General features: G+C 33.1%; 168 protein-coding genes and 19 pseudogenes. 112 read left to right on the top strand and 75 right to left on the bottom strand.

Features of this window, described 5'->3' with window-relative positions; translation table 11 throughout:
• Positions 1-582: 582 nt before the first annotated feature.
• Positions 583-1,752, top strand: a complete 1,170-nt coding sequence (locus ACQVV1_RS16565; protein WP_431169172.1) for a serine hydrolase domain-containing protein — start codon at positions 583-585, stop codon at positions 1,750-1,752.
• Between the two features lie 558 nt (positions 1,753-2,310).
• Positions 2,311-2,421, top strand: a complete 111-nt coding sequence (locus ACQVV1_RS16560; RefSeq protein ID WP_088092097.1) for a YjcZ family sporulation protein — start codon at positions 2,311-2,313, stop codon at positions 2,419-2,421.
• A gap of 1,275 nt (positions 2,422-3,696) precedes the next feature.
• Here the strand turns inward: ACQVV1_RS16560 and ACQVV1_RS16555 are convergent.
• A complete protein-coding gene (locus tag ACQVV1_RS16555) occupies positions 3,697-4,314 on the bottom strand; it encodes a TetR/AcrR family transcriptional regulator (protein ID WP_242253916.1) in 618 nt (205 codons plus the stop codon).
• 181 nt (positions 4,315-4,495) lie between these two features.
• Here ACQVV1_RS16555 and cyoE point away from each other — a divergent pair, with 181 nt between their 5' ends.
• Both cyoE and ACQVV1_RS16545 read left to right on the top strand, forming a co-directional pair.
• Complete coding sequence (gene cyoE / locus ACQVV1_RS16550; protein ID WP_242253917.1) at positions 4,496-5,413, top strand: heme o synthase; 918 nt, start codon at positions 4,496-4,498, stop codon at positions 5,411-5,413.
• A gap of 944 nt (positions 5,414-6,357) precedes the next feature.
• Positions 6,358-7,530 carry a serine hydrolase domain-containing protein gene (locus tag ACQVV1_RS16545; protein ID WP_242253919.1) on the top strand — a complete coding sequence of 391 codons (1,173 nt, stop codon included), beginning with the start codon at positions 6,358-6,360 and terminating at the stop codon, positions 7,528-7,530.
• Between the two features lie 251 nt (positions 7,531-7,781).
• Here ACQVV1_RS16545 and ACQVV1_RS16540 read toward each other — a convergent pair whose 3' ends face one another.
• Positions 7,782-8,027: a hypothetical protein gene (locus ACQVV1_RS16540; RefSeq protein ID WP_242253921.1), complete on the bottom strand. Its 246-nt coding sequence runs from the start codon at positions 8,025-8,027 to the stop codon at positions 7,782-7,784.
• A gap of 820 nt (positions 8,028-8,847) precedes the next feature.
• Here ACQVV1_RS16540 and ACQVV1_RS16535 point away from each other — a divergent pair.
• Positions 8,848-9,176: pseudogene (locus ACQVV1_RS16535) on the top strand (LCI fold-containing protein).
• A gap of 117 nt (positions 9,177-9,293) precedes the next feature.
• Here ACQVV1_RS16535 and ACQVV1_RS16530 read toward each other — a convergent pair.
• The 3 genes from ACQVV1_RS16530 to ACQVV1_RS16520 all read right to left on the bottom strand — a co-directional run bounded on the left by ACQVV1_RS16530 (position 9,294) and on the right by ACQVV1_RS16520 (position 12,148).
• Positions 9,294-10,187, bottom strand: coding sequence for a helix-turn-helix domain-containing protein (locus ACQVV1_RS16530; RefSeq protein ID WP_242253923.1), 894 nt, complete (start codon positions 10,185-10,187; stop codon positions 9,294-9,296).
• 420 nt (positions 10,188-10,607) lie between these two features.
• Positions 10,608-10,796 (bottom strand): DUF4177 domain-containing protein, encoded by a 189-nt coding sequence (locus ACQVV1_RS16525; RefSeq protein WP_242253925.1) that lies wholly within the window; start codon positions 10,794-10,796, stop codon positions 10,608-10,610.
• Positions 10,797-11,242: 446 nt separating this feature from the next.
• Positions 11,243-12,148, bottom strand: coding sequence for a DMT family transporter (locus tag ACQVV1_RS16520; RefSeq protein ID WP_336376717.1), 906 nt, complete (start codon positions 12,146-12,148; stop codon positions 11,243-11,245).
• 110 nt (positions 12,149-12,258) lie between these two features.
• On the opposite strand from ACQVV1_RS16520, the gene pdxR reads away from it, so the two are divergent.
• Positions 12,259-13,650, top strand: coding sequence for a MocR-like pyridoxine biosynthesis transcription factor PdxR (gene pdxR, locus ACQVV1_RS16515; protein ID WP_431169176.1), 1,392 nt, complete (start codon positions 12,259-12,261; stop codon positions 13,648-13,650).
• A 318-nt stretch (positions 13,651-13,968) separates the two neighbouring features.
• Here the strand turns inward: pdxR and ACQVV1_RS16510 are convergent, their stop codons facing one another.
• From ACQVV1_RS16510 to ACQVV1_RS16495, 4 genes are all read right to left on the bottom strand, one after another.
• Entirely contained in the window at positions 13,969-14,532 is a 564-nt protein-coding gene (locus ACQVV1_RS16510) for a hypothetical protein (RefSeq protein WP_431169171.1), read from the bottom strand.
• A 131-nt stretch (positions 14,533-14,663) separates the two neighbouring features.
• On the bottom strand, positions 14,664-14,774 hold the full coding sequence (locus tag ACQVV1_RS16505; protein ID WP_000540384.1) for a YjcZ family sporulation protein: 111 nt from the start codon (positions 14,772-14,774) through the stop codon (positions 14,664-14,666).
• 142 nt (positions 14,775-14,916) lie between these two features.
• Positions 14,917-15,126 carry a hypothetical protein gene (locus ACQVV1_RS16500; protein WP_309260344.1) on the bottom strand — a complete coding sequence of 70 codons (210 nt, stop codon included), beginning with the start codon at positions 15,124-15,126 and terminating at the stop codon, positions 14,917-14,919.
• Positions 15,127-15,318: 192 nt separating this feature from the next.
• Positions 15,319-15,819, bottom strand: coding sequence for a hypothetical protein (locus ACQVV1_RS16495; protein ID WP_431169170.1), 501 nt, complete (start codon positions 15,817-15,819; stop codon positions 15,319-15,321).
• Positions 15,820-16,044: 225 nt separating this feature from the next.
• On the opposite strand from ACQVV1_RS16495, the pseudogene ACQVV1_RS16490 reads away from it, so the two are divergent.
• From ACQVV1_RS16490 to ACQVV1_RS16420, 15 genes and pseudogenes are all read left to right on the top strand, one after another.
• A pseudogene (locus ACQVV1_RS16490) lies at positions 16,045-16,380 on the top strand (phage antirepressor KilAC domain-containing protein); the annotation flags it as partial.
• Positions 16,381-17,240: 860 nt separating this feature from the next.
• Positions 17,241-17,441, top strand: a complete 201-nt coding sequence (locus ACQVV1_RS16485; protein WP_431169169.1) for a hypothetical protein — start codon at positions 17,241-17,243, stop codon at positions 17,439-17,441.
• Between the two features lies 1 nt (position 17,442).
• Complete coding sequence (locus ACQVV1_RS16480) at positions 17,443-17,619, top strand: hypothetical protein (RefSeq protein WP_242253929.1); 177 nt, start codon at positions 17,443-17,445, stop codon at positions 17,617-17,619.
• A gap of 17 nt (positions 17,620-17,636) precedes the next feature.
• A pseudogene (locus tag ACQVV1_RS16475) lies at positions 17,637-18,269 on the top strand (Sak single strand annealing protein).
• A 189-nt stretch (positions 18,270-18,458) separates the two neighbouring features.
• On the top strand, positions 18,459-18,680 hold the full coding sequence (locus ACQVV1_RS16470) for a hypothetical protein (RefSeq protein WP_270697878.1): 222 nt from the start codon (positions 18,459-18,461) through the stop codon (positions 18,678-18,680).
• A pseudogene (locus ACQVV1_RS16465) lies at positions 18,681-19,514 on the top strand (conserved phage C-terminal domain-containing protein).
• Positions 19,438-20,256, top strand: coding sequence for an ATP-binding protein (locus ACQVV1_RS16460; RefSeq protein WP_431169168.1), 819 nt, complete (start codon positions 19,438-19,440; stop codon positions 20,254-20,256). Before ACQVV1_RS16465 ends, ACQVV1_RS16460 begins: the two are co-directional and overlap by 77 nt.
• A gap of 3 nt (positions 20,257-20,259) precedes the next feature.
• Complete coding sequence (locus ACQVV1_RS16455) at positions 20,260-20,523, top strand: hypothetical protein (protein ID WP_309260340.1); 264 nt, start codon at positions 20,260-20,262, stop codon at positions 20,521-20,523.
• Positions 20,438-20,725, top strand: a complete 288-nt coding sequence (locus ACQVV1_RS16450; RefSeq protein WP_309260339.1) for a helix-turn-helix domain-containing protein — start codon at positions 20,438-20,440, stop codon at positions 20,723-20,725. Before ACQVV1_RS16455 ends, ACQVV1_RS16450 begins: the two co-directional genes overlap by 86 nt.
• Positions 20,722-20,985: a hypothetical protein gene (locus tag ACQVV1_RS16445; RefSeq protein WP_431169167.1), complete on the top strand. Its 264-nt coding sequence runs from the start codon at positions 20,722-20,724 to the stop codon at positions 20,983-20,985. The genes ACQVV1_RS16450 and ACQVV1_RS16445 overlap by 4 nt, the downstream gene beginning before the upstream one ends.
• A gap of 13 nt (positions 20,986-20,998) precedes the next feature.
• Positions 20,999-21,412 (top strand): hypothetical protein, encoded by a 414-nt coding sequence (locus ACQVV1_RS16440; RefSeq protein WP_431169166.1) that lies wholly within the window; start codon positions 20,999-21,001, stop codon positions 21,410-21,412.
• Between the two features lie 8 nt (positions 21,413-21,420).
• Positions 21,421-21,555, top strand: a complete 135-nt coding sequence (locus tag ACQVV1_RS16435) for a Fur-regulated basic protein FbpA (protein ID WP_000375383.1) — start codon at positions 21,421-21,423, stop codon at positions 21,553-21,555.
• Entirely contained in the window at positions 21,552-21,983 is a 432-nt protein-coding gene (gene dut / locus ACQVV1_RS16430; protein WP_431169165.1) for a dUTP diphosphatase, read from the top strand. The genes ACQVV1_RS16435 and dut overlap by 4 nt, the downstream gene beginning before the upstream one ends.
• Entirely contained in the window at positions 21,970-22,734 is a 765-nt protein-coding gene (locus ACQVV1_RS16425) for a hypothetical protein (protein WP_431169164.1), read from the top strand. Before dut ends, ACQVV1_RS16425 begins: the two co-directional genes overlap by 14 nt.
• Before the next feature lie 242 nt (positions 22,735-22,976).
• A complete protein-coding gene (locus ACQVV1_RS16420) occupies positions 22,977-23,162 on the top strand; it encodes a hypothetical protein (RefSeq protein ID WP_309260465.1) in 186 nt (61 codons plus the stop codon).
• 96 nt (positions 23,163-23,258) lie between these two features.
• Here ACQVV1_RS16420 and ACQVV1_RS16415 read toward each other — a convergent pair whose 3' ends face one another.
• Positions 23,259-23,618, bottom strand: a complete 360-nt coding sequence (locus ACQVV1_RS16415) for an FtsB family cell division protein (protein WP_255181621.1) — start codon at positions 23,616-23,618, stop codon at positions 23,259-23,261.
• 838 nt (positions 23,619-24,456) lie between these two features.
• Here ACQVV1_RS16415 and ACQVV1_RS16410 point away from each other — a divergent pair.
• Genes ACQVV1_RS16410 through ACQVV1_RS16400 form a run of 3 tightly spaced genes read left to right on the top strand, consistent with a single transcriptional unit; the run spans position 24,457 to position 25,150 of the window.
• The gene (locus ACQVV1_RS16410; RefSeq protein ID WP_309260333.1) at positions 24,457-24,678 is read left to right on the top strand and encodes a DNA-entry nuclease; all 222 of its coding nucleotides are present in this window, start codon (positions 24,457-24,459) and stop codon (positions 24,676-24,678) included.
• A gap of 3 nt (positions 24,679-24,681) precedes the next feature.
• Positions 24,682-24,855, top strand: coding sequence for a hypothetical protein (locus tag ACQVV1_RS16405; RefSeq protein ID WP_309260332.1), 174 nt, complete (start codon positions 24,682-24,684; stop codon positions 24,853-24,855).
• Between the two features lie 34 nt (positions 24,856-24,889).
• Positions 24,890-25,150, top strand: coding sequence for a hypothetical protein (locus ACQVV1_RS16400; RefSeq protein ID WP_309260331.1), 261 nt, complete (start codon positions 24,890-24,892; stop codon positions 25,148-25,150).
• A gap of 954 nt (positions 25,151-26,104) precedes the next feature.
• On the opposite strand, the gene ACQVV1_RS16395 is transcribed toward ACQVV1_RS16400, so the two are convergent.
• Positions 26,105-26,404 carry a hypothetical protein gene (locus ACQVV1_RS16395; RefSeq protein WP_431169163.1) on the bottom strand — a complete coding sequence of 100 codons (300 nt, stop codon included), beginning with the start codon at positions 26,402-26,404 and terminating at the stop codon, positions 26,105-26,107.
• 404 nt (positions 26,405-26,808) lie between these two features.
• On the opposite strand from ACQVV1_RS16395, the gene ACQVV1_RS16390 reads away from it, so the two are divergent.
• From ACQVV1_RS16390 to tnpB, 4 genes are all read left to right on the top strand, one after another.
• Positions 26,809-27,438, top strand: a complete 630-nt coding sequence (locus ACQVV1_RS16390; RefSeq protein ID WP_431169162.1) for a Holliday junction resolvase RecU — start codon at positions 26,809-26,811, stop codon at positions 27,436-27,438.
• Positions 27,439-27,575: 137 nt separating this feature from the next.
• Complete coding sequence (locus ACQVV1_RS16385) at positions 27,576-27,959, top strand: ArpU family phage packaging/lysis transcriptional regulator (RefSeq protein WP_431114044.1); 384 nt, start codon at positions 27,576-27,578, stop codon at positions 27,957-27,959.
• A 109-nt stretch (positions 27,960-28,068) separates the two neighbouring features.
• Positions 28,069-28,425 carry a PH domain-containing protein gene (locus tag ACQVV1_RS16380; protein WP_336376727.1) on the top strand — a complete coding sequence of 119 codons (357 nt, stop codon included), beginning with the start codon at positions 28,069-28,071 and terminating at the stop codon, positions 28,423-28,425.
• A gap of 1,216 nt (positions 28,426-29,641) precedes the next feature.
• Entirely contained in the window at positions 29,642-30,763 is a 1,122-nt protein-coding gene (gene tnpB / locus ACQVV1_RS16375) for an IS200/IS605 family element RNA-guided endonuclease TnpB (RefSeq protein WP_252209323.1), read from the top strand.
• A gap of 510 nt (positions 30,764-31,273) precedes the next feature.
• Here tnpB and ACQVV1_RS16370 read toward each other — a convergent pair.
• Positions 31,274-31,411 carry a DUF3956 domain-containing protein gene (locus ACQVV1_RS16370; RefSeq protein ID WP_000376554.1) on the bottom strand — a complete coding sequence of 46 codons (138 nt, stop codon included), beginning with the start codon at positions 31,409-31,411 and terminating at the stop codon, positions 31,274-31,276.
• Between the two features lie 268 nt (positions 31,412-31,679).
• On the opposite strand from ACQVV1_RS16370, the gene ACQVV1_RS16365 reads away from it, so the two are divergent.
• The 4 genes from ACQVV1_RS16365 (at position 31,680) to ACQVV1_RS16350 (ending at position 34,094) form a co-directional block, all read left to right on the top strand.
• The gene (locus ACQVV1_RS16365) at positions 31,680-31,886 is read left to right on the top strand and encodes a hypothetical protein (RefSeq protein WP_336376728.1); all 207 of its coding nucleotides are present in this window, start codon (positions 31,680-31,682) and stop codon (positions 31,884-31,886) included.
• A 636-nt stretch (positions 31,887-32,522) separates the two neighbouring features.
• Positions 32,523-33,107: a recombinase family protein gene (locus tag ACQVV1_RS16360; RefSeq protein WP_431169161.1), complete on the top strand. Its 585-nt coding sequence runs from the start codon at positions 32,523-32,525 to the stop codon at positions 33,105-33,107.
• Positions 33,104-33,703, top strand: coding sequence for an HNH endonuclease signature motif containing protein (locus ACQVV1_RS16355; protein WP_431169160.1), 600 nt, complete (start codon positions 33,104-33,106; stop codon positions 33,701-33,703). Before ACQVV1_RS16360 ends, ACQVV1_RS16355 begins: the two co-directional genes overlap by 4 nt.
• A 133-nt stretch (positions 33,704-33,836) precedes the next feature.
• Positions 33,837-34,094, top strand: coding sequence for a hypothetical protein (locus ACQVV1_RS16350; RefSeq protein ID WP_206772742.1), 258 nt, complete (start codon positions 33,837-33,839; stop codon positions 34,092-34,094).
• 67 nt (positions 34,095-34,161) lie between these two features.
• On the opposite strand, the gene ACQVV1_RS16345 is transcribed toward ACQVV1_RS16350, so the two are convergent.
• Both ACQVV1_RS16345 and ACQVV1_RS16340 read right to left on the bottom strand, forming a co-directional pair.
• Complete coding sequence (locus ACQVV1_RS16345; RefSeq protein WP_431169159.1) at positions 34,162-34,341, bottom strand: DUF8096 family protein; 180 nt, start codon at positions 34,339-34,341, stop codon at positions 34,162-34,164.
• 164 nt (positions 34,342-34,505) lie between these two features.
• Positions 34,506-35,021: a hypothetical protein gene (locus tag ACQVV1_RS16340; RefSeq protein ID WP_431169158.1), complete on the bottom strand. Its 516-nt coding sequence runs from the start codon at positions 35,019-35,021 to the stop codon at positions 34,506-34,508.
• A 197-nt stretch (positions 35,022-35,218) separates the two neighbouring features.
• On the opposite strand from ACQVV1_RS16340, the gene ACQVV1_RS16335 reads away from it, so the two are divergent.
• From ACQVV1_RS16335 to ACQVV1_RS16325, 3 genes are all read left to right on the top strand, one after another.
• Positions 35,219-35,389, top strand: coding sequence for a DUF4083 family protein (locus ACQVV1_RS16335; RefSeq protein ID WP_336376737.1), 171 nt, complete (start codon positions 35,219-35,221; stop codon positions 35,387-35,389).
• A 52-nt stretch (positions 35,390-35,441) separates the two neighbouring features.
• Positions 35,442-35,879: a GNAT family N-acetyltransferase gene (locus ACQVV1_RS16330; protein WP_431169157.1), complete on the top strand. Its 438-nt coding sequence runs from the start codon at positions 35,442-35,444 to the stop codon at positions 35,877-35,879.
• 133 nt (positions 35,880-36,012) lie between these two features.
• Positions 36,013-36,249, top strand: coding sequence for a hypothetical protein (locus ACQVV1_RS16325; protein WP_431169156.1), 237 nt, complete (start codon positions 36,013-36,015; stop codon positions 36,247-36,249).
• A gap of 153 nt (positions 36,250-36,402) precedes the next feature.
• Here the strand turns inward: ACQVV1_RS16325 and ACQVV1_RS16320 are convergent, their stop codons facing one another.
• Positions 36,403-36,717, bottom strand: a complete 315-nt coding sequence (locus ACQVV1_RS16320; RefSeq protein ID WP_336376739.1) for a hypothetical protein — start codon at positions 36,715-36,717, stop codon at positions 36,403-36,405.
• 473 nt (positions 36,718-37,190) lie between these two features.
• On the opposite strand from ACQVV1_RS16320, the gene ACQVV1_RS16315 reads away from it, so the two are divergent.
• The 5 genes from ACQVV1_RS16315 (at position 37,191) to ACQVV1_RS16295 (ending at position 41,936) form a co-directional block, all read left to right on the top strand.
• Positions 37,191-40,115, top strand: a complete 2,925-nt coding sequence (locus ACQVV1_RS16315) for a pre-toxin TG domain-containing protein (protein WP_431169155.1) — start codon at positions 37,191-37,193, stop codon at positions 40,113-40,115.
• Between the two features lie 20 nt (positions 40,116-40,135).
• On the top strand, positions 40,136-40,459 hold the full coding sequence (locus tag ACQVV1_RS16310) for a hypothetical protein (protein ID WP_431169154.1): 324 nt from the start codon (positions 40,136-40,138) through the stop codon (positions 40,457-40,459).
• A gap of 140 nt (positions 40,460-40,599) precedes the next feature.
• Positions 40,600-40,923: a hypothetical protein gene (locus ACQVV1_RS16305; protein ID WP_431169153.1), complete on the top strand. Its 324-nt coding sequence runs from the start codon at positions 40,600-40,602 to the stop codon at positions 40,921-40,923.
• 357 nt (positions 40,924-41,280) lie between these two features.
• The gene (locus tag ACQVV1_RS16300) at positions 41,281-41,478 is read left to right on the top strand and encodes a hypothetical protein (protein ID WP_002170404.1); all 198 of its coding nucleotides are present in this window, start codon (positions 41,281-41,283) and stop codon (positions 41,476-41,478) included.
• Between the two features lie 155 nt (positions 41,479-41,633).
• Positions 41,634-41,936 carry a hypothetical protein gene (locus ACQVV1_RS16295; protein WP_416809794.1) on the top strand — a complete coding sequence of 101 codons (303 nt, stop codon included), beginning with the start codon at positions 41,634-41,636 and terminating at the stop codon, positions 41,934-41,936.
• A gap of 315 nt (positions 41,937-42,251) precedes the next feature.
• Here the strand turns inward: ACQVV1_RS16295 and ACQVV1_RS16290 are convergent.
• Positions 42,252-42,581: pseudogene (locus ACQVV1_RS16290) on the bottom strand (Tn3 family transposase); the annotation flags it as partial.
• A gap of 320 nt (positions 42,582-42,901) precedes the next feature.
• Here ACQVV1_RS16290 and ACQVV1_RS16285 point away from each other — a divergent pair.
• The 12 genes from ACQVV1_RS16285 to ACQVV1_RS16230 all read left to right on the top strand — a co-directional run bounded on the left by ACQVV1_RS16285 (position 42,902) and on the right by ACQVV1_RS16230 (position 56,289).
• Entirely contained in the window at positions 42,902-43,279 is a 378-nt protein-coding gene (locus ACQVV1_RS16285) for a YxeA family protein (protein WP_431169152.1), read from the top strand.
• 145 nt (positions 43,280-43,424) lie between these two features.
• The gene (locus ACQVV1_RS16280) at positions 43,425-44,852 is read left to right on the top strand and encodes an IS4 family transposase (RefSeq protein ID WP_431169151.1); all 1,428 of its coding nucleotides are present in this window, start codon (positions 43,425-43,427) and stop codon (positions 44,850-44,852) included.
• Positions 44,853-45,151: 299 nt separating this feature from the next.
• The gene (locus ACQVV1_RS16275) at positions 45,152-46,237 is read left to right on the top strand and encodes an S-layer homology domain-containing protein (RefSeq protein ID WP_431169150.1); all 1,086 of its coding nucleotides are present in this window, start codon (positions 45,152-45,154) and stop codon (positions 46,235-46,237) included.
• 545 nt (positions 46,238-46,782) lie between these two features.
• Positions 46,783-48,171 carry an MFS transporter gene (locus tag ACQVV1_RS16270; RefSeq protein WP_242255966.1) on the top strand — a complete coding sequence of 463 codons (1,389 nt, stop codon included), beginning with the start codon at positions 46,783-46,785 and terminating at the stop codon, positions 48,169-48,171.
• Between the two features lie 24 nt (positions 48,172-48,195).
• Positions 48,196-48,324, top strand: coding sequence for a hypothetical protein (locus tag ACQVV1_RS16265; protein ID WP_002157812.1), 129 nt, complete (start codon positions 48,196-48,198; stop codon positions 48,322-48,324).
• 85 nt (positions 48,325-48,409) lie between these two features.
• Positions 48,410-50,362 carry a B12-binding domain-containing radical SAM protein gene (locus ACQVV1_RS16260; RefSeq protein WP_242255967.1) on the top strand — a complete coding sequence of 651 codons (1,953 nt, stop codon included), beginning with the start codon at positions 48,410-48,412 and terminating at the stop codon, positions 50,360-50,362.
• Positions 50,343-51,308: a multinuclear nonheme iron-dependent oxidase gene (locus tag ACQVV1_RS16255; RefSeq protein ID WP_242255968.1), complete on the top strand. Its 966-nt coding sequence runs from the start codon at positions 50,343-50,345 to the stop codon at positions 51,306-51,308. The genes ACQVV1_RS16260 and ACQVV1_RS16255 overlap by 20 nt, the downstream gene beginning before the upstream one ends.
• Entirely contained in the window at positions 51,293-52,084 is a 792-nt protein-coding gene (locus ACQVV1_RS16250) for a hypothetical protein (RefSeq protein ID WP_242255969.1), read from the top strand. Before ACQVV1_RS16255 ends, ACQVV1_RS16250 begins: the two co-directional genes overlap by 16 nt.
• Positions 52,081-53,325: a hypothetical protein gene (locus ACQVV1_RS16245; protein WP_309260320.1), complete on the top strand. Its 1,245-nt coding sequence runs from the start codon at positions 52,081-52,083 to the stop codon at positions 53,323-53,325. Before ACQVV1_RS16250 ends, ACQVV1_RS16245 begins: the two co-directional genes overlap by 4 nt.
• A 107-nt stretch (positions 53,326-53,432) precedes the next feature.
• A complete protein-coding gene (locus tag ACQVV1_RS16240; RefSeq protein ID WP_431169149.1) occupies positions 53,433-54,443 on the top strand; it encodes a metallopeptidase TldD-related protein in 1,011 nt (336 codons plus the stop codon).
• Between the two features lie 19 nt (positions 54,444-54,462).
• Complete coding sequence (locus tag ACQVV1_RS16235) at positions 54,463-55,176, top strand: cupin-like domain-containing protein (protein WP_431169148.1); 714 nt, start codon at positions 54,463-54,465, stop codon at positions 55,174-55,176.
• Between the two features lie 36 nt (positions 55,177-55,212).
• Positions 55,213-56,289 carry a M42 family metallopeptidase gene (locus tag ACQVV1_RS16230; protein WP_242255977.1) on the top strand — a complete coding sequence of 359 codons (1,077 nt, stop codon included), beginning with the start codon at positions 55,213-55,215 and terminating at the stop codon, positions 56,287-56,289.
• 307 nt (positions 56,290-56,596) lie between these two features.
• Here the strand turns inward: ACQVV1_RS16230 and ACQVV1_RS16225 are convergent, their stop codons facing one another.
• Positions 56,597-57,589, bottom strand: coding sequence for a helix-turn-helix domain-containing protein (locus ACQVV1_RS16225; RefSeq protein WP_431169147.1), 993 nt, complete (start codon positions 57,587-57,589; stop codon positions 56,597-56,599).
• Between the two features lie 400 nt (positions 57,590-57,989).
• Here ACQVV1_RS16225 and ACQVV1_RS16220 point away from each other — a divergent pair, with 400 nt between their 5' ends.
• The 3 genes from ACQVV1_RS16220 to ACQVV1_RS16210 all read left to right on the top strand — a co-directional run bounded on the left by ACQVV1_RS16220 (position 57,990) and on the right by ACQVV1_RS16210 (position 59,720).
• Entirely contained in the window at positions 57,990-59,162 is a 1,173-nt protein-coding gene (locus ACQVV1_RS16220; RefSeq protein WP_431169146.1) for a tyrosine-type recombinase/integrase, read from the top strand.
• 80 nt (positions 59,163-59,242) lie between these two features.
• Positions 59,243-59,437 carry a hypothetical protein gene (locus tag ACQVV1_RS16215; RefSeq protein ID WP_431169175.1) on the top strand — a complete coding sequence of 65 codons (195 nt, stop codon included), beginning with the start codon at positions 59,243-59,245 and terminating at the stop codon, positions 59,435-59,437.
• A gap of 64 nt (positions 59,438-59,501) precedes the next feature.
• A complete protein-coding gene (locus ACQVV1_RS16210; RefSeq protein ID WP_001025757.1) occupies positions 59,502-59,720 on the top strand; it encodes an alpha/beta-type small acid-soluble spore protein in 219 nt (72 codons plus the stop codon).
• Positions 59,721-59,922: 202 nt separating this feature from the next.
• Here the strand turns inward: ACQVV1_RS16210 and ACQVV1_RS16205 are convergent, their stop codons facing one another.
• Positions 59,923-60,228 (bottom strand): 2-acyl-glycerophospho-ethanolamine acyltransferase, encoded by a 306-nt coding sequence (locus tag ACQVV1_RS16205; RefSeq protein WP_431169145.1) that lies wholly within the window; start codon positions 60,226-60,228, stop codon positions 59,923-59,925.
• 692 nt (positions 60,229-60,920) lie between these two features.
• Between ACQVV1_RS16205 and ACQVV1_RS16200 the strand changes: the two genes are divergently transcribed.
• The 4 genes from ACQVV1_RS16200 (at position 60,921) to ACQVV1_RS16185 (ending at position 65,971) form a co-directional block, all read left to right on the top strand.
• Positions 60,921-62,432, top strand: coding sequence for a spore germination protein (locus ACQVV1_RS16200; RefSeq protein ID WP_431169144.1), 1,512 nt, complete (start codon positions 60,921-60,923; stop codon positions 62,430-62,432).
• A 27-nt stretch (positions 62,433-62,459) separates the two neighbouring features.
• Entirely contained in the window at positions 62,460-63,536 is a 1,077-nt protein-coding gene (locus ACQVV1_RS16195; RefSeq protein ID WP_081101926.1) for a Ger(x)C family spore germination protein, read from the top strand.
• 18 nt (positions 63,537-63,554) lie between these two features.
• Positions 63,555-64,646, top strand: coding sequence for a GerAB/ArcD/ProY family transporter (locus ACQVV1_RS16190; protein WP_431169143.1), 1,092 nt, complete (start codon positions 63,555-63,557; stop codon positions 64,644-64,646).
• Between the two features lie 563 nt (positions 64,647-65,209).
• Entirely contained in the window at positions 65,210-65,971 is a 762-nt protein-coding gene (locus ACQVV1_RS16185; protein WP_431169142.1) for a hypothetical protein, read from the top strand.
• Between the two features lie 182 nt (positions 65,972-66,153).
• Here ACQVV1_RS16185 and ACQVV1_RS16180 read toward each other — a convergent pair.
• Together ACQVV1_RS16180 and ACQVV1_RS16175 are read right to left on the bottom strand one after the other, a co-directional pair.
• Positions 66,154-66,342, bottom strand: a pseudogene (locus ACQVV1_RS16180) (DUF5065 family protein); the annotation flags it as partial.
• Between the two features lie 246 nt (positions 66,343-66,588).
• Positions 66,589-67,131 carry a recombinase family protein gene (locus ACQVV1_RS16175; RefSeq protein WP_431169141.1) on the bottom strand — a complete coding sequence of 181 codons (543 nt, stop codon included), beginning with the start codon at positions 67,129-67,131 and terminating at the stop codon, positions 66,589-66,591.
• Positions 67,132-67,312: 181 nt separating this feature from the next.
• On the opposite strand from ACQVV1_RS16175, the gene ACQVV1_RS16170 reads away from it, so the two are divergent.
• Positions 67,313-68,776 carry a SulP family inorganic anion transporter gene (locus ACQVV1_RS16170; protein WP_431169140.1) on the top strand — a complete coding sequence of 488 codons (1,464 nt, stop codon included), beginning with the start codon at positions 67,313-67,315 and terminating at the stop codon, positions 68,774-68,776.
• A 22-nt stretch (positions 68,777-68,798) separates the two neighbouring features.
• Positions 68,799-69,218: a universal stress protein gene (locus ACQVV1_RS16165; protein WP_431169139.1), complete on the top strand. Its 420-nt coding sequence runs from the start codon at positions 68,799-68,801 to the stop codon at positions 69,216-69,218.
• Between the two features lie 346 nt (positions 69,219-69,564).
• Here the strand turns inward: ACQVV1_RS16165 and ACQVV1_RS16160 are convergent, their stop codons facing one another.
• Positions 69,565-69,882 (bottom strand): hypothetical protein, encoded by a 318-nt coding sequence (locus tag ACQVV1_RS16160; RefSeq protein ID WP_431169138.1) that lies wholly within the window; start codon positions 69,880-69,882, stop codon positions 69,565-69,567.
• Between the two features lie 1,203 nt (positions 69,883-71,085).
• Here ACQVV1_RS16160 and ACQVV1_RS16155 point away from each other — a divergent pair.
• The 3 genes and pseudogenes from ACQVV1_RS16155 to ACQVV1_RS16145 all read left to right on the top strand — a co-directional run bounded on the left by ACQVV1_RS16155 (position 71,086) and on the right by ACQVV1_RS16145 (position 73,940).
• Positions 71,086-71,682: a DUF421 domain-containing protein gene (locus ACQVV1_RS16155; RefSeq protein WP_431169137.1), complete on the top strand. Its 597-nt coding sequence runs from the start codon at positions 71,086-71,088 to the stop codon at positions 71,680-71,682.
• Between the two features lie 269 nt (positions 71,683-71,951).
• Positions 71,952-72,362: a DUF1878 family protein gene (locus tag ACQVV1_RS16150; protein WP_086423311.1), complete on the top strand. Its 411-nt coding sequence runs from the start codon at positions 71,952-71,954 to the stop codon at positions 72,360-72,362.
• 148 nt (positions 72,363-72,510) lie between these two features.
• Positions 72,511-73,940, top strand: a pseudogene (locus tag ACQVV1_RS16145) (IS4 family transposase).
• A 331-nt stretch (positions 73,941-74,271) separates the two neighbouring features.
• On the opposite strand, the gene ACQVV1_RS16140 reads toward ACQVV1_RS16145, so the two are convergent.
• On the bottom strand, positions 74,272-74,682 hold the full coding sequence (locus ACQVV1_RS16140; RefSeq protein ID WP_016098104.1) for an Lrp/AsnC family transcriptional regulator: 411 nt from the start codon (positions 74,680-74,682) through the stop codon (positions 74,272-74,274).
• 129 nt (positions 74,683-74,811) lie between these two features.
• On the opposite strand from ACQVV1_RS16140, the gene ACQVV1_RS16135 reads away from it, so the two are divergent.
• Positions 74,812-75,573 carry an MBL fold metallo-hydrolase gene (locus ACQVV1_RS16135; RefSeq protein WP_431169136.1) on the top strand — a complete coding sequence of 254 codons (762 nt, stop codon included), beginning with the start codon at positions 74,812-74,814 and terminating at the stop codon, positions 75,571-75,573.
• 159 nt (positions 75,574-75,732) lie between these two features.
• Here the strand turns inward: ACQVV1_RS16135 and ACQVV1_RS16130 are convergent, their stop codons facing one another.
• Both ACQVV1_RS16130 and lgt read right to left on the bottom strand, forming a co-directional pair.
• Positions 75,733-76,119 (bottom strand): YidH family protein, encoded by a 387-nt coding sequence (locus ACQVV1_RS16130; RefSeq protein WP_033669475.1) that lies wholly within the window; start codon positions 76,117-76,119, stop codon positions 75,733-75,735.
• A gap of 17 nt (positions 76,120-76,136) precedes the next feature.
• On the bottom strand, positions 76,137-76,949 hold the full coding sequence (lgt, locus tag ACQVV1_RS16125; RefSeq protein ID WP_131370751.1) for a prolipoprotein diacylglyceryl transferase: 813 nt from the start codon (positions 76,947-76,949) through the stop codon (positions 76,137-76,139).
• Between the two features lie 581 nt (positions 76,950-77,530).
• On the opposite strand from lgt, the gene ACQVV1_RS16120 reads away from it, so the two are divergent.
• The 6 genes and pseudogenes from ACQVV1_RS16120 (at position 77,531) to ACQVV1_RS16095 (ending at position 85,227) form a co-directional block, all read left to right on the top strand.
• Complete coding sequence (locus ACQVV1_RS16120) at positions 77,531-78,109, top strand: dihydrofolate reductase family protein (protein ID WP_431169135.1); 579 nt, start codon at positions 77,531-77,533, stop codon at positions 78,107-78,109.
• 492 nt (positions 78,110-78,601) lie between these two features.
• Positions 78,602-79,147: a recombinase family protein gene (locus ACQVV1_RS16115; RefSeq protein ID WP_431169134.1), complete on the top strand. Its 546-nt coding sequence runs from the start codon at positions 78,602-78,604 to the stop codon at positions 79,145-79,147.
• A 42-nt stretch (positions 79,148-79,189) separates the two neighbouring features.
• A pseudogene (locus tag ACQVV1_RS16110) lies at positions 79,190-82,126 on the top strand (Tn3 family transposase).
• A gap of 377 nt (positions 82,127-82,503) precedes the next feature.
• The gene (locus ACQVV1_RS16105) at positions 82,504-83,613 is read left to right on the top strand and encodes a M12 family metallopeptidase (protein WP_431169133.1); all 1,110 of its coding nucleotides are present in this window, start codon (positions 82,504-82,506) and stop codon (positions 83,611-83,613) included.
• A gap of 332 nt (positions 83,614-83,945) precedes the next feature.
• Positions 83,946-84,131 carry a hypothetical protein gene (locus tag ACQVV1_RS16100; protein WP_431169132.1) on the top strand — a complete coding sequence of 62 codons (186 nt, stop codon included), beginning with the start codon at positions 83,946-83,948 and terminating at the stop codon, positions 84,129-84,131.
• 382 nt (positions 84,132-84,513) lie between these two features.
• Complete coding sequence (locus tag ACQVV1_RS16095; RefSeq protein ID WP_431169131.1) at positions 84,514-85,227, top strand: metal-binding protein ZinT; 714 nt, start codon at positions 84,514-84,516, stop codon at positions 85,225-85,227.
• Positions 85,228-85,733: 506 nt separating this feature from the next.
• Here the strand turns inward: ACQVV1_RS16095 and ACQVV1_RS16090 are convergent.
• From ACQVV1_RS16090 to ACQVV1_RS16080, 3 genes are all read right to left on the bottom strand, one after another.
• Positions 85,734-85,898, bottom strand: coding sequence for a helix-turn-helix domain-containing protein (locus tag ACQVV1_RS16090; RefSeq protein WP_431169174.1), 165 nt, complete (start codon positions 85,896-85,898; stop codon positions 85,734-85,736).
• 11 nt (positions 85,899-85,909) lie between these two features.
• On the bottom strand, positions 85,910-86,740 hold the full coding sequence (locus ACQVV1_RS16085; protein WP_431169130.1) for a helix-turn-helix domain-containing protein: 831 nt from the start codon (positions 86,738-86,740) through the stop codon (positions 85,910-85,912).
• A 77-nt stretch (positions 86,741-86,817) separates the two neighbouring features.
• Positions 86,818-87,225 carry a magnetosome magnetite crystal formation protein family gene (locus ACQVV1_RS16080; protein WP_431169129.1) on the bottom strand — a complete coding sequence of 136 codons (408 nt, stop codon included), beginning with the start codon at positions 87,223-87,225 and terminating at the stop codon, positions 86,818-86,820.
• A 743-nt stretch (positions 87,226-87,968) separates the two neighbouring features.
• Between ACQVV1_RS16080 and ACQVV1_RS16075 the strand changes: the two genes are divergently transcribed.
• From ACQVV1_RS16075 to ACQVV1_RS16055, 5 genes are all read left to right on the top strand, one after another.
• Complete coding sequence (locus ACQVV1_RS16075; RefSeq protein ID WP_431169128.1) at positions 87,969-88,484, top strand: hypothetical protein; 516 nt, start codon at positions 87,969-87,971, stop codon at positions 88,482-88,484.
• 14 nt (positions 88,485-88,498) lie between these two features.
• The gene (locus ACQVV1_RS16070) at positions 88,499-88,828 is read left to right on the top strand and encodes a hypothetical protein (protein ID WP_431169127.1); all 330 of its coding nucleotides are present in this window, start codon (positions 88,499-88,501) and stop codon (positions 88,826-88,828) included.
• A complete protein-coding gene (locus ACQVV1_RS16065; RefSeq protein WP_431169126.1) occupies positions 88,807-89,034 on the top strand; it encodes a hypothetical protein in 228 nt (75 codons plus the stop codon). Before ACQVV1_RS16070 ends, ACQVV1_RS16065 begins: the two co-directional genes overlap by 22 nt.
• Positions 89,035-90,308: 1,274 nt before the next feature.
• Positions 90,309-90,518, top strand: a complete 210-nt coding sequence (locus ACQVV1_RS16060; RefSeq protein WP_325097921.1) for a hypothetical protein — start codon at positions 90,309-90,311, stop codon at positions 90,516-90,518.
• A 117-nt stretch (positions 90,519-90,635) separates the two neighbouring features.
• Positions 90,636-90,842, top strand: coding sequence for a hypothetical protein (locus tag ACQVV1_RS16055; RefSeq protein ID WP_431169125.1), 207 nt, complete (start codon positions 90,636-90,638; stop codon positions 90,840-90,842).
• 344 nt (positions 90,843-91,186) lie between these two features.
• Here ACQVV1_RS16055 and ACQVV1_RS16050 read toward each other — a convergent pair whose 3' ends face one another.
• Entirely contained in the window at positions 91,187-91,756 is a 570-nt protein-coding gene (locus ACQVV1_RS16050; protein WP_431169124.1) for a DUF4393 domain-containing protein, read from the bottom strand.
• Between the two features lie 44 nt (positions 91,757-91,800).
• Between ACQVV1_RS16050 and ACQVV1_RS16045 the strand changes: the two genes are divergently transcribed.
• The 5 genes from ACQVV1_RS16045 (at position 91,801) to ACQVV1_RS16025 (ending at position 95,097) form a co-directional block, all read left to right on the top strand.
• On the top strand, positions 91,801-91,926 hold the full coding sequence (locus tag ACQVV1_RS16045; protein WP_431169123.1) for a hypothetical protein: 126 nt from the start codon (positions 91,801-91,803) through the stop codon (positions 91,924-91,926).
• A gap of 12 nt (positions 91,927-91,938) precedes the next feature.
• Positions 91,939-92,145 (top strand): hypothetical protein, encoded by a 207-nt coding sequence (locus ACQVV1_RS16040; protein WP_431169122.1) that lies wholly within the window; start codon positions 91,939-91,941, stop codon positions 92,143-92,145.
• A 391-nt stretch (positions 92,146-92,536) separates the two neighbouring features.
• The gene (locus ACQVV1_RS16035) at positions 92,537-93,370 is read left to right on the top strand and encodes a MerR family transcriptional regulator (protein ID WP_431169121.1); all 834 of its coding nucleotides are present in this window, start codon (positions 92,537-92,539) and stop codon (positions 93,368-93,370) included.
• 254 nt (positions 93,371-93,624) lie between these two features.
• Positions 93,625-94,464: a peptidylprolyl isomerase gene (locus ACQVV1_RS16030; RefSeq protein ID WP_431169120.1), complete on the top strand. Its 840-nt coding sequence runs from the start codon at positions 93,625-93,627 to the stop codon at positions 94,462-94,464.
• A 249-nt stretch (positions 94,465-94,713) separates the two neighbouring features.
• Positions 94,714-95,097: an RpiB/LacA/LacB family sugar-phosphate isomerase gene (locus ACQVV1_RS16025; RefSeq protein WP_431169119.1), complete on the top strand. Its 384-nt coding sequence runs from the start codon at positions 94,714-94,716 to the stop codon at positions 95,095-95,097.
• Positions 95,098-95,327: 230 nt separating this feature from the next.
• Here the strand turns inward: ACQVV1_RS16025 and ACQVV1_RS16020 are convergent.
• Both ACQVV1_RS16020 and blaIII read right to left on the bottom strand, forming a co-directional pair.
• Positions 95,328-95,521: pseudogene (locus tag ACQVV1_RS16020) on the bottom strand (IS256 family transposase); the annotation flags it as partial.
• 142 nt (positions 95,522-95,663) lie between these two features.
• Positions 95,664-96,617: a class A beta-lactamase BlaIII gene (gene blaIII / locus ACQVV1_RS16015; RefSeq protein WP_431169118.1), complete on the bottom strand. Its 954-nt coding sequence runs from the start codon at positions 96,615-96,617 to the stop codon at positions 95,664-95,666.
• 786 nt (positions 96,618-97,403) lie between these two features.
• Here blaIII and ACQVV1_RS16010 point away from each other — a divergent pair.
• A complete protein-coding gene (locus tag ACQVV1_RS16010; RefSeq protein ID WP_431169117.1) occupies positions 97,404-98,177 on the top strand; it encodes an ABC transporter ATP-binding protein in 774 nt (257 codons plus the stop codon).
• Entirely contained in the window at positions 98,149-100,092 is a 1,944-nt protein-coding gene (locus tag ACQVV1_RS16005) for an FtsX-like permease family protein (protein ID WP_431169116.1), read from the top strand. Before ACQVV1_RS16010 ends, ACQVV1_RS16005 begins: the two co-directional genes overlap by 29 nt.
• Before the next feature lie 60 nt (positions 100,093-100,152).
• Here ACQVV1_RS16005 and ACQVV1_RS16000 read toward each other — a convergent pair.
• Positions 100,153-101,010 (bottom strand): annotated as a pseudogene (locus ACQVV1_RS16000) (erythromycin esterase family protein); the annotation flags it as partial.
• A 250-nt stretch (positions 101,011-101,260) separates the two neighbouring features.
• Here ACQVV1_RS16000 and pagR point away from each other — a divergent pair.
• The 7 genes and pseudogenes from pagR (at position 101,261) to ACQVV1_RS15965 (ending at position 109,464) form a co-directional block, all read left to right on the top strand.
• Positions 101,261-101,560, top strand: coding sequence for a transcriptional repressor PagR (gene pagR / locus ACQVV1_RS15995; protein WP_431169115.1), 300 nt, complete (start codon positions 101,261-101,263; stop codon positions 101,558-101,560).
• 633 nt (positions 101,561-102,193) lie between these two features.
• Positions 102,194-102,880 carry a response regulator transcription factor gene (locus tag ACQVV1_RS15990; RefSeq protein ID WP_431169114.1) on the top strand — a complete coding sequence of 229 codons (687 nt, stop codon included), beginning with the start codon at positions 102,194-102,196 and terminating at the stop codon, positions 102,878-102,880.
• A complete protein-coding gene (locus tag ACQVV1_RS15985; RefSeq protein ID WP_431169113.1) occupies positions 102,877-103,953 on the top strand; it encodes a HAMP domain-containing sensor histidine kinase in 1,077 nt (358 codons plus the stop codon). Before ACQVV1_RS15990 ends, ACQVV1_RS15985 begins: the two co-directional genes overlap by 4 nt.
• 254 nt (positions 103,954-104,207) lie before the next feature.
• The gene (locus tag ACQVV1_RS15980) at positions 104,208-104,969 is read left to right on the top strand and encodes an ABC transporter ATP-binding protein (protein WP_431169112.1); all 762 of its coding nucleotides are present in this window, start codon (positions 104,208-104,210) and stop codon (positions 104,967-104,969) included.
• Positions 104,970-104,985: 16 nt separating this feature from the next.
• Positions 104,986-106,815, top strand: a complete 1,830-nt coding sequence (locus tag ACQVV1_RS15975; RefSeq protein ID WP_431169111.1) for an FtsX-like permease family protein — start codon at positions 104,986-104,988, stop codon at positions 106,813-106,815.
• A 338-nt stretch (positions 106,816-107,153) separates the two neighbouring features.
• Positions 107,154-107,555 (top strand): BlaI/MecI/CopY family transcriptional regulator, encoded by a 402-nt coding sequence (locus ACQVV1_RS15970; RefSeq protein WP_431169110.1) that lies wholly within the window; start codon positions 107,154-107,156, stop codon positions 107,553-107,555.
• Positions 107,555-109,464, top strand: a pseudogene (locus tag ACQVV1_RS15965) (M56 family metallopeptidase). The gene ACQVV1_RS15970 and the pseudogene ACQVV1_RS15965 overlap by 1 nt, the downstream one beginning before the upstream one ends.
• Positions 109,465-109,585: 121 nt before the next feature.
• Here ACQVV1_RS15965 and ACQVV1_RS15960 read toward each other — a convergent pair.
• Both ACQVV1_RS15960 and ACQVV1_RS15955 read right to left on the bottom strand, forming a co-directional pair.
• A pseudogene (locus ACQVV1_RS15960) lies at positions 109,586-110,424 on the bottom strand (aminotransferase-like domain-containing protein); the annotation flags it as partial.
• Positions 110,424-111,322: pseudogene (locus tag ACQVV1_RS15955) on the bottom strand (HTH domain-containing protein); the annotation flags it as partial. The pseudogenes ACQVV1_RS15955 and ACQVV1_RS15960, both read right to left, overlap by 1 nt.
• Positions 111,323-111,890: 568 nt before the next feature.
• On the opposite strand from ACQVV1_RS15955, the gene ACQVV1_RS15950 reads away from it, so the two are divergent.
• The 3 genes from ACQVV1_RS15950 to ACQVV1_RS15940 all read left to right on the top strand — a co-directional run bounded on the left by ACQVV1_RS15950 (position 111,891) and on the right by ACQVV1_RS15940 (position 114,003).
• On the top strand, positions 111,891-112,406 hold the full coding sequence (locus ACQVV1_RS15950; protein ID WP_431169109.1) for a hypothetical protein: 516 nt from the start codon (positions 111,891-111,893) through the stop codon (positions 112,404-112,406).
• 627 nt (positions 112,407-113,033) lie between these two features.
• Positions 113,034-113,360, top strand: a complete 327-nt coding sequence (locus ACQVV1_RS15945; RefSeq protein ID WP_431169108.1) for a hypothetical protein — start codon at positions 113,034-113,036, stop codon at positions 113,358-113,360.
• Positions 113,293-114,003, top strand: coding sequence for a DNA adenine methylase (locus ACQVV1_RS15940; RefSeq protein ID WP_431169173.1), 711 nt, complete (start codon positions 113,293-113,295; stop codon positions 114,001-114,003). Before ACQVV1_RS15945 ends, ACQVV1_RS15940 begins: the two co-directional genes overlap by 68 nt.
• Before the next feature lie 587 nt (positions 114,004-114,590).
• On the opposite strand, the gene ACQVV1_RS15935 is transcribed toward ACQVV1_RS15940, so the two are convergent.
• Positions 114,591-116,339 carry an S-layer homology domain-containing protein gene (locus ACQVV1_RS15935; protein ID WP_431169107.1) on the bottom strand — a complete coding sequence of 583 codons (1,749 nt, stop codon included), beginning with the start codon at positions 116,337-116,339 and terminating at the stop codon, positions 114,591-114,593.
• Positions 116,340-116,972: 633 nt separating this feature from the next.
• Between ACQVV1_RS15935 and ACQVV1_RS15930 the strand changes: the two genes are divergently transcribed.
• Positions 116,973-118,400: an S-layer homology domain-containing protein gene (locus ACQVV1_RS15930; RefSeq protein WP_431169106.1), complete on the top strand. Its 1,428-nt coding sequence runs from the start codon at positions 116,973-116,975 to the stop codon at positions 118,398-118,400.
• A 147-nt stretch (positions 118,401-118,547) separates the two neighbouring features.
• Here the strand turns inward: ACQVV1_RS15930 and ACQVV1_RS15925 are convergent, their stop codons facing one another.
• A complete protein-coding gene (locus ACQVV1_RS15925) occupies positions 118,548-119,102 on the bottom strand; it encodes a helix-turn-helix domain-containing protein (RefSeq protein WP_431169105.1) in 555 nt (184 codons plus the stop codon).
• A gap of 634 nt (positions 119,103-119,736) precedes the next feature.
• Here ACQVV1_RS15925 and ACQVV1_RS15920 point away from each other — a divergent pair.
• The 4 genes from ACQVV1_RS15920 (at position 119,737) to ACQVV1_RS15905 (ending at position 124,378) form a co-directional block, all read left to right on the top strand.
• Positions 119,737-120,240, top strand: coding sequence for a DUF3902 family protein (locus ACQVV1_RS15920; RefSeq protein ID WP_431169104.1), 504 nt, complete (start codon positions 119,737-119,739; stop codon positions 120,238-120,240).
• A 46-nt stretch (positions 120,241-120,286) separates the two neighbouring features.
• Entirely contained in the window at positions 120,287-121,108 is an 822-nt protein-coding gene (locus tag ACQVV1_RS15915) for a peptidoglycan-N-acetylglucosamine deacetylase (RefSeq protein WP_431169103.1), read from the top strand.
• A 258-nt stretch (positions 121,109-121,366) separates the two neighbouring features.
• Positions 121,367-123,097 (top strand): methyl-accepting chemotaxis protein, encoded by a 1,731-nt coding sequence (locus ACQVV1_RS15910; protein ID WP_431169102.1) that lies wholly within the window; start codon positions 121,367-121,369, stop codon positions 123,095-123,097.
• Positions 123,098-123,382: 285 nt separating this feature from the next.
• The gene (locus ACQVV1_RS15905) at positions 123,383-124,378 is read left to right on the top strand and encodes a DUF4046 domain-containing protein (protein ID WP_431169101.1); all 996 of its coding nucleotides are present in this window, start codon (positions 123,383-123,385) and stop codon (positions 124,376-124,378) included.
• Between the two features lie 557 nt (positions 124,379-124,935).
• Here the strand turns inward: ACQVV1_RS15905 and ACQVV1_RS15900 are convergent.
• Positions 124,936-125,643, bottom strand: a complete 708-nt coding sequence (locus ACQVV1_RS15900; protein ID WP_431169100.1) for an IS6 family transposase — start codon at positions 125,641-125,643, stop codon at positions 124,936-124,938.
• Positions 125,644-125,738: 95 nt separating this feature from the next.
• On the opposite strand from ACQVV1_RS15900, the pseudogene ACQVV1_RS15895 reads away from it, so the two are divergent.
• The 10 genes and pseudogenes from ACQVV1_RS15895 to ACQVV1_RS15850 all read left to right on the top strand — a co-directional run.
• Positions 125,739-126,212: pseudogene (locus ACQVV1_RS15895) on the top strand (LA2681 family HEPN domain-containing protein); the annotation flags it as partial.
• A gap of 652 nt (positions 126,213-126,864) precedes the next feature.
• Positions 126,865-127,560, top strand: a complete 696-nt coding sequence (locus ACQVV1_RS15890) for a response regulator transcription factor (RefSeq protein WP_431169099.1) — start codon at positions 126,865-126,867, stop codon at positions 127,558-127,560.
• Positions 127,557-129,341 (top strand): sensor histidine kinase, encoded by a 1,785-nt coding sequence (locus ACQVV1_RS15885; RefSeq protein WP_431169098.1) that lies wholly within the window; start codon positions 127,557-127,559, stop codon positions 129,339-129,341. Before ACQVV1_RS15890 ends, ACQVV1_RS15885 begins: the two co-directional genes overlap by 4 nt.
• 126 nt (positions 129,342-129,467) lie before the next feature.
• Positions 129,468-130,151, top strand: a complete 684-nt coding sequence (locus ACQVV1_RS15880) for an N-acetylmuramoyl-L-alanine amidase family protein (protein WP_431169097.1) — start codon at positions 129,468-129,470, stop codon at positions 130,149-130,151.
• A gap of 332 nt (positions 130,152-130,483) precedes the next feature.
• Positions 130,484-131,326 carry a polysaccharide deacetylase family protein gene (locus ACQVV1_RS15875; RefSeq protein ID WP_431169096.1) on the top strand — a complete coding sequence of 281 codons (843 nt, stop codon included), beginning with the start codon at positions 130,484-130,486 and terminating at the stop codon, positions 131,324-131,326.
• Between the two features lie 90 nt (positions 131,327-131,416).
• Complete coding sequence (locus ACQVV1_RS15870) at positions 131,417-132,097, top strand: GDSL-type esterase/lipase family protein (RefSeq protein ID WP_431169095.1); 681 nt, start codon at positions 131,417-131,419, stop codon at positions 132,095-132,097.
• A 434-nt stretch (positions 132,098-132,531) separates the two neighbouring features.
• Positions 132,532-133,221 (top strand): GDSL-type esterase/lipase family protein, encoded by a 690-nt coding sequence (locus ACQVV1_RS15865; protein WP_431169094.1) that lies wholly within the window; start codon positions 132,532-132,534, stop codon positions 133,219-133,221.
• Positions 133,222-133,312: 91 nt separating this feature from the next.
• The gene (locus ACQVV1_RS15860; RefSeq protein ID WP_431169093.1) at positions 133,313-134,719 is read left to right on the top strand and encodes an MBOAT family O-acyltransferase; all 1,407 of its coding nucleotides are present in this window, start codon (positions 133,313-133,315) and stop codon (positions 134,717-134,719) included.
• A gap of 52 nt (positions 134,720-134,771) precedes the next feature.
• Complete coding sequence (locus ACQVV1_RS15855; RefSeq protein WP_431169092.1) at positions 134,772-135,911, top strand: DHHW family protein; 1,140 nt, start codon at positions 134,772-134,774, stop codon at positions 135,909-135,911.
• A gap of 162 nt (positions 135,912-136,073) precedes the next feature.
• A complete protein-coding gene (locus tag ACQVV1_RS15850) occupies positions 136,074-136,571 on the top strand; it encodes a DUF4358 domain-containing protein (RefSeq protein WP_431169091.1) in 498 nt (165 codons plus the stop codon).
• Between the two features lie 475 nt (positions 136,572-137,046).
• On the opposite strand, the gene xerS is transcribed toward ACQVV1_RS15850, so the two are convergent.
• From xerS to ACQVV1_RS15805, 9 genes and pseudogenes are all read right to left on the bottom strand, one after another.
• Positions 137,047-138,120: a tyrosine recombinase XerS gene (xerS, locus tag ACQVV1_RS15845; protein WP_061401921.1), complete on the bottom strand. Its 1,074-nt coding sequence runs from the start codon at positions 138,118-138,120 to the stop codon at positions 137,047-137,049.
• 944 nt (positions 138,121-139,064) lie between these two features.
• On the bottom strand, positions 139,065-139,871 hold the full coding sequence (locus tag ACQVV1_RS15840; protein WP_431169090.1) for a DUF6973 domain-containing protein: 807 nt from the start codon (positions 139,869-139,871) through the stop codon (positions 139,065-139,067).
• 390 nt (positions 139,872-140,261) lie between these two features.
• Entirely contained in the window at positions 140,262-140,537 is a 276-nt protein-coding gene (locus tag ACQVV1_RS15835) for a hypothetical protein (RefSeq protein ID WP_252209353.1), read from the bottom strand.
• 33 nt (positions 140,538-140,570) lie between these two features.
• Complete coding sequence (locus ACQVV1_RS15830) at positions 140,571-140,975, bottom strand: ferredoxin reductase domain-containing protein (protein ID WP_431169089.1); 405 nt, start codon at positions 140,973-140,975, stop codon at positions 140,571-140,573.
• Between the two features lie 304 nt (positions 140,976-141,279).
• Positions 141,280-141,546, bottom strand: a pseudogene (locus ACQVV1_RS15825) (GNAT family N-acetyltransferase); the annotation flags it as partial.
• A 69-nt stretch (positions 141,547-141,615) separates the two neighbouring features.
• A complete protein-coding gene (galT, locus tag ACQVV1_RS15820) occupies positions 141,616-143,142 on the bottom strand; it encodes a UDP-glucose--hexose-1-phosphate uridylyltransferase (RefSeq protein WP_431169088.1) in 1,527 nt (508 codons plus the stop codon).
• Positions 143,139-144,308: a galactokinase gene (locus tag ACQVV1_RS15815; protein WP_431169087.1), complete on the bottom strand. Its 1,170-nt coding sequence runs from the start codon at positions 144,306-144,308 to the stop codon at positions 143,139-143,141. The genes galT and ACQVV1_RS15815 overlap by 4 nt, the downstream gene beginning before the upstream one ends.
• 168 nt (positions 144,309-144,476) lie before the next feature.
• Positions 144,477-145,508, bottom strand: a complete 1,032-nt coding sequence (locus ACQVV1_RS15810) for a galactose-1-epimerase (protein WP_431169086.1) — start codon at positions 145,506-145,508, stop codon at positions 144,477-144,479.
• Between the two features lie 20 nt (positions 145,509-145,528).
• Positions 145,529-146,995, bottom strand: a complete 1,467-nt coding sequence (locus ACQVV1_RS15805) for a glycoside-pentoside-hexuronide (GPH):cation symporter (RefSeq protein ID WP_431169085.1) — start codon at positions 146,993-146,995, stop codon at positions 145,529-145,531.
• A gap of 245 nt (positions 146,996-147,240) precedes the next feature.
• Here ACQVV1_RS15805 and ACQVV1_RS15800 point away from each other — a divergent pair, with 245 nt between their 5' ends.
• Positions 147,241-148,146 (top strand): AraC family transcriptional regulator, encoded by a 906-nt coding sequence (locus ACQVV1_RS15800; protein ID WP_431169084.1) that lies wholly within the window; start codon positions 147,241-147,243, stop codon positions 148,144-148,146.
• A gap of 240 nt (positions 148,147-148,386) precedes the next feature.
• Here the strand turns inward: ACQVV1_RS15800 and ACQVV1_RS15795 are convergent, their stop codons facing one another.
• From ACQVV1_RS15795 to ACQVV1_RS15725, 15 genes and pseudogenes are all read right to left on the bottom strand, one after another.
• Positions 148,387-150,738 (bottom strand): polysaccharide lyase 8 family protein, encoded by a 2,352-nt coding sequence (locus ACQVV1_RS15795; protein ID WP_431169083.1) that lies wholly within the window; start codon positions 150,736-150,738, stop codon positions 148,387-148,389.
• A gap of 467 nt (positions 150,739-151,205) precedes the next feature.
• On the bottom strand, positions 151,206-153,002 hold the full coding sequence (locus ACQVV1_RS15790; protein WP_431169082.1) for a glycoside hydrolase family 35 protein: 1,797 nt from the start codon (positions 153,000-153,002) through the stop codon (positions 151,206-151,208).
• Between the two features lie 58 nt (positions 153,003-153,060).
• Positions 153,061-154,227 carry a glycoside hydrolase family 88 protein gene (locus ACQVV1_RS15785; RefSeq protein ID WP_431169081.1) on the bottom strand — a complete coding sequence of 389 codons (1,167 nt, stop codon included), beginning with the start codon at positions 154,225-154,227 and terminating at the stop codon, positions 153,061-153,063.
• Positions 154,228-154,360: 133 nt separating this feature from the next.
• The gene (locus ACQVV1_RS15780) at positions 154,361-154,840 is read right to left on the bottom strand and encodes a PTS sugar transporter subunit IIB (RefSeq protein ID WP_431169080.1); all 480 of its coding nucleotides are present in this window, start codon (positions 154,838-154,840) and stop codon (positions 154,361-154,363) included.
• Positions 154,841-154,855: 15 nt separating this feature from the next.
• Entirely contained in the window at positions 154,856-155,650 is a 795-nt protein-coding gene (locus tag ACQVV1_RS15775; RefSeq protein ID WP_000041901.1) for a PTS system mannose/fructose/sorbose family transporter subunit IID, read from the bottom strand.
• Positions 155,643-156,419 carry a PTS mannose/fructose/sorbose/N-acetylgalactosamine transporter subunit IIC gene (locus ACQVV1_RS15770; RefSeq protein ID WP_000255370.1) on the bottom strand — a complete coding sequence of 259 codons (777 nt, stop codon included), beginning with the start codon at positions 156,417-156,419 and terminating at the stop codon, positions 155,643-155,645. Before ACQVV1_RS15770 ends, ACQVV1_RS15775 begins: the two co-directional genes overlap by 8 nt.
• A 15-nt stretch (positions 156,420-156,434) precedes the next feature.
• On the bottom strand, positions 156,435-156,866 hold the full coding sequence (locus ACQVV1_RS15765) for a PTS sugar transporter subunit IIA (RefSeq protein WP_431169079.1): 432 nt from the start codon (positions 156,864-156,866) through the stop codon (positions 156,435-156,437).
• A 218-nt stretch (positions 156,867-157,084) separates the two neighbouring features.
• On the bottom strand, positions 157,085-157,861 hold the full coding sequence (kduD, locus tag ACQVV1_RS15760) for a 2-dehydro-3-deoxy-D-gluconate 5-dehydrogenase KduD (protein ID WP_001052291.1): 777 nt from the start codon (positions 157,859-157,861) through the stop codon (positions 157,085-157,087).
• Positions 157,862-157,893: 32 nt separating this feature from the next.
• Complete coding sequence (gene kduI, locus ACQVV1_RS15755) at positions 157,894-158,724, bottom strand: 5-dehydro-4-deoxy-D-glucuronate isomerase (RefSeq protein ID WP_086419499.1); 831 nt, start codon at positions 158,722-158,724, stop codon at positions 157,894-157,896.
• A gap of 31 nt (positions 158,725-158,755) precedes the next feature.
• Positions 158,756-159,760, bottom strand: coding sequence for a sugar kinase (locus ACQVV1_RS15750; RefSeq protein WP_431169078.1), 1,005 nt, complete (start codon positions 159,758-159,760; stop codon positions 158,756-158,758).
• 2 nt (positions 159,761-159,762) lie between these two features.
• Positions 159,763-160,413, bottom strand: coding sequence for a bifunctional 4-hydroxy-2-oxoglutarate aldolase/2-dehydro-3-deoxy-phosphogluconate aldolase (locus tag ACQVV1_RS15745; protein WP_431169077.1), 651 nt, complete (start codon positions 160,411-160,413; stop codon positions 159,763-159,765).
• 295 nt (positions 160,414-160,708) lie between these two features.
• Positions 160,709-161,491 (bottom strand): IclR family transcriptional regulator, encoded by a 783-nt coding sequence (locus tag ACQVV1_RS15740; RefSeq protein ID WP_000159567.1) that lies wholly within the window; start codon positions 161,489-161,491, stop codon positions 160,709-160,711.
• Between the two features lie 309 nt (positions 161,492-161,800).
• Positions 161,801-162,226 (bottom strand): annotated as a pseudogene (locus tag ACQVV1_RS15735) (DUF4879 domain-containing protein).
• 166 nt (positions 162,227-162,392) lie between these two features.
• A pseudogene (locus ACQVV1_RS15730) lies at positions 162,393-162,668 on the bottom strand (hypothetical protein); the annotation flags it as partial.
• 12 nt (positions 162,669-162,680) lie between these two features.
• Positions 162,681-162,942, bottom strand: a pseudogene (locus tag ACQVV1_RS15725) (hypothetical protein).
• Positions 162,943-163,519: 577 nt separating this feature from the next.
• Between ACQVV1_RS15725 and ACQVV1_RS15720 the strand changes: the two are divergent.
• Positions 163,520-163,795 (top strand): 3'-5' exonuclease, encoded by a 276-nt coding sequence (locus ACQVV1_RS15720; protein ID WP_431169076.1) that lies wholly within the window; start codon positions 163,520-163,522, stop codon positions 163,793-163,795.
• A 129-nt stretch (positions 163,796-163,924) separates the two neighbouring features.
• Positions 163,925-164,065: a hypothetical protein gene (locus ACQVV1_RS15715; RefSeq protein ID WP_431169075.1), complete on the top strand. Its 141-nt coding sequence runs from the start codon at positions 163,925-163,927 to the stop codon at positions 164,063-164,065.
• Between the two features lie 77 nt (positions 164,066-164,142).
• Here the strand turns inward: ACQVV1_RS15715 and ACQVV1_RS15710 are convergent, their stop codons facing one another.
• The 14 genes from ACQVV1_RS15710 to ACQVV1_RS15645 form a co-directional block, all read right to left on the bottom strand.
• The gene (locus ACQVV1_RS15710) at positions 164,143-167,424 is read right to left on the bottom strand and encodes a VaFE repeat-containing surface-anchored protein (RefSeq protein ID WP_431169074.1); all 3,282 of its coding nucleotides are present in this window, start codon (positions 167,422-167,424) and stop codon (positions 164,143-164,145) included.
• A gap of 499 nt (positions 167,425-167,923) precedes the next feature.
• On the bottom strand, positions 167,924-169,561 hold the full coding sequence (locus ACQVV1_RS15705) for a peptide ABC transporter substrate-binding protein (RefSeq protein ID WP_242256048.1): 1,638 nt from the start codon (positions 169,559-169,561) through the stop codon (positions 167,924-167,926).
• A gap of 263 nt (positions 169,562-169,824) precedes the next feature.
• On the bottom strand, positions 169,825-170,019 hold the full coding sequence (locus tag ACQVV1_RS15700) for a DUF4177 domain-containing protein (protein ID WP_001198561.1): 195 nt from the start codon (positions 170,017-170,019) through the stop codon (positions 169,825-169,827).
• A 687-nt stretch (positions 170,020-170,706) separates the two neighbouring features.
• Positions 170,707-172,356, bottom strand: a complete 1,650-nt coding sequence (locus ACQVV1_RS15695) for a M4 family metallopeptidase (protein WP_431169073.1) — start codon at positions 172,354-172,356, stop codon at positions 170,707-170,709.
• Positions 172,357-173,231: 875 nt separating this feature from the next.
• Positions 173,232-173,420, bottom strand: a complete 189-nt coding sequence (locus ACQVV1_RS15690; RefSeq protein WP_309260480.1) for a hypothetical protein — start codon at positions 173,418-173,420, stop codon at positions 173,232-173,234.
• A gap of 1,425 nt (positions 173,421-174,845) precedes the next feature.
• On the bottom strand, positions 174,846-175,544 hold the full coding sequence (locus ACQVV1_RS15685; RefSeq protein ID WP_431169072.1) for a YrrS family protein: 699 nt from the start codon (positions 175,542-175,544) through the stop codon (positions 174,846-174,848).
• 237 nt (positions 175,545-175,781) lie between these two features.
• Positions 175,782-176,177 carry a sodium:proton symporter gene (locus ACQVV1_RS15680; protein WP_431169071.1) on the bottom strand — a complete coding sequence of 132 codons (396 nt, stop codon included), beginning with the start codon at positions 176,175-176,177 and terminating at the stop codon, positions 175,782-175,784.
• A 202-nt stretch (positions 176,178-176,379) separates the two neighbouring features.
• Positions 176,380-176,508 (bottom strand): hypothetical protein, encoded by a 129-nt coding sequence (locus tag ACQVV1_RS15675; protein WP_431169177.1) that lies wholly within the window; start codon positions 176,506-176,508, stop codon positions 176,380-176,382.
• A gap of 662 nt (positions 176,509-177,170) precedes the next feature.
• Positions 177,171-177,893, bottom strand: a complete 723-nt coding sequence (locus ACQVV1_RS15670; protein ID WP_001172938.1) for a thioesterase II family protein — start codon at positions 177,891-177,893, stop codon at positions 177,171-177,173.
• Entirely contained in the window at positions 177,880-178,584 is a 705-nt protein-coding gene (locus ACQVV1_RS15665; protein WP_063224400.1) for a 4'-phosphopantetheinyl transferase family protein, read from the bottom strand. Before ACQVV1_RS15665 ends, ACQVV1_RS15670 begins: the two co-directional genes overlap by 14 nt.
• 363 nt (positions 178,585-178,947) lie before the next feature.
• The gene (locus tag ACQVV1_RS15660) at positions 178,948-193,830 is read right to left on the bottom strand and encodes a non-ribosomal peptide synthetase (RefSeq protein ID WP_431169070.1); all 14,883 of its coding nucleotides are present in this window, start codon (positions 193,828-193,830) and stop codon (positions 178,948-178,950) included.
• Entirely contained in the window at positions 193,827-200,297 is a 6,471-nt protein-coding gene (locus tag ACQVV1_RS15655; RefSeq protein ID WP_431169069.1) for an amino acid adenylation domain-containing protein, read from the bottom strand. The genes ACQVV1_RS15660 and ACQVV1_RS15655 overlap by 4 nt, the downstream gene beginning before the upstream one ends.
• A 2-nt stretch (positions 200,298-200,299) precedes the next feature.
• On the bottom strand, positions 200,300-204,856 hold the full coding sequence (locus tag ACQVV1_RS15650) for an amino acid adenylation domain-containing protein (protein WP_431169068.1): 4,557 nt from the start codon (positions 204,854-204,856) through the stop codon (positions 200,300-200,302).
• 14 nt (positions 204,857-204,870) lie between these two features.
• Complete coding sequence (locus ACQVV1_RS15645; RefSeq protein ID WP_000858625.1) at positions 204,871-206,124, bottom strand: MFS transporter; 1,254 nt, start codon at positions 206,122-206,124, stop codon at positions 204,871-204,873.
• A 974-nt stretch (positions 206,125-207,098) separates the two neighbouring features.
• On the opposite strand from ACQVV1_RS15645, the pseudogene ACQVV1_RS15640 reads away from it, so the two are divergent.
• A pseudogene (locus ACQVV1_RS15640) lies at positions 207,099-207,594 on the top strand (ABC transporter permease); the annotation flags it as partial.
• A gap of 378 nt (positions 207,595-207,972) precedes the next feature.
• On the opposite strand, the gene ACQVV1_RS15635 reads toward ACQVV1_RS15640, so the two are convergent.
• On the bottom strand, positions 207,973-209,130 hold the full coding sequence (locus ACQVV1_RS15635) for a serine hydrolase domain-containing protein (protein ID WP_431169067.1): 1,158 nt from the start codon (positions 209,128-209,130) through the stop codon (positions 207,973-207,975).
• Between the last annotated feature and the right edge of the window lie 489 nt (positions 209,131-209,619).

Below are 209,619 nucleotides of genomic sequence, written 5' to 3'. Positions count from 1 at the left end.
GATAATAAAAAACTATATGGAAAGACCGCATTTTGTATAAAAATATACCTTAAGTTGATGGATGTGTGGCTGTACCCCTATTAAGCGGCGAGTCATAGTCGATAGTGAACTTCTGTCATATTTATAAAGAACAACAAAAATTGAGTGGGATACGGCTGGATTAATAGCTATGTCATAAAAACCATGACATTTTGACACTACCGTATGTGACAGAAAAACACTTAGTATCAAAGAGCAGTTTTTAACGCATTAACAATAAATGAGGAGGGGAGATTTTCATTGTGTATGATAAAAATATAAAGAGGCATGAAAGGGGAAACAGGTATGACCTATTTATGAAAAACAAACCAGTAACAAGAGTGTTTTAAGGAAAAGAAGTAATTTCTAGGATTAACATACATGTGGAAAAAGAGGAATTTACCGTTTGTTACGACACAATAGCGTTTGTGAAAATAATACTGAGTATGATAATTGCAAATCCATTTTTGTCCATTTGTCTTTGGTTAAGATGAAAGCTGTGTGACTAGTATAAAACAACAAATAACTACCGATAAAATATGAATAGAGGAGAGGAATATCTTTATGAAAAAACATTGTCAGATTACATCTACAGGTTTAGTCCTTTTAATGACTGGAAGTTCTTTGTTATACACAACACCAAGCTCAATTGTAAAAGCAGAGTCTGATCAAAATGTATCTAGTTCGTTACAAACAAATACTCAAAGAGATCGTACTTCCGTCAAGAAAGCAATGCGGGATACACTACAACTTGGATACCCAGGGATACTCGCCAAAGTTTCAAAGGATAGAAAAACATGGAGTTATGCTGCTGGGGTAGCGGATCTGATCACCAAGAAACCAATGAAAACAGATTTTCACTTTCGTATTGCCAGCGTAACGAAGACGTTCACCGCAACGGTTGTACTTCAATTAGCTGGAGAAAACCGCCTGAATCTAGACGACTCCATCGAAAAATGGTTGCCTGGTGTCATTCAAGGAAACGGATATGATGCTAAACAGATTACTGTCCGTCAGATATTGAACCATACAAGTGGTATCGCTGACTACGTAAGGTCAAAAGAAGCTGATCTTTTGACGAATACAAAAAAATCGTTTACTGCTGAAGAACTAGTGAAGATTGGACTTTCACTGCCCCCAGACTTTGCCCCAGGAAAGGGCTGGTTATATTCAAACACAGGATACGTATTACTTGGTATCCTTATTGAAAAAGTAACCGGAAACAGTTATTCGGAAGAGATTGAAAATCGGATTATTGAACCACTTGAATTGTCGAATACATTTCTACCTGGCAATTCAAGCGTTATTCCAGGCACCAAGCATGCCCGTGGATATTTACAACCAGACGGAGCAAGTGAGCTAAAAGACGTTACTTATTATAACCCAAGTATAGGTAGCTCGGCTGGAGATATGATTTCTACTGCTGACGACTTAAACAAATTCTTCTCTTCCTTGCTCGGTGGCAAATTACTGAAGGAACAGCAACTAAAACAAATGCTTACTACAGTTCCTACAGGATTTGCTGAAATCGGCAGATATGGTCTTGGAATCTATGAAACTAAGCTTCCAAACGGTGTCTCAATATGGGGACACTCAGGTGGCATTCCAGGGTTTAGTACTTTTGCTGGAGGCACACTTGGAGGCAAGCATACATTGGCCGTCAATTTGAACAGCCTTAAAGCTGATAGTACCGATCCTTTTAAAAATATTTTACTTGCTGAATTTAGCAAGTAGGCAAAAAGGAAAACCGGATAAATTTTGTCATAGTTTTTATAGTTAAAAATAAACCTTTCTGGTTCAAAAAAACTTATTCTAAAAAAATTTGGGGATTTTGGAATTACGGAGGCAAGCCAATGTTATTAAGCTAATAAAACAAAATACTCTCTAAAATAAAAAAATACGCTATTCTTTCTGTAGAATCATAGAAAAGGATGGCGTATTTTTAAACTTGGGGTTAAAGAAAGTTCTTAAGTTGATGGACATGTATGGTGACCCCTACAAGCTGAAATAAAGAATTAACTTTAAAAGTAGTTACCTAACAAAATATAGATTTGAATCATCTTTCTCAATGTCTAAAATAACTTAACGTGGTAAAATAATATTGGATGTGATTCCAATACATATTATTAAAATTAAAGTGGTTCAAGTCGGAGGAAGGCACCTAAGGGTGTCTTTTCTTTATTTTTAAAAGGACCTGCTCAATTAATGCCTAAAAACATAAGGTATATTAAATCCGTTAAATACATGCGTACACCCTTGTTTTCTCCTCTTATTAAAGGAGGTTCTATTGTTATGGGCTATGGTGGTAGTTGCGGCGAAGGCTGCGGTTTTGCTGGAGGATTTGCTTTAATCGTTGTACTCTTTATACTGTTAATCATTGTTGGAGCTTCTTGCTTCTGCTAAAAAACTATCGGAAAAGGCACTCTCCTATGGGTGTCTTTTCTTTTTCTCAATATAAGAGTTATAAATGCATGCTATAATTTTAATAGAAATTCCCTTTTGTGCAATGAGATAGAAATACCCAACCAACAACCCACTGTTACGGAAATTCAGTGGGCTTTTCTTTTGTTTTTACATTTGTTATAATTTCCTTAAAGGTATTTCAATGTTTCTGTACGTATATAATAAAAGAAGAGATGCGTCAACATCTCTTCAAGTAACTGCTACCGCAAGGTGAGTGGTTGCGACTAAATACTACTTTTTAGATTTAGAAGACTTCCCACGCTTGCGAGGCTGACGGGTGGTCTTCTTCTTTTTGTATTTAGAAGTAATCTTCTTAACTACGAAAACCACAAGTTCTCGTACAATCGTCTTAATTACCTCTAATACTATTTGAAGAAATAGATCCATTGGCTACACCTCCTTTCCCCATCAAATGAGAAAAGGACAGTCGTAACCACCCACCGTACAATATACAGTTGTTCTTATTCTATCATACTAGTACAATCTCACCAATATAAAATAACCCACCTATTTCCGTAGGTGAGTTCCATGTGATTTTGCACTTGTGCTCAATTGATTATAACAGAAACCCCTGATTATCGTTATATCTCTACACCAAAAATTTCACGTACTATATCCGATGTGTAAAACCAAATTCTGCAATAGGGCCTATTCTACCAGTCCCCACCATAATAAAAACCCCCTAAATAGGAGGTTCGCTAAATTAATATACAAGTAGGGGTACCGCCACATCGCTATCAAGCTAAGAAAGGTAAATGCCCCCAAAACGAAAAAAATGAGCTGAAAGCCCTTAAATAGCTATTTAGAGATAAAGTGATGTTTTAGGAATCTTTAAAATATTAACTTGGATAGCATATGTACTACCGACAAAACGTTGATATTGTGTATTATCAAGATCTAAAGTATAAATATCCTTACGAAGTATAGAAAAGTACATATTAAACATGAACTATATGTACTCTCCTTTTATCAAATTAAAGAATTTGATAGATTAAGGATATGAGGCATAATCAATCTACTTTCTAATAATAATTGTATAGTTTATATATTAAGGTGGTTTTTTACTTTTATTAGATAACTTATACTTAATGGTTTTAAAAAGGTTACACATCACTTGTATACTAAAGTCATTTATCTTATTCGGTATTTAATGTCCACAATTGTACTCTATTTTTAGTTTCGTATATTTAAACTCTGTTTGGACAAGAGAATCTTCTAATCTTCTTGACGAGGAGACAAGAGCAAATTTTGTAATGCTTTTCCAAATAAATTTAAGGGCATATGTTCTTCGCTAATATAATAACATAGGGAAATACCATTTTCTAATGAAAGAATAGTCCATGCCATTTCGTTAGCAGATAGAGCAGATTCATTCTCATTCTCTTTTGACATCAATTTCTCAATAGCTTTGGAAATTTGTTCTACCGATTTGGTTATCATATTTGACCATTTATGGCGTACCGATTCTTCACGCATCGCATAAAGGAGAAATTCCATGTTAAGCATGCTCCATGTTCGATTTTTTTGTCTACTTGAAAGAGAATATTCATCCAAAATTCCGATGAATTGTGATAATGAATGCTGTTCTTCTATTATTTGATGGATATTATGCACGTGTAAACGCATTTGTTTTTCCAATATGGCTAGAAAGAGCTCTTCTTTGGAATTAAAATGAGCATAAACGGCTCCCTTACTAAACCCGGCATACTCTGCAATTTTATCAACCGAAGCTCCGTGAAAGCCTAATTGAGCAAAGACCTCAACAGCTGATTCTAAAAGTAATTGCCGTGTTTCCTTTTTTCTTTCTTCCTGAGTTAATCTTCGTTTGATCATTTCTTCTCCTCCGTATCTTGACAATTATATCATATAGAACTAATATACCATATAGTATATAAATTCCGTTTGGTATTTAAATTACGGAAGGAATCTATGTATTAAATAATCAGCAATAATGTCATTTTAGATTAGATTATGAAAATTATAGACAATCTAGTAAAAGGAGAGACGAGAAATAATGCAAAAGATAGATCCCCTTAAAATACCAAAACAGACTCCAGCAAAAATTTTAGCACAAACAGTTAAAACCGGGATTATTAAATCAAACCTGATTCCAATGTTTGCTGGATTGACATTGGCATTATATACATATCAGATTAGCTTGTTTGAGAAACTCCCAGAAATAATATTTGCTTTGATTGGCTCTATTTTAGTAATGGGTGCAGCAGGAGCTTTTAATAACTTGTATGATCGTGATATTGATTCTATTATGGAGAGAACAAAAAATAGACCCACTGTGACAGGAGAAATAAAACCAAAAGCTGTATTATGGCTAGGCATTTTAATGACCATCTTGGGGTTGTTTTCCCTTGCATTAACAACTCTGCTAGCAGCATTCTTAGGATTTTTAGGCTTATTTTTTTATATTGTCCCATATACAATGTGGAGTAAAAGAAGAACAATTTATAATACGGAGGTTGGAAGTATTTCAGGAGCAATGCCCCCTCTTATTGGATGGGCTGCTATTTATCCAGACATTACACATCCTGCTATTCTTGGTCTTTTTGTGATTACAGTCATTTGGCAAATGCCTCATTTCTATGCCATAGCTATTCGCAAGCACGATGAGTATAAGGCAGCTAAAGTTCCTATGCTTCCAGTAGTCAAAGGTGTTAAAAGAACATATTTGCAAACTAATATTTATTTAATCATTTTAATTGCAATGAGTTTCCTATTCAGTTCTTTAAGCCTCGGCCTTACGTTAGTAGCACTTCTTTTAAGCATTTTATGGCTCATCTTAAGTATCTTCGGCTATAAAAAAATGGATTCAGAGAAATGGGCAAAATCAATGTTTGTTTATTCCCTTCTGCATATGACTATCTTGTTTTCGACTGTAATTATATATTCCCTTATGGGTATTTTTTTTGATTTATAAAAATTATAATTTTGTAGTCATAACACGAAAAAACACTATTCTTTCGATAGAGTATAGGAAAGGATAGTTTTTTTGAAAAGAAGACATCGATTAAGATGTCTTCTTTTACTTGTATACTTGGTGTTAAGAAAGTATTAAATTGCTTAAAAACCAAAAAAAATTTAACAATCATCGAGTAAACTTATTATAGGGGGTACCGTCACATTACCATCAAGCTAAAGTTTCGTGATGCCCCAAAAACAAGAATTTTGTACATTTTTACTGTTTTGGGGTGTTTGATTTTTGTTAGGTTGATAGCTATGGAGTAGCACCACATCGCTATCAACCTAAGGTTTTAATATATCCCTCTCAATGAACATTTACTTTTTCTACAGGTAGTTCCTTTGAAAAGTCAGCTTGATTTTTCGTTTTGAGGGCGTTTATTTTTCTTAAGTTGATGGATGTGAAGTACCTCCTTAGGTTAAATAGATTTCGGCTTAGAAACAAGTAATTTTAACAATGTTCGGAGTAAATTGAATCTTTAACAATTAAAAGACGAAAAAAAGAAACATGGAAGTGGAAAACTTCTGTGTTTTTTCAGTTAATACATTTATTGGAAAATAATTTGCGTTTTCGGAAACAGATGCTCCTTCTATCTTATTATAGAAGCTATTTTGAACGTAAGAAATTTGTAAGTAATGGATAAGAAAAAAGAAATTTTTATTGTGTAGGATAAAAATATAAAGAAGAGTGAAAGGGGGATTAGGTTTGGTAAGATATATTTAGTAAAAAAAGAGGGGTTCACCGTTTGTTAGGACAGACTGACGTTTGTAAAAATAATCATTATGAAGATCATTACGAATACCATGTTGCCCTTTAGTCATTGGTAGAGATGATAGCTGTGTGGTTAGCATGAAATAGCAAGCAGCCACCTATACAATATGAATAGAGGAGAGGAATTTTTTATGAAGACACGTAGTCAAATTACATTTGCAAGTCTTGCCCTTGTAATAGCTGGAAGTTCCCTGTTATACACAACACCAGCCTCAATTGTAAAAGCAGAGTCCACTGAAAATGTATCTAGTTCGTCACACACAAGCACTCAACGAGATCGTAATTCCGTCAAGCAAGCAATGCGAGATACATTGCATCTTGGATTCCCGGGGATACTTGTTAAAACCTATGAGGGTGGAAAAACGTGGGGTTATGCCGCTGGGGTAGCGAATCTGAGCACCAAGAAACCAATGAAAACAGATTTTCGCTTTCGTATTGCCAGCGTAACGAAGACGTTCACCGCAACGGTTGTACTGCAATTAGCTGGAGAGAATCGCCTGAATCTAGACGATTCCATCGAAAAATGGTTGCCTGGTGTTATTCAAGGAAACGGATATGATGCTAAACAGATTACTATCCGGCAGATATTGAACCATACAAGTGGTATCGCTGAATACTCAAGGACAAAAGAAGCTGATTTTTTTAAGAATAGAAATAAATCGTTTACTGCTGAAGATCTAGTGAAATTGGGACTTTCGCTGCCCCCAGACTTTGCCCCAGGAAAGGGCTGGTCTTATTCAAACACAGGATACGTATTACTGGGTATTCTTATCGAAAAAGTAACTGGAAACAGCTATGCGGAAGAGATTGAAAATCGAATTATTGAACCACTTGAATTGTCAAATACATTTCTACCTGGCAATTCAAGCGTTATTCCAGGCACCAACCATGCCCGTGGATATTTCCAACCAGACGGAGCAAGTGAGCTAAAAGACATTACGTATTATAATCCAAGTATAGGTAACTCGGCTGGAGATATGATTTCTACTGCTGACGACTTAAACAAATTCTTCTCTTACTTGCTCAGTGGTAAATTACTGAAGGAACAGCAACTAAAACAAATGCTTACTACAGTTCCTACAGGAAGTGCTGAAATCGTCGGATATGGTCTTGGAATCTATGAAACTAGGCTTCCAAACGGTGTCTCAATATGGGGGCACTCAGGTGGCATTCCAGGGTTTAGTACTTTTGCTGGGGGTACACTTGGAGGTAAGCATACGTTAGCCGTCAATTTGAACAGTTTGGGAAAAGCTGAAAATCCTGATCCTTTTAAAAATATTTTACTTGCTGAATTTAGCAAGTAGGAAAAAAGGAAAAATTTAACGTAGTTTTCATAGTTAAAAATATACTTTTCTGGTTCAAAAACCCCAACTTATTTTCAAGAAAAATTTGGGGCTTTTTTTGTTTTGGTGGCGTTTATTCTTCTTAAGTTGATGGTCACGTGGAGTTACCCAATGCCCATCAACCTAACAGAGCAGGTTAACCCCAAAACGAAAAAATGAGCTTTGTTGCTATAAAATGTACAAAATTTTCGTTTTGGGGGTACTTCAAAATCTTAGCTTGATGGTGATGTGGTGCTATCCCTATATTCAGGTTTTTTGATTGCTATAACAATAAATGCAAATAGCAGTACCATGAAACCAAGTTGAATATACTGTCTAGTTTGATTAGAGATTACACTTCGAATCCAGTCTGAGAATATCGCAAGTCCTGCACATAATACAATAAAAATCAATAAACCAATCCCTACAATCGCAGGTACTCCTTGGAATGGATGAGGTAAACTTATTTGGAAATCCATATCATTTTCCTTTCTTTAAAATCACTTTATATTAATAATACATTATATTTTCTGTAAAGAAAAGACACCCAAAGGTGCCTTTCTCCGACTTGAACCACATTCATTTTGTATAAATTTATCCGTATTATCCCTTTGTTATACGTGTAAACACATCCTATAAAACAGAATCGTCTATATACACCAGATTGTTAGTTCACAAAGCACAAGAGATTTGAGATCAGTAATAGAGTGAAGGCATATCTTTTATAATGGTTGATATGTTACGTCTTTTAAAAGAATCTGCTTTATAGAACGTGTCCACAATTTATATTTTACTACATGTAATATTCATTTAGTGTGAATTTTTCATATATGTATAATTACATAAAGTTTATGAGAAATAGAGGGTATAATTTGGTATTGTGTAATAAAGATAAGGCCCACCTACGGAAATAGGTGGGCTTTTTTATTGGGTACTACTATCTCATTGCACAAAAGGGACTTTGCATTAAAATAATATCATATTCTTAAAGTTGTTATATTGAGAAATAAAGAGAAGACACCCAAAGGTGCCTTCTCTTGTTGTGGTAAATAAGAAGTAAGGTTTCCATTTTAACTGAAAAAAATAGAACAGGTGCTTAGATTTTATCACGATTTTTTTCTAAATGAACATGCATTATTACATATCACAATAAATCCCTCTATTTTCCATTCGACAAAATAGATTATAAATATTGACAAAAATTAAACAAATATTTCTACAAATTCAAAATATTTACAAAAATCACCAAAGTGATACATTTAAGGTGCAAGTTATAAAAAATATTAAGGGGGAATTTTTATGTTCAAGAAATTAGTAGTAGGAGCATTAGCAACTGGTATTGCATTGACAGGGGGATCGGGGCAGCGTCAGCGAGTACAGAAGGTGTAGATAGTACTAAACAAGTTGCACCAACAAAAGCATTAATTGCGGACTATTATAATAGTGAATATGATTTTTGGTTCCACGATGTTTCTGGGCAAAATATCTATAGAACTTATGACTTCTATAGTTCTGATGGCTACTTCGCTAATTCTTTTTATAGCGAAGGGAAAACGTGGTATTTTAAAGGTATTACAAGGTACGATGGATATGGCGGTGCATATGGTCACTATGAGGCAAGAAAATAAAGTTTTGATAAAAAAGGCACTCAAATGAGTGCCTTTTTCCGACTTGAACCACTTTAATTTTAACAATATAGTGCTAAGTTTAAAAACTATAGGGATTTGTAAGTAGTTTTTACGAAATTATGAGTGTTTTTTATTCTGTATTTCAATAAGTTTTTCTTTAATCATTTGTATATAATGTTTTTTTTCGGTTAGTTCAAATATAAATAATGCTTTTTTCCAGTTATAAACAACATCTTCTACATTGTGTTGTTTAATCTTTAATAAATACTGACCTTTTAAATAGAATAATTCACCTAATAGGTATAAAGTATTTAGATTAATTGCTAATTTGATGCCCTTATCAATGTATTTTATTGCCTCTTCATGTTGATATGTGGAGGCCAAAGTTTTTGCTAAATTGAAAATGATTTTTAATTTAATTTCTTTATCTCTAGGAAAATCTAACTTATTAAAATTAGTTAAACATTTTCTTAATATATTAATGCTTTTTTCATATTCTTTGTTTTCAGCATAAAATATAGCCATTGTCTGCATAATATCGATTTCTCTTTCTGATAAACAATCAACATTCGTTACAGTTAGTTTTAATCCATTATTTAAAAGAGTTAAAGCAGTTTTTGTTGATCTATTCACCTCAAATATAGCAATTGCTTCATGCCATATTAGAAATTGTTTCTCTTCTTTTGTTTGAAAATTATTTAAGTATTTCTCTTTTTTTACTATTTCATAAAGTTCTTTATATTGTTTTTGTTTTAGGCAATCTTTTATTACATGTTTTACATTTTCTATATATTTAATTTTTTTGTTTTGAGTTAGTGCAAATATATTATTTGGATCAACACCAAGTCTTTCTGATAATTGATATAACAATATGCTAGATGGATAAATCACACCTTTTTCGATCTTGCTAATTTGGCTTTGTGAACATATTCCATGACATAATTCGGATTGAGATATATTTTTTTTCATTCGAAGTTCTTTAATGGTAATACCCAAATCGTTAAATTCCATTTTCTACACCTACTATTTAGCGCTTTATTAGCGTAATATTATTTAATCTTAATGTAATGTAAAATTAATGTAATTGCAATTATTGTTTGTTGTAAAGGTCTTATCCTTTCTATAGGAAGATGAGGCTTTTTATGCATAAAAAAAGACCCCCTAAGGAGCCTTCCTCCGACTTGAACCACTTTAATTTTAATAATATGTATTGGACTCCCATCCAAATATTATTTTACCATGTTAAGTAATATCTGGGTACCGCCAGCATTTTTGAAGAAAAACACGCTAAGCAAAAAAATACAATAAGTTGTCCATATGGAAGTTGATTAATATTAGCTTATTTGTCTTATAAGTTAAATCGAGAACAATTAGATCCCAAAATATTTCAGTTCTTTTTGTATGTTATTTCAGGCAAACCTCTTTCGTTTTTTAAAGAAGTTCTTTGGTTCGTTTGAAGATAATCTCCAAAGAACTCGTATATCCTGCGAGTGTTAGAGTAAGGACTTGAACAAATTCCCAACCATCCTCAGCATGTTCTATAATAATACGCTTATAATCTTCTTTGGGTTGCCCTTTCCATCCATCAATTTCGACTTTCACAAATTTATAATCATACATATTCTTCCACCCCTTTTTCCCTAATTGTACCATTTAGAAGAAGCGATGTATTGTACTTTTTTGACTGTATACTCTATACACGTTTGGTTAACATAACGTCTCAAATTATCGGTAGCAAGGAAAAGGGGGGAATCCTATTCTCACAAGAGAACCTTCTTTTTTGTTCTATGGATCTATGCATTTTTTTATACATTCTTATCCTGGTGCGGTTGTAGGGTTCTTGTCTGTTATTGGATTAACCGAAAAACTGTATAAAATCTTGTATACTCTTAGCGTGGTTTTTCCCGAAATACTGGCGGTACCCCATGCTCATCAAGCTAAGATTATATAAGTTTAATTTCACTTGAGATTTTTTTCTTTTTTCTAAAAATCCAGTATAAGCTCTTTAAAGTTTTGCATACCAAATAAATGAGCTCTATTTTCAAGTTCACAACACTTATTCCTTATTAAGTAACTCTTTTTAGAGGTAATTTTGCAACTTGCTTCCGAGTTCTAAACCCTAATGCAATAGCAGCGCCAATACAGCTAGAAAAACAACCAGCAAACAAATACAATGATGGATCTGACTCACCGATTAAAACGGAAGCTATTCCTCCAATTACCGGGAAAAGTGCAACCATATAGCCACTTTGAGCTCCTCCAATTTTTTCTACAAGCTTCAAATAGAATAACCATGCTACAAATGAAGCAACCAGAGTTAAATATAACAACCCAAATAAATATGAAAACGATGTTGGAAATATAAATTCTTGTCCTTGAAATAATACAATTACTCCCATCAATATACTGCCCACTGTAAATCCAATGGCATTTGCATAGATAGGATTCACTTTGTGACTTGCATTTCGTGCCGAGCTAGCATCACCTACTGCTGTAAGAAACGTACCTAAGATCGCAACTATAATTCCTTTTATGTCATTGTACCCTTGAAAGTTGTTCAAGTTCGGATAGATGAGAATACATACGCCTAATACACCAAAAATCCCCCCAAACAAAACGCGTGAATGTAACTTTTCTTTTAAAAAAATCCGAAGGGTAATCGGGGTCAAAATCACCTTTAATGAAAAAATCAATGTTACGATTGCTGCAGAACTCAAAATTGTGGCGTAATAAAGGCATAAATAGCTTAATGCAAAGTTACATACACCAAAAACTATTACAAATGGGATATCTTTTCTTGTTGGCATCCCTCTTGGTCGAAGGAACCAAACAAGTATCAAAAATAAAAAAGCTGTCATAACTAGACGATACGTTAAGGATAATTCTAAGCTGACAGGAGTTCCTTGAATTTTTACCGCAATAAAGTTGAGTCCCCATACAATCAAACAAAATATGTACATAAATATTGTCATAAGTTTTCTCCCAAATTCAATTTTTTTCTAAATTTATTATTCATTTATACCGTCATTTATAAAAGGTACAGTTTATAATAAATACAAATGACAGATGAGGTATTACAATGATGAATGAACTAATATTTAATATCAATCGAGAAAGCAACACTCCTATGTACCAACAAGTTTATCAATACATACGTACTCAGATTCTATCTGGTAAATTAGAAAAGGATAGCAAGTTGCCATCGATTAGACAACTTGCTATCCAATTAGAGGTCAGCAGAAACACAACTCAAGTAGCCTATGAACAACTGCAATCGGAAGGATATATTCGAAGTGAGAACAAAAAGGGATTTTTTGTAGAGGCTACTATATCGGATGAGATACTTAATTATGAACCCATTAGAGAACAGCATCATGAAACAAATCATGCTGCCATGAATACCATTGACTTTAAAATTGGGACAGTGGATCAAGAGAACTTCCCTTTGAAAAAATGGAGAATGCTTACAAATAAAATCATTAAAGACTCTAGCATGTTTTCATACGGAGAAAAACAAGGCGACATTAAATTAAGAAAGGTACTAGCAGATTACTTGTTTCAATCAAGAGGAGTTAATACTTCTGCAGAACAAATTATTATTGGCAGTAGCACACAGCACTTGTTATTACTTTTGTCGTTGTTGCTAAAGCAAGACTATCATTATCTGGCAGTAGAAGACCCTGGATATAATGTGGCAAGGGAACTTTTTGTTCTTCAATCATTTATCATTGATCCAATCCCGGTAAAAGAACAAGGCATTCAAGTCGATCTCCTTTTAAAATCGCCTTCTAGACTTTTATATGTCACTCCTACTCACCACTTTCCATATGGAGTGACTATACCCGTCAATGAGAGATTAAAGTTAATTCAATGGGCAAAAAGGGTGGAAGGATATATTATTGAGGATGATTATGATAGTGAATTTCGATACATCCATCAACCTATACCGTCTCTTCAAAGCTTAGATTCTAATGATAGGGTGGTTTATTTAGGAACTTTTTCAAAAGCACTACTACCCTCTATCCGTGTCAGTTATATGGTTTTGCCTAGAAGGCTAATAAGTGAATATAAAAAGATACTCCCTTTGCTTGAGCAAACATCCTCATCTATCCATCAGCGAACACTGGCGACCTTTATGAATGAAGGATATTGGTACTCACACTTAAGGAAGATGAAAGCTTTGTATAAACGTAAAATGAAACTATTGAATAGGGAATTATTAAAACATTTTAAGAATTATGTTGAAATAAAAGGTGGTAGCTCTGGAATTTTCGTTATTATTGAAGTGAAAACGGAAATGAGTGAAAAAATGCTAATTGAAAGGGCATATGAACACGGAATTGTAGTTTATCCTTGTTCAAAATATTTCTCGAAATATACACCACGATATCCGCATATTCAACTTGGATTGGGTGATTTATGTGAAAAAAAGATAATAGAGGGAGTTTCTCAATTAGCAAAAATTTGGCTGTAATCTTGATTTTTGCATTCTTCCTATTAGGGGTCATTGTACATGGCCGTCAAGTTAAGAAATTAATTGTTCCCCAAAAGGAAAAAGTGAGCCTAATACCCTTAAATAGCTGTAACAAGGTGGGGAATTCGTTTTTGGGTACTTAAAAAACTTAAGTTGATGTGCATGGGGTTGCAATAAATCTTTAGCTTGATAGCGATGGGGTGGGGTCCCTATTAAAAAAAGGCACCCTAAGGTGCCTTCCGACTTGAACCACTTTAATTTTAATAATATGTATTGGACTCCCATCTAAATGGTGTTTTACCATGTTAAGTTATTTTATTAATTGCTGCACATATTTACTTTTTCTTGGTACTTTACAATACTATCTTTTATAGCCGGATTCTGTTCGGCATTTTTTAATTGTTCGAGAACATTTTTCGCGTCGTCACAACTCATTTTTTCTCGTTCTTTATCTTCAAATGATTGTGCTCTCCTTTTTGCGTACTCTAAACTTTCTTGTTCTTCACGTGCTTCTTTCTCTGTCTTTTTTTGTTTTTGCACTTGTGCTTCTTGTTGTTTATGGGATTGTTCCTGCTTTTGACGTTGTTGTTCTTCTTGCTTCGCTTTTTCTTCAGCCTGTCGTTGTGCTTCGGCCTCTTGACGTTGCTGTTCTTCTTGTTTAGCTTTCTCTTCTTCAGCCTGTCGTTGCGCCTCAGCTTCTTGACGCTGTTGTTCTTCTTGTTTAGTCTTTTCTTCAGCCTTCTGGTCCTTATCGGCTTCTTTTTGTGTTTTCTCTTCAGCTTTAGAGTCATTAACTGTACTTGCGTTTTCGTTAGATGAGCATGCTGCCAATCCTATAATTAAAACGCAGCTTGTTAGTGCGAGTAATAGTTTATTGTTCATAATATGTATCCCCCAGTGTCTAAAATGTAAGATTACCTGAACTATGATAACAAACTATTAATCGCTATATTGTCATATTATGTCGAAGGTGTACAAAAAAAGACACCCAAAGGTGCCTTTTCCAATAGTTTTTAGCAGAAGCAAGTGCAGCCAATAATGATTAATAGAATAAATAATACAACTAATAAAGCAAATCCTCCAGCAAAGCCGCAGCCTTCACCGCAAGTACCACCATATCCCATAACGATAGTTCCTCCTTTAGATCAGAGGGTAAAACTAGGGTTCATTCCATGTAATTTAATGGGTTCACTTCACCTTATGTTTTGAAGAATGAATTGAGCAGGTCCTTTTGAAAATAAAGAAAAGATGTCTTCAAGCGCCTTTTTACTCTGTAATAAATTTAAATACATAGTACATAAAAAATAACAAAGATAGGCTAGCTAATCTGCCAGCAATTGATTCTTTCATAAATTTCATAAGTACCACTTTGACAATTAACGCTAAGAATAATGGTATAAATATTACGATAGCAAGTTTGATTGCTAAGTCATTTATAGTTGGGTTAAATGGTTCAAAATTAATTATGATATTCACTTACCTTCCTTTTATCCTTTTATATTTATAATACAACTTATATTGTTTTGTCTAATAAGAAAAGACACCCAAAGGTGCCTTCCTCTACTTGTTCTACATAAGACTTTTCTTACAGTACAAATATATCTGGGCTCCCACCCAACTTTATTTTGCTACATCTATTTATAAAGTTTAATTAATTTACAAGTGAGACTACACCCATTTATACATTTCAAATACCAAATCGTCTAACTTACTTGTCCATCTTAATCCAGAAATTTCAGGGAGAAGAGATCTATAATTACCCCAGTTTAAGATATGAATATCCTGAAATTTTAAATCCTTTAGCGAGGATATACTTTTAGAATTATATGCAGGTTTATGAACATAAATTAACAATCTCTCAGCCAAGTCAATTTCTACTGACCATTCAGTTTCAGTTGGGTTTTTAGAACCGTAAAACCTTCCAACATATATTTTAGTATTGTTAGAATCGCTAGTGTCCGGCCAATTTTCTTGGGAAATTCTTTGCCCTATAGTCTGAAAATCTGCTTTTCCAATATACAACAGAACGTCATTACCATACACAGGGTGATTCCCATAAATCTGATAAATTCCATAATCGATTTCTTCATTTTTTAGTTTTACTAGGTCTGCAATATTGTATGGTCCATCCCAAAGGATTTGAATTAAACTCGTTTTTGTAGTTTCCATAATAAAAACATCCTTAATTTTTTATATAAATTTTACCATAAAAATAATCGTGTTTTTTTTCGAAATGCTGGCGGTACCCCATTTAAAAATGCTCTTTTGGCACGTGAACCACGTCGATTAAAAAATTAGACAAAGGAAAGCGGTGGCGTGCTTGGAAAACGACAGTTGGCGAGACAAAGAAGTTAACTAGCGTTGGAATAGCAAGGAGGAATAATACATTTACACCTTCAGCAACAACCGCTTGTGACATTTGCAGAAGCTTGTATGCAATCCAACGAATCGCTAAAGGTGAGTGAAGTTGCTAAGTTAGCAACCAAACACAATGTCAAAATTGGGCAACGTCAGTTGTTCGCAAAACTTAGAGAGTGGAACTTAATCTTCAAACGATCTACTGAACCAACTCAGGCATCAGTTGAAAAGGGATACTTCGAAATCGCACAAGGTGTTAAACAGAAGCCTTGTGGAGAGCCATTCACATGGACAACAACATACGTAACGCCAAAAGGACAAGCATACATCATAGACCGACTGAAGAAAAAACAAGAACAGGAGGCGGTTTAGATGCCAGAAGAAAGTATGTTTTCTTTATGTATGGTTGCTGTATTTTTCGCAGCGTTAGGCGGATTCGCTTATGTGATGGAACGTATAGATAAAAGGTTTATGAAGGATGAAAAGTGATGGATAAACAGCAGCGAGATGAATACGAACAAAAGAAACTCTTGTGGATCATAAAAGATTTAAGAGTTAGAGGGATACATAACAGCGTAGATAAGGTTGAGGAAATGCATAAGGAGTTTATACTCTAGCTAAATGATAAAAGCCCTGCAAGGGGATGCAGGGCAAGACTAAGGGTATTGAAGAATTGTCGATTCTAAAAGTAAAGGACTTCTTGGAATGTTATAAGTTTAACACATAATTCATTTAAACATTATATATAAATGTTACATAAATGTGAATGTGAAAAACTATGATGAAAATTATGAAAAAAGTTGATAATCCAAAGAATCCATAAGGGCTTATGTTTGTAATAGCGTCTTTATAGAGTTAATAGGACAAGCTCTTGCTTGTCGTAATATTCAGGAATCTAATGGTATCCCCCACCTAGTAAATGGGTTCCTAGATATTCCGATGTGTGAAAGCATCAGAAAGGGTGAGAACAATGCATCTGCTAGTTTAAAACTGGCATTAAAAATACCTGTACGGGGAGGCACAGGTATCCAAGAAGGGTGTTTCAACAGGTTGATTCTATTTTATCAATAACTCAATGAAAATGACAGGTTAAAGATTGAAAATTCAGTCTATTTTGTTGAGAAATAAAAAACCGCCCCCACCAATAGGACGATTTTAGAGAAACAAATAAATATCCGTACCTACATTATAACATATTTTGTTTCTCTTATTAAATAAGGAGGAATATGGAAATGGTTGAAAATCCAATTACTTATGGAAATCATCACGATTCATCAGCTAGAGATTTCATGGATTACTGTCAAGGATGTGGCGGAGAAATCTTCTACGGAGAAGGATACCTTGATTTTAGTGGGGATCCAATCCATAACGAATCCGAATGCATCAAACAATACGTTGAAGAACATTCGATGAAGAAAGTAGCAGGTGAATAAGATGAGTCTACAAAACAAAATTGAAGCTGAAATTCAAATTATGAAGAGTTTAGTTGAACGATACAAACAAAGTAACGAACCAAATGCTGCATTGATGGTTGTGGCTTACGAATACGGATTACAGTCACTTATGGAAGTGTATGAAGCTAGTAAACAAACGGAATTAGCACCATTTTAAAAGAGAGGGAGATTCGTATGACAACTGAAAATTACTTTTCTAAATTAGCTCAAATAGATTGCACGGAACATGTTGAAAAGAAAGGGCGCTTTAATTACTTATCATGGGCATGGGCGGTTAAAAAGCTTCGTGAAGTAGATCCAACAGCGACATGGGAGGTAAAACGATTCAATGGAGTACCTTACCTTAAAACAGATTGCGGTTACTTTGTAGAAGTTGAAGTAACTGTACAAGGAAATACCACTAAGTCAGGTTCACCCAATACTTAACAATCAAAATAAGCCCATTGCAGAGCCTAACAGCTTCGATATTAACACTAGTATTCAACGTTGCTTAGTTAAGGCAATAGCGCTTCACGGATTGGGATTATACATCTATGCGGGTGAAGACCTACCAGAAGTACAAGAAGAAATGATTAATGCTCAACAAGTTGGAGCAATCAAATTAAACATTAAAAAGTTGGCTACTCTTCGGAAAGTGGATGAAGACACGATTAAAGGATACTTAAGCATTAAAGAAGTTGGTGAATTGACATTAAAACAAGCCGAGGAAGTACTTAAGAAATCAACAAAGTGGGTTAAACAGGCTGAAAAAGAAACTTCTGAAATTGAAGAACAAGACAGGTTGAAAAAATAGAACAAACAAACTAAGGAGATGCTAAGCCTGTTAGACAAAAATAAATCTAAAGTCGTCCTTCTAGCGTGGGTGTGGAGGGGCGCACGGAATAAAGAGGAAGCAAGGGAAAAGGCGATAGAGTACATTACTCCCGATCGCTATCCAGGATACAAAGTGATTAAGGTTCAAGGCGCCATAGCGGTATGCGAAAGGGAGAATGCATGATGTTTAAGATACCTGTCAGACGTGGATCGATGAGAGAAATGCTAATAGCAGTGCGTGATTTAGAAAAACGAGGTTATGACTATGTAACGCCAATTAAGCGGGTATATAGAGCAGAAAGAACTTTTCATCACGAGGGTAAATTCAAGGGGAGAGACAAAGTTCGGTTTACTGGCATGGAAGACTCAGTAAGTTATGAATGTTGGATGAAGAAGGTGAACTAAGTGAGTAACTACAACACGATACGTACAATCATTTCTCAAATAAGTGGACAAGAAAACATAGTTGTTGTACCAAAATTGTTTGTTAAGTTAACAGGCGATCTCACAACAGCGATACTTCTTAATCAAATCGTATTTTATAGTGATAAATCGAAGAGAACAGATGGATTCTTTTATAAAACATACAAAGAATGGGAAGAGGAAATTTGCTTAACAGAATGACAAGTTAGGTATTCAACAAAAAAATTAGTTAATGATGGCTTAGTAGAGACAGCCTTAAAAAAAGCGAATGGAGCTCCTACGGTCCACTACAAATTGGATTATAACAAATTGGTAGAATCCATTCTTACACTTTGTCAGAATCAAACCTTACAAGGTGTCGGAATCCATTCTGACAAAACGTCGCAATCTTTAACAGAGAATACAACAAAGAACACAACAGAGATTACTACATTAAAAGATAATATGCCTTCTGACCAAAAAGAACGGTCAAAAGACTGTATCCCTTATGAAGATATCGTTTCTTATCTTAATGAACAAGCGGGTAAATCTTTTAAACATAAAACAGCGAAAACTAGATCGTTAATCAAAGCTAGATTTAAAGACGGTTTTATTATAGATGTTTTTAAACGAGTTATTGATATCAAAACAGCACAATGGTTAAAAGACTTCCATATGAACCCGTATTTACGACCAGAAACGTTATTCGGGACTAAATTTGAAGGTTACTTAAATGAAAAAATAAAAGGAGTGGATTCTAATGCAAGCAGCGGCAGTGTCAATGGCAAAGATAATAGCTTCATCAACAAATATGACTTTACCAAAGGTCGCAAATGAAAGATGTGATTTATGTGGACGTAAAAAGTTCCTTGATGAAAATAACAAAGCCTACTGCTGGCATTGTAAAGAGATTGCACCTCAGGACGTTCAGTTAGCCCAGGAAACGCTTGTAATACAAAAGAGGAACCAAGTTATTAGTTTATACGATTCGTTTGCAGACAACAGTCTAATTAACGACAAATTAAAGAAGGCTAATTTTGATAATTATGTACCTCCTACAAAGGATTTATCAGATGCAAAAGAGACAATCATGAACTTTGTTTCTACATACAGCAAAGAAGATCCAACAAGCATGATTATTACAGGCGATTACGGAGTTGGTAAAAGTCATTTGTGTGTAGCAGCTACTAAAGAACTAATGAAATGTGGATACAGCGCGATGTTCATTCAAATGAACAAGTTGTTCACAAAAATAAAGTCTACGTGGAATAAAAATAGCGAATTAACAGAGGACAAGCTTATGTCACTTCTTGCTAAAGTGGATGTTCTTATTATTGATGACTTTGGAGCAGAATTCACGGAAAAAAATAAAGAAGGCGTTACTTGGAAGCAAACGAAGACAAATGAAATTGTAGATAGTCGAATTGGGAAGAGCACTTTATTTACAACGAATTTTAGTGTTGATCAGTTAGCGGAAATGTACGGAGAACGTGATTTTAGCAGAATGATGGAAAACGCAAAAATGCTAGAAATGTTTGGTGATAATTATAGATTACGAAATTTCAAGAAGGGGGAATAAACAATGTGTGCATGTAACGGAACGGGAGTAATTCAGAACGACATTGGAACGGGTATGTATCAGTTTGGGCCATGTGTTTGCGAAGCGGCAAATCAAACACCTGAGGAAGTGGATAGAAAGCGTCATGCTGTTATGGCGGAGCTAAGAGAAATTCATAAATTACAACTGGAGGGGAAATGGGATGCCAAGACTTGGAACGGATTTGGAAAAGGAAAATTACACAATGGCGTTGCAGCAGGGAAGGTACATGAAGAAATCGCGTCGTAATTTATATATCGCTTTAGAAGAGTTGGACTTAGTGTTTGATGAAAGCGAAGTAATTCGATTACGAAAAATGTGGAACGAAGACAAAAATATTATTGAAATTGCTACAGAATTGGAGAGGCATCAACTAGAAATTGCCGCATTAATCATGGATCAGGCAGATAAGAACAAAATTAAATCTCGTCCAATGGGGTTAGGGGCATGAAACAACTAACACTGGAGGATGTAGTCGAAAGTTTTGATTATACCGCAACAAGTACAGCGGACAAATTTTTGAAGCGTAATAGCGTTATGACGTATTCAGTAGAATTTTACGACAAAGACGAAAAGTGGAAGCTTCGTTGGTTTGAGGCGAAGTCTGAGGGTGCAGCTATAGAAATGGCTAAAAAGAAATACGGAAAAATACAAATCATTACCACTTATATTTCGGATAGAACCTTAGAGGAGATCATGAATTTGGATTAGGAGGCATAGCGTTATGACGATAAATAGATGGCTAGAAAAGGAAGATTATAAAGCAGCCGAGAAGAACGGAATTGGCTATTACATGTTATATCGTAGGGTGTATCAAATGGGGTGGGATATTGATAAGGCAATTAATACACCACCTCGGAAATATCAATTTAGGGAACAAAAGTGGTTGAGACTAGCTTTAGAAAATGGAATTAAAAAAAAGACATTTTTAACTCGTGTTTATAAAGGGATGCCACCAGAGGAAGCGGCGAAAAGGCCCGTAAAGAAATTGAGAGTAACAATGGAAGATATGGTCAATTTGGCTGAAGAGAATGGTATTTCATATGGCACATTTAGTACAAGGGTAATAAAAGGAGGATGGAGTCCACAAAGGGCAGCGACCACACCTATAAGGAGAGCTAAGAAGAAAAGAAGCTAGGAGGCAACATGGACAGGAAACAAATTTACATCGATGTTTTACTACAAAAAGGAATTTATAAAGAGGAAAAGACAGGGCGACAACTTTATGAGATGACTGAACAAGAGTTGTGGAATCTAATAAAAGGAGTGTATCAGGAATGAAGTTAAGAGTGAAAATTAAGCGAGTGAAAGATGTAGAAATGCCGAAATATGCGAATCCGGGTGATAGTGGCTTTGATCTTGTAGCAGCGGAGGACACGATTGTTTGGCCTGGAGAAACAAAGGTTGTACCAACGGGATTGGCTTTCGAAATTCCATCAGGATACGAAGTGCAGGTGCGCCCGCGTAGCGGTATGACGCGTGATACAAAGCTACGCGTAGTTCTTGGAACTGTGGATAGTGGTTTTAGGGGAGAAGTTGGTGTGCTAGTTGATAATATTGAAGCCCCTAAAGAGGCAAGTATGCAAGCTCATGTAATTGAAAGAGGGACTCGTATTGCTCAAGGTGTCATAGCGCCAGTAGAAACGGCTCATTTTGTAGAAGTTAACAAACTATCGGATTCTGAAAGAGGAAGCCGTGGGATTAGATGAAAAATCGAAAGAATGTTGTATCTGTGGGTCGATATTTGAAATAGATCAAAGTATTTGGGATAGAAGGAAAACTTGTAGTAAGAAATGTGATAATGAACGAAGAAAAGCGATGTATTCGAAGGACTATACAGGTAAGAGATATGGAAAATTATCTGTAGTCAGCAGAGAAGTGAAAAACAATAGAAGCTATTATAAGTGTCTGTGCGATTGTGGAGAATATGTAATCACTAGAAGTGATTCGTTAACTAGTGGGAAAACAAAGAGTTGTGGATGTCTTTCCGTAGAAACAAATAGAAAGGTTCACTCTAAACATAAGGATTCTAATACAAGGTTGTATAGAATTTATCAAAAAATGCGAAATAGATGCAACGATCCAAAAAACTATAGATTCACTAGATATGGTGGGAGAGGTATTACGGTTTGTGATGAATGGAAAAATGACTATGAGTCTTTTAAAAAATGGGCATTAGAACATGGATATAACGATAAATTGACAATTGATCGAATTAATAATGATGGGAATTACGAACCAAATAATTGCAGATGGACAGATGTTAAAACACAATCTAATAACACTTCTAGAAATAAATATATCGAATATAAAGGTGAAACGAAAACACTTGTGCAATGGTGCGAAGAATTGAATTATTCATATAGCAGCACGAGAAATATGATTGCAAAAGGAGACAAGACAATAGAGGAGATATTTACAAGAAAACATATTGGTAAAGGCTTTACTGGTTGTAAATAATCGTGGATTCGGATCTACAGGTACTAAATAAAAAAAGGCTAGGATTTCACCTAGCACTCAAGCATAAGTCATATGGAAAGTAAGTATTTTGCAAACTGGATATTTGCAAATTCATTATATAACGTTTATTGGTTATGTAGGTTGAATCAAAGTAATCTTTGCGCAGGTTTTACATGATATTGAAGTTTTTGATAAAGACCAAATTTGAATTTTGTTAAGAAAAATGAGGAAGCGTAGTGAAGATGGTACGTAGACGTGCGGTTATTCGTTTAGAAAAGCAACGGAAAAGCGAAGATAGATTCAGTGTGATTAGATGGGGAATACACATAAATTTAGGTAAACGTAACTATAAGACTAAAGATATATTAGGTGCGTATCAAGATATGCAAGCCACCATGAACAAAGTGGAAAGCATAATGATGGATTAGTTTTATAACAAAAGCGTTATTTAATAGAATTTTGATAAAAAGCGATGATCATTAAATCGCTCTATGATTTATGACCATCGCTTATGTATTGAAAAGTTATTCAGTTATTTGAAATATAGTTTCATCAGGTCTGGAGAATCCATACAATTTCCTTGCGAACTTTAAAATACCTTCTTCACTCTCTGTTAAAGTTTTAATATCGTTTTCAAAATAACGTCCTATAAGTTCTACTTCAGATAATCTTTTCTTTTCTTTATTAAGTGTAATTTGTTTTTCTTGAATCATTTGTTCTTGCTTATAAATGCAAATTTGAATGGAAATAACCATAGGTAGCATAAAAGCAAGCGCTAATAAAAGACGACGTCTTAGCTTTTTATTCGTTTGTTGATTCTTATTAGGATTAATTTGTTTTTTTGAGATTGATTGTTGAGGTGGTAAATTTGGGACACTCCCCATTTTAATGCCTCCATTACTTATGTATAGAATTTAAATTGCTAAAAGTATTATATATGTAAAATAGATAATTTTGAACCTATTTAGGCAAAGAGAGGTTTTATGAAACTTAACAAAATAGTTATTTAAAAAAAGACCTCTTACGGAAAGATAAGAGGCCATCAAAAAATGTTGTATTTGAAACACGTGATGTTTCATAACGACATTATAACATAAATTTATATATTACGTATAATAAATATAATGGTTTTTGAAAAGAATAAAAGTGTATAAAATCCGTATTTAAATGAAGAATCCCTAAACTTAGGGGGTTAGGGATTCTCGGTTTGGTATACTTCACACGGTATTATAAAAAGAATAGAACGTACTGAAGATAACATATGAATGTTTCATAAATGTATCAAAAAAGTGAACAAAAAGTAATTTTGTAAATCAAGGTAGTCAGCACAGTTAACTAACGGCTTGTTGAAAAAAAGAAGTCCCGCAGAAAATGTTACAGGGCTTCCTAAGATTGAGTTATGTCGTACTCACAAGAGATTTTAACATGGATTTAATGGTGAATAAATCGGTAAATGTGTCCAATTGATCTAGAGCTATTATCTTATACAAAAACGCTATTTTAGTTGTAGTTTAACAAAAAGGACCCGCTATAAATAGCAGGCCCTTTCCTAAAATGGCAAAGAGTAACTCTTATCTTACTCTTCTACTATAGAATACACCACATTTGACTATTTGCGTAGAAAAATGTCGAAATATGTAATATTTCATGTCGATTATAAGAACACGAAGAAGTGATACCGATAATTGAATTAAAACGCTATTTGGGAAGGAAGTGATCAGGGTGGAAGTTCAATATGGTGCGCAGGGCAGAATGAAGTACCATCCGAATCATAAGAAGCCGTATACAACGAGGGAATTAGCCTACATATGTAAGTATTATGGATTCGGAAAGGTAAAGGCAATCGCTTTAGCGTTAGGAAGAACGGAAAGTACGATTAGGCAATTAGTGAATACTCTCCAGAAGAATGGGGTGTTTGAAAAATATAAAGACATGGAGGTATGAATAATGGCTGTAGAAGCAAAAGTGAAATTTGAATTAAATGAAGAACAAAAATTACAGTTTCAAAATGTAAGAGAAAACGAAGGAGAACAAGAAGCGTTTTATTTTCTAGAGGAAATGATAATGAAAGAAATTGATTTAGCTGAATTTGTGGAGATGGAGTACAAGGATGAAAAATAAAATGTTATTTAATACGTAAGGAGTTGTTAAGGAGATGGGACATTTATCTATGTTTGATATGGATGAAACGAAAATTAAGCTGTATGAAGTATTGGAAGCTAATAACTACCATCACGAGATTAAGAGTTATTATCTACACAACGATTACATGGGTGAAGTTAAGTATTTTTACATTAGAATGACAGACGACACGATTATTGATATGTGTTTAAGTCAGTTCTCTGAAGTATTTGCGGTGTACGAGGGATTCACTGAAGTGCAGATCAAGAAGATATATAAAGGGAGATTGCAGTAACAATGCTATTTTATAAAAAAGAGAAGCCCTTAATTAGGTCGCTCCTCTTAATGCCAATATACAATAACTCTTCCATTATAATGTATAAGCGAAAAATATTTAATAATTATCTTCATGGTAAAAATTTCATTTTGTTTTAGTTTAAAATCAAAAAAGAGCACTTTATTAAGTGCTCTTGTGACGAGATCCATTTTGTAACGACTATTTTACAAAGAAAGGAACGCAGAATATTATATGCGCGTTCAGTTAATTGAGTGCTTTTTACAAACAAAGAGCAGCTAGCAAAAGCTAACTGCTCAATACAAGGAGATACAGAGAAAACTAAATGAATTTTGGCATACAGCCTATCAACATTATGGACATAATATTGGGTTTTATTCGAAGGAATTCATTTTTTATAAATTAGATTATGATAGTCGATATTCTCCATATTGACCAGAAAAGAACCAAGAATTCTAGTGAAATTCCAAGTGTCCTTTTCCTAGTTTTTTGAAATTCTTTTACTAAATAGCCGACAGCACTAATTGCTATAAGAATGAAAAGAATAAGTTCAAGTGTAACTGGCATTTAATCTACTCCTAATTCTTTATTTTAAGTTAGTATATAACGATTATAAAATATTTTTGTGGCTAATGGTGAAAAATTAAACAAAACAATCTCTATATGAAAAAAGGTCCTGTTGTCTCCAACAGAACCCCTTCTAAAATGGCAAAGAGTAACTCTTACCTTACTCTTTGTCTATATACTACAGGAGTGTTAATAAAAATCCAAGGCTCCTCATATTGAGAAATAAAGAAGAATCATTTTAAATAATTTTATCATTGTTATAAATAAAGGAGCAGTTAGCTAAAACTAACTGCTCATCTCCAAGGGGGAACAAGGAGAAAATCTGATGTCATATACATTATTGACGGAATATTGAGTTTTATTCAGGGGTACCTAAAGGTTTTCTTTTTAACTTAATCCATATCCCACAAACAAAATAATGGCTAAAAACACGGATAATGAAAATGTCAGAAAGACTGTTATTATGCTCCTAAGCATCGCTTTCCAGTTGTTTATTTTAGAGAACCCTATCATACCAACAAAAAAAGTTCCTAGTGTTAAAACTAGCAAAACGAATAAAGGATGAAAATATATTGTATTCATAATAGATCCATTCATTTTAGGTGACCATACTTCAAGATATAAAAAGAATAAAGCGACACAAACAAATGAAAAAATAAAAGACCAGAAGTTTATACTATGTTTCATGATTGCCCCTTTATTAATATGATATTTTTTACTGAATTTTAGCAAATTCTAAATAGAATTAAAACAAAATAATTCTTTTACGAAAAAAGGCCCCGTTGTTTCCAACAGGACCTTTCCTAAAATGGCAAAGAGTAACTCTTACCTTACTCTTCCGCTATATAATACACAAAATACGTAAAGATTTGTAGAACAAGAAATTCCAATTTAATTATTTTAATATATAAAATTAATGTATTTTAGCGGAATTGAACATCAAGAATTAAATTACAAATGTTGATTTATCAATGAATATCAATGGTGAGATAGAAAGTGATGATTAATAAAGAAATATTATAATAATAAAATATGAAATATTGCATATTCAATTGAAGTAGAAATTTACAAGTAGGAAGCGAGGAATAACAATGGGAATAGGAAATCGTGGAATGGCTTTTGAGAAGCTTATCAATTTATCGAATGAAATGTATCAAAGAGGGAGAGTGGCGCTAATAAACAAGCGTCCGACTCCTGTAAAGGTGCTAAAAAGTAAAGGTGGTCGTGTACTAAATGGATTCTATGAAGCTAAAAGTACAGTAGACTATGACGGCGTATATAAAGGACGAGCTATAGTATTTGAAGCAAAGTCTACAGAGAATGCTACACGATTTGATTTAAAGAACATTGCGGAGCACCAGTTAGATTACCTGGAGAAGGCCGAGAAGGTGGGAGCAATTTGTTTCTTCCTTATTGAGTTCAGTAAGGATAAGTCAATATTTGTAGTACCACTATCAGTCATTCAATCTTACGTAAGGATGTCTCATCAACCGAAGAGAAAGAAGTCTATACCAAGAGCAGACTTTGATATTTATGGATACTTAGTAGAACAGACAGAACGAGCACCGATTGATTACTTACAGTACGTTGATGAAGCAGTAGCGCCAGTTATGTTTGATGGCATGATTCAATTTGATCAGGACCCTAAGAAAGTAGCAAATAACATTGAAGCAGCAAAAGAGAAGATGGCCAACAAGAAACACAAGTTATTAAAAGCTTAATGGATAACGGAGCCATGCAGAGTGGATGGTGGGGGCTACTCGCTATGCATGTTTCCTTTATTCAACAAAGAGATAGTAAAATTTCACGTACCTGATGTGAATATAAAAACCAAAATATGAAATAGGGGGATTCCTTCATGGAACAATTATCTTTACTACCAACAATCGATAGAGAGACAGAAAAGAAGGTTCAGAAAGAAGTAGTGAAGATTCTAAAGGAATACCGCGCCTTAAAAGCACGTTTTGAGAATGAAGTGGAGCTACAGCAAGAGGGAATCAGTCTGTTTCCAGAGATAAGGGATACAAGACATGTGAGTAATATTAAGTTTAAGCAAATTGAGAAAGCACTAAAATACGTATTGGATTATGACGAGGCTGAGATTATTAAAATGAAGTATTTGAATGGAGAGAAGTTAAAGGACAGTTTTATCTATAATGAGTTATCAATGAAGAAGGATCACTTCTATAATAGGAAGAAAAATGCAATTCGAATGATTGCTACTTCATTGGGGATGATTTGAATATAAGGGGTTTTGTTGGAATGCTTTCGTGTTAGTGTTAAAGTGTAATATATAATAAAATAGATGTACAGTGTTGATAATTTAATACTAAAAATATGGAGGATTACTAGTGAAGGCGAACTTGGAAATGGTAACAAGATACTTACAGAGTAATGAAGAAGTAATTTCTACACTTTATTGTGCGATAAATCTTGGTTATATTAGTAGATCTGGAATTTTAGCTGCTACAAATAAAAGGTTATTGTTTTGTGCTGACTATATGTTTGGAAAAGGCCTTAAATGGGAATATGCATACACTGAGGTGAATAACTTCAGTCATACAAATGATATAGTTTTAGAGATGTCTAGTATCCCTTTTATCAAAAAAATAACAATGGATTCCGGTGATGATTTTATTGTATTTGATAATTTTTCTACCCCATCAAAAGTGAATTCATTTTATGAGCTAGTTCAATCAAAGATATAATCGTTAAGGAAATGTTATCTTTTTGTTTTACTTAATAGCAAGATTCTTTATAAGAAAGATGCATCTCATGAAAATTGGGGTGCTTTTTTTATGGAATAAAAAACATCGACAAAAAACCGATAAAATAAGGGGAATTATGCAGATGAAATCGACGGTAAAGTATAGGTACAAGCCCTTTGACAACAACATATCGAAGAGGATTAGTACACCTAGTAGTGAAACGTTCTGATGGGAGAATGTCACGGTAACGTATACCGCATAGTAGGGCGGGCAAGGCGGTACGAACCCGCGTTAAGACGAAAAGACCAATGAATTACTTATAATGACATATTCCAGTGTGGCGCGGTGTGAGATAACTCGCATCCGTCATGCTGTTTCTATTGTATTTACCATTCAGCTTAGAGACTGTCCTGCTCTCTGGGTTGGTAGTGAATATAAGTCTATTATTCTGTTATACCGGTTCTTGAAAATGGAAATGGGGTGGTTGTTCTTGAGTGAATGAACATCGCGTTTCTGGTACAAGGTTGTATACGTGATCTCGTACATTAGTAATTACTCACGATTCTTATTAATGACTAAAACGGGGACAAAGAGTTCCACTCTTTGTTTGAGCCAATACAACGGAAACATTCCCCTTCCGTCCCTCTAGTGTATTGGTTCAAACAAGGCGTCGGAAGAAACACATACGTCTTGGATATAAATCCTTTATAATTCGATATTAGTCAGCAAAGGCGAAAATGACATTAAGTAGCCGAAGTATTGAGCTAGCTCTACGGAGTATAAACGAGAAGGTTGAGAGTGATCTTGACCTTGGAAGAGGAACTTCATCCTTTTGTTTTTATTTCTCTCTATTAGATTGGTTAACTAGGGGCAAATTGATAAAATATTTTTTTGTATTATTTAATAAAAGTATATATAATTATATTGATTTTTAAATATTGATTGGTTAAAAATGGGGAAAGAAAAATGAAGATTAAATTTGCTGTGGTTAAAGATGAAAATTTTGATTTTACTTTATCATTTTAGCCAAGAATACTCCTTCCTCAAGGAGCGTGAAGGGTCACAGCCCAGTGAGTAGGTGGGAGATGAATTGGCTTCGAACAAGGGATGGCAGGAAGCCATCTTAATTGTTCGACTTACAGAAAGTTTTACTCCACTACCTATCGAATGTACGTTTGGTATATAATAGTCATATCCCGAAATGGAGGTGAATCAAATGATAATTAATAAAGCCTATAAGTTTCGTATCTATCCAAATCAAGCACAAGCAATTCTAATTAACAAAACGATAGGTTGTTCTCGCTTTGTATTCAATCATTTCCTATCCCTATGGGATCACGCATACAAAGAGACTGGAAAAGGTTTAACATATGGTACATGCTCTGCCAAACTTCCTGCCATGAAGAAAGAGTTTGTTTGGCTCAAAGAAGTGGATAGTATTGCGATTCAGTCGTCTGTTCGCAACCTTGCGGATGCGTATACACGATTTTTCAAAAAACAAAATAGTGCCCCGCGTTTCAAATCCAAGAAGAATAGCGTACAATCTTATACCACAAAACAAACAAATGAAAATATTGCCGTTGTAGGGAACAAAATAAAGTTGCCGAAACTAGGTCTTGTTCGATTTGCCAAAAGTCGTGAAGTAGAGGGACGTATTGTAAATGCGACTGTTAGACGAAACCCTTCTGGTAGATATTTTGTGTCACTATTAGTTGAAACAGAAGTACAAGAACTTCCGAAAACACATTCTTACATTGGGATAGATGTAGGACTAAAAGATTTCGCCATTTTGTCAGATGGAACACCCTATGAAAATCCGAAGTTTTTCCGATCATTAGAAGATAAGTTGGCGAAAGCACAGCGTGTTCTTTCTAGAAGAATGAAAGGATCTTCTCGCTGGAATAAACAACGAGTAAAAGTAGCTAGAATTCATGAATACATATCAAATGCTAGAAAAGATTACTTAGACAAAATCTCGACTGAAATCATCAAAAGCCACGATGTTATCGGTATAGAGGATTTGCAAGTATCGAATATGTTAAAGAATCATAAGTTAGCAAAAGCAATTAGTGAAGTATCTTGGTCACAGTTTCGAACCATGTTGGAATATAAAGCAAAATGGTATGGCAAACAAGTCATTGTCATATCGAAAACATTTGCTTCCAGCCAATTATGTTCTTGTTGTGGATATCAAAATAAAGACGTTAAAAATCTAAACCTACGTAAATGGGACTGTCCTTCTTGTCGTATGCACCATGATAGGGATATTAACGCAAGTATCAATATAAAGAATGAAGCAATAAGACTTCTAACCGCAAGGACTGCGGGGTTAGCCTAATCAATTAGAGTTCGATAGAACTCTTTACTTAGGAATCCCTCACTTCTAAACGAAGTGAAAGTGGGGGTAGTTCAATGTTCTAGAAAGTCTATCAATGAAGCTATTCAATATTAATATTAGTATACATTAAGCATCCATTATGGATGCTTTTTTCTTTGTTATATAAAAATTACATATTAAACATATATTTATACGTTTTGTTCCTACACATTAAGGAATAGTAATAAAAAGATGATACCGATGAAACCGTATAAAAACAAAAAGAATCCTAAGATGGGTAGTTTTTTATGAAAGCCGAGCATGATAAACCTCCTTGGGTATATAAAGGATTATAATATATCGTTGGTCTATTTAGAATAGTAACCATGAATTGGATGGAATTATGGATGATTAAACCAATAGCAATTATCGTAGGCGCTGCCGTAATCTGGTGGTGTCTTCTTCGTTGTTAAGAAAAGATAAGGGGAAAATAAAAAAGAGAGCTAATGCCCTCTTTTTTTGATGTGGTAATTAATCGCAGATTGGTATTCCAAGCACTCTTAGAGCCAATGCTACCTGAAGAGAAATCTCCAATCTAGCAATTTCAATACCAGCTACTGAGAGAACTAAAAAAGGTTGTCCATTTACAAACACAACGCAACTATCCATGGTTACGCCTCCTTTCTAGTAATCTACTATAGTATATGTATGAATCATTAATATGTAATAGTTTGATTAATGGATTTAATATAATTGATAGATTAGCCTATTTAAAAAAACAAATGAACATAACGGTTGGAAATTGAGAGATGAGATAGACCTGCAAATTGAAATATTATTAATCTAAAACACAAAACATAGACTAGTAAACAAGCTGTTTTCACCTTTTATTCATAGAATATGATGAATTCTATTTTTAGAGGAGGGAATCATATCTATGGGATGGAATAAGAATTTTGGACATTCTCGTGATTGTAATAACTTTTGGGATGATTTAGTATTTTGCGGATGCGGCCGTAGACGCAGAAGAAACGATTTTAATGACTGTCATTGTAGACGCGATTGCGATTGTGATGAGTGTCGTCGTAGACGTGATCATGACCGCGATCGTGATCATGATCATGGTGAACATCGAGATTGGTAAAATCTTTTGAAAGAGTGCATATCTTAATCGCACTCTTTTTTATTATGTTTTTATTAGTACTTATTAACTCGAAGGATACCGTTTCAATTTGATTGAACATCTAACAAAACAAACGAACACAATTAATGAAGATACAAGCTTCAATTAATTAACTAATGCTTGTACCAATTTAATAAGGACATATAGAATTTGAAGTGAAAAGTAGATGTTTTCTATTGAATTAGGATATTGTACATTTTTATTTATTGCGATTTTTAACGCGGTTCCTTTTTGAGACTTAAATTTCAATTTGAATTTCATATAGAACACTCCTTTAGATAATTTCATTATTTAATTAAAACATGTGAAAATACCTTTAAGAAAGATTTGTCCAACAACCAGACTATTGTTTATATATCATCATTATTGGATCAATGCTTTTAAGGTATGAGCAGGAAAGATATTTCTCTTTTTATATGTTCCAGATAACGCGAGATTTGAGCCAATATTTAAAAACATAATTTTTGATTAGTGTTATATGAAAGAATACCTTCTGAAATAATTTAATGTGTCTCAAAAACATTTGATTGTGAGACGTAATCATTAATAGCCAAATATCAATGATTGCAGTGTATCAAAAGTAGAGGATGATAGGGAATGATATTCGGTTATGCGAGGGTATCGACTAAAAAGCAAAGTTTGGTTATGCAATCAGATGAGTTGGAAATATATGGTTGTGAAGAAGTCATAACTGAAAAAGAAAGTGGTGCGAAGAAGGATAGGAAGGAGCTTCAAATGCTTCTTAATAAACTTCGTAAAGATGATACCTTAGTGGTTTATAAGTTAGATCGCTTAGGTAGAACTATGCACCAACTTGTTAATTTACTTCAGGAATTTAATGAAAAGGGAATTCACTTTGTTTCTATTAAAGATGACATTGATACATCTACAACAATGGGAAGGTTCTTATTCCATATATTCGGTGCAATGGCTGAGATGGAACGTGAAGTAATTAATGAACGTGTTATTAGTGGTGTAGCTGCTGCTAAAGAAAGAGGAAGAGAAGGTGGAAGGAAGAAGGCTCACACCCCACAGCAAATTCAAGGTATGATGGAGATGTTAGCTGCTGGTAAGACAAAGATGGAAGTTTGTGAGATGTTTAATGTTGCTAGAGCTACTTTGTATAGATACATACGAGAACGGGATATGTCATCAAAAAATCTAAAGGAGAATGACGTATGAGTCGGAAACGGAAAAATATAAGCGGTTATGACATTATGCGATATTGGTTAGATAAAGAAGATGACGAGGGCATTCCATATGTTGAAATTGATGGATTGCAGTGCTTTCGCTGTAGAAAAAACAGTGAAATGATTTGTAATGATATAAACAACGACGTTGAACTAAAGGGTTATTGGAATAAGAAGACCAACGGATTCGTTAAAGCACATATCATACCTAATGCAGTAGGAGGTACTTGTCATCCTAGTAATATGATATTTTTATGCGAACATTGCAACAGGGACGACTTAGATGTTAAATCAAAAAATTTATATATGAATTGGTTGAATAGAGAACGAAAGAAACATATATTTGGTACTAACATGGGGCTAATTGAAAGAATGGCACAATGCTTGATTAAATACGAGATCAATGAAAAGAAGCTATCATTTATGTTTGGTGAAGAAAATGATGAATTTAAAAATTTTGTCAGTGAAAATTGTGCTTGTAACACCTCTATTAGTAAGAAAACGTACTATGATACAGCATTGGCGCTTGTATTGATGTACAAAGATGAATTAGATATGAAAGAACAAATGATGAAAGATTATTCTTAAAGTAGCGAATCCGCTGCTTTTTTATTTTATAAAGAAGCATTTTAAACATTTCTTATAGCGTTGAATACTTATGTAAATATGGAAACAGATTTGGTTCTTGGAATGAGGGATCGATGTGGATATAACACATATTATGGCGAGGATAGTGGTTAATGGGAAAGATCTTCCGTTTACTTCAGTTAGGACAACTGCATGGATTAATGGACCTGCGAATGATTTAATCGTTACGACTAAGCAAAGGGTGGATGAGCTTTATCGGTTTATGTGGTCACGGGTGCCAATTATGCTAACAATGTATTTCCTTCAGGGGGCTGACTTGATGAGATTTGCTAGAGTTGCAGGAGTTGATGAAAGTATAACGGGAGAATATATATATCATTTTATTTGGTGATAAGACAAACCTTAAGTAGCCTAATAGCTGCTTTTTATTTTATAAAGGAAAACTCCCTACCTAGGGGCTAGATGATTTTCTTCATACCACAATGACGGCATTCTCTTAAGAAGATGAAATTTTTAATGGAACTTTTGAATGCGGAATTGCCGCAATTATCACAGCGACCGCTGATTTTATCAGGATGCTCTTTGTATGTGTATATCTTGCTAAGGTCGTACTTTTGTTCAAGTTGTTTATTTTCCATTAGTTTCACCTGTATATCAATCTAAATTAATATTTACCTATAATAACATGAAGTGTTCATATAGTGGACACCTTTTATTTTGTAAGAGAAAAAGCATTGCAACTTTTTTACAAACAGTTAATTTTTATTTTAAATCCCACAATAAGAAAAATTATCTATGATTATTAAAGTGGCCCACCTTCAAAACCGATCGGCCATCCATTGTCTTTAAATTTTACTTTATACTGAAACTCATAAGTGCCTTCATAAATAAACGCTAAACTAAAACCTGGCAATATATAATCGTCAATATTAGCCATCTTTCCAAAAGATATTGTGGATAGGTAGTAGTTCTTCAATTCTTGATTAGGGAAGAATTTCTGTAGATATTTTAATGCACAGCTTATATGGAGATAGAGTTCATCGAATATTTTTTCTGCCATATCGATAATCTCAACATTGGGATTTTCATTATTTCCTTGAATGATAACTTCTACATCTTCCCACTCTCCGATATTCATACTACAAAACCACCGTGCCTGTATGAGATACTTCTCATTTTCGCATACAGTAGGATTAACTAGGTTTAATTTTTTCACCTCATCTTTAGTTATCGGTTTATCAAGAGTGAGCTTTTTATACAGAATATCTTTGATGTTAGAGATAATATATTTAAATTTATTTATTTTTAAAGAGTCCATTTTCCACCTCATAAATTATAAAATAAAGTAAATTCCCACTTAATTATATCATCATCCTAATTGAAGATTCCGCCTCATTCCTTACTACCGATAATGAGACGTTAAGTGAACATTGCATGCATAGAATATACAACCTAAAATACAGAACATATCACTTCTCTCAAAGGGTATAATAAGGAAAAAGGGGGTTCTGAATAATGTCTTTAGGAACCACTATTTCTTACACTATTATTGCGATAATCATTGGCGCACTGTTTGGCGGGATTATACGTATAATTCGGCATACCAGCAATCGTAAAAATCAAGATCCAGTTGAGCAAAAGTTAGATAAGATTATTCAAATGTTAGAAAAACATAACAAAGATTGACCATCTCTCCTAACAGGAGGGGGGTTGCTTTAATATTAGGAGGCGAAAAAATATGATTAAACAGGCTAGTAAAAATGATCTTAATGAAATTCTAGTAAGATCAGATAATGCTTTATACGAAGGAACTGCTAAGACCTTTAAACCTACACATGAACGGGTAAAAGAAATTGTACAAACAACATTAGAGCAAGGGGCATACTACCTAGTATCCAAAGATGGTGACGACTTAAAAGGATGGATTCTAATTGGCAGTGGTAAAGATTACTTTTCACAAGAAAGTGTAGGATTCATTTACGAATTATACATTTTACCAGAGTATCGTGGCCAAAAGCTTTCAAAGAAATTGATGCAAGCAGGTATAGACGAATTGTTTTTAAAAGGATATAAAGAAATACGATTAAATGTTCATGTAAAGAACTTTGCAAGAGAATTATATAAAGAACTCGGTTTTATAGATCGACAGATTTCAATGAGTTTAACCTGCAAATAATGAACTTTCGATAACGAAAATTATATAAATAAGTAGTCTAAATAGATAGCTTATTTTATTTTTTGCTTAGCGTGGTTTTTTTCTAAACTGCTGACTGTACCTTGGCTTTTAAAAAATGACAGGAGTGAAACACATGTATTATAAAAAAGATAGAGATCTTCCACCAATGAAGTTCCAATTAGGTGAAAAAGTTTCATTTAAATTCGGAAATAAGATGCTCATTGGAACAATTGACATTAGAGATTTTGGCGGCTCGATTGAACACGACTATCATTCTTATGATATTCTTGTCAAAGAAGAAAACATGCTATACAAACACATTCCAGAGCGTGATATTTTCAAACTTAAACATTCAGAAAATTCCCACTAGGAAAATGGATACTATAGATGCAGAATACGAAATTAAAGTAATTGATGAGTTTTTAATTAAGTATAGCGGTCCCATTAAGGGGTACCAACGTCAAAACGCGGTTATTATACGCTAAGATATTTTTGGAAGTAAAAACTCTAACATAAAAAACGATTATTTACGACGCCTTCTCTTTGTTTTTTTTCGCCCATTTGTTTGACTATATTTTTTTATAGGAGTGCTTTTATTTTTCTTATAATCGGGTAACTTGAGTATAAGAACAGAAATCGCAGTAAAAATGCAAAATATAAGCATTGCAATCATCCAAAGGTTAATGTCATATTCATATAACTTACTAAAATACTTTTTGTCATGAGTAATATAGCTTACATTACTGTCAATTGCTTCAAGGGTGTAGGGAATAACCCAAAAGGAACCAATTATCATAACAAATGTTCCAAGTATGAAACTGAGTATATGTTTTATCATGTTCTGTTCTCCTTTAAGTATGTTTTCTATATACACTCATATAGTATATAGGGTTTTTCTGCAAAGATTGGCTTAATTTAAAATAATTAACATTCCTATTAAGTTGATAGTGCATATGGTGATTTCACGGAAATGAGTATGTAAATTGAATACTTTAAAAAGCGTAGAAAGATTCAATTTCTACGCTTTTTCTTCTTAATAAATATTTGTCGTTGTTCTAAATCGCTTATATAAGATTTTACAGCTTGTAATAAGAATTCTTCCTGTCCCATAATTTCAATTGTATTTTTTATAAGTGTTATTGAGAGTCTCTGAGACTAATAATATCAAGGAAAGGGATTACTTCTCAATAGGGTACACTCTATTGAGAAGGAGAATATGCAATTATATATATTTATATTCATCATTGCAATAACAATAAAATTTAATATATAATTAAAAGGTTTTTAATGAATTGATAAGGAGATGCGAGTATGAAGAAATTCATAGGACTTATAGTATCATTATTTTTATTATTTTCTACCTATGCACCAACGTTTACAGAAGCAGCCGAAGTTTTAAATAAAGTAGGCTGGGTGAAGGAAAAAGAGAATTGGTATTATTACGAAAAAGATGGCAGTAAAAGAACAGAAAAAATCACATTAGATGGCATAGAATATGATTTCTTTAAAGATGGTAGACTGTTTGAAGGCAAAAAATTAGTCGGAAATGAATGGATGCATTACAAAGAACCAGGAAAATTGCAAACAGGATGGAGTTTTTCTGGAACAGCTTGGAGTTATATACGTGATGGTAAATATGCAACGGGTGTTATTACCTATCAAGGGAAACAATTTGAAATTAATAAGTATGGAGAAATGGAAAAAGGATGGATTACATTACGTTCTAAAATTAAAAGAATGTATCCCAAACCAGAAACAAAATTTTTATTTGAGTCGAAACCAGTAAAAGACGGGGATTTACTAGAGGTTATTGGTAAACAAGGTATTTGGTATCAAGTAAAATACCAAGGGGAAATAGGGTATGTAAGAATTTTTGAATCTGTAGTCCTAGGAGAAAATTCAACACGTTCCTGGGATGTTGTTAAAGAAGGAATGAATCTTTCACTATTTATGACAACAGAATATAAAAAGGATCCCGAAAAATACTTCCCTCCTAACGTTATAAAAAATATTGATAAGCGAATAGATGAAGACATAAAAGTTTTATATGAAAATCTAGATTTTCTAGACAAAATAAAGTCGACTATCTTGTTAGATAATACGCAAGGATGGGTTCAAAAAGATAATAACAAGTGGATTTATTTTCGAAAAGATGGACAACCAGCCAAGGGATTTCAAGTTATAGATGAGAAAAAATATTATTTTGATGATAACGGAATCATGCAAACAGGTTGGATAAAATTACCTACAGGGACGTATTATTTTAGTCCATCAGGTGTGATGCAAACAGGTGCACAATCCATTGATGGAAAAATGTATTATTTCAATGAAGGTGGTTTTTTAAGTTCTGGACTTCGCTTTGTAAATGAAAAACCGTATTATTTTGATGAATCTCATGAACAGAAAAGCGGTTGGATGAAAATGGAATACGATTGGTATTTGTTACATCCGAATGGTTCCTTACAAACCGGAGATTTTACTTATAAAGATAAGGTTTTCTCTTTTAATAAAGATGGAGAAATGGTAAAAGGATGGATCACATTAGAATCCCCTGTAAAAAAAGTGTATCCAGAACCAGATTTAAAGAAAGTTTTACGAGCAAAGCGTGTAAGTACTGGTGAATTAATAGAAGTAACAGGAAAAGTTGCTTCTTGGTATGAAGTAATGTATAAAGGTGAAAAAGGATATGTACGGATTCATGATGCCATTATTTTTGACCAAGAAGCGAAAAAACCTCTAACTTTGCTAGGGGGCAAACTCAAAATTTTTGAAGGTGTTTTTGATTATATAAAAAGCGATCAAACACTTTTAAATAATACGGTAGATGTATTGCAGAAAATGGAAAATGGCATTATTGATGATGCAAATACTTATAATAATATTGCTGCAGATATTGATAATCGAATTTCTTCTTTAGAAGAGCAAAAGGCTATAGTTATTGATTTTCAAAAGAAAATGAAAGACTTACAACAAAAAGTAAAAAATGATTGGGACCGTTTAACAAAAGAAGAAATGCATCAACTCATTACTATGTTTATTGCTGACGCAGAAAGAGCTGGCATATATGGGGAAGAACGAGCAAATCATTTTTCAGAACAAATATTAAGAAAATCTCATGAAATGGTTCGATTCCAGGAAGAAGTGTTAAAATCTCTTACTCAAATGGTGGAGTTTAACAATCAAATTTATGACGTAATTAGAGAAGATATACAAAACGTAGGAAAATTTCAAGACCAATGTAATATTTATTTAAAACAAATTGCAGATTCGATTCATGAATTAGCAGAGAGTCATAAGCGTATTCAGCAAGTATTACACGATAATGGTACATTTGAGGATTTAGGAAACATTGCAACAAGTGCGATTCGATTGAAACACTCCATAGATCAGGCGAAACCTGGGATGGAGGAACTTGTACAAGTAACAAGAAAAAATGTTCCAGTCATAGCAAAAGATTTACAAGCATTTCAAGAAAGAGTACCGGGTATTTATAATGACGTAAATACTGGATTAGATTTTGGAAATGCGTTTATGGACACAGCTTCTAAAGTTGTCCGACATAAGTATAATATCCCTACTGCAGCAGTTAACATTGGAAATATTAATTTAAATAATGCATTGCGTGATTTAGGTGGAGATCCATCTCGTATTTATAATCGTGCAAATGATGGAGATTTATCGTTTATTTTAGATATTACACCAGGTATAGGAACAGGAAAAGAAATTGGTCAGCTAATCAACGGTAAAGACCTGGTAACAGATAGAAAATATGGACCAGAAGATTACGGATGGGGTACACTAGCCGTTGTATCAGGTGGTACTTCACGTGTAATTGGTAAAGTTGTAGGAAAGATTGGTGACCTTGAGAAGAAAGGAAAAGCTATTGAAAATGCAACAAAAGGAACTTCAGGTATTGGATGGAGTATGCCAAGAGGTGGAGGGGTCATCAATGGTCGTAAATATTCTGAGCATGCTTTAGAAAGAATGGCTCCCGATACAATACAAGTACGCGCTGAATTAGAGGCGCGCGCGAAAAGTAGAGGGCTTGTACCTGGTACACAGAAATTTAAAGAATTTGTGGATCCAAGAGGTATTACACCTTCTGTAGTAGAGGATATAATCAAAAATGGGACAAAAAAACCTGGAAATAAACCTGATTCATGGGAACATACTGGACGCGACGCTAGGGTCATTACTAATGGTAAAGGTGATGTAGTAACCGTTGTCCCTTATTAAGGATAAAAGGAGCCATCGCGATGGGAATTATTTATGATGAATTGGAATTATTAGAGATTTTCTGTAATGAACCTACGTTGATAGATGCTGATGCAAGTATATATAGTTACAACTCAACAGATACGTCAGGATATACCTTGGAATTATTTATATCTGTTTATGAAAACTATGTAAGCCTTGAATTGACGCATGAGAATTTAAAATCACTTATTTACGATATTGTAGTGGTTAATGTAAATAAAATAAAAACTTCGGAAAATACTTTGAAAGTTTACGATGAAAACGAAAAACAACTATTACAAATTTCTTTTAAACCAAATTTTTCATTACAAACTAAATTTTAAAATAATAAAAAGGATCATTTTCTTGATCCTTTTTATTTTATGTTTAAAACTTAGAACACCATACATATTCACATGCTATAAAAAATGGGACATGACAATATAGAAATTAGTGCCATTAATTGAAGAAAGTAGGTTAAAAATTGAACATAAAATATGATAAGTATGAGTTATTAGAGCTATTTGAGAGTGAGCCAGAAGACTTTTTAATTGAAGGTGCAGGTATATATCTGTATCGTAAAATGGATCACTTAGGATTTAAATTAATAATGATTATGTCAGTTTATGAAAATACAATTAAATTAAGTCTTTCTTATAATGAAGGATGTGTATTTGACGTTAATATGGAATTTGTAGAAAGAGTCTATACTCACAATGAAACACTCCATATTCAGTGCTATGAAGAGAAACAAGCAATTGAAGTGAGATTCAAACCACATTTTGCAATTAATATTAGAGAATTCTAATCAAAAAATCGTAGGAAATGATAATTCCTACGATTTTTATTTTTGAATACTTTTCCAAAGTGGCCCCTCATACCTCGAATCGTTTCCGTACCCCTACAAGAGTTTATACAGTTTTTCGGCTAATCCAGTAACAAACGAGAACCCTAAAACCGCACCAGGATAGGGATGTATAAAAAAATGCATAGACCCATGGAACCAAAAAAGGAAGTTCCCTTGTGAGGGTAAGGAGCCCCATTTTTCCTTGCTACCGATAATGAGACGTTATGTTAACCGAGCATGGATAGAATATACAAGAAAAACACGACACATCACTTTTTATAAATGGTATAATAAGGAAAAAATCGAGGTGGAAAACTAATGGAAGACTCTATGTTTGCGTTTCGAGTTGTTTTCAATGCACTAACATCATTCTTTTCCAACGGGGTCTGGGTCGTTTTGTTCTTCTTCTTGTTAAATAAAACGTATGAAAACAAAACTTTCAGAACAGCATCGAGTATTATTACTGTTGTTGTCTTAGTATTTTATTTGTTTTATTGCATTCGGAATAGCATGTAATGCCTTTCTTTGAATAAGGTAGGGAAATCCCCCAGTATCCAAGACTAAATTTTACCCATACATCATTTTTTTGATGTAGCTCTTGAAGATAAAAACTATTTAATTTTCAAGGAACAGTTATTAACTTAAAACTTATTATACGAGGAGGGTGTATCATGAAAAAAATATGCTTTGTATTAATTGTCGACGCTGGTATAAATTATGGTTCAATATTTTCTCTACCATTTTTAAGGAATCAGGATGATTTGAAGGAATATTTTTCTAAGTATTATGATGTTTCAATTAATTATATTAGGGATAAAAGCTCAGTTGACTATTTGGTAGTTCCCAAACCGTGTCCACCTTTTGATAATGAAAATAATCTTCCAATAATTGAAGTACCAGCAATCTTATTTATGGAAAAGGATTTTGAAAAAATAAAGACTTATATAGACAATTATTTTTCTAATAACTCATAAAGAAAATAAAAGTACAGTAAAAAGAAGTCCGATAAAAAACGAGTGGCGTAGAATATTTCTATTAATCATTCGTTTTTTATTATATTTACATATATTTTTTAAAAGAGGATTATAGACGTTCTGAAAAAAATTAATTATAACAAGAACAGTGTTCGTGCTACTATCTACGGTTATTTTTTGTACTAAGTACCCCTTTAACTAACAAGACAACAAAAAATAATTAACATATTAAAGTGAATAAGGGGTTCAGCCGAGATACGTGTAAAAACGGGTCATATACTGGTTTTTATTTCCATGTTATGACCCGTTTATCTTTTATACAGGTATATTCTCTTCTATTGGTTGTGGAATGTTTTGTAAATCAATCACATAATCGCCAAAACGTTTTATATGTTTCGTCATATATGGACTTAACATCACCAGATCTTCTCGTGAGAATCGATAACCTTCTCTTTTGAGTTGCCATAAAATCATGGTAATATCAACGACATTTTGAAAAATGACTGCATTGGCAACGAGATCATTATATTTAATACGTTTTTCTTGTTCTACTGGATCATTTTCAGTAATAATCCCATCCCCACCAAAGAATAACCACTTTGAAAAACCATTATATGCTTCCACTTTATTTGTACTAGCTGTAATTTACTCTTAACGGGGTAAATTCCGGCTCTTTTTTCAGATAACTTCTCTTAGCGTGGTTTTTTTCCGAAATGCTGGCGGTACCCCATCACTATCAAGCTTAGAAAAGCAAATACCCCCTAAACGAAAAAATAAGCCGTTTTCTATTAAAAATACACGAAATTTTCATCCTGGGGGTGTTATAAAATTTTTAAGTTGATGGGTATGTATGGTGCCCCCCTAATAACCCTTACAATTTTGTAATATTAATGTCACTAAAATCAATTTCTTCACTATAAATCCTTTACTATAATTTCCATATACAAAGATAAGGAGAGAGTTATATGAAAAAATCATTAGTTATATTTATATTATTCGTACTGTTTTCTAGTTTTGCTATAGGGTGCGAAAGATCACCTACTATAAATAGAATGGGAACAGAACAATACTATGTACAAATAACAAACAAAGGTGAGGTACAAGGTAACCAACGTTTCTATACTTTATCTACTTATAATAAGGATGGAGTAGAAAAAACAGTTACATTTGGGAGTGTAAAACCAGAAGATACCCCCCTTAAGGAAAATGCCTTCATACGCCTTTATATCGATCAACAGGATAACAACAATGCAGAGATAAATCATAAAGAAGTAAAATCCTATGAGGAAGTTCAAAAAGACGATTTACCTTCAAAAGTAAAAGAAAAATTACATATTAAATAATTACCCAATCAAAATAAAGGATACTCTCTTATACACGGATGAGGTAGCACCATATCGCTATTAAACTAGCAGAATAAAATATCCCCTAAAATGAAAAAATACGCTATTCTTTCTGTAGAATCATAGGAAAGGATGGCGTTTTTGTATGTCTATTTCTGTATCTGATGAATTACAACTATTTGCTCAAGAGATTCAAAGTTTTTTATCTCCAAATACCTTACGGGATCTTGCTAGAGATGTTGGTTTTGTTCAGCGAACTAGTAAGTATCAAGCAAAAGATTTAATAGCTTTATGCGTATGGCTAAGCCAAAGTGTAGCAAAAACTTCCTTAACCCAGTTATGTAGTTGTTTAGAAGCATCAACAGAAGTATTCATAAGTCCTGAAGGACTAAATCAAAGATTTAACTCCGCAGCCGTGCAGTTTCTACAACAAGTATTAGCTAAACTTCTGAACCAAAAATTATTTTCACCTAGGCTGTTTTCTTCTTCATATAATTCTATTTTTAAGCGTATTCGCATCTTAGATTCCACTGCGTTTCAACTTCCAGATGTATTTTCATCGACTTATCCTGGTGCAGGAGGTTGTAGCCATAAGGCTGGTGTGAAAATTCAACTTGAATATGATCTTTTAAGCGGACAGTTTCTTCACATTCATACAGGCCCAGGTAAACAACATGATCGAACCTACGGTTCTTTGTGCGTTCCGACTGTGAAAGCAAATGATTTGTGTATTCGAGATTTAGGCTATTTTCACCTCAAAGATCTTCAACATATACATGATAAGAAAGCTTACTATATCTCTCGTATTAAATCCAATACACGTATTTATCAGAAAAATCCTAACCCAGATTACTTTCAAGATGGACGAATAAAAAAGAATACACAATACATTCAGTTAGATATAGAGAATTTGATGAATTCTCTACACTCAGGGCAAACCTATGAAATAACAGATGCTTATGTAGGGATGAATGACAAAGTACCAACTCGTGTCATCGTCCATCGACTTACCAAAGAACAACAACAAAAACGCCTACGAGATCAGGCTATTCGAGAGAAAAAGAAAGGAATGACATATTCTCCTCGTAGTAAACGGCTCAGTGGTATAAATGTATATATGACAAACACCCCTACAGATATTGTCCCGATGGGACACGTACATGATTGGTATTCTTTGCGTTGGCAAATAGAGATTATCTTTAAAACGTGGAAATCATTTTTTCAAATTCATCATTGTAAAAAAATAAAACTAGAACGATTGGAATGCCATTTGTATGGTCAATTGATTGCCATTCTACTTTGTTCTTCTATCATGTTTCAAATGCGTCAATTACTCCTCATGAAGAAAAAACGAGAGCTTAGTGAATATAAAGCGATATATATGATTAAAGATTACTTTCTTCTATTTCAAACAATACAAAAAAACACCCAAAAGTTATCAAAGATACTACTTCGCCTGTTTAATCTTCTACAGCAAAACGGGCGAAAATCTCATAGGTACGAGAAGAAAACAGTCTTTGATATTTTAGGCGTCGTATACAATTATTCCATGTCTCATAATCATGCAGCTTAATTTAAAAAATCAAAACCCATTAGGGTTTATTTCGTATGCAATTCATTAAATAATATACAATTAGTTTTTAAAAAATAGATATCTTCTCACCCGAAATTGATTTTACATAAACTTAGCTTGATAGCAATGTGGTGTTACCCCAATAATAGATTGATTTAAGTGTGAAATAAAATTTTAATTGTATAATTAAGATATAAAAATAAATGAAAAAATGGTAATATGAATAAGTTGGAAAATATGGTATATAAGGTAATTGGAATTATTTATAGCAATAATTTATAGAGACAGGGAGATACAGTATGAAATTAACAAAAACGCTTTTAGTAGGAGCTACACTTGCTACTACGATATTTACATCATTATCGAATGTACAAGCAGACACAACATTTAAAGATGTTCCTACAGATCACTGGTCTTATGATGCAATCATGCATCTAAAAGAGAAAAACATTGTAGCTGGTTACGGAAATGGAATGTTCGGATTAGGAGATAATATCACACGTGGGCAAGCGGCGCGACTGCTATATGTGTATCTACAGCCATTAAATCTAGCTATACCCTACGAGGATCAATTTAGAGATGTAAAAGGTACTATGTTTGAAAAAGAAATACATGCAGTTGTAAGTTCGGGTCTTATGAATGGATATGGAGATAATATGTTTGGACCAGATGATGTTCTAACTCGTGAACAATTGGCAGCAATTTTACAGAATACATTTAATTTAAAAGCAAAATCTATTACTACATTTAATGATGTTGAAAAAAATTATTGGGCTACTGAGGGGATTAGTGCTCTACAAGAGAATAAAATTGCAGTAGGTACAGGGGACAATTTATTTGAGCCGAAAAAAGTTGTAACTCGTGAACAGTATGCACAGTTTTTATATAATGCAATTCGTAAGTTAGAGAAGCCAGGAAAGCCGGAAGTAATGCCGCTTGGGATACCGAAATCCATGGTGACTGATGACTTTACTTTTATTAAGCCTTGGGTTGACTTCGTTCCAGTATATGTTAAATCTATATCTGAAGAAGCACAATCTCTTATTAATGAGATGAATGCAAAATATAATTTAGATATCAAGTATTCGGAGGCAGGTCCTTCGATTGATTTAGATTCAGCTAAAATGGGGTCTAGAGCATTGAGTTTAGAAGAAAAAAATGATAAGGGTCCTAACTTCACTATTTTCTTCGAACATCATAAAGTGTCCATTGAATTGACGAAGAGATGGGTTACTATGATATACCCTGATTTAAATTTAGATGCAGAAATTGATAGATTGGTTAAAAATCCAAGTAACAAATTTCAATTTGTTAAAAACCAACGTGAAATACTAATGGGAGAAACAAATAATAAAAAGGGTATATACATTAATATTATGGAATAATCACCTTTTTTAAAGATGTAAGTGAAATAAAGTTACGACCTATTATCCCCATGCCTAGCAACTTAAAAATTTTATAGTACCCCAAAACGAGAAAATCTTTAACTAATGATGTCAATATTCTCATTTTGGGGTATTTATTTTGCTTAACTTGATAGATAGCTACTGATTCCTTACTGAAAAACCAGAAATTTAATCAAGGATAAATTTATCAATAGATTGAGAGTTCTAACATGGTTACCCTATCACTTAAAAAATGAACCTATTGCCCAAAATCAGTACAATAATTCAACCAGAGTTTAACTCTTTATTGATATTTTTAAGTATTATTTCTAGCGATAGCGCCACTTTTTCGAAAGAGTAGCTTAGTTTATAAAACTTTGCAACAGATCTCATTTGTCCATAGAAAAAGTTTCTCAACTTGGGTTAGCAAAAATATACTAAATTCTAGTTGTACATAAGTTATTTATCTATTATTATTTATTTCACCGGGGTTAATTTTTAGAAAAATCTAAAAACAAACACATCTGAAGGAGAGAACATCCTTAATGAATACGTATAAAATTAAAATTTTCACTATTTCATTATGTGCTTTTGCAAGTGTAATGAGCACGTCCATGTTAACCATTGCTTTTCCAGATATCATTAAAACTTTTGATATAAATTTTTCAACACTTCAAATTAGAAATATATTATTCTTTGCTTTTTTTGCAACAGGGATTCCTCTTTTCGGGAAAATATCTGATATATTTGGAGCAAAAAGGATTCTTATTATAGGTCTATTACTCTTTACGTTCTCGACTGTTTTAAGTGGAATGACTACTAATTGGTACTTGTTTTTAGGATTTCAATCATTACAAGCTATTGCAGATGCGATGATCGTACCTGCGCAGGTTTTATTAATAAGAACAAATTTTGAAGAAGATAAGATAGGTTGGGCATTTGGGTGGTTTTCTGGAGTGCTTGCAGTTGCAACATTTGTAGGGCCAGCTTTAGGAGGGCTCATAGTACGATACTTTCAGTGGCAGGCAATCTTTGGAGTATTAAGTTGTTTTAGTACGATTGCTTTATTACTCGTATTATGGGTTATTAAAAAGGATAATTATGAAAAGAGTATAAAAAAAGTTCTAATACCTTTCAAAAGTTCAATAAGTTTACTTTTACTTGTATTAGCAATACAAATTTTATTTATTGATAATGTTGGTATTTATTTAAAACTTTTAGCGGCTGTTTTTGTTCTCATAACAATCTTGCTATTTGTATTTTTTGAAAAGGAGAGTACAAATGACACCTCTCTAATACCTAAAAAAGCTATTCATAATCCAATTTTTATTTCTGCATTAATTAGGGTATTTTTATTATTCCTAATTGCAAATGCAATCACATTATATATACCAACATATATGAGAGAAAATCATGGAATACCTCCTGAGCAAGTAGGATGGATATTAGTAATTGATTCTGTAATTTCGATAATGCTCTCAGGGTATATGGGACGTTTAGCTGATTTAAAGGATAATCGTCTATTAATATTAATAGGTGTATTTTTCTCAATATTCGGAATGTCATTGTTAGCTATTTCAACATTTTCAAGCTCAATCTTGTTGTTTCTTTTTATGTTTTTATTCTTTGGATTGGCAGGAGTTATTACAATGCCATCCCAAAATAAAATCGCAATGTTATCAGTACCCAAAGAAGAAACAGGAGTATATATGGGGCTATTTCAAATGGTTCAATTTGGAACAGGAGCATTTGCTGCAGGTATCTTTAGTCATGTAGTTAATTTTTCCGGTACTAATGGTGGTATGTCTAATGACGGATTCTTATATTTAGTTATAGTCTGTATAGTTTTATATTTCATCGTGCTATTTACCTTGTATTTTGATAAGAAATTTTTAAAAAAAGTCACTAATGTGACAGAAAACATAGAAAGTTAATGAATTTGAAAGGAGGTGATTTACATGGAAAATAAAAATGAAAAATTACTTGAAGATTTAGAAGTAATTGAAGCGAAAGAATTAGAAGTAGGTAACGCATTCCATGCTTTCCGTTTTTCAGCAGCTCCAGAAGCAAAAGAAGATGAGAAATAAAATATAATATTATAATCCATAAAAGCAGAAGTGTGCAGCTGTTTATAACAGCTGTACACTTCTACTATTTTAGGGAGATGATTTATTGGAACTTCAGGATTTGAAAATTATTTTCCCACCAGTAACTGAAGCAAGGCTTTTCCCGTATTTGAGCTTACCAATGATAACTGGTTATTTAAGAAATAAAAAATTAAAGGTAGAGCAAAAAGATTTTAATATAGAACTTTGTCATAATATTTTTTCTAAAACAAACTTATTAAAATTTATTGAAAGCTATAAAGGTAAAGAGCTGCAAAATATTAAAAACATTTACAGGTTAGAATTTGCAAAATACTTGTATGAAAATCAAGAAGAACTATTTCACAACGTGTTTATCAATAAAAAATCAGATAATGAATTGAAAAATGACGTTAGATTAGTAAGACAAGGCATAGAGCTTTTATTGGAAACTTCTTTTTTAAAAAAAGAAGTTACATCATTACCCCAAATGATTTCTGAGATAAATAAGTTTATTGAAAACCCAGAAGATATTGGTAGTGTTATTCAAAAAAAAATGTTAGTTGAATTTTTAAATCAGAATCCCACCAAAATTTTTGGAATTTCAATTGCATATTACAGTCAGTTATTACCTTCACTACTATTATGTAAATGGATTAAAGAATTAATGCCAGAAGTTTTTGTGACTCTTGGTGGACAACAAATAATGTTAAGAAAAGAACAACTTTTAAAATTAGATGACCTTAGTCAGTATGTAGATGGTTTAGGAACTGGAGCTGGTGAAGAAACACTTTACCTCCTTTCTAAACATTTGGACGGGGAAATAGAAAAGCATGATGTACCAGATTTTATTTTTTTAAAAGATAATGTACAAAAAGAGATTTTTAAAAAGTCGGATTATCATATAAAAGACGCTTTACCTCCTGATTTTTCAGATCTTCCATATAAAAATTATTTAGATGAAGAAGTACATATGTCCATTATTACTTGTGTAGGTTGTTATTGGGGAAGATGTGCGTTTTGTTCATATGGAAATAGATCTCGACAAGAAAAAAATTATCAACAGAAAACCCCTAAACAAATTGCATATGAATGTGAATATTTAATTAAAAATTATGGTGCAACAAGAATAAACTTTATTGATGAAAATACTAATCTACGTTTAGTGCTAAACGCAATGAGAATCTTAAATGATAATGGATATCGTATATCTTTTAGTACTAGAAATCGATTGGAAGATATTCTTTTAAAGAAGGAATTTTGCAAAGAACTAAAGGATCGAGGCTGCATACTGATGTCCGTAGGGTATGAAACAAATTCGCAAAGAATTTTGGACCTATTGGATAAGGGGGTTACAGCAAATAATTATCAACAAATTATAGATAATCTTCATGAATTAGGAATTCCTCTGCGTTTTTCAATAATTGGTGGATTACCCAATGAAACTGAAGAAGAAGTTATGAATTCAGAAGAATTTTTGAAAAAAAATGCAGATAAAATAGGTATTGATGTCATGCAAATGCTTGTTGCTGAACCAACAACATATTTAGCAAAAAATCCAGAGAAATATAATATAACTATAACATCGGACGAAAATTTAAGGGGAAATAAGTTACTGAATTATGGTATGGGTAGAATGGGGGCTACATTTAACCATAGTGACGGTGATACCTTTAATGAAAGATTAAACCGATTTCTTGAAATTTATAAAAATGTTAATCCACAAAAGAATGATGAACTACCACCAGATAAAAGGAGCTCTACAGAGTCTAGGGATAATTTGAATCCAAATTCATATACATATATTTTGCAATTATATCCATGGGTGAGAGTAGTAAAAAGCGAGAGAATACTTTTAATGGATTTCTTATGGCAAAGAGTCTTCCCTCTTCCAAATGCAATATATTGTGATCAGGATTATTTATATGTAGTGGAAGAAGAACATCAAGTTTATCTTCAGCATTTTAGTGATAAAGGAGCGGGAATACTAGTTGCTGTTAATGAAAAGGAGGTAATGTTGAATGAAGCTTACAGAAAATAGTGTACGCTTTCCTAAAGTTGAGAATAAGTTAGGCCTGGGTATTGGAATGGACTTACCTTGGGGAGAAGATATTGGATTTTGTACAGCAGAAAATGGAGATGATATTACTCCAAAAATGAAAATCTTTTTTGAAAACTATAAAGATGAGTTTAATTATATGTTTTTTGCATTCCAGCCTAAAAATCGAAGTGTTCTTAAAGCAGAAGATTATTTTGAGGCGTATGATCGGCTATTTAATGCTGTTCCTAATTATAAAGCAAGGGCATTTCATCAAACCATATTAAATATGGGAGCTACTGAAAAATATGAAAAAAGCTCCATAATAGAATTTACAAATAAGATAATTGAAAGGTATGAAATCAAATGGATTGTTGAGGATTTAGGCTTATGGTCCATTAAGGGAAAAACTGTGCCATTTCCATTACCACCATATATGACGCCAAGAGGGCTAGAAGCTTGTATTGAAAATATAAATGAATATCAGAGAAATCTACTGGTACCAGTTTGTATTGAATTTCCTGGTTTTACAGAAGGAACTAATTTCTTTATCGGTGACATGGATGGTTTTGAGTATTTTAATACTCTAGTTCAAGAGACAAATTCCCCAGTAACTATTGATATAGGTCATATTTTGAGTTATCAATGGCTTATTGGTAATACAAATGAAAAAATGTATACCAATCTTTCTAAGCTACCGCTTGATAATTGCTTTGAATTACATTTATCAGGGTGTCAGATTATTCGTGGAAAGTTTAGGGATCTGCATCATGGCATACTATTAGACGAACAAATAGATTTACTTAAATATTTACTTCCTTTATGTCCAAATTTAAAAGCCGTGACTTATGAAGATCCTAAGTATACGAATGATGGTATTCTCATTCCGAAATCTCAACGAAATTATCAGAGGATGAAAGAGGTGGTAAAACAATGGCAATATCAGTAGATAAATACTATTCTCTCGACGAAATATTATATAATTTACTACATGATTATGAGTATAGAAATTTATTCCTAAAAGATAAATTCAGTGAACTAAATATTTCTGAAGAAAATCTAAAACAGATTCAAACCATTGACAAGGAAGAACTAATTGCTACTTCAAAAACTATTGTAAGAAATTTATTGAATGGGAATATAGAACATAGTGGCGGATTAAAAACAGCTTTTCCTGGAACTTTTAAAGAACTGGAACTAAATAATATTGACTTGCAACAATTGATGTATGAATTTGTAGCATCAAAAGAATTTGAAAATTATAAGGAAATTCCTTATGCCGGAGATGGTCAGTGTATTGAGGAGTCATTCTTTTGTTTTTTAAGTAATATTGAAATAATTAAAAGTAATAAAAATATAGAACTGCTTTTAAAACATGAATTCTTAAATGCGATGATATCTATCTTGGTAGTAAATGCAGAGCCAGCATTTAAAATTTTAAGTAAGGATATTAAACATAATGGTCATATTTATTATGCCTCAATTAGACTCGATAGAAATATTGCCGAAGCTTTATTGGGTAAAAAAATTCAGGTGCAACAGGACAAGATTATATGGTTATTTGCAGCAGCTAAAAATAGACTAATAAAAGGCCCTATAGAAGAAAATGTATTACAGTTAATTGAAATTGGAAGTCTACAAAAGATTAATGAAATGAAATTGACTAGTAATGAAGAAACTAACCTAGCAATGAGCATATATAAATTGGGTTTAATCAAATCATGAATACAATTACAACATTCGAAGAGCATGGTGAAGTACTTCCTTTTTGGCAAGGAACTATTAAGGAGCCAGCAACTTTGTTGTATTTTGATCGTCATTTAGATCTTAAATTAATAAGTGAAACTAAAATTCAAAAAATACATCAAAGAGTAGAAAAAAATCAATCATTAAACATTCTAAATAGGGACATACCCTGTAGAGAAGATGAACAATATGCTTATGGATTAGATGACTTTTTATATGCAGCTATTGATTTAAATATGTTTAAAAAAATTATATGGGTCTCTCCAGTAGTTGAACATAAAGGTAATGTAAATGATTTGGGCCAGGTATTTTGGAATTTACTATCTTTAATTCCCCAGCATGGTACTGAAATTATTGATTCCTTTAAAAAATATTCGTTTGGTATTGAAACAAAAATAAAAAATACAACCCTCATGATTACAACTTTAAATAATCTTAAGTATATGCAACTTTATAAAGAGAGTAATTTAATTACGGATATTGATTTAGATTTTTTCTATAATCCTGAGAACAAGAATCTATATTATAAGCTTGATCAGGTTTTACAGATTTTAAAAGAAAATAAAATTACAGATACCATAAAAACAATGACCTATTCAATAAAGAGTGGTTTTATGCCGGAGCCATATAGAAGATTAAGTAGTATATTTTCTCATAAATTAGATATGAAACTTATTAGTAATCCAGCTCGAAATCATTTGGTACCTATAGAAACAATGGCTGCTCTTTCTAATAGAAAACCAATAGATCAAAAATACTTAAATTATTTACAAGAAAAAGAGCTTGATATTTTAAGTGGAATCGGATGGAAATTACGCTCTTTATTATTAGTACAAATGGGACAGTTAGGCGAGGCTGAAAAATGTTATTATCAAGCTAAAGAGCACGGTGATGAAGCTTTTTGGGCAGCCTATAATATTGGTATGAGTTATATGAAGCAAAAAGATTATGAGCATGCATTGAAGTGGTTTCAACAAAAAAAAGGTGTTGTTGACACGATCCAGGCACATAGTTTAATTCTTCAAATTTTATGCCATTTGCATCTAGAAAATTTCGAATATGGCTTATCTTTAGCACATAGAACTCTAGAATTATTACCCATGAGAACGGAAATATATGAACTAATAGAAATTTTTTGTAAGAAAATGAAAATGAAAGAAAAAGATTATATCCACTATAAGGAAAACTATCAAAAAATTAATCAATTATTAAAAACATAGGAGGGATTAAGTTTAATAATTTTTTAATTAAACTTCAGTATCAATCTCAAAAAGATTGCATTGAGGTCATTAATGATCAAATTAAAGACACTAGTATCAATAACTTTTTGAAGGGGCAACTTAAAGATTGTATTAAATTACTAGAATTAAATATCTTAAAATTCAGTAAAAATATTATTTCGTATAGAATAAACCTTAATTTAAACAATGAGAGAATTTCCTTATATGAAGAGCCTATAAATAGATATAATTTATTAATCCTATTTCATGTTGAAGGGGAAGAATCTATAATACCCGTTTTATGGCAAGTAAGTACGGAATCTTCACCAGTTCATATTCTTTCCAATCAAATAGAAGAGTTAAGAATAGAACTAGAGCAAACCGTTCAGGGAAAATCATTAAAAGATAAATTAAAATTACCAGTTATATTAGATCAGTGGCCCGCCTCTCATTTTGTTCATGAATGTTTTGGACATACCTCAGAAGCTGATAATTATATGGAGTATGCTTGTGAAAATGGTTATAGCCTAGGTTATAGATGGTCTGATTATAAGTTTAATGTATATGATGATCCAACTTTAATAGGGCACAAAGCTTATTACGAAATGGATGATGAAGGAGAGAAATCTTTTCGTACCCAAATAATTAAAGAGGGTATTTGGAGTAATTTACTTCATAGTTCAGAAACGAAAAAGAAGCTACAAGCAAAAGGTTCGTGTAATGGTCGAAAAGTTTCATATGACGATATTATTCTTCCACGTATGTCCATAACGTATATGGATAAAGGTAACGAGAATATCAATGATTTAATATCAAAAATAGAATATGGTCTCTTTTGTAAAGGTTCATGGGGAGGAGGATCAATAGGTACAAAATTTGTAATCAGACCATCCTATGGGATTATTATTAAAAACGGAAGTTTAAGTAATTTAATTATTAGAAGGTTTGATATTAAAGGTTGTAAGTTTGAGGCTGCGAAGAATATCGTTGGTAGTAGTAATGAATTGCGAATTTTCAATCCGGTATTTGGCTGTGATAAAAACAATCAAAATAATTTAAGTGTAACTCAAGGAGCTCCACATATTTATTTTAGAGAGTTAAATATTTACCCAATATAACATTGAAAGAGTGAGGCCAATGATTGAAAGAATAGATTGTAAGAATCTAACCTATGAAAGATTTATGAAGGAGTTTGCAGATAAGAAGCCTGTTATCTTAACAAATATTGTGAATAATTGGGAGTGCTTTAATTGGGATTTAAAATATTTAAATGAAAGATTTGGAGAGCAAGAAGTTGTAATTAGAAAGTCTGATTATGAAGGAAAAAAGAAAGTTTATACAGTGAAGCTTTCTAAATTTATTCAATTGTTAGAAGGTGGAAATGAAGAAAATTGGTATTGTGATTGGCCTTTCTCCATTATGGGAAACAGAGAAATCGCTTTATCATATAGTATACCTTCCTTTTTAACAGAGCAAACAGTTAGGAAAAAAGGAGACAAAGAATTGAAATGGGTATTTCTAGGTTCAACGAACACTGGAACTCCATTACATAAAGATTTTCAAGCAACACACAATTGGAATGCCGTTATATTTGGAAAGAAAAAATGGGTATTTTTTAATCCGAAATTTGATCAACAAATGGAATATTTAGCAAGTGTAGATTGTAATATTTTTAATCCAACTCCAGAAGAAGAAGAAATTATTTTAAAAGCAAACCCTTACTATATAGAACTTAATCAAGGTGAGATTATATATACTCCTAAAAATTGGTGGCATCAAGTTATAAATGAAGAATTAACCTTTGCTATTAGTGAAAACTTTTGGTTTAAGCATGAGCTTCAAGTTAATTAACTTTAAATAAATCATTTAAAATAGGGGGATTTAATAATGCTAAAAGTAGAAGAACATGTAATTAAGAAAAGTATTTATAAAACATTAGAAGATTTAGTAAGCTTACCTGGTCCTGTTGGTCATGAATATTTAGTTAGTAATTGGTTAAAGAAACGTTGGATTAATAAATCAGAGGAATGTTTTGAAGATAAAGTTGGAAATTTAATTTGTAAAATTGGTGGGAAGGGACCTAAATTATTAATCCAAGCACATATGGATGAAATTGGATTTATAGTGAGGTATATTACCCCTGATGGCTTTTTACTAATTGATCCTGTGCAAGAAGCACATAGGTCTGGTCCTAATCATTTACATATGATAGGTCAATTAGCTCAAGTAATAAGTAGAACAGGGGATGTAGCAACAGGAGTTTTTGCAACATCTACTGGTCATGTCCTTACCGAGCAGCAAATGGCTGGAAATTTAAATTTTAATAGTCTATTTATAGATATGGGAGTTAATAGTAAAGAAGAGGTAGAAAAATTAGGAGTTCATATTGGCTCTAGTGTGGTATGGAAAAGGGAATTAACTCAGATTGGAAATAAGCTTATTGGAAAAGCGTTTGACGATCGAATTGGACTTTTGGTCATGGATCTCCTTTTAGAGAAAATGGACGTTTCCAATTTGAATTATGAAGTATGGTATGGCGCTACAGTGCAAGAAGAGAATAAAGCTCATGGCGCTTATGCTCTAGGTTCAAGAATGGACTTCGATATGGCAATTTCTTTAGATATTGGTTTAGTAGGAGACATACCAACTGTAAATGAACAAGATTATCCTACTAGATTAGGTGGTGGGCCGACACTAGTTTATAAGGATGGTGCTATTCATTATAATCCTAAAATAACATGGGGTTTAGAGGATATATCTAAAAAGTATAATATCCCTTATCAAATTGGTATTTATAGTAATTATGGCTCTGATGGTATAGCCTTTTTTGATAGTGGTATTCCTGCAGCACTTATTGGTATTCCAACTCGTTATACACATACACCTTTTGAAATGGTTGATATCAAAGATATTTATTCTACTGTAAATTTACTAAATCATTTTATTGAGAATAAAGCAAATTAGATTTGGTTCTGTTGCAAAGTTGATTAAAGTATAGATGATTTTAACTAAAAGCACTTCATTGCATGTGGTTTTTACAAAATTTTATAATTTATCGTACGTTGAAAAACCGAAATCTGTTCCCAGATTTCGGTTTTGTTTATTTAAAGTATGGACTATCTCAATTATTTTTTTCCTTTAGCTTAATGGCATGCGGCTGTATTCCATAAATGTATAGAATTGCAATGACTTTTAAGTATGGAATAGGCTATAAATTATTGAGGGTAAAAATATCAATGTACTCGTTTAAGGATGTTAGTGCAAGAAGTATTTAAATTTTTTCAATATAATATTTTACTGCCTGTAATAAAAACTCTTCCTGTCCCATTCCAGCATCAGTGGCCATTTGTACTATTTTTTGTTTGAATTCATAATCCGCATGAAAAGTTAATGGCTCTACATTACTTTTAAAGTAAATGCCTTCTACATGTGGAAGTATTGAACCAGATTTCATATGAGAATGTAAATATTTTATCTCTTCTTGAAATTGCAATGGATTTACGTGTAAAACAAAGGGTTTAATTTCTAATTTGATGGTATCTTGTGTAATAGTCAATCGCATATTTGTGACACCAAGTTTTTTATAGAATAAGTTTATTAGATTGTAAGTGATAGAATTAAATAATTGAGGTTTTTTAAATGAAAAAGATAAATATCCTCGTTTTGTAATCACTGGCTGTTTTTTGAACGGTTCAAAAGAATAATCATGTTCTTTATAAGTAGATAGTGGGAAAATCTCTTCATCCTCTGTAAGAATCTTTCCATCTGCTCCATTAAGCTCTATTACCCTAGCTGTTTTTCCGGTGTGTTGATGTGTTAATAATTGATATAAACATATCTCTTCATCGTAGATCTTGGTAATGAATGTTTTTCGCTCTTTTGTTTTAGTTTTTTCATAATCAAGCATAAAAATTTCTAATTCTTCTTCATCGATAAGATATACTTGTTTTCCTCGTTTTTCTACCATTGTAGCGGGTAATTTTCCGGATTTGATGTATGTAAAAATAGTAGATGGAGCTACATTTAGAATTTCAGCTGCTTCTTTTGTGCTTAGTCCATTGACCTCTTCTTTTTCCATTAATTTTTCAATATCTTCTAAATAGAAAATTTTGCTACCGAATTGTTTCCAGTTATCTTTGTATACGCATTCTATTAATCCTTCTTTTTCTTTCTTTAATATGGTCTGTACGGTTACCCCCATTAAATCAGCCGCTTCTTTTGTAGTAACAGTAGGCTTTGTAATAAATAGTAAATCCTGTGTCATAAAATTATACCTCCGAATTCCGACTAATTTATAAACTCTACATAGTATCATATCAGATTTTTATATACATATAAAATTTGATTTAAATTCTAATAAAAATCGAAGTTAATAGTAAATTCAATAATAGTAAAAAATGATATTTATATATATATTGATTGTTATTATAATGTAAAAGTTTTATTTGAATTAAATAAGTGAATATATATATATAACTACACGTATAATGAATAAATATTTATAAAAAAATATATGTATGTTTAGATAGAGAAGAATATGAGATTCTTACAGAATGAAAATGATTTATCATTTGTATAATGGATAAAAGTAAAATAAAATAATAAGTATAGGTAATAAAGATAATTATATTCATAATCTTCAATAGGAGAGGTGAATTCGAATTATGGGTATTAACAATATAAAGGGAAATGTACCTATTATAAACAATCAAAGTAAGTATATGGATACATATGTAGAGAATATAAGTGGTATCATTCGATTTCTGCATAACAATCGTTATGTAGATAAAGTGGAAGAGAAGATGGAGGTTGCAGAAAAGGAGGGAAAGAGTAAATATACGTATTTAAATGATATAGAAGTCATTTATCATTTTGTACACTTACAAAAAGATATGGATGAAAAGAAGAATAGAAAAGAGGATACGAAAAAGAGTTATGTGTCCGAAATCTTGTCATTTTGTCAGTGCATGGTGCAGCACGCAGAGGAATTCGAATTGAATGGGGAAGAGGTACAGCAAAATGACTCTTTATTAAAAACATTACAGCCTTGGCATATTCGTAAATATAATGCTTGGTTGAAGCAGGTAGAAAACGGTAGGAATGGGGATACGTACGCGGTCGCAACTCTTGCGAAGAAAACAGTGCTCATTCGTTCTTTTCTAAAACATCTTCATGTTTTTTCATATATTGAGAAGCCTCTTCATGAGGAACTGCAGCGCGCTAATGTAAATGAACAGGATCGGCCAAATCGGGATTTATCCTATGATGAAGTGATGAAAATTTTAGGGTTTTATAAAGAACAAGGGCATGTAATAAACTATACAATTTTACTAGCTCTAGCAAGTACCGGCGCAAGAATTCAAGAATTGTGCAACGCGAGAGTGAAAGACTTACATTATGACGGAAAGTATTGGTTAAAAGTCACAGGAAAAGGGGATAAAGTACGTGAACTTTTCATTCCTGAGCATTTATTCCAATGTATTAGCGAAATGAGACGGAGAAGAGGATTCCAAACTGTATTGAATCGTGGAGATGAAAGTCCTGTATTTATCAATCAAAGAGGAAACTTTTATAATCCCAAAACGTTATCAAACCAAGTAACAGATATGATAAAAAAGACAAATTTAGAGTTTCTACAGTATCGTGAAAATCCTGTAACGGCACATACATTCCGTCATGCTTTTGCAATCATGGCAGTTGAACAAGGAAATGCGGATCTATATCATTTAATGCAAACACTTGGGCATGAAAATATTCAAACAACAAAGATCTATTTAGAGAAGCATATGAAACGAAAGAATAATGTGGGGACTACATTTGCGGATATGTTGGTGTGAAATTTTAATATGAAAAATTGTTTAATTATGTCTTTTTTACATAATTAAATACACATTATTTAACGTGTAAGGAGGGTTTAATTATAGAATACTCAAGAATCTACACATTAAGAAATGGCCAAGAAAAATCAATAAAGGTAGAGTCCTGGCTTTCATTTAGAGAAGAAATGAATATGTTAGGAATTCAGAATTCAGATGTGTTTCAAATTCAGTTAGTGGAATATGGTAAAGAGAGAACGAAAAAGAGTTCTCCTAAAAATAATAGAAGAAAATAGTTTACTTACGTATAAATATCATAATTAAGCACATGTTATATACAAATATAGTGGAGGTGCAATTATGAATATTCAAAGACACGAAAGTAATACAAATGAAATTCTAATTTCTGCTGCTGCAAGTGCTATTGAACAAATGAAGTATGAAATTGCCCGTGAATTAGGAGTCACACTAGGACCTGATACATCATCACGTGCAAATGGGTCTGTCGGTGGAGAAATTACAAAGCGCTTAGTTCGAATGGCTGAGGAACAATTATCAGGACAACACAGATTACATTAAGTTAAAATAATAAAAGGAAAAAGGGCCCATAAAACGGATTTTTTCCTTTTATTTACATAAAAATTAAAAATCATTTTTAAGGGTTTTTATTTGATGTGACAATACATTAAGTATAGAAACTCATTAAACCCTTTAAAAGTAATCTTAAGTCTGTTAAACGCTATTAAACCTAAATTCGCTATTTTTTGTTTTAAGGTGTAGTCTACAAGAATTCATCTACAAATTCTAACATTATAGCATAAGTTAAAAGACCGATTGGTAATAAATTTCCCAATAAAACAAAAATTCTTTTGGTTAAATTCTCTTTACTGAACATTGAAATGACGCTTAAAGGAACAGCAAATAAGGAAGCAAAAAATGTAACTGATATAGAAACCTTTAAAATAGATACTATATTTTCATTTGAAGTCATTGCTAGCATATATAAGGATATTGGTAGAATTGTAATTGAAGTTAGTGCTGTTAAGAATGAAATTTTAGTAAACACCCTCAAATTTCCTCTTTTCAAAAAATCCCCTCCATTTACTAAAAAGGGTCACTATTCCACAAATATATATTTACAATTTTAAGGTAAGTATAGATGTTTTATTCAAATCCTAACGAAAAATTCCCTTTATAAATTTTTTTAAACAATAATAGATTTTATATCTTTTTAATATTTACTTTTTTCTTCAGCTATTTCTATAAGTGCTAAACCTAGCGCTGGGCCAACTAACTTTAAAAGTATTCCCACAATCTTTGTTTTACTCATCATTATTCCCTCACATTCTATTATTTTTATAATTCTAAATCACTAATACCTTCGTAAATTTCTGAGGCATATTCTTTAATTAACGAATACACTTTGGCATGATAAATTTTATAAAATCTATCTTTTAAATACTTTTGTATTGTTAAATAACATTCTTTCCCCAGTTAAACCTAATTACTATTGCTTTTACTAACCTCCTCCGTTCGTGGAATAAGAATTTTTAAACAACTATATTATTTGTTTAATGACTTTATTATTTCTGCACAACTGTATTTATTTTCAAAATCGGAATAGTATTTTAAGTAGATTATTCTTAATTTTAATGGCTGTAAATTCATAAATTAGTTGTAGTTGGTCATTCTTTGAAATGCATATATTTTATAGAGAAGAGAAACAATAATTTCTAGGGATAGGAACGTAATAGTGAGTATTTGGGAGGTATAGTGGTCATGAAAGAATGGATTGCTTCAATTTTTGAAAAGAAAGAACTAAAAGAAAAAAAGAAAAAATTACATGAAATTTTCGAAATGGCCAAGAAGTCAATTGATTTTAAACAGTTCTCCCCTTCTGATCGTTTAGATTTTTTGTACATTAGTTACTATAGAACACTAGTAGAGGGAGAAAAATTGCAAAGAGTTTTATTGTCGTCTATTCAACGTAATTTACATAGCATAAATACCTTGGAGCAATTAAGAAGTTATATACCTTTGGAGGATATTGTAATAACCAAGGATACTGAAGAAATTGAATCAAAGTTAAATCAGGGATTTGTTATTATTCAGCTAAAAAAAACAGATGAACTTTGTGCATTAATTAATGTTGAAAATGCAAGCTTAGGTATAAGGGAAAATAATGAAACTGAGAATGAATTTAGTGTAGTGGGTCCTAAAATAGGATTTGTTGAAAATATGGATGTAAATATTCACTTATTGAGAAAACAAATAGTAACATCAAATTTAATTTTTGAAGAAATAACAATTGGTACTATGTCGAAAACAAAAGTTGTGTTTTTTTATTTAAATGATGTGACAAATCCAAGGCATGTCAAGACCGTTAGAGAAAGGCTAGAAAAAATTGATTTTGATGTAATTTTTGATAGCTCTCAAATCGATCAAATCATTACGGATAATTCAAATACTCCTTTTCCTTTATTTTTATCAACAGAAAGAATCGATCGTGTTATATATGCCCTCATTAATGGTCAAGTTGCGATTATGAGTAATGGTTCCCCGTATGCTATTACAGGACCAGCTACCATTATGGATTTTTTTATGTCTCCAGAAGATTATTATTTACCATGGATTATAGGTTCTTTTTTTCGGATTATACGAATATTCGGTGTCGTTTTCTCTATATTTTCAACCCCTATTTATGTTGCTATTCTAACGTATCATTATGAAATAATTCCAATGGATTTACTAGGGCCTATTGTAAGCTCTAGGGCAAATGTTCCTTTTCCACCTGTATTAGAAGTCATTTTCTTAGAAATAACAATTGAATTATTGCGTGAAGCGGGAGCTCGATTACCAACAAAAATTGGTCAAACTTTAGGAATAGTGGGAGGTATTGTTATTGGACAGGCTTCAGTTGAAGCCGCATTAACAAGTACGATTCTTCTTATTATAGTCTCCCTTTCTGCTTTAGCATCTTTTACAACGCCAATCTTTAAAATGTCTAATACAATTCGTTTATTAAGATTTCCATTTATTTTGGCGGCTTCCCTCTGGGGGGGATTTGGAATTATTCTTAGCATCGCTCTCTTATTAACACATTTAATGCGATTAAAATCGCTTGGAACTCCTTATATGGTTCCTTTGTATCCTTTTAGGTGGTCTGATTATACTGATAGTTTTATTCGTTCGTCATATAAGAATACAACGAACCGGCTAAGGTATTTAAAGCCCAAGATTTTAGAAAGATATAATCCAGCAAATAACCATGATGATATTAATAACGAATAATAATTATTCAAATACGGAGAGGTTGTTGTGAGAAAATTAATTTTTATAACTACTGTTTTTATCGTATTGTGCGGATGCGTACGTATGAAAGAAGTCGATAAGTTAGATATTATTCAAGTATTAAGCTTTGATAAAAACAGGGATAAGTTAACTGGAACAGCCCTTTACCCTGAATATACACAGGATAGTCAAGAAAATAAAGCAGGCCTTCTAAAAGCAGAGGCTTCTACTGTGAACCTTATTTTAAGTAGAATGAATCGAAAGACAGCATCTCCTGTTGAAATTGGAAAATTAAAAGTTTTGATGTTTGGAGAAAGTATCGCGAGAGAGGGAGTTTCTGACCTTGTACGTGCTATATGCCGTGATCCGTTGATTGGAAGTCATTTGCAAATTGTTGTTGCTGAAAAATCAGCTGAAAGAATATTAAAAGAAGCAAAAAAAGAAGGTGCATCATTTCTATTTGAATTATTACAACAAAATATGAAAAAAGAAAGTTTGCCACTTACTAATGTGCAAATGTTTTTATTTAATTTCTATGGAGAAGGTAGAGATGCCTATTTACCTTATTTAAAAGTGAATAAGGACCACTCTATAGCAATAGATGGGATAGGTATTATGAAGGGAGAAAAGTTAAAGTTACATTTGAATGAGGCAGAGATGTTCACATTTAAGTTACTCTCTGGCCATGGTATGAATGGGAATATTGAAATGCCAATCAAAAAAGAAAATAAAAGAGGGTACATTGTTTTTAATAATTTATATGGTACCGCGAAAATGAAAGTGAGTAGTGTAGATGATAAGCCGAAAGTTACAGTTAACATTACAATGAGTGGATTAATTAAAGATTCTCCAGCTTGGTTAGATTTAAAAGATATCCATAATATAAAATTCTTAACAAAAAAGATAGAAGCAAAACAGACGAGCGAAGTATATAGACTTATAGAAAAACTACAAAAGTATGAAGTAGATCCAATTGGAGTTGGTGACTTTGTTAGAGGTAGACAACGTAATTGGAATGAGAAAGAATTTTATAGAATCTATCCCTCAATTACATTTAAAGTGGAAACAAAGTTGAAGCTATTACAATCAGGTGTTGGAGAATAAGTTGAAATGGTGGGATATATGAATAAAGTAAGTGTAAAAGAGAGTTCTATGGTAACACCATTTTTTGTATTCTTTCTAGTCCATTCCTCACAAACTGGAGTAGGAGTTTTAGGATACCAAAGGGAACTCATACAAGGTGCAGGACATGATGCATGGCAGTCAATCTTGATTACGGGTATAAGTATACATATTGTAATAATGATGATGTATTCAGTTTTAACATATTCAGAAGACGGAGATTTGATTTCAATTAATAATAAACTTTTTGGTGGGAAGGTAGGGTACATTCTATCGAGTTTATTTATAGGATATATGATTGTTTCAGCGATTATTGTTATTAGAGCATATATAGAAATATTACAGGTTTGGATTTTTCCTATGGTTCGTACATGGGAGTTTGCATTGCTTATGTTGATAGTAATTTATTATATTGTATCAGGTGGATTCAGGGCAGTAACTGGGATGAGTTTTTGGAGTGTAATCATTCCATCTTTTTTAATAATCACAGTGTTCTTCCTAGTTAGGTATTTGGCATGGAATAATTTTTTACCTGTTTTTAACCATAGCATATTCGAAGTTTTGCAATCAGCGAAAGCATCCACTTTTATGTATTTAGGGTTTGAGCCATTGTTTTTATATTACCCATTTATTAAACATAAGGAAAAATCAATAAAATGGGCACATTTAGCTACGTTAACTACAACTGTTATTTATTTGGTGTTAACTATTATTTCTTTTGGATATTTTACTCAAGGACAAATTAAGCATACAATTTGGGCCACATTAATACTTACAAAGGTATTTGAACTTCCGTTTGTTGAGAGAATTGAGTACATCATTATTTTTATTTGGTTTTTTATTATTTTGCCTCCAATTTGTTGTGCAATCTGGGGAAGCACGCGAGGAATTAAAAGATTATTTAATGTTAAACCAAAAGTATCATTAATTTGTCTTTGTATAGTAATATTTGTATTTGCAATATTTGTTGATACGCGAATTAAGATAGAAGAATTAAGTAAATTTATATCTAATATTGGATTTTATATTTTATATGGATATATTCCTTTCCTTTATGTGACGATGAGAATTAAAAGGATTTTTCAAAAATAGTATATCTATGCTTTAAAAGATATCTTTAATTAGATTTTGGTACAAATAATACAGAGGTTAAAGTACTAGTGCAAGCTCTATTAGGAATCCGCAATATGAAAAAAAGGTTGTAGAGTAGGAAGTATTTGTTTTACTTCTATCATAATTATTAAAAATATTGTTTATATTCGTAGTAGAAGTTCAATCGAGATACGTGTAAAAATGAGGCATAGGCTGGTTATTATTTCAGTACTATGACCCATTTATCTATTATGTACAGATATTCACTTCAATTGGTTGCAAGAAATGTAACTAAATACTAATTTTATTAGTTATATTGAAGAGAGAATGAAGAAGTAATGTGTAATTGATATATATATAATAAATGAAGCGTCCAGATGGATGCTTTTCCTTTTGGTATAGAAATCCTCTTGTTGATTATATTTTAAATATAATTAATAAATAAGGTACGTGAAATTTTATGATGTGTGTAGAGATAAGCTTACATTTAATACACTTAGGGAAGAATAGCATATAAGATGATGGATTAAATACATATACTTTTATAAAAATGGAGGAGTGTTATGAACGCAGTTTCTAAAGAGTTTAAGCAGACCATAAACGCATTAAGGGCTGCCAACACATATTTAGATTGCTTAGTACAAACTAAAACGTATCTGCACTTTCTAATACTTATCATATTTTGTATTATTACTGTTTACATACCTTTTCCATCATTCATGCTTAATTATATAAATGAATTAGATATACTGATGCAATATATAATTAAATCTGTTTATTTTTCTTTTCCTATTTCATTAGTTTTTCTATTTATAATGAGGGATCAACGGTTTTTGTTTTCTAAAAAAATTACTTTCCAGCAACTAAAAATTTCTTTTTTCTGTGCTTTCATTATTTATGCTATTATGTTGTTATTTTTAGCCGTACTAATATCTTTTACAACATTCAGAGGAGCATCTAATCCCATTGGGAATGAAGGGATTACTAATATGCTTCACAAAACACCTGGGATTGCAATTCAATTAATCGGAGAGAACATTATGTTTGTATCTATATTGTTCTTTTGGCATAAGATCATACGCTCCTTCATAATAAGCCCCATATCTTCAATTACAGCCTCTTTAATATTGTCTGGAAGCTCATTTGGGTTACTCCATCTCTCTACGTATAACTATAATTGGGTACAATGTTTAACTATCATTGGGATACCAGCTATCGCTCAAATGATTTTCTTTCTAATATTTAAAAATATTCATATGGGATACATTCTTCACTTCAATTATAATTTAATCATTATACTTTTTAGCTATATAGCTTCTATTTAAAATAATTTACCACTGAAAATAAAAGAAAAGGTACCCCTGCTGCAAGGTACCTTTTCTAAGGGGTATAACTCATTAGCTAAGCGGCCGTTGGTCAAGTATACCGCCTAGACTATTACATGAGTTATGTTTTTATTATACATTGATCATATCAAAAATATTATCATTAGTGAAATTAACTTTCATTATTTTTTAATTTTAAAGCTACCACCATAATAATAATTTTCACCAAGTTTCATAACAGCTACATATGATCCTGGCTCATAAACTGATGTAATAGGTGTTACAAATCTACCATAATTATGCTCAGTACCAGTATCATATATTGTTTTATATCTTTGCATATTTACTACTTCATTCTCACCTTCACTTAATCAATATAGGGGTTCAGCCGAGATACGTGTAAAAACGGGCTCTAAACTGGTATTAATTTCCATTACATGACCTTTTGCTGTCTTTATAGGTATATAATGAAATTTTCAACAAGATCTATATAAAAAACAAACGATTCTTTCAACAAGCTGTCGAGGAAGAATCGTTTGTTTTTTTATAGTGAGTATCTACATTCCTACACAATTTTTGTAGGTTTAATTAAGTTCAATGGCAAATATAATTAATGTTTAATTTTCTAGATATCTGTATAGTGTGGATTTGCTAATTCCTGTTTCATCTTTTATTTGAGCAAGACTATATTCTCCACTTTGATACATAACAATCGCCCGTTTTACATTTTCATCAGGTTTTCTTGGTCGTCCTGGAGTGATTCCTTTCTGTTTTGCCTCATATAAGCCTTTTTTTGTTTTTTCACTTATCACGTCACTTTGAAAATTAACAAGATGATTTAAAATCAAGCTGAATTGATATCCAGCTTGATTGCTTGTGTCGATTCCCTCAGTAAGAGATTGAAAGTAAGCACCTTTCATATCAATTTTTTCTATTAACTCCACCAGATGGCGTGTTGAATCAGCCAATGTAAAAAGTTTTGTAACGACTATTTTATCACCTGGGTTCAGGTTACTTATTATACTTTTAAGATGTGTTCTTTTTTTTGCTGAAGAATGTTCCTCTGAAATGATTTTTGTGCACTTTACTTTTTCTAAGTTTTTTAGTTGTCCCTCGCATTTCAGATCATCTTGATATGGTCTCATATATCCGATTAACATACATGCTCTCCTAACAGTTAAGATGTTTCTTTTATCATACCATAACTTGGCGTCGAAAAATCAGTCCCAAAAAGGTTCCTTTTTGGGACGATAAATGTTAGACTGTTTTTATTAAATCGTGAACGCGGCTTTTATGAGACTTAAAAGCCACAAAATAAATGATATGAGGTGTAATAAAACAGTGGTAGAAAAATTAAAAACAGAATGGTTTTCTAATGTTAGAGCAGATATCCTCGCGGGGATTGTAGTTGCACTAGCATTAATTCCAGAGGCAATTGCATTTTCCATTATTGCGGGTGTAGATCCAATGGTAGGATTATATGCATCTTTTTGTATTGCAGTTATTATTGCCTTTGTAGGTGGTCGTCCTGGAATGATTTCAGCGGCAACAGGTGCGATGGCATTGCTTATGGTTCCTTTAGTTAAAGAACATGGGCTGAATTATTTATTAGCAGCCACAATTTTGACTGGTGTTATACAAATTATTTTTGGGATATTTAAAGTAGCACGATTAATGAAATTTATTCCACGTGCTGTCATGATTGGTTTTGTTAATGCGTTAGCAATTTTAATTTTTATGGCTCAAGTACCACACTTTATTGGCATTTCCAATCTAACATATGTATTTGTTGCAATTACATTAGCTATTGTCTATATTGTACCGCGATTTATTAAATCAATTCCAGCACCGTTAATAGCGATTGTATTATTAACAGCTGTTACAATTTTTATGCATCTAGACTTACGAACAGTCGGTGACTTAGGAGCGATTACAAGAGCATTACCATCGTTCTTTATTCCAGACGTACCATTTACGTTTGACACTCTACAAATTATTTTTCCATATTCAATCGCTTTAGCAATTGTAGGGTTACTAGAGTCTTTACTAACAGCATCTATCGTAGATGATATGACAGGAACCGATAGCAATAAGAACCAAGAATCAAGAGGACAAGGAATCGCCAATATTATCAATGGTTTCTTTGGTGGTATGGCAGGTTGTGCAATGATTGGGCAATCTGTAATCAACGTAAAATCAGGCGGACGTGGTAGACTGTCTACGCTGATCGCAGGACTATTTTTAATGTTTCTCATCATTGTATTAGGAGATTTAGTTGTACAAATTCCAATGCCTGTTCTAGTAGGAATTATGATTATGGTATCAATTGGTACATTTGATTGGTCTTCATTTTCTTATTTAGTAAAAGCACCAAAAAGTGATGCAGTAGTTATGTTAGTGACCGTTATTATCGTAGTTGCAACGCACGACTTATCTAAAGGTGTAATTGCTGGTGTTTTATTAAGTGCAATATTCTTTGTTGCTAAAATTTCAAAGATACAAGTAGTTAAACGACAAATTGACTCCTATATAACATTTGATGTAGAAGGTCAATTATTCTTTGCATCAGTAGAAAGTTTTGTAGATGCATTTGATTTCAGTGTTAAAAACAGGAGTATTATTATTGACTTCTCAAATACCCATGTTTGGGATGATTCAGCAGTTGGGGCTATTGATAAGGTAGTTATTAAATATAGTGAAAACAGTAACATCGTTACTATACAGAATTTAAATTCTTCTAGTAAAAAACTCGTAGAAAAATTAGCTGTATATAATAATCCGAATAGAAAAGTTTCATCTCATTAATCCAGTATTAGGAGTGAAAACCATGTATAAAAAAATACTATTAGCTGTCGATGGCTCTGAGCATTCCTTACGTGCAACACAAGAAGCAGTCAAAATTGCTTCTTTAATAAAGGATTGTAAAGTTGAAATTGTATTTGTGGTTGATTTTTCAAAAGCAAAGAACGAAGTTCTTCATGCACAAGGAAAAGAAGAATTAGAGTTGTCACGCCGTAAGAGACTCTTGCCCATTGAAGAAAAGTTGCTATCGAAAGGTGTGTCTTACGAAATTAAAATCTTACACGGAGAACCTGGACCAACAATTGTAGATTATGCGAATAAAGAGAGTTTTGATTTAGTCGTGTTAGGGAGTCGCGGACTTAATGCCTTACAAGAGATGGTATTAGGGAGTGTAAGCCACAAAGTAGCAAAAAGGGTAAAATATCCTGTGTTGATTGTGAAATAACATATAACGTTCATACTGTTCCTGATTTTGAAGACTGTTCTTTCAAAATCAGGAATTTTTATAATTAGATATAAAGGAGTTGAAATATGGAGAAATTACAAGTTGGGAAAACAAAAATTTTTGCTACAAAATAATGCAAACTTTTTATCTTTTTTATAACTTAGAAAAACCTTAGCTTACGAAAATCAAGAATTAAAATTCCCAAAATGTCTTAGCATGGTTTTTATGTCATTGGATTGGCGAGACTCCTAAATAAAAATAAATCATATTTTGAATTAAATTTATTTTTATAATTGGCTCTCAAAAGAAGGAATCGCTACCGTGCTCCTAATAAAAAATGAATTGTTTATCCTATCTCAAAAATACTTATACTAGCAGACACTGCGGTTAAAGCTCCTCCTCCATTATTTAAAAGGGTTACAGTTCTTGTTGTAGAGGTATTGTTAACCAAAGTTAGTGTAGATGGGACAGTTGTAACTGTGAAAGCAACATTACCTGTGGTTTGGATACGGTTTATAGATGTACCATATCGTCCCCCTGGAATTGGTGTACCATTTAGTGCAAAAGAAAATTGATTTGCCTGTACCACTGTTAAATTAAATTCAGCTACATATGTTCCGGCCATATTAATTACAATATTTTCAGTACCTGCTACATGTGTCAATGCTGATCCAGTTTTAGGTCCAGTTGTATTGAAGATAACGGCACTTCCTACTGAAATTAATTGATTAGTTGTATCATAAACATATAGATAGTTTGCTGTCCTTGAACTAGTGTCTCCCGTTGGGCCAGTAGCTCCTGTTACTCCTGTTGGTCCCGTTACTCCTGTTGGTCCTGTTGCTCCTGTTATTCCCGTTACTCCGATCGGTAGAGCTGTGACGTACTGTAAAATTACTTTGGTTTATAGTCCGCTTTAAAAATTACCTAAAGTAATCTCATATCAAAATGTTTTGAATGTATACTTACATTTCCGATTTTAAGGATGTTAGGAGAATTGGAATGGAGTTACTATTTTCGTTATTGTGAAAGTAAACTAATATTTTTAAATTTACATTAGTGAACAAAAAAGTACGAAGTCAACTAAAAGACTTCGTACCAACAACAGACTAAAGTACAGTTCATAGGAAACTGAAAGGGTATTTCATCTATTCATTATAACTCGCCCATTCATATTTCTAGGAATTAATTATTAAATATGCATAGTTCCATATTTAATTGTCTTTATAAGTAAAAAACCAATTTTAATTTTGAATTTTCTATTTATTTATTTATTTTAAACTAACTTATGTAAGATCAAATTCCTTAAGCGCCTAGATATATTTCTATTCATTATACGCAAAAAAACCAATTCTTCTGTAATAGAATTGGTTTTTTTGTATGTAATTTAGTTATTACAGCAACCTGAACTCGTATTTTTAAATGTAGTCTTATCAATCTTATTATAAAATAATAAGTAAACATAAAAAGACTCCTTATATATAAGGAGTCTTTTAAAAGGATACAATCCCTTTAGGTAGATAGTGATGGGTATCTATTATAACATATTTTTTTATAAAAGATGAGCAATACAAAGTTGTAATTAAAATTAGTTGGTTATGGTACAGCAGTTATATTAGGATGTAATTAGCATGTATCATTGTTCTTTACATATTAATATGTAAGTTAAATTAATAGATTATATAAATTATTAATTTTCATCATTGATGGAAATAATAAACCTAGTTCATTGAAAAACAACAATATTACTTTTATACCTAAATAAATAACGCTAGCATATTATAATCCATTTTCTCTAATTCATTTGGTATATATTACAAATTAAAGTGCAGCCTAAAAATAAAAATGTAGCATATAGAAGGGTGATCGTGTGAATTTTATTTGGCAATCTTTGATTTTAATTCTTGCTGGAATTCTTTTATTAAGAATTGCTGGAAGAAAATCTATATCTCAAATGACTTTAGCACAAACTGTTGTCATGATTTCCATTGGTACGATTATTGTGCAACCCATCGTAGAAAAAAGTACTATAAAGGCTGTTACTAGTGCTTTTATATTTGTAGTTACGGTTATACTTTTAGAGTATTTTCAATTAAAGTCTAATACCTTCGAAAAATTTATTACTGGTAAATCTAAAGTGGTCATTGAAGATGGTAGACTTAATATTGAAAATTTAACTAAATTACGTTTGACAGTTGATCAGTTAGAAATGCGTTTACGTAATCAAGGGATTTCTAAAATTGCAGATGTAAAAACAGCGACACTTGAGCCTAATGGTCAATTAGGTTATGAATTAAAGGATGAGGCAAAACCTTTAACGGTAAGAGATTTTCACAAAATAATGCAATCATATAATTACTCTCTAGACGATGTACATAATGAACAGAGAGAAAGTAATAATATATTTCAAGAAGTAAAAAACACAAGCAAACATAAAAATAACCATAGTCATAAAGAACTTAAATAAAAATGGTTCTAACATACCTTACTTAAAGGATGAAAAATACAATCTTAATGGGGTATTCCTAGCTTGATGGTGATGGGGTAGCGTCACATCCCCATCAAGCTAATAGTTTTAATTACCCCCATAACGAAAATTTTATGCATCGTTAACTATTGATAATGATAGGTTATGTTAATAAAAATTGTATGGGTGATATATCATAAGTATTTGTATTTCGAGTTATAAATTGTTATGATAAACTGGTTAATTTAGGGAAATAAAGGAGGGGAAATATGGATTTAATCAAAGAAGTGACTTTATTAAGATATCAATTTAGACTTATGCAAAGTATGATTCAGTCAGATGAATTCCCATTTTATAGATTTGTTATAGATCATGAATTTGAAGAAGAACAAGTAAATGCCTTAAGAAAAATTTTAATTGCATTTCATGATCGATTAACTAGAGAAGAAGTTTCGATTTTTGCCCAAAACGATCATTTATTTTCTAAATTTAAACTTCCTTTAGATATGCTATACAGCCCAGAAAAGCCTAATTTAGATGAGTTTAAACTATATATCACTAAGATTTTTTATCAAGAATTTGAATTGAAATACTTATTATTAAGTTTAAAAAAACAATGTATTTTTGTGAATGTCTGTGATTATCTTTTAGAGCAATTAAAAATAATTAATAACGTTTGATTATATAGATATATAAAGGTGATATAAATAATTATTAAACGGCTATTTGGTACCGTTACATCGATATAAAACTAAGGTTTTGCACTATCCATAAAGCAAAAAAGGCGTTATCCTTTCTGTAGAATTATAGGAAAGGATGGCGTTTTTTATGTCTGTTTCTGTGTCTGATGAATTACAACTATTTGCTCAAGAGATTCAAAGTTTTTTATCTCCAAATACCTTACGGGATCTTGCTAGAGATGTTGGTTTTGTACAACGAACTAGTAAATACCAAGCAAAAGATTTAGTCGCTTTATGTATATGGATGAGTCAAAATATCGCTACAACCTCTTTAGCTCAGTTATCTAGCTGTTTAGAAGCATCCACAGAAGTACTTATCAGTCCAGAAGGACTGAATCAACGGTTTAATACATCAGCCGTTCAGTTTTTACAACATATATTGACTAACCTTCTAAATAAAAAATTAACTTCATCTATGCCACTTTCTTCTCCATACACCTCTGTTTTCAAGCGTATTCGCATTTTAGATTCCACTGCATTTCAGCTTCCAGATATATTTTCAACCATTTATCCTGGGGCTGGAGGATGTAGCCATACTGCTGGGATGAAAATTCAACTTGAATATGACCTATTAAGCGGACAATTCCTGCATATCCATACAGGTCCAGGGAAACAACATGATCGAACCTACGGTTCTCTGTGTGTTCCAACTGTAGCACCAAATGATTTATGTATCCGTGATTTAGGGTATTTTCATTTAAAAGATCTTCAACATATACAAGATAAAAAGGCTTACTATATCTCTCGTATTAAATCCAATACACGTATTTATCAAAAAAATCTCACACCTGATTATTTTCAGGATGGAAGCATCAAGAAAGGTACAGAGTATATACAGATAGATATGGAGGTATTAATGAACTCTCTCCAATCAGGAAAAACCTATGAAATATCCGATGCTTATGTAGGAATGACTGATAAAATCCCAACTCGTGTGATCGTTCATCGGCTAACAAAAGAACAACAACAAAAACGATTACAAGATCAAACTGTAAGAGAAAAAAAGAAAGGAATGAAGTACTCTGCTCGTAGTAAAAGACTTAGCGGTATCAATGTATACATGACCAATACCTCTACAGATATTGTCCCGATGGGACAAGTACATGATTGGTACTCTTTAAGTTGGCAAATCGAGATTTTATTTAAAACATGGAAATCATTCTTTCATATTCAGCATTGTAAAAAGATAAAACGAGAAAGATTGGAATGTCATTTGTATGGGCAACTGATTGCCATTCTACTCTGTTCGTCTACTATGTTTCAAATGCGACACTTACTTCTTATGAAAAGAAACGAGAACTGAGTGAATATAAAGCCATATATATGATTAAAGATTATTTTCTTCTTATTTATCAAGCTACACAGAAAGACACCCAAGAACTATCAAAGATTCTCATTCGCCTGTTCAACCTCCTACAGCAGAACGGGCGAAAATCCCATAGATATGAGAAAAAAACCGTCTTTGATATATTAGGTGTCGTTTACAATTGTACCATGTCTGATGATCAAGCGGCCTAATTCAAAAAATGAAACCCGATAGGGTTTATTTCGCATGCAACTCTTTAAATTCTCTACACCTAGCTTTTAGAAAAAAGAAACAAGTTCTACTATACTTGACGTTGTAAGGGCTTAGCTTGATAGCGATGGGGTAGCGTCAGGAAAATGCGGATTTACAATGTTAAGGAAATTCCCATATTAAAAAGCCTAATTTCTCAAAATTTATATTGAAAAATTAGGCTTTTTTCATTACTTTGTAAAAGCTCCCTTTAATTGAATAACTAAACAAATTTAAACGCACCTATTTGTATAAGTAAAATTATTCGCAAACTCTTCGTTGTTTTTTGGTTCGCTATTTATCTATAACAATCGATAATTTATAGTTTGCATATTCGTTTAATTCTTTCAGAAATTGATTCATTAATTCTATGGATGGAAATTTACATTCGAGAAGGTAACAACCATCTCCACTGATTTTATAATTATTTATTAAATATTTGTCTTGCGTTTTTATGAATGACAGATAAGGTTGATGAAAAATGCTTTCTGTAATGATTGTAATAAAAGCATGTATATAACAACCTAATTTGACTCGGTTAACTTTAATTGTATACCCCTCAATAACTCCTTGATCTTCTAATTTCGCCACTCTAGCTGAAACAGCTGGTCCAGTCAAATGGACTTTCTCACCTAATTCTTTCATCGTGAGCCGACTGTTCTTGGATAGTTCATCTAAGATACGTTTGTCCGTATTATCTAACATTTATATAACTCCTTTCATTAATAAAGTAAAACGACCAAAAAACTTTATTTAATCTGTGTATCCATTATTGGGAATAATATAAACTATACATTGTTCAAAGAAAATCTCAAAAAAAAGGAGTTAATAAATATGAATATACATCAAATTCGTAATGCAACAATCGTTGTAGAATATGCAGGGAAAAGGTTTTTAATAGATCCAATGTTAGCAGAGAAAGGAACTTACCCACCTTTCCCAAATTCACCAAGACAAGATCAAAATAATCCTTTAGTTAGCTTACCAGTATCCGTTGAAAATATTATTAATAATATAGATGCAGTCATCGTAACTCACTTACATTTAGACCACTTTGACGAGGCGGCTCAAAGAATATTGCCAAAAGACATTAAACTATTTGTCCAAAATGAAGAAGATGCGACAGAAGTAAGAAACGCCGGTTTCAAAAATGTAGAGGTTTTACAGGAAGATACAATCTTTGAAGGGATCCAACTACTTAAGACAAAAGGCGAACACGGTAGAGGTGAAATCCTAAAACTTGCTGGTTTAGTATGCGGTGTAGTCTTCAAACACCAAAGCGAAAAAACGTTATATGTAGCCGGAGATACGGTATGGTATGACGAGGTTCAAAAAGTTATCGATACACATAAACCAGAAATCATTGTCGTAAATGGTGGAGATAATCAATTCTTTGAAGGCGGTTCTCTTATCATGGATAAAGAAGATATCTACAAGGTGTACAAAGCTGCTCCTAATTCCCAAGTCATTGTAGTCCATATGGAAGCAGTGAACCATTGGAACTTATCAAGAGAAGAATTAAAAAGCTTTATTAACGAAAAAGGAATCAGTTCGACTGTTTCAGTACCGGATGATGGCGAATCATACACGTTTTAAATCAAATTTTTGTTTTGGGGAACAACCAATTTCTTAAGTTGATGGGCATGGGGTATCGCCAATCGAATAACATAAAACCTAAGCTAAATAAAGAACAATTTCCTAGTAACAGGAAATTGTTTTTTATTTAGCTTTTAAATCGTAGTTGGTAATATTTTATTATATAATTAGTAAAAAATAAGATGAAATAGCTAAAATAACTGCAATAACTAAGAGTGATAACCATACAATTAATGTGGTATGTGTTCGGAATGTTTGTGAGTTAATGTTTTGACGTTTAATTAGATATTGTAAGGTTGCAATAATAATAATACTTATTCCAGCAATAACGGATCCAATTCCTATTCCAATAGCAATCTTATTATTTAATGAGGAAAGCTCTTTTCGAACAGCTAAATGAAAATTAGCTACAAGAAATCCCAAACCAGCAATAGCAATTGCAGTACGTAACCAAGCTAGATAGGTTCTTTCATTAGCTAAATGCTGCTGAATATATTTTGAATCTACTGTTTCAAGGGCTTTTGACTTCACTTTGTGTTGCTCCATTACATCGACTCACTCCATTAATCAGCAGTATAGTGTAGATGTGCATACCCTTTTTTACGTCTATACCACACAATAAGAATGCTACAAAGTACGCACCCAATTGAGACTAATTGAGCTATTCTTATATGGGATGTTAACATGAGACTATCCGTACGTAAGCTTTCTACAAAAAATCTTCCTACAGAATACCATAATAAATAAGTGAGGAAAATTTCTCCTCGTTTCAAATCAACTTTTCTTAATACGAGTAATACAATCACACCTGTAATATTCCAGACAGACTCGTATAAAAAAGTTGGATGATAATATGTACCATTTATATTCATTTGATTGATAATAAAATCTGGTAAATGTAACGACTCTAAAAAGCTTTTAGATACAATTCCTCCATGAGCTTCTTGATTCATAAAGTTTCCCCAACGCCCAATTGCTTGCCCTAAAAGTAAGCTTGGAGCTAAAATATCAGCGATTTTCCAAAAAGAAAGGTTTCGTTTTCTTGTAAACCATATAGTTGTTAGTACAGCTCCTATAATACCGCCATGAATTGCAATTCCACCATGCCAAATTGCAAAAATTTCAACTGGATTTTCCTTATAATAATTCCATTCAAAGATTACATAATATATTCGTGCTGAAATAATTGAGATAGGTAAAGCTAAAAAGATTAAGTCGTAAAATACATCTGAAGATATTCTGCGTTTTTTCCCTTCACGAGTAGCTAAGATAAACCCTAATATAGCTCCTATACCAATAATAACTCCATACCAATGTACAGCAATGGGCCCTAGGTGAATTGCAATAGGATCTAAGGGTTTAATTTGTTCTATCATTGAAAAATGCCCCCCTTTTATTTAAAATGTATAACAATATATACATTTTAGATTATTTTTATTATAACATTGAACCTTATCAACATATAAACCACCTTTTCTATTATCCGTATTAAATTACAAATGATATTATGAGAGTATTAACTATCGTTACGTTGTAACAAAAACGACCATTTTTGTTGCGGTCATTATTAATAAACTTTTAGTCTAATTAACTTGCATACTGAGTGTAACAAAAATATGTAACAATATTATTTGTAACAATATCTCCATTTAATCGTTTTTGGTACAATAGTCGGTGAAGGGGATTGTGATAAGGACCATAAGTTTGCCTGAACGGCAAGTTTATGGTTCTTTTTGTTTATGGCAAACTTATGCTTCCGGTAATATTGATGTTTTTGAATTAAAGCTGAGAAGGGATTATTCGTAAGTAAATCGAAGCTAATCTGAAGATGTTATTTAAATTTAGCATCGAGGCAATTTATCAATACACAGGGTCATAAAAATTATTTGAGGACGACTAATACAAACTTAATAATAAATTCAAATATAAAATATTAAATAAGAATAGAGGAGAATATATGGGGAAAATAATTGCAAACGTGAGCAACACTTTAGACGGTATTTTTACGGGACCGAAAGGTGAAGAAAGTAACATGGTAAGCTGGGCAATGCCTGGTATCATAGATTCCGCAAATGATGGTTTAGAGATATTCCAGAGGGCTGAAGCAATCTTGATGGGTAGGATCACATATGAAGGTTTTGCAGGTTATTGGCCGTTCCAAGAGGGGGATTGGGCTAACGCTATGAATAAGACTCAAAAGTTTGTAGCAACAAATAATAGTGATTTTACGAAAGTTCACTGGGGGGACTACGATGATACCATTTCTCTGCTTAACTCTGATGTAATGACGAAAGTAAAGAAGTTGAAAAGAGAAATTAAGGGTGATATCATTGTTTCCGCAAGTGCAGGTCTTGTTCAGAGCCTGATTAATGCCGAATTACTAGATGAACTACAAATAATCATTCATCCTGTTATATTGGGCAGTGGCGAACGCTACTTCGAAAACATTGAATTACGACACGATATGAAGTTGATATCCACCAAGCTTTACGAACCAAGCGGTTCAATACTGATGCGGTATGAGATCATCAAATGATAGCTATTGGAAGCAATAATAATCTTTTCGAAAAAAATTGATCAAAATGAATTCCATAGTTATAAAGGAGTTTGATGATTTTGTATGCTTATTAAAGTAAAGAGTGCTTTACTTTAATAATGTCTTTGAAACAATCTTCCAGAATCGGGCACTTTAATGGAATAAGAATCACAGAAATGATCATTCTTTTTTATAAAAGAATGATTCAATTAAATAAATTAAGAGCGTGTTTTGAAAAAAGATTGATCAAAACACGTTCTTTCTTTTTGCTAATTTATCAAGGTTATTAGTATCAATTTGACCAAACATTATTCCAAAGCTACATTAATAAAACACATGGCAAGCTTATGGGTTAATAATTAACTCACGGCAAAGTTATACTTCCATTTTATTTGGATAATTAGTTAAATATCTTCTAAAATAAGCGATTTCCGGCAAGTTTATGCTTCCAACTGTGGCAAACTTATGGGTAAAGTGACAGGGATGATAAATATGAAGTTTGGTTATATGCGTGTTTCTACATTAGATCAAAATTTAGATCGTCAAAAGAAACAGCTTGAAGAATTTGAATGCGACCGTATTTTCTTCGAAAAAGTAACCGGTACAAAACGAAACCGGCCGGAATTAAATAGTATGCTGGAATTTCTTCGTCCAGAAGATACAGTCGTTGTAACCGATTTAACTCGATTATCACGTTCTACAAAAGATCTCATTGAAATTACGGAACAAATTTCTCAAAAAGGAGCACACTTGAAAAGTCTAAAGGAATCATGGCTTGATACAACAACAGCACATGGAAAAATGTTGTTTACTATTTTCGCTGGTATTGCTCAATTTGAACGAGATTTAACTTCTGAACGGACAAAAGAAGGGATTGAGGCAGCAAGGAAACGAGGAAAACATCCTGGAAGACCAAAAACCGATGAGGAAAAGGTAGAATACGCTTTATATCTTATTAATCAAGGTATGAGCCGTACAGATGCCGCCGAGAAAGCTGGTATCTCGAGAATGACTTTGTACCGTAAGATGCAACAGTAAAATACATATAGTTTTGATTTTAGTATAGTAGGAGGAATTACATTGACCTCAATTGAACGTACAGCCTATCCAAGGTTTAAACAAAACTTAACTCGAAAAGAGCTGAAAGAGATTTATACCATCACATATGAGGAGAACCAATTTGCCCATAGAGTAGCACGTGGAACTATTCCGGTCTTTAGCCTTTTAGTTATGCTAAAGTCTTTCCAACGACTAGGTTATTTTCCACGTCCAAAAGATATTCCATCTGTGATAATTCATCATATCCGTTCGAGTTTGCGTAAATCAAATGAAACCGAACCAAACTTCCGAACAAAGTCCATATATCGACACCAGAAAGCAATTCGTGAGCATTTGCAAGTATTGCCCTTTGGGAAGGATGCTTTACATATTGCTACTAATGCCATATATAAAGCATCTCAAGTGATGGATAACCCCGCTGACCTTATTAATGTTTCTATTGAAGAATTAATTAAGGAATGTTATGAATTACCAGCATTCAGTACACTAAATCGGCTTGCACGTCGAGTGAGAACGCTGGTTAATAATCGTCTTTGTAATACAATTCTCGCTCGTTTGTCTAATATAGAAAAAGATAAACTCGATCAATTACTTCATACGTCAAAAGAAACTCAACATTCTGGTTATAATTATTTTAAAGAAGTTCCCAAAAGCCCTTCTATTACTCATATGAAAGGTTTACAAAACAGACTTTCATTTATTACGTCTTTCCTTCCAAACATTCATGATTTATTAGAAGGCATTCCAAATTCTAAATTGAAGCACTTTGCTGCTGAAGCGAATTCTTTAGATGCTTCAGAAATAAAGGACTTCGCTCCTCACAAAAGATATATGCTGTTGTTATCAACTATTTATCGGTCACAAATTACAACTAGGGATAACCTTGTAGAAATGTTTCTAAAAAGGATGGGAATCATTCATAAAAAAGGAAAAGAAGAACTTGCTCTTTTGAGGGAGCAACATCGTTCCATAAGTGAAAATCTTATTTCTGTACTGAGTGAAGTTTTAGAAACAACAGCTATGCATGATGATAATACACAAATTGGCAGCAAAATTACTGAGCTATTTGAAGCTAAAGGTGGTATAGAATTTTTAAAACAGGACTGTACAGCAATATCCTCATACAACGGAAATAATTATCTACCACTTTTAGAAAAATTCTATAAGAATCATAGAAAAACATTATTTCGGCTCATCACATTATTAGAAATTGACTCAACAACTCAAGACGATTCCCTCATAAATGCTCTGGAATTTTTATTAGAGAACGAAAACCGTAAGGTTGAACATCTACCTAGCGATATTGATTTATCATTCGCCAGTGAACAGTGGAAACATACAATTCGCGTTGAAAAAAGCACGAATATACTTTACCGTAAACGTCTTGAAATCTGTATATTTTCTTATTTAGCCTCTGAATTAAAGACGGGAGACCTTAGTGTAAAAGGTTCTGAGAAATATGCTGATTATAGATAACAATTACTTCCATGGGAAGAATGCCAACCGATGATTGAAGATTATTGTAATGAACTAGAATTACCTTCCTCACCTACTGATTTTGTTAATCGGTTAAAAAGTTGGCTAACATCCGCTGCAAAAACTGTTGACCTAAACTATCCTAATAATGGACAAGTTATCATAACTGAAGATGGAGAACCAATCCTGAAACGTTTGGTACGAAAAGAGTCTTCCAAGAGTAGTAAAATGTTAGAAAAAGAAATTATACAACGACTACAGGAACGAACGATTCTCGATATACTTTGCTGGACTCATTGTACAAGACATTTCGGCCCATTTTCAGGATCTGAACCTAAATTAGAGCATCCAATTGAACGTTATATTATTACTTCATTTGGACATGGCTGTAATTTAGGGCCTGCCCAAACCGCTAAACATATGCGAAATATAGTAACACCTCATATGATTTCTTTTGTGAATCGTAGACATATCAGTGTCCAAAAATTAGATGCCTCAATTCAAGACATTTTAAATCAATACAACCTCTTTAGCCTTCCAAAACTATGGGGGAGTGGAAAAACAGCCGCCGCTGATGGAACAAAATACGATTTATATGAAGAAAACTTACTGTTAGAATACCACATTAGATATGGGAGCTATGGAGGAATAGCTTATCATCATGTTTCGGATAATTATATTGCTTTATTTAGCCATTTTATCCCCTGTGGGGTTTGGGAAGCTGTTTATATTATTGATGGATTGCTAAAAAACAAGTCAGATATCCAACTTGATACGATTCATGCTGATACACAAGGCCAGTCTACTCCTGTCTTTGCACTTTCTTATCTATTAGGAATCAATTTAATGCCTAGAATTAGGAATTGGAAAGACTTAAAATTCTTTAGGCCAAGCAAACATATTCAATATAAACATATAGCTCCTTTATTTAGTGATGTAATCGATTGGAAGTTAATTGAGACTCATTGGCAAGATTTATTTCAAGTTGTTTTGTCTATAAAAGCTGGAAAGATACTACCCTCAACTCTTCTCAGAAAACTGAGAAGTAATAGTAAAAAGAATCGACTGTACCAAGCATTTCGAGAGCTAGGCAGAGTCATTCGAACGATATTTCTTCTTAGATATATCTCAGATATGAAATTAAGAGAGCAAATTACAGCTAGTACAAATAAAGTGGAAGCATATAATGGTTTTTCAAAGTGGTTATTCTTTGGTGGGGATGGGATTATTACTGAAAATGACCCAGTAGAACAAGAAAAACGTATTAAATATAATGATCTCGTTGCTAATGCAGTCATTTTTCAAAATGTCGTTGATATTACCATGATTTTATGGCAACTCAAAAGAGAAGGTTATCGATTCTCACGAGAAGATCTGGTGATGTTAAGTCCATATATGACGAAACAAATAAAACGTTTTAGCGATTATGTGATTGATTTACAAAACATTCCACAACCAATAGAAGAGAATATACCTGTATAAAAGATAAAAGGATCATAACATGGAAATAAAAACCAGTCTATGACCCATTTTTACACGTATCTCGGCTGAACCCCATTAACGGGACATGAAAGTCTAAAATTTTTGAACATAGGACAAGAAACTCTAAACTACTTAGCTAATAATAAAATATTCATGCGAATGAGCCATTATTTAATCTAAAGTATATGTAAGCTGTTGATTGTTTAGATATCTTATAGAAATAGTTTAAATCTTCATGTCATTGTCCATTTATTCTTGTTAGCTTGGTGTGTAAGAGGCGTATCTACCAAGCTAATAAGAATAAAGTATATTATTATAAAAAAATGAAAACAATAAAATCAGCATAATAATTAATACCTATACATGGAGGTTATTAAATGAGCGAATTAAAAAAAGATAAGAACTATTGTTCGATGCCGATAGTTCCTGCAAGAGAATTTAAAGCAGATATTAATCCCGATCGAAGAGAGCTTATAGTAGGCATTGATCAAAAATGGGTAAATGGTACTGTGTTACATTATTATTTCTTTGACAAAGAAACGGATGGTAAATATGTAGATCTAAATAATGGGCAGAGAGAATGGAAACCATGGACTACAAATGAAGAGGAAAAGAACGTTGTCAGAAATGCTTTTAAGAAATGGAAAGATCTAGGGATAGGTATAAAATTTAAAGAAGTAGCAACAAGAGATGAGGCCGAAATAAGAATAGGTTTTATGAGAGGTAATGGTGCTTGGTCGTACATTGGAAGAGATATTATTGATCTGGATATAAGCAAAGATGAAAGAACCATGAATTTTGGATGGGATATAACAAGAAACCCTTCAGAAATAGATACAGCCATTCATGAAATCGGACATACTTTAGGGTTTCCTCATGAACATCAGAACCCAAAAGCAGGTATTGAATGGGATGAAGAAGCTGTATATACTGCCTTAGCTAAACCTCCAAATGAGTGGGATAGAGAAAAAACCTATCATAATATAATCAGAAAAATAGCTCCAGATACCATACAAGAAGGCTCTAATTGGGATCCCAATTCTATTATGCACTATCCGTTTGGCCCTGGACTAATCAAAAAACCCGAGCAATATCGAAATGGGATAACTCCAGCTGGTGGTTTTTCAGAGAGAGATAAGTTGTGGGTCAGAACGTTTTACCCACCAATGGATAATGCTGACTCAGAGGAACTTCCATTATTAGTAAGTAGCAAACTCACATTAAATAATGGAGAACAGAAGAATTTCATCATTAAACCAAACGAAACCAGAAAATATAATATATCTACTTTTGGTACTTCCGATTCTGTCATCGTTTTATTTGAAGAAGTTGCTGATGAAGTATTGTATGTTGCAGGTGATGATGATAGTGGTGAAGATCATAATGCAAATATAAATGTCGAATTAATTGAGGGGAAATCTTATATATTACGTGTTCGTGTTTATTATAGTGAAAGAAAAGGTGAAGTATCAGTTATGTATTGGTAGGGCTAGTACCACATTTATAATTCATCAGACACAGAAATAAACATACAAAAACGCTATCCTTTCTTATAATTCTCCAGAAAGAAAATCGCATTTTTCATTTGTGGAGGGTATTTAAGGATTTAATTAAAGATAAAAAGGCATATCTAATATAGCGAACCCATTTTGAGAAAGGATTAGTTAAAATGGGTTCTTTGCGTTGTAAATGAATCCTCCGTTTTATGAAAAAAGATTAACCAATAACCAAATGAATAGAATGCCAACTAGTAAATGCTTAAATAAACTTTAAATGTTATAAAAGAACGAAAAATCATAACAATGAAAGGAACATTTTCATGAATGAATGGAATTACATTGATTTTGTGGCAAGACTTAAACAAGGAAATCCTTTATCCAGTCGATTAGCGCTACTTAGACAGTCATTAAGCGGAATCCTACCATTAAGCGATAACGCTAACATTCTTGATATCGGTAGCAATACAGGTGCTTCTTTAGCGTGTTTATCAGAGTGGGAAGTTTAGACTTTCTCGTCTAAACTATAATCCCATGAACAAACGTTGGAAAATAGCCAATATCATAAGTTTAGTAGGTACTTTCTTGTCTTAATAACGGGACAAGAAACTCTAAACTACTTAGCCAGTAATAATGCAACAAGATGATAGTTAACTTTCATCTTATTAAGTTTCCTGAGTATATCAGTAGAAATTAAAATGAAAAGCTAAGTGGTTATATAGACTAATTGCAATTGTCCAGAAGCTTTTGCACCATACTTGTAATAGCCTCCAAAGATTTACAGATAGGATAATCCATTTATTAATATTGGATTATTTTTCAGTTGATGTTTACACAAGACATATGTATAATTTAAATCGTAATCATTACGATTTAAATGGAGGTTTTATAATGAAAATTGCATTTACAAAGACGTTAGGTATATTAACTATTAGTTCAATGTTAGTGTTAGTAGGCTGTCAGACTTCAGGTTCATCTAAAAAGCAAGAGCAAACATCTGAAAGTCATACACACGAAAATGAACACGATCACAGTCATGATCATAGTCATGCTCATGATGAAGCAACAGAAAAAATTTATGAAGGGTATTTCGAAGACAACCAAGTGAAGGATCGATCACTCTCCGATTGGAAAGGAGACTGGCAATCAGTATATCCATATTTACAAGATGGAACGCTTGATGAGGTATTTGCTTACAAAGCGAAACATAAAGGTAAAATGTCAGCCAAAGAATATAAGGAGTATTATAATGAAGGATATCAAACAGATGTCAAACGTATCGTGATTCAAGGAGATACTGTAACATTCTACAAAAACAAAGAAGAATATTCTGGTAAATATATCTATGATGGGTACAAACTTTTGACATATGATGCAGGGAATAGAGGTGTAAGATACATATTTAAACTAGCAGAAAAAACAGAAGGAGTTCCTCAGTATATTCAATTTAGTGATCATGGTATTTATCCGAATAAAGCTGATCACTACCACTTGTATTGGGGTGACAATCGTGAAGCTGTATTCGATGAAGTCATACACTGGCCTACCTACTACCCATCGGATATGAATGGACATGATATTGCGCACGAGATGATGGCGCATTAAATTAGGAGTCACCATGATTATTTCTTTGAACAATATATAAAATTCAAAGGTTATCAGTCTAGAATTGCATTGTTTAATACTCAAAAGTTAACTATAAAAAAATACTCTTTTATAATAACAAGTGATTTATACATGTTTTTGGTAGATATTTTAGTAATTGTACTAAATCAAATAAATTGAGAAAAGTAATCCTACACTTCGGTAAACGGGCTTGTAAAGATGCGGTTGCAATAGAATTGTTGGTGGAAGTAGGGTATTCACCTAACGTGAAATCAACTGAACTAAAAGCAGAAGAAATTCGTTTAATTACTAATATCAACAAAAAAATAAAACAAGTGGTAAACCATTTATACGTATAATGCATTTAATCCCTAAAAATTCATATTTTTGGGGATTTTTCTTTAAATAAATTATATTCTTTCGAATTTATTTGGTTTAACATTAGGTTAAATGGATATTATATAAAATCTAAAAAATTTTAGTTTAGAGTTTCTTGTCTAATTAGTTTAGACTTTCATGTCTTTGTACAGTAATCTAGCAATGTGCATTAAACGATAAATACGTTTATAGTTAAATTTTGTATGGTATCTCCTATTAATATTTAATTCCATTCTTCGATACCCATAAATGCCCCCCACTTGTTCATAAATCGCTTGGATATCTTGAAGAATCGCTTCATTTTCTAACTCTCTAACTGTTGGCGTACGCTGTAGCCATTTGTAATAGGTAGCACGAGATACACTGGCAATTTCACATAAAAGGATGACTGGCAGATTTTCGTTCGCATGTAAATCTTGAATCGCTCTATATTTATTTTGTAGACGAATACTTGGTAACGATGCCTCCTTTCGAGTTCCTCTAACTTTTTTAAAAAAGCATTTTCAGCACGTAATCGTTCATTTTTTCGTTCTAAACGTTTCATTTCTAGTTTAAATTTTTCTTCCACTGCTAATTCATATTCCTCTTTCTTTCGGCCTCTTTTATCTTGTAATGCCTCTTCACCATTTGCCTCAAACTTCTTGACCCATTGGTATACTTGTTGATAAGAAACACCATAGCCTTTGACTGTAAGTTGATAGTTTTTCTGATGCTGTAGACAGTAGTTTACAATTTGAATTCGTTCTTCTAATGTTGTTTTTCTTGTATTTGTCATAGATTTTGCCATTCCTTTACCCGTATCATTTAATTCTCTATGACTATTATACTTTTTAATCCATTTTCCCAAAACGGCAGTACTAGATATATCGTATTTTTGAATGACCTCATGTAATGAGGAACGTCCTGATAGATACTCATTAACGGCCGCCAATTTTAGTTCTTTTGAATACGACTTCCAAGAGGTTGCGTCTGTTAAACCATCTTCACCATTCAATTCATACCTTCTTTTCCAGTCTCTAATCGTTCCAGAATCAATTGAAAATTTAGCAGTAATATCAGCTATTGAATGCTGACCGTCTTTATAAAGAACTAAAATAGCCAATTTTTCAGCTTTAGAATATTTTATTCGTGACATAAAAACTCCCTCTTAGATAAACAGATTTTTATTTTTTATCTAAGAGGGAGCATATCAGAATTCTTCTACATGTATTTTTATTTTTTAATCCATTTAGAAATAATAGGATAATGAAAGTCTTTTTCTTGTAGCACATATAAAATTCCTTTTATAGGTCCGAAAATTAACAAAAGAAGCAGTATTAGATATAGAGGAGCTATTCCCAAAATAATCAAAGTATTGTTTGAAGCTAAGTCTAAATTAAATAAAGATAACATTAAGATTCTTATTACGAATAGATTCCAAATCAGTGTAATTATCCAAATGAATAGTTGGTAAAAAACAGCTTCAAGAATATTTTTTCGAATGTTTTGTGATTTGCATAAGAAATAAAAAATCAATGGTATATAAAAAATTGTGACACTAAAGAAGATAAGAATAAAAAAAGATAATACGGTAAGAAAATGCATAATTAATTTTATGTTCTTTTCTTGAGTTAGGATCATTAAGATCCTCCAATATGTATGAGATTTGTTGTGCCTATTATAATATGTGTCGTAGATAATTATAACATAAAAATTAATTGTAATAGGGTATCGAAAAGGATACGTATTCAATTAAACAAAATCCTTATTTAAAAACAAGAAGCCCTAGAGTTAGGGCTCTAGGACTTCTTGTTTTGGTATTCTCACATGGTTCTTTAAAAAGAATAGAACATAATGAAGATAACATATGAATGTTTCATAAATGTATCAAAAAGGTGAACAAAATTGCTATTACAGAAAAAGTAGAAATGAAGTTTCTAATACGTAAGTACGTAAAAGGTATTATTTCCAGTGGATAAAATGTGCATGGGGCACCTAATCATTATTTTATCGGAGGAAAAGAATATGTTATGAACTTGGTTGAATGAAAAAATGAAAATTTTAATTTAAGCGAAGTTAATGAAATATATTTTTGGGGTTATATCAATGATTGTTATCTCGATGGACACTTTAACTTTATAAAAGTCCTAGAAGAAAAACACAACTATGAGGAATAGTAAGCTATAAAAGTGAACAAAATCGTTATTTAAATAAAAGAAACCCCGATTGTCTGCGGGGCCTCTAAGGGTAATCGTCAAGTAATGACGTACTCGACTAATTAACCATATCATGAATTTTTTGGTAAAAACACTGGTAAATGTGTCCAAATATATATGGCATCATTTCGAACAAAAACGTCATTTGATTAGAAAAGGAGAATGAGCATGAGCAACGACTACTACATTACTCCAGAAGATTTTAAACGAGCAGAAGGTAACGGCATCAGTAATGACACTTTGCGCCAGCGCGTATATTCGTACGGCTGGCCAAAGGAAATAGCGATTACTAAACCAGTTCCAAAGGGAACTGGATGGAAGGAATACAAAGATATAGCCGTGGAGCATGGGATTTGCTATAGAACATTTGCGGATCGTAGAAAAAGAGGTTGGGATCCCCAAGAAGCAGCGACGAAGCCGGTAATAGAAAATAAAGAAGCAATCAAGATTGCTAGAGCAAAGAAAACAGATATTGTATTTACAGATGAACAGGCGAAGCAAGCAAAGCGAAATGGTATTTCAAGAGAACTGCTGCCGTGTAGAGTTAGACGCTGGAAATGGGGTGTAGAAGTTGCGATTAATACACCAGTCCTTATACTGTCACAGGCGGCATCGAGAGGATATCAAGCTAGTCCATTTAGTTTTAAAGGTACTCAGGCGTTTTGGAATAAAAAACGAGCGTAAAGGGGAATAGAGAAATGATTGAACAAGTAGATATCGTGGAGGGGCAGTTATCAATATTTGAAATGGATGAAACAAAAATTAAACTGTATGAAGTCTTGGAAGCTAACGGATACCATTGCGAGATTAGGAGTTATTACTTGCACAACGATTACATGGGTGAGGTTAAATACTTTTTTGTTAGAACAACTGATGACATGATTATTGATATGTGTTTGAGTCAGTTTCCTGAAGTGTTTACAGTGTACGAGGGATTCAATGAGGCACAGATCAGGAAGATATACAAAACAATAAAAATTTCATTTAGTAGAAAAGGAGAATGGATATGGCGTCTGGTTGTATCATAGCTGAATGTCCTATTTGTGAAGATTGGGTATTTGAAGATGAATGGATACTTGATCAACATGACAACGTGATTCACGAGAGATGCCTTAAAACAAGGAATAACAACAATAAAATGAACCATCTGTTAAATCAAGAAATACAAAGGCTCGAGAAGAGAGTAAAGGAATTGGAAGAGCAGAATAAGAGCGGACAGATGATGTTGTTCTAAATAAAAGAGCAGCTAGCGAAAGCTAACTGCTCACCCAAGAAAAACAGAGGAAAGATAACCATGTGTCTATAGTATTTACGGAATATTGAGTTTTATTCAGGGGGGAGAGTTATTTATTATGTAAGTTACATGAAAATACCTATTAACATCCATGCAACGCCTATAAGAACCAAAGATTCGAATACTATTAAAAATTTATCTTTTTCTAGTTCTGTTTTTTAGACTCCCATATCAAAGAAAATAAAGCACTGATTCCTATCATGGTAAAAGCTACAAGACGGAATGTATCATTCATTTTTATCACTCCTATTGTTAGGGTAATATCATTATATAACTATTACCATTATATCGAAGAGGATTAGTACACCTATTAGTCAAACGTTCTTATGCGAGAATGTCACGGTAACGTATACCGCATAGTAGGGCGGGCAAGGCGGTACGAACCCGCGTTAAGACGAAAAGACCAATGAATGTATAACAATAACATATTCCAGTGTGGCGGGTGTGAGATAACTCGCATTCGTCATGCTGTTTCTATTGTATTTAGTAATCAGCTCAGAGACCGCCATGTCCTCTGGGTTGATGGTGAATATAATACTCTGTATTCTTTGTTAATGTTGTTCTTGAAAATGGAATGGGGTGGTTGCTCTTGAATGAGTAACGCTTGCATTATGAAAATCAAAAACAGTATACGTGATCTCACACATTAGTAATTACTCACGATTCTTATTAATGACCAAAACGAGGGCAGAGAGCTTCCGCTCTTTGTTTGAGCCAATATAGACAGTCTACTGTCCTCCTTGTATATTGGTTTAAACAAGGCGTCGGAATAAACACATACGTCTTGATAAAAATACTTCCTTTTCACGTTATCGATTATCCATTTCACAGGGTGGAAAAAGATAATTAGTTATTTTGGGACCAGCTCCCCGGCGCAACTGAGCGCAGATTAATCAAACAGGAATGAATTGACTCGAGGCCGGTTCATTCCGACTCTACGGAGTATAAACGAGAAGATTCTTAGTCTTCTCCCAGTCACCGAACGTAAAGCGCGTAGCTAATAAGAGCTCAAACATTACATGATGTGGTGGCTTGGAGAAGGTTGAGAGTACCTCACATCAACCTTAAATGAAGAGATACTTATTGCCAGTTGTTTTCTCTCTTTTCTCCCATCCCCTTGAAAGCTGTCACTTCGGTGATAATTTTTATTTATTCAGATAAAAGGATGAAGAAATTTTTTGTCGAATAGATAGATTTGGAGAGGAGGGGTATATATGCTTGTTTCTTTTAAAGACGAAAAGAAAAACCTAAAAGCCTCAATAGACAGCCATGATTTAGCAGGATTAATTGCAGTGTTAGAAAAAAATAAAAAAGTAAAAATAGGACATGATCGATATGAAGTTGTCGAAGTAAGTTTAGAAATCAATAAGTACACAAATAGCGATGATTTAGCAGAAGTTACAGTAACTGTGAAAGAGGCTTAAAAAGTATCAAAAATCAGAAATAGCATCCAAAACGGGTGCTTTTTTCTTTGTTATGTAGAAATTACACATTAAACGTGAAGTTGAACAAAATGAACATTTGGTTAGGAGGATGAATGGATGAATGAAATTAAAGTAGAAGTAACTGAGGATTTTAGCATTAGTGACAATAAAGGGAAAGTGTTACAAGAATTCCGTGAAGGTGAACAATATGATGTTAAATTAAATGATGATACATGGGAATTCATTTGTGGTGAAACAGTAGCAGCTGAATACGACCAATTTGGAAATTTAACTGTGCATGAGTGTTTTAAAGTAATTCAATGATTAAACCAATAGCAATTATCGTAGGCGCTGCCGTGATCTGGGTGGCGTCTTGTTTGTTGTTAAGGAAAGATAAGGATTGAAAGAGATTATCCCCTTCATATTTCAGAAGAGGATAAGTAGTTTTATTAAATGCATATTTCACTGAAGTGTTCACCGAACGGAGTAATTCCTGAAATCCGTTCTCGAATACCAACATCAGTATGAGATATAAATCCAGAGTCTAAATTTTTATTTTTCGCATCTAGTTCTCGTTTAGTTTCTCTGAATAAATCATGTTCTATAAATTTAATATAGCGTTCTTCCGCAAGAAAGTGCTCTGTATAGGTAATTGAAATTAACCCTAATCAATTCAAATTTGAAATGGAAGCTGCGTTTAAATCAATATCTTCAATTTTTTTGTTTTCTAAAAATACATTAGTTTTGAAGGGTTTGCTACCATGTTTATCAGCTTTAGTGTATACGTATTGTACAATAGGGAATCTACCATTAGATTTAAATAATTTGAGATTCATTGCATCTAATGGAGAGAGCTGCTTTATTATTTCTACAAATGATGGATGTGCTTTTGAAGCCATATCACTATTGATAGAAGCTGCTATAAGGTTCGCAAACATTTTTCTTAATTCATCATTTTCAAAATAATATTTAGCTGCTTCTAAGCTGGAACCCACAATATGCAAAGGCGGTTCAACTATATTTTCCTCTGGAATAGATGATACAGCCTGTTCTAGTTCATCCTTAAATTGATTTAGTGAACGCACTCGCTTTAGCTGAGTTTTTTCGGCATAAATATCTATTCCTCCAAAAGCAATTGTCCAAATCGAGGATAGAGTACTTCCGGCTTTTTTGGCAACAGGCATTACAGCTTCATCAAGAAATTTTGGGAATAAGTAAATTTCGATAGTAGTTCGCATCCTTTTATTACATTATAAAGAAATAAGAAAGATTGCGGGTAAAAATGGAAGTAATTTATGAGAATCATTGGTTAACTACTTGGTTTATTGGTTTGTTTTTCTTTTGCTTATCTAGTGTCGTTGCGATGTTGAAGTCTAACAAAACAAACGAACACAACGAACAAAAATAGAGGTGAAGAAGCATGAACACTAACGTTACGTTTTCCATACAAATGAATGGCGAAAGTAAGGATGCAACAGCTTATGTTAGTGGTATCGCAAATATTGCTGTTCTTCTGCTGGCTAACACAAATAGACGTATAGTTGATAAGTTGTTAACTCAAGTCGGAGAAGAAGAGAAAATGCTTATCGAAGCGACTTTAGCTGGATTGAAACATCATTCTCAATAAATAGGTCGTCTCAAAAACATTAGGTTCCCTACACATAAATTTTATAAAAAAGAAACAACCTCTACTTTAATTGGCGTTGTACGAGCTTTGCTTGATAGCAATGGGGTTCCACCAACATAACGCGAATTTCGTACGCTAAGGAATTTTTCATTTAAAAAACTTGGTTTTTCCGTACGTTAAGAAGGTTCTATAAACGGTGTTTGATGTTTGTTATGATACTTTGTTTTGGGACTGGATTTTAAACATACTTCAGTCGGTCTTGATAGATATAAATAAAATTCCTTAAACCACCATTTTGGGTTAAAAGGACTTTCTTTTTATTTATTGACTATGTAGTTACCACATAGTTTATAGTATGAATATTAATCCTTATAGGAGGCAATACAATTAGATGGATAGCTATAAATTAACAAAAAGTGAAGTAATTAAGATTTTTAATACAACGAAAGAAACACTTCGATTCTATGAAGAAAAAGGGTTAGTACAGCCAAAGGTAGGTAAAAATAACTATAGACTTTATGGAAATGAAGACCTACAGAGAATTAGCCATATCTTCTTTTGTAAAGATATAGGTTTCTCAATTGAAGAAATTGATTTAGTAATAAATAAGAGAAATATAATAAACAATATAAATATCTTACAGAACAAAAAAGATGATATTGAAACTGAAATTTATCGATTTATGAAAATGCAAAAGAAAATTACTAGGCTCCTCGATCTCCTTCAAAATAAAAGTAGCAATTTCAATGAAATTAAGAGTGTCTATTTTGAGGAAAGAAAATATTATCACATCAAAGGAGAAAATTTTAATAGTGTAAAATCTTTTTTTAATAAATTTCGTTCTATTTTTAAGCAAGGTGAATTTTTTCAAGAACAATTTATAACAATGTGTCCTATTAAGAATTTATTCAATGATGATCTGGAATTATCAGTTTATTATCCTGTTTTGAATGATACAGAGATAGAGCATGTTGATATTCTTAGTATACCTGCAGGTAATTATCTTTGTGTTGATTACGTATGTACAGAAGAGCAAATGGATGAAGTACGACGTAAAATATATACAAATATTACAGATTATATAGAGAGAAATGGTTTACAGTTTAGATCATGTAAAGTAATTGAAACAGATTTACATGAATTGAATCTGTTTTATCCAGAAGGACAGATAATTATGAATATGCAAATTCCTGTTGAAGAAAAATCGAAACATCAAAAGAAATGAGCATTTATTAATCAAAATGTGCTTAGTATGATTTTTTAAGAAGTGTTGTTAGTCCACTTTTATAAAATCATAACATCTTTCACTCCAGCCATTAGCTTATGCTTAAAAGCAGGTTGAAAACCTTTGTTTTAAGTGAATCTATATGACATATTCAATGAAAATAAACAAAATCTATTTCGTATAAAAATTTTGTTTTATTAAGGAAATGAAATATACTAGACTATAAATCAACTTATAGAATGAGGTATAAAACATTGAATAAACGAAATATTTTTATAGGTGCTGCAATGAGTAGTATTTTATTATTATCTGCATGTGGCAATTCAGATACTCTTGTTACATCAAAGTCAGGAAATTTAACACAAGAAGAATTTAATAAAAAGTTAAAAGAGACAGCAGGAAAACCTGTTTTACAACAAGTAATGTTAGACAAGATTTTACTAGATAAATATAAAGTTTCAGATGATGAAGCAAAGAAAAAGGTTGAAGAATTAAAAAAACAAATGGGCGATAATTTTAAAGCCTATTTAACACAAGCTGGTGCTAAAGATGAAGAGGATCTTAAAACGAAAATAAAAACGCAAATAGCCTTTGAAAAAGCAGTTAAAGCTTCAGTTACGGAAAAAGAAATGAAAGATTACTATAAACCAAAATTAAAGGCAAGTCATATTTTAGTAAAAGATGAAAAAACAGCGAAAGAAATAAAAGAAAAACTAAGGAATGGAGAAGATTTTGCAGCATTAGCAAAGCAATATTCAGAAGATCCTGGTTCAAAAGAAAAAGATGGAGAATTACCTGAGTTTGGTCCAGGTGAAATGGATTCTAAATTTGAAGAGGCTGCTTATAAATTAGAAGTTGGACAAGTAAGTGAGCCAATAAAATCTTCTTATGGTTACCATATTATTAAATTAACAGAGAAAAAAGAGTTAAAACCTTTTGATCAAGAAAAAGATAATATTCGTAAGGAATTGGAACAGAAGCGCTCACAAGATCAACAATGGCAACAACAATTCTTTAAAGATTTATTTAAGGAAGCAGATATAAAAATAACAGATAAAGATTTAAAAGATACTTTTAAAGAATTTGAAAAATAAAGCTATGTACAAAAAAATAACCCCTAGGGGTTATTTTTTTGTACATAGCTTTACACTAATGAAATAAAATCTACTTACTTGCCTTAAAAATAAGTAGGATTGTTTATTTCATTTTTATTATAACATTTTATAACTTAATTATTTACTTATACAAAAACTAGCTATAGCATTGTCATATTTATATTGAATAAATGATCTTACCACATGGCTATCAAGCTACGAAAATATAACTATCCCCAGGATGAAATTTTGGGTGAACTTTTAACAAAAAACTCATTGTTTGTTAGGATAAATAACGGAAACTGTGCATCACTGCCACTTGGATTGAACTTCGGTTGGGCGGGCGAACTAAATCTTCGCTTCACGCTTGAGAAACTTTTTGAAGAACCGTTCAATACAGGGTATCCTGAAGAATCCGCCGAACGAAAGAAACGTGATGCAGAACTTTTGAAAGCAATCAAGGGTTTTTCACATTATGGCATCGTTCAGATTCTAAGTCAGTTAGATGTAACTGTTATTAATCCTGTTCTTCAAAAACAAGATTTAGTGAAATTCCTCTTGAGGAATGGCACCAACACAGATATATCAAATTATCTTATTGAACAAACGACGGATTTAAATCACGATAGGTAAATTCTGTATTTTATATAAGTTTGGCAAATTTAACGTTAACCATAAGTTGATTCAACAAAATTGACCAATTGGGGGATATGACCGCCATTCCATTTGTTATGGGGTTCTTTTACAGTCCTTCCCCAACAAAAAAACACATAGTCTTTAGGTATGGGTTGAAAGTGAGGTTGGATACGGAGTGCTACTAAATGACCGCAAAGTTTGTGGCACTTTAGGTATCCAAAGTGTGGGTACCCATTACGACAATTTTCGTGTTCTTTCCGTTTTTTGAGTTTAAATCGTAACCAAGATGGTGATTCATTTCGCCCTGAACCATTGCCTTAAACAAAGGTCCACCGATGTCTTTCAAAGCCTCTTGAATATCTTCAACAGTTTCCAAAGTTTCCGATTGGTAAGCTTCAAAAATTGATTGAGCTAACTTCACAGATTTTGAATCTCTTTTCTATCTAACTATAAGTGTAACCACTCCTTCTTAATAATTTTAGAAAAAGAAAAACCGTGAAGCAACCCTCTATCTAGGATGACAGGTTACTTATACGGTTTATATTACACGCCCCAATAATCTATTATTTTTTATTCGTAGCTTTTAAAGTATCTAACACGACTTTGGTTGTGTCTGCAATAAGTTTATCATCGTATTCAGCATCCTCTTTATCATGATTAGAAAGTATTGCAAGAACAATTGGTTTTTTATTTGGTGGCCAAATAATTGCAATATCATTTCTTGTCCCATAAGATCCTGCACCTGTTTTATCAGCTACTTCCCATCCTTTTGGTACGCCCGCACGAATTAATTTATCTCCAGTTGTATTTCTCTTCATCCAATCTACTAATAGTTCACGTTTCTCAGTTGGAAGTGCAGTTCCTAATGTAAATGACTGAAGTGTCTTAGCTATCGCTTCTGGTGTACTCGTATCATGTGTTTCTCCTGGATTTACTTCATTTAATTCAGGTTCAAATCTCTCGGAATTAGTAACAGTATCACCAATTTCCCTCAATATTTTTTCAAATGCGGATGGACCACCTAACTTTTTAAGAATTAAATTATGTGCCGTACTGTCACTATATCGAACAGAAGCATCTGCAAGTTCTTTTAACGTCATTCCTGTATCCACATGCTTTTCAGTAATTGGATTATAATTAGAAAGGTCTTCTCGCGTATACGTAATCCTTTCATCAAGAGCTTCTATTGAGTTCTGACGTAAAAGAGCTCCCGCTGCTAATGATTTAGATGTAGAGGCAAATGCAAAACGATTATCTGATCGATAAGCAACAGTTTGATTCGTATCTGTGTCCAGTGCATAAACACCAAGCTTGGCATCATATTCTTTTTCAAGTTTAGCAAAAGAATCATTTCCAGTAATTTCTTGTTTAATTTGATTTGTTTGTTTCGTTTGTTTAGGTGATTCAGATGGAGTATTACTATTGGAACAGCCTATTAGTGTAACGCATGAAAGTAATAAGACAGGTGCAATCTTTTTGTAATATGAAATGGTAAAGAACTTGTTTAAAACGAACATAAATTTTCAACCTCTTTCAAGAATATATAGATTTTGTTTTGATATTTTAAATACCGATGTTATTTAAAGTGTGTATAGGATAACAATACTTTTGAAGTTGAATTTTAACAGGTTAAGCAGAATTAAAAAGTTTAAATGAATGAACAGACGCTGTTTGGATTGTTTCTTTTTTTAATTACACTTGTAATAGTCCACCTGTGAAAGTATTAAACTCGTAACATTTAAATGCTGTATTTCAATACACACTTTTTTACATCACTTTACTTTTGGTAATTATAAGTCCTTTCATATTTTTAGGAATACACGTAATAGACACTCTAAGTAATAAATTTGTTCCATTTTAAGAATCGGAAGAAATTGGTTATAGGTAAAGAAAATACGATGAATTGCAAATAAAATCTATACGGAAATCTAGTAGCATATAGTCCAGTGCATATGAAAAATTCCTCAATGCTATCTCTCAAAAAAATTATGTTTCTTGGCCACATAGACTGTATTTTTAGAAATATTTCAAGCGTGTAAGAAAAATGAAAGATAATTCAATATGAGAAAAACAACCATACTACTACAATGAAAAACAGAAACATGCTTAAAAATCCTGAGGTACGATAGCAAGTTATTTTAGTGCTTAATACATTCGTACAAGTATGACAACTTAAATAAGAAAAGCTGAAACAAATTATTAATAAGTAGTACATTAATCGTATTTTGAATAAGTCAAAATGTAGGCAGGCATTAGTTATCAAATCTCATTCTTAGTAGATAAAATTGGAGGGGATTTCTCATATGAAAATAGTAGAAGTAAAAGAACTTAGTAAAGAATACACAGGAAATGTTTCACATACAGCACTTTCAAATATTAATTTAACAATTACAGAAGGGGAATTTGTTGGGGTTATGGGGTCGTCGGGTAGTGGAAAAACAACGTTATTGAATATGATATCTACTATTGACTCACCAACATCAGGTAGTGTATTCATTAATAGTAAAAATCCGTATCAGCTTTCGGTTAATGATTTGGCCTTATTTCGCAGACAGGAATTAGGATTCGTCTTTCAATCCTTTAATCTGTTGCATACATTAACAGTAAAAGAGAATATGGTTCTTCCGCTCGTATTAGATGGCATGAATGTGAAGAAAATAAATAAACGAGTAGAATCTATTTCGAAAAAATTAGGAATCAACGAAATCTTAAATAAACGAACATATGAAATATCAGGAGGGCAAGCGCAGCGAACAGCGATTGCCCGTGCACTCATTCACTCTCCTAAATTGGTTCTTGCCGATGAGCCGACAGGAAATTTAGATTCTAAAGCTTCTCAAGACGTAATGGAGATATTAACACTATTAAATAAAGAAGAGAAGGCAACAATGATGTTAGTAACGCATGATCCAGTTGCTGCAAGTTACTGTGACCGTATTATTTTTATTAAAGATGGACAGCTATATAATGAAGTTTGCTACAATGACGACCGTCCATTATTTTATAAAAATATTATGGATAGTCTTTCTATGTTAGGGGGGAATAAACATGACTTTTCGACAGCTCGCATTCAATAATGTTTTACGGAATAAACGAATATATCTTGGTCATTTTTTTAGTAGTACATTTGCGGTATTGATTTTTTTCACTTATGGGGTACTTGTCTTTCACCCGAGCCTACAAGGCGAATTGACTCATGTAAGTACCATCATGAGTACATTTGGGAAAATTGGATTTCATTTATCTTATTATTTAATCTTTGTCTTTTCTTTCTTATTTATTTTCTATTCTGTTAGTGCATTTTTAAAAAATAGAAAAAAAGAGTTTGGATTATTAATGTTACAAGGAATGTCTCATAAGCAGCTTCATCGATTAATTTTTTTCGAAAATATGTTGATTGGAATCCCTTCAATAGTAGTAGGTATCGGACTGGGGATAATTTTTTCTAAATTGTTTTTACTAGTTAGTGGGTCTTTATTAGGAGTAGAGCATACGTTAGCATTTTACTTTCCATTAAAGGCTATGGTAGTAACAGCTATGTCCTTTGTTGTTTTATTTTTACTTATTTCATTGTTTACATCAGAAATGGTGAAAATGAATGAGCTTGTAGAACTCATAAAATCAGAGGAAAAGCCAAAAACGGAACCCAAAGTGTCTGTTTGGATATCCTTGTTGGTATTTATTTTATTGGGAGCGGGTTACTCCTGCGTCCACCACAGTATTGCCGCGGTAGATTACATGACTTTGAATCAATTATTCCTACTCGTAGGAGTAGGTGTCGTATTAATTGTATTTGGAACCTATTTTTTCTTTACTCAATTGTGTGTATATGTGTTACACACTTTAAAAAATAGAGAAACTACATTCTTTAATAGAACCAATCTCCTTGTTATTTCAGAATTAATGTATCGAATGAAAGATAATGCAAATACGTTCTTTATCGTTACAATTATTTCCGCTGTTTCTTTTACAGCGATTGGAGTTTGTACAGCTATAGCAAATCCTGAATTGGCAAAACATGAGACCCCATATGCATTTACCTATCGATCTGATAAGGGGAATACACAAGAAAAAGCCCATATTGAAGAGATAAAAAAACAATTAAAAGAATCTGGATTTTCTTATGACCTTGTAGCAACAAAATTTAAAAGATCACTAAACGGATTGTCGTTAATTAGTCTTTCTGCGTATAATGAATACGCAAAAAATTTAGGGTATAAAATTGAGAAATTAACAAATGAAAATGATAGCATTGCTATACGACTAAATAAGAAAGAAAAAAGTGCAGAAGAACTAACGGATTTTGTTATAAAACATGGTGATCTAGAGGTTCCGCTTTCTGTAAAAAAATCAATTTATATCCCAGAATTAGCAATGGTTGAAAGCCCTGTTATTGTATCTGATGCTGTGTATAATAAGGTTCTAATTGTTCAAGAAGAAGGCGTACTCCGAGATTACACGATATACGGTTTAATCGTTAAAAATTGGTCTGAAACAAGTGCGATTTCTTCAAACCTTACGAAGTTTATTGGTACGAATCAAGAGGATTATTATGCCTTTTCATCCTTGTATTTAAAATGGATTGAATTGAAACAACAAAACGGATTACTTTCTATTTCAAGTGTAATGGTGGGGATTGTATTTTTCGTATTTACGCTTAGCTTTTTATATTTCCGTCTATTTACTGATTTAGTACGTGATCAAGAGCAGTATCAAATGATTTCAAAATTAGGTTTAAGTCAAAGTGAGTTGAAGCAAATTGTGACAAGACAAATGATGCTACTATTCTTCTTACCGATTGTAGTTGCTATGCTTCACAGCAGTTTTGCATTTCTAACGTTTCATCAATTAGGACAAACAGTAAGTAAGGAAATGTCCGTTATTCAGAGCTCAATTGTTGTATTAATAAGCTTTATTTGTATGCAAATTATTTACTTCCTTATCATTAGAAAGCACTATTTAAAACGTATATGTACAAAGATGTATTCATAGAAAAAGAATTTATAAAAATATAAGTAAAAGCATCCTTATATTGTAAGGATGCTTTTGTATTTACTTCAGTACAGAAGGCGTCGTCTTTTCTAACCAGAGAATGCCATCATATTGTTCTGTCGGAATCATGATTTCTTCTTTATCTTTTATTCCCCAATAACTTGCTGTAGTAGGAGTAAATATCCATGAAGTTTCTGTTCGGTTACTTTCTCCCTTTAGGTTAACAAAAACATGGGGACTTCCCACCGTGCTGATTATTTTTTCTGCGCTTTGTTCTTCATGTTCATTATGTACAGGAATAATATAACTGTTTCCATTATACGCAAATACACCAATCGTGTACATTTGGTCTTTGATGCGCTGTGGAAGATAACTCATCATATTTGGGCCAACATAATTGTATTGCTGCACCTTCATAAAGTCTAATATCATTTTTGAATTTTGTTTTCGAATATGATAATTATGCCCCCACACAATAATTTTTTTGTTTTTATACTGCATTTCGGTGAGCCATGCGAAATTTTGTGCCATTTTTTGACCTCGAATATAGGTAGCGTAGTCTGCAATTTTAGGTGAGTATATACCACCTTTAACTTTCATTACAGCATCGAAATGCGTTTTAATCGCATCAATCCGTATATTAATAGATTTCTCCAGAAAGTTCACATCATAGGAAGCAAGAGGTGCGACTTGGGTCAATTCAGATTTATGATTTTGAATAAATGTTCTAACCTTTTCTAACTTGTTAATTATGGGCTGTATTTCCATTTTAAATTGATCATAGGGATATGTTTTCTTTGGATCGTAATACTTATTCAGTTCAATTAACTCTGACACTGCTGCATTAAATTCACTCGCCGCTTCAGGACTTACTTTTTGCAACCATTCATTTGCATAGGAGTGGAATGAAGATTTTTGAACTACCCCCACTTTCACTTCGTTTAGAAGTGAAAGTGGGGGTAGTTCAAAGGAATAGGTTTAGGAGTAAAACGTTATATGCAAGGGTAATTAAAAACCTTCATATAAACCACACATTAACCCCACTATTAGAACAAACTAAAGTTGCATACTTTAAGTATCATTTTTTAACATTAAACATCCGAACATACTAATATTATGTAATATGGAAGTTAAGTTAGAAGAAAACAAATAAGGGAGAGCGGATACTATGACAAGATTTGCGAATCAGCATGTAGAGAACACGATTTTAGAAGAGGATGTAGAGCTTTTAAAACTTATGGCACACCCAATGCGTTTAAAACTAATCAATGAGCTTTCAAAACATAAAACACTAAATGTAACCCAAATGACCGAAATTTTAAACATTCCACAATCAACAGTTTCCCAACACTTATCTAAAATGAGAGGGAAAGTTCTAAGAGGAAATCGTCAGGGATTGGAAATTTACTATAGCATCGAAAACCAAAAGGCAGAAGATATTATGGGATTATTAGGACCGCTACAATAAAATATTAGGCCTACCATTTAAAGAATCATTTATAATAAATACTTTTACAATGATTGGCGAATAGTGAACATTTTAAGAATGGCCATATATTCTTATGATAAAATGCTGTAGAAAGCTTAAGAATTCTTAAGAACTTTTACCCTTTTTTCTTAAGGTTTGGACTCTAGAGTATGATTATGGAGTCAAAGCAGTGGGGGATTAAGAGTGAAAAAATCTGTTTTCATATTTCTAAATATAATGAACTGGAAATCAGTTGTTGCAGTCCTTCTAAATTCAAAGTGTCTTGGAGACAAAATGATTGAAGGAATTAATTTGAAGAGAGTAAATTAAATTGTTAAATATAGTCCAAGTACAATCATAGAAAAATTAATTAATAGAAGCAATCTCAAGATTATTAATAGTGGCAAATAATAAAGAAATTTATTTTTTACTAAAAACAAAATTTAAAGAAGAAGGGGAATTATTAATTGTATATGGGTCAGCGGTAAAAATTGAACAAGATATTAGGGGAACGATATCAATTTAGTTATTTTTTGTCTTACGTTTGCATGTTTAGAGTATAGAGAAGGTAGAAATGTTTCACCTGCTTATATCTTTAATTGTTTAATACGAGAAAAAATGTGGAGGAATAATATGGAGTCAAAAATTCTTATTGTTGATGATGATAAGGAGATTAGAAATCTAATCTCTGTTTATTTGGAAAATGAAGGTCTGAAAACTCAAAAGGCAGAAGATGCTTTGGAAGCTTTACAACTGTTAGAAGAAAAGGAATTTGATCTTATTATTTTAGATATTATGATGCCAAATATGGATGGTATTGAAGCTTGTATGAAGATTAGGGAAGATCGCAATATGCCTATCATTATGCTATCTGCAAAATCTGAGGATATAGACAAAATTCAGGGTCTAGCCTCTGGTGCAGACGATTATTTATCAAAGCCGTTTAACCCATTGGAATTAATTGCTAGGGTAAAATCCCAATTAAGAAGGTTTAAAAAATACAATACATTAATAGAACATAATAAAAGCATTCTAGAAATTGGTGACTTAACCGTGAATTCAGATACTCGTCAAGTATGGGTAAGGGGAAAAGAAACTAGGCTAACTCCAAAAGAGTTTGATATTCTCGAACTACTTGTCCGTAACAAAGGGATTGTCCTGAGTGTAGCAAAAATATATGAAGCAGTTTGGAAAGAGGTTTTTTATAAATCAGACAATACCGTCATGGTGCATATTACAAAAATAAGAGACAAAATTGAAGAGGATTCTAAACATCCCATTTACATTAAAACTGTTTGGGGAATTGGGTATAAAATATGAAGAATGTTAGTTTTAGAAATAGGATAATTATAAAACTTCTTGGTGCTGTTGCAGTTAGTTTTTTTATTTCATTTGGTTTAACAATCCTCATTGTGCAATACGTCATAGATCCATTCTTTATAAAACACGAAGATTTTGGCTTGTTTGAAGTGAGACTCGCAATGTTGTTCTTATTTACGTTCGCAATCTTAAACTTTATAGTAATCTTTTTGCTATTGGTTCGCAAGAAAATAGTATATTTGAAGCTCATTTCGGAAAATGTGAATGATATTGCAAATGGAAAACTGGGCTTAACAATTGGGATTAAGGGGAAGGACGAATTGACCCAACTTGCTCAAAATATCAACTATATGTCCAAGGAATTGGAGAATACATTTGAACAAGAAAGACAATTAGAACGTACAAAAAATGAACTTATCACCAATGTATCTCATGATTTACGCACACCTTTAACATCTATTATTGGCTATATAGATTTATTAAAAAGAGGGCAATACAACAGTAACACACAATTACAGGAATACCTTGAAACCACGTATTCAAAGTCACAGAGACTGAAATGTTTAATTGATGAGCTGTTTGAGTATACTCGTTTATCAGGTATAGATGCTAAGTTAAACCTTAATGAAGTTGATTTATCAGGTTTGTTGGAACAAATAGTTGGAGAATACATTCCTATATTTGAAAAAGAAAGTTTAAGCGTTCAAAAATCAATCACGGAAGAAACAATACCTATTTTCATGGATATTGAAAAAATGGTACGTGTATATGAAAATCTGTTTATGAATGCGATAAAGTATAGCATGAAACCATCCGAATTATCCGTATGTCTTGAACTAATAGGTAACAAAGCAATTTTGAAAGTATCAAATAAAGTCGAGAAGCCGCCTGTTAGCGACCCTAATAAATTGTTTGAAAGATTTTTCAGGGGTGATAAGGCAAGAAAAAATGATCAAGGAAATGGACTGGGACTTGCTATCTCAAAAAGAATTGTTGAACTTCATCAGGGTAATATACATGCAGAATATAAAGACGGCTGGATGTCCTTTATTGTTGAACATCCAATTAAATAGAATGGCTTCTGGAATTATAGATTCCAGAAGCTTTTTTTATAAAAACTTAAGAAATCTTAAGGATTTTACGGGGTGTTTCCTAATTTTCATAGTTTATCATGGGTGTATTCAAAGTGATGAGGTGAGTGAAGAAGATAAAATGAAAGTTTTTATAGTAGCTTAAGGGTGGATGCAACATGACTGTTTTGTTAGTAGCAAATAAAAATAGTAGCTAATTGTAATCAAATAGAAAAAACAAACGTAGGAGGATATATATGATACAACCAGTTGTAGATGTAAAAAACATTCAAAAATTGTACGGTAAAAAAGGTGAGAATCAATCCCACGCGTTAAAAGGCGTATCATTCTCGATTCAAGAGGGAGAGTTTGTTGGTATTATGGGGCCGTCTGGTTCTGGTAAAACAACATTATTAAATGTAATTTCAACGTTAGATACAGCAACAGGTGGCATTGTTGAAATTGCAGGTACGGATATTACGAAAATGAAGCAAGGTGAGCTTTCTGATTTCCGGTCGCAAAAATTAGGATTCATTTTCCAAGACTTTAACTTATTAGAGAATCTATCTATATATGAAAATATTGCACTCCCACTTTCACTTCAAGGCGTTTCATCGCGTAATATTGGACAGAAAGTAGAAAAAGTAGCTGATATGTTAGGCATTTCAGCTATACTTCAAAAGTATCCTTCTGAAGTATCTGGTGGACAAAAGCAACGTTCCGCAGCAGCACGTGCGTTAGTTCATGAACCTGCAATTATTTTAGGGGACGAGCCAACTGGAGCTCTAGATTCTAAAAATGCAACGAGTTTACTTGATGCCATGACAAGCTTAAATAAAGAGCAAGGTGTATCCATTATGATGGTTACGCATGATCCTTACAGCGCAAGTTACTGTCAGCGTATTTTATTCATTCAAGATGGTGAATTATATAAAGAAATTCATCGCGGTGGTGCCCGTGAAGAATTCTATAAAGAAATTTTAGATGTGCTTGCAAACTTAGGCACACAAAAAGCGTAAGGAAGGAAGTTCAATCATGTTATTTAAGCTTTCTATGTCAGGCCTAAAAAGTAAGTTGCAAGATTATATTGTTTTACTTGTTGGTCTTATTGTCTCTATTTCAACTTTTTATATGTTTCAAACGCTAGCATCCAATAAAACGTTCCTTGAATCTAACTCTTCTATTAGGGATATTGTGTCTGTATTTAAAATTGGTTCCTTTTTGTTAGCGGTTATCACATTTTTCTATATTTTATATGCAAACTCTTTCTTATCAGCTCTTCGTCAAAAAGAATTTGGTATGTATATGATGTTAGGAGCAAAAAAACATAAAGTTACCTTACTTATGTTTATCGAAACAATCATATTAGGTGGCACATCTCTTTTGATTGGAATTACAATTGGTGTAGGACTTGCAGAAGGTATCGGTCAGCTATTAATGAAGCAACTCGAGTTTTCTGGCGAAGGTTATAAAGCATTTTATCTGCCATCTATAGCCATTACTTGCGTCTTCTTCCTTGCATTATTTGTATTATCGGCAATTATGAATAGTATTAAATTTTCTCGTATTTCTGTACTTCAACTTGTACATGCAGATAAACAAACAGAACGTGTTGTCATAAAAGGAAAAATGACCGTTGTAATTGCATTCTTTGGTATTCTTTTATTAGGTATTGGTTATGCATCACTGATTTATATGTCATATGCAAATTCTCTAATTGGTTTGGGATTAATGGCCGTTGGATTAATCTCAGCAACTGTTGGTACTTATCTAATATTTGGATCACTTCTCCCAGTTATGATTAACAAGCTAAAGAGTAATAAAAACCGTAGTGAAAAAGGCCTCAATGCTTTTACTTTTGCACAATTAAATTTCCGTATAAATGGTCTAACAAATGTGCTTGCAACAGTAGCAATCTTAGTGGCTCTTGGTGCTGGTGGAATCGCTTGTGGTATGGCATTTAAAAACAACATCCTAAAAATGACAGATCAAATAGAAATTTACGATTCAGTCATTCATAATCCAACAGTGGAAGAAAAGACAATTTTGGGTGGTATCTTATTTCAAGAAAAACTAGAATATCATTACAAAGTGGATGATAAGTATGTTTATTATCTTAAAGAAGATGTAGAGAAAAATCGCCCTTTCATACAAGTTATGAAAATAGAGAAAGTTTCAGAGGAATTACCCATTGGTGCATTTTCAATAAAACGGGCTAAAGGAGAGACATATACAAAACAATGGATCCAGGCTTTCAGAACGATTCAGCCAAATTATTTATATCCTGATTATGAAATAAAAATTGTAGATCAAAACATATACAATGGATTGAAGGGTAAAGACAGTACTGTGTTTATAGGGAAAACAGATGATTTTGGATCATACATAAAAGAATGGAAAAAACTTGATGAATTACAGATAGAAAAATATAAAAATGTGAAAGCGGAAGAATTAGATAGTAAGTATCAAGCATATATTATAGGTCATGATTTTGCCAGCGGACTAATGTTTATGGGTTTCTTCGTTGGAATTGCATTTTTAGCAATGATGGCAAGTTGCTTAATGTTTAAAGTTCTGTCGGGAGCATCAAAAGATGTAACACGTTATCAAATGCTTCATAAAATTGGTGTCCGCCGAGAATTATTAAAAAAATCAATTTATAAAGAGTTATTCTTCATATTTTTATTCCCAGCAATTGTCGGGATTACTCATATATTAGTTGGTATGAACATGTTTAGTCCTCTTTTAATCAATCCGTACTCTCGTATTTGGTTACCACTTGTTATTTTTGTAGTGATTTACTCGATTTACTACTTAATTACAGTTCAATTATATAAAAGAATTGTACTTCCGAAAGAGAAGTAATAAGTATATAATTTTTAACTATAGATCGTTCAATATTTTCGACTTTATAATTTAAGAATTGGATAAGAAATACTTAAAAAGACCTAAAACTAATTGTTAATGTTTTGGGTCTTTTATATTTAAAAAACTGATTTTATTTGAATTTATGAAGCATCTATTTTCTTGACACATTAGGAGGAAATGAAAGTCTATACTTATGTTAATTTCTTTCGTTCTTATGTTGGTGGGCATAGGAAAGGATTTCACAAATATAAAATAAGATTGACAACGTAAGATTACAAGTGTAATATTCAGTTACGGATTACAAATGTAATCTAAGGGAGGTGTAATTTAAACGAATGAAAGAATTACCTAAAATTTCAGAAGCTGAGTTAAAAGTAATGAAAGTACTGTGGTCAAACTCTCCACATACTGCAAATGAAGTGATTGAAGAGTTGGAGAAGAAAATGGATTGGAAACCCAAAACGAATCGAACACTACTTAATCGATTAGTTCACAAAGAAGCAGTTGCTTACCATCAAGATAAAGGGCGTATGTACGCTTATTATCCTTTGGTTTCGCAAGATAGTTATTTACAAGTAGAAACAAAATCATTGCTTAAACGTTTCTATGGTGCAGCATTTAAGCCTTTGCTAGTAAATTTCCTGAAAGAAGAGAAGCTGTCTTCAGAAGACATTAACGAACTTAAACGTATCCTGGATGAGAAGACTGAGGAAAATCAGAGGAAGGATAGATCATAATGATAGAAATGTTTATTAATGTCTATCTGCCTCATTTTTTCGATTGGTTGATAGAGACCTCTATTATGGCGAGTATATTAGTAGGCCTAATCCTATGTATCAAGGTCTTGTTTAGAAACAAGTTAACTCCACGTTGGCAATACATGCTATGGATTATATTAATAATAAGACTTGTATTACCTTGGTCGCCAGATAGTTCCTATAGTATCTATTCTGTTCTTACTTACAAGAATAATGATGCATTCATTTCTAGCCGAACCCCTGTAGCTATTTTTCTTTCAAAAGAACGTATGCAAGAATTGAAAGGTATAGACGATACAAAGGTTCTCACAAAAGAAGATACTTATACCTCAAGTTCAACACAAACTGATCAGGCAAATAAGACACAAACACACAATAATGAAAAGCAGGATGATGAGACGGTTCCATTCTATACAATCTGTATATACATCTGGCTTACTGGCGTTATTCTTCTAAGCTTTGCTACTTTTATAATGAACAGGCGTTTATTACTTTACATAAAAAAACAACCGGTTATTACAGATGAGAAGATTGTCCAGATTTTTGAAAAGTGTAAGCAATCTATGTCTGTTCAACGAGATATCCCTCTAATTGTATCTGGAAAGGTTTCCAGTCCAACAGTGTTCGGATTTATTCGCCCAAAGTTATTATTGTCAACTGTACATATGAAAATATTAGATGAACAACAGTTAAGATATATTTTCCATCATGAATTAGCTCACATCAAACGAAGAGATGTAGGTGTGAACTGGCTTATGCATGGCTTACTCATTTTAAATTGGTTTAATCCCATTCTATGGTATGCCTACTCATGTATGCGGGAAGATCAAGAACTAGCATGCGATGCATTAGCTCTTACATGTATAGATTCAGAGGAACAAATTGCATATGGACATACTATTATTAGTCTTTTGGAACATTACTCAAGTTACTATCAAGTACCGGGTGTGGCAAATTTCAGTAAAAACAAAAGGATGTTAAAAAGGAGAATTTTAATGATTAAAAAATTTAAAAAAAATCATATCGTTGGTCTGCACTAGGAGCAGTGGCAGTTATTGCTGTATCATCTGTATCCTTATTAAATGCCCGTGCTGATATACCGACTAATCCTGAGAAACAACAAATAGAAGTAAAAAATAATATGCAAGAATTAAAAACACAACCTGATATTTCTATACAGCAAATTGTAGAAAAAATGATTGGTACAAAAGAACAGGCAGAGACAGAATTTCTTGTTTCAGAAGGCGAATATAATACTTTGCTTACAGAACTTGGAGTGGCACAAAATCTATTTACGAAAGAAGAATTTAAGCAATTTATTAATTTAGAAACAGAATCACAGATTTTGTATAAGAAAGTAAAACTAGCAGGAAGTCCTGAAAAGTTAGAACCAGAAGAGCAAAAAAAATATGAGAAAAATGTTGAAGAAATTGGACCATTTAGACAGAAAATTTATTCACACTTTAATTTGACTAAAAAAGAAGCACAGGAATATCTTGATTTTCAAATTAAGACACCAACGTATGTAGTAAAAGGGTATAAACTAAGTGGAGAAGATGTTCAAACACCGTTGGCTATTAAAAAAATGGATCCCACTATTGTTTATGAATATCGAAATGAAGATTCCGTATATATGGTGTATCAATCTGCAGTTAGAGATCAAGGAAAAGATTCGCTGAAGGGGATAGTAGGGACTAGTGAAAAGATAACTAATTATGAATTAGTCGGTACAAAAATAACTTTATCTGAAAGCACAAAGGATAAATCTAAAGTGATGAGGATGATTGTTCCTACAAAAGGAAAGAATAATACTTATCAAGTCGCAATTCTTGCAGATAATTTAAGTAGAGAAGAGTTAGAGAAAATAATGGTTTCCTGTCTAAAATAAAAAATAGAGTCTCAAGACTGGGATCTTGAGACTCTATTTTTTATTTTAGGTAGAATCATTCTACGCAGCTGTACAGAAAAAAATTCTCTATTTATTGATGAAATACTATTAAAAATTATGATAAATGTTCTTGATATAAGCCACTACTCATCCACTTAAATGCAACACGTTGGGATAAAGTGCTCAATCCGTAATAAGATTGCATCTTGATATCAGCTAGACAATTAATAACAGATTGTGGACCTACAATCCATCCAATGCGTAATCCTGGAGTGAGGGTTTTTGAAAGACTTCCAAGATAAAGAACCAGACCATGCATGTCTTTTGCTTTTAAGGCTAGAGGAGGTTCCTTGTCAATCCATAATTCTCTATAAATATCATCTTCTATAATGGGGATTCTTTCTTCTTTGCAAACCATTAAAAGCTCAGACCTTCTAGAATCTGACATAATAAATCCCGTAGGATTATGAAAAGATGGAATAGTGTATAGAATATTTTGCTGAGATTTTTGCGTTTGATTTAAAATTGACTTTGTTATTATGCCCTCATTATCTATGGGTAATCCTGAAAAATCCATACCGGCAGATTGAAATAGATGTAAGAAATAAAGGTAAGATGGCCTTTCAAGTAAAGCTGTCGATCCAGGTTTCAATAAACCTACAGATATAAGATCTAGAGCTTGTAGAGCACCTGAAACGATAAGAATAGAATTAGGTGATGCTTTTATGCCATGAGATTTTAAGTATGTACTAATAGATTGACGTAGTGGCAAAAAAACTTTTGGTTCTTCATATCCAAACGCTTCTATTTCATTAGCTAACCCTTGTATACTTTGTTTCATTTGCAATAGGGGAAATTACTAAGTTGTATTAGAACAGAGTTCGACTTAGCTTCGTTGATCTGCTGTACCATTATTCGACTCGGCTGATGAAACCCGGTGTTTACATGATTATTCCAGGATTCTTACCGTAAACTAAATACGTGATATCTGTAAGAAGTGTTTTCCCTGGGGTATTTTGTTTGAATTCCCGATTTAATTGATTCGGTACTATTCGATGTTCTTTTGTAGCTTTAAGCATTCTTTTATAAGGATTCGCTTTGCGAACCGGACAGACAATCTCGTATTTCTTCATAATTCTACGGATACGCTTTAAATTGTAGACAACTTGAAACTGACCCGCCAATGTCATCTTTATCTGACAAGCCCCCTTCTTTCTATTTCTAAATCGAAGTGCTTTTAATATGGTTTCTTTCAAGATTTCATCTCGATCACTCTTTTGTTTCCGTTGTTCTTGAGATGAAACTGAAAAGTAATTATAGTATCCCGAACGGGATACACCAGCTACTTTACACAAATGACTGACCATATTCCTTAAGTTGTATTTCATGATGTCAGAACGAATCAAGATGAATTTCTGACTAGGTGGTAGTGTTATTTCCTTCTCATCCTCCCTTCCATAAGTTTGATTTTTTTAGCAATTCGTTTTCCGCCTTTAGTAAGTTTCGTTCAGCTTCTAAACGGGCATACTTTTCTTCTAACGTAAGCTCTCTCTCAAGTGTTTCTTCCAGCGTTTTCAATACGTGTATCCCTTAAACCCAATACACCATTTTTTCTATAAGCAGCACGCCATCTACTTCCCGATGACATAACTCGTTTCATTCCAATCATTTCTATATCAAAACCACATTCTTCAAAAATATTTCGAGGTAGCTTTCCTTTTTCATTTTCCTCAATAAAAATATGCTTAAATTCTTCTGTATAAGTGATACCTTTCTGACTTACAGATTTTACGTATAGGTTATTTGATAGAATTTGAATTTCTCTTTCTGTAAATAGTTTTTTTGTCATTTTCAACATTCTACGATCCCAATTTCTCTTTTATTATACAAGAAATACCCTATAGAATAGACTTTTTTCAAGTGTCTATTCTATAGGGTACATTTTAATTAACTAATGTTTGTTTTTTTTCAACACCTTTAATTTTGTTGATATGATCAATTTTTACTAAAGATGGAGAAGTATTTATTTCAGTAGTATGCATGTTAATTATTATTTCTTACCATATTAATTTTGGAAAAGAGGAAAGTGCATAAATTTTTAAATATCAGTTATAAAGTAAAAAACTAATATGTATACAACATATTAGTTTTTTTGTTTTTTTAATATATAATATTCGTCCTATACTTAAAGTGAAATTTTTGGGTTACTAAAAAACTGATTTTATAGAAATATATAGAATTTCAAATGATTGTAATAGATGAATTGATTGTAAAATATATACATTTATAGTTGGTCATATTATCATTGTTATAAATATTGGAAATAGAGGGTGATAGATGGAAAAGTAGAGGTCTGAAAAATAAATAGTATACACTTATAGTTTTGAGGGAAGTAGAAATATTAAAATTAGGAGGATTAATTCACTATGTTAAAGAAACTGATGTTTATGTTAATGGCTCTTACCCTAGTTTTTGTTCCAACTCTCGCTTCAGCTGCAACTATACAAGATGGAAAACAAAATAAGGCTACACCTGAAGAGTTAGAAGCTCAAGTTAAAGAATTAGAATATATATTTTCGGTATTAATGGTAAAAGATGAAGAAACAGGTAAGTATGTTCTTAATAAAGAAGAATTAGCGAAATCTTCATATAACAATGAAGATAAAGCAGCTATTATTGCTGGTGTTTATGTAATGAATGATGAGGAAATTCCATCTAATATGTACTCAAGTAATGTTTGGGAAAGATGTTGGCAGGATGCATTAGGTATTAGTAAATCATATTTTAATCAAATAAAATCGTATCTTAAGAAAGAGGATTACTGGGGAGCATTGGGAATGCTTTCATTGCTTGGGCTACCATATAAGCCTGCGTTGTTATTTGCTTTTGCAGTAACTTGCGGGCCAGCTCCAGCTTATATTGCACCTAACCCTCATGAATAATAAGCCTGATATCTTATAAGTAAATGAACTAAAATTAGAATCTCTTTTGTGAATCTATTGATGCAAAAGAGATTCTTTTATCTTTTTAAACAAGTATTTCTGTTAAATATGAAAATATTAAGTATATTCTGTTGAAAAAAAGTAGATTTGAAGTAAGTAAAACTTTCATATGATATGCTTATTCTATACTAACTAATTTTCAGGTGAGGAGTTGATCGGTTATTACTAGTATAGAGAATATATATAATGCTTCTGTATTCTTAATGCTTTTATCTACTTTTTGTTTTTATCTGTATTTACGAAAAATAAAAAGAGAAAGAAAGCTCACTGGTTTCGAATTTACAATGTATATCATAACACAAGTTAGTTACATTCTTTGGGGAATCTATATTATATATATAAATTTCGGATAATTTCCAAGTCATTACTATGAATGTAAGCTGAATAATACAAAAAGAATCCTTTATAATAAAGGATTTCTTTTGTATTATTGTACAGTATTTTATTACAATTAAATACCGAGGTAAATATTAAAATATTTAGTATAAGGTATTTTTTTAAAAGATATACTTTATGAAAGTTGCTAAAATCAGTCCTAACAGATAAAAAGTGTTTGGAGGAATAGATTTGTTAGAATGTAAATTCTGCTTTGCAGAAGGAACTGTAAATGATGGCGACTTTGATTTAGATCAGCATGATATAGGATATTGGTGTAATACATGTGAAGGTTTTAATTATATTAATGAAGATCAAGAAAAGTATAAATTTATTCTTATTATGGAAGATAAATTTAAAGATAAAACCAATATTAATAAACCTAAAATAAAATTCAATAAACGCTTATCAGTTTACCGTTATCCAGGAGGAAAAAGTAAGCTGATAGAATATTTATATTCATTCATACAAAAAAGCAAAGAAACTTATATCTCCATATTCGGGGGGAGCCAGCTTTGAGTTAGCTCTGTTAGAAGCGGGTATTGTTGAAACTATACATTTAAACGATTTAGATACAGGAATGTTCTCATTCTGGGGGCTTGTAAAACACATGCCATTTGCACTAATTCATCGTTTAGAATCTACAGTTCCCACACATAAACAATATTTTGAAGCTCAGAATTTAAATAAATCCTACTATGGGGGAGCAGATTTAGTTGAGGCTGCATGGGCATCTTTGTTAGTAAATAGACTATCCTATAGCAGTATATGTAAAGCAAATCCACTTGGAGGACGGAATGGAAATACTAAGAGCTTACTTTCACGTTGGAATACTGAAAACTTAATAGAGAGAATTAAATATATTCATTCATTATCGGATAAAATTACAATAACGCAGAAAAATGCCCTAACTTTAATTGAAAGAGAGTATTGGGAGGATGGAATTTTGTTTATTGATCCGCCTTACTACACAAAAGGAAAAGATTTGTACCATTGCTATTATAATGAGCAAGATCATATTGATTTAAGCATCTTACTTCAAAATTTACATATGTGTTTTCCAGGTAGTGATATAATTATGATATATGATTATAACAAATTTATAAATAATTTATATGAACATCCTGATAAGAGGATAATTGGTCGAAATTACTCTGCTTAAACAACTTATAATCTATATATTAATGTTATAAAAAAAATAATAATTTATTTTTCATTTATGCTATGTATTTTTAATGAAATAAGGAGTTTATACATGTAATTTTGCATACATAAGCACAATTTTTAAAAATCCGTATATCATAATAGATGGTTTAATTTAAAGTAATTTAGATAATTGGTTAATTATTTATCTAAAACTAATAAAGGATTGATATAAAATGTCAAGAATTAGCAAATGTAAAAAGACATGAAAGTTTAAACTAAAATCACATGAACAATTACTGATAAATAGCCATTACCATAAATTTTGTATGTACTTTTATGTCTCAATAACAGGACATGAAAGTCTAAACATTTTGAATATAGGACAAGAAACTCTAAACTACTTAGCTTATAATAAAATACCCACGAAAGTATTTCACTTATACAAAAAACAAGAAGCTTCTTAATTATAAGAAACTTCTTGTTTTAGCTTTAGAAAAAGCAAATTTATATCGATTTTTAAATAAATAACACAGTCATAGATGTTAGTTCAATAGCATCTATATACTTATTGGTATGGGGCTTTTCCCATTTGAAACCCATTGCTTATTTTTCCACCTTTTCGACGATAGGAGCTTTAGCGGATAATTCACCGGTTGCCATATTATTCATAAAATATGTCCCGTAAATAGTAACAGTATCTCCAATATTTATATCTTGTAAAATTTCAGGAGAAATGATAGCACTAACAGTCGAATCCTCATTAGAAATTTCAATAGCGTCATTTGATTTATTGATTACATTTCCAGTGTGCATTTTATATTGTTTTTTTAGCACGTTTTCTTCATTTTCTTTTTGAACAATTGCATATTTAGCTGTATCGGGCTGGCCAAATACAAGACCATCTATAAAAATAGGTGCATAAATAGTAACGGTATCTCCAATTTGAATATCTTTAAGGATTTCAGGGGAAGAAACCATAGCATCTAAACTTGTATTTCCATCAGAAATAATTAAAGACTTTTCTGTTTTAGCAGTTACTTTACCAGAACGTTTTTTGTGTTGTTTTAGTAAAGCTTTTTCTTTTTTATCGACTTCTGATATCGACTTCGATTTATCCATACCTGTATTAGGAGTAACTGTCTTACTTGCCAACTTTTCGATGATAGGAGCTTTAGCGGATAATTCACCAGTTGCCATATTATTCATAAAATATGCCCCATAAATAGTAACGGTATCTCCAATATTTATATCCTGTAAGATTTCAGGGGAAACGATAGCACTAACAGTCGAACCTTCACTAGAAATACTAATTGAGTTATTTGTTTTATTAATTACATTCCCAGTATGCTTTTGGTATTGGTCTTCTAGAACATTTTCCTCATTTTCCTTTTGAACAATAGCATATTTAGCTGTGTCGGGTTGACCAAATACAAGACCATCTATAAAAATAGGTGTATAAATAGTAACGGTATCTCCAATTTGAATATCTTTAAGGATTTCAGGGGAAGAAACCATAGCATCTAAACTTGTATTTCCATCAGAAATAATTAAAGACTTTTCTGTTTTAGCAGTTACTTTACCAGAACGTTTTTTGTGTTGTTTTAGTAGAGTTTGTTCTTTATTATTTTGTGTCGAAACAGCTGTCTCAGTAGTTAAAGATCGATTTTCTATTGAAATTGACTCAACCTCTTTACTATTGACATCCTTATCTTTACTGCTGACTTTTTCTCTCAATTCACCTTTTATTTCTTTCGAAAGCATATCCGTTTTAGCAGTAAGTTGAGCGGCTTCAGCCCGTGTTATGAATCTATTTGGTTGCCAGCCGTTATCCGTACCAATGGAAATTTTTAAGTCAATTAAGATATTGGCATATTTTTCTCCCCAATGTCCTTTTAAATCCTCAAATTTACTTTGGCCATTTTCATGTGCTGTACTTTGCAGTTTATAAGCATTTACTAGCATCGTTGCCATGGCAGCACGTGTAACTTTTCCGGATGGATTAAAGATGCCATTTCCTTCTCCTTTAATGATGCCAGCTTTTTCAGCAGCAGCAATATAGGGAGTAGCCCAGTGGTATTGGGTATCTGTAAAAGAAGGTTTGACTTTTGTATCAATTTTTATCCCTAAAGCTTTTGTTATAATTGTTGCGGCGGAAGCTCGATCTAACGTAGCGTTTGAGCCAAAGGTACCATCTGGTAAACCTGATATAGCTTGTTTTTCCAATAAATAATTAACAGATTGCTCTGCCCACTTTGGAACATCAGGAAACTTTTGAGTATCCGCAAAAATACTAGAAGAATAGGATAATATAGCCCCCGCGAGGAGACCTGTTGTGATTAATTTGCGCTTCATAAAAATATACACCTCTACCAATCTATTGTATTACCAAATTGAGATTTTTTATTTTTATATTTATATGTTTGTGATGATGTTGACATCTATTCAACTTGGTGTAACGATTATAGTTACTTATATACATAAGTGTCAATGAATAAATTTAACAAAAAAGTTTAATATTTACATAAAAAAATAAATATAAATTAATTTTATTTACTAAAAATTAATAATGTGTTGACGTATTAATATATACTTAATTATAATTAATCGAGATTAATTGAGATTGATTTTCAAGTTTGTTTACTAGTTTAACAAATATACAAACTTGAATTTAATTAAAAAAGTTGAATATAAACTTATATTTGTTCATTGGCACTTATATACAGGTAACTAAAATCGTTGAACCAAATGTATGTTATGCTTAAAAATTTTTAAAAGATACATATTGATAGAAAATCTATTCTCTAGGTACCCTGTTGATAAAAATCCTTTATATATTCGTATATAATCCATTAACAATATAGTTAATTATTCAATAAACTCGCCAACATTTATTGCAATTTTTTATTATTATTTCTCAATAAAGGAATATTGTAATTTATATGTATGAAAATGGATATAAATTAAGATTTAGAGGGAGAATATTTTATGAAATCCAAGTTAATTGCTACGGGAATTATTGCAGGAAGTCTACTATCCTACTCATCTAATATATTTGCAGATACTCAAAAATTTCCTGATGTTCCAAAGTGGGCAGAGCAGTCTGTAAATTATTTAGTAGATAAACAAGTATTAAGTGGCTACCCAGATGGGATTTTTGGATCAAATGATTCATTAGACAGGGCTTCTGCGGCGACTATTATGACAAGGGTTTTGGGTATGCAAATTGACTTCAATGCCAAACCTTCCTTTACAGATTCTCAAGACCACTGGGCTACTCCCTATATTGCTGCCGCTGAAAAAGCTGGCATCATTAAAGGAGAAGGAAATGGCATCTTCAATCCATCCGGAAAAGTTACACGTGCTGCTATGGCGACCATGCTAGTAAATGCTTATAAACTGCAAAGTACAGCACATGATAATGGCCAAAGTAAATTTGAGGATTTAAAAGGACATTGGGGAGAAAAATATGCCAATATCTTAATTGACTTAAAAATCTCAATTGGAACTGATAACGGTTGGCAACCAAATAGATTTATAACACGTGCCGAGGCCGCTCAACTTACGGCAAAAACAGATATGTTGCAAATAAATCAAAAAGATGTGTTAGAAGATAAAGAAATTATTACTGCTACCTCATATGAAGATTTAAATTTAACAGTGGCTTCGAAAATTACAGCCCAAGAGATTGATAGTTTTATTGCACAATACCATTCAGATAGTCCATTAATGGGACAAGGACAAGATTTTATTAATGCGCAAAATAAATATGGTGTGAATGCACAGTATTTAGCGGCGCATGCAATTTTAGAGTCTGGATATGGAAAATCAGAAATTGCATACCGAAAACACAATTTATTTGGGTTACGTGCGTATGATAAGGATCCGTTTAAATATGCTAAATATTTACCAACCTACGGCGACAGTATTGCTTATAATGCCAATTATGTACGAGAAAGATATTTAGAAAAAGATGGCATGCATTATAACGGACCAACATTAGATGGTATGAACGTAAAATATGCATCAGACAAAGGCTGGGCTGGAAAAATCGCAAATATTATGGAACGTATTAAACCATTCCGTGTGAAAGACTATACATCTGCAAAAAAATTACCGAAAAATCCCGATACATTAGATGTTGAAGCGTTATCTAATAACATTCCATATAACATGTATGAAGGTGGGACAACAGCAAATGTTGTATCAACAGCTGCTTATTACCATGTACCGTATCCATTTAACTTAAAAATTAAAAGTAAATCAGATGTAGCAGTCGAGGAAAATAAAGTTGGTACAGTAACCCGTGGAACAAACATCTTTATTTATCGTGAAGATCCAAATGGATGGGTAGAATTTTCTTTTGACACTAATGGAGAAAAATACTGGACATTAAAAAGTAAATTAAGTATGTAATTAGAACAGTCTCTAACTACTCTTAATCTTTTAGATTTTAATCTCAAATAATTATGAGACAAGTTTTTTACTTTTTTTAATATAGTTATGTATACAAAAAAAGTTAGAGAATTATTTTCTCTAACTTTTATGCGCTAATATATATAATTAAAAAGATGGTGGGGTTACTCCAAATATTACAGTGACGTTGTGCAAAGAAGTGTTTTCCCATTTATGTTTTGCGTATGGTGGGATTTTAACACTATCACCTGAATTAAGAAGTAGAACCTCATCATTTAGATATAGTTTTACTTGTCCATCCATAATAAATGCTATCTCTTCACCTTTATGTGCCACAGGCTCTATAGATGAAGCGGTTTGAGGTAACAGATTCATTAAAGCTAATTCCAGTGATCCATCTAAATTAGGAGATAATAATTCATATGAAACGTTACCGCTTTCAGGAAAAGTTATCTTTTTTCTTTGATTAGCTCTTACAACTAACTCTTCCGTATTGGTATCTTCTAAGAAAAAATTAAATAATGGAATATTTAATGCTACAGAAATTAGTTTTAGTGTTTGTAATGATGGATTCGTGATTCCTTTCTCAATCTGACTTAACATGGAAGGTGTTATATCAGCTAATTCAGCTAACCGTTTACTAGTTAATCCCGCACCTTTTCTAAATACCATAATTTTTTCACCAATATTAATATTGTTCATATGTGTAATCCCCTTTAAATAAGTAAATAAAATTAAAATTAATTTTATTCATTTATACTAAACATGTTGTTAATATATACTTAATTATAATAAATTATGATTAATATTCAAGCACCTGCATAGTTGTGAGAATAGTAAATAAGACGAGAAATGATTGATACTTATTCTTCCATGTGAACTATTAAGTATGATGACCTGATTATAGGATTGAATTTCTGTATAAGATTTTGGGATTGACAATAATGCAATAGCGGATGGACTGGCACTTGGAATAGAATCTGGGTTTTTAGGGAAAGCAATAGAACCATTTATAAGTGGGGCATATACAGTTAGTGATAAACATTTATATAAGCTATTAAAAGAATTAGTAGGTAAAGAGGATATCCGCTAGAACCATTATCAGGAATGATAAGACCTATTAAATTGCATAAAGGGGGGAGAGGCAATTTACAAAATAATGATTTAAAACATAAATTGTATAGGGAACAGGAGGAAGTATGATTCCAAAAAAGTAATGGAGGAATACTATCAAACAGGTTCTCATTTAATTAAAACGAAGTTCTAATAAGTAAATGACAACATATGAGTAAACACCAATGCTGTATTGTAAAATTTTTAAGGAAGTGAAAATAGTATGAAATCAGCTTTAAATAGTATTATGATCTCCTCGATTTTTGCAGTAGGAGGGATCCTTTCGCTTTTGTTTAATTTAATGGGGGATCAAGATTGGATCTGGAATTGGGTAGGGCTATTACTGGCATATCTATCTTTGGGCATTTTAATAGGTTTATATAATGAAACTGTTGATCACAAAACATTTCCTAAAATACTAAAAAGAACTTTGTTTATTTCCTTTAATGCTACTATATTAGGGATAATAATAGGGGTAACATACCAAGTTTTAGGAAAGTGGAATCTTACTATAATGATGTATTATTGGTTGATAATTTTATTACTACATTTAATTACTATAATAACATTATTCATCCTAGTATTCGAAAACAGTAATAGTAAAAATTATAGCTTACTATATAAATTTATTATACTTTTAAACATTTTCCTTACCTTAGGACCAGTATTATTTCCAGTAATTCTAACTATTATAGGAAATGCCATGAACGCTAGTGCAGGACACTAATTTTTACCTATACAGATTATTAATACGATAGAAAGAAGTTTATAATATGAAAATTAAGCTTAAGAAAAAAAGAATTATAAGTGTATTGTTGGCCATTACATTAGTAGCAATAGGGTATTACATGTTTCAATCTATTACGAATCCTAAGCTGGTAAATGCGGAAGAGGCAAACAGTGTTCAACAAGTGAGCAGTCTACCTAAAAATGAATTGAAAAAATCGATACCTAATCGTTTTGATGGTAAAGAAAGAAAAGTTGTATATTTAACTTTTGATGATGGACCAGGAAAATATACAGCTAATCTATTAGAGGTATTAAAGAAAAATGATGTGAAAGCAACATTCTTTTTAATTGGCGATAATGTGAAAAGGTTCCCAGATTTAGTGAAACGAGAACATGTAGAGAGCCATTATGTGGGCATGCATAGTATGACACATGATTTTAAAAAGTTATATACCAATCAGGAATATGTTAAGGAAATGAAAGAGGATCAATCTTTAATTAAAAATGTTATTGGAAACTCACCGAAATTAACACGGCCACCATATGGATCAATGCCTGGCTTAAATGAATCACTTCGAAATCAAGTGGTCGGAAATGATTTAAAAGTATGGGATTGGACAATTGATTCTTTAGATTGGAAATACAATAAATTAGCCGTTGATGTAGCAGCTGCAAAAATTGTGCAAAATGTATTGGCAGGTGCGACATCTTCAAAAGAAATTGTTTTAATGCATGATATTCATCCCCAATCTGTCGCGGCAGTTCCAGCAATTATAAAAGGATTAAAAGAAAAAGGTTATGAATTTGAAGCTTATAATGAGAATGACCATTTTCCAATAAACTTTTGGCATGATAATCGTATATAAAAAGATATGTATTAGTAAAAAGGAAATCAGAATGGAATAAGCAATTACTATAGGGTTTAAATATTAGCAGGAGCGTGTTTAGATAAATAGATGAAAACACGCTCTTTTTACCGGACTATATTTAAATTTAGATTTAAATATGAACTTTCTTATTTTAGAAAACTTTATACGGTTTTTTAATAGATATAAACAATTAAATGTCTTTTATTTATGCAAATAAAATTATTCAATCATAATATAACAATGGAGTGAAGTTAATTGTCGTTTTTTAAAAACAGTAAAATTGGTACAACATTAAATGTATTAGTAATTATAGCAAGTGTGGCTTGTATAATATTATCTATACTAGGATTTTTGGGTCTGAAAAAGGGGGAGCATGCATCTAATACGATGTATGAAGATAGTTTATTACCAATTCAGTGGATAGGAGCTATAGAGTCTAATTTTTATCTAATCAATATGAATGTAAAGGAAACTATTCTATCAAAAGATCAGAAAAGAATAAAGGAGCTTTTGGCAGAAATAGATGTAGCTCGTACAGAAACTGATCAGTTAATAAAGAAGTTTGAGTCTAGAGTTAGTTCTAATAAAGAAAAAGAATTGTATACAACATTTCATGAAGTATTTAATGAATTAAGAACACAACTGAGGAAAGTACAAGATTTGGGACAATCTAATAATGAAGAAGCATATGCTTATTATCTGAAAGAAGTTGACCCTAATATGAAAAAGGCAGTGCAGGCTATTCGTGAGCTCATTCAGGTTAATAATAATAATGCAGATCAATTACAAAAAAATAATACAGCCAGTGCAACAAATACTATAATGCTGTTTGTCAGTATCTCTATTATAGCAATCGCAATCGTTATTTTTATTGGATATATCATTAAAAGTACAATTAGACAACCGATTGTATTATTAGAAAGAGATATGGAAAAGGTATCTGCAGGTGATTTAACGATACGTACTTCTTATAAATCGGATAATGAATTAGGAAGTATTGTAAGGTCTTTTAATAGTATGCTGGATAACTTACAACAATTAATTGGAGAAGTAAAAATCACAACTCAAGAGGTCATTTCTTCTACCAATGGAATGTTACAAGATACTAAACGAGCATCTCATATATCAAGAGAGGTAGTTCAAACTATATCCGAGGTTGATAAAAAAATAGAAGGACAAGTTACTAGTATTCAAGAAAGCTCTTCATCAATGGAAGAAATTGCGACTGGCGTTCAAACTGTAGCTGAGTCTTCAGCAACGGTTACAGAAGTGGCGGTCACAACAACAGAACAAGTCAATTCTGGTAGTGAAGTAATCAAACAATCTATACTTCAAATGAATAGTATTCATGAGGTTGTTGAAGAAACATCCAAAGTAATAGAGAGACTCGTTATGCGTACACAGCAAATTGATAAAGCTCTAGATGCGATTACTAATATTGCTGAACAAACAAACCTCCTTGCCTTAAATGCTTCAATTGAAGCTGCACGTGCCGGAGAAAATGGAAAAGGATTCGCAGTGGTAGCAGCAGAAGTAGGGAATTTAGCTGAACAGTCTAAAGTATCTGCAGATGAAATCAATCATTTAATACTAGCCATTCAACAAGATACAAAAGATACAGTTGACGCAATGCAAAAAGGTCAACAAAAAGCGTCGGAAGGAAAAGAAACAGCTAATAAAGCGGATCAAGCATTCTCATCTATTATGGTAGCTATTAATAAAATCACTAGTCAAATTCAAGAAGTATCTGCAGCGACAGAAGAAATGTCTGCCGGCACAGAAGAAGTAAACGCCTCTATGTCGAGTGTTTCTGAAACCGCAACGCAAGTAGCTAAGGAAACAACTCAAACGGTACAGTCAATCCAATCACAGGCAGTCTCAATTGAAGAAATCTCGAATCAATCTAACAAAATAAAAGAAAAAGTAGAAGCATTATCAGAATTAGTTTCGAAATTTATTATTGAGAAACAAGGCAAAGAGAAATAAATATAATAAATATGATATAAGAGTAATAAAAAAGACCATTGTAACTTTTATAAATACAGTGGTCTTTTTTACTTTTATTATCTATTCCCCCTGGATACTCATGGCAGAATTTAATAGAGATTGATTGAATGTTATACATAAATCATTTTATAAATATCCACATTAATTTTCTTGGAAATCATTATTGAAGTTTTTCCATAGAATAACACAGCCATAGCTTTAACCTATATAACTAAATTGAAATTTTATGTATTTAAAAGGTAGGAAAGGAATGAAAATTGTGAAATGCAGATTGAAGCAATTACTATAGAGGAGATTTATCAGGAGATATTAGATGGAAAAAGAAATAGATTCCCAAGAAACACTTGGAACTCAGATGAAAACAATGATATGGCTAAAAGAGTAACAAGGTATTTAGTAACAAATATTTTAAAGTGGAACGAAGAAGAGATTAAACTGCATTGGGGTAACGCATTAATTGTGAAGTACCGACTACATGGCTTATTGAAGCTTAAATATGAAAATAGTCCGTATGCGATGATTAATGATGTATATCCGAACCGATTTAAGGAATGGGAATTTAAAATGACACCATTAAATTTTTGGACGAAAGAAAAAGCCTTACAATTATTAAGATGGATAATTGAAGAAGAGGAAAAACTATCTCCACAAAAACTTTTGCAAATTTATGGGCAAAAATGGTTAAGTGAACGGCGACTAAGTGCACCTTTACGGGTGATTTGGGATGGAAGCCCATACGCGATGATTAATGACTTATACCCAAAACGATTTAAAGAATGGGAATTTACTAAGGCGCCTAATAATTTTTGGACGAAAGAAAAGGCGTTACAAGCACTGAAATGGACAATTGAAGAAAAAGAAAAGTTAAATCAGGAACAATTGAAAGATATTTACGAAAAAAAATGGTTAACGCAATTGGGATTAAGAGGGGCCCTACAATTGTATTGGAATGATAGTCCATATGCAATGATCAATGATTTGTATCCAAATAAATTTAAAGAATGGGAATTTACTAAGGCGCCTAATAATTTTTGGACAAAAGAAAAAGCGCTTGATGCATTACGATGGACAATTGAGGAAAAAGAAAAGCTGGCAGATAATCAATTATTACAGAAATATACAATGAATTGGCTGAAAAGGCATAGATTATGGACTCCATTAATAAGATACTGGAATGGTAGTCCATATGCAATGATTAATGATTTATATCCAAATAAATATGAAAAGCATTCATTTAGAGGTTATACAAATAAATATTAATAAATAATTATATATCCTTGTATTCCCTATTTATAGTCATTGTTAGAAATAACTACCTGGACCTGTATCAATATGAAGGAATTGTCATTTTGATAAATTATACTTAGGCTGTATCTTTACTCCAGTTTTATGGCTGCATCCTCCCGTACCAGGATAAATTGATGAAAATATAATAGGAAGTTGAAATACTGTTGAATCTAAAATACGAATACATATAAATTTACCTTAATAGAAATGTGTGATTATTTCCAAAAAGTATAGTAATTAATATGTTTTGATTAGAATTCTCCTATAAAAATAGTTGAAAATGTAAATTTAGTCGAATTTTGAACAAGGTTTTTCAAATTTGTTATTTTGTAGCTTTCTATTCCTTTTATCAAAGGTTTATAAGGAAATATTATTATTATAATATAGTTTTCGATATAAATAAAATTAGTTTTCTATTAATTATTAAAAATAATTTAGAGTTATCGTCACTACATAATAATATTTAGGGTTCTGGTGCAAAGATAAAATAAAAGAGAATATAGCGCATATATTTCGAGCGGAATTGTATTTTATGCTGTTAGCCCAAACAATTGATGGATGAATTCTTTCTGATTTTGGACAGACTGGTCCCGTAAATCAATCTGTTCTTTTTTAATCATATGCATGGCTTCAACACCACTCAATATAGAATTTGCAGTTTTAAATGACTTAAACCCCAACATAGGATGCACACGTTTCTTAATAAAACGATGATCTTGTTCCACTATATTATTGAGATATCTAACTTGTCTTAGCTTTATGCCTTCAGGCATATGTTTTTCTTCTTTCAACGCTTGAATTGCTACAGGATAGGCAGGGTTCTTATCTATTGTTATCACGCGAGGTTTAGAAACGTACGATAAAGTCAGGGCTTTCTTGAAAAAACACTTGGCGGCTTGTTTATCTCTTGATTTACTTAGATAAAAATCAATGGTATTCCCTTCTGAATCAACGGCACGATATAAATACATCCATTGCCCTTTTACTTTAATATAGGTTTCATCGACTCTCCATGAATCATTTGTTGATTTTAGATGATGTCGTACTTTCTCTTCTAGTTGAGGTCCATATTGATGAACCCAGCGCATAATCGTTGTGTGAGCAATGGATAATCCTCTTTCCTCCATCATTTCCACCAGGTTACGGAAGCTCAAATTGTACCTTAGGTACCACCTTACTGTTAATAAGATTAGTTCCGGCTGATAATGCTTCCATTTGAACAAATTTCTCTTTTCCATACCGATCACACACCTTTTTTAGAGTAATACTATCAGTATGTCCAAGTTTAGGAGATTACTGGCAAGAGCTTTAGAGTTTTTGCACCAGAACCGCATTTAGTGTGCTTGATAAGATAGGGTTATTCTGCTGTAAATTTCATAACCAAAACATTCGGGTTCAACAAATAGACTTCCATAAGTGGTACAAAGAAATTGAATTAGATGTAGCATTAAGAAGTTCGTTTAACGCCTTGTATTGGTTAAGTAAGGATTTAGATTTTAAGAATGGCGATATGAGAGTGATTCGGCTATTGCGTAACTGCATTGAACATAGATACATTAGGGTTCTTGAATCATACGATATACCTTTTAGCGAAAAATTAGCAGATAATAGTAAGTATGAGTATATAGTAAGCTATTCAGACTTAGAATGTGCTACTTATGAAACATTAAGGCTTGTAAGAAGAGCCATATTCTATATGGCAAATGGTTTTAATGTGGAATATAACAGAGTTTATTATGGAGATAGTCAGGATGGACTGTATATACCTCTTTTACTCGATACTTATGATGATAGATGGAAAAATTAAAAAAGAAAAAATACGAAAAAACATACTAAAATCGATATGAGGGAGTGGGATCATTTTAATGGTTTTGCTCTTTTTTATTTCCACAATTTTGTAGGGAGATGGGCGATAAGGGGAATGGTCGGCTGAAATCATTTGATATTACTAGCTATGCTATCATTCATAGTTATAATGGTATTGCAATTTAATGCATCACTTTCATTTATCATTAGTACTACCGGTAATTCAATGTGGTAGTGGAAAACAATGAATCAACTATAAAACACCTATCAAAAGGTATAATATTTCAGTGTAGACTTTCTTATCCCAACCAATATCTAAAAGCGGAATTTTAGACTTTCTTGTCTAAATAGTTTAGAGTTTCATGTCTTTTACTGTATAAAGACATAAAACTGGATATTTTTTAAAAAGGAGACACCAAAATGGATACTTTGTGTCTTTTATAGATTATTTTTTCAACTACACTAGCCGGTGAAAAAACATATATATAATTCGAGATTATCTCTGCATTTTATCTTTATACCAGTATGGTATTATCTCCATATAATTATGTTACATTTAGTAGAGATGGAATAGTGAAAAGTTTTTAAATGGTTAAAATATGAAATGAACTATTTCTTTATAAAAATAATAAGAATCGTGGGGAAGATAAAATATGCAAAGAACAATTTTAATTGTAGAAGATGAAGATATTTTGCGTGAAATTATGAAGGATTATCTACTAAACGCAGGATATAAGGTGGTAGAAGCAATTGACGGGAAAAAAGCATTATCTATATTTGAAGAACATGAGGTGCATTTAATTATTCTTGATATAATGTTACCAGAATTAGATGGTTGGTCAGTTTGTCGAAGAATTCGTAAAAAATCTAATGTACCTATTATCATGCTAACGGCTCGAGTGGATGAGGACGATACCTTACTCGGGTTTGAACTGGGAGCGGATGATTATGTTACAAAACCATACAGTCCGCCTATTTTATTAGCAAGAGCAAAACGATTAATTGAAAGTCGCTATTCTTCTGCAGTTAATGTAGCTAATGAAGCTAATAAAGACACCTTGACTAGTAGTGGTATCCATGTGCATTTTCCTTCCCGTACTGTAACTGTAGATGGGGAAGACATAAGTATGACACATACAGAATTTGAAATATTAACGTATTTAATGCAAAATCAAGGGATTGTGATTACGAGAGAACAACTAATCACTAAAATTTGGAGTTATGAATTTGCTGGGGATGATCGTACTGTTAATAGCCATATCCGTAATTTGCGTCATAAATTAGGGCAAAAAGCATCTTGTATTGTAACTGTTGTGAGAACTGGTTATAAATTTGAGGCACAGGTATGAAAAAAGGAATTGTATTAAAGTTATTTATATTAACAACGGCATTATGCTCACTTATTTTATTAACTATTTTTATTGGACAAACTATATTTTTTAAGCAATACTACGCAAATCGAAAAGTTAATGATATTAAAAATAATATTGAATCCTTTGAAAAAGCATATGTAAAAGCTGGAGATGACGCAAAGATAATTCAAGAGTTGGAACAGAAGTTTTATCAAGAGAATGCCACATGGATTACAACGCTAGACAGTGTAGGGAATATAAAATATGCAAATGATTTTTCTTTAGAAATTCAATTGGATCCTAACAAAAATAAGATTTTTTCTGAACGTTTAATTCAAATACCTTTGTATAACTTTGTTAATTTAGATGATATACAACGAATAAAAGATAGTTTAGAACAGGAGAATTACATTATTATTGATGGGGTAAAGGAAGGAGATACAGTAGTCCCCGCGATGTTAACAATAAAAGATAAGAATGTTGCTCTGGAGAACAAGCAACTGTCAGAAAGGTTATATGGTCCAAAAGCCACATCTTCAAAAGAAAATTCACAATTATACTTAGCAGGAAGTATTAAAAACGTGTACTTACCGGAAGGGAATTTAGGAACTAACACTATTTATGGAAATCGTGTGCTTATAGATAGAATAAAACAATTTCAGGTTGATTTAATATTAAATCAACAATCAAATAATCTCACTTCTACAGAAATAATGGATTATGAAGAAAATGATATTAAATATAAATTATTAATCAAACCAACAAAAGGTACAAATGGTAAGACAAACTATATTTTTGCTATGACATCATTGCAACCAGTTAATGAAGCTGTGCAAATGATAGAGGATTATTACGTATATTTAATTATATTTGTATTGATTTTAATCGTTTTAATATCGTTCTATTATTCAAAAAAAATCGCCAAACCACTATTACAAATAAACGATACTACAAAAAAAATTGCAGACTTAGATTTCTCTGAAACAATACCTATTACTACAAAGGATGAAATAGGAGCTTTATCACAAAATATCAATACGCTTTCTAAGGCTTTGCATTCGTATATTAATCAATTACAACAAGATATAGAGAAAGAAAAGCAATTAGAAAATACACGTAAAGAATTCATCGCTGGTGTTTCACATGAGTTAAAAACACCTTTAAGTATTATGAAAAGCTGTATTTCAATTTTGGAGGATGGTGTAGCTAGTAATAAAAAAGATTATTACTTTAAAGCAATGTCAAAAGAAGTAGATAAAATGGATATGCTTATTATTGATATGCTGGAGTTAGCAAAATTCGAGTCTGGTACGTATAAAATGGAAATGGGTGTTTTCCATATTGATGAGATGATTGATTATATATGCGAGCAATTAGCTTCGGATATAACAGCTAAGCAATTACATGTCCATAAACAACTTTCTAAAATTGAGGTAGTTGCCAATCCACATCGAATAGAACAGGTTATAACTAACTTTATTACGAATGCGATTCGTTACACACCAGAACATGAGAATATTATTATTTCTACAATAGAAGAAAATAAACGTGTAAAAGTATGTGTAGAAAACAAAGGGGCTCATATTGCTCTAGAACATTTAGAAAAAATATGGGATCGTTTTTATCGAGGAGATACGTCTCGTCAACGCTCTAAAGGTGGAACAGGATTGGGCCTTGCTATTTCAAAGAATATATTAGAGCTGCATGGCGTAGAATACGGTGTTTCCAATACAGAAGATGGAGTATTATTTTACTTCTACTTAAATAAAAACGTGTAGAATTTTTGTTCTACACGTTTTTATCATTTTTAAACAAAATCGACATTATCTGCATTTTATCTTTATCAGCATTCATTAATATTTTCATTAGAAACTGAATTAAAAGCTGATAAGGAGATAGTTAAAATGAAAAAAAGAGTGACATTGCTTTTATTTATTATATTAATAATAGGTACAGGCTTCGGTTTAATACATGCTAAAGGACATAAAAATATATCAAAAGAAGATTTACGCTTAAGAGGAAAAACAATTGTAATTGATCCGGGGCATGGTGGAGGAGATAGAGGGACGAAAGGAAAGAACTTTGGAACGATTGAAAAAGATCTTAATTTAAAAGTAGCACAAAATATAAAAAAAGAATTAGAAGAAAGAACGGATGCAAAAGTTATATTAACACGTGAAAAAGATACTAGTTTACTTCCAGAAACAAAGCAAAAGAAAGAATTACAGACACGTGTCAAAGTAGCTAAAGAGCAGTCGGCGGATCTTTATATCAGCATTCATCACGATGCTTTTGAGGATACAAATGTAAAAGGAATAACAACTCATTATGGAGTTAATAAAAGAAAAGATAAAAAGTTAGCCAAGATTGTACAAGAAGCTATTTTTGAGCAAAATATAGATACTCGAGATAGAGGTATTCGTAAAAGTGATTTTCTTGTCTTACGAGAAAATCCTGCACCAGCTATCTTAATTGAATTAGGGTTTACGTCTAATAAAAGCGATGAGAAAAGAATGAATTCAGAAGAATTCCAGGAGAAATCAAAAAAAGGTATTGTAGATGGTGTTATTACTTATTTTACCATCTAGCAAAATAAGTAAATTGAAAAATACTATTCTTTCTAAGTCTTAATCAGGAAGAATAGTATTTTTTATTTTGGGTATATGTAAGGTTATTTTTTGATGAATGTTCATTTTTCTAATTTAAGAATTAACTTAAATGTATTAGAGTGATAAATATTTTCCTAAAGAATAAATACACTATATTATTCTTTAACTGATTTCGACATTATCTGCATTTTATCTTTATCTGTTTCTATTAATCTATTTATTGTAAATATCGGTTGAAACTAATAATTCAGTCAAGGATCAGTTTTATAAATAATTAATATGAAAATCAATAGCGAAAGGATTGAAAAATAATGAAAGAATCACAGAATAAGAATAAAGCAAGTGTATTAACTAAAGCAATAATATCTCTAGGAGTTGTTCTAGCAACGACCTTTTTCATGTTCTTTTTAATTGGGAAATGGAACTCTACCCCAGCGAGAGGAGTAGCTAATGAAAGTATTAAACAGGTCAATACGCAACAACAAGAAAAGAAAAATGAAACATCACCGATAAAACAAAAAAGACCTGACGGAAAACCAGTAGGAAAAGTTGTTTATTTAACATTTGATGACGGTCCTAGCACATTAACGGGACAATTTTTAGATGTGCTGAAAGCACAAAATATCAAAGCAACATTTTTTATGCAAGGTAGCAATTTACAAAATACAGGTTTTCAGGAAAATGTAAAACGAGCAGTAAAAGAAAAACATTATATTGGTGCACATAGTATGACACACAATAGTGATAAGTTATATAAAAAAGGACAATTTGTACCAGAGATGAAAGAAACGTTGGCTCTTATTCATGATATTACAGGTACAACTCCTAAGCTAGTTCGTCCACCGTATGGTTCCGCACCAGGATTAAAGAGTGAAGAAATTCGTAATCAAATTGTAGGAGCAGGAATAAAGGTATGGGATTGGACAATAGACTCAAATGATTGGAAATTACAAGATAATCCAACTCAGATTATAGAAAATGTAAAGAAACAGACAACTGAAGATGTAGAAGTTGTTTTAATGCATGAAAAGGCGCAAACATTACAAGCTCTTCCTGAAATTATTAAATTTTATAAAGAGCAAGGTTATGAATTTGGGATATACAATGATGTAGATCATTTTCGTCTAAATTTCCAAAAGGATCAACGTCTATAGTATAAACATAGTTATACTTAAAAATTAATTTTTCTCATTAAAATTCTATCTAATTTTACTAATAAGAGCACTGTAAGAAAGGAAATTTATATGATTAAAAAAATAATTACAATTCCATTGATAGGTATCATTGCCTTGTCAGCTTGCGGAAATCCAGATAGTAAAAAAGATATTGCTAGTCCAATCTCTAAAATAGACTCTTCTTCTCAAACTGTTGAAAAAGAGCACATCTCTTCGTCAAAAATAGATACTTCAACATTTAAATCTATTTTTAAATCAAGTGTATTTTTAGGAGATTCCATTACAGATGGCCTACATGATATTGATGTATTAGACGAAAAAAACATTGTAAGTAGTATAGGGAAATCAATTGGAGATGCCCAAACAGATATAGAGCAAGTAGCTAATCAAAAACCAAAAAATATATTTATCTTACTTGGTTTATGTAATCTTAGTGAAACAAAAGAATCTACAATAATCCAATATTCTCAACTGATTCAAAAAATAAAAGAAAAATTACCTAATACAAAAATAAATATCCTATCAATTACACCAGTTACACCAGAACGTATACAAAAAGAAGAACGTTATAAAAATATTAATGATTTTAACGAAGGATTTAAAATGTTAGCAAAAAAAGAACAAGTGAATTTTATCGACTTGTCTCCGATATTTAAAGATAATCCAGATCTCTATGTTAAGGACGGCATACATTTTAAGCCTGAATTTTATCCAATTTGGTTAGAATATTTAAAAAAGCAGTTAAATTAAATGAAAACATATTTGTATTATTAAATTACTACTTTTAATGTGTGTAAAGTTTATATAAGGTGAATATAAAAAGGAAGTGAACTATATTGCAACTAGCAACAGTTCGCTTCCTTTTTTATTTAAACCAACGCATATTTCCTATCTTAAAATCAACCATTACCAAACCTTTTCATCGATTATTAAATGCATTTTCTTCAATCAAACCTCCTATTCAACCTCAAAAATATAAGTATTAAACTATTCTTCTGTTAAGTTATTTAATAAATCATTTTCAAACTGTGGATTCTTTAAATTATTTCTATCTTATCTGCATTTTATCTTTACCTATAAAGATTAATCTATATTTTGTAAACGAAAGGTTCGTATTGAAATCAAAAATAACATTGCTATATACACCATCGCTTACGCAATAATGAACTGAGAGGAAGATAGAAATGTTAAAGAAAGTATGTGTTTGTCTACTTACGGGGGCCATTGTATTGTCCTCCGCAGCCTGTGTAAATAACGGGACTGAAAAAACATCAAATGAGGTTACTCAAAATGCTACGCATGAAAAAAAATCGAAAGATAGTGCGTATCAACCTATTTTTAAAAATAGTTTATTTTTTGGAGATTCCATTACTGAAGGAATGATTGATCAAGAATTAGTCGACGATCAAAACATTATTGCTGACAAAGGGAAAGTGACGGCCATGGCAATAGAGGAAGATGTTGACAAAATACTAGAAAAAAAACCTGAACATATTTTTATGAGCTTTGGAACGAATGATTTACTGATGCCCATGGATCTCGAAGGAAAACCTATTGAAAATCCAGTCAAGTTCTCAATAGATAACTATTCCAAATTAATACAAAAAATAAAAGAAAAACTTCCCAATGTAAATATACACCTTTTATCTGTTACACCAGTTAAAGATGAGGTATTACAGGAATACCAACAGTATAAGCATATTGATGAATATAACGCGAAACTTAAGGAATTAGCAAAAGCTAAGAAAGCAGAGTACATTAATCTATCTCCAATCTTTGAAAAAAACAAAGATTTACACGATCAAGATGGTGTACATTTTAAAGCTGATTATTACAAGCTTTTACTTGAACAATTAAAGGGTTCTGTTAAGTAGTATCTATACTAAAAATTTACAGTTCTTATGTAAGAACTGTAAATTTTCAAGAAAAAACACAGATAAAACAATTGTAGGAGGTGAAAGAACAATGGTGTTCAGTAGTTTAATTTTTCTTTTCATGTTCTTACCATTAGCACTTATTATTTATTACGTATCACCTAAAGTTCTTCGAAATTTTATATTATTTATCGTCAGTCTTATTTTTTATGCATGGGGTGAGCCGGTGTATATAGTCATTATGATATTCTCTACCATTTTTGACTATGTGAATGGCTTATTTATAGATAAATATAGGGATCGTAAGGGTATTACAAAAGCGATATTTATTAATTCCATAGTAATCAATTTAGGAATACTTGGTTTCTTCAAATATTATGGTTTTGTGGTGGATAATATCAATACGATTTTCGGCTTAAATATTCCGGTCGAGGCCCTTCCTCTTCCAGTGGGAATTTCTTTTTATACTTTTCAAACTATGTCTTATGTAATTGATGTCTATTTAGGGAAAGTACAAGCACAAAAAAACATTGTTTCTTTTGGAACTTATGTAACGATGTTTCCCCAACTTGTTGCAGGACCTATTGTAAAATACAGTGATATTGATAAACAATTACAAGACAGAAAAGTAACACTAGATCGTTTTGGTGAAGGAATGGAATTATTTATTAGAGGACTTGCGTTAAAAGTACTTTTAGCCAATAATATAGGACTTCTTTGGACAAGTGTAAAAGCAACTTCTATATCAGAACTTACAATCCTTACAGCGTGGATTGGGATTATTGCTTTTGCTTTCCAAATTTATTTTGATTTTAGAGGATATTCAGCTATGGCTCAAGGACTCGGTAAAATGTTTGGGTTTGATTTTCCAGACAACTTTAACTATCCCTATATCTCAAAAAGTGTAACCGAGTTTTGGCGTAGATGGCACATATCTTTGGGTTCATGGTTTAGAGAGTATGTATATATTCCTCTCGGCGGAAATCGGACCGGATTAATCAAGCAGCTTAGAAATTTGTTTATCGTTTGGTTCTTAACAGGATTGTGGCATGGAGCGAACTGGAATTTTATTGTTTGGGGATTGTATTTTGGATTATTTGTAACATTAGAAAAGCTATTTCTTTTAAAATGGCTTAAAAAGAGAATGAGCTTTATCGGACATATGTATACACTTATCATTGTTTTAATTGGATGGGTATTTTTTGAATTTGAAAGCTTATCAGTAGCAATGAATTTCATAGGAACAATGTTTGGCTTTAATCAATCTGTTTTGTTAGATAATAAAACTCTATATTATCTAACAACTAATTTCATGCTATTTGTTGTCCTAGCAATATGCTCGACACCATTCCCTAAAAGAGTGTTTGTATATATTAGAGAAAAGTTGAAATTACCAAGTGCCGTTGGAATTCCAGTGTTTTATGTAGTATTAGTAATTCTTTCAACTGCTTATTTAGTGAATGAAACATATAATCCATTCTTATATTTTAGGTTTTAATAATAATCTATAGAACAATGATGTTGTATTTAGTTTGAAAGAGGTGAGTTACTTGAATAGGTATGAAAAAATATACAAATGTACTATGGCAGGATTATTGTCCATCTTTATAGGGGGAATGTTTAGCATAAATTTATTAACTCCTAATAAAATATTTTCAGATACAGAGAATAGAAAGCTAGAGCAGTTACCAAAGTTCTCTTTTCAAAATCTAATAGAAAAAAAGTTCACTTCTAACTACGAAAAATATATTTCTGATCAGTTTGCATTTAGGGACTTTTGGATAGGCGTGAAATCTGATATGGAACTAACAATAGGAAAGAAAGAAAATAATGGCGTGTATATAGGTAAAGATGGTTTTTTGCTTCAAAAATTCAGTAAGCCGGAGGAACAAGAGGTAAAAAGTAAAATAGAAGCAATAAATGATTTTCATATTGCAAATCCTAATGTGAAAATGCAAGTTATGTTAGTACCAACAGCAATTAGTATTTTAGAAGATAAACTCCCAAACTATGTCTCTCATAGTAAGGAGCTTACGTATATTAATAAAGTAAAAAAATCGTTAGATAAGGATATAAACTTTATTGATGTATATCCTATATTGAGTTCTAAAAAGAATGAATATATATACTATAAAACCGATCATCATTGGACCACCAAAGGTGCATATTATGCTTATCAAGAGCTAGGAAAGAATATGGAATTTACACCTAATAAAAAAGATTCATTCAACATAAAAAAAATTACAAATGGCTTTTATGGCTCCCTATATTCAAAAGCAGGCTTTAGAAATATAGATCCTGATAGTATTGAATTATATGAACCAAAGAAAGTTAACAAATATAAAGTAGAGTATATTGATGAAAGAAAGACTTCAACTTCTCTTTATGAAATGGAGAACATTAAGAAAAAAGACAAATATACTGTGTTTTTCAATGGGAATCATCCATTAATAAAAATAAAAACCGATAATACGAATGGAAAAAAATTATTAGTTGTCAAAGATTCTTATGCAAATTCTTTACTGCCTTTTTTACTACCACATTTTAGTGAAATCCATATAGTCGACCTTAGATACTATAAAGATAGTCTAAATATGTTGGTACAGAAAAATAAAATTAATGATATGTTAGTGCTTTATAATGGAAATACTTTCTTTGAAGATTCATCTATAACCGATTTATCCGAATAAAATAATTCAATGAATTTAATATATGCTCTATCTATAAAAATCATTATTCCTGTCTTTAATCAATCTATGTTTATGGTGATATTCATTAAATATGAAGCATTAGGATTCTTGTTTAACTCTAAAAAATTTGAAACAACTAAATGAATAGGAGAATTAAAACTAATGATAAAATTGTTGAAACTTTTTAATAAAAAATTTGTTATTACTATTATTGCTTGTACGATTACTTTAGGATCTTTAAGTGGTTGTTTTGGAAAAAAAGAAAACGTTAATAGTCTATCAGCAACCGAAATAGGAGAGAAAATTGAACATGTTACTAACCTAGAAGAAATGAAGGTAGGGGATAGTAAAAAGCTTCAAAAGCTATATAACATAAATACTGATGAAGTCGAAAGCTTTGTGTTATATACTGCTCCTACGAATATTAAAGCTGATGAAATTGCTGTGATTAAAGTAAAAGATAAAAAAAATGTAGAAAACATTAAAAATAAAATTTCAAATAGGGTCGAAAAGAAATCAAAAAGCTTTAAAGACTACCTTCCAAACGAATATTTCTTAATAGAAAAACACGTCTTGAAAACAAAAGATAACTATATTTTGTTAGCCATATCAAAGGATGCTGATAAAGCAGAAAAAACATTTGATGAAATTTTTAAGTAATCCAAATCTAAATCAATAACTAAGTCCAAAGCTGATTTTCTATACGATAAAGAAATCAGCTTTTAATTTTAAAAATTTTTATTAACAAAGGAAAATGGATTCCTTATTTTCTATAAAGTGTATTTCTTGTTCTTAAACAACGATAGGGATAGAAGTATCTACTTTCTTGTCTAAAAAGTATCCATTTTCATGTCTTTCTACATTTACAGCAAAAGGGGAGGCACAAAAACTTTCACTATAAATTTTATCTTCGCGTTAAATACTTATTTAACGTAAACAATAATTTTAGGAATTTAAAACTGTTATTTAATATCCTATTAAGAGAGAGTTTAAATTCTAATTAAAGTAGAATTTAAACTCTATATTTTTTATATAATAAATTTCGAAATTAAGTAAATTTATCATAGATTTTAAATCCTCTCTCTTATCAAGAAAAATAATAAAGGTTCAGCAATGCAAAATTGCTGAACCTTTATTATTTATTCTTTCCTATTCTTCCTAGACTATCTTTAATAGTTGTTTCCCCAAGTTGAGTGTATAACAAAGCTGTATCTTGACTGGTATGCCCAAGTTGCTGCATTACTTGTAATGAATCTTTTTCTTCCATATATAATTTATTTGCCAATGTATGTCTTAATTTATGAGGAGACATTCTTTTTCCATAGGCCTTAGTATATTTTTCTACTATATCTTGGATAGCTCTAACTGAAAGAGGTTGTGCAGTATGTTTATATTTCGATAAAAACACATTTTTCAATTCTTTCCCTGGAGCATATTTGTTATCTCTGATTTCCATATACTTTTCAAGATCATTCAATGCAATGGGGGTAATCCATACAGAATCTTCTTTGTTTCCTTTTCGGATTACATCAATCAGTCTTTCTTTTAAGTTTATATCTTCCATACGAAGATCGGCCAATTCACTTACTCGAATACCACTACCAAGAAAGAGGGAGAGGATAGCTACATCACGATCTTTGTCTCTTAGGAAATAGAACAACTGATGTTTTGTTAAAGATTTTTCATGTTCATATTTAACGTAATTCAAAAATTCTTGATCGTCATCATTATGGAATATTTTAGATCTCATACGCTTTGCACGAGCATTTAATGTTTCTTTATCCTTATGTATTTCTATTTTAGCCATTACATTTCTATAAAAATAACATTCTCCATCTTCATTCTCTGATAGAGAGGTAAGGTACTTAAATAAGGACTTTAAGGCCGAAATTTTTCTGTTAACAGAGGAATTCTGCATGTTTTGTTGTAATTTTAAGAATCTCATAAAGTTCTCAACATCTTTTTTCTTTAAATTCTCCAGATCAGAGAAGGATATGTCTTTAATAGGTTTTAATTCAATAATTTGTTCGGATAATAACCAATTAAAGAAGACTCTAAAATCATATACATAATTCAGTAGGGTGGAGGGAGAGGCATCATGCAATTCTTTGTATTCCACAAATTCTTCTATGTAAAAGGGCATTTCATTTAGATTCTCGTATAATTTTTTACGATGTACGGATTTTTGACGTTGCTTGCTGTAATCCATAAAAATCACCTCATATATACTATAACAGAAAAAATGTGCGAACACAAGTTCGCGTAAAATTCAATTTTTACACAAACTTATTTACATAATTAAATTATGAGATGCTAAAAATACTCAATAGTGAATGGAATAATGTATTTACTCAAGTAAAAATTATAGATAATTAAGCGAGAAATTTGTATTTGACCATAAAAATTAGTGCAAAAACTAGATATAAATGTATGGAAAATAAAACAAATTTGCTATAAAAATTCATACAAAAGATTAATACATGAATATAGTTTAAAAGTCTTTATAAAAATATAAATTGGTTTATATAAACATAATTATGGGGGGTTAATTAGATCAACGTGAGAAAAAATCTTATAAAGTAAAATGTAATTTGCTATAAAAATTAGTAATGAGTTATTCATAATTTAATAATTTCTATATAAAACATGAATTATATTAATACATAACAATATACGGATACTCATGTTACTGAGCTCGAAATCCCTAAATACTGTATTAGATTTTTATTTATCCATCTTATTGTTCGTAAAATTGGTATTTCGTGCGAACTTGTTATTTGTTTTTTTAGATTAAATAATCACACCCTTCTATTTACAAACTTCACTGTATTCATTTTGTAAAAATTTAAACACTCCATAATGTTCTATTATTAACTAATGGCTTGGAGTGTTTACTATATCAGTACATTTTTATAACTTAAGCTTATCACTTAACCTTTCCTAGTATTATTCATACGTTAATTTTGAAAAGCTCATTATTTGCACAAAAAGTTTATTTCAGAAACAACCAACTTTTTTTTAAAAATACCCTATAGAATAATCTATTCTATAGGGTATTTTTTCATATGAATTCTCTTATCTCATATTGATTCTGCCTTATACGAAAGAAAAAACATTTATATAGTATAAATTCTTTTTTATTAAGATATTTTATTAAAGATCGCCATTAGTTCTAACTAGTTTGTCTTCAGCGATTCTAACCATTGAACCATTTGCAACTTCATTTCTTATGTGACTACTATATTGATTAATGCTCCATGAATAATTGTTATAAGCAATCATTCTACCAACTTCATTATTATACAGGTCCATTTCCTTATCAACGCCACTAGAATATTGCTCATGGGCATCTGTCCAAACTTTTGCTCTTGCAACACCCACATCACGACCTTTAATAGCACCTAATTCTTTAGAAAGGACTGCATTCCAAAAAGAGTGCCTAAAAGCATCACCATTTCCTTGATAAAGTGTTGAGTTGCTGTAGTATTTCTCTGAAGTTGTTTTCGCTAAAACGGAGCAAGCCCCATAAGTTACAAATTCGAATGGATTTTTCTTGGCCAAATCAACTTCAGCATCAGTTAATGTTCCAAATCCAGGTATTTGAAATGAATATGCGGAGCGAAGTGATACTGATTGATTACTTTTAATCTTTTCAGCTACAATTCGATTTAGTTCGTCTTCGGATTTGCTGACAGTAATGTTTTTCACTTCTTGATATATAGCATTTAAAGTAGATAGATTAATTGATTTAACTTCCTTATCAGTCAGAAATTCATTACTTTCTTTGGCATCAATATAATTCAATACTCGTCCTTCTGTAGGTTTGTTAGACGAAATTGATTGTACTTGAGTAATATCCCCTTCATCTGCATAAGAATTACTTGGTAGAATCCCTGCACCTAATAATCCCATAGTTAATGCCGTGACTCCTAAACGTTTTAAGCTTTGATTTTTTCTCATATTATCCCCAAAACCTTCCTTACATTCAGATTCATATAAATTCTAATAATGACCTGAAAATATTAATATTTTTATGTAAAACTTTATTTAAAAAGTTACACATTTAAGCAAGAAAAAAATAAAAGAATTATACATTTCGAGGAATCCTTTCATTCTTATATCTTATTTTAACATTTATACAACTTGTTTCCAAATGTAATTTTGTAATTTTTAAAATATTGAAGATAAATAGGATTTCTATAACAACTTTTAGAACTTTTCTTTATTTTTGATGTGCATATGCTATAGAAAACAATTTCAAATGGAATTTCCCAGTTTCCTAGTCTTATTGTTGTTTCACAATTCTATTCAAAGTGTTAAATCGTGCAACGATTAATAAAAAACCCCTAATTATCCCACCCAAACATCTTTAACATAATAATGCTCTTCTTCTAATCTTTGTAGCCATGCACGTGCTTCTGACTCACTCACATTGTAAATATCAGAGTAACTTTTTATAAGCGTATTTTCTACATCAGGCGCCATCTTTCGTCCATCACCGCATATATAGATGTGAGCACCTTGATTAAGTAAATTAATCACCTTTTCAGCAGCTTGTTTTATTAAGTGTTGAACGTATATTTTCTGCTGATTGTTCATTCGAGAAAAAGCTGTGTGCAGAACCACGATTCCTTCTTTCTATGTTTGCTCAAGTTCTTTTTAATATAGGTAATCTTCTTTAGGTGAACGACACCCAAAACAGGGATGCGCTTCACCTAAAGATTCACCATTAATTTTCATTGACTTTCGAGCTTGCAGAAAATCTCTAAACGGGGCAATTTCTGTTCCTGGCCCCACCATAATAATCGGGGTTTTTGGATTTTTCGGAAGTTTGAAGCCAGCCTGTGAATTTGAAATTAAACATGTAATCGAATCACCTTCTTTAAGCTGGGCTAAATAGGTAGAAGCAATACCTTTGTACGTTCCTTTCCCACTCCATGCATTGTCTGCAACAACACTAACTGTAATACTTACTTTTTTATCCTTAAATCTCGACGAAGAAGAAATCGAATAATAACATGGACGCAATGCAGGAAGTAATTCTATAAAATTACTAAATTCCATTTCACATAGATGTTCATATAATTCTTCAGCGACTAATTAATCATTAAGGAGACTATCTCTATGCACAAGCAAGAAGATAGTCTTTTTTGAGAAAATTAAGTAACTGAGAAATAACGAAAAAACAAACTGTCACTGCAATTGGGATTATTTCCTCTCGTGCAGATTTTACCTCTGATACGCTAAGCTAATTTAAAAGTACCCGGCATTTACGGTCCAGCATAAGAGAAATGAACTACTTTAGGTATGAAAGCACCAAAGTACAATTTCAATTATGATTTAGATTTAAATAATGAGCTCTGAGACACTACTCTTCTTCTAAAATAGCGTAATAATATTCATCCCACCATTCTTTTCCATGCGGTATACACTTCCTGAAATAGCCCTCTCTTCTCACTCCAATTTTCTCCATCAATCGATATTAAGGAGTATTTCGTGGCTGACATGTATCTATAATTCTATGTAATCTCATTTCCTTAAACCCATATTTCAATGTAGCTTGTGCTGCTTCAGAAGCATATCCTTTATTATAATATTTAGGATTGAATATCCAACGGATCTCATAAGTATGATCAGTTGGATTTGTTTTCTACAATTCATCTTAGTTTTAAAAACCTTACAACAGAACCAATACAATTGTAATCTAATCATCACTCCTCGATTCATAACCTTGCAATTCCTTAATAAAGCGCTCAAACCCCACTCTTCCCTCTTTATTCACCTTATAAACACCAGCATCTTCTAAGACACGTTCAAATTTCTTTGCAACTTCAGTTTGAAGAAATCTTTGGATGTTTGCCTTTGTATATCCACCTTGTTTTTTTAATTCATCTGCCCATTTTTGATGGATTTCTGAAACGTATTTCCCCTTATCTAACAAGTACAGCTCAATTTCATGAAGTTCCTTAATCAAACGTGGCGGGAGAATCGCAAGTCCCATGACTTCAATAAGTCCGATATTTTCTTTCTTAATATGCTGTACATCTTGATGTGGATGAAAAATTCCATCAGGATATTCTTCACTCACATTATTATCACGAAGTACAAGATCAATTTCATATTTCTCTTCACGGCGCCTTACAATTGGTGTAATCGTATGATGTCTTGTTCCATCTTTTGATTGTGCACAAATTTGTAAGGATTCATCCGAATAATTCTTCCAACTTTCATGGATATAGGTACTGGCATTAATGAGTTCTTCTTTATTTAGGGAAGAGAGACGAATCACACTCATTGGCCAGTTGACAATACCACAAGAAGTATTTGGATAAGCAGGTAATTCGAATGTTTTAAGAACGTTCGCCTTTGCCATTGGAAAGATATGGCGTCCGGCTTGATAATGATCATGGCTTAAGATAGAACCTCCTACAATAGGTAAATCCGCATTTGAACCAATGAAGTAATGTGGCATTGTTTCTACAAAACTGAACAAACGAGAAAATGTCTCACGAGAAATTTTCATTGGACGATGCTTTTTAGATAATACGATGGAGTGTTCGTTAAAGTATGCATATGGTGAATATTGAAACCCCCACTCTTCTCCATCTAGCTCAATATCAATGATTCGGTGATTACTTCTACCTGGATGGTTCAAACGACCGAAATACCCTTCATTTTCAATACAAAGTAAACATTTTGGATAATTACTCGTCGATATATTTCTAGCTGCCATGATCTCTTTAGGGTCTTTCTCTGGCTTGGATAAATTAATGGTAATCTCCAGTTCGCCATATTTTGATTCTGCTACGTATTGTATATTTTTTTCAATTGCACGTGTCTTTATGTAATCATTTCGTTTACTAAGTTCAAAGAAATAATCCGTTGCTTGTTTAGGACTTTTAAGATATGCCTTCTGAAAATTCGCATTAACTTTAGATGGAAGTGGTGTAATTACATCCATTAAAAGCGCTTCAAACATATCACGATTAACTTGATTTTGAGAGATACTTAGATTTTCCATCGCAATACCTAAAAGCGTATTTAACAGCACATGTGGGTTCGTTTCGACTACGCTAGTAATCTCACCCATGTCCGATTCTCCAATCAAACGTAATAGTTGATTGTGGGTATAAATTCGATCAACTTCCTCAATAGCTCCATTATTAATTGCAAGTGTAGTAAAATCATATATTGCTTGGCTTGTTTTCATCTTTTTCACCCCATTCATCATCCAATTACAGTAGTTCCACTACCAATGTGTGCTACATAAAAGTCAGGTGCATATCCTATAACTTTAAGATATTCATCATAAACCTTGTTTTTAAAAGCATGGATTTCACTTTCTTTTACTAATGCGATGGCACATCCACCAAATCCAGCCCCAGTCATACGTGCCCCAAGAACCCCCTCTTGTTTTTGAGCAGCGGCTACCAATGTATCTAATTCCAGCCCAGTAACTTCATAATCATCTCTTAAAGATGCATGAGAAGCGTTCAATAGCTTTCCGAATTCTTCTAAATCATTTACAATAAGAGCTTCTTTTGCTTTTTTTGTGCGCTCATTTTCATAAACTGCATGCTTAGCGCGTTTAATTAAGATTTCATCCCCTATAAGAATTTGATTTGCATCAAATTCTGCTTTGCTTAGTTCTCCAAGTGCCTTGATTTCTAACTTTGTTTGGAGACATGCGAGTGCTTCTTCACATTCAGCACGGCGTTCATTATATTTTGAATCTGCTAGTTCACGGCGCTTATTAGTATTCATAATTACAATAGCATAGGCATTCAAAACCACTGGTACCATTTCATACTCTAACGTATTGGTATCTAGGAGAATTGCTTTGTCTTCTTGACCAAATCCAATGGCAAACTGATCCATGATGCCAGAGTTCACGCCAATAAATTCATTCTCAACTGTTTTACCCATTTTCACTAATTCAAGTCGCGTCACATCTAATTTGAACAGGTCTTCTAATACTACGCCTACAAGTAATTCAAGTGAAGCACTACTTGAAAGACCCGCTCCATTTGGAATCGTCCCTTCAACTAATAATTCAAAACCAGAGTCTATTTTATGACCAGCTTCTTTCAACGTTAAAAGAATCCCTTTTACATAATTTGCCCAATTGTCATTTTTATCGTAATTTAGTTCTTTCACGGTAAACTCAATCACTCCAAGTTTCTCAAAGTTCGTGGAATAAACTAATACTCTCTCATCCTCACGACGCCTAGCCACTCCATAAGTCCCATATGTAATAGAAGCTGGGAATACATATCCACCATTGTAGTCTGTATGTTCCCCGATTAAGTTGATACGTCCTGGAGAAAAATATTGAGTTGTTTCTTGATTTCCAAATATCTCAGCAAATTTTAAAGCCAGCTCACGTTTCTTTTCCATAAATATAAACCTCCCTGTTGCATTCGTTTTAAATATAGAAATCATCCCGTTATTCATTCGACTACTTCTAACAGTTCAACATTATTTCTAGACACTACATCGTATTTTAAGTAAGTTGCGATAGCGGTATCTAATCCTTCTATACATGAGACTATCAAAAATATGCTCTCAAATAATATGAAATTCTGTCACCGTTTGATAAGTTGAATTCGCCCTAAGTACCATATCTCCAAAACCAGAAAACTGTTCAGCCCCTGGACAAACCTGTGTTTCAAAAGTAATTCCTCCATGATTTGCAAGTTGCTTACCATGCATAAGCGGTGTATTTTCACCGAAATTTGCTGTAAAGATGACGACGCTGGGTTCTTTTGTGGCTACTTCAATAGAAACCACTTCATCCGGGCTAGTGAGTTTTACTGAACTATGTGATAGTTCGGGTCGATTCAAGAAGAATGGATGATCAATTCCATCCACTAATTCCTTTTGAACAAAATTACTACTGAAGGTTTCTTTGAGTTTCACTGGCTTTCTAAAATCAAATGCAGTCCCTTCTACAGGTAACTTCACACCAATTGGAACACTTTCCAAATCTAATGGTGCAAATTGATCACTATCCACCCACAATGTGTGTTCATTTACGGGTTGTGCTACATCACCAGTTAAGTTGAAATATACGTGATTTGTTGGATTGAATAATGTATCTTTGTCACTTGTTGCTCTAGTTTCCACTTTCCAAACATTGGTGTTAGTCAATGTATAACATATCTCAATATCAAGGTTCCCCGGAAAACCATTTTCACCATGTGGACTCACCATATGAAATATCACTGAGGCCTCATCATTATTCTCGACAACACAATATTGCCACTTTTTACTTTCAAACCCTGGGGTACCACCATGTAAAGTGTTCCCAGTTTTCTCATCAACTTGTACTTTATAGATTTCCCCATCGATTTGAAAAGTTCCATTTCGAATTCGTCCAGCTACACGTCCGATTGAGGCACCAATATATAAATCCTTTTCAAGGTATTCCTTTGCTGTATCAAAACCAAGTATAAGCTCACGTAAACCATGTGTTGTTGGTACCTTTAAACTTGTAATACGAGCTCCTAGATCGGAAACTGTCAATTGAAGGCCGTTCAGATTGGTAATAGTGATACTCGTATAACCAGCACCGAAATCTTTTGTTGTAATGTTCATTTTAGATATCCCCTACTCCTTTATTTAGAATGAGCATGAGCATGTACAGTACTAGAATTAAAACCTTCTGCTGCTTTCTCACCATGATTTAGCCTTGCTTCTAATTCTTTGACAATTTGTACATGTTTTTTCTCTGTCAATGTGATCTTCCATGCGAAAATTATAGCGGAAAATATCATGAGTACTGCTGGAAGATAAAACGCATAAAGATGGAATGTCGAAACACCATTAGCAGTAATATCTGCTGCTGTAGCATTGCCAGTCATCCCAGAAGCAACAGCTACAAACCCAACGATTCCGTTTGATAAAGCTCCCGCAATTTTATCGAGTAATGGACGAATTGATAGTGTCACAGCTTCATTACGAGTACCATTTTTCCATTGTCCATATTCAACTGAGTCAGTAATAGTCATTAAAGCGGAAAGGAAAATTAGCTGCTGAGGAAAATAGAAGAGCACCAATCCCACAATGACTACCAGTAAACTTGTTCCAGCTAAAGTGAAACATACGTATGCAAGAAGCATCATTACAATTCCGCCAATATATACAAACCTTCTTGAAATTAACTTCGTGAGTGTTGGAAAAAGCGGAACAGCAATTACACCTAGTACAGCTGCAATTAATCCCACAATCCAGAACTCACCTGAATTTCCTAAAATATATTTGAAATAGAAGAATAACACGGCAGTAGTTGCAACATTCGCAATGGCATATGCAATATATGATAATGCTAACCACATCAACTGATCGTTTTTCGCAACAGCTTTAAAAATATCTTTAAGGGTTGCTTTTTCTTGTTGCTGACGAATTACACTTTCATTTTCTTTTGTGCCAAATGCTGCAATAATGGCTGTCCCTCCAGAAATGACAGCTGCAATTACGCCGAACCAAAACCAACCAGAAGCGCCTTGAGAATGTTCGCCAGTCATCAAGAAAGTAAAGAAGGTGACGATTGGTACAACTGCGAGTGTAGTCCCATTCGCACCAAGTGATGAGCCAAGTCGTGCAAATGTTGCTAATTTTTCTCGTTCCTTGGTTTTAGTGCTTAACGCTGGAATCATCGACCAAAAAGCAATATCCTTAAATGAATAAAAACTATCGAGTAAGATATAAACAATTGCAAACAATATGATGAATAACGTAGTATTATGAATTGCAAGACCAAAGAAATTAGTAAATATGCATACAAGAAGAATTGAACTAACTAAGCCACCAACTACTAACCAAGGCTTAAACTTCCCGAATCTCGTTTTTGTATTATCAATTATCCCTCCAATAATCGGATCAAAAATAATTTCTACCAATCGGATTACTACGATTAAACTTGTAACAATCCCAATCATTCTTCCAGCCGTTGCTTTATCAGCTCCAGTGAACATCGCACTTGTAACAAAGACCATAAAATAGGTGCTCAAAGTTACATAAAATATGTCATGACCAAATGCACCTAAAGCATAGGAAACACGTTGTTTTAATTTTTTATCCATTTCCATTCCCCTTTTGTGAAATTCCCCTCCACTTAGTTTTAATAAAAGAGAGAAAACGTTTTCAATGTTGTCCATAAAAAATGAAGAATTACATTAACCTTTCTATGGTTTTCTTTTTCATGTATAGTTTAACAAGAAAGCGTTTTCTGTTTTATATCATTTTGTGACCTTGATTTAACCTTTTGTTGCGTTTCCTGCTTCAAAAGGCATATTGGTTATAGTAATCTCGAAGAAGGGAGAAGCACATGGAACAAGCAGTATTTAAAAAAAAAGAACACCACCACTTCTCGAGCGAACTTTATTTTGATTTTTGCGGTTTTTCAAAAACACTACCTTTTCATGCATTTGGTCCTACTGTACGTAACAGCTACATTATTCATGTCGTGCTAGATGGAAAAGGGAAGTACTATGTAAAAGATAAAAAATATACATTAAAGCAAGGTGATCTTTTTCTTATTCCTCCAGGAGAGTCTACCTTTTATCGTTCAGACGCAGAGGAACCATGGTTGTATGCATGGCTTTCTTTTGGTGGGAAGGTTGCAGAAGAAATTATTAATTTTTCAAATTTTAAAGGTGATAACTACGCTGTTACCTCAACTAATATTCAACAATATTTGGAGATTATCTTGGAGTGTATGAATTGCTCCGACAGTACATTAGAAGATGAATTAAAGTTGAATGAGCTAACCTATCGTTTTTTAAGATTATTTCTTACAGATGTTAGTTCACTCTCACCAGGAGTAAAACAAAAATTTTCACGACTCGCAATAGAAGCCATGATATATATTGGAGAGCATTATATAGAGGAGATTACCGTAAGTGATGTAGCAAACCATCTTGCGGTCAATAGAAGCCATCTTTCTCGGGTATTTCAAAATCATTTTGGGATGAGCATGAAAGACTGGATTATAAGGATGCGTATTAATCACGCAGCATATTTACTTTCAATGACTAATGAATCGGTAGAAAATATATCTTATCAGGTTGGTTTTCATAGTTTAGCAGCCTTTAGCCGTATATTTAAAAAAGTGACTAAGGAAACTCCTACGCACTACCGAAAACGTATGTCAAAAGATAATTTCCAATCAACCTCTTTATCAAGCTTGAAGTTATTACTTGATAAACAAGATATTATTTCACGAGCCACCTAGGAAAATTGAAAATAAATTTTTTAAAATCCAAAACAAGATACGTATTTTGTAAACTGTTACTCATTAAATATTCAAGATATATTTCCGTGTATATTTTGCTATCATTTAGTCTTGCACCAGAATCATTAGTTGCGAGCATAATAAAAGTCAAGGCTATCAATATAGCACTTGACTTTTATTTATGTTTTATATGGGAGCTATTACACAATCTGCACATCAAAATGTATTTTGTAACCTTTACTATTCAAAATACACTTGAGAACTTTTCCCACTTTTATCCGAACTATCCATTTCTATTATCCAAGAGTTTGCATCTTCCTTAACAGTTATCTCATCGTCCTTTTCTGCTACCTTGTAACCTATTTTTTTAGGTATAGTAAAGATTACTTTAACTTGCTCTTTCATTGGATCAGCCATCACTACTTTTACACCATTATCTTTATAATCTATTGCAATTGCTCCCCTAGTTTTAGCCTCTACTTCATTCACCTTCCCTATCTCATAAAAGTTTCCCATCCATATATCATCAGCATCATCATAAATCACTTGTTGCGTTGGTGTATTAGAAAGTATCGAAACATCCATTTCTTTTGCGTAAGTAGATGTCTCTTCTTGATTCTTACCAGGAAGAATTACATACACATACTCACCACCTGATGGCGACTTTCCATGAGGTATTGATAGTGTTGCGAACATGTTACTTACCTGATCGCTTGATCCCCCTTTATTTATATCAGACCACTTTCCACTTCGCTCTTTCTTTTCAGCATATATATTTTCAGATTGAGGGAACACATAACCAATATCAGACTGATTGTTTTTTCCTTTAAGGTGGGCCCAAGAAGCTCCCTTAAATAGGATACCTTGATCAAGAGCTACCTCTGTATTCTCCACCTCCAGAAGATTTGAACCATCTTTTTCTAATCTTCTATTCTCAACTAATGTCTCTGTATCAGCATTCTCTTTTGAATTGATCCCTGCAGCCATTGCTACAATTTTATCTTTGAGAAAAAACCAAGATTTTTTTGCTTCTAATGAGCTTCCAGTGACATTCTGCATAGTATAATACATGCTGGCAGAACCAATCTGTCCATCTGAAACGCCTCCTGACCAAGACTTAGGATTATTATAATTTTTCCAATCAATTAAATTCCCTAATTTATGATCTGTTGTTGTGCCAGGAAGTCTTGTCATATCTATAGTTGCCCAATAGTCATTATCGTATTGACCAATGTCATTGTTATATAAATACAACATTCCTGTTCCCATGTAAAATCCCTTCATATTTTCACCATTTCCATATTCAAAAGAACTGATTTGTTTACCAAATAAACTCAATCCAGCTGCAAAGTCCTTCTTTTGATGGGTCATCTGATTCATTGCGCTTAACATATTATTTGTATCTCTCACACCAAAATCTGGTTTAATTGAACTATCACTCATTAAACGTTGAAATGTTTGCGTTTTATGAATGGATAACCCATTATAATAACTTTCCGAATCGTTATGTTGAAATATAGCTTCTTTTACATAACTTGCATATTTCCCCCGATATGATAAGTCTTGATTTTGTGAACTAATTACAAGTATTTCATACAGAATATTTCTCCCTACAATACTAGAGGAGGCATTTTGTCTAGACATACCTCGGCCACGCGTCATATCAAATACTTCACCTTGTTTCATAACTGGTAAGTAGGTAGTTTCAATATACGTATATAGTTTTTTAATTCCTTGTACATTCGTTAGTCTGTCTGTTCCACTAAACAATTCATGAATATCAGCACTTCTCGCAAGTAACACTTCCCCATACCCACCCGTATACGGATTATATGTGTGTTGTATAAATGATCCATCTTTATAAAATCCATCGCCATTTTGAACTATTTTATACACATCATTTGTCGCATCTATTCCTAATTGAATTTTATTATTATTATTGTTCAGGATACCTCTCACCATGACTATAAAACTTTTATCTAGTAAATTAGCTCCCGTTTCTTTAATTCCATTTAATCTTTTTGTTGGATCAGGTACAAAACGATCTACTGCCATTATATATTTGCTTAGCTCCACCTCAGTTAAATCATCAAACATTAATACCAAAATGTTATTGTATGACTGTGGTGTCCCAATCTCCCAATCCCACCAATTTCCATACGTATTTTTAATTTTTTCATTATACATTTGATCATAGAAGTATTCTATTGCGTACATAATGTCTTTTTGTAATGTATCTTTTTGATAGTATATCGAATTAGGTGTTTGATAAAGTACCGCCATTTTCTCGATATTTTTCACTGTTTCTGTGATTTGTGCGGAATTCTGCTTCCAGTCTGGAAGGTTCTTAAATAAGGAAGGACTTTCATTTTCTTTGTTTAGATTGCTTAACACATTATCTTGTAAATCCTTTTCTTTATCCCAAACGATATTTTTTAAAATTACATCATCATTTGTAAAAGGTTCACCAACAAGTACCCTTTTCCAATTTGATATCATTTCAGCGCTTTCTTCCGTTTCTGCGACCGCATTTAAACTGAAAGACCCCATAACAAAACTTAAAACAAATATACATAATATTATCCTTTTCATGAAACCGTTCTCCTTTATCACTTTAATAATGAATCGTTCATTCATTCCGTGTTTAAAGATTTCATTTCAAATAATACCTCTTCAAAAAGTTTGTACATTACGAAAATTCAGTCTGCGAAGCAGCTAAAACCGTAATAATCTACATAAAAATTTTTTAACGTATTCCCCGAAAGAATTCTCCTTCCTCAAGCGTGTGAAGGGCGTAGCCCAATGATAGGTGGGAGATGAATTTCGGTTTGGCATAGCCAAAAACTTTTGATAAACTTGCTATATGAAGTTCTTTGATAACTTGATATAGAAGGATGCAGGAAGAAATTAGAGTGCGAAAACCAAGCCATTCGGTTCCTGCGTAAAATATCAACCGTACCAAAAGAGCATCCATGCGTTGGACTAGGGGTGGAACACCCCGAAGTAACGCTCAGGGAGACGAAAGGTTACTTTCGTCGTGGAACTGAGAAGCTCCCACTTCAAGCTTTGCTAAGTGACGAGTAGTTCACGTCTAAATAAATTGGATTTTCCCTTAAATAAAGTTCTTCCTCATAATTCCCTTCCGTTTCAAAGACAATCAACTTATTCTCTCCCTTGATTAATAAAGGAGCCGGGATATATAAATAACCCGTTGGACCTACATCCCAATACTTTCCTAAATTAAACCCATTCAAAACAACAAATCCTTTTCCCAACTTACTACAGTCTAAAAATGTATCTTTTAATTCTTGTACATTAAATGTGTATTCATAAAAACTAGGTGTATTAGGTTCCCATTGACCGTTGAAATCAATCTCATCAAGACTATCAAATTCAAGTGCATAATGGTCCCAGTTTGATTGTAAATGTATATCAATCATTACACCTGAGGAGATACCTTTTCTTTGCGTTGGGGATAACAATCTTGCCCCATAATTAACACGCCCCATATTTTCTACTAAAATATCCAACGTATTTTCTTCCTTAGTTAAATCCAACGATACCTCTCTACCAATCTCATCCCTATACTGGGTGTCTACTAATTGTTCATTAAGGAACAAATGTACACGATCTCTAGCATCTACTACCTTACATTTTTCTATATTTTTTGGTCCTTTTAAAAATGTTCGATATAAAATATAACCATACTGCTGATCCATATCTTCCATTGTTAATGTATAAGAATTTTGTCTCTTCTTCGCTATTTTCTCTAATGTTGAAAATAGTGATACTTTGCGATTCAATTTAATTTCCCCATAATTTGCACGTGGTAAAATGCGCGGTTCAAATTGGTCTACATCTGAACAAACTTCTTTAATGGCTCTCTGAACAGCATAATATTTTGGCGTTGGCTCTCCCCATTCTGTCAGTAATGCATCATAATCATATGAAGTAATTTGTGGTAAATCCACATTTTCCCTCGATGAACAACCATTCATAAATCCAAAATTAGTACCACCTTGAAACATGTAGAAATTAATACTAGCTCTCTTCAATAGTTCCTTGACTTCTTCTGCTAATTCACTGCTATCACGTCGAATAATTTCCATACCCCACCGATTAAACCAGCCATCCCAAAATTCCATACACATTAATGGCCATTCTTTTTTATTTTCTTTAATGAAACTTTCAAGTGCATTTAAATTTTCATTAGAGCGTGAGCCAAAATTACCCGTTACTAAAACATCATCATCAATCAGGCTCCCTGATTCTAAAGCCTCTTGCCATGCACCATCTGAAGTGAAAAGTGGAACTGTAACGCCTAAATCTCTCATTAATTTTTTTATACTTCTTACATACTCTTTGTCATTGCCAAATGAACCATATTCATTTTCTACTTGCATCATAATAATTGGTCCACCATTCTCTACTTGTAATGAGGTTACCATTGGTAGAAGAACTTTATAAAAGTTTTCCACCTTATTTAGGAACAAGTTCGTATTACTTCGAACTCTTATATCTTTATATTTTAGTAACCAAGCAGGTAATCCACCGAACTCCCATTCTGCACAAATATAAGGAGTAGGACGTAAAATAACCATTAATTCATATTTTTGAGCCAATTGTACATATTTCACAAGATCTGCTATACCTTCAAAATTAAATACCCCTTCTTTTGGTTCATGCATATTCCACGGAACATACGTCTCTACTGTATTACATCCTAGTGCCTTCAAGTTATAAAGACTATGATCCCAGTATTCTGGAACAATCCTGAAATAATGAAGAGCACCTGATATAATCTTTATAGGCTCACCATCTAACATAAAATCTTTCCCAATTTCAAATGATTTCATAGTTTATCCCCCAGTATTTCAAATCATGATACATTAATAACTGTATTTTCATTTATACCTACCAATATGTTACCCACGTTGGATTAAACATACGATACAACGCTTCCAAGTAAAAATAATCCCCCCATAAATTAGGTTCATCAACTCCTTTTCCTTCTGAGTATGCATAAACACCATGTAGTAAAATTCCTTCATTATCCTTATCATTTTTTATTGTGCACTGTTCCCTAAGTACTTGAATCATTCCACGAGCAATGGATGCAGATCCCTCATACATATTACTTGCTTGAGCTTCGAGTAAACCACATGCGGCAATTGCCATTGCAGAACTATCCAACGGCTGATTATCTTCATCTGTAAAAGTAAGATCCCAATATGGAATCAAACCATTCGATAATTTACTAATAAAATAATTTGTAATGTCTTCATATTGTTTTTGGTCAACATGATTAAGCATATAATTAAACCCCATAGGTAAACCTAAAATGGCCCATGCTTGCCCACGTGCCCAACAGGAAGAATTAGTATATCCTTGATGAGTAGCGCCATACGAAGCTTCACCTGTAACAGGATCAAAATAAAATGTATGATACGTGGATGCATCTTCCCTTATAATCGTTTTCGTTACTTGTTGAAAATGTTGTTCTGCTATATGTTTATAACATTGATTACCTGTCAATTTCGTTGCCATAAACAATAAAGGCAGGTTTAATAATGAGTCAATAATCAAACGGTACTCATCAGGATCATTAAGATATCCCCAAGCCTGAATAAAATTCCCTTTGTCATGAAAACGACTTATTAGCTTATCAGCAGCTTGAATAATAATTGGGGTAAAAGATTCATCTAATGTCACCTTATAACCAGCAACAACTGATAAACTGTATAAGAATCCTAGGTCATGATGATCTACAACAAAATTCTTATCTAGTCTATCTTTAAAACTTTCAATGTTTTTTAGTGCTATTGATTTAAAAATGTCTTTTTTTGAATATTCATAGGCAATCCATAGCATCCCTGTCCAAAATCCATTCGTCCAATCATCATTTCCCTTTATTCTATATTTTCCATTTGTTGCACAGGCAGATGGATAGCTTGTCCCAAAGCGTTCTATGTTCTTTTCTAGCTTTTCACATATCCAATCTAATTCTGCTTTTATACTATTTCTATCTAATGTCTTTCCTTTTTCTTTAAATAGCTCTATATTTTTTGATAGTATAGACATGTTAGTCTCCTCCCCAACAATTCAATCTTTACATCTAAACTCTCTTATCCTTTTAACCTCACTATGTGAAAACATCACTCATTTTTCATAAAACGAGTGATGTTTTTAGTTTTTATTTACCCTTACATATTATTCAATTTAAAAATCCCTCAATACTTGCATCAGATTCTTCTGGAACCATCTGTGCAGTAACTTTTACACCTTGGCTTAATAACTGTTGCACAGCTACTTTTTCACTCTCAGTCATACTAATTGATTTTTTAATTTGAGTTGTTCCTGGACGACTAGACATATTACCAATGTTTACCTCTTTTAATGCTAATCCACCATTCAATAATTGCACTAAAATTTCAGGAGTCTTCACAATTAATAACACTCTTTGACCTTTATAATTCCCATTTTTCACATTATTAAGGCCTTTTTCAAAGGTTAAAATGGACGTATTAACACCAGCCGGTGCCGCCATTCTTAAAATTGATTTCTCATCATCATTAACTGCGACTTTATCATCGATAATCATAATACGATTTACTCTTAAACCTGTTGCCCATCTTGTTGCAACTTGCCCATGAATAAGTCTATCATCAACTCTGATATGTACGATTCCTTCCATTACTAAACACTCCCCTTAAACGAAAATTTTTAAATTATAAGCAATAATTCCTATAAAAATCAATAAAAAGATAACACGAGTAGAATTCATTTTCTTTCTACCTAATAACCAATATGTTAAAAAGACTACAAGAGCTGGTGCTAAACCAGGCATAATTTGATTAGCAAGATCCTGTAACTTTAAAGTAACTTCCCCTTTAGTAAACTCATAACCAAAAGTGGCCTTAACTACGGAAGGAATCAATGCTCCTACAACGGTGATTCCCAGTATATTTGCGGATTGAGTTATTTTTTTCAAACGATTCCCTAACTCACCAACAAGTTTTGCTCCTTCTTTATAACCTGTCCATACAAAGAATCTCATAAATCCCAATCTGACACATCCAAATAAGATCCATAAAATCAGAGCAATTGGATTTCCCTCTAATGCTAAATAAGACGCAATGGACCCAACAATAGTGGTAGGAATTACAAAGAATAAGGTATCACCAATTCCTGCTAGCGGTCCCATTAATCCAGTTTTAAGCGACGCTACTGTATCAATAGATTCAATCCCCTTCTCTTTTTCTAAGGCTACATCTAGGCCTAGAATAACGGGAGCTGTAGAGTTATTCGTGTTAAAAAACTGCAATTGATTTATTGCTGCTCTTTTTCTTTCTTCTTCCTCACTATATATGCTTTCTAGCAATGGATAAATGCTATAGTAATAGCCTAAGCCTTGCATTTTTTCATAGTTCCATCCTGTTTGACCGAAGAAATACCAACGCCAAAATACCTTGTTTAAATCTTTATCTACTATATTTTTACTCATCTCCCATTCCTCCATCATCAGTCGCATAATCGCTATCTTTCATAAAGGTTTGGAAATAAATTATTGCCATTGCTAACCCGATTAAAGCAACACCTAATACAGGTACTTTTAAATAAGCCGCTAAGAAGAAACCAATAATCAAAAAGGCGATATTTTGTTTTATAGGTAAGTATTTCAATAGAATTGCAATACCTAATGCAGGAAGCAATCCCCCAGCTACTTGTAAACCACCCATAAGCCACTTTGGAATATTATCTACAATTGCTTGAACAAATTTGGCACCAAATACTAAAGCTAGAAACACAGGTATCATTCTTGATAAGGAAGTTGGGACAATTCCCCATAGATTCATATAGGATGCCTTTTTAAATTTGCCTTCCGCTACTAATTTTTCAGCTTTATGCTGGAAAAAAGTATTCGTAAAACGAGCCAGAACATCTAATTGCACCATTAGTAGTCCAATGGGAATTGCCAGTGTCGCTCCAAATTTAGCATCTTGCCCACTCATAACTGTAAAAGCTGTTCCCAATAAAGCGCCTGTCATATAATCTGGTATAGAGGCTCCTCCAAAGTTACCTACACCTAAAACCAATAAGTTTAACGTTCCCCCTACAATTAAACCTGTTTGAATGTCCCCTAAAATTAGCCCTGCGAAAAATCCTGCCATTGTTGGCTTTACAAAACCAAACGTTGTATTGTTTCCATCATAAATGGCGAATCCAGAATATAGCGTTATTAAAACAATTTGCCACCATTCAACGCTTACCATTGGCTATTCTCCTCTCTATTCATCTAAAGCATTTACACTACCAATCTCTATTTCTGGTATATCAATTCCATTTTTCGCACCTTCTATTAATTCTTTTGACAGCTCTTCTAATGATTTTTCTTGATTACAATATATTGCTTCTATTACAATTGGTAAATTTACACCACTGATAATACTAATACGCTGATTCAACTTTAATTTTGATGCCCAAAATACAGCCTGATTAAAAGGTGTTCCCCCCTTAAGGTCAGCAAAAATAAGTAACTTATTCGATTGATTTTCACTCCATCTCTCCAAGAATTCTTGTAGTTGATCACTAAAAGAAGTAATTCCATTCTCTTCAGTTAATTCTAGAGCGTGTAAGTTTTTTTGTTCCCCTAAAATCATTTGTGCAGCTTTCTTCAACCCACTTGCAACACCAGCATGTGAAAGAATCAGTATATCCATAAATAACTTCCCTTCTAATCGATTAGTATTTTTTCAAATTCAACACTCATGATAAAGTAATTCTAACCCTTATACTCATCAATATATTCAATTTACCGGCTCTACCCAACATAATGTATGCCCTTTCAAAAAGGTTCCCAACTTATGTTCAGATGTTTCTAACAACCAAAGTATTCTTGAATCGCCCAAAAAATATTTGCTATAGGACTTAAAACTGATTAACGCACTAACCATCCACCATCAACAGCTAGAATATGGCCTGTTACATAATCTGACGCTTTACTTGATAAAAATACAGCCGTACCCATTAAATCGAATGGTACTCCCCATCTTTCAGCTGGGATACGATCTAAAATTTCTTTATTCCGTTGTTCATCCGCACGAATTGGGGCAGTATTAGCTGTTGCTATATAGCCAGGAGCAATTGCGTTTACTTGAATATTATATTTACTTAATTCGTTAGCAAATGCTTTCGTTAATCCTGCCACTCCATGTTTGCTGGCAGTATAAGGCGGTACAAATTTCCCTCCTTGGAAAGATAACATAGAAGCAATATTAATGATTTTTCCACTCTTTTGTTCTGCCATAACACGAGCTACTGCTTGACTTAGTAAATAAACAGTATTCAAGTTAATGCTCATCACGGCATTCCAATCTTCCTTCTTATATTCCAGCAATGGTGCACGACGAATTGTACCTGCATTATTAATTAAAATATCAATTTTCCCGAAATTGTCTAAACAACCTTGCACCACTTTTTCTGCTGCATCATCTTGTGTTAAATCTACTTGAATAAATTCTACTCGTTGTCCACATTCCTCAATCAATTGACGAGTTTCATCCCAATTGTCACCAGATGCTGCAATATATAGATCTGCCCCAGCTTTCGCTAATGCTACTGCATATCCTTGACCTAATCCTGTATTTCCTCCAGTAACAATAGCTACCTTTCCTTTTAAACTAAAGAAATCCATTGAAAATTCATTTAAGTTCATGTTCTAGTCCTCCTTTAATTGTATCAATCCTACTACTTCAACTGATCCATCTCGACCATGTCCATATCACTATACGTAATGTTTTCTCCACACATTGCCCAAATAAATGTATAATCACTTGTACCAACACCAGAGTGAATTGACCAACTTGGAGAAATTGTCGCCTGTTCATTTTTCATTACCAAATGTTTAGTTTCATCAGGTTTACCCATAAAATGGAATACTCGTGTATCCGGTTTCATATCAAAATACAAGTAAGTTTCCATTCGACGTTCATGGGTATGGCAAGGCATTGTATTCCAGCTGCTTCCTGGTTCTAAAATGGTATACCCCATCTGTAGTTGACAACTTTCACAAACATTCGGATGAATATATTGATAGATCTTACGCTTATTTAATGTTGCAGAGTCCCCTGTTTCCATAGGTTTTATTTCATCAATGCTTATACGTACATTTCGATATTTATGATGTGCAGGTACTGAAACACAATAGAATTTCGCAGGATTTGACTGATCATCTGACTTAAAGACTACTTCCCTTGTTTCTTTTCCAATATAGTACCCATCTTGTTTTTTCATACTTTCTTCTGTACCATCAATTATGATAGATCCTGGTCCACCAATATTTATAACACCTAATTCACGGCGTTCTAAAAAATAAGAAACTCCCAACTCAGTAGACAACTCTATACTCAAAGGTTTTTCAGTTGGCGTTACTCCCCCAAAAATCATTCGATCATTATGTGTATATGTAAGAATAACTTCTCCCGGTGCAAAGTTTCGTTCTACTAAAAATTCCTGTCTTAGTTGATCTGTAGAATAATGACGAATATCCATTGGGCTATGTGTATAACGTGTTTCCATAATATACATTCTCCTATCATTTTTTAGTATTTTATCTAATAATATTTCCTGATTCATTTCTCATAAACTCTTCTACTTCCAAGATAGAAAACTGATTACAATCACCATGAATCGTATGCTTTAAACTAGATGCTGCGGTAGCAAATGAAACTGTATAATCCGGATCTTTTTCTTCCAATAATCCGTGTAAAATTCCAGCAACAAAAGCATCTCCTCCACCAACACGATCCACAATAGGATTAATGTGGTACACTTTTGAAGTATACAGAAAATGATTTTTCCATAATGTTCCCTGAAGATCGTTCGAACTAGCAGAATGAACATCCCTTAATGTAGAGTAAAAGACTCCAATATTAGGATATTTGTTATGCATTTGCTCATAATAATATTCTAAATCTGATTGTTGCGTCTTATTTTCAGGAATCCCTATTAAATAGAGAGCATCCTTTTTCCCTGCAGAACAGTAATCTACATAAGGTAAAATTTTATTCAGTGTTTTCGATGCGCGTTCGTAGTTCCATAAATTAGATCGATAATTAATATCAAAACTCACCTTAATTTGACGCTTTTTGGCCTCTTTGATTAATCCTAGAATGAGATCAGTCATTGAATCTGATAAAGCAAGACTAATTCCCGAAACATGAAATAATGAAATATTGTTGAATAAATCATCTATATTCCACTCCACATTTTTCATCTGTGCAAAACTAGAATATGTTCGGTCATACAAAACCAATGAAGCCCTTTTACCTGTACCCCTTTCCAGATAGTACGTTCCTAAGCGTAAACCACCTTTTAATAAATTACTGGTATCCACCCCATAATTTTGTAAATGCTGTTGAACAGCTTTACCTAATAAATTTGAAGGTACCTTACTTGCAAAAGAAACTTGGTGGTTAAAATTCGCTAAATTAATTGCTACATTAGCCTCGCTACCACCATAATGCGCTTTAAAAGAATTAGCTTCAGTTATTCTAGTTCCTTCATTAGTGGATAAACGAAGCATAATCTCACCTAGCGTTAAAATTCGCCCCATAATTAGGCACCCTTTCTGATCTCTGCTAACTTATCCACATACTCTCTTGCAAGTTCTGAGACTTTAGCATAATCCCCATTTTGAGCAGGAGCTAGTAAATCTCCTCCCACACCTATAGCTACACATCCACGTTCAAACCATTGATGCATATTCTCAATATTTATCCCACCAGTAGGCATAATATTAACTTGTGGCAGGGGACCCTTCACTGCATTTATAAAGTTTGGATTATACGAACTTCCTGGAAATAACTTTATAATGTCGACTCCTGCTTTTAATGCTGTACTTATTTCCGTAATTGTCATACATCCAGGTAAATATGGAACTTGATAAAGATTACAAATCTCTGCTGTTTCTTTATCAAATGCTGGACTGACAATATACTCAGCTCCAGCTAAAATGGCCATACGTGCCGTTATCGCATCAAGAACAGTCCCTGCACCAATCACCAACTCTTCACAATCACTATGTAGTTCCCTTATTTTACGAACGACCTCTTCAGCTTGTGGTACCGAAAAGGTTACTTCAATACCAGTAATCCCTCCATTAATGACTGCCTCAGTAACTTTAAGAGCTTCATCTTTTGTATGCGCTCTCAAAACAGCAATCACACCACTCTTTTTCAGTTTATTTAATACAGTAACCCTTTTCATAAAGTGCCTCCATTTTTAAGAGCTTAAGCTCTTAATTTCTTATTTGGAAATTCGTTTTCCTGAAAAGAAATTTACAAATAAATTATATGAATTATTTAAAAAGATTACAAGATTTTTTTTTTATATTTAATGAAAATTTTTTGAACATTATTAAATATTTTTCTAACATAGTAATCCGTTATTCAGCCGTAGTTTTTACTACATTTACAAGTCAGTTTCAATTTTTTTTGCTCCTATAAATAAAAAAGAGCTCTAACGGTGAAAAATCACCATTAAAGCTCCTTAAAATGAATTCCTATATGAACACATGCAATTGTTTAAGTTCATTGAGAATATTTTGTTTTGTTTCTAGTATCAACTGAATCATTTTTTTCTTCAGGTCCTCTGTAACACGATACTTGGGCATACTCACACTAAATGCACCATATGTTTGTCCATTTAAAGTTAACGAAACTCCTATACAATATACTTCTTCTTCATATTCAGCATCATCAATTGCAAAACCAATTTGCTTTATCTCTTTTAAAGTTTCCTTTAAAACATGAGGATCAATTATAGTATTTTCATTAACTGGATTTAATTCTACCCTTGTTAAATAGCTTTCTAAATCTTGTTGAGAGAACTCTGCAAGCACAGCCTTCCCCATTGCCGAACAATACAAAGGAATACTCATTCCAATTCTAGAACTCATACGAATTATTGGTCTCTCTGGCTCTAATTTATTAATATAAAAAATTTTATCTTCTTCTAATATTCCTAAATGAACCGTTTCATCTAAATTACTTTGCAACTTTTGTAAATATGGAAATGTAATTTTGGTAATATCTAAATTCGCAAGATACTGATTTGCATAGTAAATTAAAGAGGTTCCTAAACCAAATCTTTTAGTTTCAGGATATTTTTTTGCATAACCTATTATAACTAACGTTTCTAATATCTTTAATGTTGTTGAACTTGTCATTCCTGTTTCCTGAGCTATCACATTTAAAGGCTGTGGTTTTTTGCTTTCAGATAAAAAATCTAAGATTTTTGCAGCTTTTATTAAAACTGTACCATATGGTTGTTTTTCTTTTGTCATACCGACTCATCCTTTAACAATCATAATAAACGATCTTATTTTTGAAATAAAACGTACCATCTAAAAGAAATTGTACTATAAAACAATTATATAAGAAAGGGAGGTACAGTCCACATTAATCAATTAAAGGGGACGAAAATTAAATACTGGTATGTATTCTGCTTCTTTCAATTACATTCATCTATTTAGACATTTTCCCCACTAAAGTAAGAGCCCTCCTATTAAGGACGACTCTTATATTTGCTATAAATGAATTCAATTTTATGAACAAAATTTTGTATGATATATCCCTATATCTTTTCAAAATATTTATTTGATATAGATTGAAGTTCGCATTGTATTAAATGGAGCGTTAATAGATGTTTTCTGGTATTCAAATGTCCCTTGCTGATGCCCAGAAGCATCACACTTATAATACCAACCAGCGATTGGTTTTCCACCAATTATAGTAGAGTCAATACTTTTCACATTAAAACCATTCATTTTCGCAAATGGATTTTGACCATATACCATTTACTTCGTAGTAATATATAAGTATTTTCCCCCGTGGTCACGTGTTGTGCTAAAACTGTTTGGATTAATAGTTTCTACTCCGCCCTGCTCAGACTCTACTTGTACGACATTTAGTGAAGTAAGTGGTGCTGCAGGACCAGCAGAAGCTTCTGTTGCCATTCCTAATCCGACAAACGCAGTTATTGCTAACGATGAAATACCAAGTGCTGCTTTTTTAAACATAATAACATCCCCTTCCATCTATCTATTGTTTTCTCTTTCATTGCCAATATAATCCTATTACCTTTATATGTATATAGTTTAAAACCGTAGAAATATTAATGAGAATATTCTATCCTATGTTTTTACAATTCTATTCCATCTTATTACTAATTCACAATGTATAACTTGCTTCTTCTTTTTCTCGTTCTTCCAATCTCTTGTTTAAGTCTTCTTCCCATGCATCTAAATATTCTTCGTATTCTTCTTCGATTCTTGCTAGTAATTCTAGTTGTTCATCGGTTGCTACCATTTCATATGAGTTTTCTTCGACTGAACGAATTTCAATAACCGTTTTTCTTATTTCTTCTAAGTCTTCTTATGTACCATTTAACTCTCGAATGACTTCCCCTTGTTTGTTAACGAGTTTAGCTCGAATGTTTTTTTTCTCTTTTTTCTTAAACATCTGAACTCCTCCTTATTTGTTCCCTATCATAGATAATCCTATTGCAATTAAGAGAAAGAAAACAATAATAAGGACAGTTTTTCCTTTGCTTACTGTATATTAGAAATTTCCAAGACAGCCCATATAAGAATTGGAAATAGAAGAATACCAAGGAGTACGTCAACAAGCTTATTACTACTCTCCTTAGATGGTTTTTCTTCTCCAATAATTGGTTTCATCTGCACAGTTTTTTTCTTATTTGTTTCGGTTTCTTTTTCTTGCGTCTATGATTCACCCAATATACCCCTTTTAAATTTACTTCTACTAACTATAAAATTACCGAAATACCCCATTTTATTGTTGAAATGATTTAATTATTTTTAACATCTTTATTATTCGCGAACACTATTTATCCTTTTTCTTCCTATCCACAATTTAATTTTACCATAAATTAGAATTAAGGTAGAATTTATATAAGATTACTATTAACTCCCCAAAAAATTAGTCATATTTAATTAAGTAACTATTTAAACCATTGGAGTGAAGATAAATGAAAAATTATAAAAATTGGAGTGAGGTCCCCTTAGAACTTGCAAGCAAAGCAAAACTAAACTAAGTAAAGAAGGGTTAAAACCCTTAAAAGCTCCTGTGGCTAAGGTTTATCAGAGAACAAACAATAGATATATATAACTATATGAACGCTCAAAATCAGAAAAAAAAGGCAATTATCTGATAAGCAAAAACTAGCACTATCAAATGGTAGAAAACAAAGTTTAGAGCAACGAACTTGTAAACAGTGTGGTCATATCGTTCAAAGCAAATCTAAACTACGTCTAAGTCTGTGCCCTAGCTGTTACGAACACCAAGTAGTTATGAATCAATTAAAGGAAACAAAATTAGAAATCAAATCATCTATCAATAAAATGTTTACAAACAGAGATCAGTTCGTTATTTTAGATACCGAAACAACTGGACTTACTCAAAGGGATCAAATTATCGAGATATGTGTAAATGATTTAACAGGAAAAATTCTATTAAACCCTTTAGTTAAGCCAACTATAAATATTCCAGCTGAAGCAGCCTCCATTCACGGTATTACAAATGAAATGGTCGACGATGCACCATCGTGGATAGAAATATATAAATAATTATGTGAAGTTACTGCAGGAAAAACTCTACTTATTTACAACGCTGATTTTGATTTAGGTATGATAGAAAGTACTTGTATTGCTAACAATGTAGAATTTAAGAATTTTAAATCAACATGAATTATGAAAATGTACGCCGATTATGTAGATTCAAAAAGATGGATTTCATTAAGTGATGCAACGGAATTAACGGTTAAACACCGGGCAGCTGTTGACTGTTTTGCTGTCCTGGAATTATTACAACAACTCAAAAATAGTAAAATAGATTAAAATACTGTAAATAAGACTAAAATATTAACATAAAAATAAGCACATCCTATAAAACAGATGTGCTTATTTTTTAATTTTTATGCGTTTTTACGTTTTAAGAAAATAACTCCACCAACAATTAACAGTAATGCACCCGCAGCCATAGAGATCCAACTTGTAAGGTCAGCACCTGTTTGCGGTAACCATCCAATTTTAGACTGAACTTCTTTCTTAGGTTGTGGTTGTTCTTTTACTTGCTCTTTTGGTTGTTCTGAAGTTGGAGTATTTTTATCTTGATGCGGCTGTTCTGGTTTTGGTTGTTCCGGTTTTACTTCTTTAAATTTCACTGTTTGTCCCTTATCTTCGATGTCAACGTGTATAGCTACCAAGACGTTATCTTGATACAATTCTTCAAACACTACCACTTCTTTACCTTGTAATGCAGAAGCATTAAATGTGAAATCGAGTGTGATAGAACCATTTTTCTCTTTTGGAGTAAACTTAGATTCTACTGTTACTTCTTTACCATCAACTAATAATGGTTTTTTTGTTGCTTTATCCATTAGTTTACCTTTTACAACGTACTCTTTACCCACGATTAAGTCTTTGTATTCCACTTTATCTTGGATTGTTACAGATTTAGAAGCATCTAACTCTTTAGAACCATCAGCTTTGTTTGTAGCTGTCGTTTTAATAGAAGGTTCTACAAATCGAACTGTTTGACCTACATCGTTAATGTCAGCATGCGTTGCAATTACTTGACCTTCATGTAATAAGTCTTCAAACACGACTACTTCTCTTCCTTGCTGTTCAGCACCAACAAAAGTAAAGTCTAATGTTACAAAACCGTTCTTTTCTTTTGCAATAAATTTAGTCTCAGCTGTTACTTCTTTACCATCAATTAATAATGGTTCGTTAATAGCTTTGTTCATTAATTTTCCTTTTACAGTGTACTCTTTACCAACAACTAAGTTAGTGTACTCCACTTTATCCTGGATAGTGATAGAATCCTTTGAATGAATCTCTTTTCCACCATCAGCTTTGTTTGTAGCAGTTGTTTTTACTGATGGCTTAACGAACTTAACTGTTTGACCTTTATCATTGATATCAGTATGTGTAGTAATAACTTTTCCGTCTTTCAGTAACTCTTCGAATACTACTACTTCTTTTTCTTCTAAACCAGTTGCATCAAAAGTGAAATCTAGTGTAATAGAACCGTTTGCTTCTTTTGGTGTACACTTAGTTTCAGCAGTTACTTCTTTACCATTTACAACTAATGGTTTATTAGTCTTTTTATCCATTAATTTACCTTTTAAAGTGTACTCTTTACCTACTTGTAGGTCTTTGTATTCCACTTTATCTTGGATTGTTACAGACTTAGAAGTGTGCATTTCTTTTGTACCATCTGTTTTATCAGATGCTGTTGTTTTAATTGAAGGAATCTTCTCATCTTTGACGATATGTTTAATTATTTGACCATTCTCTTTGATTTCAAAAGAAAACGTCTCTTCATTTAAAATGTAACCGTTTGGTGCAATAGTTTCTTTATATGTGTATTTTCCAAATGGTAGCTTTTCAAATTTAGCGATACCTTTATCATCTGTTTTACCTTTTACTACTTCTTTTCCTGCTTCGTTATAAATCGTAAATTCTGCATTTGGAAGCTTATTGTTTCCATCCGCAACATCTACCTTTGTAATTTCCAGATCACCTTTGATTAGATGATTAACTGCCAATAGCTCAATAATTTTTCCATGTCCCTTTATTTCGAACACAATTGGTTCTTTAACAAGAACGTAACCGTTTGGTGAAGTCTTTTCTACAAATGAATACTTACCATACGCTAGATCTTTAACGTTAATCTCACCATTTTTATCTGTCTTATATTCACCAATTACTTTTCCACTTGCATCTTTTAACTCGAATACTGCACCTTCTAACTTTTTACTAATATCTTCGGTATCTACTTTTAATAGTTTTACACTACCTTTTACTTCGGTATTTTCTACTGTAAAAGTAAGTGTTTTATTGTGCTCTTTAATTTCAAAAGGATACTTTGTTTTATTTCCGATATATCCATTTGGTGTTTTTGTCTCTAAGAAATAATACTTACCAAATGTAAGGCTTTCAACATTTGCAATTCCATTTTCATTTGTTACTGCCTTTTTCACTTCTTTTCCATCTTCAGTAAAAACAGTGAATTCAACATTAGGTAGCACTTTACCTGAATCACTAAGTTTTTTTATTTCAATGTTTCCCTTTGCCTTGTTGTTTACTATTTGAACAGCCCCAGTTTCCCCTGTCTTAACCTGGATGGTTTGTGGTTTATCACCTAAAACATAGCCTGTTGGCGCTTTTATTTCTTTTACAGTATAAGTACCAATTGGTAAGTTATTTAATTCTGCAGTACCATCAGCACCAGTCGTAATTTTTCCAACTGATTCATTTTTCGCATTAAAAACCTCGAATACCGCACCAGCTAATACTTCTCCACTTTCTCCAACTTTTTTAATTTTTAAAGAACCAGCTGCTTCCCAATTTACTGCAAGGTCACTACTAAGCTTTTCTTCATTTCTTTCTAGTAATACTGTAGCATTCTGAACAGTATCCGTACCACGGTAAGCAATTGCTTGAACTTTTGTTAAGTTTGCAGCAACACTTAGATTAAATTCACCTGTTTTTGTATTTTTAGGAATTTGGATACGGAATTTCTCTCCAACTGAAAGTTGATCTTTCACTTCACCATTTTCACTAACAATTTTTACTCCATTAGGTGCATTTTTCGCTACTACTTTATAAGAACCACTCTTAGCATTTGTTTGTACTGTGTATAGATTTGTTTCAAAGAACTCACCCTTTAATTCTGCTTTTTGCTTTTCAGCAGGAATCACATTCATAAAAATATCTTGAGTATCTTCACTTTTGTTTGCAGCATTAATAATTGTCTTAGCCGCTTTTTCAACATTTTTATTCTCATGTTTTAATTCATTTACATCAAGTTGACCTAATGCATTCCAAACCGCAAGCTGAGTTGCATAATGTGCTTCATTCTTATTAGCTACTCCCAGTTGTTCTGCACTTTTTTGTGGGAAACCATTTAATAAGACCCTATATACTACATCATCCGTTTTCCCCATTTCAGGAAGATCTTCACCATTTGGTGATTTTAATCCAAGAGTTAAGCAATAAGCAATTTGACCGCTTGAATTTTTAATCATTTCAGTTCGAATGTACTTACCTAGACTATTACTATAACTCCAGTCCATTGAATATTTCTCGTGCGTCATAACCTCTGCACTAGCCCTTGGTAAAAACACATTAAGGAATAATGCCAGTACTGATAATAATGTAAAAACTCTTATAATAACTCTCTTACCCAATTTTGAAACCTCCCTAAAATAAATTAATCGAGTATATATCGCAATATCTAAAACATTCACGATCAACCCGAGTATCATTATAAAACAACAAATTAGGAATATTAAATACGTTTGATTAAAAATTCAAAAAATTTACACATTTTAATATTTTTCAAGTTTTTAATTGAAATTACTATATACAAATCTCAAAACACGCCCACAATTAACAAAACAAATATGTATGTGAAGTATGTAAATAGCAGTTCTTTTGTTCAAGTCATTAATTTTCCACAGTATTTTTTAGCTAGTGAAAAAGGTTGATTTAAATCACAATTTGGGTTATTTTGATTTCTTGTTTTCTAATTGTAACAAACAAAAACTCATTCTTAATTTTGTTTCTATTGAACAATTAAAAAATTTGCATATTATAATCTGAAATGTAATACGACTTTTTGTGGAAAGTAAAAAAGAGTTGAATACTTTTTTATCAAGTACTCAACTCTTTTCAATTTTAAACTTTTTATTTTTGAATCAAATATGCATTTTTGTAAGTATAAGCACCACCAAATTGATGCTTTTCAATTCCTTTTACATAATCCTTTTGCAGATATGCTTTACCAGTATGATAAAGGGGAGCAATAGCAGCATCTTCTAACAACACTCTCTCGGCTTCTCGTAAATAATCCCATCTCTTCTGTTGATCTAATACAGCTTCATTTTTAGCTTTATTTATAAAATCGTCATAACTCGAATTTGAATACTTCATTTTATTATTTGGATTATCTGTCGTAAATAATTCTAAAAAACTAATTGGATCTTTATAATCAGGTGCCCAACCTACCATAGAGATTTCATACTGCCCTGTTTGTTCAAGCTGCAATTTTTGTTTAAATGGCTGTTGCTTAATCTGTATTGTTAAACCCTGTAAATGTTTTTCAAGTTCTCCTTTTATATACTCTGCTATAATTCTTTCATTATCTTGCTCAAATGTTAGAAGCTCAAGTGTGACATTTTCTATACCAAGTTCTTTTTTGGCATCTTCCCAAGTTTGTTTAGCCTTTTGTAAATCATACAAAACAAGAGAACCATTTTCCTTTCGAAAATCTTTTTGATTTGCTTCATTCGTATATCCTGCCGGTATAAGACCTTCTGCAGGTGTTGCTCCAGTACTGCCAAAATGATTTACTATCTCTTCTTTATTTATTGCTAAAGAAATAGATTGTCTGATTTTTTTATTTGCTAATGTAGTGTTTTTTTCATTAAAACGTAACATAGCTATTCCAGCTTCTTTTTTCATATGTAATTCTTTGTTGTCTTTGTATTGCTCAAAATGTTTTGCAGTAATTGGAGCACGATCAATACTACCCGATTCATATAAATTTATTGCCGTCATCGTATCTTTTACAATATTAAAATCTATTGCCTCTAGCTTTACTTGTTTCTTATCCCAATATCTATTATTCTTCTTCAATTGAAATTCTTGTCCATGCTTCCACTTTTCTAACACAAATGGCCCATTATATATAAGATTCTCCGGTTCCAAACCATAGCTACTTCCTTTTTCTTTTACAAACGATTCATGCTGAGGTAAATAAACAGGTAGTGCTAATAATTGCAATAAATATGGAACAGGCTGTTCCAATTCCACTTCTAGCGTATAATCATCTATTGCTTTTACTCCTAACTGATCAGCAGCAACTATACCTTTATTTATTTCTTTGGCATTTTTTATATAAAATAACATGTATGCATATTGAGATGCTGTTTCAGGGTTTAATGTTCGTTTCCAAGCAAAAGAAAAATCATGTGCAGTTACCATTTCACCATTTGACCATTTAGCATCTTTTCTCAAATGAAATGTATATTTTTTCCCATCCTTACTTTTCTCAAATGATTTCGCTACACCAGGAATAGGATTATCTTGTTTATCCAGTACATATAATCCTTCAAATATATTTTGCATAATATGTGATGACGTACCATCCATAGCTTTTGCCGTATCTAAAGATGGGATTTCTTCCGGTATCGTTAAGTTTAATACCTGTTTTTGACTTTCAGCTTCAGCTTTATTAGTTTTATTAGTATTATTACCACAAGCTGAAAAAATTAAGGAAGTGATAATTGTAGATACTAGTAAACTAATCTTTTTCTTTTTCATAGATTTTCTCCCCGAATCCAATAAATTTTATAATTAGATATACATTACCCTGAAATATTATACCAAATTATTGAAATTCAGGTAAATACTTTTTCATTTTTAATTGAGTGAGCTCAGCAGAGTAAGATGGCTATGTTAATCCTTTTCCTGTTTCTTTATAAATATTAAGCTATAAATACCTCTCTTCATACGTTCAAGAAAAGTTTTTTTGTCAGGAAACAAAAAAACGCCTTGAATAAATCCAAGACGTTATGCTGATATTATTATTTGATTTGGCGTTTAAATATTGCCTGTAAACCATTTTGAATACTACCGCCACTGCCTAAGCCAATAATTGAAATAAGTTCCCAACCATCAATCCCTAACTTATTAAACTCGCCTTCTAAATCTAACCCCTTAGCACCAAAAAAACTTTTAAATGTACCATCAATTTTAAGTGTTTTATACTCCCATTGCATAGACAACTCTCCTAAACTAAAATAGTAAGTATGTAGATATATATACTATTAATAATACCACGTATACCTTTGTTCATCCATTTATCATCAAAATTCTCTCCCCCACAAGAATGGTCAGTTCAATTCTCTATTTCTAATTTTTCTCTTATAATTCTCTCTCTTTTACGGTTAATATCTATTGTCTGAGCTACTAGCCAGATTAATGATATATGTTTTTCTACATTCATCGTATTCAAGTGGTGTTTTCTAGTGATAGAATCCCTTAATTTTTTCTCTTTTCTTCAATTGAAAAAGCTGTTTTTCTATAAAATAATTTAGCAAAATATAGATATCATACTGGTACTCAAACTTCCAATATAAATAATGATATTTCAGTGACATTTCTAGCAGGTGATCGTATTTCACTAAAAGTAACGACAGGAGGTGCAAATGCTACAACAGATACTGTAGCTCAAGTTGAAATTTTTTAATATACAAGGACACGTAGAAAGGACATTGTTGTTGCAAAATTGTATTTTTCTTATCTTAAACAGAAGAAGAAAAGCGTGAACAATATATTTATCGAGTTATGAAGTTTACATTCTCATTTAATGAATATTTTATAGGTATATAAAGGCGTAGCAAAAATCATTCTTGATTACTCAGTAAAAAAAGACCTGGCGTTATATATCAGGTCTTTTTCAGGTCTTATTCTATACCAACTGCATCATAAGCTTTCGCTACAGCTTGTACTTCTTTTGAATTTTTACCATATAAATCTTCTGCGGCTTGAAGTGCAGCTTGGCGCATCATTTTAAAATCAGATTTTGCTGTTAAATATTTTGTAAGAGCACGATAGTAAATTTTTTCTGTAGCTTCGCGGCCAACGCCATTTACTTCCACACCGTAATGCCAGCCACCTTCCGACAATAAATATGCTGCTTTATTATTGATACTACTGTTAATATGAACACCGCCATTATCATATGGTCCAGGATAATATTTTCTATAATGATCTGGATAACCTTGAGTGGGTTCTAATGGATTGGGAATAGATGCAGGATGACTTAAGGATCGCATCGCATCCCCTGCTATATCTGGTGTATAAATATCTTCCCCCATCTCCCAATCATCACGGTCTACCATCGCACCGAAAATATCCGAAAATGACTCGTTTAATGCACCAGACTCATCCTGATACTCTAAATTTGCTGTATGCTCTGTTACAGCATGTGTTAACTCATGGGCGACAACATCTAAGCTCGCAGAAAATGGAATAAACAGTTTTCCATCTCCATCACCATATGACATATACACACCGTTCCAACTAGCGTTATTCCAATTTTCTCCTACGTGAACAACAGAACGTAACTTTGCTCCTTTGTTATCATAGGAATTACGATTAAATGTTTTATTATAATAGTCGTATACTTTTTCTGCATTTACATGTGCATCAACACCTGCTTTATCTTCAAAGAACTTGAACTTACTTTCAATTTCATAACCTGTATATCCCATTCCTTTTGATGTTGAATCATAGGATTGTTTAAACAAATTTCTCCAATCAAACGTATAAACACCGTTTCCACGTTTACCATCAAATAAATGGAATGCACCTGTTTTTTCATTTTGAACAATTTCAAATGATTGTCTGTTTCCTAAAACACCATATCCAAAACCAGTAATATGATCGACCGCATTATATTTATTGATCACATTGCCATTTGTTGCATCAATAAAATAATGCCAGTAGCCTGATGCCGGTTTTGAAACAGAGGCTTTTACAAGATAGGAAAGATAATATTGTCCATCTTTTTCATAAACGTATAAATCTTTCTTCATACCATCATAGTTATCTACTTTTCCAATCTCTTTCTCAATACCAGCTTTCGCAATATTTACAGCATCATCTTCTGAAATGCTTGCAGTTGATGGGATATTTTTATTTTCTAAATTCGGTATAACTTGTCCAAAAAATGCTTTCACATTATTATTTTTATCAAGTGCTACTGTTTGATCAGATCCATATACAGGAACACTATTATATTTTTCAATAAGCTTCACATGCGTTGTTTCCGCTTCTGTGTCTTTTTCTTCTTTAACGATTTCAAAATGTTTCTCTATATTTCCTGCTAATTTAAACATGTCTTTCTTACTCTTTAAATACTCGAACACAGTCTCTTTTTTATCTAGTCCTTCTGGTGCTTTCCACTCTTCCCCAATATAAGATGGTGTTTGAAATTCTTGGTTGTATTGAATCTTTTGCTCTACTGCATATGTACGTGACGTTCCTAATGGCGCAAAAGCCCCTAAAGCCATAGATACAGCTAATGTTGAAGATAAAATCACCTTTTTCAAAATACCACTTCCTATCCCATTTTTTTACACTTTCATATAATTCTAGAGATAATGGTAAAGTGCCTTCTATTTAAAACAGTATAAAAATTAATCAGAAAATTAAGATAATAAAACTTATAACCATTTCTTATTCCATTTTTACATTTTCTTTATCCAATATTGTTATATTCCATATCTATTTGTAAGTAACTAAATAAAAACGGAATATAAATGTATATCATTCTACCTTACTATGTAAAAAAAATAACTATAAATAGATTAAATTTCTTTTTTAAAAGAAACCTATAGAACTGAAATGCATTTGAATCGTAAATAAAAAATTACACATAAAAAGTTGAATTGATTTTTATGTTTCTACAGAAAGGGATAGGAAACGATTTCTGGTATTAGGGGCCACTCTGGGATTTGAATACAAATAAAAAAAGAACCTACCTTATTGAAGTTCCAGTAATGTACGATACAGATCGATTTAACTTACACATGTAATTTGTCATATTTGTTTAAAAATCAAATATATATTCTCTACACTCCTCAGTTATCAGCAGGTCAAGTATTTAAAAATCTCAAAAAGTCCTTTTAGATTTTCTGAAGAGACTTTTACTTAAGTAAAGTTTAATAAAAGCCGTAGGAGTTTAATGCCTACAACTTTGTAAAAGGATTTTGATTTACTATAAAATATCCTCTAAAGGTTTATTCTTAAAATTTACTTTTAACTTGATGTTGATATGACGTAACCTTAAATATTTCGAAATTTAAAAAGCTCCCTAATAATGTTAAATGGGCTTGGCTCATAAAAATGATCTGTATATCAAAGATGAATTGATTTACAGATCATTTTTATAATAATTTTTATAAATAATTGCTAAGTAGTGAATTTACATAAATGCTTTTAGAAGTTCTTGAACTAATGGGATTGCTCCACCAATAAATTTTAAAACTGCCATTGCGATTTCCATATTATTTCCTCCTCGTTTTGTTAGTACTGGGATGTGATTAATCTTTATGTCCTTATTATAGTAAGCGCTTACATATATAACAATACATTTATGTATGCAATATTGCATATTTATACATTTAGACAATATTGGACCTCTATTAGTCATCATTTAATGGTACCATAACGAGGTGAGAGTCTTTAAGGGTTCTCCTTAATAGGAGGAAATATGGAAAAATCGCAAGATATTTACAGTAATCTAAAATTTAAGAGTTGGTTTAATCAAGTATTAGCTGTAGGAGGAATATTAGGATTCTGCTACTTTGTTTTATATGGGTTCTGTTTCTTAGTTGATATGTAAATATTATACAACTACACTAGTGAAGTCTTGCCTACAGAGGTAAGACTCTTTTATTGTACTCGAGATGAACAAACTACATACAATAGTTCTCAGGTTCTTCAGATTACTCTGTATGGTTCCTTGTTCCTCTATGTTCTAACCATTATCTCCTATCATTGAAAGTACATAAACTTCTATTTGAAAACTTCCATTTATATTGGAAACACAATTGTATTGATACAAAATATCTTTTTACTAGATACATATTAAAAAGACAAGCATAAGTTGGATTACGTTTTGGTACAATCTTTTTATCTTTGAAAAGGACTTAAATCTTATTAATAGATTTGAGTCCTTTTGTATGTGTTAATATATACATATAAATATAATATATTAAAAATAATTTAAATGCAAGAATACTAGTAAGGGAACCGCCAGCACTTCGGAAAAAACAAGCTAAGCCAAAAAATACAATAAGTTGCCCATATGGACAGCTTATTTACATAATTTTCTTTATTGGAAGTACACTTAAGACCATCTTCAACTTAATAGGAGTCTAATATCTCAAGTTTCTTAGCTAATCCCCAACTATTTAGACCTAAAGATGCATAAATATTGTAATCAAAATAATTCCCGTTTATCAATGTTTCCTATAACTCTTTAATATCCTCATAGAATATAGGCCAACCTTGCATTAAGATATTTTTCATATATTTCTTACTACAAATATAGACGGTATTATCCTTGTTGCAGTTTTAATTTTAATTAAGTCTATTGTAATTACACAAATTGAAATATCTATTCAATTTCAAAAATAGTACAGGGAATGTATATAAAAAGATCACTTGTCTTGGAAACAAGTGATCTTTTTATTAGATAAACCGCTACTTGCTAACAGCAGGTAATTGTTATCCTATTCATATGTTCAATAGATATTATAACACATTTTTTAGTTATATAGACGGAATAGTTCCTAATGAAATGAGACCAAAAATATTTCAAAATGTACCATTAATTATTTAGTATTTTAAAAATGCAATTTTGAATCTTTCGAAGCACTAAATCAGGTAGATTTTAATATACGTCTGCAGCAGGATCTAACAATTGAGTCCTAGTAATTAATGCTGGTAACATAACAAAAAGAGTCCTGATTGAAACGAACTCTTTTATGAGTTTTTACAAAAGTAAACTTTGAAACACATAATTCCATTTCTATTATTTTACCACTTGTACAGATACTGGTTTCCACCCCTGATTCTCTACCCAATCAATATCAACCTTATATTTTTTGTTACTTTGCTTATCCCGCACATTACTGTAGGCTTTATTATTACCATTATTCCCAATAAAATCGAAAATCAATTGGCTCTCTGGAACATCAACAGCATAAGAAATTGCTTTTTTCATCTCATTCCAATCTACTGTCCCTTCTTTAAATTTCATTTCAGGTTTAGCCCCTTGCTTTGTACCAATTGGCTTCCAAGAAGGATTAGTTTGAGAACCCTTTTCTTGAGATACCGATTTTTCTGCTTTTTGTTTCTCTTCTAACTGTGCTGCTTCTTTCTCTTCACGTTTCTTCTCTTCTAACTGTGCTGCTTCTTTCTCTTCACGTTTCTTCTCTTCTAACTGTGCCGCTTCTTTCTCTTCACGTTTCTTCTCTTCTAACTGTGCCGCTTCTTTCTCTTCACGTTTCTTCTCCTCTAACTGTGTCGCTTCTTTTTCTTCACGTTTCTTCTCCTCTAACTGTACTGCTTTCTTTTCTTGAGCAATTGCTTTATTTGATGTATTAGAAGAGGTAAACAACTGGTATGTCACTATACCAACTGTCACTAATATTAAAGTAAATGCAATATTAAAAATTGCCTTTTGACGACGATTCTGTTGTTTTTCTTGAAATCTGCTTACTTGTCCCATTCTTCAAACCTCCGTGTTTACTTACTCCTCTACTCTTTATGTATTATCCCTATAATTCTTAATATTTTTATTAAATAATAGAAATACACTACACTTTCCATACAGGATTTCATATCACAATAAAATTTGTGTTTTTTCAAGCATCTGACATATGTTATTCAAAATAGTTTAATACATTAAAAATTGATAAGTTTCTGCACTTAAACAACTTTCAATTTTATTCAAAGTTGATTCCAATTACGTCCACATTAGATCTCCTGTAGAAAGCTTTTTAACAATTAAACCTCTTCTTCCCTTATTTATAATTTTTAAATTAAATTTCCCTCTATAGTATAATAAAGATGTTTCGTTTTCTAACGGGGTATGTCGTAAAATCAAAAGGGATTTTATCTCTTTTACCTTCTTTTCAGAGTAAATTTTACCACTAGGAAATTCTATTATTCCTAATGTAATCTTTAATTCGCTCTCATCAAAAGGCCACTCATTATTAAGTTCCCTTATCTTTTGTATAAAGCTTCTTTTGGTTTGTCCTATATAGAGCAATGTTACAGTCTTAGCATATACTCTAGAGATTGCAAATATCCCCTTCTTAGAAGCTTCTTCCCTATTATAAAAATCATTTATACTATACATTCCATACCATTTAATATGTACTGTTTCTATGAATCACACCTCATTTTTAGATAATATTATAATTTCTGAATGTTCAAATTATAATGAGTACATAGTCCTGATTACTTGAATTATAAATTGTGCTTTTCAATAATACATTTTATTATTACTAATTTCAATAATGCAGAAAAAATACAATATTATAGTTTAATTACAAAACTATCTAAAAACAAATTGAAGTCGTACCAAATATTTTATTTTTTTCAATGTTTAGTGCGCGGATGGCACCGATAAAAGCGCCCCCTTTTACCCCGCCTCCTTCAAATACTAAATTACGAAATGGATATGTCATTATATACCTCCAGTAGAGAAATTTTAGATCTGTTATAGTATCGGAAGTATATTGAAATATATTCCAAATAATATTAAGAACGTTTCATGCTACGCGATACGTATGGCGGATTTATCTTTATTCAATGGATGAATTGTTTGAAAGAGAAGGAATTTGCTTGGAATGGTAATGTAAGATAGGAAATAAGAAACGGAGCGCATCTTTGGGTGCTCTTACCCTAAGTATACCTGAGTCTATTTGTTTCCTTCCCGAAAGAGATAAATAGTTTTGTTCCCATTCATGAAATAGTACAATGTATGCACAATTACATATCTAATTAATTGCTTTTAGTGTTATATTTTAATAGCGATGAATGCTATTATTTCATAAGTTGTCAACAAGCGTTATGTATGAGAAAAGGGAAGGGGCCAAATAGGACCATTCCTTTTTCTACCAATTAACTAAATTACTCTCTGGTAAAAATTTAAAAAGCGATGCAAATAAGTTGCATCACTTTTTTAGATAAATAAGGGAAGTAACTCTTACGATTCAATGAGTCTTTTTTCCTGCCTTTGAAAAGTTCGTTTAGGCTTCAATGCCCTTATTCAATGATATTTCAGCAATTCCTTTATTTTTCATATTTAATATTTTGTTCCTTAGCCATGAATATACTTAGAAAACCTCTAAAAACTATTTGATAATCTTTTAGAATCTAACTTTCTTATAATACTCTTTGCTATTTCTTCAATATTTTCATTTAGAAAGAAATGATTACCTTCAAAAGAATGAAGAGTACACGTTTTACTTGTATATTGCTCCCATATTATTACTTGATCATATGTAGTAAATTCATCATTTTCCCCATTAAATATAAGAAAATCAATATCACATGGTTGTATATTATTGTCATGAATATATGTCTCGACAATTTTAAAATCTGCTCTTAGAATTGGGAGAAAAATCTCCATTAATTCTTCTGATTGAAGTACCCCGGACGGTGTACCTCCCATTGCAATAACTTCTCTTTTAAATTGCTCATTAGAAAGATTATGTCGGATATTTTTTATTTTACTATTTGGATGATTTCTACCGGACAAAACAAGAAATTCAGGCGATACGTTTTTAGAATCTTTTATTTTTCTGGCTACTTCATAGGCGATCAAACTTCCCATGCTATGCCCGAATAGAATGTAGGGCGAATCATCTATCTGCATAACTATTTTATTGTAGACATCATTTACTGCCTCTTCCATACTTTGGTACAAGTTTTCTTCAATTCTATATCCTCTACCAGCTAACTCTATCGGGACTACCTCAATATATGGATTAAAGTGATTTTTCCATTTTGCGTAACTAAACGCAGATCCCCCAGCATGTGGAAAGCAAAAAAGTTTAGTCTTCTGCATTGATTTTCTCCTTACTTTCAAATTTGCATATATTTTGGCAAATTGAATAAATGTCTTTAATTATTATCTCTTGCGGAAATTCATCCCTTGTTGCACAAGCAGATATCTTATAATTTGGCTCAATGTTATATTGTCTAAAGTAAAAGTTTTGAGGTATATACTTATATGAAATTAAAGTTCGTGACTCTTTTTTTATAGAGAATGAATTTAACGGGATATAAAGCCCTTTTCCAATCGTTTTTATATAACTTTCTTTTAATGTCCATAAATCATAAAAATAATTAATTTGTTCATCAGAATTTATATTAGATATATCATAAAATTCTTCCTCTGAAAAAAATTCATTTGCTAATTTAAGAGCCTCTATTTCTGAAACCTTTTCTATATCAATACCCACATTAAAATTAGCAGTAGTACAAACCACCCATTCTCCTGAATGTGACAGATTAAAATGAAAGTCAGAAAAATTTTCAACAAAAGGTTTTCCATACTCATTATATATAAATCTAATTTCTTCATTATTAATTTTATACTTTTGGCAGATTAGAGATCGGATTAGTAAATCCCCTATCAGGGTCCTATTAATGTCGCATGAGTTTAATAAACGCTTCATTCGTTCTTTCTTCTCATTTGAAACCAAGTTACTAAGTTGCTTAAACAAATGACTTTCAATATTCTTTGGTATTTTCACAGCTTGAATGTGTATGATAAATCACTTCCTTTTTTAAAGGATGGCTTCATATATGTGCTTTACATAAATTCAAATTAACTTTATTAAATTGCAAATACAATAGAGAAGGTGCATATTTACATATCAATGAAAATATACACCTTTCCTCAGTAATGTCATCAAAGCATTAGCTTTCATTACAAAAAATGGGTATCATTTATATTATTCTATGAGCAACTCATATAGGCTTCTATGTCTCTATCAATTAATTTTTGCATTATCCTCTTAAAAAGTAATACTCTTGATATATTCATTATTGCCTACACTTTATTTGCAGTTATTGGGCTGCCCTTTTCGTTCATAGCGTTGCATCTTTTGCACTCTCTACTTTTCAGTTAATGAAAGGGATGTTTCTTTTATTCCTTCAAATTCATTTAATAGATACTTAGCTATCTTTTCAACTGCGGGGAAGTCTACTATTTCTTCATGTGATCCAGGGACAGAATACTTATTTACTCTTCCTTTTAATAAAGGTCCCCAATCTGTAAACAACTCTTTTCCTTCCTCAGCACTAAAGTAGATAACTTCTCCAAAGTATGGTATCAAATCATTCTCTGCCATTAAGTTCAGGCATTTCCTATGAGCATTAATAACTTGCTTCAAATTCATAAGATCTGCATCAGGCGGGAGTACTCCTTCCATAATTAATCGCTCCACAAGCATATCTTGCTTATGGACGAGGCCTCCTTCCTGCTCTGTTAAACCTACAGGAATGAAATGCTGAGAGATATATGAGAGCATATCCTCCCTTGTTTTATGATCCTGCTCTGAAGGTACTTTAGTATCCATAAGTACCAACAATTCAACTTCCTCTCCTTGATTTCTTAGTACAGTTGCGATTTTATAAGCAATTGCACCGCCTAAAGACCATCCTCCAAGACGATATGGGCCCTCTGGCTGAACACTTTTTATTTCTTCAATGTAAAGTTGAATTAGTTCCGGCAAGGTCGAGTCGTCAATCTCTCTCTTTTCTATGAGAGGATTCTGTAAACCATAAAATGAACAGTGATTCTTAAGCAATCTTGCTAGTTGAATGTAACAAAATACATTCCCCATAAACGGATGAACGCAGAAGAAAGGTATTTTCTCTGATTCTTGTAGTGGTACCAGCGCTGATACAGATTTTGTCATATCATGCTTATCACGAATAAGGCATGCGATTCCTTCCAATGTTGGATTCTTAATCAATGTAGACACCTTAATCTCTTTTCCAAACTTCTCCCTAATTTTTGAAACTAATTTGATTACAAGGAGAGAGTGTCCCCCTCTATTAAAGAAATCATCATTTACATAGACATCTTCTATCTGTAACACATCCTGCCAGATTTTAACCAACTGATATTCAATTTCATCCCTTGGAATGATTGGTGTAGAGAAGTTATTTTCTCTTGGAATAGTTAAACTGTTCAATGCCTTCCGATCAACTTTTCCATTCATTGTAAGAGGAATCTCGTCTACCTCAATAAAGTGTGCGGGAACCATATAATTCGGTACTTGTGTCTTGAGATATTCACGCCATTCATGCATACTTCCAGCTCCAACTACATAAGCAACCAATCTCTGTTCTCCTAATTTATCCTCTGTTACCAAAACTACTGCTTCTTTTACCAATGGATGACTCTCTAGATTCGCTTCAATCTCTTCAAGTTCAATACGGAAGCCCCGAATTTTCACTTGATTATCAATTCTTCTCAAGTAATCTAAATTACCATCAGGTAAATAACGAACCAAATCTCCTGTACGATATAAACGCTCTTCTTCATTAAATGGATGACGAATGAATCGCTCTGCTGTTAATTCTGGACGATTCAAGTATCCTCTCGCTATACCTGCACCACCAATATATAGCTCACCTGTTACACCAACTGGAACAGGCAACCCATTTCTATCCAATACATAAGTTTGAACGTTCGGCAATGGACGTCCAATTGTAACTCGCTTACTATCTGTTTGGATATGATAACACGTTGTATCAACCGTACATTCTGTAGGACCGTATACGTTATAAAAATCAATTTTTTCAGTCTCTACTAGCTGTTCCCATAATGATGGCATGATTGCTTCACCACCGACCAATATCTTACTTGGTACATGAACATCAGCACTTGTTTCTAGCAATCCTCCATCTATAAGTAATTGAAGTAATGAAGGTGTCATATCAAACATTTCCAATTTATTCTCCCTAATATAGGACACAAATTGTTCCGGATTAGTGCGAACTTCACTTGGGATAATATATACACTTGAACCATGAAGCAGCATTTGTAATTGCTGAATAGATACATCAAAGGCAATTGACGCATTTAAACCGACGCGCATATTACCAGGTATCTCATGTGAGAAAACTTCTTTTTGTAAACCATATGATAGGTTTATTACAGAATGGTGCTGTACTAAAGCACCCTTTGGATTCCCTGTCGAACCGGAAGTGTAGATAACATACGCTAAGTTTTCCCCTGTTGCCTCACATATCGGCGAAAGTTTGCTTTCTCGAGAAATCATTGCTTGGTCCCTATCTAAGCAAACTGTCTTGATTTCTTTAGGTATCCAGCCTACTAATACCTCATTTGTAACCAATACTTGAATTTCTGTGTCTTCTAAAATATATCGCAGGCGGCTTTCCGGATTCGATGGATCCAATGGAACATAGGCTGCTCCAGCCTTCCAAATTCCCATGAGACCAACAACCATCTCAACTGAACGCTCAAAACAGAGACCAACCAATGACTCTGTCCCAATTCCACATTTCTGTAGATGATGGGCCAATTGATTAGCTCTTTCATTCAGCTCACGATATGTTAGTTGCTGTTTTTCATCTACCACTGCCACCGCGTCAGGCGTACGATTTACTTGCTCTTCGAATAGTTGATGAATCACATTCTCACGTGGATAGGATATAGCATTATCATTCCATTCTTCTAATAGTTGCCTTTGTTCAGCTTCCGTAATATATACCAGCTCCGATAGAGTTTGATCAATGTTTTTGAGCATTTGCATCAACACTTGGTGTAAATGACCCAACACTCGTTCAATAGTTATTCTATTAAACTTACTACAGTCATACATTAACTTTAACGATAACTGGGTTCCTGGAACTACAGCCAACCCTAATGGGTAGTGGGTTTGCTCTACTCCTTCCAATTCACCAATTTCTAGATTTTCTGAAGACTCCTCTTTCACTGGATAATTTTCAAACACATATAAACTATTAAACAACGGTGTTCCTCTAGGAACTTCACTCCATCCCTGAATTTCTGTTAAAGAAGCATACTCATATTGTCTTCTTTCTATCTCTTCCTCTTGTATCTTATGCAACCAATCCATTACTTTTATATCATCCATCAAATGAATTCGCGTCGGTGACGTTGTAATGAAAGGACCTACGATGTTTTCAACATCAATAATCTCCGTAGAACGCCCTGAGCTTGTTACACCAAAGACAATGTCATTTTCTCCACTATACCGGCTCATGAGATATGCCCATGCACCTTGAATTACTGTACTCAAAGTAAGTTTATTGCGTTTCGCCCATCCTTGTAACGCTTGAGTCTGCTCTTCTGATAAATAGGTAACCTTTTCTGTATAACCTTTTTCTTCCTCTTTACTTTCTAAGCCCAGCAAAGTTGGTAAAGTAAAACCTTTAAGCTTTTCTCTCCAGAATTGTTCCGCCTGCTCCTTATCTTGTTCTCTGAGCCATTGGATATATTTCTTATATGGTGAGGGTTTAGGTAACTTTACAGCTTCTCCATTCATTCTCTTCTGATAGACTGTAAGTAATTCATTAAAGACCAATGGTAAACTCCATCCATCCAGTAAAATATGGTGATGGGTCCAAACAATCCGATATTCTTCCTCACCTTCTTGAATGACCGTTACCCGCATCAATGGCGCTTCATCAAATTGGAAGGCTTGTTTTCGATCTAATGCCAAAAAGACTTTCCTTTTTTCCTCTATCTCTTTAGTTGTCATTGTACGCCAGTCTTCTTTGTTCACTTTAAATGGGATATTTTCATACACCACTTGTAATGGTTCTTCAATTTCGTCCCAAACAAATGCTGTACGAAAAATTTCATGCCGCTGAATTACAGATTTCCACGCCTGCTCAAAAGTAGGAATATCCATTTTCCCTTTAATCATAAAACTTAATTGCACTATATACGGTGCAACATGTTCATTCCCTTGGTCATGCAATGTGTGGAAAATCATACCTTCTTGCAAAGGTGATAGTGGATATAAATCAGTAATCTGATTGTTCTTTCCACGATTCATTTTGTTTAGTACATTTGTCAAACCTACTTGGTTAAGATTAGCCATTGCAAAATCCGAAATGGTCAGTGCAGATTCTCTATCTGAAGGTTGAATCAATCTGCTCAGTTGATATAGCATATTCTGTGCAATACTTTGAATCGTTGATTTGGCGAATTGTCCAACATTGTATACCCAAGTGAACTGAAGTTTTCCATTCGTTACAACCCCAATTACATCAATTACATGCGATCGCTTGGAACCGGCAGCATGATCTAAACGCTTAAATTCGTTCTCCGGCATAAACATTGCATCGCTAGAAAACATTTGATCAAATTGTCCAAGATAGTTAAAACTAATAGACGGTGTATGTTGAGAGCTCAATTGCTCACACATTGTTGCGTTCATGTAACGCAACACCCCATAATCAACACCCTTATTAGGAATTTTGCGAACTTGTTCTTTAACTGCTTTTAATGCTGCAATTGGCGTATTAGCACTAGTAATATTTAAATGAACTGGGTAAATACTTGTAAACCATCCCACGGTTCTCGATAAATCAACATCTTCAATAATCTCTTCTCGACCATGTCCCTCTAAATCTACGCTTAGTATCGGTTGCCCCTTACATGCTGCTGTAGCTTGTACCAATGCTGCTAATAATACTTCATTGATTTGGACACGGTGAGTGCTTAAAGTCTCTTGCAATAACATACGGGTCTCATTCTCATTTAACACCACAGTAATTTCCTCAGTTACTGCGCTTACTGGATTACTTATAGTACCATCTACTGGCAGTATAACTACGTCTTGTTCAGCCTGCTGCTCCCAGTAATGTAGCACTTCTTTTGATATTCCAGTTTCAGCGTAATGTTGTAATTTCTCCGACCATTCTTTAAAAGATGTACTCTTCATAGGTAATTGAATTTTTTGCCCTTGGACTGCTTGCGTATATGCTGTTTGCAAATCTTCCAATAAAATTCGCCAAGAAACACCATCCACGGCTAAGTGATGAATTGTCCAAAATAATCGGCCAGTCTTCTCACCTTCATCAAAATACACCATTCTCATTAAAGGACCATCATGTAAATTCAATCTTTCTTGTGCAACATTAATCTCTTTTTGAATAACTCCATGCCAATCCGCTTCCGGCACTTCGTCTAATGAAATGACAGTCAGCATCAATTGTTCTTCAATTCCTTCATTCCACTGTACCCAAGTCCCATTAGGTAAACGTTCATATCTTAAACGCAGGGCATCATGGTGAAGTAGAAGGTTACGCGCTGCCTTTTCCAGTGATCCTATGTCCAATTTTTCTTTCGTTTTAAAGAACATGGATTGATTCCAATGATGTGGGTTAGGATGATTTTGTGCAAAAAACCTTTGCTGAATAGGTGTAAGTATTGTCTCTCCAGTTATAATTCCTTGTTCAGCTTGTACACCTTGTTCTTCTTTAACTACTTGCGCCAACTCAGCAATCGTTTGGTGTTCAAATAGTTGTTTTGGTGTCAACTGTAAACCAGCTTGCTTCGCACGAGAGACAATCTGAATGCTTAGAATTGAATCTCCACCAATTTCAAAAAAGTTATCATAAATACCAATACGTTTTGAACCTAGCACACGTTCCCAAATGATAGAAAGCTTATGTTCACGTTCATTTCTTGGGGCCGCGTACCCTTCTTGTGTTCCTTGATAATCTGGTATAGGTAACGATTTCCGATCAACCTTTCCATTTATGGTTAGCGGTAATTCTTTCATTTCGACAAAGTAGGAAGGTATCATATGGATTGGTAGTTTTATTTTAAGATACTCACGCCATTCTTCTAAACTGCCCTCGCCCACTATATAAGCTACTAACCTCTTATCTCCCGACTGATTTTCCCTAACTATTACAACTGCCTCTTTTATTAAGTCATGCTCCTGTAAAGTCGACTCAATCTCCCCAAGTTCGATTCGAAATCCTCTAATCTTCACTTGATTATCCATTCTTCCTAAATAGTCTATATTACCATCAGAAAGATATCTTACGAGATCGCCTGTTCTATATAATCTCTCGCCTTCTTTGAATGGATGAGAAATAAATCGTTCGGATGTTAACTCTGGACGATTTAAGTATCCCTTCGCTAGACCCGCTCCTCCGATATAAAGTTCACCCATCACACCAACTGGAACTGGCAACCCATTTCTATCTAATACATAAGTTTGAACGTTAGGCAACGGACGCCCAATCGTTACTCTCTCACTATCTTTTTTGATATGATAGCATGTTGCATCAACCGTACATTCTGTAGGACCATATACATTATAAAACTCAATTTTATCAGTCTCTACTAGCTGTTCCCATAATGACGGCATAATCGCTTCGCCGCCAACCAATACCTTACTTGGAACATGAACACCATCGTACGTTTCTAACAATCCGGCATCTATAAGTAATTGAAGCATTGAAGGTGTTATATCAAAGATTGCTAACTTGTTCTCCCTAATATAAGCTACAAACTGTTCCGGATCACTTCGTACTTCATTCGGAATAATATACAAACTTGAACCATACAACAGCATTTGTAATTGCTGGATAGATGCATCAAAGGCAATTGACGCATTTAAACCGACATGCATGTTAGATGGTATCTCATGTTCGAAAACCTCTTTTTGTAAACCATGCGACAAGTTTAGTACAGAATGATGCTGTATCAAGACACCCTTTGGATTCCCCGTTGATCCTGAAGTATAAATAACATACGCTAAGTTTTCTCCTGTTACTTCACATTTTGGTGAAAGAATGCTTTCTTGTGAAATCATTGCTTGATCCCTATCTAGACAAACTATCTTGATTTCTTTAGGTATCCAGTCTTCCAATGATTCGTTCGTAAGTAATACTTGAATTCTAGTGTCCTCCAAAATATATCGTAGGCGACTTTCTGGATATGATGGGTCTAATGGAACATAGGCTGCTCCAGCCTTCCAAATCCCCATAATACTAACAATCATCTCAACTGAACGCTCAAAGCAAAGTCCAACCAATGATTCATTCCCAATTCCGCATTGCTGAAGATAGTGGGCCAATTGATTAGCTTTTTCATTCAGCTCTCGATATGTTAACTGCTGTTTTTCATCTACCACTGCCACCGCGTCAGGTGTACGATTTACTTGCTCTTCAAATAGCTGATGAATCGCACTTTCCTGTGGATATGCTGCGGCATTACTATTCCACTCTTCTAACTGTTTTTGCTGTAATCCTGATAGTATAGGCAACTTAGCTAATGATTTATCAGGATTCTCCACGATTACATTCAACCAGTTTCCAAAATGTTCGGCCATAGATTCAATAGTTACACTGTCAAATAAATCAGTCCTATAAACAAAAGTAAGCAATAAACCGTCTTCCACTTCTGCAGCAGTTAAACTTAAATCAAACTTAGCGATTGGAGCGTTGCTCTCTATTACTTCTATATTTCGTCCATATAGTTCTGGTAGCTCCTGTCCCGTATTTTGCAAAGTAAACATGGTTTGGAAAATCGGGGAATGGCTTGTATTTCGTTCAGGTTGGATAACCTCTACAATTTTCTCAAATGGAACATCTTGATACTCATACGCCTTCAATGCTTTTATCCGCACTTGAGACAACAACTCTTGAAATACCGGTGCATTACTTAAATCAGCCCGATAAACCAATGTGTTGACAAAGAAACCAATCAGCCCCTCAATTTCTCGATAATTTCGATTTGCAATTGGGCTGCCAACAATAATATCCGTTTGTCCCGTATAACGGGCAAGGAAACTTTGATACGATGCCAATAAGGTCATGAAAAGCGTGGCCCCTTCTTGACGACTTAGTTCGTTTAATTTATCCAGTAATGAACGTGACAACAGCACATTATGAGTTAATCCATGGTGGGTTTGCACTGGCGGACGCGGACGATCCATTGGCAACATTAAGACTGGTAACTCACCAGATAATTCTTCCTTCCAATATGCAAGCTGTTGATTTAGTACTTCATCTTTCAACCATCCTCTTTGCCACTGAGCAAAATCGGCATATTGAACTGGTAGTGGTTCCAGCTCTGCTTGTTTTTCACCAACCGCATTCTCATAAAATGTCATCCATTCTTGAAGCAAGATTTCCATCGACCATCCATCTGAGATAATATGATGCATATTACACAGAAGAACCCATTCTTCTTCTGAAATTCTTATGATTTGTCCACGGAACAATGGCCCTTGTTCTAAATCAAATGGAGATTCAACTTCAGTTTGAATCCATTGCTCCAACTTTCTTTCTCTCTCCTCTAATGAAAGCTTAGTTAGGTCCATTTGCGGAAGAGGACGGAAAATATAAGGTTGAATCTGCTGCACAGGATGACCTTCCTCTTCATGAAATACCGTCCGCAAAGATTCATGACGCTCTATCAACTGATTCCATCCCAACTCCAATGCTTCAGGTAACCAATTCCCTGTAAGGCGGCATACCATTGGCATATTATAAAGTGCACTATTAGGTTCAAACTGATCAATAAACCATAAGCGCTGTTGGGCATATGACAGCGGAATATTATTTCCTCGTTCCATCGGCATCAATGGTGGAATTTCTCGTTTTTCACTCCCCTTACGCAACTGATCCATTCGTTTCGATAGTGCCTCGACCGTTGGATATTCGAACAATTCACGTACAGGTAATTTGATTTGAAAAACTTCTTGTAAGCGCGAGACCACTTGTGTAGCAAGTAGAGAGTGACCACCAAGCTCAAAGAAAGAATCCTGAACACCAATTTCTTTTATTCCTAGCACTTGACTCCACACTGAAGCGATAAGTTCTTCCAGCGGAGTTCGTGGGTATACAGTATTTTCGGCGGATTGTTCACTAAGTATAGGCAATGCCTTCAAATCAAGTTTTCCATTCGGTGTAAGTGGTAAAAATTCCATCTCAATAAAGTTTGTTGGAACCATGTAATTTGGTAAATGTGTTTGTAGATGTTCTCGCCATTCATGTACACTTCCTTCACCAACTACATAAGCTACTAATCTCTTGTCACCTTGATTATCCTCTCGTACCAATACAACTGCTTCTTTCACAGAAGAATGTGCCTGCAAAACAGCTTCTATTTCTCCCAATTCAATCCGGAAACCACGAATTTTCACTTGGTCATCTATACGTCCATGGAACTGGAGATTACCATCAGAAAGATAACTTGCTTTGTCTCCTGTATAATAGAGACGTTCTCCTGACTTGAAAGGATTTGGAATAAATTTTTCCTTTGTAAGATCCGGACGATTAGCATATCCACGTGCAAGACTCTTCCCTCCAATATAGAGATCTCCAATTACACCAATTGGTACTAGCTGAAGATGAGAATCTAACACATAAACTTCTGTATTCGCAATCGGTCGACCAATCGATGGCGTACCTGTTGTCACTCCTACAGGTACATAACAATCTGTGGTAACAACGGTATTTTCCGATGGACCATACTGATTAATTACCGCAAAAGGAATATCGTTAGATGGATACTGCGTTAATTGATCCCCACCAGTAATGATAAAACGAAGATCCGTTTTATCTGGCCAAGATAATTTCAAGAGCCTTTCCAAAATAGGCGTAGGTGCAAAGCTAGCTGTTATTCGTGAATCAATGAGCCAGTCCCTTAGTGCTTCTGGATTAATTCTCAGTTCCTCTGTTGACAAGTAGAGTGTTGCGCCAGCAGTTAGATACGGCCAAATCTCCTGGACAGCCGAATCAAAAGCAACCCCTGCAATCTGAGTCGCACGATCCTCTGCTGAAATATGATAAACTTCCTGATGCCAAGAAACCATATTCATTAATGAGCGATGTTCAACCATGACGCCCTTCGGTTTTCCTGTAGAACCAGAGGTATAGACAATATAAGCTAAGTTCTCTGGATTTATTTGACGTGTAGGTGCGATTACGCTTTCCACCGTTAATTCTTCTAACCTCACCATTTCGACGTGTGCGAAATGTCCTTCTTGCCCTTCCGCCGTCACTACAAATTGAATTCCTGCATCTTCAATCATGTATTCTAACCTTGATTTTGGATACAACGGATCTAAAACGACATAAGCTCCACCAGCTTTTAAAATGCCTAGTAAACTTGCCATCAGCTCAGCTGACCTCGGAAGATAAACTCCTACCACTGACTCTGGGGCTACTCCCTTTCGCTGTAAAACATTTGCCAACTGATTTGCTTGTGTATCCAGTTCACCATAAGTCCACTGTTTTGTTTGATCAACTACCGCAATCGCATCAGGATGCCTTGCTACTTGCTCCTCAAATCTGTCGCAAACAAGACCCTGATGAGACATTTCCATTACAGTGTCATTCCATGTTTCTAATAACAAAGTACGCTCGGGTTCTGATAGCATGCTTAGGTCATGCAACGGATTTTGTGGGCGATGAGAAACTTCATGTAGCCATTTCTCAAAGTGTCCTGCCATCCGTTCAATAGTAGTAGCATTGAATAAATCCTTATTGTACTCAAAAGTAAAAAGTAATCCCTCTTCCGTCTCAGCTGCCATTACACTTAAATCAAACTTTGCAATTGGACTATGGCTTTCTATCATTTCAATACTTCTACTAGATAACACCGGAAACTCTTGTTTCATATTTTGCAAGATGAACATAGTCTGGAAGATTGGCGAATGACTTGTACTTCGCTCCGGTTGCACAACTTCTACAATTTTTTCAAATGGAATATCTTGATATTCATACGCCTTCAATGCCTTTTGACGAACCTGATACAGTACATCTTGAAATGTCGGTCTACCACTCAAATTAGCTCGATAAACCAGTGTGTTAACGAAGAAACCAATTAGTCCTTCAATTTCTCTATAATTCCGATTCGCAATTGGGCTTCCGACCAGAATATCTTCTTGTCCCGTATAACGAGATAGAAAACTTTGATATGCAGCTAAAAGCGTCATGAAGAGTGTAGCCCCTTCTTTTCGACTAAGTTCATTCAATTTATCATGTAGCGTGCTTGGCAGAACCAGAGTGTATGTCGACCCGTGATGTGTTTGTATTGCGGGACGCGGGCGATCCATAGGAAGTTGGAGTACAGGAAGCTCCCCAGACAATTCTTCCCTCCAATATTGGAGTTGTTGATTAAGCACCTCCTCCTTTAGCCATCCTTTTTGCCACTGAGCAAAGTCAGCATATTGAACCGGTAATGGTTCAAGTTCCGCTACCTTTCCATCCGTTGCTTTCTCATAAAATGCCATCCATTCTTCAAGTAGGATTCCCATTGACCATCCATCTGAAATGATATGATGTAGAGTACAAAGGAGTATCCATTCTTCCTCTCCCACGTGCAAAATACTTGTCCTGATTAATGGACCCTCTGTTAAATCAAATGGCACTTCTGTTTCTTGTTGAATTAAACGTTTAACTTCTTCTTCTTGATCTTCAGAAGAAAGCATAGTTAAATCCGTTTTCGGAATTGATTGAAAAGCATACGGTTCAATTTGCTGTACGGGTTGACCGTTCACTTCGTGAAAGACTGTCCGCAGTGATTCATGACGTTCTATTAGTTGATTCCATCCCGTTTCCAATGCTTCAAGTAGCCAATTCCCTGTAAGGCGGCATACCATTGGCATATTGTAAAGGGCACTATTAGGTGTAAATTGATCAATAAACCATAAGCGTTGTTGGGCATAAGATAGTGGAATAGCTTCTCCCCGTTTCATTGGTATTAGTGGCGGAATCTCTCGTTTTTTATCTCCTTTACGTAACTGATCTAATCGCTTTGCCAGTGACTCCACCGTTGTATATTCAAATAGTTCACGTACTGGTAATTCGATTTGAAAAATTCCCTGTAAACGTGACACTATTTGAGTAGCTAGTAGTGAATGACCACCAATTTCAAAAAAGGAATCCTGAACACTAATATTTTTTATTCCTAACACTTGGCTCCAAACGGAAACGATAAGCTCCTCCACTGGTGTTCGTGATGAAGTAATATCTTCACTTACGAACTGTTCTTCTAATTCTAGTAAGGCTTTCCGATTCACCTTACCATTTGGAGTGAGTGGCATACCTTCAATTTGGAAAAAGTATGCTGGAACCATATAATGTGGCAGTTGCTTCTTGAGATATTCACGCCACTCTCCAGTATCCCCTTCGCCCACTACATAAGCTACTAACTGCTTATCTCCTGGTCGATCTTCCTTCACCAACACGACTGCTTCTTTTACAGATGAGTGATCATGTAAAGCTGCTTCAATTTCTCCCAATTCAATTCGGAATCCTCTAATTTTGACTTGGTTATCTATTCTTCCAATATATTCTAAGTTACGATCATTCATATATCTCACCAAGTCACCCGTTCGATATAATCGTTCCCCGTCCTTAAAGGGATGCGGAATAAAACGTTCAGTAGTTAAATCTGGTCGATTGAAGTAGCCACGTGCCAATCCTACTCCTCCAAGGTAAAGTTCCCCTGCCACACCAATCGGGACCACTTGTTGATATTGATCTAACACATACAACTCTGTATTATCAATCGGACGACCAATCGGAATAAGTATTGGTTCTTTTTCTAAATCACAATCATAATAAGTCACATCCACAGTCGCTTCAGTAGGACCATACAAGTTAATTAACTTTGTTTGCTGAACATTGTAAAAGATCCCCTTAAACCGGCGAACCTGCTCAGTGTTTAACGCTTCTCCACTAGTAAAAACTTGAATTAAAGACGATACATCCCTTTTCGAATTATATAGTTCCATATAATCTAAGAAAGTAGATAACATCGACGGAACAAAGTGCATGGTGGACACACGATATCGTTCAATATACTCCTCAATGACCGCAGGATCTTTCTCTCCTCCTGGTGGAAGTAAACAAACACGTGCTCCTACAAATGACCACCAAAATAATTCCCAGACAGAAACATCAAACGAAAACGGTGTCTTTTGTAAGATTGTATCGTCCTCGGACAATGGGTATTTTTTCTGCATCCACTGTAGGCGATTGATAACGGAATGATGTTCAATCATTACCCCCTTTGGATTTCCCGTCGAACCTGAAGTGTATATAATATAGGCTAAGTTATTTGCTGTTACTCCACTCACCGGAGCTAAATTACTCTCTTTAGAAATCATTACTTGATCCCGGTCTAAACAAATTGCTTGAATATCTTTAGGTAACCAGTCCTGTAGTGCCTCTTTTGTTAACAGCACTTGAATTTGTGAATTCTCCAAAATGTATCTCAGGCGGTTTTCGGGATAACTTGGGTCCAGTGGGACATAAGCCCCACCTGCTTTCATAATCCCAAAGAGACCAATAATCATATCAGGAGAACGTTCAATACATATACCGACTAATGATTCAGGTCCGATACCTCGTTTTTGTAGAAAATGTGCCAATTGATTCGATTTTTCATTCAGTTCTTGATACGTTAGCTTTCCACCCTCATAAACTACCGCCACTGCATTAGGCGTACGTGCAACTTGCTGCTCAAATAGCTCATGAATCATACAATCATGACCATAAACTACGTCCGTATCATTCCATTCTTCTAGGAGTTGTTTCTGCTCAGTATCCGATAGCATTGAAAGCTTTGTATATGATTCATCTGGATGATACGTGATTTCATTTAGCCAGTTCTCAAAATGTACTGCCATACGTGCAATGGTACTACTATCAAATAAATCCGTGTTGTATTCAAACGAGACAAATAGACCTTCTTCCACTTCATAGGCAGTTAAGCTCAAATCAAATTTAGCAATAGACATATTACTTTCTACCATTTCAATACTTCTACCAGAAAAATCTAGTCGTTCTTGTTTTATATTCTGTAGTGTAAACATGGTCTGAAATATAGGGGAATGACTTATGCTTCGTTCAGGTTGCACAGCTTCTACCACTTTTTCAAATGGTATATCTTGATATTCGTAAGCTTTTAACGCCTTTTTCTTTGTTTGGTTCAAAATCTCTCGAAAAGTAGGGGTGCCACTCAAATCTGAACGGTAAACCAACGTATTAACAAAGAAACCAATTAATCCTTCTACTCCCTTATGGTTCCGATTTGCAATCGGACTACCAACTAGAATATCTTTTTGTCCCGTATAACGAGCAAGAAAGCTCTGGTATGCGGCCATTAAAGTCATAAATAAAGTAGATCCTTCCTGTCGACTTATATCCTTCAATTGACTGAGCAATTTATAAGGAAAAATCACATGATGCGTAGCCCCAGAGTAAGTCTGCTTAACCGGTCGAGGTCGATCCACTGGCAGTTGTAAGATAGGAAGCTCACCAGACAATTCTTCCTGCCAATACGTAAGCTGACGATTTAGCACATCACCTTGCAACCACTCCTTTTGCCACTTCGCAAAGTCTGCATATTGAATAGATAGTGAACTTAATTTAGCAGGATTTCCGCCCGTTTCTTCTTCATAGAAAGCAAGTAATTCATTCATGAATATACCAATGGACCAAGCATCAGAAATAATATGATGCATCGTACACAGTAATAACCATTCATCCTTCTCTAATTGAACAAGCTGATTACGAATTAAAGGACCATTCATTAAATCAAATGGTTCTTGCGCTTCTCTCGCAATTAAACTATCTACCTCTTTTTCTTTTACTTCTAGAGGAAGTTGAGAGTAATCTCTTACAGGTAATGCTCTAGGAAGGAATTCGACAATTTGTTGCACAGGCTGTTCTCCTATTTCTTTAAAAACAGTTCGTAGTGATTCATGACGTTCAATGAGTCGATTGAATCCCTTCTCTAATGCTTCAGGTATCCAATTTCCTTTTAGATGCCATACTGTTGGAATATTATATAAAGAACTGTTTGGGTTAAATCTGTCCATAAACCACAAACGTTGTTGTGCATAAGACAACGGGAGTGCTTCTTTATTCTCCTTTTTTTGCATTTGCTTCTGAAGCCATGCTCTCTTCTCAGGAGAAAGTGAACTCAGCTTTGCAAGTAAATCACTTCTCATTTTTTTACCCCTTCCTCAATCAAATTACTCTCGAATATCCCTTGTGCTTCTTCCTCTGATAGCTCTTCTAATTGCTTAAGCAGTTCTAGTAATTCTTCATCATTACTGACTTCTGCTTCTTTTTGAATATAGTCTTGAAGACTTACATTCTCCTTACTATCATTCTGCATTTCTTGATTTTTGTTATAGAGCAATTGATCAATCTGTTCCGCCAATTGCTGCACCGTATGAAACATAAATAAATCATGCAATGGTATCTCGATTCCAAAAGCCTCTTTAAGATTGGAAACAGCTTGCGTAGCGAGTAGTGAATGGCCACCAATTTCAAAAAACGAATCTTGAATTCCGATGTTTTCCATACCTAAAACTTCATGCCATATCGAAACGATTGTTTTTTCCGTAGACGTACGAGGAGCAATATAACCACTTGCTATCTCCTGTCTCTCTGGTGCTGGTAAGGCCTTCCTATCAATTTTCCCATTAGGAGTGAGTGGAAATGCATTTAATCCAACAAAATAGGCTGGAATCATATAATTTGGTAGTTGATCCTTGAGATAATCACGCCACTTTTGAGCATCCCCATCTCCTACAACATAGGCAATCAAACGTGGATCGCCAGGATAATCTTCCCGCACCATCACAATAGCTTCGTTAACTAATGTATACCTTTGTAATGCCGCTTCAATTTCTCCTAGTTCAATCCGGAACCCACGAATTTTTACTTGATGATCGATACGTCCAACATACTCCAAATTTCCATCTGGTAAATACCTTACTAGATCTCCAGTCCGGTATACTCGATCTCCTTCTTTAAACGGATGCGATATAAAACGATTTTGCGTTAAGTCAGGGCGGTTTAAATATCCACGTGCTAACCCTGATCCACCAATGTATAGCTCACCAACTACACCAATTGGAACCATTTTTTGTTCGGCACTCAGTACATATACTTCTGTATTGAATATTGGTTTACCAATTGGTGGTACCCTATGCATGACACCCTTTTCCAATTCCATATACGTGGAATACGTAGTATCTTCGGACGGTCCATATAAGTTGTACACCTTTTCAATCGTACTTCTCTCGTATAAATCTTGAACAAGCGAATATGGCAATGGTTCTCCAGCCAAATTCATCACCTTTACCGAAGAAGGTATTGTTTTTGTTCGAACCAGTTCCTTCGCTGCTGATGGCACAGTATTAACCAAAGTTACACCTTTGGAAGACAACTTCTCTAGATGTAAAGCATTTTCAGTGACAATCACCTTACCACCCATCGTTAAGGGAACAAATACTTCAAAAACGGATAAATCAAAAGATAGCGAAGTTGAAGCTAATACTCCCGCTAATTCCTTTCGAGAATACGTGTGATGCGCCCAATGAATCATTGTTACTGTATTCCTGTGCTCAATCATTACTCCCTTTGGATTTCCAGTGGAACCTGAAGTATAGATAATATAGGCTAAGTTATCGGCCGTCACTTCACTCATACATACCGTAGTTACTTCTTGTTCTATTTCTGCTCGATTACCATCAATACAAATCACGTCAACGAATTTAGGTATAACCATTTTTTGTTGTAACTTTTCCTGTGTCACCAGTACCTTTATTTGAGCATCTTCTAAAATGTACTGCAGTCGACTTTCCGGATACGCTGGATCAATTGGGACATATGCTCCTCCCGCCTTCATAATTCCTAAGAGACCGACAATCATCTCGGATGAACGTGTAACGCAAATCCCAACCAATGATTCGCATGTTACACCATTTTTTTGTAAATAATGTGCCAACTGATTCGAGCGTTCGTCCAACTCTCGATATGTTAGTTCTTCATCTTCGCACACTACTGCAATTGCTTCTGGTGTTTTTTCCACTTGTTCTTCAAACATTGTATGAATCGTGCTTTCTTCCATATCTATAACACCCGATTTATTCCATTCCTCTAATAGTTGCTTATATTCTACTTTCGATAACATATTCAGTTCTGATAATACACATTTTGGATGAGAGACAATTTGATTTAACCAATGTTTAAAATGACTTGCCATCCGTTCAATGGTTGTATCATTAAACAAATCAGTATTATATTCAAAGGTTAGTGATAATCCTTCTTCCGTCTCAGAAGCAAATAAACTCAAATCAAATTTGGCAACAGAAGCATGGCTTTCCATGAGTTCCATTTGTCTTTCAGATAGCTGAACAAACTCTTGTTTCGTATTCTGTAAAGTAAACATAGTTTGGAATATTGGTGAATGACTTGTATTCCGTTCAGGTTTTACGGATTCTACCACTTTCTCAAATGGGATGTCCTGATACTCGTATGCTTTTAGCGCTTTTTTTCTTACCTGCGACAAAAGTTCTTGGAACGTCGGATTTTCACTGAAATCAGCTCGATAAACCAACGTGTTTGCAAAGAATCCTATTAATCCCTCAATCTCTTTCACATTTCGATTAGCGATTGGGCTTCCAACTATAATGTCGTCCTGTCCTGTATAACGAGAAAGGAAGCTTTGATACGCTGCCATCAATGTCATAAATAAAGTGCATCCTTCTTGCAGACTTAAATCTTTGAGCTTTTCCTGTAGGGAATTCGCCACTATTAAGGACTGACTTGCACCACGATGGGTTTGAACTGCAGGTCTAGGACGATCCATCGGTAATTGTAAAACCGGTAGTTCTCCAGATAATTCTTCCTTCCAATATTGAAGGTGCTGATTCAAATTCTCTTCTTTTTGCCATTCCTTCTGCCACATGACAAAATCTGCATATTGGATAGATAACTCCTTCAATTCCGCCAGTTTGCCGCTTAATGCTCCTTCATAAAAAGCCATCCATTCTTCAAGTAAGATTCCCATTGACCATCCATCTGAAATAATATGATGCATCGTACAAATGAGAATCCATTCTTCCCTGTCCACTTTCAATAATCGTGTTCGAATCAGAGGACCTTGTCCAAAATGAAATGGTTCCTCCGCTTCGTTTTGAATGAGGCGTTTCATTTCTCTTTCCCTATCTTCCAAAGAGAGATCTGTTAGATTCGTTTGAGGAATATGTCTGAATACATGAGATTGAACTTGTTGAAAAGGTTCACCCTCTTGTTCTAGAATTGTCGTCCTTAATGATTCATGACGCTCCAACAATTGATTCCATCCGACCTCCAATGCTTCAATTGACCATTCACCTGTTAAGCGACACGCTGCATGGATATTGTACATAGCACTATTTGGCATTAATTGATTAATAAACCATAGACGTTTCTGCGCATAGGAAAGTGGGATAACTTCTTCTCGTTTCATAGGTACAAGGGGAGCAACCTCTCGTTTTTTATCTTCTTTTCGTAACTGATCCACTCGTTTCGCCAATGCTTCCACTGTATCGTGCTTGAAAAGTTCACGTAATGGAATTTTAATTTGGAACAGTTCTTGCAATCGAGAGACGATTTGAGTAGCAAGTAGTGAGTGCCCACCACGTTCAAAGAAGGAATCCTGAATGCCAATATTTTCTGTTCCTAACACTTGACTCCAAACCGAGGCAATAAGCTCTTCCGATGGCGTCCGAGGTAGCACATTTAAATCTTCAATAGCTTGCTCATCAGGTGCTGGCAAGGCCTTTCGGTCAATTTTCCCATTCGGAGTAAGCGGGAAGTGTTCTAACTCTATAAAGTGCGCTGGAATCATATGATTCGGTAATTGGTTTTGTAAATACTCTCTCCACTCTTGGGTATTTCCATCGCTTATTACATATGCAACCAATCGTTGATCACCTGGACGATCTTCTCTAACTAATACGACAGCCTCTTTAATAAACGAACATTTTTCTAAAGTTGCTTCAATTTCTCCTAATTCAATCCTAAAACCACGCATTTTGACTTGATGATCCATTCTACCTATAAATTCTATATTTCCATCAGTTAGATATCTTACTGAATCTCCTGTTCGATATAGTCGTTCCCCCAATCGAAATGGGTGCGAAATGAATTTTTCAGCAGTAAGATTCTGACGATTTAAGTATCCACGCGCTAAACCAGCACCACCAATATATAACTCACCCTCAGTTCCTATTGATTGCAAGCGTTGATTTTGGTCTAATACATATAATTGCGTGTTCTGTATTGGCTGCCCAATAGAAACAAATTCTTGATTAGGCTGAATATCAAATGCATTCACATAAATAGTGGCTTCAGTTGGTCCATAAAAGTTGGTTAATTTCACTTGTCCACTATAATTCCATTTCTGTTGAAATCGTCTAACTAACCCTGAACTTAGTTCTTCTCCACCAGAAAATACATGGCGTACAGAGGAACAATTCATGTTCAATTCAATATGATTGAAGTGATCTAAGAAAACAGATAACATCGAAGGTACAAATTGAACTATAGTAACCTGATGTTGTTTAATAACTTCAGCTATAATAGAAGGATCTTTTTCTCCACCTGGAGGTAAGAAAGATACACTTGCACCAACATGAATGCCCCAAAACAATTCCCAAACAGAGACATCAAATGAGAATGGCGTTTTCTGTAAGACCACATCCTTTTCAGAAAGCGGATATTTATGTTGCATCCATTCTAGATAATTAATTACTGAATGATGCTCAATCATTACTCCCTTTGGATTCCCTGTAGATCCTGAAGTATACATAACATACGCTAAATTTTCTCCTGTTACACCACTTATACATGGGGTTGATTCTTCTTTTTCAATTGCAGTGTAATCTTTATTCATACAAATCGTTTCGATATTTTCAGATACAAACAAGTTTTTAGAATTCTCTTCCGTCACTAGTACTTCGATTCCAGCATCCTCTAATATATATCGAAGCCGACTCTCTGGATAAGTAGGGTCAAGTGGAACATACGCTGCTCCTGATTTTAGAATACCTAATAACGCTATCATCATTTGTAATGAACGTTCCATATATACACCAACTAGAGACTCTGGGCCTACACCATGCTTTTGTAAATAATGAGCTAGCTGATTTGCACGCTCCTCCAACTCTTTATAGGTAATTTGTTCATTTTCGTAACTAGCCGCGATTGCTTCCGGCGTTTTTTTAACTTGCTCCTCAAACATCGTATGAACCATGCCTTCAGCCGAATAATTAACTTGAGTATGATTCCATTCCTCTAGTAACTGTATCTGTTCTTCTTCTGTTAAATGATTAATTTCAAATAGTTTTGAATCTAGGCTCTTCGTCATCTGAATTAATATTTGCAATAAGTGATTCTGAATCCGATTTATTGTTTCTTCATTAAAAAAGCTTCGATCATACATCAACTTTAAAATAATTTTCTTACCGGGCATTACAATGAGTGTTAAAGGATAATTTGTTTGTTCTGTGCTTTTAACATCTAGTAATCTTAAATCATCATTTCTCTCACCTTGAATTGGATAATTTTCAAACACATACAAGGTATGAAATAAGGAACTATTTCGCGGAACCTCACTCCAGCCTTGAATATCTATCAATGAATTATACTCATACTGTCTTCGTTCCATTTCTTTCATTTGTATTTTACGAAGCCAATCTACTACTGATGTATTATCCGTTAATCGAATTCTGGTAGGTAATGTGTTAATAAATAGCCCCACCATATTCTCTGCTCCCATTAAATCAGTAGGACGTCCAGCGCTAGTTACGCCAAATACGACGTCACTGTCACCGCTATACCTACTCATCAAATAAGCCCATGCACCTTGTACTAACGTATTCAATGTTAATCGACTATTTCGTACCCACTCTTGTAAATTCTCAGTGAGTTCCTCAGATACCTGATAAACGCACTCTCCATAGCCCTTCTCCTGCCCTTGATCCTTTCTTTCCATCGCTAATGGCGTAGGTGCATAGAACCCTTTTAATTCTTCTTTCCAAAATTCCTCTGCTTGACTTTGATCTTGTTTATTTATCCACTGGATATATTTTTTATAAGGAAGAGATTTAGGAAGATTCAACAATTCTCCCTTTATCATCTTGAGATAAACTTCCATCACTTCACTAAAGACCAATGAAACACTCCAACCATCTAGCAAAATATGATGATGTGTCCAAATAATTCTCGTTTCCCCTTCTGCTTCTTTAATCGCAGTAACTCTCATCAATGGTGCTTCATCCAATAAAAATCCTTTCCTACGATCTGCAGTCAAAAACTGGTGTAATTTCTTCTCCTTCTCCTCATGCGAATGGGTACTCCAATCCTCTTGATGAATAGTAAAAGGAAGACGTTCGTAAACTGCTTGTAGAGGTTTTTCTACTTCCTCCCAAACAAATACTGAGCGCAGAACCTCATGTCGTTGAATAACATATTCCCAAGCTTTTTCAAAAGTAGCAACATCCAATTGCCCCCTGAGCAAGAAACCTACTTGTACAATATAGGAAAAAGAATATTCATCATCTTGATCGTATAAAGTATGAAACAGTATTCCTTTTTGCAAAGGTGATAAACCATATATATCAATAACGTCTCCCATTTCTACACCCTCTTCTTTGTTAATTTAAGTAATACTTTGCTCAAGCTTTCTTCCGTAAGATCCTCTGCATCAGCAAAATCTGATACCGTAAAAGCAGACTCTGTTGTTGGTTTATTTATAAGTTGGCGAAGATGCCTTAACATACCATCTGCTATCACTTGAATTTTTAATTTAGAAAACTGTTCCCTACTATACATCCAAACAAAATGTAACTTTTCATCTCTCACCATTCCGATAACATCAATTAGATGAGATGGTTTGGAATCTGGAGCATGATCTAAAAATGTAAACCCTGTCTCTTGCATAAACAAAGATTCCATTGAAAACACCTGATCAAATTGGCCCAAATAATTAAAGCTTATTGAAGGCTTTTGCTGATAAACCGGAATTAACCCTTTATTCAAGTAACGTAAAATACCATAGTCAACTCCGCGATTCGGAATTCGACGCAATTGTTCTTTGACAGCCTTTAACCCTTCTATAGGTGTTTGAGTTCCTTGAAAATTGAGATGAACGGGATAAATACTCGTAAACCAGCCCACTGTCCGTGATAAATCAATACCTTCAATCATCTCTTCTCTTCCGTGTCCTTCTAGATGAATAGAAACCGTTTGCTGATTTGTAAAATCGACGATAGCTTGTCCTAATGCCGTTAATAGTACCTCATCAATCCTTGTCTTATGAGTCACTGGAACTTCGTGTAACAATGCATGTGTTTCTTCTATTCCTAAAGTCCTCGTCACTTGATCAATCGATTCTTCTGTTGTTTCTTGTATTGGATAGTCCATTGGAATTGTCATCGTTTCTTTTTCTACTTGTTCATTCCAATAATCCTGTACTTCTTTTGAAATACCCGAATCACTGTATGTCTGGAGTCGTTCAGACCATTCTTTAAAAGATGTACTTTTCGCAGGTAAGCGAATTCCTTGACCTTGTTTCATCTGGTTATATACCACCTGTAAATCTTCCAATAGAATTCTCCACGATACTCCATCTACTACTAAATGATGAATCACCCAGAATATTCGATCATTTCCAGTCAAGTTATCCTCAAAGTAAACTACTCTCATTAACGGACCAGTAACTAAATTGAAACTATCTTGATTAATGTTCATCTCTTCTTGTATTATTTTATTCCACTCTTTTTCATTAACTTTGTTCCGTTTTACAACATGGAGTACTGACAGCTCATCAGTCCCTTCATTTCTCTGCCTCCATGTTCCGTTTGATAACTGCTCGTACCGAAAACGTAAAGCATCATGATGTTTGATTAAATTTAATATTGCTCCCTCTAGTAACTTCACATCCAATCTCTCTTTTACTCTTAAAAGCATTGATTGATTCCAATGCTCTGGATGTGGATGTTCTTGCTCGAAGAACCAGTACTGAATTGGAGTAAGAGGCACATCTCCTGTCACAATCCCCTGCTCCGCTTGTACTCCCTGCGTTTCTATAGCCACTTGTGCCAGCTCGGCAATAGTCGGGCATTCAAACATTTGCTTTGGAGTAAGTTTTAACCCTACTTGACTTGCTTGAGATATGATTTGAATACTGAGAATCGAGTCGCCACCAATTTCAAAGAAATTATCATAGATTCCCACCTTTTTAATACCTAATACTTGCTTCCAAATTGTAGCCAGTATCTGTTCATTACTATTCCGAGGGCCAACACATTCACTATTAATCTGCTTTTCCTCTGGCATAGGTAAGGCCTCACGATCAACTTTGCCGTTAGCTGTAAGTGGAATGGCTTCCATCTTCACGTATCCTGAAGGTACCATATAGCTCGGTAGTTTCGCTTTAAGATACTCTCTCCACGCACCTACATTTCCATCTCCTACAACATAAGCTACTAATCGTTTATCACCCGGTTGATCTTCTCTTACAATTACAACTGCCTCTTTTATAGATGCATATGCATTTAAAGTAGACTCAATCTCCCCAATCTCAATTCGGAAACCACGTATTTTAACCTGATGATCAATTCTTCCACGATAATCCAGATTACCATCTGGCAAATACCTCGCTAAGTCTCCTGTCCGGTATAATCTTGCTTTCGGATCACTACTAAATGGATGAGATATAAAGCGCTCTGCTGTTAATTCAGGTCTATTTAAATACCCACGCGCAAGCCCTGCCCCGCCAATATAAAGCTCACCATCTACACCTATAGGAACAGGTTGTTGATAAGCATCTAATATATACACTTCTAAATCTGGAATCCGTTTTCCGATATTACTTCTCGAAGCATGATGCACATCATCTAGAGTAATTGGATAATACGTAACATGAACTGTAGTTTCTGTAATTCCATACATGTTAATTAGCTGTGGTTCTTTATCCCCATATCTTTGAAACCACGGTAACAAGCTAATGGATTCTAACGCTTCTCCGCCAAATATCACATAACGCAGCTGCAAGTTTTTATTCTTATCTTCATGTTCACACACTCGTATTAATTGTCGAAATGCGGAAGGTGTCTGATTTAGAACTGTGACTTCTTCCTCCACCAATAATTGATAAAAATCTTTTGGCGATCGACTAATCCAGTACGGAACAACAACTAATTTTCCACCATATAATAATGCTCCCCAAATTTCCCATATTGAGAAATCAAATGCATAAGAATGAAAAAGCGTCCAAGTATCTTTTTCATTAAACTGATACCAACAATCCGTCGATTTAAATAACCGAATGACATTGTGATGCTCTATCATAACGCCCTTTGGATTCCCTGTTGATCCCGAAGTATAGATTACGTAAGCTAGATTTTGGGAATTCACATCAGAAACCGGCAAGGTCTTACTTTCTTTCCCAATCTCTTCTTGATCACGATCCAGGCAAATCGATTCAACATTTTCTGGTAACCATTTCAATTCTTTTAAACTTTCTTGCGTTACGAATAACTGAATGCTAGCATCCTCTAAAATATATTGAAGTCGCTGCTCTGGATATGTTGGATCAAGTGGAACATAAGCCCCACCAGCCTTCAAAATCCCTAAAATACCTACAATCATTTCGAGAGAACGTTCAACACACAGTCCAACTAAAGTATCAGGTCCTATTCCCTTTTTCTGCAGATAATGAGCTAACTGATTTGCACGTTCATTAAGCTCCTTATAAGTAACTTTTTCTTTTTCATACGTAACTGCAATAGCGTTTGGATAAATCATTGCTTGTCGTTCGAACAATTCATGAAGAGTTTCCCGAGGTGGGAAATCCAGCTTAGGATTGTTGAACTCAACTAAACTTTTTCTTTTATCTTCATCAGAAATAATTTCGATTTCAGCTACCTTCTGCTTTGGGTTTTCAAAAGTGTTTTCCATTATTGCTAACATAACGTTAAAAAAGCGTTTTATCTCTTCCTTAGAAAATAGCTCCTCACGATAATCAATATGTACATGTAAAGAGTCTATATCAATTAGATTTTCAATATGCACTGCAAAATCTTGTACCTCTTCACGGTTTGCGATCCATAGTGAGTCACCACTTTCATCACGATCCCTATAATCAATCGTAGTTCCGAAAAGTCTCACATTACTGTTATTCTCTTTATTAATCTGCTTTAATAATAAATCAAATGGATATTTCTGATGTCTTAATGATTTACTTTGTTTTCTGGACACCCTACCAATAAATGAAAGCACTTCTTCTTCTGGATCAATATCCATTCTTAAAGGAACTGTACTCACCATCATTCCAATCAATTTTCGTTCCATTTTAGTCATACGGTTGCCGTAAGCCATTCCCAATGCAATATCAAGCGATGAAGTCCACCGATACATGGACAACGAGAAAGCAGCGACAAAAAGAGTATATAAACTAAATTTGTAATTTTGGGAAAATAACTCTATTTTTCTCTTCAAATGCTCCGATAATATAAACGTCTCGCGTGATGCTTTGGTACTAACTTGGTACGTATTATAGGGTTTCAATCCGGTTACAGATGGAAGTGTTTTAAATTCCTCTAACCAGAATTTTTGATCTTTTTGAAAGCGACTACTATTCAAGTATGTTTTTTCATTGGCCAGAAATTGAACATATGAATTTTTAATTTCGCCTTCCTCGGTCTCGTTATGCATTTCATAATAATATTTTGCAATCTGCTCAGTAAATATTTGAATTGATAAACCATCCATGATAATATGATGAACATTTCCAAAGACTGCACATTCATTATCGTTTAATTTTATTAAAGCGAAATAGTATAAATTTGAATTAAGTAATGTAAACCTTTCTTTTGTTTTCTGCTCAATCCATTCCTCAAGCAAATCTGAATTCTCCACATTACTGAAATCGAAAAACTCAAATTCTTGTTCTTCATGTTTAATAAAATATTGTTTAGGTTCCTGATGCCCATTTTCCTTTAATCTAATGCACAGACCGTCATTTTCACTGATAACACGATTCACAACTTGGTTTAATTTTGAATAATTCATTTTTCGATGAAGTTTAAATAAAAATCTTAAATTACATATCCCTTTATCAGAATGAATAACTTCTGTATACCATATTCTTCGCTGCGGGTGACTTAATGGAAAACATTCCTCATTGGTCATAAAAAATCTTCCCTTCAAAAATTATTTGCTCTTATAGGTTCGTGTTTATGTTTAGCCCATAAATATTTCTGCAGTGAAACTCCAATTACTCCAATGACAACAAGCCCAATCCCGCCATAAACATAGAGTTGAGTTACTCCAAACAAATGCACTAATGGACCACTCATAGCAGGAGAAATAATTAGAACTGCGTTTGTTAAACTGCTTTGAATACCAAATACTCTTCCTACTTGATCTTGATCAGATTCTATTTGTAAAATGACTTGATTAGATACAAGCATCAGCCCACTTCCAATACCAGCGATAAAACTAATCAGATAGGCCAAAACGAAGACCGTACCGGGCGTTATCAAACCAATCCCCCCAAAACCAATTCCCATTAAAACCATGCCTCCACATACTACCCAACCATATTGAAATTGTTTTAATTTCTGAGTTAGTAATGCACCAAGTATTCCGCCAAGACCAATAATAGAAATGATATATCCCATTTTACTTTTATCATGTGGGAATAAGCTCTTAAATAAAGTCGGGAATTGTGAGTCTACTAATTGTAATACTGCCATGGCTATTGTAACGAAAATCATAGTTGATAATATTATCCGATTAGATAACACATAGCCCCACCCTTGTACCCAAGCGGCCCAAGTGCTTTGCTTTTGCTTTTCAACAAGTTCTTTCGATATAGTTTCTTTGAATTTTATTGTGGGTATCAGAACTAACGTAGCTAATAAACAACTTATAGCTCTTATAATGAGGCAGAACTCTGGCTGAAACCAACTCAGCAACATGCCCCCTATAAGTGGGCCTACTATCTTGGTACCCTGCTCTACTATTCCGTTGATACTTACTGCTTTAGTAAGCAAATCTGGGGATACAATCTGTCTTGTTAGTGTTTGTTGTGCAGGATAATAGAAAACAATAAAAATGGAACGAATCATTAATGCCACTAAGAGCCAGTGGATATTTTGTACAAATAAAAGAGCAATTGTTATTAAACCAACCATCAAATTACAGAACATCATAATTGGAATTTTTCTAAAACGATCTGCAATAACACCTGCCCATGAGCCAAAAATAATTCCAGGAAGTGCATATGCAACAGGGATCAATCCAATCATAGTAGGATCTACTTCCCATTCAAACCCAACTATAGTCATAATCGCTAACATATCAATAAAAACACCAAGCATAAGCAATGAATAGGCAGAGAAAACTTGTAAATAAACCCTATTTCCTAATAGGCCTTTTGAATCGGTAGTTTTCATAAAATGTGCTCCTTAAATTTACTAAAACGGATGTTTTGGTGTACACAATACCTCTTTTTTGCATATAATTTATAACTCTACATATATCCATCCGAAATTTAATAGTATTCAAACTTCAATAACTATAAAATTCAATATCTTTGGTATAATTTGTGCATTCAAATATATTTATTTTTAGTTTTTATACGTTCACTTCTGACTCTAAATAATCTTTTTCACCTATAAACGTGGACAAATTAAATGATTTCTAGTTATATCGTCATTACAACCACAGTAAAAAACGATAATATTTCATTAATTTATCTGAACAACTTTCTTTGATTTTCATATTCTACAAACTAAAACTCTACTCAATGAAAATAATCCATTAATAGCTATCTAACCCTAAAATTTATAATAGTTAAACCATCCAAATTACACCCTCTTTTCAGAATTGTCTTTTTTTTCTATTTAAAATACTATCACACAAATTTTCTAGCTACTATCTTCATAAAGTTGAAATAATCAAATTGGAAAATTCAGATAAAAACAAGGTAAATTTGCAATTATCTTAGTTAATATTATTTTCACAAACGCTATTGAGTCATAACACACGATATACTCCTCTTTTTTCACATGTATGTTAATCATAAAAATTACTTCTTTTCCTTAAAACACTCTCGTTACTGGTTTATTTTTCATAAATAGGTCATACCTTTTTCCCCTTTCATTCCTCTTTATATTTTTATCATACGCAATGAAAATCTCCCCTCCTCATTTATTGTTAATGTGTTAAAAACCGCTCTTTGATACTAAGTGTTTTTCTGTCATATACGGTAGTGTCAAAATGTCATGATTTTTATGACATAGCTATTAACCCAGCCGGATCCCACTCAATTTTTATTATTCTTTATAAATATGACAGAAGTTCACTATCGACTATGACTCGCCGCTTGCTACACTCTCTTCATACGCTAACTCGTTGTGCTAATAAAAATGTAGCTAAAAAACTTACAAAGATAATTCCAAATGATTATACAAACGCATATCGACCTTTTATATTTGATTCCCCGGTATTAAAATGGTTAGAAAGTAAACAAGTGAATGCGATACTATCTATTCTTAGTGTACTAGTAGGAGTTGTATTTTTTATATTTACAATTAGTTTCTTATACTTCCATTTATCAATGTATTTAGATTGAGATAAAAGCCAATTTCAAATACTTTCTATATTAGGGTTAACTAAAAGAGAGATAAAAAAATGTAACCCAACAAATTAGCATATTATTTTTTATACCTATTTTGATTTCTGTTCTTCACAGTAGCGTGGCCTTCTTGGCAATAAGGTTTTTAGCGCAGAGCAGGCACATAGACTTACCTATTGCAGGGAATTCTATTCTCATATTCACGAGCTTTATTAGTGTACAAATAATTTACTACTTTATTATTAGAAGAAGTTATTTGCGTCAAATACTTCATTCCATAAATTAAAGTGGAAACTGAAAGAAATGCTGATGGTATTCCGTATATACCTCTTACTTAAAGTCACTTTTTTAGTGAGCAAATTAAATTCTTTGTTTTACTAATGGAGTAGCACCACATCTCTATCAAGCTAAGAAAATAAAATTCCTCTTAAAATGAAAAAATACGCCATTCTATCTGCAAAATCAGAGGAAGGGATAACGTATTTTTTGCTTTATGGATAGTGTAAGGTCTTAGCTTGACGGCGATGTGGCGGTACCCCACATTCATCAACTTAAGAACTTGCTTTATTCTAAAAAAATTTTTAGAGTAAGTTGTTTTCGAAACAGAAAGACATATTTTTAACTATAAAAACTATAACAAAATTTATCCGGTTTTCCTTTTTACCTACTTGCTAAATTCAGCAAGTAAAATATTTTTAAATGGATCAGGACTATCAGCTTTAAGACTGTTCAAATTGACGGCCAATGTATGCTTGCCTCCAAGTGTGCCACCAGCAAAAGTGGTAAACCCTAGAACTTTACCCTGGTGTCCCCATATCGAGACACCGTTTGGAAGCTTAGTTTCATAGATCCCAAGACCATATCCGGTTCCTTCTCTATCTGTAGGAACTGTAGTAAGCATTTGTTTTAGTTGCTGTTCCTTCAGTACTTTACCACTGAGTAAGTACGAGAAGAATTTGTTTAAATCGTCAGCAGTAGAAATCATATCTCCATCCGAGCTACCTGGGTTAATATAAGTAACGTCTTTTAGCTCACTTGCTCCGTCTAGTTGGAAATAGCCACGGGCATGCTTAGTACCTGGAATCACGCTTGAATTGCCAGGTAGGAATGTATTTGACAAATCAAGCGGTTCAATAATCCGATTTTCAACCTCTTCCGCATAGCTGTTTCCTGTTACTTTTTCAATAAGGATTCCTAGTATTACGTATCCTGTATTTGAATAAGACCAACCCTTCCCTGGAGCAAAGTCTGGGGGAAGAGAAATCCCCATCTTTACAAATTCTTCAGCCGTATACGATTTTTTTATATCCGTGATATCAAAGTCTTTTGAATTTATATAGTCAGCAATACCACTTGTATGATTCAATATTTGTCGGATCGTAATCTGGTTACCATCATATCCGTTTCCTTGAATGACACCAGGCAACCATTTTTCAATGGAGTCGTCTAGATTCAAACGGTTTTCTCCAGATAATTGAAGTAGAACTGTTGCAATGAACGTCTTCGTTACACTACCAATGCGAAAACGAAAATCTGTTTTCATTGGTTTCTTGGTTCTCAGATCCGCTAACCCAGCGGCATAACTCCATGTTTTTCCACCCTCAGAAGTTTTAGCAATTATCCCAGGATATCCAAGTTGCAATGTATCCCGCATTGCCTCTTTGACGAAATTATGTTCTCTTTGAGTGCTTGTTTGTAACGAACTAGATAAATTTTGCGTAGGTTCTGCTTTTATAATTGATGTTGGTGTTATGTATAACAGGGAACTTCCAGCTATTAAAAGTGCTAGACTTGCACATGTAATTTTACTGCTTGTTTTCATAAAGCATTCCTCTCCTCTATTTAAATTGTATTGATGGTTGATAGCTATGTCATATGCTAAGCTATCAACTCTCCCAATGATAAAAGTCAACACTGAATTTGCAATCATCTATGCACCAATTATTTCTACAAACAACTTTCTGACCTAATAAATGATTAATCCCTCTTTTTCAGATGTATGTTAAACTCTGTAATTTCTTCTTTTCTTCCATAGAGTTTTGTTAATGAATTTGTTTTTATATAAATATATAGTATCTATTCACCCTCTCGTTCTTCTCTACATTTTGATCATACACAATGAAAATCTCTTTTTTCTTACTCCTTTCTTACAAATTCCTTACGCTCAAAACCACTTCTATAATTCGGTGGTTTTTATTTTAAGAAAACTCAGTTCTATTAACTTGATAGGCATAGGGTACAGCCACACATCCATCAACTTAAGGTATATTTTTATACAAAATGCGGTCTTTCCATATAGTTTTTTATTATC

Origin of the sequence: Bacillus basilensis (assembly GCF_050630465.1) — a bacterium.
Lineage (GTDB): Bacteria > Bacillota > Bacilli > Bacillales > Bacillaceae_G > Bacillus_A > Bacillus_A basilensis.
The sequence above is the reverse complement of the archived record's forward strand: the minus strand, read 5'-3'. Positions and strand labels throughout refer to the sequence as shown.

Bases quoted from the DNA above. Each gene is read 5' to 3' on its own strand.
- ACQVV1_RS16565 (WP_431169172.1), top strand. From the start codon at position 583: ATGAAAAAACATTGTCAGATTACATCTACAGGTTTAGTCCTTTTAATG.
- ACQVV1_RS16560 (WP_088092097.1), top strand. From the start codon at position 2,311: ATGGGCTATGGTGGTAGTTGCGGCGAAGGCTGCGGTTTTGCTGGAGGA.
- ACQVV1_RS16555 (WP_242253916.1), bottom strand. From the start codon at position 4,314: ATGATCAAACGAAGATTAACTCAGGAAGAAAGAAAAAAGGAAACACGG.
- cyoE (WP_242253917.1), top strand. From the start codon at position 4,496: ATGCAAAAGATAGATCCCCTTAAAATACCAAAACAGACTCCAGCAAAA.
- ACQVV1_RS16545 (WP_242253919.1), top strand. From the start codon at position 6,358: ATGAAGACACGTAGTCAAATTACATTTGCAAGTCTTGCCCTTGTAATA.
- ACQVV1_RS16540 (WP_242253921.1), bottom strand. From the start codon at position 8,027: ATGGATTTCCAAATAAGTTTACCTCATCCATTCCAAGGAGTACCTGCG.
- ACQVV1_RS16530 (WP_242253923.1), bottom strand. From the start codon at position 10,187: ATGGAATTTAACGATTTGGGTATTACCATTAAAGAACTTCGAATGAAA.
- ACQVV1_RS16525 (WP_242253925.1), bottom strand. From the start codon at position 10,796: ATGTATGATTATAAATTTGTGAAAGTCGAAATTGATGGATGGAAAGGG.
- ACQVV1_RS16520 (WP_336376717.1), bottom strand. From the start codon at position 12,148: ATGACAATATTTATGTACATATTTTGTTTGATTGTATGGGGACTCAAC.
- pdxR (WP_431169176.1), top strand. From the start codon at position 12,259: ATGAATGAACTAATATTTAATATCAATCGAGAAAGCAACACTCCTATG.
- ACQVV1_RS16510 (WP_431169171.1), bottom strand. From the start codon at position 14,532: ATGAACAATAAACTATTACTCGCACTAACAAGCTGCGTTTTAATTATA.
- ACQVV1_RS16505 (WP_000540384.1), bottom strand. From the start codon at position 14,774: ATGGGATATGGTGGTACTTGCGGTGAAGGCTGCGGCTTTGCTGGAGGA.
- ACQVV1_RS16495 (WP_431169170.1), bottom strand. From the start codon at position 15,819: ATGGAAACTACAAAAACGAGTTTAATTCAAATCCTTTGGGATGGACCA.
- ACQVV1_RS16485 (WP_431169169.1), top strand. From the start codon at position 17,241: ATGGTTGAAAATCCAATTACTTATGGAAATCATCACGATTCATCAGCT.
- ACQVV1_RS16480 (WP_242253929.1), top strand. From the start codon at position 17,443: ATGAGTCTACAAAACAAAATTGAAGCTGAAATTCAAATTATGAAGAGT.
- ACQVV1_RS16470 (WP_270697878.1), top strand. From the start codon at position 18,459: ATGTTTAAGATACCTGTCAGACGTGGATCGATGAGAGAAATGCTAATA.
- ACQVV1_RS16460 (WP_431169168.1), top strand. From the start codon at position 19,438: ATGCAAGCAGCGGCAGTGTCAATGGCAAAGATAATAGCTTCATCAACA.
- ACQVV1_RS16455 (WP_309260340.1), top strand. From the start codon at position 20,260: ATGTGTGCATGTAACGGAACGGGAGTAATTCAGAACGACATTGGAACG.
- ACQVV1_RS16450 (WP_309260339.1), top strand. From the start codon at position 20,438: ATGCCAAGACTTGGAACGGATTTGGAAAAGGAAAATTACACAATGGCG.
- ACQVV1_RS16445 (WP_431169167.1), top strand. From the start codon at position 20,722: ATGAAACAACTAACACTGGAGGATGTAGTCGAAAGTTTTGATTATACC.
- ACQVV1_RS16440 (WP_431169166.1), top strand. From the start codon at position 20,999: ATGACGATAAATAGATGGCTAGAAAAGGAAGATTATAAAGCAGCCGAG.
- ACQVV1_RS16435 (WP_000375383.1), top strand. From the start codon at position 21,421: ATGGACAGGAAACAAATTTACATCGATGTTTTACTACAAAAAGGAATT.
- dut (WP_431169165.1), top strand. From the start codon at position 21,552: ATGAAGTTAAGAGTGAAAATTAAGCGAGTGAAAGATGTAGAAATGCCG.
- ACQVV1_RS16420 (WP_309260465.1), top strand. From the start codon at position 22,977: ATGGTACGTAGACGTGCGGTTATTCGTTTAGAAAAGCAACGGAAAAGC.
- ACQVV1_RS16415 (WP_255181621.1), bottom strand. From the start codon at position 23,618: ATGGGGAGTGTCCCAAATTTACCACCTCAACAATCAATCTCAAAAAAA.
- ACQVV1_RS16405 (WP_309260332.1), top strand. From the start codon at position 24,682: ATGGCTGTAGAAGCAAAAGTGAAATTTGAATTAAATGAAGAACAAAAA.
- ACQVV1_RS16400 (WP_309260331.1), top strand. From the start codon at position 24,890: ATGGGACATTTATCTATGTTTGATATGGATGAAACGAAAATTAAGCTG.
- ACQVV1_RS16395 (WP_431169163.1), bottom strand. From the start codon at position 26,404: ATGAAACATAGTATAAACTTCTGGTCTTTTATTTTTTCATTTGTTTGT.
- ACQVV1_RS16390 (WP_431169162.1), top strand. From the start codon at position 26,809: ATGGGAATAGGAAATCGTGGAATGGCTTTTGAGAAGCTTATCAATTTA.
- ACQVV1_RS16385 (WP_431114044.1), top strand. From the start codon at position 27,576: ATGGAACAATTATCTTTACTACCAACAATCGATAGAGAGACAGAAAAG.
- tnpB (WP_252209323.1), top strand. From the start codon at position 29,642: ATGATAATTAATAAAGCCTATAAGTTTCGTATCTATCCAAATCAAGCA.
- ACQVV1_RS16370 (WP_000376554.1), bottom strand. From the start codon at position 31,411: ATGGATAGTTGCGTTGTGTTTGTAAATGGACAACCTTTTTTAGTTCTC.
- ACQVV1_RS16365 (WP_336376728.1), top strand. From the start codon at position 31,680: ATGGGATGGAATAAGAATTTTGGACATTCTCGTGATTGTAATAACTTT.
- ACQVV1_RS16360 (WP_431169161.1), top strand. From the start codon at position 32,523: ATGATATTCGGTTATGCGAGGGTATCGACTAAAAAGCAAAGTTTGGTT.
- ACQVV1_RS16355 (WP_431169160.1), top strand. From the start codon at position 33,104: ATGAGTCGGAAACGGAAAAATATAAGCGGTTATGACATTATGCGATAT.
- ACQVV1_RS16350 (WP_206772742.1), top strand. From the start codon at position 33,837: ATGGCGAGGATAGTGGTTAATGGGAAAGATCTTCCGTTTACTTCAGTT.
- ACQVV1_RS16345 (WP_431169159.1), bottom strand. From the start codon at position 34,341: ATGGAAAATAAACAACTTGAACAAAAGTACGACCTTAGCAAGATATAC.
- ACQVV1_RS16340 (WP_431169158.1), bottom strand. From the start codon at position 35,021: ATGGACTCTTTAAAAATAAATAAATTTAAATATATTATCTCTAACATC.
- ACQVV1_RS16335 (WP_336376737.1), top strand. From the start codon at position 35,219: ATGTCTTTAGGAACCACTATTTCTTACACTATTATTGCGATAATCATT.
- ACQVV1_RS16330 (WP_431169157.1), top strand. From the start codon at position 35,442: ATGATTAAACAGGCTAGTAAAAATGATCTTAATGAAATTCTAGTAAGA.
- ACQVV1_RS16325 (WP_431169156.1), top strand. From the start codon at position 36,013: ATGTATTATAAAAAAGATAGAGATCTTCCACCAATGAAGTTCCAATTA.
- ACQVV1_RS16320 (WP_336376739.1), bottom strand. From the start codon at position 36,717: ATGATAAAACATATACTCAGTTTCATACTTGGAACATTTGTTATGATA.
- ACQVV1_RS16315 (WP_431169155.1), top strand. From the start codon at position 37,191: ATGAAGAAATTCATAGGACTTATAGTATCATTATTTTTATTATTTTCT.
- ACQVV1_RS16310 (WP_431169154.1), top strand. From the start codon at position 40,136: ATGGGAATTATTTATGATGAATTGGAATTATTAGAGATTTTCTGTAAT.
- ACQVV1_RS16300 (WP_002170404.1), top strand. From the start codon at position 41,281: ATGGAAGACTCTATGTTTGCGTTTCGAGTTGTTTTCAATGCACTAACA.
- ACQVV1_RS16295 (WP_416809794.1), top strand. From the start codon at position 41,634: ATGAAAAAAATATGCTTTGTATTAATTGTCGACGCTGGTATAAATTAT.
- ACQVV1_RS16285 (WP_431169152.1), top strand. From the start codon at position 42,902: ATGAAAAAATCATTAGTTATATTTATATTATTCGTACTGTTTTCTAGT.
- ACQVV1_RS16280 (WP_431169151.1), top strand. From the start codon at position 43,425: ATGTCTATTTCTGTATCTGATGAATTACAACTATTTGCTCAAGAGATT.
- ACQVV1_RS16275 (WP_431169150.1), top strand. From the start codon at position 45,152: ATGAAATTAACAAAAACGCTTTTAGTAGGAGCTACACTTGCTACTACG.
- ACQVV1_RS16270 (WP_242255966.1), top strand. From the start codon at position 46,783: ATGAATACGTATAAAATTAAAATTTTCACTATTTCATTATGTGCTTTT.
- ACQVV1_RS16265 (WP_002157812.1), top strand. From the start codon at position 48,196: ATGGAAAATAAAAATGAAAAATTACTTGAAGATTTAGAAGTAATTGAA.
- ACQVV1_RS16255 (WP_242255968.1), top strand. From the start codon at position 50,343: ATGAAGCTTACAGAAAATAGTGTACGCTTTCCTAAAGTTGAGAATAAG.
- ACQVV1_RS16250 (WP_242255969.1), top strand. From the start codon at position 51,293: ATGGCAATATCAGTAGATAAATACTATTCTCTCGACGAAATATTATAT.
- ACQVV1_RS16245 (WP_309260320.1), top strand. From the start codon at position 52,081: ATGAATACAATTACAACATTCGAAGAGCATGGTGAAGTACTTCCTTTT.
- ACQVV1_RS16235 (WP_431169148.1), top strand. From the start codon at position 54,463: ATGATTGAAAGAATAGATTGTAAGAATCTAACCTATGAAAGATTTATG.
- ACQVV1_RS16230 (WP_242255977.1), top strand. From the start codon at position 55,213: ATGCTAAAAGTAGAAGAACATGTAATTAAGAAAAGTATTTATAAAACA.
- ACQVV1_RS16225 (WP_431169147.1), bottom strand. From the start codon at position 57,589: ATGACACAGGATTTACTATTTATTACAAAGCCTACTGTTACTACAAAA.
- ACQVV1_RS16220 (WP_431169146.1), top strand. From the start codon at position 57,990: ATGGGTATTAACAATATAAAGGGAAATGTACCTATTATAAACAATCAA.
- ACQVV1_RS16210 (WP_001025757.1), top strand. From the start codon at position 59,502: ATGAATATTCAAAGACACGAAAGTAATACAAATGAAATTCTAATTTCT.
- ACQVV1_RS16200 (WP_431169144.1), top strand. From the start codon at position 60,921: ATGAAAGAATGGATTGCTTCAATTTTTGAAAAGAAAGAACTAAAAGAA.
- ACQVV1_RS16190 (WP_431169143.1), top strand. From the start codon at position 63,555: ATGAATAAAGTAAGTGTAAAAGAGAGTTCTATGGTAACACCATTTTTT.
- ACQVV1_RS16185 (WP_431169142.1), top strand. From the start codon at position 65,210: ATGAACGCAGTTTCTAAAGAGTTTAAGCAGACCATAAACGCATTAAGG.
- ACQVV1_RS16175 (WP_431169141.1), bottom strand. From the start codon at position 67,131: ATGTTAATCGGATATATGAGACCATATCAAGATGATCTGAAATGCGAG.
- ACQVV1_RS16165 (WP_431169139.1), top strand. From the start codon at position 68,799: ATGTATAAAAAAATACTATTAGCTGTCGATGGCTCTGAGCATTCCTTA.
- ACQVV1_RS16150 (WP_086423311.1), top strand. From the start codon at position 71,952: ATGGATTTAATCAAAGAAGTGACTTTATTAAGATATCAATTTAGACTT.
- ACQVV1_RS16140 (WP_016098104.1), bottom strand. From the start codon at position 74,682: ATGTTAGATAATACGGACAAACGTATCTTAGATGAACTATCCAAGAAC.
- ACQVV1_RS16135 (WP_431169136.1), top strand. From the start codon at position 74,812: ATGAATATACATCAAATTCGTAATGCAACAATCGTTGTAGAATATGCA.
- ACQVV1_RS16130 (WP_033669475.1), bottom strand. From the start codon at position 76,119: ATGGAGCAACACAAAGTGAAGTCAAAAGCCCTTGAAACAGTAGATTCA.
- lgt (WP_131370751.1), bottom strand. From the start codon at position 76,949: ATGATAGAACAAATTAAACCCTTAGATCCTATTGCAATTCACCTAGGG.
- ACQVV1_RS16120 (WP_431169135.1), top strand. From the start codon at position 77,531: ATGGGGAAAATAATTGCAAACGTGAGCAACACTTTAGACGGTATTTTT.
- ACQVV1_RS16115 (WP_431169134.1), top strand. From the start codon at position 78,602: ATGAAGTTTGGTTATATGCGTGTTTCTACATTAGATCAAAATTTAGAT.
- ACQVV1_RS16105 (WP_431169133.1), top strand. From the start codon at position 82,504: ATGAGCGAATTAAAAAAAGATAAGAACTATTGTTCGATGCCGATAGTT.
- ACQVV1_RS16100 (WP_431169132.1), top strand. From the start codon at position 83,946: ATGAATGAATGGAATTACATTGATTTTGTGGCAAGACTTAAACAAGGA.
- ACQVV1_RS16095 (WP_431169131.1), top strand. From the start codon at position 84,514: ATGAAAATTGCATTTACAAAGACGTTAGGTATATTAACTATTAGTTCA.
- ACQVV1_RS16085 (WP_431169130.1), bottom strand. From the start codon at position 86,740: ATGTCACGAATAAAATATTCTAAAGCTGAAAAATTGGCTATTTTAGTT.
- ACQVV1_RS16080 (WP_431169129.1), bottom strand. From the start codon at position 87,225: ATGATCCTAACTCAAGAAAAGAACATAAAATTAATTATGCATTTTCTT.
- ACQVV1_RS16075 (WP_431169128.1), top strand. From the start codon at position 87,969: ATGAGCAACGACTACTACATTACTCCAGAAGATTTTAAACGAGCAGAA.
- ACQVV1_RS16070 (WP_431169127.1), top strand. From the start codon at position 88,499: ATGATTGAACAAGTAGATATCGTGGAGGGGCAGTTATCAATATTTGAA.
- ACQVV1_RS16065 (WP_431169126.1), top strand. From the start codon at position 88,807: ATGGCGTCTGGTTGTATCATAGCTGAATGTCCTATTTGTGAAGATTGG.
- ACQVV1_RS16060 (WP_325097921.1), top strand. From the start codon at position 90,309: ATGCTTGTTTCTTTTAAAGACGAAAAGAAAAACCTAAAAGCCTCAATA.
- ACQVV1_RS16055 (WP_431169125.1), top strand. From the start codon at position 90,636: ATGAATGAAATTAAAGTAGAAGTAACTGAGGATTTTAGCATTAGTGAC.
- ACQVV1_RS16050 (WP_431169124.1), bottom strand. From the start codon at position 91,756: ATGCGAACTACTATCGAAATTTACTTATTCCCAAAATTTCTTGATGAA.
- ACQVV1_RS16045 (WP_431169123.1), top strand. From the start codon at position 91,801: ATGGAAGTAATTTATGAGAATCATTGGTTAACTACTTGGTTTATTGGT.
- ACQVV1_RS16040 (WP_431169122.1), top strand. From the start codon at position 91,939: ATGAACACTAACGTTACGTTTTCCATACAAATGAATGGCGAAAGTAAG.
- ACQVV1_RS16035 (WP_431169121.1), top strand. From the start codon at position 92,537: ATGGATAGCTATAAATTAACAAAAAGTGAAGTAATTAAGATTTTTAAT.
- blaIII (WP_431169118.1), bottom strand. From the start codon at position 96,617: ATGTTCGTTTTAAACAAGTTCTTTACCATTTCATATTACAAAAAGATT.
- ACQVV1_RS16010 (WP_431169117.1), top strand. From the start codon at position 97,404: ATGAAAATAGTAGAAGTAAAAGAACTTAGTAAAGAATACACAGGAAAT.
- ACQVV1_RS16005 (WP_431169116.1), top strand. From the start codon at position 98,149: ATGACTTTTCGACAGCTCGCATTCAATAATGTTTTACGGAATAAACGA.
- pagR (WP_431169115.1), top strand. From the start codon at position 101,261: ATGACAAGATTTGCGAATCAGCATGTAGAGAACACGATTTTAGAAGAG.
- ACQVV1_RS15990 (WP_431169114.1), top strand. From the start codon at position 102,194: ATGGAGTCAAAAATTCTTATTGTTGATGATGATAAGGAGATTAGAAAT.
- ACQVV1_RS15985 (WP_431169113.1), top strand. From the start codon at position 102,877: ATGAAGAATGTTAGTTTTAGAAATAGGATAATTATAAAACTTCTTGGT.
- ACQVV1_RS15980 (WP_431169112.1), top strand. From the start codon at position 104,208: ATGATACAACCAGTTGTAGATGTAAAAAACATTCAAAAATTGTACGGT.
- ACQVV1_RS15975 (WP_431169111.1), top strand. From the start codon at position 104,986: ATGTTATTTAAGCTTTCTATGTCAGGCCTAAAAAGTAAGTTGCAAGAT.
- ACQVV1_RS15970 (WP_431169110.1), top strand. From the start codon at position 107,154: ATGAAAGAATTACCTAAAATTTCAGAAGCTGAGTTAAAAGTAATGAAA.
- ACQVV1_RS15950 (WP_431169109.1), top strand. From the start codon at position 111,891: ATGTTAAAGAAACTGATGTTTATGTTAATGGCTCTTACCCTAGTTTTT.
- ACQVV1_RS15935 (WP_431169107.1), bottom strand. From the start codon at position 116,339: ATGAAGCGCAAATTAATCACAACAGGTCTCCTCGCGGGGGCTATATTA.
- ACQVV1_RS15930 (WP_431169106.1), top strand. From the start codon at position 116,973: ATGAAATCCAAGTTAATTGCTACGGGAATTATTGCAGGAAGTCTACTA.
- ACQVV1_RS15925 (WP_431169105.1), bottom strand. From the start codon at position 119,102: ATGAACAATATTAATATTGGTGAAAAAATTATGGTATTTAGAAAAGGT.
- ACQVV1_RS15920 (WP_431169104.1), top strand. From the start codon at position 119,737: ATGAAATCAGCTTTAAATAGTATTATGATCTCCTCGATTTTTGCAGTA.
- ACQVV1_RS15915 (WP_431169103.1), top strand. From the start codon at position 120,287: ATGAAAATTAAGCTTAAGAAAAAAAGAATTATAAGTGTATTGTTGGCC.
- ACQVV1_RS15905 (WP_431169101.1), top strand. From the start codon at position 123,383: ATGCAGATTGAAGCAATTACTATAGAGGAGATTTATCAGGAGATATTA.
- ACQVV1_RS15900 (WP_431169100.1), bottom strand. From the start codon at position 125,643: ATGGAAAAGAGAAATTTGTTCAAATGGAAGCATTATCAGCCGGAACTA.
- ACQVV1_RS15890 (WP_431169099.1), top strand. From the start codon at position 126,865: ATGCAAAGAACAATTTTAATTGTAGAAGATGAAGATATTTTGCGTGAA.
- ACQVV1_RS15885 (WP_431169098.1), top strand. From the start codon at position 127,557: ATGAAAAAAGGAATTGTATTAAAGTTATTTATATTAACAACGGCATTA.
- ACQVV1_RS15880 (WP_431169097.1), top strand. From the start codon at position 129,468: ATGAAAAAAAGAGTGACATTGCTTTTATTTATTATATTAATAATAGGT.
- ACQVV1_RS15875 (WP_431169096.1), top strand. From the start codon at position 130,484: ATGAAAGAATCACAGAATAAGAATAAAGCAAGTGTATTAACTAAAGCA.
- ACQVV1_RS15870 (WP_431169095.1), top strand. From the start codon at position 131,417: ATGATTAAAAAAATAATTACAATTCCATTGATAGGTATCATTGCCTTG.
- ACQVV1_RS15865 (WP_431169094.1), top strand. From the start codon at position 132,532: ATGTTAAAGAAAGTATGTGTTTGTCTACTTACGGGGGCCATTGTATTG.
- ACQVV1_RS15860 (WP_431169093.1), top strand. From the start codon at position 133,313: ATGGTGTTCAGTAGTTTAATTTTTCTTTTCATGTTCTTACCATTAGCA.
- ACQVV1_RS15850 (WP_431169091.1), top strand. From the start codon at position 136,074: ATGATAAAATTGTTGAAACTTTTTAATAAAAAATTTGTTATTACTATT.
- xerS (WP_061401921.1), bottom strand. From the start codon at position 138,120: ATGGATTACAGCAAGCAACGTCAAAAATCCGTACATCGTAAAAAATTA.
- ACQVV1_RS15840 (WP_431169090.1), bottom strand. From the start codon at position 139,871: ATGAGAAAAAATCAAAGCTTAAAACGTTTAGGAGTCACGGCATTAACT.
- ACQVV1_RS15830 (WP_431169089.1), bottom strand. From the start codon at position 140,975: ATGGAATTTAGTAATTTTATAGAATTACTTCCTGCATTGCGTCCATGT.
- galT (WP_431169088.1), bottom strand. From the start codon at position 143,142: ATGATGAATGGGGTGAAAAAGATGAAAACAAGCCAAGCAATATATGAT.
- ACQVV1_RS15815 (WP_431169087.1), bottom strand. From the start codon at position 144,308: ATGGAAAAGAAACGTGAGCTGGCTTTAAAATTTGCTGAGATATTTGGA.
- ACQVV1_RS15810 (WP_431169086.1), bottom strand. From the start codon at position 145,508: ATGAACATTACAACAAAAGATTTCGGTGCTGGTTATACGAGTATCACT.
- ACQVV1_RS15805 (WP_431169085.1), bottom strand. From the start codon at position 146,995: ATGGATAAAAAATTAAAACAACGTGTTTCCTATGCTTTAGGTGCATTT.
- ACQVV1_RS15800 (WP_431169084.1), top strand. From the start codon at position 147,241: ATGGAACAAGCAGTATTTAAAAAAAAAGAACACCACCACTTCTCGAGC.
- ACQVV1_RS15795 (WP_431169083.1), bottom strand. From the start codon at position 150,738: ATGAAAAGGATAATATTATGTATATTTGTTTTAAGTTTTGTTATGGGG.
- ACQVV1_RS15790 (WP_431169082.1), bottom strand. From the start codon at position 153,002: ATGAAATCATTTGAAATTGGGAAAGATTTTATGTTAGATGGTGAGCCT.
- ACQVV1_RS15785 (WP_431169081.1), bottom strand. From the start codon at position 154,227: ATGTCTATACTATCAAAAAATATAGAGCTATTTAAAGAAAAAGGAAAG.
- ACQVV1_RS15780 (WP_431169080.1), bottom strand. From the start codon at position 154,840: ATGGAAGGAATCGTACATATCAGAGTTGATGATAGACTTATTCATGGG.
- ACQVV1_RS15775 (WP_000041901.1), bottom strand. From the start codon at position 155,650: ATGAGTAAAAATATAGTAGATAAAGATTTAAACAAGGTATTTTGGCGT.
- ACQVV1_RS15770 (WP_000255370.1), bottom strand. From the start codon at position 156,419: ATGGTAAGCGTTGAATGGTGGCAAATTGTTTTAATAACGCTATATTCT.
- ACQVV1_RS15765 (WP_431169079.1), bottom strand. From the start codon at position 156,866: ATGGATATACTGATTCTTTCACATGCTGGTGTTGCAAGTGGGTTGAAG.
- kduD (WP_001052291.1), bottom strand. From the start codon at position 157,861: ATGAACTTAAATGAATTTTCAATGGATTTCTTTAGTTTAAAAGGAAAG.
- kduI (WP_086419499.1), bottom strand. From the start codon at position 158,724: ATGGAAACACGTTATACACATAGCCCAATGGATATTCGTCATTATTCT.
- ACQVV1_RS15750 (WP_431169078.1), bottom strand. From the start codon at position 159,760: ATGGGGCGAATTTTAACGCTAGGTGAGATTATGCTTCGTTTATCCACT.
- ACQVV1_RS15745 (WP_431169077.1), bottom strand. From the start codon at position 160,413: ATGAAAAGGGTTACTGTATTAAATAAACTGAAAAAGAGTGGTGTGATT.
- ACQVV1_RS15740 (WP_000159567.1), bottom strand. From the start codon at position 161,491: ATGACAAAAGAAAAACAACCATATGGTACAGTTTTAATAAAAGCTGCA.
- ACQVV1_RS15720 (WP_431169076.1), top strand. From the start codon at position 163,520: ATGAATCAATTAAAGGAAACAAAATTAGAAATCAAATCATCTATCAAT.
- ACQVV1_RS15715 (WP_431169075.1), top strand. From the start codon at position 163,925: ATGTACGCCGATTATGTAGATTCAAAAAGATGGATTTCATTAAGTGAT.
- ACQVV1_RS15705 (WP_242256048.1), bottom strand. From the start codon at position 169,561: ATGAAAAAGAAAAAGATTAGTTTACTAGTATCTACAATTATCACTTCC.
- ACQVV1_RS15700 (WP_001198561.1), bottom strand. From the start codon at position 170,019: ATGCAATGGGAGTATAAAACACTTAAAATTGATGGTACATTTAAAAGT.
- ACQVV1_RS15690 (WP_309260480.1), bottom strand. From the start codon at position 173,420: ATGCAATATTGCATACATAAATGTATTGTTATATATGTAAGCGCTTAC.
- ACQVV1_RS15685 (WP_431169072.1), bottom strand. From the start codon at position 175,544: ATGGGACAAGTAAGCAGATTTCAAGAAAAACAACAGAATCGTCGTCAA.
- ACQVV1_RS15680 (WP_431169071.1), bottom strand. From the start codon at position 176,177: ATGTATAGTATAAATGATTTTTATAATAGGGAAGAAGCTTCTAAGAAG.
- ACQVV1_RS15675 (WP_431169177.1), bottom strand. From the start codon at position 176,508: ATGACATATCCATTTCGTAATTTAGTATTTGAAGGAGGCGGGGTAAAA.
- ACQVV1_RS15670 (WP_001172938.1), bottom strand. From the start codon at position 177,893: ATGCAGAAGACTAAACTTTTTTGCTTTCCACATGCTGGGGGATCTGCG.
- ACQVV1_RS15660 (WP_431169070.1), bottom strand. From the start codon at position 193,830: ATGAGAAGTGATTTACTTGCAAAGCTGAGTTCACTTTCTCCTGAGAAG.
- ACQVV1_RS15655 (WP_431169069.1), bottom strand. From the start codon at position 200,297: ATGGGAGACGTTATTGATATATATGGTTTATCACCTTTGCAAAAAGGA.
- ACQVV1_RS15650 (WP_431169068.1), bottom strand. From the start codon at position 204,856: ATGACCAATGAGGAATGTTTTCCATTAAGTCACCCGCAGCGAAGAATA.
- ACQVV1_RS15645 (WP_000858625.1), bottom strand. From the start codon at position 206,124: ATGAAAACTACCGATTCAAAAGGCCTATTAGGAAATAGGGTTTATTTA.
- ACQVV1_RS15635 (WP_431169067.1), bottom strand. From the start codon at position 209,130: ATGAAAACAAGCAGTAAAATTACATGTGCAAGTCTAGCACTTTTAATA.